Origin of the sequence: Serratia sp. BW106 (genome assembly GCF_002607755.1) — a bacterium.
Lineage (GTDB): Bacteria > Pseudomonadota > Gammaproteobacteria > Enterobacterales > Enterobacteriaceae > Serratia > Serratia proteamaculans.
In genome coordinates this window covers 1-203,169 of the sequence record NZ_MCGS01000007.1, presented here as the reverse complement: position 1 = coordinate 203,169, position 203,169 = coordinate 1, and the positions used below count along the sequence as shown (strand labels likewise).

At 52.6% G+C, this 203,169-nt stretch carries 213 protein-coding genes, 2 tRNA genes, 1 other RNA gene and 2 pseudogenes; 122 read left to right on the top strand and 96 right to left on the bottom strand.

Annotated elements, in window-relative coordinates:
- From BEI65_RS27105 to BEI65_RS05725, 8 genes are all read right to left on the bottom strand, one after another.
- Window positions 1–283, bottom strand: a 283-nt coding sequence (locus tag BEI65_RS27105) for a lysis system i-spanin subunit Rz (protein WP_232518993.1), incomplete at its 3' end; no start/stop codon positions are given.
- Window positions 280–765: a lysozyme gene (locus BEI65_RS05755; protein WP_099062515.1), complete on the bottom strand. Its 486-nt coding sequence runs from the start codon at window positions 763–765 to the stop codon at window positions 280–282. The genes BEI65_RS27105 and BEI65_RS05755, both read right to left, overlap by 4 nt.
- Window positions 765–1,031 (bottom strand): phage holin, encoded by a 267-nt coding sequence (locus BEI65_RS05750; protein ID WP_099062514.1) that lies wholly within the window; start codon window positions 1,029–1,031, stop codon window positions 765–767. The genes BEI65_RS05755 and BEI65_RS05750 overlap by 1 nt, the downstream gene beginning before the upstream one ends.
- Before the next feature lie 24 nt (window positions 1,032–1,055).
- Complete coding sequence (locus BEI65_RS05745; RefSeq protein ID WP_049211534.1) at window positions 1,056–1,259, bottom strand: tail protein X; 204 nt, start codon at window positions 1,257–1,259, stop codon at window positions 1,056–1,058.
- Window positions 1,259–1,780: a head completion/stabilization protein gene (locus BEI65_RS05740; protein ID WP_099062513.1), complete on the bottom strand. Its 522-nt coding sequence runs from the start codon at window positions 1,778–1,780 to the stop codon at window positions 1,259–1,261. Before BEI65_RS05740 ends, BEI65_RS05745 begins: the two co-directional genes overlap by 1 nt.
- A 92-nt stretch (window positions 1,781–1,872) precedes the next feature.
- A complete protein-coding gene (gene gpM / locus BEI65_RS05735) occupies window positions 1,873–2,529 on the bottom strand; it encodes a phage terminase small subunit (RefSeq protein ID WP_099062512.1) in 657 nt (218 codons plus the stop codon).
- Window positions 2,530–2,532: 3 nt separating this feature from the next.
- Window positions 2,533–3,591 carry a phage major capsid protein, P2 family gene (locus BEI65_RS05730; protein WP_099062511.1) on the bottom strand — a complete coding sequence of 353 codons (1,059 nt, stop codon included), beginning with the start codon at window positions 3,589–3,591 and terminating at the stop codon, window positions 2,533–2,535.
- Window positions 3,592–3,647: 56 nt separating this feature from the next.
- The gene (locus BEI65_RS05725) at window positions 3,648–4,445 is read right to left on the bottom strand and encodes a GPO family capsid scaffolding protein (protein WP_099062510.1); all 798 of its coding nucleotides are present in this window, start codon (window positions 4,443–4,445) and stop codon (window positions 3,648–3,650) included.
- A 190-nt stretch (window positions 4,446–4,635) separates the two neighbouring features.
- Here BEI65_RS05725 and BEI65_RS05720 point away from each other — a divergent pair, with 190 nt between their 5' ends.
- The 4 genes from BEI65_RS05720 to BEI65_RS05705 all read left to right on the top strand — a co-directional run bounded on the left by BEI65_RS05720 (window position 4,636) and on the right by BEI65_RS05705 (window position 9,079).
- A complete protein-coding gene (locus BEI65_RS05720) occupies window positions 4,636–6,405 on the top strand; it encodes a terminase large subunit domain-containing protein (RefSeq protein WP_099062509.1) in 1,770 nt (589 codons plus the stop codon).
- A complete protein-coding gene (locus BEI65_RS05715) occupies window positions 6,406–7,443 on the top strand; it encodes a phage portal protein (RefSeq protein ID WP_099062508.1) in 1,038 nt (345 codons plus the stop codon).
- A 283-nt stretch (window positions 7,444–7,726) separates the two neighbouring features.
- A complete protein-coding gene (locus BEI65_RS05710; protein ID WP_099062507.1) occupies window positions 7,727–8,668 on the top strand; it encodes an HNH endonuclease in 942 nt (313 codons plus the stop codon).
- Between the two features lie 75 nt (window positions 8,669–8,743).
- Complete coding sequence (locus tag BEI65_RS05705) at window positions 8,744–9,079, top strand: hypothetical protein (protein ID WP_099062506.1); 336 nt, start codon at window positions 8,744–8,746, stop codon at window positions 9,077–9,079.
- A gap of 379 nt (window positions 9,080–9,458) precedes the next feature.
- Here the strand turns inward: BEI65_RS05705 and BEI65_RS05700 are convergent, their stop codons facing one another.
- From BEI65_RS05700 to BEI65_RS05680, 5 genes are all read right to left on the bottom strand, one after another.
- A complete protein-coding gene (locus tag BEI65_RS05700; protein WP_099062505.1) occupies window positions 9,459–10,187 on the bottom strand; it encodes a hypothetical protein in 729 nt (242 codons plus the stop codon).
- Between the two features lie 927 nt (window positions 10,188–11,114).
- A complete protein-coding gene (locus BEI65_RS05695) occupies window positions 11,115–11,894 on the bottom strand; it encodes a nucleotidyltransferase (protein ID WP_198404406.1) in 780 nt (259 codons plus the stop codon).
- The gene (locus BEI65_RS05690; RefSeq protein WP_099062504.1) at window positions 11,891–12,400 is read right to left on the bottom strand and encodes an SLATT domain-containing protein; all 510 of its coding nucleotides are present in this window, start codon (window positions 12,398–12,400) and stop codon (window positions 11,891–11,893) included. Before BEI65_RS05690 ends, BEI65_RS05695 begins: the two co-directional genes overlap by 4 nt.
- A gap of 119 nt (window positions 12,401–12,519) precedes the next feature.
- Complete coding sequence (locus BEI65_RS05685; protein WP_099062503.1) at window positions 12,520–12,864, bottom strand: hypothetical protein; 345 nt, start codon at window positions 12,862–12,864, stop codon at window positions 12,520–12,522.
- 1 nt (window position 12,865) lies between these two features.
- Window positions 12,866–15,388, bottom strand: coding sequence for a replication endonuclease (locus tag BEI65_RS05680; RefSeq protein WP_099062502.1), 2,523 nt, complete (start codon window positions 15,386–15,388; stop codon window positions 12,866–12,868).
- Between the two features lie 83 nt (window positions 15,389–15,471).
- Here BEI65_RS05680 and BEI65_RS26740 point away from each other — a divergent pair, with 83 nt between their 5' ends.
- Window positions 15,472–15,768 carry a hypothetical protein gene (locus BEI65_RS26740; RefSeq protein WP_157765432.1) on the top strand — a complete coding sequence of 99 codons (297 nt, stop codon included), beginning with the start codon at window positions 15,472–15,474 and terminating at the stop codon, window positions 15,766–15,768.
- Here the strand turns inward: BEI65_RS26740 and BEI65_RS26955 are convergent.
- The 7 genes from BEI65_RS26955 to BEI65_RS05645 all read right to left on the bottom strand — a co-directional run bounded on the left by BEI65_RS26955 (window position 15,746) and on the right by BEI65_RS05645 (window position 18,968).
- Window positions 15,746–15,976: a hypothetical protein gene (locus BEI65_RS26955; protein ID WP_198404405.1), complete on the bottom strand. Its 231-nt coding sequence runs from the start codon at window positions 15,974–15,976 to the stop codon at window positions 15,746–15,748. The genes BEI65_RS26740 and BEI65_RS26955 overlap by 23 nt on opposite strands.
- A 7-nt stretch (window positions 15,977–15,983) precedes the next feature.
- Window positions 15,984–16,391 carry a phage protein NinX family protein gene (locus tag BEI65_RS05670; RefSeq protein WP_099062500.1) on the bottom strand — a complete coding sequence of 136 codons (408 nt, stop codon included), beginning with the start codon at window positions 16,389–16,391 and terminating at the stop codon, window positions 15,984–15,986.
- 46 nt (window positions 16,392–16,437) lie between these two features.
- Window positions 16,438–17,358: a DNA cytosine methyltransferase gene (locus tag BEI65_RS05665; protein WP_099062499.1), complete on the bottom strand. Its 921-nt coding sequence runs from the start codon at window positions 17,356–17,358 to the stop codon at window positions 16,438–16,440.
- Window positions 17,349–18,176, bottom strand: coding sequence for a Dam family site-specific DNA-(adenine-N6)-methyltransferase (locus BEI65_RS05660; protein ID WP_099062498.1), 828 nt, complete (start codon window positions 18,174–18,176; stop codon window positions 17,349–17,351). The genes BEI65_RS05665 and BEI65_RS05660 overlap by 10 nt, the downstream gene beginning before the upstream one ends.
- Window positions 18,173–18,400, bottom strand: a complete 228-nt coding sequence (locus BEI65_RS05655; protein ID WP_099062497.1) for a TraR/DksA family transcriptional regulator — start codon at window positions 18,398–18,400, stop codon at window positions 18,173–18,175. The genes BEI65_RS05660 and BEI65_RS05655 overlap by 4 nt, the downstream gene beginning before the upstream one ends.
- A 149-nt stretch (window positions 18,401–18,549) precedes the next feature.
- Window positions 18,550–18,777: a hypothetical protein gene (locus tag BEI65_RS05650; protein ID WP_099062496.1), complete on the bottom strand. Its 228-nt coding sequence runs from the start codon at window positions 18,775–18,777 to the stop codon at window positions 18,550–18,552.
- On the bottom strand, window positions 18,774–18,968 hold the full coding sequence (locus BEI65_RS05645; RefSeq protein WP_099062495.1) for a hypothetical protein: 195 nt from the start codon (window positions 18,966–18,968) through the stop codon (window positions 18,774–18,776). Before BEI65_RS05645 ends, BEI65_RS05650 begins: the two co-directional genes overlap by 4 nt.
- Before the next feature lie 317 nt (window positions 18,969–19,285).
- Between BEI65_RS05645 and BEI65_RS05640 the strand changes: the two genes are divergently transcribed.
- A complete protein-coding gene (locus BEI65_RS05640; protein WP_157765431.1) occupies window positions 19,286–19,759 on the top strand; it encodes a hypothetical protein in 474 nt (157 codons plus the stop codon).
- 335 nt (window positions 19,760–20,094) lie between these two features.
- On the opposite strand, the gene BEI65_RS05635 is transcribed toward BEI65_RS05640, so the two are convergent.
- The 3 genes from BEI65_RS05635 to BEI65_RS05625 are packed head-to-tail and all read right to left on the bottom strand — an operon-like array spanning window position 20,095 to window position 21,248.
- The gene (locus BEI65_RS05635; RefSeq protein ID WP_099062493.1) at window positions 20,095–20,367 is read right to left on the bottom strand and encodes a hypothetical protein; all 273 of its coding nucleotides are present in this window, start codon (window positions 20,365–20,367) and stop codon (window positions 20,095–20,097) included.
- The gene (locus BEI65_RS26735; RefSeq protein ID WP_157765430.1) at window positions 20,364–20,972 is read right to left on the bottom strand and encodes a GPO family capsid scaffolding protein; all 609 of its coding nucleotides are present in this window, start codon (window positions 20,970–20,972) and stop codon (window positions 20,364–20,366) included. Before BEI65_RS26735 ends, BEI65_RS05635 begins: the two co-directional genes overlap by 4 nt.
- A gap of 9 nt (window positions 20,973–20,981) precedes the next feature.
- Window positions 20,982–21,248 carry a DNA-binding protein gene (locus tag BEI65_RS05625; protein ID WP_099062492.1) on the bottom strand — a complete coding sequence of 89 codons (267 nt, stop codon included), beginning with the start codon at window positions 21,246–21,248 and terminating at the stop codon, window positions 20,982–20,984.
- Window positions 21,249–21,335: 87 nt separating this feature from the next.
- Here BEI65_RS05625 and BEI65_RS05620 point away from each other — a divergent pair, with 87 nt between their 5' ends.
- From BEI65_RS05620 to BEI65_RS05610, 3 genes are all read left to right on the top strand, one after another.
- Window positions 21,336–21,638: a helix-turn-helix domain-containing protein gene (locus tag BEI65_RS05620; protein WP_099062491.1), complete on the top strand. Its 303-nt coding sequence runs from the start codon at window positions 21,336–21,338 to the stop codon at window positions 21,636–21,638.
- Between the two features lie 63 nt (window positions 21,639–21,701).
- On the top strand, window positions 21,702–22,700 hold the full coding sequence (locus tag BEI65_RS05615; RefSeq protein WP_099062490.1) for a tyrosine-type recombinase/integrase: 999 nt from the start codon (window positions 21,702–21,704) through the stop codon (window positions 22,698–22,700).
- Entirely contained in the window at window positions 22,693–22,941 is a 249-nt protein-coding gene (locus BEI65_RS05610; protein ID WP_099062489.1) for a hypothetical protein, read from the top strand. Before BEI65_RS05615 ends, BEI65_RS05610 begins: the two co-directional genes overlap by 8 nt.
- Window positions 22,942–23,060: 119 nt before the next feature.
- Here the strand turns inward: BEI65_RS05610 and BEI65_RS05605 are convergent.
- The 3 genes and pseudogenes from BEI65_RS05605 to mntR form a co-directional block, all read right to left on the bottom strand.
- Window positions 23,061–23,215: pseudogene (locus BEI65_RS05605) on the bottom strand (IS630 family transposase); the annotation flags it as partial.
- A 348-nt stretch (window positions 23,216–23,563) separates the two neighbouring features.
- Complete coding sequence (locus BEI65_RS05600; RefSeq protein ID WP_099062488.1) at window positions 23,564–25,609, bottom strand: hypothetical protein; 2,046 nt, start codon at window positions 25,607–25,609, stop codon at window positions 23,564–23,566.
- 485 nt (window positions 25,610–26,094) lie between these two features.
- Window positions 26,095–26,565, bottom strand: a complete 471-nt coding sequence (gene mntR, locus BEI65_RS05595) for a manganese-binding transcriptional regulator MntR (RefSeq protein WP_099062487.1) — start codon at window positions 26,563–26,565, stop codon at window positions 26,095–26,097.
- 229 nt (window positions 26,566–26,794) lie between these two features.
- On the opposite strand from mntR, the gene BEI65_RS05590 reads away from it, so the two are divergent.
- On the top strand, window positions 26,795–28,099 hold the full coding sequence (locus tag BEI65_RS05590) for an Nramp family divalent metal transporter (RefSeq protein ID WP_099062486.1): 1,305 nt from the start codon (window positions 26,795–26,797) through the stop codon (window positions 28,097–28,099).
- A gap of 55 nt (window positions 28,100–28,154) precedes the next feature.
- Here BEI65_RS05590 and BEI65_RS05585 read toward each other — a convergent pair whose 3' ends face one another.
- Window positions 28,155–28,430 carry a hypothetical protein gene (locus BEI65_RS05585; RefSeq protein WP_099062485.1) on the bottom strand — a complete coding sequence of 92 codons (276 nt, stop codon included), beginning with the start codon at window positions 28,428–28,430 and terminating at the stop codon, window positions 28,155–28,157.
- 293 nt (window positions 28,431–28,723) lie between these two features.
- Window positions 28,724–29,470, bottom strand: coding sequence for an SDR family oxidoreductase (locus tag BEI65_RS05580; protein ID WP_099062484.1), 747 nt, complete (start codon window positions 29,468–29,470; stop codon window positions 28,724–28,726).
- Window positions 29,471–29,569: 99 nt separating this feature from the next.
- Here BEI65_RS05580 and BEI65_RS05575 point away from each other — a divergent pair, with 99 nt between their 5' ends.
- Window positions 29,570–29,947, top strand: a complete 378-nt coding sequence (locus tag BEI65_RS05575) for a helix-turn-helix domain-containing protein (RefSeq protein WP_099062483.1) — start codon at window positions 29,570–29,572, stop codon at window positions 29,945–29,947.
- Here BEI65_RS05575 and BEI65_RS05570 read toward each other — a convergent pair.
- Window positions 29,944–30,849, bottom strand: coding sequence for a transporter substrate-binding domain-containing protein (locus BEI65_RS05570; RefSeq protein ID WP_099062482.1), 906 nt, complete (start codon window positions 30,847–30,849; stop codon window positions 29,944–29,946). The two genes, BEI65_RS05575 and BEI65_RS05570, sit on opposite strands and share 4 nt — an antisense overlap.
- A gap of 254 nt (window positions 30,850–31,103) precedes the next feature.
- Here BEI65_RS05570 and hinT point away from each other — a divergent pair, with 254 nt between their 5' ends.
- The 9 genes from hinT (at window position 31,104) to BEI65_RS05525 (ending at window position 38,295) form a co-directional block, all read left to right on the top strand.
- On the top strand, window positions 31,104–31,454 hold the full coding sequence (gene hinT, locus BEI65_RS05565; RefSeq protein ID WP_020826355.1) for a purine nucleoside phosphoramidase: 351 nt from the start codon (window positions 31,104–31,106) through the stop codon (window positions 31,452–31,454).
- A gap of 12 nt (window positions 31,455–31,466) precedes the next feature.
- Window positions 31,467–31,856: a YcfL family protein gene (locus BEI65_RS05560; protein WP_099062481.1), complete on the top strand. Its 390-nt coding sequence runs from the start codon at window positions 31,467–31,469 to the stop codon at window positions 31,854–31,856.
- A 27-nt stretch (window positions 31,857–31,883) separates the two neighbouring features.
- Entirely contained in the window at window positions 31,884–32,468 is a 585-nt protein-coding gene (gene lpoB / locus BEI65_RS05555) for a penicillin-binding protein activator LpoB (RefSeq protein ID WP_099062480.1), read from the top strand.
- Window positions 32,449–33,318 carry a phosphotransferase gene (locus BEI65_RS05550; RefSeq protein WP_099062479.1) on the top strand — a complete coding sequence of 290 codons (870 nt, stop codon included), beginning with the start codon at window positions 32,449–32,451 and terminating at the stop codon, window positions 33,316–33,318. Before lpoB ends, BEI65_RS05550 begins: the two co-directional genes overlap by 20 nt.
- A gap of 31 nt (window positions 33,319–33,349) precedes the next feature.
- Window positions 33,350–34,369 carry a beta-N-acetylhexosaminidase gene (nagZ, locus tag BEI65_RS05545; protein WP_099062478.1) on the top strand — a complete coding sequence of 340 codons (1,020 nt, stop codon included), beginning with the start codon at window positions 33,350–33,352 and terminating at the stop codon, window positions 34,367–34,369.
- A gap of 72 nt (window positions 34,370–34,441) precedes the next feature.
- Entirely contained in the window at window positions 34,442–34,984 is a 543-nt protein-coding gene (gene ycfP, locus BEI65_RS05540) for an alpha/beta hydrolase YcfP (protein ID WP_099062477.1), read from the top strand.
- A 332-nt stretch (window positions 34,985–35,316) separates the two neighbouring features.
- Window positions 35,317–36,621: an NAD(P)/FAD-dependent oxidoreductase gene (locus tag BEI65_RS05535; RefSeq protein ID WP_099062476.1), complete on the top strand. Its 1,305-nt coding sequence runs from the start codon at window positions 35,317–35,319 to the stop codon at window positions 36,619–36,621.
- Window positions 36,622–36,981: 360 nt separating this feature from the next.
- On the top strand, window positions 36,982–37,518 hold the full coding sequence (locus BEI65_RS05530) for a glycine zipper 2TM domain-containing protein (protein WP_170287969.1): 537 nt from the start codon (window positions 36,982–36,984) through the stop codon (window positions 37,516–37,518).
- 291 nt (window positions 37,519–37,809) lie between these two features.
- Complete coding sequence (locus BEI65_RS05525; RefSeq protein ID WP_099062475.1) at window positions 37,810–38,295, top strand: Rrf2 family transcriptional regulator; 486 nt, start codon at window positions 37,810–37,812, stop codon at window positions 38,293–38,295.
- A gap of 73 nt (window positions 38,296–38,368) precedes the next feature.
- Here BEI65_RS05525 and sdeB read toward each other — a convergent pair whose 3' ends face one another.
- Window positions 38,369–41,515 (bottom strand): multidrug efflux RND transporter permease subunit SdeB, encoded by a 3,147-nt coding sequence (gene sdeB, locus BEI65_RS05520; protein WP_099062474.1) that lies wholly within the window; start codon window positions 41,513–41,515, stop codon window positions 38,369–38,371.
- Between the two features lie 23 nt (window positions 41,516–41,538).
- Window positions 41,539–42,720, bottom strand: coding sequence for an efflux RND transporter periplasmic adaptor subunit (locus BEI65_RS05515; protein WP_099062473.1), 1,182 nt, complete (start codon window positions 42,718–42,720; stop codon window positions 41,539–41,541).
- Between the two features lie 296 nt (window positions 42,721–43,016).
- Between BEI65_RS05515 and BEI65_RS05510 the strand changes: the two genes are divergently transcribed.
- Complete coding sequence (locus tag BEI65_RS05510) at window positions 43,017–43,373, top strand: helix-turn-helix domain-containing protein (RefSeq protein WP_085116260.1); 357 nt, start codon at window positions 43,017–43,019, stop codon at window positions 43,371–43,373.
- 79 nt (window positions 43,374–43,452) lie between these two features.
- On the opposite strand, the gene BEI65_RS05505 is transcribed toward BEI65_RS05510, so the two are convergent.
- The 3 genes from BEI65_RS05505 to BEI65_RS05495 all read right to left on the bottom strand — a co-directional run bounded on the left by BEI65_RS05505 (window position 43,453) and on the right by BEI65_RS05495 (window position 44,020).
- Window positions 43,453–43,572, bottom strand: a non-coding RNA gene (locus tag BEI65_RS05505) — RtT sRNA.
- Window positions 43,573–43,618: 46 nt separating this feature from the next.
- A tRNA-Ser gene (locus BEI65_RS05500) sits at window positions 43,619–43,708 on the bottom strand.
- 222 nt (window positions 43,709–43,930) lie between these two features.
- Window positions 43,931–44,020, bottom strand: a tRNA-Ser gene (locus tag BEI65_RS05495).
- Between the two features lie 411 nt (window positions 44,021–44,431).
- Between BEI65_RS05495 and BEI65_RS05490 the strand changes: the two genes are divergently transcribed.
- The 6 genes from BEI65_RS05490 (at window position 44,432) to BEI65_RS05465 (ending at window position 51,386) form a co-directional block, all read left to right on the top strand.
- The gene (locus tag BEI65_RS05490) at window positions 44,432–45,931 is read left to right on the top strand and encodes a peptide MFS transporter (RefSeq protein ID WP_099062472.1); all 1,500 of its coding nucleotides are present in this window, start codon (window positions 44,432–44,434) and stop codon (window positions 45,929–45,931) included.
- A gap of 127 nt (window positions 45,932–46,058) precedes the next feature.
- Complete coding sequence (gene ghrA, locus BEI65_RS05485; protein ID WP_099062471.1) at window positions 46,059–47,000, top strand: glyoxylate/hydroxypyruvate reductase GhrA; 942 nt, start codon at window positions 46,059–46,061, stop codon at window positions 46,998–47,000.
- An 86-nt stretch (window positions 47,001–47,086) separates the two neighbouring features.
- Window positions 47,087–47,824: a phosphatase gene (locus BEI65_RS05480; RefSeq protein WP_085116263.1), complete on the top strand. Its 738-nt coding sequence runs from the start codon at window positions 47,087–47,089 to the stop codon at window positions 47,822–47,824.
- A 43-nt stretch (window positions 47,825–47,867) separates the two neighbouring features.
- Window positions 47,868–48,449, top strand: a complete 582-nt coding sequence (locus BEI65_RS05475) for a molecular chaperone (protein ID WP_099062470.1) — start codon at window positions 47,868–47,870, stop codon at window positions 48,447–48,449.
- Between the two features lie 181 nt (window positions 48,450–48,630).
- Window positions 48,631–49,284, top strand: coding sequence for a tellurite resistance TerB family protein (locus BEI65_RS05470; RefSeq protein WP_099062469.1), 654 nt, complete (start codon window positions 48,631–48,633; stop codon window positions 49,282–49,284).
- A gap of 68 nt (window positions 49,285–49,352) precedes the next feature.
- Entirely contained in the window at window positions 49,353–51,386 is a 2,034-nt protein-coding gene (locus BEI65_RS05465; protein WP_099062468.1) for a S9 family peptidase, read from the top strand.
- A 34-nt stretch (window positions 51,387–51,420) separates the two neighbouring features.
- Here BEI65_RS05465 and exoX read toward each other — a convergent pair whose 3' ends face one another.
- Window positions 51,421–52,089, bottom strand: coding sequence for an exodeoxyribonuclease X (gene exoX / locus BEI65_RS05460; protein WP_099062467.1), 669 nt, complete (start codon window positions 52,087–52,089; stop codon window positions 51,421–51,423).
- A 437-nt stretch (window positions 52,090–52,526) separates the two neighbouring features.
- On the opposite strand from exoX, the gene BEI65_RS05455 reads away from it, so the two are divergent.
- Window positions 52,527–52,952: a TraR/DksA C4-type zinc finger protein gene (locus BEI65_RS05455; protein ID WP_099062466.1), complete on the top strand. Its 426-nt coding sequence runs from the start codon at window positions 52,527–52,529 to the stop codon at window positions 52,950–52,952.
- 172 nt (window positions 52,953–53,124) lie between these two features.
- Window positions 53,125–54,078 carry a prolyl aminopeptidase gene (gene pip / locus BEI65_RS05450; protein ID WP_099062465.1) on the top strand — a complete coding sequence of 318 codons (954 nt, stop codon included), beginning with the start codon at window positions 53,125–53,127 and terminating at the stop codon, window positions 54,076–54,078.
- Between the two features lie 30 nt (window positions 54,079–54,108).
- Here the strand turns inward: pip and BEI65_RS05445 are convergent, their stop codons facing one another.
- On the bottom strand, window positions 54,109–54,339 hold the full coding sequence (locus BEI65_RS05445) for a DNA polymerase III subunit theta (protein ID WP_085116270.1): 231 nt from the start codon (window positions 54,337–54,339) through the stop codon (window positions 54,109–54,111).
- A gap of 372 nt (window positions 54,340–54,711) precedes the next feature.
- On the opposite strand from BEI65_RS05445, the gene ftnA reads away from it, so the two are divergent.
- From ftnA to BEI65_RS05425, 4 genes are all read left to right on the top strand, one after another.
- Window positions 54,712–55,230: a non-heme ferritin gene (ftnA, locus tag BEI65_RS05440; RefSeq protein ID WP_099062464.1), complete on the top strand. Its 519-nt coding sequence runs from the start codon at window positions 54,712–54,714 to the stop codon at window positions 55,228–55,230.
- 321 nt (window positions 55,231–55,551) lie between these two features.
- Window positions 55,552–55,935, top strand: a complete 384-nt coding sequence (gene yobA, locus BEI65_RS05435) for a CopC domain-containing protein YobA (RefSeq protein WP_012006367.1) — start codon at window positions 55,552–55,554, stop codon at window positions 55,933–55,935.
- Window positions 55,936–55,938: 3 nt separating this feature from the next.
- Window positions 55,939–56,820 (top strand): copper homeostasis membrane protein CopD, encoded by an 882-nt coding sequence (gene copD / locus BEI65_RS05430; RefSeq protein WP_099062463.1) that lies wholly within the window; start codon window positions 55,939–55,941, stop codon window positions 56,818–56,820.
- A gap of 69 nt (window positions 56,821–56,889) precedes the next feature.
- Window positions 56,890–57,231, top strand: coding sequence for a YebY family protein (locus BEI65_RS05425; RefSeq protein WP_099062462.1), 342 nt, complete (start codon window positions 56,890–56,892; stop codon window positions 57,229–57,231).
- Between the two features lie 314 nt (window positions 57,232–57,545).
- Here the strand turns inward: BEI65_RS05425 and BEI65_RS05420 are convergent, their stop codons facing one another.
- The 24 genes from BEI65_RS05420 to BEI65_RS05310 all read right to left on the bottom strand — a co-directional run bounded on the left by BEI65_RS05420 (window position 57,546) and on the right by BEI65_RS05310 (window position 71,949).
- The gene (locus tag BEI65_RS05420) at window positions 57,546–58,631 is read right to left on the bottom strand and encodes a tyrosine-type recombinase/integrase (protein WP_099062461.1); all 1,086 of its coding nucleotides are present in this window, start codon (window positions 58,629–58,631) and stop codon (window positions 57,546–57,548) included.
- Window positions 58,606–58,875 carry an excisionase gene (locus BEI65_RS05415; RefSeq protein WP_099062460.1) on the bottom strand — a complete coding sequence of 90 codons (270 nt, stop codon included), beginning with the start codon at window positions 58,873–58,875 and terminating at the stop codon, window positions 58,606–58,608. Before BEI65_RS05415 ends, BEI65_RS05420 begins: the two co-directional genes overlap by 26 nt.
- 122 nt (window positions 58,876–58,997) lie before the next feature.
- Window positions 58,998–59,753 carry a DUF551 domain-containing protein gene (locus tag BEI65_RS26730; protein ID WP_157765429.1) on the bottom strand — a complete coding sequence of 252 codons (756 nt, stop codon included), beginning with the start codon at window positions 59,751–59,753 and terminating at the stop codon, window positions 58,998–59,000.
- Window positions 59,750–60,097, bottom strand: a complete 348-nt coding sequence (locus BEI65_RS05405; protein ID WP_099062459.1) for a hypothetical protein — start codon at window positions 60,095–60,097, stop codon at window positions 59,750–59,752. Before BEI65_RS05405 ends, BEI65_RS26730 begins: the two co-directional genes overlap by 4 nt.
- The gene (locus tag BEI65_RS05400) at window positions 60,098–60,523 is read right to left on the bottom strand and encodes a hypothetical protein (RefSeq protein WP_099062458.1); all 426 of its coding nucleotides are present in this window, start codon (window positions 60,521–60,523) and stop codon (window positions 60,098–60,100) included.
- The gene (locus BEI65_RS26725; RefSeq protein ID WP_157765428.1) at window positions 60,523–60,702 is read right to left on the bottom strand and encodes a hypothetical protein; all 180 of its coding nucleotides are present in this window, start codon (window positions 60,700–60,702) and stop codon (window positions 60,523–60,525) included. The genes BEI65_RS05400 and BEI65_RS26725 overlap by 1 nt, the downstream gene beginning before the upstream one ends.
- 2 nt (window positions 60,703–60,704) lie before the next feature.
- On the bottom strand, window positions 60,705–60,920 hold the full coding sequence (locus BEI65_RS26720; RefSeq protein WP_157765427.1) for a hypothetical protein: 216 nt from the start codon (window positions 60,918–60,920) through the stop codon (window positions 60,705–60,707).
- Window positions 60,913–61,338, bottom strand: coding sequence for an HNH endonuclease (locus BEI65_RS05395; RefSeq protein WP_099062457.1), 426 nt, complete (start codon window positions 61,336–61,338; stop codon window positions 60,913–60,915). Before BEI65_RS05395 ends, BEI65_RS26720 begins: the two co-directional genes overlap by 8 nt.
- The gene (locus tag BEI65_RS05390) at window positions 61,331–62,056 is read right to left on the bottom strand and encodes a DNA cytosine methyltransferase (protein ID WP_198404404.1); all 726 of its coding nucleotides are present in this window, start codon (window positions 62,054–62,056) and stop codon (window positions 61,331–61,333) included. Before BEI65_RS05390 ends, BEI65_RS05395 begins: the two co-directional genes overlap by 8 nt.
- Entirely contained in the window at window positions 62,043–62,705 is a 663-nt protein-coding gene (locus BEI65_RS05385) for a morphogenetic protein (protein ID WP_099062456.1), read from the bottom strand. Before BEI65_RS05385 ends, BEI65_RS05390 begins: the two co-directional genes overlap by 14 nt.
- Window positions 62,702–62,881 (bottom strand): hypothetical protein, encoded by a 180-nt coding sequence (locus tag BEI65_RS05380; protein WP_099062455.1) that lies wholly within the window; start codon window positions 62,879–62,881, stop codon window positions 62,702–62,704. Before BEI65_RS05380 ends, BEI65_RS05385 begins: the two co-directional genes overlap by 4 nt.
- A 39-nt stretch (window positions 62,882–62,920) precedes the next feature.
- Complete coding sequence (locus BEI65_RS05375) at window positions 62,921–63,217, bottom strand: DNA-binding protein (protein WP_099062546.1); 297 nt, start codon at window positions 63,215–63,217, stop codon at window positions 62,921–62,923.
- A gap of 67 nt (window positions 63,218–63,284) precedes the next feature.
- The gene (locus BEI65_RS05370) at window positions 63,285–63,620 is read right to left on the bottom strand and encodes a hypothetical protein (RefSeq protein WP_099062454.1); all 336 of its coding nucleotides are present in this window, start codon (window positions 63,618–63,620) and stop codon (window positions 63,285–63,287) included.
- A gap of 10 nt (window positions 63,621–63,630) precedes the next feature.
- Window positions 63,631–64,443 (bottom strand): hypothetical protein, encoded by an 813-nt coding sequence (locus BEI65_RS05365; protein ID WP_099062453.1) that lies wholly within the window; start codon window positions 64,441–64,443, stop codon window positions 63,631–63,633.
- Between the two features lie 20 nt (window positions 64,444–64,463).
- A complete protein-coding gene (locus tag BEI65_RS05360; RefSeq protein WP_099062452.1) occupies window positions 64,464–64,886 on the bottom strand; it encodes a hypothetical protein in 423 nt (140 codons plus the stop codon).
- A 1-nt stretch (window position 64,887) separates the two neighbouring features.
- Entirely contained in the window at window positions 64,888–66,039 is a 1,152-nt protein-coding gene (locus BEI65_RS05355) for a hypothetical protein (protein ID WP_099062451.1), read from the bottom strand.
- Window positions 66,040–66,080: 41 nt separating this feature from the next.
- Complete coding sequence (locus BEI65_RS05350; protein ID WP_099062450.1) at window positions 66,081–67,673, bottom strand: YqaJ viral recombinase family protein; 1,593 nt, start codon at window positions 67,671–67,673, stop codon at window positions 66,081–66,083.
- The gene (bet, locus tag BEI65_RS05345) at window positions 67,660–68,499 is read right to left on the bottom strand and encodes a phage recombination protein Bet (protein WP_099062449.1); all 840 of its coding nucleotides are present in this window, start codon (window positions 68,497–68,499) and stop codon (window positions 67,660–67,662) included. The genes BEI65_RS05350 and bet overlap by 14 nt, the downstream gene beginning before the upstream one ends.
- A 294-nt stretch (window positions 68,500–68,793) precedes the next feature.
- Window positions 68,794–69,126, bottom strand: coding sequence for a hypothetical protein (locus BEI65_RS05340; protein ID WP_099062448.1), 333 nt, complete (start codon window positions 69,124–69,126; stop codon window positions 68,794–68,796).
- A gap of 64 nt (window positions 69,127–69,190) precedes the next feature.
- Window positions 69,191–69,454 carry a KTSC domain-containing protein gene (locus BEI65_RS05335; RefSeq protein WP_099062447.1) on the bottom strand — a complete coding sequence of 88 codons (264 nt, stop codon included), beginning with the start codon at window positions 69,452–69,454 and terminating at the stop codon, window positions 69,191–69,193.
- A gap of 187 nt (window positions 69,455–69,641) precedes the next feature.
- Entirely contained in the window at window positions 69,642–70,124 is a 483-nt protein-coding gene (locus tag BEI65_RS05330) for a hypothetical protein (protein ID WP_099062446.1), read from the bottom strand.
- 45 nt (window positions 70,125–70,169) lie between these two features.
- Window positions 70,170–70,562 carry a hypothetical protein gene (locus BEI65_RS05325; RefSeq protein ID WP_198404403.1) on the bottom strand — a complete coding sequence of 131 codons (393 nt, stop codon included), beginning with the start codon at window positions 70,560–70,562 and terminating at the stop codon, window positions 70,170–70,172.
- A gap of 308 nt (window positions 70,563–70,870) precedes the next feature.
- The gene (locus BEI65_RS27380; RefSeq protein WP_369804749.1) at window positions 70,871–71,566 is read right to left on the bottom strand and encodes a helix-turn-helix transcriptional regulator; all 696 of its coding nucleotides are present in this window, start codon (window positions 71,564–71,566) and stop codon (window positions 70,871–70,873) included.
- A gap of 119 nt (window positions 71,567–71,685) precedes the next feature.
- Window positions 71,686–71,949, bottom strand: coding sequence for a hypothetical protein (locus BEI65_RS05310; RefSeq protein WP_099062442.1), 264 nt, complete (start codon window positions 71,947–71,949; stop codon window positions 71,686–71,688).
- Window positions 71,950–72,086: 137 nt separating this feature from the next.
- Between BEI65_RS05310 and BEI65_RS05305 the strand changes: the two genes are divergently transcribed.
- Window positions 72,087–72,266 (top strand): hypothetical protein, encoded by a 180-nt coding sequence (locus tag BEI65_RS05305; RefSeq protein WP_099062441.1) that lies wholly within the window; start codon window positions 72,087–72,089, stop codon window positions 72,264–72,266.
- Between the two features lie 191 nt (window positions 72,267–72,457).
- Here the strand turns inward: BEI65_RS05305 and BEI65_RS05300 are convergent, their stop codons facing one another.
- The 3 genes from BEI65_RS05300 to BEI65_RS05290 all read right to left on the bottom strand — a co-directional run bounded on the left by BEI65_RS05300 (window position 72,458) and on the right by BEI65_RS05290 (window position 74,359).
- Entirely contained in the window at window positions 72,458–72,661 is a 204-nt protein-coding gene (locus BEI65_RS05300) for a hypothetical protein (RefSeq protein ID WP_099062440.1), read from the bottom strand.
- A gap of 285 nt (window positions 72,662–72,946) precedes the next feature.
- Window positions 72,947–73,654, bottom strand: coding sequence for a hypothetical protein (locus BEI65_RS05295; protein WP_099062439.1), 708 nt, complete (start codon window positions 73,652–73,654; stop codon window positions 72,947–72,949).
- Between the two features lie 27 nt (window positions 73,655–73,681).
- Window positions 73,682–74,359, bottom strand: coding sequence for a S24 family peptidase (locus BEI65_RS05290; protein ID WP_099062438.1), 678 nt, complete (start codon window positions 74,357–74,359; stop codon window positions 73,682–73,684).
- A gap of 95 nt (window positions 74,360–74,454) precedes the next feature.
- On the opposite strand from BEI65_RS05290, the gene BEI65_RS05285 reads away from it, so the two are divergent.
- From BEI65_RS05285 to BEI65_RS05135, 31 genes and pseudogenes are all read left to right on the top strand, one after another.
- Complete coding sequence (locus BEI65_RS05285; RefSeq protein ID WP_099062437.1) at window positions 74,455–74,694, top strand: hypothetical protein; 240 nt, start codon at window positions 74,455–74,457, stop codon at window positions 74,692–74,694.
- A gap of 21 nt (window positions 74,695–74,715) precedes the next feature.
- A complete protein-coding gene (locus BEI65_RS05280) occupies window positions 74,716–75,078 on the top strand; it encodes a hypothetical protein (protein WP_048762156.1) in 363 nt (120 codons plus the stop codon).
- 178 nt (window positions 75,079–75,256) lie between these two features.
- Window positions 75,257–76,315 carry a DnaT-like ssDNA-binding domain-containing protein gene (locus tag BEI65_RS26715; protein WP_157765425.1) on the top strand — a complete coding sequence of 353 codons (1,059 nt, stop codon included), beginning with the start codon at window positions 75,257–75,259 and terminating at the stop codon, window positions 76,313–76,315.
- Window positions 76,239–76,799 carry a replication protein P gene (locus BEI65_RS05265; protein WP_157765424.1) on the top strand — a complete coding sequence of 187 codons (561 nt, stop codon included), beginning with the start codon at window positions 76,239–76,241 and terminating at the stop codon, window positions 76,797–76,799. Before BEI65_RS26715 ends, BEI65_RS05265 begins: the two co-directional genes overlap by 77 nt.
- Before the next feature lie 3 nt (window positions 76,800–76,802).
- Window positions 76,803–77,696: pseudogene (gene rdgC / locus BEI65_RS05260) on the top strand (recombination-associated protein RdgC); the annotation flags it as partial.
- On the top strand, window positions 77,670–77,945 hold the full coding sequence (locus tag BEI65_RS27095) for a DNA translocase FtsK (protein ID WP_304528410.1): 276 nt from the start codon (window positions 77,670–77,672) through the stop codon (window positions 77,943–77,945). The pseudogene rdgC and the gene BEI65_RS27095, both read left to right, overlap by 27 nt.
- Window positions 77,942–78,289, top strand: a complete 348-nt coding sequence (locus BEI65_RS05255; RefSeq protein ID WP_099062432.1) for a hypothetical protein — start codon at window positions 77,942–77,944, stop codon at window positions 78,287–78,289. The genes BEI65_RS27095 and BEI65_RS05255 overlap by 4 nt, the downstream gene beginning before the upstream one ends.
- Window positions 78,286–79,416, top strand: coding sequence for a site-specific DNA-methyltransferase (locus BEI65_RS05250; protein WP_099062431.1), 1,131 nt, complete (start codon window positions 78,286–78,288; stop codon window positions 79,414–79,416). The genes BEI65_RS05255 and BEI65_RS05250 overlap by 4 nt, the downstream gene beginning before the upstream one ends.
- Window positions 79,413–80,060: a DUF1367 family protein gene (locus tag BEI65_RS05245; protein ID WP_099062430.1), complete on the top strand. Its 648-nt coding sequence runs from the start codon at window positions 79,413–79,415 to the stop codon at window positions 80,058–80,060. Before BEI65_RS05250 ends, BEI65_RS05245 begins: the two co-directional genes overlap by 4 nt.
- A gap of 10 nt (window positions 80,061–80,070) precedes the next feature.
- Window positions 80,071–80,505 (top strand): hypothetical protein, encoded by a 435-nt coding sequence (locus BEI65_RS05240; protein WP_099062429.1) that lies wholly within the window; start codon window positions 80,071–80,073, stop codon window positions 80,503–80,505.
- Complete coding sequence (locus BEI65_RS05235; RefSeq protein ID WP_369804746.1) at window positions 80,447–80,830, top strand: DUF1364 domain-containing protein; 384 nt, start codon at window positions 80,447–80,449, stop codon at window positions 80,828–80,830. The genes BEI65_RS05240 and BEI65_RS05235 overlap by 59 nt, the downstream gene beginning before the upstream one ends.
- Complete coding sequence (locus BEI65_RS05230; protein WP_099062427.1) at window positions 80,823–81,266, top strand: VRR-NUC domain-containing protein; 444 nt, start codon at window positions 80,823–80,825, stop codon at window positions 81,264–81,266. Before BEI65_RS05235 ends, BEI65_RS05230 begins: the two co-directional genes overlap by 8 nt.
- A 115-nt stretch (window positions 81,267–81,381) precedes the next feature.
- On the top strand, window positions 81,382–82,011 hold the full coding sequence (locus tag BEI65_RS05225; RefSeq protein ID WP_232518990.1) for a hypothetical protein: 630 nt from the start codon (window positions 81,382–81,384) through the stop codon (window positions 82,009–82,011).
- A 71-nt stretch (window positions 82,012–82,082) separates the two neighbouring features.
- The gene (locus tag BEI65_RS05220) at window positions 82,083–82,904 is read left to right on the top strand and encodes a TIGR02642 family protein (protein ID WP_099062425.1); all 822 of its coding nucleotides are present in this window, start codon (window positions 82,083–82,085) and stop codon (window positions 82,902–82,904) included.
- Window positions 82,888–83,292 carry a hypothetical protein gene (locus BEI65_RS05215; RefSeq protein WP_157765423.1) on the top strand — a complete coding sequence of 135 codons (405 nt, stop codon included), beginning with the start codon at window positions 82,888–82,890 and terminating at the stop codon, window positions 83,290–83,292. The genes BEI65_RS05220 and BEI65_RS05215 overlap by 17 nt, the downstream gene beginning before the upstream one ends.
- A gap of 131 nt (window positions 83,293–83,423) precedes the next feature.
- The gene (locus BEI65_RS05210; protein ID WP_232518988.1) at window positions 83,424–83,663 is read left to right on the top strand and encodes a phage holin; all 240 of its coding nucleotides are present in this window, start codon (window positions 83,424–83,426) and stop codon (window positions 83,661–83,663) included.
- Window positions 83,660–84,208 carry a lysozyme gene (locus BEI65_RS05205; RefSeq protein WP_099062423.1) on the top strand — a complete coding sequence of 183 codons (549 nt, stop codon included), beginning with the start codon at window positions 83,660–83,662 and terminating at the stop codon, window positions 84,206–84,208. Before BEI65_RS05210 ends, BEI65_RS05205 begins: the two co-directional genes overlap by 4 nt.
- Window positions 84,209–84,340: 132 nt before the next feature.
- Window positions 84,341–84,883, top strand: a complete 543-nt coding sequence (locus BEI65_RS05200) for a DUF2570 domain-containing protein (protein WP_099062422.1) — start codon at window positions 84,341–84,343, stop codon at window positions 84,881–84,883.
- On the top strand, window positions 84,880–85,497 hold the full coding sequence (locus tag BEI65_RS27375; RefSeq protein WP_099062421.1) for a Gp49 family protein: 618 nt from the start codon (window positions 84,880–84,882) through the stop codon (window positions 85,495–85,497). Before BEI65_RS05200 ends, BEI65_RS27375 begins: the two co-directional genes overlap by 4 nt.
- A 71-nt stretch (window positions 85,498–85,568) precedes the next feature.
- Window positions 85,569–85,781 carry a hypothetical protein gene (locus BEI65_RS05190; RefSeq protein WP_099062420.1) on the top strand — a complete coding sequence of 71 codons (213 nt, stop codon included), beginning with the start codon at window positions 85,569–85,571 and terminating at the stop codon, window positions 85,779–85,781.
- Between the two features lie 70 nt (window positions 85,782–85,851).
- Window positions 85,852–86,715 (top strand): terminase, encoded by an 864-nt coding sequence (locus tag BEI65_RS05185; protein WP_099062419.1) that lies wholly within the window; start codon window positions 85,852–85,854, stop codon window positions 86,713–86,715.
- Between the two features lie 47 nt (window positions 86,716–86,762).
- Window positions 86,763–88,427, top strand: coding sequence for a terminase (locus BEI65_RS05180; RefSeq protein ID WP_099062544.1), 1,665 nt, complete (start codon window positions 86,763–86,765; stop codon window positions 88,425–88,427).
- An 11-nt stretch (window positions 88,428–88,438) separates the two neighbouring features.
- Window positions 88,439–90,553 (top strand): portal protein, encoded by a 2,115-nt coding sequence (locus BEI65_RS05175; RefSeq protein ID WP_099062543.1) that lies wholly within the window; start codon window positions 88,439–88,441, stop codon window positions 90,551–90,553.
- Between the two features lie 254 nt (window positions 90,554–90,807).
- Complete coding sequence (locus BEI65_RS05170; RefSeq protein ID WP_099062418.1) at window positions 90,808–91,845, top strand: hypothetical protein; 1,038 nt, start codon at window positions 90,808–90,810, stop codon at window positions 91,843–91,845.
- 64 nt (window positions 91,846–91,909) lie between these two features.
- Complete coding sequence (locus BEI65_RS05165; RefSeq protein ID WP_099062417.1) at window positions 91,910–93,133, top strand: N4-gp56 family major capsid protein; 1,224 nt, start codon at window positions 91,910–91,912, stop codon at window positions 93,131–93,133.
- 44 nt (window positions 93,134–93,177) lie between these two features.
- Window positions 93,178–93,561, top strand: a complete 384-nt coding sequence (locus tag BEI65_RS05160; protein WP_099062416.1) for a hypothetical protein — start codon at window positions 93,178–93,180, stop codon at window positions 93,559–93,561.
- Between the two features lie 63 nt (window positions 93,562–93,624).
- Window positions 93,625–94,074, top strand: a complete 450-nt coding sequence (locus BEI65_RS05155; RefSeq protein ID WP_099062415.1) for a hypothetical protein — start codon at window positions 93,625–93,627, stop codon at window positions 94,072–94,074.
- A complete protein-coding gene (locus BEI65_RS05150; RefSeq protein WP_099062414.1) occupies window positions 94,074–94,670 on the top strand; it encodes a hypothetical protein in 597 nt (198 codons plus the stop codon). Before BEI65_RS05155 ends, BEI65_RS05150 begins: the two co-directional genes overlap by 1 nt.
- Window positions 94,670–95,326, top strand: a complete 657-nt coding sequence (locus BEI65_RS05145) for a DUF6682 family protein (RefSeq protein WP_099062413.1) — start codon at window positions 94,670–94,672, stop codon at window positions 95,324–95,326. The genes BEI65_RS05150 and BEI65_RS05145 overlap by 1 nt, the downstream gene beginning before the upstream one ends.
- Window positions 95,323–97,440, top strand: coding sequence for a prophage tail fiber N-terminal domain-containing protein (locus BEI65_RS05140; RefSeq protein WP_099062412.1), 2,118 nt, complete (start codon window positions 95,323–95,325; stop codon window positions 97,438–97,440). The genes BEI65_RS05145 and BEI65_RS05140 overlap by 4 nt, the downstream gene beginning before the upstream one ends.
- Window positions 97,440–98,372, top strand: coding sequence for an arabinofuranosidase catalytic domain-containing protein (locus BEI65_RS05135; RefSeq protein WP_099062411.1), 933 nt, complete (start codon window positions 97,440–97,442; stop codon window positions 98,370–98,372). The genes BEI65_RS05140 and BEI65_RS05135 overlap by 1 nt, the downstream gene beginning before the upstream one ends.
- 368 nt (window positions 98,373–98,740) lie before the next feature.
- Here BEI65_RS05135 and BEI65_RS05130 read toward each other — a convergent pair whose 3' ends face one another.
- Together BEI65_RS05130 and BEI65_RS05125 are read right to left on the bottom strand one after the other, a co-directional pair.
- Window positions 98,741–99,085 carry a DUF1493 family protein gene (locus BEI65_RS05130; RefSeq protein ID WP_099062410.1) on the bottom strand — a complete coding sequence of 115 codons (345 nt, stop codon included), beginning with the start codon at window positions 99,083–99,085 and terminating at the stop codon, window positions 98,741–98,743.
- Window positions 99,082–99,531: an STM2901 family protein gene (locus BEI65_RS05125; protein WP_099062409.1), complete on the bottom strand. Its 450-nt coding sequence runs from the start codon at window positions 99,529–99,531 to the stop codon at window positions 99,082–99,084. The genes BEI65_RS05130 and BEI65_RS05125 overlap by 4 nt, the downstream gene beginning before the upstream one ends.
- Before the next feature lie 175 nt (window positions 99,532–99,706).
- Between BEI65_RS05125 and BEI65_RS05120 the strand changes: the two genes are divergently transcribed.
- The 11 genes from BEI65_RS05120 (at window position 99,707) to BEI65_RS05075 (ending at window position 115,948) form a co-directional block, all read left to right on the top strand.
- Complete coding sequence (locus BEI65_RS05120; protein ID WP_099062408.1) at window positions 99,707–101,332, top strand: hypothetical protein; 1,626 nt, start codon at window positions 99,707–99,709, stop codon at window positions 101,330–101,332.
- A complete protein-coding gene (locus BEI65_RS05115) occupies window positions 101,329–102,597 on the top strand; it encodes a hypothetical protein (RefSeq protein ID WP_099062407.1) in 1,269 nt (422 codons plus the stop codon). The genes BEI65_RS05120 and BEI65_RS05115 overlap by 4 nt, the downstream gene beginning before the upstream one ends.
- Window positions 102,594–102,962, top strand: a complete 369-nt coding sequence (locus BEI65_RS05110) for a hypothetical protein (RefSeq protein WP_099062406.1) — start codon at window positions 102,594–102,596, stop codon at window positions 102,960–102,962. The genes BEI65_RS05115 and BEI65_RS05110 overlap by 4 nt, the downstream gene beginning before the upstream one ends.
- A 7-nt stretch (window positions 102,963–102,969) precedes the next feature.
- Window positions 102,970–103,641, top strand: a complete 672-nt coding sequence (locus BEI65_RS05105) for a hypothetical protein (protein ID WP_099062405.1) — start codon at window positions 102,970–102,972, stop codon at window positions 103,639–103,641.
- Window positions 103,642–103,653: 12 nt separating this feature from the next.
- Window positions 103,654–104,040 carry a hypothetical protein gene (locus BEI65_RS05100; RefSeq protein ID WP_099062404.1) on the top strand — a complete coding sequence of 129 codons (387 nt, stop codon included), beginning with the start codon at window positions 103,654–103,656 and terminating at the stop codon, window positions 104,038–104,040.
- A gap of 195 nt (window positions 104,041–104,235) precedes the next feature.
- On the top strand, window positions 104,236–104,544 hold the full coding sequence (locus BEI65_RS26710; protein WP_157765422.1) for a hypothetical protein: 309 nt from the start codon (window positions 104,236–104,238) through the stop codon (window positions 104,542–104,544).
- Window positions 104,545–104,547: 3 nt separating this feature from the next.
- Entirely contained in the window at window positions 104,548–105,900 is a 1,353-nt protein-coding gene (locus BEI65_RS05090; RefSeq protein ID WP_099062402.1) for a hypothetical protein, read from the top strand.
- A gap of 271 nt (window positions 105,901–106,171) precedes the next feature.
- A complete protein-coding gene (locus BEI65_RS26950; protein WP_198404402.1) occupies window positions 106,172–106,342 on the top strand; it encodes a hypothetical protein in 171 nt (56 codons plus the stop codon).
- Between the two features lie 249 nt (window positions 106,343–106,591).
- On the top strand, window positions 106,592–107,158 hold the full coding sequence (locus tag BEI65_RS05085; protein WP_099062401.1) for a BRO family protein: 567 nt from the start codon (window positions 106,592–106,594) through the stop codon (window positions 107,156–107,158).
- The gene (locus BEI65_RS05080) at window positions 107,148–107,564 is read left to right on the top strand and encodes a hypothetical protein (RefSeq protein ID WP_099062400.1); all 417 of its coding nucleotides are present in this window, start codon (window positions 107,148–107,150) and stop codon (window positions 107,562–107,564) included. Before BEI65_RS05085 ends, BEI65_RS05080 begins: the two co-directional genes overlap by 11 nt.
- A gap of 101 nt (window positions 107,565–107,665) precedes the next feature.
- Window positions 107,666–115,948 carry an LPD38 domain-containing protein gene (locus BEI65_RS05075; protein WP_099062399.1) on the top strand — a complete coding sequence of 2,761 codons (8,283 nt, stop codon included), beginning with the start codon at window positions 107,666–107,668 and terminating at the stop codon, window positions 115,946–115,948.
- A 3-nt stretch (window positions 115,949–115,951) separates the two neighbouring features.
- Here BEI65_RS05075 and BEI65_RS05070 read toward each other — a convergent pair whose 3' ends face one another.
- Window positions 115,952–116,182 (bottom strand): hypothetical protein, encoded by a 231-nt coding sequence (locus BEI65_RS05070; protein ID WP_099062398.1) that lies wholly within the window; start codon window positions 116,180–116,182, stop codon window positions 115,952–115,954.
- 85 nt (window positions 116,183–116,267) lie between these two features.
- On the opposite strand from BEI65_RS05070, the gene BEI65_RS26705 reads away from it, so the two are divergent.
- A complete protein-coding gene (locus BEI65_RS26705) occupies window positions 116,268–116,510 on the top strand; it encodes a hypothetical protein (RefSeq protein WP_157765421.1) in 243 nt (80 codons plus the stop codon).
- A gap of 882 nt (window positions 116,511–117,392) precedes the next feature.
- Window positions 117,393–117,848 carry a hypothetical protein gene (locus BEI65_RS05060; RefSeq protein ID WP_099062396.1) on the top strand — a complete coding sequence of 152 codons (456 nt, stop codon included), beginning with the start codon at window positions 117,393–117,395 and terminating at the stop codon, window positions 117,846–117,848.
- Window positions 117,849–117,925: 77 nt separating this feature from the next.
- Here the strand turns inward: BEI65_RS05060 and BEI65_RS05055 are convergent, their stop codons facing one another.
- The gene (locus BEI65_RS05055) at window positions 117,926–118,462 is read right to left on the bottom strand and encodes a DUF4136 domain-containing protein (protein ID WP_232518987.1); all 537 of its coding nucleotides are present in this window, start codon (window positions 118,460–118,462) and stop codon (window positions 117,926–117,928) included.
- A 442-nt stretch (window positions 118,463–118,904) separates the two neighbouring features.
- On the opposite strand from BEI65_RS05055, the gene BEI65_RS05050 reads away from it, so the two are divergent.
- The 4 genes from BEI65_RS05050 to BEI65_RS05035 all read left to right on the top strand — a co-directional run bounded on the left by BEI65_RS05050 (window position 118,905) and on the right by BEI65_RS05035 (window position 121,800).
- Window positions 118,905–119,255, top strand: a complete 351-nt coding sequence (locus tag BEI65_RS05050) for a DUF4377 domain-containing protein (protein ID WP_099062394.1) — start codon at window positions 118,905–118,907, stop codon at window positions 119,253–119,255.
- A 218-nt stretch (window positions 119,256–119,473) separates the two neighbouring features.
- On the top strand, window positions 119,474–120,673 hold the full coding sequence (fabV, locus tag BEI65_RS05045) for an enoyl-ACP reductase FabV (RefSeq protein ID WP_085116277.1): 1,200 nt from the start codon (window positions 119,474–119,476) through the stop codon (window positions 120,671–120,673).
- A 426-nt stretch (window positions 120,674–121,099) separates the two neighbouring features.
- The gene (locus tag BEI65_RS05040; protein ID WP_198404401.1) at window positions 121,100–121,429 is read left to right on the top strand and encodes a hypothetical protein; all 330 of its coding nucleotides are present in this window, start codon (window positions 121,100–121,102) and stop codon (window positions 121,427–121,429) included.
- A 17-nt stretch (window positions 121,430–121,446) separates the two neighbouring features.
- On the top strand, window positions 121,447–121,800 hold the full coding sequence (locus tag BEI65_RS05035; protein WP_099062393.1) for a hypothetical protein: 354 nt from the start codon (window positions 121,447–121,449) through the stop codon (window positions 121,798–121,800).
- On the opposite strand, the gene BEI65_RS05030 is transcribed toward BEI65_RS05035, so the two are convergent.
- Window positions 121,797–122,705 carry a LysR family transcriptional regulator gene (locus tag BEI65_RS05030; protein WP_099062542.1) on the bottom strand — a complete coding sequence of 303 codons (909 nt, stop codon included), beginning with the start codon at window positions 122,703–122,705 and terminating at the stop codon, window positions 121,797–121,799. The two genes, BEI65_RS05035 and BEI65_RS05030, sit on opposite strands and share 4 nt — an antisense overlap.
- 131 nt (window positions 122,706–122,836) lie before the next feature.
- On the opposite strand from BEI65_RS05030, the gene pcaD reads away from it, so the two are divergent.
- Entirely contained in the window at window positions 122,837–123,634 is a 798-nt protein-coding gene (gene pcaD, locus BEI65_RS05025; RefSeq protein WP_099062392.1) for a 3-oxoadipate enol-lactonase, read from the top strand.
- Between the two features lie 38 nt (window positions 123,635–123,672).
- Here pcaD and BEI65_RS05020 read toward each other — a convergent pair whose 3' ends face one another.
- Window positions 123,673–124,605, bottom strand: coding sequence for a LysR family transcriptional regulator (locus BEI65_RS05020; RefSeq protein ID WP_099062391.1), 933 nt, complete (start codon window positions 124,603–124,605; stop codon window positions 123,673–123,675).
- Window positions 124,606–124,722: 117 nt separating this feature from the next.
- Between BEI65_RS05020 and BEI65_RS05015 the strand changes: the two genes are divergently transcribed.
- Window positions 124,723–125,820, top strand: coding sequence for an NAD(P)-dependent alcohol dehydrogenase (locus tag BEI65_RS05015; RefSeq protein ID WP_099062390.1), 1,098 nt, complete (start codon window positions 124,723–124,725; stop codon window positions 125,818–125,820).
- Between the two features lie 20 nt (window positions 125,821–125,840).
- The gene (locus BEI65_RS05010; protein WP_099062389.1) at window positions 125,841–126,389 is read left to right on the top strand and encodes a nuclear transport factor 2 family protein; all 549 of its coding nucleotides are present in this window, start codon (window positions 125,841–125,843) and stop codon (window positions 126,387–126,389) included.
- A gap of 38 nt (window positions 126,390–126,427) precedes the next feature.
- Here BEI65_RS05010 and dcuR read toward each other — a convergent pair whose 3' ends face one another.
- The 3 genes from dcuR to BEI65_RS04995 form a co-directional block, all read right to left on the bottom strand.
- The gene (gene dcuR, locus BEI65_RS05005) at window positions 126,428–127,141 is read right to left on the bottom strand and encodes a two-component system response regulator DcuR (RefSeq protein WP_099062388.1); all 714 of its coding nucleotides are present in this window, start codon (window positions 127,139–127,141) and stop codon (window positions 126,428–126,430) included.
- A gap of 3 nt (window positions 127,142–127,144) precedes the next feature.
- A complete protein-coding gene (locus tag BEI65_RS05000; RefSeq protein ID WP_099062387.1) occupies window positions 127,145–128,746 on the bottom strand; it encodes a sensor histidine kinase in 1,602 nt (533 codons plus the stop codon).
- Between the two features lie 123 nt (window positions 128,747–128,869).
- The gene (locus BEI65_RS04995; RefSeq protein ID WP_099062386.1) at window positions 128,870–129,712 is read right to left on the bottom strand and encodes a class I fructose-bisphosphate aldolase; all 843 of its coding nucleotides are present in this window, start codon (window positions 129,710–129,712) and stop codon (window positions 128,870–128,872) included.
- 535 nt (window positions 129,713–130,247) lie between these two features.
- On the opposite strand from BEI65_RS04995, the gene BEI65_RS04990 reads away from it, so the two are divergent.
- The 5 genes from BEI65_RS04990 to BEI65_RS04970 all read left to right on the top strand — a co-directional run bounded on the left by BEI65_RS04990 (window position 130,248) and on the right by BEI65_RS04970 (window position 137,004).
- Window positions 130,248–131,177 (top strand): sugar ABC transporter substrate-binding protein, encoded by a 930-nt coding sequence (locus BEI65_RS04990; protein ID WP_085116285.1) that lies wholly within the window; start codon window positions 130,248–130,250, stop codon window positions 131,175–131,177.
- A 77-nt stretch (window positions 131,178–131,254) separates the two neighbouring features.
- Window positions 131,255–132,739 carry a sugar ABC transporter ATP-binding protein gene (locus BEI65_RS04985; RefSeq protein ID WP_099062385.1) on the top strand — a complete coding sequence of 495 codons (1,485 nt, stop codon included), beginning with the start codon at window positions 131,255–131,257 and terminating at the stop codon, window positions 132,737–132,739.
- Window positions 132,740–132,756: 17 nt separating this feature from the next.
- Window positions 132,757–133,785: an ABC transporter permease gene (locus BEI65_RS04980; protein ID WP_099062384.1), complete on the top strand. Its 1,029-nt coding sequence runs from the start codon at window positions 132,757–132,759 to the stop codon at window positions 133,783–133,785.
- Window positions 133,786–133,846: 61 nt separating this feature from the next.
- Window positions 133,847–134,764: a sugar ABC transporter substrate-binding protein gene (locus BEI65_RS04975; protein WP_099062383.1), complete on the top strand. Its 918-nt coding sequence runs from the start codon at window positions 133,847–133,849 to the stop codon at window positions 134,762–134,764.
- A 146-nt stretch (window positions 134,765–134,910) separates the two neighbouring features.
- Window positions 134,911–137,004 (top strand): right-handed parallel beta-helix repeat-containing protein, encoded by a 2,094-nt coding sequence (locus BEI65_RS04970; protein WP_099062382.1) that lies wholly within the window; start codon window positions 134,911–134,913, stop codon window positions 137,002–137,004.
- A 60-nt stretch (window positions 137,005–137,064) separates the two neighbouring features.
- Here BEI65_RS04970 and lhgO read toward each other — a convergent pair whose 3' ends face one another.
- From lhgO to metQ, 5 genes are all read right to left on the bottom strand, one after another.
- Window positions 137,065–138,255 (bottom strand): L-2-hydroxyglutarate oxidase, encoded by a 1,191-nt coding sequence (gene lhgO / locus BEI65_RS04965; RefSeq protein ID WP_099062381.1) that lies wholly within the window; start codon window positions 138,253–138,255, stop codon window positions 137,065–137,067.
- A gap of 2 nt (window positions 138,256–138,257) precedes the next feature.
- A complete protein-coding gene (locus BEI65_RS04960; RefSeq protein WP_099062380.1) occupies window positions 138,258–138,974 on the bottom strand; it encodes a FadR/GntR family transcriptional regulator in 717 nt (238 codons plus the stop codon).
- Complete coding sequence (locus BEI65_RS04955; RefSeq protein ID WP_099062379.1) at window positions 138,964–140,922, bottom strand: TRAP transporter permease; 1,959 nt, start codon at window positions 140,920–140,922, stop codon at window positions 138,964–138,966. The genes BEI65_RS04960 and BEI65_RS04955 overlap by 11 nt, the downstream gene beginning before the upstream one ends.
- Window positions 140,923–140,931: 9 nt before the next feature.
- Window positions 140,932–141,966 (bottom strand): TAXI family TRAP transporter solute-binding subunit, encoded by a 1,035-nt coding sequence (locus tag BEI65_RS04950; protein ID WP_099062378.1) that lies wholly within the window; start codon window positions 141,964–141,966, stop codon window positions 140,932–140,934.
- A 192-nt stretch (window positions 141,967–142,158) separates the two neighbouring features.
- A complete protein-coding gene (gene metQ / locus BEI65_RS04945; RefSeq protein ID WP_099062377.1) occupies window positions 142,159–142,974 on the bottom strand; it encodes a methionine ABC transporter substrate-binding lipoprotein MetQ in 816 nt (271 codons plus the stop codon).
- Window positions 142,975–143,212: 238 nt separating this feature from the next.
- Between metQ and BEI65_RS04940 the strand changes: the two genes are divergently transcribed.
- The 3 genes from BEI65_RS04940 (at window position 143,213) to BEI65_RS04930 (ending at window position 146,061) form a co-directional block, all read left to right on the top strand.
- A complete protein-coding gene (locus BEI65_RS04940; protein ID WP_099062376.1) occupies window positions 143,213–143,731 on the top strand; it encodes a hypothetical protein in 519 nt (172 codons plus the stop codon).
- Between the two features lie 332 nt (window positions 143,732–144,063).
- Window positions 144,064–145,470, top strand: coding sequence for a cytochrome-c peroxidase (locus BEI65_RS04935; protein WP_099062375.1), 1,407 nt, complete (start codon window positions 144,064–144,066; stop codon window positions 145,468–145,470).
- 165 nt (window positions 145,471–145,635) lie between these two features.
- Window positions 145,636–146,061, top strand: coding sequence for a universal stress protein (locus BEI65_RS04930; protein ID WP_099062374.1), 426 nt, complete (start codon window positions 145,636–145,638; stop codon window positions 146,059–146,061).
- Between the two features lie 50 nt (window positions 146,062–146,111).
- Here BEI65_RS04930 and ygjK read toward each other — a convergent pair whose 3' ends face one another.
- Together ygjK and ygjJ are read right to left on the bottom strand one after the other, a co-directional pair.
- On the bottom strand, window positions 146,112–148,484 hold the full coding sequence (gene ygjK, locus BEI65_RS04925) for an alpha-glucosidase (protein WP_099062373.1): 2,373 nt from the start codon (window positions 148,482–148,484) through the stop codon (window positions 146,112–146,114).
- Between the two features lie 17 nt (window positions 148,485–148,501).
- The gene (gene ygjJ, locus BEI65_RS04920; RefSeq protein WP_099062372.1) at window positions 148,502–149,572 is read right to left on the bottom strand and encodes a protein YgjJ; all 1,071 of its coding nucleotides are present in this window, start codon (window positions 149,570–149,572) and stop codon (window positions 148,502–148,504) included.
- A gap of 361 nt (window positions 149,573–149,933) precedes the next feature.
- Here ygjJ and ebgR point away from each other — a divergent pair, with 361 nt between their 5' ends.
- The 10 genes from ebgR (at window position 149,934) to BEI65_RS04870 (ending at window position 161,498) form a co-directional block, all read left to right on the top strand.
- Window positions 149,934–150,914, top strand: coding sequence for a transcriptional regulator EbgR (gene ebgR, locus BEI65_RS04915; RefSeq protein WP_099062371.1), 981 nt, complete (start codon window positions 149,934–149,936; stop codon window positions 150,912–150,914).
- A gap of 187 nt (window positions 150,915–151,101) precedes the next feature.
- Window positions 151,102–154,197: a beta-galactosidase subunit alpha gene (gene ebgA / locus BEI65_RS04910; protein ID WP_099062370.1), complete on the top strand. Its 3,096-nt coding sequence runs from the start codon at window positions 151,102–151,104 to the stop codon at window positions 154,195–154,197.
- Window positions 154,194–154,646 (top strand): beta-galactosidase subunit beta, encoded by a 453-nt coding sequence (locus BEI65_RS04905; RefSeq protein WP_099062369.1) that lies wholly within the window; start codon window positions 154,194–154,196, stop codon window positions 154,644–154,646. Before ebgA ends, BEI65_RS04905 begins: the two co-directional genes overlap by 4 nt.
- Window positions 154,647–154,767: 121 nt before the next feature.
- Window positions 154,768–156,258: an amino acid permease gene (locus BEI65_RS04900; protein ID WP_099062368.1), complete on the top strand. Its 1,491-nt coding sequence runs from the start codon at window positions 154,768–154,770 to the stop codon at window positions 156,256–156,258.
- 413 nt (window positions 156,259–156,671) lie between these two features.
- The gene (locus BEI65_RS04895; protein WP_099062367.1) at window positions 156,672–157,790 is read left to right on the top strand and encodes a PfkB family carbohydrate kinase; all 1,119 of its coding nucleotides are present in this window, start codon (window positions 156,672–156,674) and stop codon (window positions 157,788–157,790) included.
- A complete protein-coding gene (locus tag BEI65_RS04890) occupies window positions 157,787–158,725 on the top strand; it encodes a pseudouridine-5'-phosphate glycosidase (RefSeq protein WP_099062366.1) in 939 nt (312 codons plus the stop codon). Before BEI65_RS04895 ends, BEI65_RS04890 begins: the two co-directional genes overlap by 4 nt.
- A gap of 125 nt (window positions 158,726–158,850) precedes the next feature.
- Complete coding sequence (locus BEI65_RS04885; protein WP_099062365.1) at window positions 158,851–160,122, top strand: NupC/NupG family nucleoside CNT transporter; 1,272 nt, start codon at window positions 158,851–158,853, stop codon at window positions 160,120–160,122.
- An 82-nt stretch (window positions 160,123–160,204) separates the two neighbouring features.
- On the top strand, window positions 160,205–160,519 hold the full coding sequence (locus tag BEI65_RS04880; protein ID WP_099062364.1) for a helix-turn-helix transcriptional regulator: 315 nt from the start codon (window positions 160,205–160,207) through the stop codon (window positions 160,517–160,519).
- The gene (locus BEI65_RS04875) at window positions 160,516–160,860 is read left to right on the top strand and encodes an SRPBCC domain-containing protein (protein ID WP_099062363.1); all 345 of its coding nucleotides are present in this window, start codon (window positions 160,516–160,518) and stop codon (window positions 160,858–160,860) included. The genes BEI65_RS04880 and BEI65_RS04875 overlap by 4 nt, the downstream gene beginning before the upstream one ends.
- Before the next feature lie 44 nt (window positions 160,861–160,904).
- The gene (locus tag BEI65_RS04870) at window positions 160,905–161,498 is read left to right on the top strand and encodes an ATP-dependent Clp protease proteolytic subunit (protein WP_099062362.1); all 594 of its coding nucleotides are present in this window, start codon (window positions 160,905–160,907) and stop codon (window positions 161,496–161,498) included.
- A 56-nt stretch (window positions 161,499–161,554) separates the two neighbouring features.
- On the opposite strand, the gene BEI65_RS04865 is transcribed toward BEI65_RS04870, so the two are convergent.
- From BEI65_RS04865 to ychF, 4 genes are all read right to left on the bottom strand, one after another.
- Window positions 161,555–162,946 carry a DUF6384 family protein gene (locus BEI65_RS04865; protein WP_099062361.1) on the bottom strand — a complete coding sequence of 464 codons (1,392 nt, stop codon included), beginning with the start codon at window positions 162,944–162,946 and terminating at the stop codon, window positions 161,555–161,557.
- A 45-nt stretch (window positions 162,947–162,991) separates the two neighbouring features.
- The gene (locus BEI65_RS04860) at window positions 162,992–164,398 is read right to left on the bottom strand and encodes a hypothetical protein (RefSeq protein WP_099062360.1); all 1,407 of its coding nucleotides are present in this window, start codon (window positions 164,396–164,398) and stop codon (window positions 162,992–162,994) included.
- A gap of 65 nt (window positions 164,399–164,463) precedes the next feature.
- Window positions 164,464–165,621, bottom strand: coding sequence for a merozoite surface protein 3b (locus BEI65_RS04855; protein WP_099062359.1), 1,158 nt, complete (start codon window positions 165,619–165,621; stop codon window positions 164,464–164,466).
- A 188-nt stretch (window positions 165,622–165,809) separates the two neighbouring features.
- Window positions 165,810–166,901: a redox-regulated ATPase YchF gene (gene ychF / locus BEI65_RS04850; protein WP_099062358.1), complete on the bottom strand. Its 1,092-nt coding sequence runs from the start codon at window positions 166,899–166,901 to the stop codon at window positions 165,810–165,812.
- Between the two features lie 331 nt (window positions 166,902–167,232).
- Here ychF and BEI65_RS04845 point away from each other — a divergent pair, with 331 nt between their 5' ends.
- Entirely contained in the window at window positions 167,233–168,762 is a 1,530-nt protein-coding gene (locus BEI65_RS04845) for a SulP family inorganic anion transporter (RefSeq protein ID WP_099062357.1), read from the top strand.
- Window positions 168,763–168,801: 39 nt separating this feature from the next.
- Here the strand turns inward: BEI65_RS04845 and pth are convergent, their stop codons facing one another.
- Complete coding sequence (gene pth / locus BEI65_RS04840) at window positions 168,802–169,392, bottom strand: aminoacyl-tRNA hydrolase (protein ID WP_099062356.1); 591 nt, start codon at window positions 169,390–169,392, stop codon at window positions 168,802–168,804.
- 313 nt (window positions 169,393–169,705) lie between these two features.
- Here pth and ychH point away from each other — a divergent pair, with 313 nt between their 5' ends.
- Entirely contained in the window at window positions 169,706–169,984 is a 279-nt protein-coding gene (gene ychH / locus BEI65_RS04835; RefSeq protein ID WP_085116308.1) for a stress-induced protein YchH, read from the top strand.
- 190 nt (window positions 169,985–170,174) lie between these two features.
- On the opposite strand, the gene prs is transcribed toward ychH, so the two are convergent.
- The 3 genes from prs to lolB all read right to left on the bottom strand — a co-directional run bounded on the left by prs (window position 170,175) and on the right by lolB (window position 172,780).
- Window positions 170,175–171,122 carry a ribose-phosphate diphosphokinase gene (gene prs / locus BEI65_RS04830; RefSeq protein ID WP_004943207.1) on the bottom strand — a complete coding sequence of 316 codons (948 nt, stop codon included), beginning with the start codon at window positions 171,120–171,122 and terminating at the stop codon, window positions 170,175–170,177.
- A 171-nt stretch (window positions 171,123–171,293) separates the two neighbouring features.
- Entirely contained in the window at window positions 171,294–172,160 is an 867-nt protein-coding gene (gene ispE, locus BEI65_RS04825; RefSeq protein WP_099062355.1) for a 4-(cytidine 5'-diphospho)-2-C-methyl-D-erythritol kinase, read from the bottom strand.
- Window positions 172,157–172,780: a lipoprotein insertase outer membrane protein LolB gene (lolB, locus tag BEI65_RS04820; protein WP_085116310.1), complete on the bottom strand. Its 624-nt coding sequence runs from the start codon at window positions 172,778–172,780 to the stop codon at window positions 172,157–172,159. The genes ispE and lolB overlap by 4 nt, the downstream gene beginning before the upstream one ends.
- Window positions 172,781–173,085: 305 nt before the next feature.
- Between lolB and BEI65_RS26700 the strand changes: the two genes are divergently transcribed.
- The 7 genes from BEI65_RS26700 (at window position 173,086) to kdsA (ending at window position 178,854) form a co-directional block, all read left to right on the top strand.
- Window positions 173,086–173,229, top strand: coding sequence for a hypothetical protein (locus tag BEI65_RS26700; RefSeq protein ID WP_157765420.1), 144 nt, complete (start codon window positions 173,086–173,088; stop codon window positions 173,227–173,229).
- Window positions 173,230–173,492: 263 nt separating this feature from the next.
- The gene (gene hemA / locus BEI65_RS04815) at window positions 173,493–174,755 is read left to right on the top strand and encodes a glutamyl-tRNA reductase (RefSeq protein WP_099062354.1); all 1,263 of its coding nucleotides are present in this window, start codon (window positions 173,493–173,495) and stop codon (window positions 174,753–174,755) included.
- Between the two features lie 33 nt (window positions 174,756–174,788).
- Entirely contained in the window at window positions 174,789–175,874 is a 1,086-nt protein-coding gene (gene prfA, locus BEI65_RS04810) for a peptide chain release factor 1 (RefSeq protein WP_012006414.1), read from the top strand.
- The gene (gene prmC / locus BEI65_RS04805; protein ID WP_099062353.1) at window positions 175,874–176,710 is read left to right on the top strand and encodes a peptide chain release factor N(5)-glutamine methyltransferase; all 837 of its coding nucleotides are present in this window, start codon (window positions 175,874–175,876) and stop codon (window positions 176,708–176,710) included. Before prfA ends, prmC begins: the two co-directional genes overlap by 1 nt.
- 51 nt (window positions 176,711–176,761) lie before the next feature.
- The gene (locus BEI65_RS04800) at window positions 176,762–177,160 is read left to right on the top strand and encodes a SirB2 family protein (RefSeq protein WP_099062352.1); all 399 of its coding nucleotides are present in this window, start codon (window positions 176,762–176,764) and stop codon (window positions 177,158–177,160) included.
- Entirely contained in the window at window positions 177,157–177,966 is an 810-nt protein-coding gene (gene sirB1 / locus BEI65_RS04795) for an invasion regulator SirB1 (RefSeq protein ID WP_085116314.1), read from the top strand. The genes BEI65_RS04800 and sirB1 overlap by 4 nt, the downstream gene beginning before the upstream one ends.
- A gap of 33 nt (window positions 177,967–177,999) precedes the next feature.
- Entirely contained in the window at window positions 178,000–178,854 is an 855-nt protein-coding gene (gene kdsA, locus BEI65_RS04790; protein ID WP_099062351.1) for a 3-deoxy-8-phosphooctulonate synthase, read from the top strand.
- Between the two features lie 177 nt (window positions 178,855–179,031).
- Here kdsA and dauA read toward each other — a convergent pair whose 3' ends face one another.
- Complete coding sequence (dauA, locus tag BEI65_RS04785) at window positions 179,032–180,720, bottom strand: C4-dicarboxylic acid transporter DauA (protein WP_099062350.1); 1,689 nt, start codon at window positions 180,718–180,720, stop codon at window positions 179,032–179,034.
- A 230-nt stretch (window positions 180,721–180,950) separates the two neighbouring features.
- A complete protein-coding gene (locus BEI65_RS04780; RefSeq protein WP_099062349.1) occupies window positions 180,951–181,436 on the bottom strand; it encodes a heme-degrading domain-containing protein in 486 nt (161 codons plus the stop codon).
- Window positions 181,437–181,634: 198 nt separating this feature from the next.
- Between BEI65_RS04780 and BEI65_RS04775 the strand changes: the two genes are divergently transcribed.
- Window positions 181,635–182,735 (top strand): GGDEF domain-containing protein, encoded by a 1,101-nt coding sequence (locus BEI65_RS04775; protein WP_099062348.1) that lies wholly within the window; start codon window positions 181,635–181,637, stop codon window positions 182,733–182,735.
- A gap of 33 nt (window positions 182,736–182,768) precedes the next feature.
- Here BEI65_RS04775 and mfd read toward each other — a convergent pair whose 3' ends face one another.
- Together mfd and BEI65_RS04765 are read right to left on the bottom strand one after the other, a co-directional pair.
- A complete protein-coding gene (gene mfd, locus BEI65_RS04770; RefSeq protein ID WP_099062347.1) occupies window positions 182,769–186,248 on the bottom strand; it encodes a transcription-repair coupling factor in 3,480 nt (1,159 codons plus the stop codon).
- Between the two features lie 151 nt (window positions 186,249–186,399).
- The gene (locus BEI65_RS04765) at window positions 186,400–187,383 is read right to left on the bottom strand and encodes a threo-3-hydroxy-L-aspartate ammonia-lyase (protein ID WP_099062346.1); all 984 of its coding nucleotides are present in this window, start codon (window positions 187,381–187,383) and stop codon (window positions 186,400–186,402) included.
- An 86-nt stretch (window positions 187,384–187,469) separates the two neighbouring features.
- On the opposite strand from BEI65_RS04765, the gene BEI65_RS04760 reads away from it, so the two are divergent.
- Window positions 187,470–188,111, top strand: a complete 642-nt coding sequence (locus BEI65_RS04760) for a transcriptional regulator (RefSeq protein WP_099062345.1) — start codon at window positions 187,470–187,472, stop codon at window positions 188,109–188,111.
- Window positions 188,112–188,316: 205 nt separating this feature from the next.
- On the opposite strand, the gene BEI65_RS26695 is transcribed toward BEI65_RS04760, so the two are convergent.
- Genes BEI65_RS26695 through BEI65_RS04745 form a run of 3 tightly spaced genes read right to left on the bottom strand, consistent with a single transcriptional unit; the run spans window position 188,317 to window position 191,065 of the window.
- On the bottom strand, window positions 188,317–189,783 hold the full coding sequence (locus BEI65_RS26695; protein WP_157765419.1) for a hypothetical protein: 1,467 nt from the start codon (window positions 189,781–189,783) through the stop codon (window positions 188,317–188,319).
- On the bottom strand, window positions 189,783–190,703 hold the full coding sequence (locus tag BEI65_RS04750; protein WP_099062343.1) for a glycosyltransferase family 2 protein: 921 nt from the start codon (window positions 190,701–190,703) through the stop codon (window positions 189,783–189,785). Before BEI65_RS04750 ends, BEI65_RS26695 begins: the two co-directional genes overlap by 1 nt.
- The gene (locus BEI65_RS04745) at window positions 190,700–191,065 is read right to left on the bottom strand and encodes a GtrA family protein (protein ID WP_099062342.1); all 366 of its coding nucleotides are present in this window, start codon (window positions 191,063–191,065) and stop codon (window positions 190,700–190,702) included. Before BEI65_RS04745 ends, BEI65_RS04750 begins: the two co-directional genes overlap by 4 nt.
- A 373-nt stretch (window positions 191,066–191,438) precedes the next feature.
- Between BEI65_RS04745 and lolC the strand changes: the two genes are divergently transcribed.
- From lolC to BEI65_RS04715, 6 genes are all read left to right on the top strand, one after another.
- Window positions 191,439–192,641, top strand: coding sequence for a lipoprotein-releasing ABC transporter permease subunit LolC (gene lolC, locus BEI65_RS04740; RefSeq protein WP_099062341.1), 1,203 nt, complete (start codon window positions 191,439–191,441; stop codon window positions 192,639–192,641).
- Entirely contained in the window at window positions 192,634–193,338 is a 705-nt protein-coding gene (gene lolD / locus BEI65_RS04735) for a lipoprotein-releasing ABC transporter ATP-binding protein LolD (RefSeq protein ID WP_085116323.1), read from the top strand. Before lolC ends, lolD begins: the two co-directional genes overlap by 8 nt.
- Window positions 193,338–194,585 (top strand): lipoprotein-releasing ABC transporter permease subunit LolE, encoded by a 1,248-nt coding sequence (gene lolE / locus BEI65_RS04730; protein WP_012006427.1) that lies wholly within the window; start codon window positions 193,338–193,340, stop codon window positions 194,583–194,585. Before lolD ends, lolE begins: the two co-directional genes overlap by 1 nt.
- 55 nt (window positions 194,586–194,640) lie before the next feature.
- Window positions 194,641–195,558: an N-acetylglucosamine kinase gene (nagK, locus tag BEI65_RS04725; RefSeq protein WP_099062340.1), complete on the top strand. Its 918-nt coding sequence runs from the start codon at window positions 194,641–194,643 to the stop codon at window positions 195,556–195,558.
- Window positions 195,559–195,694: 136 nt separating this feature from the next.
- Window positions 195,695–196,531, top strand: coding sequence for a Sir2 family NAD+-dependent deacetylase (cobB, locus tag BEI65_RS04720; protein WP_085116325.1), 837 nt, complete (start codon window positions 195,695–195,697; stop codon window positions 196,529–196,531).
- A 112-nt stretch (window positions 196,532–196,643) separates the two neighbouring features.
- Window positions 196,644–197,357 (top strand): MurR/RpiR family transcriptional regulator, encoded by a 714-nt coding sequence (locus BEI65_RS04715; RefSeq protein ID WP_085116326.1) that lies wholly within the window; start codon window positions 196,644–196,646, stop codon window positions 197,355–197,357.
- Between the two features lie 17 nt (window positions 197,358–197,374).
- Here BEI65_RS04715 and BEI65_RS04710 read toward each other — a convergent pair whose 3' ends face one another.
- Both BEI65_RS04710 and BEI65_RS04705 read right to left on the bottom strand, forming a co-directional pair.
- Window positions 197,375–198,760: a glycoside hydrolase gene (locus tag BEI65_RS04710; RefSeq protein ID WP_099062339.1), complete on the bottom strand. Its 1,386-nt coding sequence runs from the start codon at window positions 198,758–198,760 to the stop codon at window positions 197,375–197,377.
- A gap of 25 nt (window positions 198,761–198,785) precedes the next feature.
- Complete coding sequence (locus BEI65_RS04705; protein WP_099062338.1) at window positions 198,786–200,345, bottom strand: PTS transporter subunit EIIC; 1,560 nt, start codon at window positions 200,343–200,345, stop codon at window positions 198,786–198,788.
- Between the two features lie 368 nt (window positions 200,346–200,713).
- On the opposite strand from BEI65_RS04705, the gene pepT reads away from it, so the two are divergent.
- Entirely contained in the window at window positions 200,714–201,943 is a 1,230-nt protein-coding gene (pepT, locus tag BEI65_RS04700; protein WP_099062541.1) for a peptidase T, read from the top strand.
- A gap of 85 nt (window positions 201,944–202,028) precedes the next feature.
- Window positions 202,029–203,117, top strand: a complete 1,089-nt coding sequence (locus BEI65_RS04695; protein ID WP_099062337.1) for a malate/lactate/ureidoglycolate dehydrogenase — start codon at window positions 202,029–202,031, stop codon at window positions 203,115–203,117.
- Window positions 203,118–203,169 lie beyond the last annotated feature (52 nt).

The following is a 203,169-nucleotide window of genomic DNA, read 5'->3' as shown; positions in this document are numbered from 1 at the left end:
CGGTTGGGCATGTGGCACTGAGCCGCAGCCGGCGACGGCCATCGGCAACATCACGCTGCAAATCATCAATTTTACTTTTCGCATTGGTTAATTCCCGGCTTCGGTTTTCGTCTATAGCAGCAACAGCACGCTGCGTCTTGTTTTGCCAATCAATCTGGCGGGTCAGCTTACCGTTGGCATCCTGCAATGTGTCGCGAACCTGGCGCAGCCCCTGATTGCTGTAGAACAGAAAGGCCAACAGGCAGAGCAAGATCAGGGCTATGACGGCAATCATACGGGTCATTTTTGCCCCCAGGTGCAGACCTCATGCTCTATATCTCGGCGGTTCATCAGGCCTTTCCACGGTTTACCACCGGCATAAATCCACTGGCGTAGGCCGGCGCAAGCCCCGGCCACATCACCCGCGTTCAACTTGCGCAGCAGGGAGGAATGCTCGAAAGCGTAAACGCCCACGTTATAGCTGAAACTGATCAGCGCGGCTTTTTGGTATTCCGTCGCCGGAACCTTTACCGACCGCTCAACCGAACGGGAGAAGGGGATCAGGTCTTTATCCAGCATCGCTTTGCATTGCGCCAGGCTGTAGCGCTTGTCGGGGATAATATCGGGGCCGGTGTGGCCGTAGCAGACCGTCAACACGCCCGCGACGTCGCGATAGGGTTCAAGCCTGACGCCTTCCAGTTCAGGGATCATTAACGTGGCGATGGCCAGCGCGCCGGTACCGGCAGCGCCAAGCAAACTTTTGCGCAAGGTGGATGACATCGCCATTATTCGGCCTCCTTACGGAACAGGCGGCGTTTTACCGGCGGCTCGGTGATGATCCCGGCGCTAACCCCTTTTTCATAGGCTTTGGTGCGACGCCAGTCGAAATAGGTCTGCGTGAGATAAGTGATCAGACCCAGGATAAAACCGCCGATCACCGCAACCTGATTCCAGTCCACATGGCGGAACCAGTCGACAAGGCCGCCGGTGCAGAGTCCGCCGGCAATGCAGTAGTTAAGACCGGCGGCAAGTTTTTCCGTCATAATTTTCATTCTCCACCTCCCGCCCGCAGGGCGTTAATCCCATAATTGAAGGGTTTGCACCGATGCGGCCTGAATGATATCCGGCATGTCTACCGGGCAACCGTGGGGCAGAATTGGCCCCCGATCGGCCAGGCCCGGATTGCTCAGCAATACCTGCTCGGTAACACCCTGTGTTTTGCCGTAATAGCGCTGACACAGTGCATCAACGGTGTCGCCCTGGTGCGCATAGACTTTCATCAGATCAACTCAACCGTCATGCGCGGCAGCGACTGGCAATCATTGATGGCCCAATCCGCATCGCGGCGCAGGTCGTCAACGGTTGGCTCCAAAGATTCGACCCGTTTGTTGCCTGAATTGGTGGCGTCAAAACTGCGAAAACGCTCGGTAAGACTGGCCTGCGTCAGACAAAACACTGCACGGCGGTAAAGCTGTACGCGGGTGCTCTCATCATCCAGACGATCGGCAGGGACCTGATCCAGTGCGCTATAGCCCGCGCTTTGCTGCCGTTTCCGCCAGTTGGCCAGGCGATCGTTAACTTCATTGATGGCATTGCGGACGGCTTCCAGCAGGCGTGGCTGGGTGATCGTCCCGTCCTGGCGCATATCTTCCCGGTATTGCTTCAGGTCGATATCCGGCCAAAAATCCGTATTTTTGATCACCGTGCTGACCGGAGGCGCGGGGGTAGGCGTTACATCAATTTCCAAATTGTTGCCGGGTTTCTGGTCGCCCGGTACGGGTTCAATCGCTATGCTGACCATGGTTTTTCTCTGTGAGTCGGGCGGTGGACGGGAGCGTTGATGCGGTTAAAACCTGTCGCGGCTCCCGTGCCGCCCTCGCCGGGGGCGATTCGTTAACTTTCTGCCTGAATGAGTTTTTCCAACTGCTTGATATCCGTTTTCACGCCAGAGTTTTCATCTTTCTGCAGGGCTTTTTTTAATGTGTCCAGGGCAAGCACGTTGTCACCGTCTTGACGCAGGGCATATCCTGCGAATTTATACAGCCGGGCTTTGACCTTGTCCGGCATATCCTGTCCTGTGAGCAACTGCTGAGCGCGGAGTAATTGCGCGGTATCCAGCGGCTTATTGGCCGTCATGCTGCGTTGTGCGGCGGCGGCCAACTCTTCGGCAATCAGGCAGCCGGTAGAACGTTCGAAACCGTCCGGGGCGACCAAATCATGCTTGATAGCGTATTCACCGATATTCAGCGCGCTTTCCATGTCGCCCACGTCCAGCAACCAGACCAGCACGCGCATCAGAATGGCGTCCTGCCTGCCGGCATCGCTTTGCAGCACACCGGCCACCCACGGCATATAGGTGGGGATCATGCGGCGTTTCAGTTCTGCCTTGGTGTTGTGGGACTCAACACCGCTCAGCCTGGCCAAGTCCTGCTGCATCTTGAACAGCAGCAGGTCATAGTTGCCCAGGTGGCTCAGGCTGGCCGCCTCACTCAATGAGGGGGACTGCTGCGCAGCGATATATTGCTTATGCCTGCGTGCCGGGCTGGTCATGGATTAATCCTCCTTGGGTGCCGGTGCGGTTGGTTTGAGGATTTCGATGTTTTCGATCAGTGCGGCGCATTGGTAATCTTCCACTACGTACGCCTCGTTGACCGATTCGTAGTTTTCAATGCGATCGCGCTTAGGGTTGTCGATGATATGGCGGCGGCGGGTGCCGTCTTGCCAGTAGATCGACAGGTTATCCAGACGGGTGATCAAAATGGTGTTATCCGGGAAGGAAGGGACGCGTACCGCCTGCAACCCGCCAATGCGTTTTTGCGAGATGATGACGTCAGCCGCCAGCATTTCACTATTTTCCTGTTCTTTGTTGACGATCGGGAAGTATTTGTCCGCCAACAGGGAGCGTCCGACGATGGCGACGAGTTCGGTATCGTCCTGGAACCAGGCGGCGATCAGTTCGTTGACGGCATCCATAACGAGGGCGTCGAGGTTGTGATAGTCTCCGGCTTTACCGATGCGGATCTTGTCTGAAACGACAGTGCCGGCCTCATCCAAAATCCTGGACATCACCTGATCCGGAGCACCTTTACGGATTTTTTCCAGCCAGCCAATATTCACGTCCTGCAACAGCTTGTTGACGGTGAAATCTGACGTTTTCGCACGCTTCACTCCGTTCCAACCGATCATGATGCGATCCAGTGCCTGGCGTTTCACAATCTGGTTGCGGATTTTGACCTGGAAATCCTTGAATTTGGCCCATGAATCCAGTTTTGAATACTTCAATGCGGTATCGAAGTTGGTCTGGGTACACATGTAACCCTGTTCATCCAGACTGGTTGGATCGATGGGTTCACGGTCTTTTTCATCGGTGTTGGTGGTGCTGGCAACCGGGCGATCAATCCCCAGACCGATTTTGTCCCCGCTTTGTTCATCAACCGGGACGATATTGATTGTTTTCAGGAAACCGCTGCTTTCCTGAATTTTTTCTTCCAGTGTCTGGCTAACGGATGGCTCAACGGTGAACTTTCCCGCCACATCCAGGGCATCAATGCCGTTGATGGCCGCAATCTGGTTCACATATTTCTTGTACTGCTCGCGGGTTACCTTTCTCATTTCTCTTTTCCTATAAATCGGCTAGAACGGTGCTGTCACCGTCTGTAATTGGTTGCTTAACAGTCGGTTAGCTCGGCGCTTTCGCCTCCCGTTGACAGTTCGCGATGCTTGTCGCTGCGGTCAGTGGTGCTGAGTTTGGTTTCCAGACCAGAAAATGCCGTCTCGCTGGCGGTCAGTCGGTCTGTCAGCTTTTGAATGGTGTCTTTCACGCCATCCAGACCGGAAAGTTTTTCCTCGGCCTGCTGCTGCCTTTCGGCGACCAACTCCACGGCCTGGTGAACATCGATAAAGCGCGCATCATCAGAGGCCTGCCGTCTGCTGAACATGGCTTTAATGCTGGCGAGCAGGTTCGGCTTTTCGGTTTCCGGTGTTTCGAATTCGAGGGTGGTTTCTTCGGCGGCAGAGAAAAACAGGCCCTGTTGCGCCAGGTGATTTGAGCTGAATTTCATCGCCTCGCTGCCGAGCGACGCAGGGTTATCCGTGAACGCGAGGCCGGTCAGATAGGCTTTGTTGGTATCAGCGAATTTTTCGTAATACTCAATGCTGGTGAAAATCTTCTGGCGCTTGTTGTTCAACTGCACCAGGCCATCCGTCGCATCAACCTGGGCGTAGAGCGCCATTTTGCCTTTTAGCGGGCCATCGCTGACTTCATCGGCGCTCAGTGACAGCACATCTCCATAAGCACAGAAGGTGCTGTCAGGAAAAATGCTCAGGTAATGCTCAAGGTTGACGCGCGCCGCTTTGAACTGCTGGTTATAGGTTTCGGCCATCTCTTTGATGTGCTGGCGCTGGATCTGACGGCCATCGCTGGTTGCTCCCTCTACGGCGACACGGAAAGATTTTGAAATTGGCATTGGATAAGCCCCGATCATGTAAGCGAATTTGGCCGGTGGTGGCCATGTTTGGCTTATGTTGGCGGGGGGCTGGAATGGGGACAACGCGGCGGCCTTGTGTGGTGAATGGCACAAGGTGCATTAAGGGTGTTGGTGATGGCGGGTAGGTAGCCTTTCGGCATTGAAACGTTGAATTTCAGGCTGATTGCACATGAACGCTATTACTATCAGTGCCGATTTGGATCCCCGTCGTCAAGCGATGTATCTCTACTGGCAGGGGCTGCGAGTGGCCCGCATTGCCGAGATGATCGGGGAGAAGCCCGTCACGGTACACAGTTGGAAACGTCGCGACAAGTGGGACGATTACGGCCCGCTCGACCAGATGCAAATCACGACTGCCGCCCGCTACTGCCAGTTGATCCTAAAACCGGTGAAGGAAGGGCGCGACCTCAAAGAGATTGACCTACTGGCCCGCCAGGCTGAGCGACACGCCCGTATAGGTAAATACAACGGCGGCGGGAATGAGGCGGATCTTAACCCCAATATTGCCGCCCGTAACACCGGTCCGCGTAAGCGCACGCAGAAAAATGCCTTTACGGATGAGCAACACGCCCGGCTGAAAGAAATCTTTCTTGAACAGATGTTTGAGTATCAGCGCAGTTGGTACCGGGCCGGATTGTCGAAAGAATTTCGTATCCGCAACATTCTGAAAAGTCGCCAGATCGGCGCAACCTACTATTTTGCCCGTGAAGCCCTGATCGATGCCCTGGACACGGGACGTAATCAGATGTTTGTTTCTGCCTCTAAGGCGCAGGCGCACCAGTTCAAAAACTACATCATGGCTTTTGCGCAGGAAGTTGATGTAGAGCTGCGCGGGGAAACGATCATACTACCGAACGCGGCGGAAATGCACTTCTTAGGCACCAACTCCAACACCGCCCAGGGGCGACCGGGCAACCTGTATCTGGATGAGTATTTTTGGATACCTGGCTTTAAGAAACTGCGCCGGGCGGCATCGGGCATGGCGTCGCAAACGCGCTACCGTTCCACCTATTTCTCTACCCCGTCCAGCATGACCCATGAAGCCTATTCATTCTGGAATGGCACGCTGTTTAACAAGGGCAAGTCGAAGGACAGACGCCGGGAAATTGATGTGAGCTATAAACGCCTGGCTAGCGGCCTGCTCTGTGAGGATAAGCAGTTTCGCCAGATCGTCACCATTGAGGATGCGTTACGCGGGGGCTGTGACCTGTTTGATCTCGATGAGCTGCGCGAGGAAAACAGCGATGAAGACTTTGAAAACCTGTTCATGTGCAACTTCATTGATGATACCGCGTCGGTGTTCCCGATGGGGGAAATGCAGCGTTGCATGGTCGACAGTTGGGAGCATTGGACAGACGTTAAACCCTTCGCATTGCGCCCGGTGGCGGCGCGGGAAGTCTGGATCGGTTATGACCCGGCCAGTTCTGAAAACGGCGACAGCGCCGGCTGCGCGGTGATCCTGCCGCCGCTGATTGCTGGCGGGAAGTTCCGCGTGCTGGAGCGCCATCAATGGCGTGGTATGGACTTTTCCGCTCAGGCCAAAAATATCAAAGCGCTGACTGAGCGCTACAACGTGACCTATATCGGTATCGACAACACCGGCCTTGGCCGTGCTGTGTCGCAACTGGTGCGCCAATTCTTCCCGGCGGTTAACGCCATCAACTACAGCCTGGAAATGAAAACCGACCTGGTACTGAAAGCCCGCGACGTGATCCGCTCTGGCCGTCTGGAGTTCGACGCCGGCGCGCTGGATATCGCCCAGGCGTTTATGTCCATCCGCAAACAGATGACTGCAACGGGGCGGCGGGCAACCTATGTCACTAGTCGCGCCGAAGGCGTCAGCCACGGTGATGTGGCCTGGGCGGTAATGCACGCCTTATTCAATGAACCGCTCGAAGGGGCAACCGGTAGCAATACAGGTTTTATGGAGATTTTTTAGATGAGCAAACGCAACCGGGGCCGCAAAAACACCCAGCCGATCACGCAGAAACAAAGCGGGGCGCAGCATGTGGAGGCGTTCACCTTCGGCGACCCGATCCCGATGCTGGATCGGCGTGAAATTCTGGACTACCTGGAATGCAGCATTGTTGACCGTTGGTATGAGCCGCCGATCTCTTTCAGTGGCCTGGCGAAGACGTTCCGTGCGGCAGTGCATCACAGTTCACCGATCACTATGAAGCGCAATATTTTGGTGAGCATGTTCAAGCCCCATCGGTTGCTGTCCAAGCAGGATTTTAGCCGGTACGCGCAGGATTTTATGGTATTCGGCAACAGCTTTATTGAGGGCCGCCGTAACCGGTTGGGCGGTCTGATGAAGCTGGCCCCCAGCCTGGCGAAATATACCCGCCGTGGCGTAGAAACTGACTCTTACTGGTTCGTGCAATCGTGGATGGAACCACATCAATTCGAGGATGGCTCTATTTTCCACCTGTTGGACCCTGACATTAATCAGGAAATTTACGGTGTTCCCGAATACCTTTCCTCGCTTAACTCCATCTGGCTTAACGAGGCGGCGACGCTGTTTCGCCGGAAATACTACCTCAACGGCAGCCATGCCGGGTTTATCCTGTACATGAACGACGCGGCGCACAAGCAAGAGGATATCGACAACCTGCGCAAAGCGCTGAAAGAGTCGAAAGGGCCGGGTAACTTCCGTAACCTGTTTATGTATGCGCCTGGCGGCAAGCCAGACGGGTTACAACTGATCCCGCTGGCCGAGGTTGCAGCAAAGGACGAGTTTTTGAACATCAAGAACGTGACCCGTGATGATCAGCTGGCGGCCCAGCGCACGCCACCGCAACTGATGGGGATTTTACCGAACAATACCGGCGGTTTTGGGGATGTTGAGAAGGCTGCGCGGGTGTTTGCCATTAATGAGCTAGCTCCGCTGCAAGAGCGACTGTGTGAGCTAAACGAGTGGGCAGGGGAAGAGGTGATCAGCTTCAAGCCTTATGAGTTGTTGAAATCGGATGTATAAGTTTTTGCTCTAAAAATACACTGATTCATACTTGAGCCATCACTTCTAATGGTCTGAGCTAAAATTTGGTCTGGCAATCGTCTTTGGCCCGAAGCGGGCGTTCAAAACGTTGGAACGTAATGACGCAGTAGGTTATGCCAATAACGGTCAAAATGCTTCGGTTAAACAGGTAGCGACGCACAACACGTTGGTATCGTTACCATATTATGGATTTAACTTGTAAATCAAAACCCTTTGCGATTTGATAGAGTAAACCAATAATCTTTAGGTGCGGGATAAGTTTGTGACACAGAAAGCATGGTCCTTTAAAACTATTGAACAGGATGATTTAAGGTATTGGGGAAATGATGGTTACCATGATGACTCATCCTCCTTTTATCGTTATGACAGTTTTGTCGCTAACCACAAAAATGTAAAAGTAGGTGATATTGTTATCATTACAAACAGAAACAAGGTTCTAGGGGGGGCTGTTATTGATAGTATTGCAACGAAAAAAATAGATAAAAAACGCAATAAATGCATCCACATGGATTGTAGCGCAAAAAAAATCCTTCCGAGGAAGAATGTTAAGCCTAAATGGCGCTGTGATAATGGCCATGAGTTTGATGAGCCAAGAGTGATCTTTGAAGCAGCTGTTGGGTTTGTTGCCAATTATGGCATTCATTACAAAGAGATAACTGGTGTTACAATGGAGAGACTCATCGCTGAGACTCCACGCTATAATGGTCAAATGTCAATTCAGGAAGTTAATTTTCGTTGGGCTATCAAATTATTGGGCTCTCAATCCGCTTTAGCTCAGGGTCTTGACGCTGGAGATGCTGATAATGACACACCGATTTTGATGGTTGATGATCAAAGGAATATAGTTGAGCGACAAATAAAACAACGACGTGGGCAAAAAAAATTTCGAGACCAGCTTTTAGTATCTAACCCTATATGTGCTGTTACCGGTTGTGAGCTGATAGATATTCTCGAAGCAGCTCATGTTGATGCATATCGAAACGATAGCCATAATCATATCAGTAATGGGTTACTGCTTCGTAGTGATATCCATACCTTGTTTGATTTGAATTTATGTGCTATCGATCCTTCTGATAATAGCATTCATTTTTCTAAAGGGGCTTTCGAAAATGGTTATCAACAGTTCGAAGGTGTTTGTTTGAAAGTAAATCATAAAGTTTCTCAAGACGCTGTATTAAAGAGATGGGTGATATTTAATAGGTGATGTGAAATTGATTTTTATGTTATAAATTTGAATGATATGGTTATATTAAATTGTATGTATATAAGTGGGATGACTATGAATGAGTATTTTGATGTTAAAGTGATGTCTACAAAAAATGATGATATCAAAAGTATAGAAGAGAATGAGTTTCGCCAGCTCGTTACAGAAGTAGCGGCACAGGGATTCATTGCCAGCGGACAAGTGTCAAAATATATCGTTCGTAATCAACTTGGTTACAAATATGAGAACATATCTGGTATCCTCGAGATGAAAAAAGCAGGTGATGTATGGGATTTTAAAGGTGGTTTTCCGAAGCAAATCTATGCCAGGCTTTGCCAAGAACTAAACTTAAAAGATAATGGTTCTACAGCTAAACCAGGAAAGTTTACATCGTTTAAAGATAGTAAGTGATACAACTTCTCTCTCATGATTTATTTATGGACGCTATAATCGGTTGGGGAATCCAATGAAGTATCTCTCCAAACCTAGTGAAATATACCCGCTGTGGGCTTGAAACTGACTCTTATTTTGTTTGTACAATAACGGATAGAGTCGCATCAGTTTGAAGATGGCACTGTTTTTCATCCGTCGGGCCCTGACGTTTATACAGCATGTGCGGGATTCTAAAAATGAGTATCTTGCGGCTGGACCGCTAGAGCAAGTTTGGCTATTGCGTCCCGATAAGAATAAGTTCTGCGGTTTAAAAGTAAATAACCACCCGCTTAGGTGGTTTTTCTTGGATTGAATTTGCACCTCAAATCGTTGGGTCAATCACTAACCATGATTGACCTTACCATTGTGATAGATTATCCAATATAACTTTCTGTTCAGAGAGTAAGTCTTTGTACATATTCTCACTAAGAGAATCATTTAACTTAAACCTTCCTTTCTTTAAATTTAATCCTTTAACGCCTTCATGAAGCGATTTTGATATAGAATCCCTGTCCTGTTTGTCTTTAAGGTTGGCATCTAATTCTGATATGTATTTATTAAGATCCAATATGTCGCTATATATAGCAATTGATGAGTTGTCTTTTCTAATTAGTTTGTTTTCAATTGATGTCATTTTATTATGTATTTTCTCAAGAGATCCAACAATTCCCTTTCTGGCTTCAACTCTAATAATCTCATCCTTACTTCTTGATCGTGTTTGAAATAAAACCTCAGAGTTTACAACGTTACCAATTTTATGAACATCAGATATAATGGCTTTAACACCTTCTCTATACTGAGGGTAGTTAGCAACAACATGCCCTGCGGGGGTTAGAGCGCTTAATAGAACACAAACTTTACCATAAGCAGTTATCTTTGCTTTAATAGAACCGTCTTCAAATTCAACCTCTATATCAACATTATCATATAGGAAGAACTTTAACCTTTTTTGAGCATATTCAGTAATGTTATCCTTAATTCTCTGAAGTTCAGCTTCTTTTTGCTCATTAGTAACAGATGTTAGCCATGTTGGTTCAACATGCACGTATGATTGACTTAATATATTACTATCTATGTAATTGGCCATAAAATCCTTCAATTTTATAGAGGTAGATTATCTTGAGTAAGTTTTCATAATATACCAACCAGATTGCCTGTTAGCCAAACACTTTCTCAACACCACAGTAAAGGTCGCCCTAATTGGTGGTTTTCCGTTATTATTAACATGTTGATGCATTTCTGTGTGTTGCTGTGACATGTCACAAACGATTTTTTTATGAAAATGACATGTCTACGACTGTTGGAAATAAAAATGTGACGTCGTAGGTTAGTATCATGTCATCTGACTTACCCAGTACTGGCTTTCTTATCTAAAGCGTGTTTTTATCGGGATCAACTTGGATTTTAAATGAAAAAACACTGCATAACCTAAAGTGCAACAATCCGCATACTTCCTGGCCTATCAAATCAGTCCTTTAGGCTCCTGCCAGCAAGGCTTTGGTATGATTTTCTACTGCATAAAAAGTGAACTCTCAAGTATGCAGCGCGGGGGCGGGGGGGACGGCACGGAATAGAGGATCGACGGGGATCGTTTTTCTTGCCTATCCTCCGCACGTATTTACCTGCGCATTGCTGAGAGTCAATCAGATTTGATGCGCGATCGATGTTGCAAAGAAATAAATGCCTCGCTGTGTGGCGTATAGGCGCTTTTGTGAGGGGGAGGTAATGTGCGGTTTTCTATGCCCGTCGGCGGGGGTATTCATTTTTTGAGTATCAATTCACCCTGAAAATTTTTACTAGCACAGACTTTATTCGGGAAAATACTGTGTGAGAGCAAAGTTAAATCTTAGAAAATGCATAGAGGAAAATACGCAGTTGTCGGCGTTCAAGTGTTTTCATACTGCTTGATGTTAACGAGTATAATTATTTTATTTTTAACCAACTACAGATGCGGTATATAAATAAGCACAAATATTTGTCATCTGTGCTTATTATTTAATAATTCATATTGATATTAAATTTCAGGTAATATTTTTTTTATTTCTGCTTCGGCCAAATAGTTCCAACCATTAGCTTCGTTAATCTTCGTTTCTGCAACTACATTTTTTAACTTGTTTACTGCGTTTTGTTTCCATTGAGGTGCTAAATACGAGCAATAAATTGATTCGACAGCGCTGTAAAAGTAATCCTTTATGTTATAACAAAGGAAAAAATTCATGCTCACTATGTTTTTTTCTAATTCATAAGACTCAAAGACATATCCAGCATTAGCATTCCAATATTTTAATATTCTTACTAAAGGTTTTATTAGATGATAATTGTTCTTATTTTTTTCCGTTAAGCTAAGGTTAAAAGCATTGGGGTCTGTACTGATCCATGATTGAAAATTATTAGCAGGGGCAGGGATTTGATATCCATAAAATATGTCATATATTGCTGGAACTAATTCAAACGTAATATGATTAAGATTTAATCTTATAGTTGGATGACTTTGCTTTATTTCTGATGATGTATAATAGTATTCAACAAAACTTTTCAGTCTATTGAGATAAGTTTGTGGTTGGTAGCCGGTATTGTTGAATACAATCATGTAGTCAACATCAGACTTAGGATCATATCTTCTTGGTAACATCGTATATCTGGTGTTTGAACCAAATGTAAAATGATTGGTTACATCGGTAGTATTAAAATGAAATCCCAGCCTTGCTTTTAATGTGGCTATAGATGTTGTTATCGAGCTATCTTTCAAAATCGCATTTCTAGCTATAGAATCTAAATATGACTGGACGCTCATTTATTTTCCTTGTCAATGTCGTAAATAACAAAGCCATTATTAAAATCTGATTGAGTCTTTTCATAAGCCCAGCGAGGGATCGTTGGTGAGGTGATATTTAACTGATTCCTATAATCGGAAAATATTTGTATTTTCTCTTTCAATTCTTTTTCGGGTAGGTTTGTTTCATGTAATTCTATCTCGCGAAAGATTCGTACATTATTTTTAAGATTATTATATCCGCCTGCTGCGGATTTGAATTGACTCGCCTTCTTACTTGGGTTTAAAGCAGTGTTTATAGCAGTTAAAATTGTAAGTATTATGGATATGACGATTGTTACTATTGTCATATCTTTTACAGCGCTTAATCCAGTAACTGCAGCTAATATTGCTATGGCCACACCAACTATTAAGTTGCATTTATCCCATGGAACAGAAGCATTATAATGTGACTTCGATGAATAGAGCGCGTCCTCTTCAATACGAAGGCACTCATTTTTAATTTTTTCAATAAGCTGACTATTCATTTCACACCTAATTATAATATTTCACCATGCAGAGTTTAATTATAACGCATAATGTCAACTCAAATCTCAGTTTGTACACACATTCTTTCACTGTTGCAATATTATGTCTGCTGATAGTGCTACAGCGTTGTCAGCATCAGCTTTTTGTAACCAGCCGTCTGCCAACACTGCGAATCACCTTGCATACAACAACCAGCCGGATCCCCCGGCAGCGTATCGCCGCACTTCCTGCAACTGCTTTTGCGCAGCTCGGCAATCTGTTTATGCAACAGCTTGTTGTCCTGCCGGATGAGGCCGATCAGGTATTCCGTCACCTCGTAAGGTTCTCTCGCGATCCGGCGCTGCTGGCAGCCTTCCAAAATCATCGCCATTTCCTGGCTGTCTACGCGCAGGGTGATCGTGGTGATGCCGTTCGCCTTGTCACGCTGTCGCTGGGTGCGTTTACGTTCTGTCGATGTGGTCATGCTATTCCTCCGATTGCTGCTTTATGGCTTCTTTTCTCAGGTGGTCGCCAATAAGGCGCGTTTGCTCTGGTATCTGCCGATGCCATAGCGCAGTGAGTCGCGTCAGCGCTGTGGTAGCTGCTGGCGTTGATTGCTGATACAGGCAACCATCGGCCCGTGCGCGGTAGCGCTGACCGTCGATAATGACCGTCGCGCCCCTGGCCACCGATTTCAAAATGCAGGCATCCAGGCTGAAACCGATGGACTCGGCGAAGCTGCCGATCTGGCGTTCCAGCTTGCTGAGTGGTCGCTTGATTGTGTTAATGCCAGCACTGGCCGTAGATGGCCGGTGATTTTCAGCCTCCTGCCCATCATCTAAACTGAAATAAGCCAGGGCGCGTTGCTCCTGTTCGTGGCGCATTTGTTCCCGCCAGCGCTTATTGCTGGCCGGATCTGGCAGTATCGACCTTATTGGTGGCAGATTTAGCCCCTCATCTGGCAATGCAAAGCCCTCGGCGACGGCCGTAAATGGATTTTTCATGGGTTCTGGCGATGCGCTGCGTATTCGCCGGAGTAACAACCGCCGTTCCTTGTCGGTTATTCGTTCAAAATCGAGGTTTTCAGGCGGTGGAGGTGGCTCCTTAACCTGTTTGGTTTTTAGCCTTTCCGGCTGCACCGTACAGTTATTGACAGAACTCCGAGAGGGCGCAGGCGCGCCCTTAACGTCAACGGCCAAGTCAACGGCACGGGCCGGAACAAACTTCCATTCTTTCGTGCGGGTGATAATTGGGGTATCCATCCCGACCGGTGGTGAAAACACACCCCGGATCCGGATCACGTCTTCGCCATAGTCGTTAGTGGCTTCTGCCGGCTCGTAGTAGGTGCGCACGATCAGATCGTCACGTCGGACAAAGGGGCCACCCTGGGCGTTGACGTATTCAGCCCAGCGGCCGTAATCGGCAGCATCATGTACGGCGGCAAACTCGACACTGAGGCCTAGTGCGGTTTCATGGTCAGCCATGCGGCGCAATTCGCGGTAAACCGTCACCGGTGCGCCGCCAATAAACTGAAACTGGCGGATGCGCCAGCGGGCGGCCCAGGCGGATACCGCCGGGGCAACCTCTTTCAGCTCTTTGCCGCTGTCGTCGTCCAGTTCACCATCAAGTGCGTAACCGTCGATGTTCTTTGAGATGTATTTGGCTATGTACCCGGTGGCGCTGCCTTTTTCCGGATCTATGGCTTCGGCGTGGAAACGGGCTTTTCTTGAGCGTTCGCTGTAAAGCTCGTCAGTGTCTTCCGCACAGGCATAAGCGCGCAGGATATCGCGCACCTGGTCAACTACCTCGGGCCGCATGAATAGCAGCATATGCCAGTGAGGCGTGCCGTCACCGTGCGGCTCAGCCACACGGATCCCGAAGATGCGAAACCCTTTACGATGTAGCTTGGCGCGTGCGCGTTCCCACACATTACGCAGATAGTGCTGCGTTTCGTCCGGGCTGGCCCCACACCATTTCCGATTGCGGTGGCCATGTCTGTTGGTGGCATGGAAGCGGGAAGGGGCTGTCAGGGTGTAAAACTCCCCCACGAACCCCATCTCGTTGCAGATATCCTCAAAACCACGAATGCGGTTCATCATCTCGCACCGGCGAATGGCGGGATTTGCAACACTGTGATCGTATTTGCCGATTACCGATATGCGGTTGCCTTCGTCGTCTTCCAGCTCCATCGATTTTAAGAATTCACGGGTGCGGCGTTTCTGCTCCCGCCAATCGCTGACGGTTGGCCGGCTGGCATAGGGCGTCGCTTTTTTGCTGACGTGACCGATAGCTATATGCAGGTGTTCTTTCCAGCGGTCAGAATGGCGTCGCAAACGGCGCAGCCACCAATCTTCTGACATCATGCGCATGACTGCCGGTGAGGTGTTATCCATTGTCATTTTCCAGCGGGCCACCTGGTAGGTTTTCCACAGTGGCGGCTTTTGCTTAAACCTGCGGGTGAGTGCGGCAGCCCCTTTATATAGCGCCATGACGTTCAATAATTCAGAAGACCGGCCAGTTTCTTCATCGATTACGCTCAGTTCCTGCTTGATGACAGCGGCGATATCTTTCGCCAGCAGTTCTATATCAGCTCGCCCGGCGTCCGGCAGATGGTTAAAGCGGTGGCACAGGGCGGCATCGCTGTTGTTATCGGAAGCGCGGTATTTATCACTGACGAGATCAAGCCGTGGCAATACGCGCTCAACAAAGTTTTTCGTCAAGTACGCATTGCCCCGGCGGATACCCTGGGATTCTTCCAGCTTGTTGATGTGGTAGCGCACATAGCGTTGGATCAGCTGTGGTTGTTGTTCTAACAGATGATGTGCGCACAGGGTGGCGGCGATCTGCTCCTCGGTCTTTTTATCGATCTCGGCCGGTCGGTTCAGCGACGGATCGATAACCGGGAGCGGGGCATTCCATGAGAATGCCCATTTAAAAGCAGGTGCGCCGTTACCCGGAAACGGCGGTGGTGGTGTGGGAGCGTGCCGGCCACCGGAGTTTCTAGCCATGCATGGCGGCCTGATGCTTTATCAAAGTGGTAAAATTATTCATAATCATCCCGTTACGTATGCATCTAAATGGGATGAACAGAATGCTTAATGACGTTGAAAAGTTGAGTGGTGAAGAAGTCGATGCCAGATTGAAATCTTTGGAGTTAACTCTTGCAGCGCAAGGCGTAATGATTACGGCATTATTAAAAGAATTAACAACAAAATCACCATCATCAATGGAGGCAATAACAGACCTTGTACGAGCCGAAATCTCTCGCGTTACTAAACCTGAAAGTGATGAGCGGGCGGTGATCCAGCAATCGGTCAAGCAGGTTTTTGATAGTGCATTTGAAACGTCGCAAACTCTTAATTTAATCAAAGCTTCTTCCTCACGCTGATTGTTTCAGCCGGGCCGATCATCTTTATAATCTCCACGAGGTTTTCAGCCCGGTACTGCTTTCCGTTTTGCATCATCACGAAATACTGCCCCTTATTGGTTGTTGAAGGGTGGAAGTAAGCGACGTCTTTTTGTTGAACAACAAAATCGCGAGAATTACAGGTGAATGTAAAAACGCCAGTTGGCATGGCACAGGAGTGAGTTTTCATAAAGATGTTACTCGGCATTGCCTGGCTCGATTTTTTGCAACCAGCCAGCGTTAACATCTTCATTTCGTGCCGGAGCTTCCCGCAGCATTAGGAAAACGATCATAGCCGCACGCAGTGGTCGATCTGCATTGCTGGTAAACTCATGCCCCGTTGGTGCCTGCGCTCGGCACCACTCTTTGGTGCCGTTGCTGTCGAATGTGATATCAATTTTGTGCCTAACGACTATCTCCCAAGAAAACGTTGGTTCTTTGCAATATTCCGGCAGGACTGATCGGTAACCGTCTTTGGTTTTGGCTATAAAGTTATAAATTCCATCCATACCATCAACCCAGCCAACGTCCTGGAAGGCATAGCCAAGAATGCTTGCCACGCGTTTGTTTATTTCAAAGTCACTTAACTGGCTGTAATCGGTCATTGTTCAGCGCTCCTATATTTCGAGTTCGGTTTTCTTGGTTGCTTCTTCATGCCTGAGCCGCTAACGCGGTGATGATTTCGCACATGGCTTTGGGTGGCACGGCATTGCCAGCCATATGGACAGTTAACTTGTGGGATGGCGGCTTGATGTAATCTGCCGGGAATGACATGGCCAGCATGTTCTCTTCCTTTGTCAGAATGCGCATGCGAGCGCCATCGACGACAGCCCACCGATCGCGGGTGGTGATCGTCCCGATGGGACGGGCAAGGGATCGCCCTGTTTTGGTGTTGCCGTAGTAGCTAAAAAGAAACCGTTCACCAAACTGTGCGCGACCATTTTTAACCCTATCCAGCGTTGAATTAGCGCGGCCCGGCTTTTCAACCGGTTGCCAGTTTCCTGCGGAAAAATCGATAAAGGTTTCTGCCGACACATGCGGCATTTTTGGCAGTGTTAAATGCAGTGGTTTCTTGCTGCGTGTACAGATAATGAATAAGCGCTTCCGGTTCTGAGGGACGCCCAGATCGGCACAGTCCACAATATGCGGTGCGAGTGAATATCCCAGAGCTTGCATAGCGCCCTCCCATGCCGGATAGAGTGTCCATTTAAGGAACTCGACCACGTTCTCAACGATGATGTTCGGCATCCGATGATATTCAGCGGCGGAAATAACAGCCCAGGCAGTGGATCGGCTGGCGTCATGCTGGGGATTACCTGCTTTCTTCCCGCGTGCCTTGCTATGGCCCTGGCAACAAGGGGATGCCATCATCAGATCATGCCGCGGCACCCGCGACCAGTCAGCCTGGTGCAAGTCCTGGCAAACATGAATTGCGCCGGGGTGATTCTTTTCATGGGCATCAACGGCGGCAGGCCAATGATTGCCCGCCCAAACCACTTCGACACCGGCCATTTCCGCTCCCGTTGATGAACCGCCCAAGCCGGCAAACAAATCACTCGCTTTTAGCTGCATGTTGATGCCTCCATGGTGGCGATGATTTCACCTGTGCGCATGCGGCCAGCGGCATTGGCACTAACCGAACGGCGGGCGGTGGTAATGGTGATGTTGAAATCGGAGTACAGATCCAGCGCGGCAACTGTTTCGCTGTTTGATGCCACAACGTGGCGCCCACGGCGGGCAGCAATGCGCAGCATGCGTGCCAGTTTTCGCTGTTGGTCGCTGGTAAAACCGTCGGTGTGGTAGCTGGTGAAATTGGCGGTTGCTGATGCAGGGATGTAGGGCGGATCGCAATAAATCACGTCACCAGCTTGGGCCATCCTGATCGCCTCCTGGAAGCTGCAACACAGGAAAATGGCTTTCTTCGCCAGTGCCTTTTCTGAGAAGGCGTGGATCTCGTCTTCGGGGAAATAAGGGGCTTTACGATGACCGAATGGCACATTGAAATCACCGCTCAGGTTATAGCGGCACACACCGTTAAAGCCGTGGCGGTTCAGGTAGAGGAATTGCGCTGCGCGATACAGGAAATTGCTGTCACAACGCAGGTTAAAATCAGCCCGCACAGCGTAATAACCCACCTCGTCGGCCTGCTGTTTAAACAGATTCCTCGCTTCCCGGATAAGTTGAACCGGCAGGTTTTTAGCGACGTTGTGGAAGTTGATAAGGTCGCTGTTGATGTCGCACAGCAGATAGCTGTCGTAATCGGTATTGAGGAACACTGCGCCGGAGCCAACGAACGGCTCGACCAGGCGCTTGCCCTCGGGCAGATGCTGACGCAGGGTGTCGATAATGCTGGCTTTACTGCCAAGCCATTTAAGGACGGGACGGTTCATAATGAACCTCCTTTCATGTGTCGTGATTTGGCTTCGCGATGTTCCTGACAATGCACACAGGTAGTGACGCCATGGATCAAACGTCGACGCGGCTCAGGGATTGGCGAGCCGCATTCTTCGCAGTGAAATGCGGAAGGCCCGCAAGGTTGCTGGCGAGCGTTTTTAATTTGGGCGTCAAGAATTAGCTGATGCCGCTCCTGCGCCATGTCGATTTGATCAGACATTGGGCATCCTTAGTCGTAATTGCATTCTTCGGGTGGCAGACACTGGCTGTCAGATCCCTGGCGAGATTTGCAAAAATGATAAAAAAACGGGCCAATCAGACCAAAAGCGACAACGGCCCCGATAGCCGTAATGGCAAGGTAGATATCCGTCATTTCCGGTACTCCACGTTGTACGTTTCATGGGTCATTAACCGCCAATCCTTGCCGCCGTTTTTACTCAGCAAACGCCAGCGGTAGCCAATATCTATTTTCAAATAGCCATGCGGCTTGATACGACGAAACACACGGTTACCACGGCGAAACTGAGACAATAATATAATTGCCTTGCGGTATATTTCCGGGGTGGTAGCAGTACCAGCAAGAGTGATCAAGGTCATTTCCCCTTTATTTGTTCAGCACCAATATTCTGGCGTGCGCTGATCCAGCTTTTCAGCATGGAAATAATTTGCTCTCTGGGTGCCTTGTCCGCTTCCAGGCGTTCAATTCGTGTGCTCAATAATTCCAGCAGTTGCAGCCGCGAGGCTCGTCGGGCTTCGGTTAGTAATTCCATTAACGTAACGTCATTCATAAAACCCCCTGAATTCAGGATGTGGGAAACCCGCCACCAGAAAGGCAGCATTTTTATTACGAGTGATTTACATATTTCAGTAGGCACTTATTAGTACGTACTGGAATATGTGCCGGTTTTATCCATGCCGGCTCATGGTTAGGTCAATCTATCCGCTCTCTTGCAGCCCATTCATTTATTAGGGCGCGACCGGATTGGTGCGATTGTCCTTAATGCTCCGGGATTACGCGCCCGGCCGCGTTGTGGTATCTTCACCATGCCCGCCACGTTCTGACAGGAACACGGGCATAGCAATCAACCACCCACAAGAAGGAACTATGATGGAAATCTCTCTTTCTAAATACTACGGCTTGTTCACCAATACATACAACAACGTACTTAAAACACTAAAGCTGGAAGCTCATGAAATAAGCTGGCGTTCGGACAAGCAAAATTACCTGAGCGAACGCACTCTTAATATCTTCAAGCTTGATCTTCTCCTGTTTGGATATAAACAAGAAAACGATCCTCATCGGCTTATCCTCAAAGGTAAAAATGCACTTGTTTCTTACCTGGTGAACAACAAAAAAATACCATTCGGTGATGCAAAAAATATCACTCTTGCAGATGCTTTAATTCTGCTCTCTGGCGAATTGAGAGAGCTAAAGGTTTCTGATGAAATCATGAGTCAACTAAAACAAGGTGATTTCAACTTTAATGACTACCATTCATTGGAGTTTGTTTTCCAATATCCGGGATATCAGGATGATGAATGGGATCCGGATCTGTGGGATAAACGCTTGCTGAAATAAATTCGTTTCTTTCAGCTTCCCTTATCTTCACTCGTTCGATTTCTAAATTTAACTCCTCGACACAGTTTGTTGAGGAGTTTTTCAGCTCTAGAGCATATTCCACGCTCCGCAGCCATGCCCGCAATTCGACATCGTTTAGGTTCCCTCTGTAGATAAATGGGTGTTTGGTCTTTTCCTCCGCAATAAAAATAACTTTACCATTGGCTGAAATCATATTGTTGGCTCCCATGTTTTTCCCCTTCGTTGTACCTATCTGGGAGCACACCCCACGACGCCAATCGCCCACACGTTAATGGAAGGGATGCGCTCTCAGATAGGGCCGGGCAACCCGGCCATCAGACGAAACACTGCATATCACGCGGCACAGGGATATCACCGTTATTGCAACGCAGCATCAAAGCATCGATCACCTCTGCGGCAACTCCGTCGCCTGCGGCTTCTGCCGTGCTCAGCAAGCCAGTGAGGCCAACGCTTAAACGAAAAGCGTGGTCGTTTAGTGAAACAGCCCGCACTGCCGGAGCGATAGCGCTGGCTGCATTGATGTTTTGGGCCTTGGCGTGGTACTGCGTCAGCAGATCGTCAACCAAAATGGTGTATGCCTGTTTCACTTTGCCGCCTCCTGCTCATCAAAAACCAACGGATCGGTATCCAGGATTGTGGGGTTGGATGTGATCCCGATGCCATAGAGCTGACTGGCCTCATCCCGGATCGCCATTGCGATGGCTGGGTAAACTGGTTTTTGGTTTTTTTGCGCCGATTTATAAAAATCTCTCAAAGATGGCGTCTCAACGATACGAGCCATAAGCGCCACTTTGCCTCCTCTCTCTCCCAGAGCGACTTCAATAACTTCACTCAAGGTTTTTCTGTCGTCGAATTCTATGCATACACCGACGTTAAAAAGATCAGGATTGAAACTTGTCGCCATCTGCTTGAGTTGTTCGGCAGTTATTGCACGTCCGTCAGTGGTTACGCCTTCGATGGCTACCAAAAACCATCTGCTTTTAGTGTTCCGCCGCTTCTCGGTATAAAGCTGGTGAATATGTTTGATCGCCCCAGCCTTTGAGTCATAAAGACCGAACGAGTGATCGCCGAGACTGACTTCATATCTGGCGATTTTGCTCACAGCCGTTTGCGGGCGATAGGTGATCACAAAGCCCCGATAACGAGAGGTGTTGCGGCTGATTTTGGTAATGACATGGCGCATGGTCTGCATATTCCCGCCTCAACTCATCTGTTCAACAAATTTCTCAGCGTGGCGCTTGGCGTTCAGATAGATGGCGTAAAGGTTGACGCGACGCTTTGCACCAGGGCGCACTTGCAAAATCGGCAGGGCACCGGTATCGGCCTGTGTACGAATGGTTTGTTTGTTCTTCCCGATGCGCAGCGCGTAGTCAGAGATCGACTCTTCCAGCAGGTCACCAAATGGATAATCAGCCGGCAGTTGGTTTTCCCTTACCCCAATCACCTTTTTTTGTCGGTTTTTGTTCATAATGATACCCTTTGAGATCACGCAGTTTTCTATTATGTAGGGTACATATCCGTACCATTAACTGGATTATGGGTACAAATAATTACCATGTCAACCAACATAGGTTCAAAAATTCGTGAGATCCGTGAGGCTGAAGGATTAAGCCGCGAAGAATTTGCAGTATTAACAGGGGTTCCCGCAGGAAATTTGAAGCGATACGAAACAGATCGTATCAAGAGCGTTGGAAGTGAGTTTCTCTTGATGATCACTCAACATCAGCGGTTCAAAAAATATGCAATGTGGTTAATGACTGGCGACGTTGCACCGGAGGTTGGGCAAATATCTCCGGTTCTCTCCCCTAATGGGTATCCCAGTTCATCCAGCAACCAAAAAGGCAAAAAGGTTGGCTGACCGCATGGAAAATAATGCAGCGCTGGAAGCGGGGCGGCATTTGTTTCGAAAGGAATCTTTGGGATGAGTATTAAATCGCTGGGCACTGAAGGCTACATGGTGGATGTACGTCCCCAGGGTCGGACGGGTAAGCGAGTCCGCAAAAAATTCAAGACCAAGTCTGAGGCGCAGCAGTTTGAGCGTTGGGTTATCGCGACGCAGAACAACAAAGATTGGGTTGATAAACCCGCCGATCAGCGCCCCCTCACGGAGTTGATAGACCTCTGGTTTAAGCATCATGGCCAGAACCTGAAAGATGGCGTGAAGATAGAGCATAAATTACAGGTGATGGCGGCCAAAATGGGTAATCCCAAGGCTAGCCAGATCACTCGCGCCTCATTTTCTGACTATCGTGTGTTACGGCTGGCCGAGGGTAAAAAGGCAAAAACCGTCAATCTCGACCAGGAAAAATTGGGCGGGGTATTTTCCGTGCTCATCGATCTGGGTCATTACTATGGCGAGCACCCGCTCAAAGAGATGAAAAAAATTAAGCTGCCGGATCAGGAAATGGGTTTCTTAACTCATGACGAAATCTGGCAGTTGCTCGATCGGCTGGAAGGTGATCATCTGAAGGCGGTTAAGTTGTGCCTGGCAACAGGGGCACACTGGGGGGAGGTGGTCAAACTTCGGCGGGAAGAGGTGATCGGCAATAAGGTTACTTACCTCAATACCAAGAACAGCAAAAACAGGACTGTCCCGATCTCAATCGAACTCTGCAAAGAAATCACTTCTGGGGTCAAGGCTGGGCCAATATTTGCCGAACTCAATTATTCGTACGTGAGAACGTGCATCAAAGATGTTGCCCCCGGCTTGCCGGCAGGGCAGGCCGTTCACGTTCTGCGCCATACCTTTGCCAGCCACTTCATGATGAATGGGGGCAATATTTTGGCGTTACAGCGGATTTTGGGGCATTCAAGCATTTTGCAAACAATGAGTTATGCGCACTTTGCGCCTGATTATCTGGAAGACGCGGTGAGATTTAACCCACTTACAAACGAAAAGGAGAGCGTTACCCATGCCTGATAATATCGTGGTGCCTAAAGAAGGCTTGTATGTATCCACAATTCCTGGTGGAGAACGTTTGGTTGTTGTTGATGTAAACGTGGTAGAGGATGACGATGATGAAGAAGGGGATGAAATCTTTTTCTTGGTAACATTCGTTAATGAAGGTGATGAAAACGATATGTCAGCGCCAAGCTGGGAATTTGACTCCATTGAATGGCGGGAGCATGTTGCGAGAGAGAAACTAGAATTTGTAGGCTAAGTGTTAGCCCAGACTTGAACTGACACATACCCTGGTAGTACACAACTAAATCCGACAGTCTGCTCTGAGCGAGGAGCAGACGTAGCCCATGATCTAAATAACTGATCCGAATAGCGCTGCACTTTTGCCAGCCCATGCTTACCTCCGGGGGATGGCCTGGCGGTTTTCATAAAATGACGGACTTTTTCAGTAGCTACCACACACTTCTGTACGAGTGGTTACGTGGAATCGTTTCATGCAATGCCAGCCACAGCCGCTCAACTCGATTTACCCACGCGTGTATCAGCATGGCTGATTAATCTGCGGTAATGGTTCTTATCCTGTATTTTATGAATGGTTTTCTGCATTAGGCGCCGTTTGGTTCGGGGCATTGGTGCTATGATCGGCATTGCTCAGTCCAGTTGGTGATTTGTGATGTTTGACTATTGATCAGATCACACAATCCGGCCGGGTTCCCTTAGAATGATCTACTAATTGGAACAGTTATTTAGGAAATCATGAAAACAATTCAATTTTGTTGCAGTGAAAGATAAGTATATTAGAGTGCATTTTTAAAAAACACACTCTGTCTTTATGGACCTACTATGCGAATAAAAAGGTGAGCTGCAATATTTAATTATATTCACTTTTCTCTTGAGGTAGAATACAAATTTGGGTAATTTTTTTCTATTATTTCTTTTTGTTTCTTACTCATGGAGTCGTAACAGGTCTCGTATACAACATTGAAGAATACTTTGTCTTGACTGACTCTTAATGGGTATTCTTTTATGGTCTTATTTTCTAAAAAATCAAGAAGCTGCACTGGGTTTTCAAAATGATTGATAATGTCATTAGCAGTTAGAGTATCGTTTTCCCACATAGATAAAACATGTTTCTGATTGCCAATTTGATAAGTATCACCGTGACTAATTATACCAACATCTATATATCTTGATTTAATGAGTCTGTTAAATGCTGATGAGTCAGTAACATAAACACCATCGATTTTTCCAGGTATTGAAAATGGAAGATTATTCATAACCACAGGAACTAATTCATAGTCATTTATATTCTTCCCGAACTGCTCCTCAAATACTTCTGCATTTGATAATAAACCATCAACAAGCCTTTTCACTTGTGCTGCTGCTTCTGCAATGAATTCTCTCTTTTGAAAAGCTCTTGTTAATGAACCTCCAGATAGTGTGGTGTTCTTACACTCCAAAACAAATGCTTTGTCGTCAAGTAAAAATACAGCATCATATTCATATTGCTCTAGCCCCCGCTTAAATTTGAAATAACTATTAACCAACTTATGTTTATCTAGAGTTTCTATCATATCATTCTCAAACCCATAACCTTTTTTTGAAAGATCGGCTTGTTTAGAGGAGAATTTAGAAAGAATTATATTACTGATAAGAGGCGCTGTATATGCTGGCGTGAATAATAAATAAGAAAAATTTGATGTTTGAATTAGTGGCGAGTCATATATATCTCGACTATCATTTCCAAATGTGATGCTTTTTATAAAAACATCTGCTTTTAATTCGGAAAACCCACCTAATCTTAGTACACTAGTAATTTCTTTCTTGCTATAAATAATCTTATATTTCGCATTTTGTGATAAATATGAGATTACAGAATATCCTCTTACCCATTCGCGTAAACTCAAGCCTAAAACAATGTCATTGCTGTCATGGCTTGAGAGTGCTTCCATCAAAGAACTTAAATATGGATATTCCTCAAGTGTTATTGGGTGAGCATCTAAAGAACCAGACCACTTACTAATATCTGATGGAAGTCTCTTTTCAAGCCGGAATTTAGAAATTGCTTCAAAGAAATTCTGGCTTAAGCGTCTGGACAATCTTTCATTAGAGATTGTATCAAAATATTCAAAATCGTCTATAGTACGATTGAACATAACAGCAGTAGTGATACCATCTGTTTTCGAACTTTCTGGAATTTCATTAGGCTGTGCAATCTGTATGTTGTTGTCAAAATAAATACAACTTTTAGTACATGTGATCAACTCGTTCCATGCTAAAGAATAATAGAAAATTGATGAGGCGTTATTAACCAAAGACTCATCAATATCTATCATTTCAGGAATTATAATGTCTTCTGACTTTGTTAATTTATGTTCATATGCAAACATTTTCAGAGTCAATGTTAAAAAACTAACTATTTTATCTAAGGCGGAATCAGGGGAAATTGAGGTTCCATCATCAGTTAAAATATTTTTTTGATTTAGAGTGAATGGAGTTCCACTTTCCCCAATTTTAGATGAGTGAGTTTCCATCAGTTCTTGTAAGTGATAACCTTCCTCTAAAGCATTTTTGATGACAGCCCAGCATAATGTCTGAATGTTTTCTTCCATCAGTGGCAGCGCTTTTAAACCAGTTTTTATTTCATCGATAATAATCTCAGATGTTTTAAATACTGAGAGGAGCTTAGACAAGTGCTTAACCGTGGTATCACATTGAGTATTATTTATTAAATCCTCAAAAAAGCGATCTCTTTCCTGTCTTTTTTTGTGATTATGAGGTTGAAAATTTTTAAAGTTTTGCGTTTCGAATTTTACTAAATGACGAACAGATTCGTTTTCATTGAAAAATGGTATCGCTTTAAGTAGTCTTTTAGTTTTGTATTTAGAACAATCTTTAGATATTTCTTCAAAATTTATATGTTTCATATTTTCCGCTTGCAGATGTTAAATGACTATGAATGGTAAAAAGTATCACCATGACCTTCATTTATACCAGTGCTAAATTATCTTTACCTACATTTAAAAATACTATCTTAAATTAACATTTTTTATAAAACTGAACAATATGTAAATAAAAAGACGAAGATGGCTTGTGTTTTGGTATTCAAAATACCGTCTCCGGGAGATAGCTGCAATACATAGCTAATCATATTCATGTTTCGTCTATTTCCATTGCGTCATTGTCATTTTTGATGATTAGTTACGGGACACACCCTAGGCTGTTACCAACGTCAGCTCAAGTTTGAGCTAATACAGCTAAAGGAATGATCCACAAATTGACCCAAACACCCACGCTATACCCACTTTAGGCAGGCAGTTACAAGTATCCAACTCATTGATATTATTGTAACTGCTTGCTTTTGTTGGCATCAGGATGGCGGCGAAAGCCTCCCTTTTTTATTGGCGAGGATTTATTTTACTGAGTGCTTTTGCAGATACTGTTCAAACACCGCCAGGGTGTCGTTAGAAATGTGATGTTCAATTCCTTCACTGTCCAGCTCCGCCGTATCATTCGGCACTCCGAGACACACCAGCAGATCGACCACAATCCGGTGACGGCGGCGTACTTTCTGCGCCAGTTGTTCACCTTCTTCCGTCAGAAAAACCCCACGATAAGGACGTGATTCCACCAGGCCGGCACTTTTCAGCCGGGCGATATTTTTGATCGCGGTAGGATGCGAAACGCCAAAGCGTTTGGCGATATCGGTGGTTCTGGCTTCACGGGTGGTCATCAACAGGTCGGCAATCAGCTCGACATAATCCTCGATCAGCGCATTAGACTGCGCCTCACGAGCGCGGGTGAAGCGCAGGGCATGTTCAGCCTCGTCCGGCATTTCAGCCACCACGGGGCGTTCGGCGTCGTCTGGTGCGCTTGTTGCCATATTCTGAGACGTCCTTTAAACGTTAAACCAGTAAGTTGCAGGTTAATGCAGTTCCGCCATACGTTAGTCCAAAGGCGACGCATTATCAATTCGGCTGGTGCATTCGATGACAATAAGAAATATTTGTACACAAAGGCAGTGAATCTTCCATTTTGCATAAAGTGTAGCCGATGCTACATTGCTGTGAGTGTTGGGTGAAAAATAACCAGAAAAAGATTGAGGGTAAATCATGCGTGATGCGGCAACCACCACATCGTTAACCGAACGAACCAATACGGCAATTGGTAACGCACTTGCCGGGCGCAAGCGGGGTGCCTTTACGCCGCTGCTGTTCGCCGGCCCCGCGGTGATTGCCTCTATTGCTTATATGGACCCCGGTAATTTCGCCACCAATATTCAAGCCGGTTCGAAATACGGCTATAGCCTGTTATGGGTGGTGGTGATGGCAAACCTGATCGCCATGCTGTTTCAGGCGCTGTCGGCCAAGCTGGGCATTGTCACCAACCGCAATTTGGCGGAAATGTGCCGTGACCAATTTTCCCGCCCGGTAGTGATCGGCATGTGGATACTCAGCGAAGTGGCGGCAATGGCTACCGATCTGGCGGAGTTCCTCGGTGGTGCAATAGCGCTGGCGTTACTGTTCCATATGCCGCTGTTGCCAGGGATGGGGGTGACGGCAGTGATCACCTATGCCTTGCTGATGGTGGAGAAGAAAGGCTTTCGTCCGGTGGAACTGATGATCGGTGGGTTGGTCGCGGTGATTGCCCTGTGTTACCTGGTCGAGATGTTTATCGTGCCGGTCGATTGGGCGGCCGCGGGCATGGGCATGGTCACGCCGCAATTGCCGGATGCGCAGGCACTGACCATTGCCGTCGGCATCATTGGTGCTACCGTGATGCCGCACGCTATTTTCCTGCACTCTGGCCTGACCCAGCACCGTGCGCCGGCCAGTGACAAGGGCGAACGTCGCAAACTGCTGCGTTTTTCCAATATTGAGGTGGTCATTGCGCTGTCTATCGCCGGGCTGGTGAATATTGCCATGGTGATTATGGCCTCCAGCGCCTTCCATGCCGGGAATAGTGATGTGGCAGAAATTGGCACGGCATACCATACGCTGACCCCATTGTTTGGTGCGGCTGCCGCCGGTATCTTCCTGATGTCGCTGATTGCCTCCGGTATTTCCAGCTCGGTGGTGGGCACCATGGCGGGTCAGATGATCATGCAGGGGTTTGTCGGTTTCCGCATCCCGGTGTGGGTACGTCGTATGGTGACCATGATCCCGGCCTTTATCGTGGTCGCGTTAGGGGTTAATGCCACCGATGCTCTGGTTTACAGCCAGGTGGTACTGAGCCTGGCACTGCCGGCCCCGATGATTGCGCTGGTGATGTTTACCCGTCGCCGCGACATTATGGGGGAGTTTGTGAATGGCCGCCTGACCAGCCTGCTGTCAATCATAGGTACGGTGATCATTCTTTTGCTCAATATGGTGTTACTGCTGCAGACCTTCGGCGTTGCTATCCCCGGTCTGGGCTGATCGGTAAGCCGTGCAGTGGTTGCTGTCACGGCTTATCGCCTCGTGATAAATCCCGTTAAGGCGTCGTTTTCTGCTGTGTGTTCTGACCACCGGTCAGGGCCTTCTCGTCGGCGGAAATGCTGCCGGTATTTGCCGCCCACACGCCTTCCTGGGTTTTGGTCACTTTCTGATGTGTGGCATTCAGATTCTGACCAACAGCAGCAATGTGGTTGGATTCCACCCCGCCGGTATTTTCCCCCCAGGGGATGGTCTGATCGTTGGCCTGGGCCAGGCCGCCCAAAGCCAGCGGAATCAACAGCAGTGCGACATTAATCAGGTTTTGTAGTCTCATCGTCTTAATCTCCACTTATGTCCATGGCACCCGGTTAGGAAATGCATGGCGTTATCAGGAAAATATAACGAGGGGGAGGGATAGCTAGGGTCAGTCGGGTTCTGGCTGGCGATAAGGGATCCACAATGCACCCTGTTTGATCAGTGTAGGCAGTGGCACCAGCCAGAGTGGCCGCAGTAATGTAAGCGGAGCCCGCAATTGCTTACGGGGTATGTGAGTTTGTTGCAAATGAAATAATTAACACCATTAGTTTAATGTCTCGCGAGTAAGCCCCGGATATTTACCCTGTGCTATTACAAATTCCCCACACCGCCGTCGATCAACAATTCGCTGCCGACCATAAAGGCGGACTCGTCAGAGGCCAAAAACACCGCTGCCTTCGCCAATTCCAGCGCCGTGCCCATGCGGCCAATCGGCACCAGGGCGCGGATCTCGTCGCGTAGTGCCTGTTCATCGGCATCCTTCAGGCCGAGTTTACCCAGCGCCGGGGTTTCTGTCGGGCCGGGGCTGAGGCCGTTAACCCGGATACCGCGTGGATGCAACTCACCGGACAGTGTTCTGGCCAAAGACAACAAGCCGGCCTTACTGGCGGCGTAAACGTTGCTTAACGGCAGGCCAATATGTGCGCTGACCGAGCCACATAAAATAATCGACGCCGGATTAGCCAACTGTGGCAACAGTGACTGGATCAGAAAGAACGGCCCTTTGAGATTGATGTCCATCAGCCGCTGATAGCTTTGCTCATCCCACTCCTGCAACGGGTGGTGAGTGACGTCACCAGCGTTGATGTACAGTACATCGAGACGCGGCCAATGGCTGGCCAACTGCTGCGCCAAACTACGCTGCTGAGCAATATCCCCGGCATCGCTGCGCAACAGCAACACGTTGCCCAGCGCTTCACCCGCCGCATCGAGGCCGCTTTGGCTGCGACCGGTGATCGCCACGGTGGCGCCTTCGGCAATAAACTGGCGCGCCGTTTCCAGACCAATCCCACTGGTGCCGCCGGTGATCAACGCGTATTTACCTTTAAGTCGTGACATAACCCACCCCCGTTTGTTGTCGATGCAGCCATTATTTGCGCTATAGTATCTTTTGCATAGTAGGCACCCTTTGGATACTAAAGGACAAGGTGGGATGAAATGACCAACTCCGGGCTTTCGACAACGGAAAAAAATTTAGCGGCGTTGCCGGCAGCGGGCGAACCTTGTCCAATGGTGGGCTTTGTGAATCTGGTGGCGGGGAAATGGGCGATTCCGATCCTCTACCGACTGATACTGATCGACAGTCCGGTGCGATTCAGCGAGCTGCAACGCGCAGTGGCACCGATCGCCCAGAAAGAGCTAACGCGGCAACTGCGGCAGTTTGAGCAACGCGGTCTGGTCACGCGGCAGGTGTTCCCGGAGGTTCCCCCGCGTGTTGAATACCAGATTACACCGCTGGGCAAAACGTTGCGTCCGACGCTCGACTCGTTGGCGAATTGGATGCGTACACACGCACCGCAGTTGATTGCGGATTAGTCGCCAATGCCCGGCGGGTTGATGGTGGAACGTGGGACTTTTTCATCGTGTTCACCCCAACGGTCCAGCACCTGGGCATATTCGCCGCTGACGATCACCCCATTGATGGCGGCGTTGATGGCTGCAACCAGACCGTTATCTTTTTTGGTTGTCACCGCCACGTAGGCCACGTTTGGACCAATCCCAACCATTTTGGTTTTGCCGGTCAGCGCCGCCTTATAGGCACCGGTGGAGTGTGGGCCGAAGAATGCGTCGGTGCGTCCGGACTGAATGCTCAGGTTGGCGGCGGCGTCATCGGTGACATAAATCGGCTGCACCGGTGCCAGGCCGTTGGCGCGGTTCTGCTTATCCCAGCCAAGCAGGATGTTTTCCTGATTGGTCCCCGAGCCGACAATAATCCGCAGCCCGGCAATGTCCGCGGGCTGGTTGATTGAGGTGATTTTGCTGGTGGATTTCACATAAAAGCCCAGCGTATCCACGCGGTAGGTGGCGAAATCAAACTTGGTTTTGCGCAGCTTGGTCACGGCAATATTGAAAATGGCGGCATCGTACTTGCCCGAGCTGATCCCGAGTGGCCAGTCTTCCCAGGAGGTGGGTACCAGATTAAGCTCCAGCCCCAGGCTGTCCGCCACCAGTTGTGCAATATCCGGGTCGCTGCCAATCAGCGTTTTATTGTCTTCGGCAAACAGCGCCAGTGGCGGGGAATTTTCAGACGCCACCGCTACGGTTAGCTTGCCCGGTACGGCAAAAGGATAATTAGCCGGGATCAGTGCCACCGCGGCTGGATTCTTCGCCGCACGCAAATGTTGCTGATTGGCCTGCAGGTCAATAATACTTTTGGTTTCAGCTGCGACATGGCCGCACAGCAGCAGCGTGCACAACGCCAGGGTTTTGAATCGCATGTTGTTCTCTATCCGTTGTTAATCATAGGGTTACTATTGGCGGTGGCAACAGGCAAGTAAAGCAACAATAGTGAATAACCAAAGTGAAAAAAATCAGATGATTGCCGCCGGGCAACTCTGACAACGGCGCGATGACCCTGACCGGTTGTCTGATTCTGCATCACTCAACACGGAAAGTGCGCAATCAGGTTGAAAGCAGTAGAATTTGTCACTCATACTGCGTACAGCTTATTTTCCTCTACAAGGAACGCCAGATGGCCGAAGAAACGATTTTCAGTAAAATTATCCGCCGCGAAATCCCTGCTGATGTGGTCTACCAGGACGAACTGGTCACCGCTTTCCGTGATATCTCACCTCAGGCTCCGACCCATATTCTGATCGTCCCCAATGTGTTGATCCCCACCATCAATGATGTCACCGTCGAGCATGAAGCTGCACTCGGCCGCATGATCACCGCTGCGGCGAAAATTGCCGAGCAGGAAGGCATCGCCGAAGACGGTTACCGCCTGATTGTTAACTGCAATCGCCATGCTGGCCAGGAGGTCTATCATATTCATATGCATTTGGTCGGTGGCCGTTCGTTGGGGCCGCTGCTGTCCCGCTAACCGAGGAAAATCATGCGCTCTAGCAAAACCCTGCGTTGTCTGATGGCGCTGACGTTACCCGCCGTCATACTGATGGGCTGCAGTAGCCCGCGCGGCATTGCGGTCAACGATCGACAGACGGTAGTGATGGACTCGCCGGTGCTGACCGCGGGCATTCTGGCCGACAATCCGTCGATTTCGAATGCCTCCGGGCGCGTGATGGCGACTTCGGAACTCAGCAACAGTCAACCCACGCCGGTAACGGTGCACTATCGTTTTTACTGGTATGACGATCAGGGGCTGGATATTCGGCCTTTTGAAGCGCCACGTAGTATCACTATTGCGCCAAATTCAGACGCTACCATTTATTCGCTCAATGGTAACCTCGATGCCAAACGCGTGCGTCTGTATCTATTCTTGTAAACTCTTGGTTCAGTGAGAGAGGGATTAATGAAAAAGTATCTATTTGTAGCGCTGGCCGCGTTGGTGTTAACCGGCTGTCTGTCGCGTCCGCCGGAGCCGGAACAACCGCAACCGCCGGTGACCGTTGAGCCGGTGAAGCCACCGGTCGAAGAGCCACAACCGCCGGTCACCGAACCAGTACCGCAGCCGCCAAAAATTCAGCAACTCGACTGGTTGAGCAGTGTACAGCCGCTGGTGAACCAGATGCTGAAAGCCGATGGCGTCAATCCGGGCAGCGTACTGCTGCTGGACAGCGTGAAAAACAACACCAACGGCGCACTGCAAACTTCGAAAGCGACATCCGCACTGCACAAAGCGTTGGCATCGAATCAGACCTTCTCCATCGTACCGGAAGCGCAGTTGGCAAGCGCCAAACAGACGCTGGGCCTGTCGGTGGATGACAGCCTGGGGTCACGCAGCAAGGCGATTGGCCTGGCGCGGATCGTCAGCGCACAGTACGTGCTGTACAGCGACGTCAGCGGCGACGTGAAGTCACCTACGCTGGATATGCAACTGATGCTGGTACAAAGCGGTGAAATTGTCTGGTCAGGCAATGGCGCCGTTACACACTGAAGCCGCCCTGCGAAGACTGATTGAGAACCAACTGCCGGCGGTGAAAACCGCCGGTTGTCGTTTCAGCCCGGTGCAGGGCCTGACCGGTGAAAGCTGGCGCATTGAAGGCGAGGGTGTACAACTCTTGGCCCGCCAACAAAGCGCAGAGAAAAGCGCGTTGGGCGTCAGTCGTCGACGTGAAGCGCGGATGCTGTGCCGTGCGGGCAAGGGGATTGGTCCGCAGGTTTTAGCGCAGAATAATCAGTGGATTATCTTGCAGTGGCTCAATGGTGACGTTGTCACAGAGGCTAGCTTCGCTCAACTGAATGAGTGCGGAGATTTAGCGGAGTTAATGGCGGGCTTGCATCGGCAGCCGCTGAGTGGCTACTCCCTGAACCTGCAGCGGCAATTTGCACACTATTGGCCGCAGTTGGATCCACAGCGCCTGACGCCCGCCTGGTTGCGGCTGCATCAACACTTCCTGCATCGCCGCCCGCCAACGCCGCTGAAACGGGCACCGCTGCATATGGATATTCACCCTGGCAATCTGATCGCCGATGGCGATCGCCTGCGTTTGATTGATTGGGAGTACGCGGCCGACGGAGATATCGCGCTGGACATCGCCGCGCTGTTTCGCGGCAACGCCTGGACGCCCGCCGACCAACAGCGTTATTTGCAGCATTATGTCCGCACTGGCTACTCAGATTTACCCTTGCTGCGCGCACAGGTACAGCGCTGGCTGCCATGGGTAGATTATCTGATGTTGCTATGGTTTGAAGTACGCTGGCAACAAACCGGCGATCCTGAATTTTTGCGCTGGGGCGCAGTGTTGCACCGGCGTTTTTGTTTAATATCCCCATGTTCTGAATGAATAATGAAGTGAGGTGGCCGTGGGCCCAGTAATGTTAGATGTCGCCAGCTATGAGCTGGACGCAGAAGAACGTGAGATCCTGAAACACCCGCTGGTGGGCGGTCTGATCCTGTTCACCCGTAATTTCCACGATGCACAGCAGTTGCGTGAACTGGTGCGTCAGATCCGCGAAGCTTCGCACCATCGGTTGGTGGTGGCAGTGGATCAGGAAGGCGGCCGCGTGCAGCGTTTCCGCGAAGGTTTCACCCGTTTGCCGGCGGCGCAGTCATTTGCCGCATTAAACGAAGCGCATGATGGCGGGCGTCTGGCACAGGAAGCCGGCTGGTTGATGGCGGCGGAAATGATCGCTCAGGATATCGACATCAGCTTCGCGCCGGTGTTGGATATTGGCCACGTCAGCGCGGCGATTGGCGAACGCTCGTTCCACAGCGATCCGCAGCAGGCGTTGGCGATGGCCGAGCGTTTCATTCTGGGCATGCACAGCGCCGGGATGAAAACTACCGGCAAGCATTTCCCGGGACACGGTGCCGTCAGTGCGGATTCGCATAAAGAAACCCCACGCGATCCGCGTCCGCTGGCGGAGATCCGCGAACATGATATGACGATCTTCCGTGAGTTGATTAATCGTCAGCTGCTGGACGCCGTGATGCCGGCGCATGTCATCTATACTGAAGCAGACCCACGTCCCGCCAGTGGCTCGCCTTACTGGCTAAAACAGATCCTGCGCCAGGAGTTAGGGTTTGACGGCGTTATCTTCTCGGACGATCTGTCGATGGAAGGGGCGGCGATTATGGGCAGTTATGCCGAACGCGGCCAGGCTGCATTGGATGCCGGTTGTGACATGATCCTGGTGTGTAATAACCGTGCAGGGGCGGTCAGCGTGCTGGATAACCTGTCCCCGGTCAAAGCAGACCGGGTGAAGCAGTTATATCATCGCGGTCAGTTCACCCGTCAGGAGCTGCGTGATTCTGCGCGCTGGCAGCAGGCGCATAAAGAGCTGAATGCGCTCAGCGAGCGCTGGGAAGAGCACAAACAGCGTAATGCGGGGTGAACCCAGGGCGTCGTAATGCGGCGTAAACGATGAGGGCTGCGGCGCGGCCCTCAGCTTGTTGCGAGGATCCATATGATTATCTATTTACATGGCTTTGATTCCACCAGCCCCGGCAATCATGAAAAGGTATTACAGCTACAGTTTATCGATCCAGACGTGCGCTTTATCAGTTACAGCACCTTGCATCCACGCCATGACATGCAGCATTTGTTGAAAGAAGTGGACAAGGCGGTTCAGCAGGGAGGAGATCCACACCCGCTGATTTGCGGAGTGGGCTTGGGCGGCTTTTGGGCCGAACGTATCGGCTTTCTGTGCGGCATCCGGCAGGTGATCTTCAACCCCAATCTGTCCCCTGAACAACATATGCAAGGCAAAATCGATCGGCCGGAAGAGTACCGCGATATCGCCACCAAGTGTGTGGAAGATTTCCGTGAGAAAAACCGCGATCGCTGCCTGGCGGTGCTTTCCCGCCACGACGAGGTGCTGGACAGTCAACTCAGTGCCGACCTGCTGCACAAGTACTATGAAATTGTCTGGGATGAGCAGCAGACCCACAAGTTCAAAAACCTCTCACCGCACCTGCAACGCATCAAAGCCTTCAAGACCCTGGCTTAACAGTTTCATAACGCCCGAGAGTGCCGCAATGATTGCTTTGAACAGGCAAAATTTGCGGCATTTCTTTGCCAAAAAGCGGTTTTTTTCCCGTTGGGCGACAAAATCCAAAACTGTGACACAGCGCTAACTATTTGAATCACAATCCTCAAAATTCCCCTTCGTCCAGGCTTTAACCAAAAAAGTTTGATGTACATCAATTTTGGTATGACCAAATAACCCCACATGCTATTCTGGCTTTAGATAGCAGGTTTATTTTACGCGAACCCTATGTATTCTAAGGATATTATTTGTTTACCCTTAGGCAACAATTGGTTCACATTTAGGGGGTTATTTTGACAACGCCAAAGAAAAAAATCGTCATTGTGGGCGGTGGCGCCGGTGGTCTGGAACTGGCAACCAGCCTGGGCCATAAACTCGGTCGCAAGCACAAGGCAGACATCACGCTGGTGGATCGTAATCACAGCCATCTGTGGAAACCTTTACTGCATGAAGTAGCAACCGGTTCCCTGGATGACGGTGTCGACGCGCTGAGCTACCTGGCGCACGCGCGTAATCACTCTTTCAGCTTCCAACTGGGTTCGCTGACCAACATTAACCGTGAAGCACAAACTCTGCATTTGGCGCAAATCTGCGACGAGCAGGGCGGCGAACTGGTGCCGGAGCGTGAGCTGTCTTACGACATCCTGGTAATGGCGCTGGGCAGTACTTCGAACGATTTCGGTACCGCTGGCGTAAAAGATCACTGCATCTTCCTGGATAACCCACACCAGGCGCGTCGTTTCCACAACGAAATGCTGAACCTGTTCCTCAAGTTCTCGGCACAGCCGGGGCAAAAAGAGCGGGTGAACATTGCTATCGTCGGCGGTGGTGCCACTGGTGTGGAACTGTCCGCAGAGCTGCATAATGCGGTGAAGCAACTGCACAGCTATGGTTTTGAAGGCCTGGATAACAGCGCGCTGAACGTGACTCTGGTCGAGGCGGGTGAACGTATTCTGCCTGCGTTGCCGCCGCGTATTTCCGCCGCTGCACATCAGGAACTGAATAAACTGGGTGTGCGCGTGCTGACCAACACCATGGTGACCAGCGCGGATGCCAAGGGTCTGAACACCAAGGGCGGCGAATTTATCGATGCCGATCTGATGGTGTGGGCCGCCGGTATCAAGGCGCCGGACTTTATGAAAGACATCGCCGGGCTGGAAACCAACCGCATTAATCAGCTGGTGGTAGAACCCACGTTGCAGACCACGCGCGATCCGAACATTTTTGCCATTGGTGACTGTGCCTCTTGTCCGAAAGAAGGCGGTGGTTTTGTTCCACCGCGCGCCCAGTCGGCGCACCAGATGGCGTCACGCTGCTTTACCAACATTCTGGCGTTGATGAACGGTCAGACGCTGAAGCCGTACGTATATAAAGACCACGGCTCGCTGGTATCTCTGTCCCGTTTCAGCACCGTTGGCAGCCTGATGGGCAACCTGATGCGTGGCTCGATGATGGTAGAAGGGCGCATTGCGCGCTTTGTCTACATCTCGCTGTACCGTATGCATCAGGTGGCTTTACACGGCTATATCAAAACCGGCCTGATGATGCTGGTCGGCGGCATCAACCGGGTGATCCGCCCGCGTTTGAAAATGCACTAACAGCCTCCGATCTAGCCCCACCCACGCCGGTTCGCCCGCGTGGGTTTTTTTATGCCCGCACCCGTGCGATAGGGTAGCGATGGGCTGATTGTTCAGCACAATGTCCCGTGGCTATGGGTAAAAGTCTTAAGATTCTTCCTAAACACTGGGGGTAAGCGTGATTTCCGGCATCTTTGGTCACATTGTCTTATTGCGAGGATCTGGAACATTGTGCAGACTTTATCTTGTTTACAGACGGCGCGTCGCGCACGCCGTAAACCGGAATACCACGTGCCGCCAATGCGCAAAATAATAAGCGCGGTGCAATGTCGGTAAAGTCCCCGGTACAAATGCGTGGTAACACTTTCAGGAGGATTTCCTGTGAACAAGTCAATGTTAGCCGGTGTGGGTATTGGTATTGCAGCAGCTCTGGGTATTGCTGCGGTGGCCAGTCTTGATGTTTTTTCTTCCGGTCCGCAATACGCGCAGGTTCTTGCTGCAACGCCGATTAAAGAAACCATCAAAACCCCGCGTCAGGAATGCCGAAATGTGACCGTCACTCACCGTGCGCCAGTTCAGGATGAGAATCGCATTGCCGGTTCGGTTCTGGGGGCAGTCGCCGGTGGCGTTATTGGCCATCAGTTCGGTGGTGGTCGTGGCCGTGATGTAGCGACGGTGGTCGGTGCCCTTGGCGGTGGTTATGCCGGTAACCAGGTGCAGGGTGCGATGCAGAATAACGACAGCACCACCAGCACGCAGCAGCGTTGCAAAACGGTCTACGACAAGTCACAGAAAATGCTGGGTTACGATGTGACCTACAAGATTGGCACTCAGCAGGGCAAGATCCGTATGGATCACGATCCAGGCACTCAGATCCCGCTGGATAAAAGCGGCCAACTGGTGCTGAACAAAGCTTAATCAACAGATAAGAATTAAACCCGCGGGCAGTGTTAGTTCTGATCGTTTAACGCAGTTAAGCGAGCGGCATTAATATTGACGCGGGTTTCTGCATTCTATAAGCCAGTGATTTTCCCCGCAGGCCAGTATTGACGCGATTTTCGAACTAATGTATCCGTGCGATTTATCCGGGCATACCTTCAATAGTGCAACAGTGTTTGTTATATTATTGTGCAGTTGAGTGGGTGTGATGGCGTAATGCCGCACCGACCAAACCCGAGTATTTGGTCTCCTGGAGACAGAGATAATAATATGTTAGATTTTCGCTTTCCGACTGCGATGCAAATGGTACTTAGCGTGGCCGTGGCTGAGAAGCTGGGTGTGCGTTCGACCAGCGCGGTACTTGCCGCCGGTCTGGAAGCCAACCCCAGTTTTATTCGCAAGCTGATGGTGCCCTTGACCAAAAATGGCATCATTGTCTCGACCCTGGGCCGTAACGGCTCGATTCATCTGGGTCGCCCGGCGGAACAGATCACCCTGCGGGATATCTATTTGTCGGTGATTGACGATAAACGTATCTGGGCTGCCCGACCTGAAGGGCCGGCGCGTTGCTTGGTCAGCGCCAACGCCTGCTGGTATTTCAAGTCGGTGGTAAATGAGGCGGAAGAAGCATCGCTGGACGTTCTGGCACGCCACACGGTAGCCGATGCCCTGGCCGAGCTGGAGCGGGGCGATAAACGTGCCTGCGCAGAATATACCGCCCTTGCGGCCAAAGACGCAGAGACGGCAGAAAAATAAGTGGCGCTAAACGCCAAGACGAAAAAAAGCCCGGTTTTTTAAACCGGGCTTTTTTATGGCGGTGGCAGGCGAATTACTCTGCTGCGGGTTGTCGCGTTTTACGTGTCACCATACGGCGCAGGGTGACGTAGAACACCGGGGTGAGGAACAGCCCGAACAGCGTAACCCCGAGCATGCCGGAAAACACCGTGATGCCAGTGACACCACGGACTTCGGCACCTGCGCCGTGCCCCAGGATCAGTGGGATAGTCCCGGCGATAAAGGCGATGGAGGTCATCACGATTGGCCGCAGTCGCAGGCGACAGGCTTCCAGTGCCGCTTCCATGATGCTTTTGCCCTGTAGCTCCAGTTCACGAGCGAACTCGACGATCAAAATGGCATTTTTACAGGCCAGCCCCATCAATACCACCAGCCCCACCTGTACGAACACATTGTTGTCACCGCCGGTCAGCCAGACGCCGAACAGGGCTGACAGCATGGTCATCGGCACGATCAGGATCACCGCCAATGGCAGCGTCCAGCTTTCGTACAGCGCGGCCAGCGCCAGGAAGGCCAACAGCACCGCTACCGGGAACACAATAATCGCCGCATTACCCTGGGTCGACTGTTGGTAGCTCAGATCGGTCCACTGAATGTTCATGCCGTTCGGCAACAGCTTGTTGGCCATCACCGTCAGTTCGCTCATCGCCTGTGACGATGACAGCACTCGCGGATCGGCATCACCAATCAGATCCGCCGCCGGGAAACCGTTGTAGCGGATCACCGGGTCCGGGCCATAAGTGGTGCTGATACTGACCATGCTGCCAATCGGCACCATTTCCCCCTTATCGTTACGGGTGCGCAGGTTGGCGATATCCTCCACGCTGTCACGGAACTGGCCGTCAGCCTGCGCCATTACCTTCCAGGTGCGGCCATAGCGGTTGAAGTCATTGATATAAGACGAACCGAGATAGGTTTGTAACGTACTGAACAGGGCATTGAGCGGTACCCCTTGTGCCTTGGCCTTGTCGCGGTCAATTTTCGCGTCCAGCTGCGGCACGTTAGCCTGATAAGACGAGATCGGGAAACCCATGCCCGGCGTTTGCATGATCGCGCCCGACATGGTGTTGATTGCGGTTTGCAGCGCACCATACCCCAGACCGGCGCGGTCCTGAATATACAGCGAGTAACCCGAACCCTGACCAATACCGAGGATCGGCGGTGGCATAATCGAGAAGGCGAATCCTTCCTGGATCTGCGAAATCTTGGCGTTGATCTCGGCATTGATCTGCGCCGCGCTACGGGTACGGGTGCTTAATGATTCAAGCGCAAAGAACACGGTACCGGTGTTGGGCGTATTGGTAAACTGCAGCGCATTCAACCCGGGGAAGGATACAGCATCCGTCACCCCGTCGACGCTCAGGCCGATGGCACTCATCTTGCGGATCACCGCATCGGTGCGTTCCAGTGACGCGCCTTCCGGCATTTTCACCCCGCCAATCAGGTAAAGCTTGTCCTGAGTCGGGATAAATCCGCCGGGCACGGTTTTAAACATCACCCCGGCGGCGCACAGCAACAGCACATACACCACGAATACCGCGCCGCGTTTGCCCAGCGCCCGAGAAACCCCACGCTGATAACGCTGTGAGCTGCTGGCAAAGAAGCGGTTAAACGGACGGAACAGCCAGCCGAACAGCCGGTCGATCAGACGCGATGGCATATCTTTCGGCGCGCCATGTGGCTTCAACAGCAACGCCGCCAACGCCGGTGACAGGGTCAACGAGTTGATAGCGGAGATCACGGTTGAAATGGCGATAGTCACGGCAAACTGTTTATAGAACTGGCCGGTCACGCCGGACAGGAAGGCCATGGGCACGAACACCGCACACAGCACGACGGCGATGGCGATAATCGGGCCGGATACTTCGCGCATTGCCTGATGTGCTGCCGCCAGCGGTGACAGACCCTCTTCGATATTACGCTCGACGTTCTCCACCACCACGATGGCATCATCGACCACGATACCGATGGCCAGCACCAGCCCAAACAGGCTCAGCGTATTGAGCGAAAAGCCCAACAAATAGAGCGCCGCAAAGGTACCGACGATCGAGATTGGCACCGCCAGCAGTGGAATGATCGACGCACGCCAGGTTTGCAGAAACAGAATCACCACCAGAACGACCAGCAGCACCGCTTCGAGCAGGGTATCGACTACCGAACTGATCGAGTCGCGCACAAACACCGTCGGGTCGTACGGCGATTGCCAGCTCATGCCGTCCGGGAAACGGGTCGACAACTCGGCCATTTTGGCCCGCACCGCATTGGACAGCTCAATGGCATTGGCGCCTGGGGCCTGGAAGATACCGATCCCTACCGCATCCTTATTATTGAGCTGGGCACGCAGCGCGTAGCTGCCGGAGCCCATTTCAATGCGTGCCACGTCGCGCAGACGCACGACCTCGCCGTTGTCACCGCTTTTGAGAATGATATTACCGAACTCTTCCTCGGTCTGCAGACGGCCTTGCGCATTGATCGACAGCAAATAATCGCTGCGGGTCGGCATCGGTTCTGCACCCAGTTGCCCGGCGGAAACCTGCACGTTTTGCTCTTGCATGGCGGAGACCACATCAGAGGCCGTCAGCCCGCGTGAGGCGACCTTGTTCGGATCCAGCCAGATGCGCATCGCGTACTCACCGGCACCGAAAATCTGTACCTGGCCGATGCCCGGCAGGCGGGCCAGCTCATCCTTGACCTTCAGGGTGGCGTAGTTACGCAGGTAGAGTGAATCGTATTTGCCGGAAGGGGAGACCAGATGCACCACCAGCGTCAGGGCCGGGGACTGCTTCTGGGTGGTCACCCCTTGTCGCCGCACATCTTCCGGCAGGCGCGCTTCGGCCTGCGCCACGCGGTTTTGCACCTGTACCTGCGCCTGATCCGGATCGGTCCCTGGGCGGAAGGTCACGGTGGTCACCAGTACGCCGTCAGAACCGGCTACCGACTTCATGTACATCATGTTTTCGACGCCGTTGATCGCTTCCTCCAGCGGCGTTGCCACGGTTTCGGCGATCTCTTTCGGGTTAGCGCCCGGGTATTGGGCACGTACCTGCACACTGGGCGGCACCACGTCCGGGTATTCGCTGATCGGCAGCAGCGGGATGGCGATAACACCGCCGACAAAAATCAGGATCGACAACACCGCGGCAAATATCGGTCGGTCGATGAAAAAACGGGAAAAGTCCATGGATCAGGATCCTCTGCTGGGGCTTAGTTAAGCGCGGAGGCGGTGTTCGCCACGGTTTTGGCATTGACCGGCATGCCCGGCATAAACACTTTTTGCATACCGTCGACGATCACCCGGTCGCCTGCAGCCAGACCTTTTTGCACAATACGTAACCCGTCGGCCACCCGGCCCACTTCGATATCGCGTCGCTGCGCCTTGCCGTCTTTATCGACGATATAAACAAATTTGCGGTCCTGATCGGTCAAGACCGATTTATCGTTGATCAGCATGGCGTTAAACACGGCGCTGCCGGGCATTTGCACCCGTGCAAACAGTCCAGGGGTAAAGCGACGCTCAGCGTTTTCCAGCAGGGCGCGCATGCGGATGGTGCCGGTACCGGCATTCAGCTGGTTGTCGGTGAAATCAACGGTGCCCTGATGCGGATAGCCGTCTTCGCCGACCAGCCCGACCTTCACCGGCAGTTTTGCCGTGCGTCGGCCATCATTCTGATAACGCAAGAAAGTGGCTTCATCGACGTCGAAATAGACATAGACCTTGTCGAGCGACACCAGAGTGGTGAGCACACTGGCGCTGTCGCCGGTGGTGACCAGGTTCCCGGCGGTGATCATTGCCCGGCTGGCGCGTCCGTCAATCGGCGCAATCACCCGGGTAAAGTCGAGGTTCAGCTGCGCCAGATCGAACTGGGCCTGAGCCGCCAATACGTTGCTTTGTGCCTGCGCGGCGGAAGAGCGGCGCTGTTCCCATACCTCGGTTGAAATCGCCTGGCTGCCGATCAGTTTTTCGGTGCGACCGGATTCGCTGCGGGCCAGTGCTGCCTGATTGCGTGCCCGTACCAGTTCGGCCTGTGCCTGTTCACGAGCGGCGCGATAGGTACGATCGTCGATAGTGAACAGCACCTGGCCTTTCTTCACTTCATCGCCCTCGGTGTAATTCACTTTATCGATATAACCGGAGACCCGTGGCCGTAGCTGGACGCTTTGCACCGCCTCGATGCGACCGTTGAAAGCATCCCATTGGCTGATGGGTTTTATCACCACGTCGGCGGTGCTGACGGCCGGTGGAGGCGGCGCGGCATTTTGCGCGACGCTGTTGTCACACCCGGCCAGCAGCACCGTCAGCAGCGCGGCGGCTGAGAGGCGCAGGTTGAAACCGATACCGCTTGGGCGGCGGTGTGAATGGAACAATGAGTCAGGCTGGCTTGGCATTATTTTTATTTCCAGTAGTGAGCACGATCAGGCGATATACCCGGCCCTGTTATCCGGGTAACTTCTCCGGCCTGTGACCGGCGGCAGAGCGGTTGCACCCGTCATTGGCACAACGGTTAGGTTTTGAAACATATTGTTGTCACATTAATGTATCAATATCGGTTACATTAATTGGCTGGATTATAGAAGTGCCTATCCGTTAAATGCAATAATAAAAATTGCATTTAATGCGAAACTGCTGCAACGTAATGACATCGGGCAGCAGATCTCTCTGCCAATGTCATGGGAGCGTCAGCATGAACAGCACGGGTTTTATTACTGATTTGATTGAGTGGATTGACAATAATCTGGAAGAGAAGCTGGATATCAACACCGTGGCGGGGCGAGCGGGATATTCCAAATGGCACCTGCAACGGATGTTCAAACGCCAGACCGGCTTCGCGCTGGGGGAATATATCCGCATGCAGAAGCTGAGAGTTTCGGCAGAACGGCTGGCCAACAGCGGTGAACCGATCGTCAGCGTGGCAATCTCACTCGGCTTTGACTCGCAGCAGTCCTTCAATCGCAGTTTTAAACGCCATTACGGTCAGACTCCGGGTGACTGGCGCCGCGCCGTGATGCAACCCTCTATGGCGGCTAACCGCACGCATTGAGGCGGATTGTTGCGACTAGTCTTGGTATGACATGCAAAAAAAAAGTCTGGAGGTTAATCCAGACTTTCTCTTTAAAATATGGCGGTGAGGGAGGGCTTGATTCGCTGCGCTCACCCTGCGGGCCGCCTTTGGCGGTCCAAAACGCATGCGTTTTGTCAAACCCTGTCGAGGGTTCTCACCCTCCCAGTCGGTATGACATGCAAAAAAAAAGTCTGGAGGTTAATCCAGACTTTCTCTTTAAAATATGGCGGTGAGGGAGGGGTTCGAACCCTCGATACACTTACGCGTATACACACTTTCCAGGCGTGCTCCTTCAGCCACTCAGACACCTCACCGTATTTTGTTGTTGCGTACTCACTGGTGCAACGGGGCGCTACTATAGGGAGAGAGGGCGATCCGGTCAAGCAGAATTTCTGCGTTTCGGCGCGTCCGCTTAAGCCGTGTTCGCTTTGCTGAAAACTGCGGCGAACAGCATGGATGGGGACTTTGTATCGCAATTCCCTGGGCTGCAGACAACAAAAAAGCCTGAACTTGCGTTCAGGCTTTCTCGTGGAATATGGCGGTGAGAGAGGGGTTCGAACCCTCGATACACTTACGCGTATACACACTTTCCAGGCGTGCTCCTTCAGCCACTCAGACACCTCACCGTTTTACTTCATCGCTAACGCATTGCGCTGTCGACGGGCGCTAATGTAGGAGAATCTGATCCCAGCGTCAACCCTCTTGTGACATAACCATGACTGTTTAGCTAAACTTCCAGCAATTTGCTGATTTCCCGAGCGATCGGCCGCCGTCTCGGATGAATCGATGGGGAGACATGGCGTAAAATTATATAGCTGACTAATATTTGAACGCTCCAGTAGGTGTTAGCTCAATATATCAGCAATGATGATGTTAGTAGTGCTTTTATATGCATTAATACTGGATTATTAGTCATATGTGTCGCTAAATGGAAGGGTGCTGGCGCGGGGTTTTGGCAAGGATTATCACACCGCCGCGCAGGTTGCCGGGCATTGCTCCGGTGATAAAGCAGACAGGGATTGATCTATCAAATAATAATGCAGCAGAGGTTCACTTTGACTTTATCGGATCCTACGGCAGGGCCGCAGCGGCATGCCATTCCCCCGGGGGCCGGGGCACTGTTCTTTATCCAAATCTTCGCCACGTTGGGTTTTGCCGTGCTGTACTCCACATTGGTGCTTTACGCCACCAAGCGTCTGGGGTTCAGCGAGAGTAATGCCAATGCCATGATGGGCGTCTTCGGCGCGTTCAATTACGGTCTGCATATGTTCGGGGGTTATCTGGGAGGGCGTTTCCTCAGTAACCGCAATCTGTTCGTGTTGGGCATGGTGTTGCAGGTGATCGGCTGCGCGTTGATCGCCGTCGCGGGCGTCTGGGGGCTCTACTGGGGCCTGGCGATGTTCCTGACCGGCAGTGGACTGAATGTCACCTGCATTAATATGATGCTCACCCAGCGTTTCAAGCCGGATGACGATCGGCGCGAGTCGGCCTTTTTGTGGAACTATGCCGGGATGAACCTGGGGTTCTTTGTCGGCTTTACCGTGGCCGGCTATTATCAACTGACCGAAAACTACCGCGCACTGTTCCTGTTCGCTACCCTGGGTAACGCGGCGGCGATCATCGTCGCCGTAAGCCGTTGGCGCATCCTGGCCGATCTCAACACGCCGCTGCACGACGCCAACCGTTCACAGTACCGCTGGCGCATGCTGGTCGGGTTGGCGGTACTGGTCGCGCTGGTGCCCATCATCCGCGTGATGCTGACCCATGCGGAGTTCAGCGGACACTTCGTGATTGGCCTCGGCGTGCTGATTTTCCTGATGCTGTGCGTGGTCACATTACGCCATCATCCGCGTGATGAACGTCGCCGGATGACCGCTTATCTGATCCTGGCATTGGGGTCGCTGGTGTTTTGGGCGCTGTACCAGTTGGCTCCAATGGGGCTGATGCTGTTCTCCGAGCACAATATCGATCTGAACGTTTATGGCATTCAGGTGGCACCGCAGTGGATCCAGAACATCAATACGCTGGTGATCGTGGTCGGTGGACCGCTGATGGCCTGGTGGTTTAACCGCCTGCGAGCGCGCGGCTGCAAGATCGACATTCCGATGCAGTTCTCCGGTTCGCTGTTTTGCATTGGGCTGGGCATGCTGGTGTTGCCGTTGGGCATCAGCCTGGCGGGCGGTGACGGGCTGGTGGCATTTAAATGGATTGTCATTAGTTACGTATTGCAGAGCATCGGTGAACTGATGATTTCCCCGATCGGCTACGCGATGATAGGCAAACTGGTACCACCGCGCTATCAGGGAATAATGATGGGCTGCTGGATGATGGTCACTGGCGTCGCTTCGGTATTGGCGGGCTATGTCTCCGGCCTGATGCCGGAAAACAGCGGCAGCACCCCGGTGCTAACCAACCCCGGTTACAGCGAAGTGTTCAGTGCGCTGGGCTGGGGAGCCGCAGGCGTCGGCGTGGTGATGTTGATACTGATCCCACTGCTGCGCCGGCTAATCCGGCACGACACGCCTGTCGCCGCCTGAGATCCCGCAGTATAAAAACAGCCCCACTGGTCGGGGCTGTTTTCATTTTGGGCTTTAACACTTGCATCTGTCGGCGAATCGCGGAAGTCTGGATGGAAATGCATAAAAACAGACGGGAGTCGCGCAGATGGACATCATTTTTTACCACCCTTTCTTTAATGCCGGGGAGTGGCTGTCAGGTTTATCGCAGCGCCTGCCGCAGGCGAAGGTTCGTGCCTGGCAACCGGGCGATGACCGTCCGGCGGATTATGCACTGGTGTGGCGACCGCCACACGAGATGCTGGCTAACCGCGGACAGCTAAAAGGGGTGTTTGCCCTGGGGGCCGGCGTCGACGCTATTCTCGATCAAGAGCGTCAGTACCCCGGTACCCTGCCGACAGGCGTTCCGCTGCTGCGCCTTGAGGATACCGGCATGGCGCAACAGATGCAGGAATATGCCCTGAGCTACGTGCTGCGCTATTTCCGTCGTTTTGACGAGTATCAACTGCTGCAACAGCAGCAGGAATGGCGACCGCTCGATCCCCATCAGCAGGATAATTTCACCATTGGCATCCTTGGGGCCGGGGTGTTGGGCAAAAGCGTGGCGCTGAAGCTGACGGCATTGGGTTTTAACGTACGTTGCTGGAGCCGCAGCCCGAAACAAATTGACGGCGTGCAGAGCTTTGCCGGAGACGGGCAGCGTGCCGCGTTTCTCGATGGCGTGCAACTGCTGATCAACCTGTTGCCCAACACGCCGGAAACCGCCGGGATCCTCAATCAACAACTATTCGCGCATCTGGCGCCGGGCGCTTACCTGATCAATCTGGCCCGAGGTGCACACCTGGTTGAAGACGATTTACTGCAGGCGCTGGAGCAGGGGCAGCTTGCCGCCGCCACGCTGGACGTGTTCGTCACCGAACCGCTGCCGCAGGCGCATCCATTCTGGCGTCATCCGCGTGTCACCATTACCCCGCATATTGCTGCCATCACCTTGCCGGAAGCGGCGATGGATCAGATAGCGGCGAACATCCTCGCGCTTGAAGCAGGACAAACGCCGGCCGGGGTGGTGGATGTGCAGCTCGGTTACTGATCTTCCGGTGATGCACCTGCTAAGCTAAATAAATAAGAAACCGCGCCTGCCGCCATACTTTGGCAGGCCGCCCAGAAGGAGAAGCAATGTACCCCGTTGATTTACATATGCACACCGTCGCCAGCACCCACGCCTACAGCACGCTGCATGATTACATCGTCGAAGCCCGGCAAAAGGGCATCAAACTGTTCGCCATCACCGACCACGGCCCGGACATGGCCGATGCACCGCATTATTGGCACTTTATGAACATGCACGTGTGGCCGCGTCTGGTGGACGGCGTGGGCATTCTGCGTGGCATCGAGGCCAACATCAAAAATCGGCAGGGCGATATCGACTGCACCGGTCCGATGCTGGATAAAATCGACGTGATTATCGCCGGTTTCCACGAGCCGGTGTTTGCGCCACAGGACAAAGCCGCCAATACCGAAGCGATGATTGCTGCAATGGCACAGGGGGATGTACACATTATCAGCCACCCCGGTAACCCAAGATACCCGATTGATATTGCCGCGGTTGCCGCGGCGGCGGCCAGGTATGAAGTGGCGCTGGAGTTGAACAATTCGTCGTTCACCCATTCGCGCAAGGGCAGTGAAGACAACTGCCGGGCGATTGCGGCTGCGGTGCGTGATGCCGGCGGCTGGCTGGCACTGGGCTCGGATTCACATATTGCCTTCTCACTCGGCGGCTTTGAACACTGCGAGCGCATTATTGCCGAAGTGGCATTCCCGCAGGAACGCATCCTTAACGTTAGCCCACGGCGCCTGCTGGACTTTCTCGAACGGCGTGGCAAGCCGGCGATTGCGGAACTGGCCGATTTGTGACATCGTCCCGGCAAATTTTTTCCGTATTGTATAAGGCATTATCATGAATGAGTTTTCCATTGTTTGCCGCGTGCTGGGTACGCTGTTTTACCGTCAGCCGCAAGATCCATTACTGGTGCCGTTGTTCACGCTGATCAAAGAAGGCAAGCTGCAACAACACTGGCCGCTGGAGCAGGACGAACTGTTGGTGCGGCTGCAGCAGGGTTGTGATGTCAACCAGCTTTCCAGCGATTTCAACGCGATGTTTGTCGGCAGTGAGTGCAGCGTGTCACCGTTCCGTTCTGCCTATGTTGAAGGCGCGACGGAAGCGGAAGTGCGTACTTTCCTGCAGCAGCGTGGCATGCCACTCAGCGATGCGCCGGCCGATCACTTCGGTTCTTTGCTGTTGGCCGCTTCCTGGCTGGAAGATCAGGCGCAGGAAGACGAAGCGCAGGCGCAAATCACCCTGTTTGACGAGTATCTGCTGCCCTGGTGCGGCCGTTTCCTCGGCAAAGTGGAAGCTCACGCCACCACCGGCTTTTACCGTACGTTGTCGCTGCTGGCTCGCGAGTCTATCCAGGCGATGCGTGACGAACTGGCGGAGTACGAACAAGACCAATCGGGTGAAGAGGGTGAACAGCCTTAATGCCCTGCTGGCCGGCTTGCGCTTAACCGCGGAGCCGGCCAATTCCTTACCGATTTCCCCGCTACACAGGTTTTCATCCCCCATACGTAAATTGACAAATAATCCCCTAATCTGACGGTTCCCCGGCGGTTTGGCTTTTAGTGTGCCTACACGCCTCGTTTCCTTAGGCAAAGGGTAAAGTATGAAAAATAACTGGATGCAGCAGATCCAATCAATGATTGGGCAAAAGGCCGGTGCAATCGGCGGGTCGGAAGGCATCGGCAAACTGCTGGCCCCGACCGCACTGGGTGGCCTGGTAGGCGTCTTGCTGGCGAATAAGTCTTCGCGCAAGCTGGTGGGCAAATTTGGCAAGAATGCGTTGATTATCGGCGGCAGCGCGGCGGTGGGCGCGGTGTTGTGGAATAAGTACAAGCAACGGGTGAAAGAAACCCATCAGAATGAACCGCAGTTCGGTCTGCAAACCACGCCGGTGGATTTGCGCGCCAAACGGCTGGTGCAGGCGCTGGTGTTCGCCGCCAAGAGCGATGGCCACATTGATGCGGAAGAAAAACTCGCTATCGACCACAGCCTGGAGCAACTGCAGGTGGGAGAGGAAGCGCAAAAATGGGTACAGGAAGCCATTGAGCAGCCGCTGAACCCGGATCTGCTGGCCCAGAGCGTGAAGAATGAAGACGAAGCGCTTGAAGTTTATTACCTGAGCTGCATGGTGATCGACGTCGATCACTTTATGGAGCGCGGCTATCTCGACGCACTGGCGCAGTCGTTGAAGATCCCGGCGGACGTTAAGCAGGGCATAGAAAACGACGTGAACGAGAAAAAACGCGAGCTGGCCTAGCGCCGCTTGGCAAGCCGGGGGGAATCGTGTCACTCTTGCCTTAATCAAGGTAAGCGGATGATTTAGCAATGATGACACCCCCTAAGGCAGAAAAACGTCCTTATCCCATCACGATCCATGGCGACACGCGTGTAGATGACTATTATTGGCTGCGCGACGACGAGCGCGCAGACCCCCAGGTGCTGGACTATCTGCAGGCGGAAAACGCCTTTACCGATGCAGCATTGAAGCCGCAGCAGGCATTGCGCGAAGCCCTGTACGAAGAGATGGTAGCGCGCATTCCTCAGCAGGAGCATTCGGTGCCTTATGTCCGGCACGGCTACCGCTATCAGACGCGCTTCGAACCGGGTAATGAATACGCGATTTACGTCCGTCAGCCCCAGGCCGAGAGCGAGCATTGGGATACTCTGATCGACGGCAATCAGCGTGCCGAGCAGCGTGAGTTTTATACTCTGGGCGGGCTGGAAGTCAGCCCAGACAACCAAAAGCTGGCGGTTGCGGAAGATTTCCTTTCCCGCCGCCAATACGACATTCGCTTCAAAAACCTCAGCGACGATAGTTGGGCCGATGAAGTGCTGGAAAACACCTCCGGCAGCTTTGAATGGGCCAACGACTCGGCTACCGTGTATTACGTACGCAAACACGCCAAAACGCTGTTGCCTTATCAGGTCTACCGCCACGTGGTGGGTACCGATCCGCAGCTCGATGAGCTGATCTACGAAGAGCAGGACGACACTTTCTACGTCGGGCTGGAAAAGACCACTTCCGATCGTTTTATTCTGATCCACCTGAGCAGCACCACTACCTCGGAAATCCTGCTGCTGGACGCCGATCGCGCCGATAGCACACCGCAGATGTTTGTGCCGCGCCGTAAGGATCATGAGTACGGTATCGATCACTATCACCAACATTTCTATATCCGCTCCAACAAGGACGGCAAGAACTTCGGCCTGTATCAAAGCGAGCAGGCGGATGAAGCGCAGTGGCAGACGCTGATTGCCCCGCGCATCGAAGTGATGCTGGAGGGCTTTAGCCTGTTCCGCGATTGGCTGGTGGTGGAAGAGCGCAGCGAAGGCCTGACCCAACTGCGACAGATCCACTGGCAGAGTGGCGAAGTGAAGCGCATTGCCTTCGACGATCCGACCTACACCACCTGGCTGGCGTACAATCCGGAGCCGGAAACCGAGCTGCTGCGCTATGGCTACTCATCGATGACTACGCCGACCACGCTGTATGAGCTAAATCTCGACAGCGACGAACGCGTGATGCTCAAGCAGCAGGAAGTGAAAAACTTCACCCCGGAAAATTACCGCAGCGAGCGGGTATGGGTGAAGGCGCGTGATGGTGTTGAGGTCCCGGTTTCGCTGGTCTACCGCCACGATAGCTTCGCGCGCGGCACTAACCCGCTGATGGTGTACGGCTACGGCTCTTACGGCAGCAGCATGGATCCGGCCTTCAGCGCCAGCCGCTTAAGCCTGTTGGATCGCGGTTTTGTGTTTGTGCTGGCACATATTCGCGGCGGCGGTGAGCTGGGGCAACTGTGGTACGAAGACGGCAAACTGTTTAAAAAGCAAAATACCTTCAACGATTTCATCGATGTGACCGAAGCGTTAATCGCCCAGGGCTACGGTGATGCCGAACGAGTGTTCGCCATGGGCGGCAGCGCCGGTGGCTTGCTGATGGGGGCTGTGATTAATCAGGCGCCTGAGTTGTTCAACGGCATTGTGGCGCAGGTGCCGTTTGTCGACGTGGTCACCACCATGCTCGACGAGTCTATTCCGCTGACCACCGGGGAATACGACGAATGGGGCAACCCGAACCAGCAGGCCTATTACGACTACATTTTGCAATACAGCCCGTACGATCAGGTCAAGGCGCAGGATTATCCGCATATGCTGGTCACCACCGGCCTGCATGACTCTCAGGTGCAGTATTGGGAACCCGCCAAGTGGGTGGCCAAGCTGCGTGAGCTGAAGACCGACGATCGTCAACTGCTGCTGTATACCGATATGGATTCCGGCCACGGCGGCAAGTCCGGGCGTTTCAAAGCCTATGAGGACATTGCGCTGGAGTATGCCTTTATTCTGGCGCTGGCGGAGTAACCTTCAGGCGGGCGGCTGGCGCTGCCCGCTTTTTTCAACCGATCAAATAGTATTTCAGCGTGTGCTTCATGTCCGGGCTGAGGTCCTCGATGGATTTCAGCATCCAGCGTAAATAGCCTGGGTCTTCCTGCGCGACGCGATCAATTTCCTGCCCACGATACTTGCCGAACTTAAACTTCTTCAGCAGCACCGGCTGGTCGGTGATTTGCGCCATCTGTTCCGGCGTCCAGCCTGAATCCTTGATGATGCGTTGCAACAGCGCAGCGGTCACGTAGCAGTCATATAACGCCCGGTGTGGATACAGCGTGGTGTCCTGTGGCAGTTGCACATCGAGATTCAGCGCATAGCGCAGGTATTGGTTGCCGTATTTGATGTCCGGGTACAGGTTACGCGCCAGTTTCATGGTGCATATCCAGGCACCGCGCATTTCCGGCAGCACACCGCGATCGAAAGCCGCATTGTGCGCAACATAATAGGGACTGCCCTGATAGCGGCCGATCGCCACCGCGATGCGCGGTTTCCCTTCAACCATCTGCTCGGTGATGTGGTGAATGGCCATGGCCTCAATGCCAATGGGGCGGTCGGGGCTGACCAGGTCGCTCATCGGGTTGGTGATTTTTCCGTCGATCAGATCAACAGAAGCCACTTCTACCACGCCGCCTTCCAGTCCGCAGGTTTCAGTGTCTATTACGCGTAAATTCATGGTTTCCTCAGAGTGGCTGCACAGGTTTAGCTTAACCGGCAGCCGTGCTCCTGCCAACCGCTGAAAGGGACCAAGGTATTGCAGGCAACAAAAAACCCGCCTTGGCGGGTTTAATTACGGTTAGAAGTTCGCTTACTCGCCGGTCGACTGGCCTTTCTTCGCGCGTTTGCCTGCACGTTTTTCTGCAGGGGTTTTCAACGGCTTCTTCTTCGCATTTTTTTTGCTATCCATTCCCTTACTCATGATGGCCTCTCAGTTACCTATGGTTGGGTGGGTTGCTCAGCCATTAACCCCCTTACGCCTGTCGGATGCAAGCATGAAAGCCGGTGGTTTTGTTAATCGCTTGTTTATAGACAGAATTTTGTTTTCGTATGAATGGCTGCTTAAATATTATGATATGTTATAATATAACAATTAAATGATAACCGGAGAGCACAATGAAGGTTGTGACCTTATTAAACCAACAGCAGCTCCTGGCCATGCCGGAGTCTGAATACATGAACCCGGCTCAGCAGGCGTTTTTCCGCCAGCGCTTGCTTGATGAGCAACAGAAACTGTTGCAGCACATTGAGGCGCTGAAGCGGGATATCGACGGCGGCGAAGTGTCCGGTGATGAAGCGGACAAAGCGGCCCGCGAAGAGGACCTGCGATTGCTGTTCCGTCAGTTGGATCGTGAAAGCCGGTTGCTGCCGAAAATCAGCGCGGCCTTGACCCGATTATATAACGGCGAATACGGCTATTGCCGGGAAAGCGGGGAACCTATCGGCCTGGCGCGTCTGTTGCTGCGGCCGACGGCGGAGCTAAGCATTGAAGCGAAAACTGCCCAGGAAATGCGCGAACCGCATCTGCGTAAACGGGGCTAAGATCACGGCTGGCCACCCATAACCAGCCGGCATTTTGCTGGCTGGTCGTATTCATTTTAAGCAAACGCACCCTAACTTGTTGGGGAGTGTAGGAGTTTTCAGGATTTACCGTTGACCAAATGGGCCGCTTCGGCTTTGATGAGGGTATGACCCACAGAGAGACGGAAGCGCCATGGAACAATTACGAGGTTTGTACCCGCCGTTAGCAGCATATGACAGCGGTTGGCTGGACACTGGAGATGGCCACCGGATCTACTGGGAGCTGAGCGGCAACCCGAACGGTAAGCCGGCGGTCTTCATTCACGGCGGGCCAGGCGGCGGTATTTCCCCTTATCACCGCCAACTGTTCGATCCGCAGCGCTATAAGGTGTTGCTGTTTGATCAGCGCGGCTGTGGTCGCTCCAAACCGCACGCCAGCCTGGACAACAATACCACCTGGCATCTGGTACAGGATATTGAACGGCTACGCGAAATGGCCGGTGTCGACCAATGGCTGGTGTTTGGTGGTTCCTGGGGCTCGACGTTAGCGTTGGCCTATGCGCAAACCCATCCGCAGCACGTCAGCGAAATGGTGCTGCGTGGCATCTTCACACTGCGTAAGCAGGAGTTGCATTGGTACTATCAGGACGGCGCTTCACGCTTCTTCCCGGAGAAATGGGAGCGCGTATTGTCGATTCTGTCAGATGAAGAGCGAAAGGACGTGATTGCGTCTTATCGCCAGCGCCTGACTTCAACGGATCTGCAGGTGCAGCTTGAAGCGGCGAAGCTGTGGAGCGTGTGGGAAGGGGAGACGGTTACCTTGCTGCCAAGCAGCGAGTCGGCTTCTTTTGGTGAGGATGACTTTGCGCTAGCTTTCGCCCGCATCGAAAACCACTACTTCACCCATCTGGGCTTCCTGGACAGCGATGACCAGTTACTGCGCAATGTCCCATTGATCCGCCATATTCCTGCTGTGATTATCCATGGCCGTTACGATATGGCTTGCCAGGTGCAAAACGCCTGGGATCTGGCGAAGGCCTGGCCGGAGGCAGAGCTGCATATTGTCGAGGGAGCAGGGCACTCCTTTGACGAACCGGGGATCCTGCATCAGTTGATGCTGGCCACCGACAGGTTTGCTGCCAAATGACACTGAGCCCGCCATGACGGCGGGCTTTTTTTATTTGGACTTCGGCTCGTACGGCAGACGCGAATACTTGTGCGATTCGGCACGGTAATGCGCCACGCGTTCGCGGAAATAATCACGCAGGTGCGCCGGTTGTTCGCGCTCAACCATTTCTGGGATCACCGGCATGTTGTAGCGTTCTTTAAACGCCACGCCGGAAGCCGCGAGATCAACGTTCACTTTGTCCATCTCTTCTTTGGAAAGCTCTGCCAGATTGTAACCCACTGTATTCTCCTTACTGTTACCGCATTGGATCAGCGCAGAAGGTAATGCACCCGGCGGCACTTGGCAAGCCTGAAGCGCAAAGGGGGCTGCGCATCAGTAATAACCCACTGTGGGTGAGGTTATTTATTACTCCAATAGCAATGCAATTTATTTATTATTTTAAATAAGAATGATTCGCCTTTTGATTAAATATACAGATGTAAATGGTTATCATAATAATTTAAATGAATAATTAATGTTTTTATAACTCATTGATTTTTAATTTATTTAAAATTAAATCGATAGTGATGTGAATCAAGTGTGTTTATTTTGTTTTCACCAAGGCATAATGCGGAAAATTAAATTGATACCTGCAAAATAAAAGGAATAATTATGCTGACGCCAGAAATGACCAAAAAGCTGAATGAGCAACTGAACCTGGAGTTTTACTCCGCCAACCTGTATCTGCAAATGAGCGCGTGGTGCAGCGATAAAGGCTTTGAAGGTGCAGCTTCATTTCTTAAAGAGCATTCTCAGGAAGAGATGCAACACATGCAACGCCTGTTCGAATACCTGAGCGATACCGGTTCTCTGCCACTGTTGGGCAGCATCGCTGCACCACCGGTTGAGTTTGCCTCCCTGGCAGACGTGTTCCAGCAGACTTACGAACATGAACAACTGATTACCCGTCAGATCAACGAATTGGCACACGCGGCAATGACTGCCCACGATTACTCTACCTTCAACTTCCTGCAGTGGTATGTTGCCGAGCAGCACGAAGAAGAGAAGCTGTTCAAATCCGTGCTGGATAAACTGGCACTGGTGGGGACCAGCGGCAATGCACTGTTCTTCATTGATAAAGATCTGAAGAAAATGGGTGCGGCCGGCGAAAGCGCTAACGGTCAGGTTTAATCGCTTTTGTTAAAACCGCGTGTCGGCTTTGCCCGGTGCGCGGTTTTTTTATGCCCTGAGTTTATCGCGGTTATGCAGCGATATGTGCTACTGGATCGCAAAATGCCAGCGTTCTGCTCGACTTGCATAATGACACTCGTTATCATTTGACCCGATACGCTACAGGGATGGTAGAGAGTTAAAACAGTGGGTTACTCGCTAATCACTTCTTCTGTTTACCCGTGGCGCAATCATCTGCGGTGGGGTGGGCTGCTGATACATCGCCAAGGCGGTTAGCCTTACCCCTTATCACCCTCGATTATTGCTTTAAGGGATATCACTGTGATCGGTAAAATTCGTTCTTCTTATCGCCTGCTTTCCACTATTTTCGTGCTGTTTGTCGGCTTGTCTTCACAGCAGGCGCTTGCGCATGCTCATTTGAAAGTTGAAACGCCGGCGGCAGATGCCAGCGTGAGTCCGGCACCGAAAGTGCTGACGCTCAACTTCTCAGAAGGTATTGAGCCAAACTTTAGCGGCATTAAAATCACTGGCCCGGACAACGCCGAAGTGAAAACCGGCAAGTTGCAGCTTGATGCGAACAACAACACCCAGGTCAATCTGCCTATCGAAGGCGATCTGGCGGCCGGTAAATATAACGTCAGCTGGCATGTGGTTTCGGTCGACGGTCATAAAACCAAAGGCCAGTACAGCTTCACCGTAAACTAACCCATGAGTCTGGCGACCCTGTTTGTCCTGTGTCGCTTTGTGCACTTTGCGGCGGTGATGCTGATGTTTGGCTCCAGCCTGTTCACCGCCTTATTGTCGCCGCAGCGCCTTTCCCCGTATCTCACCCGTGATGTGCGTCCTTTGCTGGTCTCCTGCACCTGGCTTGCCGGGCTTTCTGCCGTGGCGTTGCTGGCTATTCAGGCCGGACAGATGGGTGACGGCTGGGCCGACACCTGGCGGTTGGAGGTGTGGTGGGCGGTGCTGGGCACTACCTTTGGTGAAGTCTGGCGTTGGCACCTGGGCATTTCATTACTGGCGCTGCTGAGCCTGTGGCTGGCAGAACCTCGCCGCACGCAGCTTTTGGCGCTGCTTTCCACACTGTTGCTGGTCAGCATGGCATTTATCGGCCATGCGGCAATGCATGAAGGGGCGCTGGGCGCACTGCACCGTGTTAACCATGCGTTGCACCTATTGGCAGCCGGTTACTGGTTTGGCAGTCTGCTGCCGTTGCTGGTTTGCCTGCGCTACCTGGCTCAACCACAGAGCCGCAGCGACGCAGTGACTACATTGATACGCTTCTCGCGTTGGGGCCACCTGGCGGTAGCGCTGGTGGTGTTGACCGGCGTGATTAACAGTTTGATTATTCTGGGCAGTTGGCCGCTGGATGTGGATTCTCCTTACCAGCGCCTGCTGTTGTTCAAAACCGCGCTGGTGGCGCTGATGGTGATGGTCGCATTGGCTAATCGTTACGCCATCGTCCCGGCGATGAGCAGTATGCCGCAACTGGCACAGCGAGGATTGGTGCTGGCCTGCTGGATTGAAGTGGGGCTGGGCGCGGGCGTGCTGCTGTTGGTCAGTTTATTTGCAACCTATGCGCCGGTGTAACATTGCGGCTTGCCGGATGCCCCTAAACTGCGGGAAAATTGGATCAAATAGCAACCTTAAGGCCATAACATGAAATCGGTATTACTTGGCATGACGCTGCTGGCAACCGCGACCGGTGCGCTGGCGACAGATCAACTGGTGAACATCACCAAGCTGGAATACGGCAAACAATGGGCGTTCACCAAAGAAGAGGTGACGTTGCAGTGCCGCAGTGGCGGCGCGCTGTTCGTACTCAACAACAGCACACTGATGCAATACCCACTCAATGCTGCCGCAGACGCGCAGGTGAAAGCAGGGCAGCAACGCGCTCAGCCGCTGGACGTGATCCTGCTGGATGACGCCGCCAATCCTGGCCATAAAATGAGTGTTGAGCCGTACCGTGAACGTGCCGAGAAGCTGTGCGCCAACTAATCACTTATCCGACAATGGCTTAGTTTGGGGTTAACCGGTGAAGAAAAATCATGCGGAATTAATTTCATCATGAAACTATCACTGACCGTGTGGCTGGCTGGCAAAAATAGCGCGGTAAGCTACTCTTAAAGTGCACGGCTGAACAAGCCTTGCACAAAATGCCAACTTTTAGCGCACGGCTCTCTCCCAAGAGCCATTTCCCTAGACCGAATATAGGAATCGTATTCGGTCTTTTTTTGTGTGCTTGATTTATAAGGTAAAATTAACCTATCGTCCGAAAATGTCCGAAATTTGTCCGAAATCTCATATCCGGCCTAAACCATAATCCATTCCTTTTGACGACGATCTAAGTAGTGATCTGTCATCTTAATTGACTTATGCCCGAGTAGTTTTTGCGCGAACTCTTTTCCGTATTCATCCTCATATAAACGGCCAGAAAGGCTCCGGATTTCGTGGAAAGTGGGCGGAGTTGATGTAAACGTTAGCCCGCTTAGTTTTCTGGCAGATACGAAGGCTTTTGTCAGACTATCTGGGTGCAACGCGCCGGGTTGGCGTCCGGTTTTTTTACTGCTGGAACTTATCAAAAACTCGCTATTACTTTCCTCCAGGCACCGCTTCACAACTTCACCTACAGTTTTTCCTATTGCTGACATGCGCAGCGAGAATGGAATAGAAACCAAGTTGCCTGTTTTTCCTTGAATAACCCAAAGGCGTTCATCTCTGGCATCTGTTTTCTTCAAAATGCAAATATCTTCACGACGTTGCCCGGAAATTAGGGCTAGCTCAAAACTTAACTGCATCCATGAGGGCAAGTTTTGCGCTGTGCTGTGTATTTTTTGGAACTCAGATAGAATTAACCTTTCACGCTTGACTTTATTATCTGGGACTTTAGTTGGAGTTACAGGGTTACTTGATATTATGCCATTGGAAATGGCGTTATCTATAAAATCCGATAACAGTGATCTAAGTCCAATAGCCATGGCGTTCTTACCTTGGTCAATATACGTTTTTAAAAACTCAGCGACTAACTTTGTGTTTACTTCTGTTATATCGTAACTCCCAAAGTAATTGGTTAAATATTTTATTTGTAGTTTTCGTGCTTTTAACGTGTTTTTTGATGTTGTTCTTTTTGCAATTTCAATTTCAAACTCAGCCAGCAATCCGGACATAGACTGTTTTTTTACAGAGACTAATCGTTCTAAAAGAGCCACTGGGGCAATATTCGATTCAATGAAATTATTGGCTTGTATGGCTTGAGAAATCGCGTCCTTGCGACTAATGCGGCCTAACCCTAACTCCTCACCAGTGTGCGGATTGCGCCAATAGAACGATCTCCGAGCATTCCGATACGTGAGATTATGAGGCAAATTAGCGTCATACTTTTTTGGCCTGTTTGCCATTGAGGAGCCTCTCCATCAGCGGTGATAATTTCATATTATTATCAGCAGCTATTTTCTTGGATAATCTGTAATCTTTGGGGTTTATGTAGATGGCATCCTCTCTAACTCGATAAACACGCCCATGCTTTTCGGGGGCTGGATATATATTCCCGCCTCTTGCCCAGCGCTGGAGTGTTTGTTTTGTTGGAAAGTCGCTGGTGTATATTTTATGGCTCCATTGTTCTAGTGTGAGCAACTTTGTCATTTTAGTCTCCTCAAAAAGAGAAGGGTGCAACGAAGTTACGCCCTTATTATGGTCGTTAAAGTTTTGATGTGAAGGGGCTGTGATAGGGTGTTAAAAAACTAAGCTGCGAACAGTTTTAGTATTCACTTTTTGACTTTTGGCGCTGCTGGTAATGACATCCAGTGGGTCACTATAATTTCATGGCGCAGGGCTGGAGATTCATCAAGGCTTGTCAGTGTCGCGTCCTGCATCCATAGATCCCCGTCGTAAAATCCGTTATAATTACTCGCGCAGCAATCTACTCCGCCATGCGCTCCGGCTGCGAAATATAAAACAGGTTCATAAGGTTCTGGCATCCGATCTTTGCAGGCTATCCAACCTCCGGAATTTCCGGAGAGTTCAGCTTGCCCCACCCCCTGGCTAACAGGTTGAGCCAGCATTGCGGCGCGGCAGGCGTTATAAACAAACGTCTCTGCATCCGCTATGGAGTCATCATCAGCAGCGCTACAGTCAATAAGGCGGTCAACTATCAGATCTGTCAGTGCGCTAATATCCGGCACTGCTGTCGCACCTGTAAACTCTGGGTTTACAACTGGCGCTGGCAGGGCGGTGAATACTGGCTCTCCCATGCGATGCTCACCTTGAGCCTCCTTAACCAGGTGGTCGTTTACTCTTTCCAAATGACGGACCTTACCCTCAGCCTCCAGCGCCCGGCGTTTCCAGATGGATAAATCTTCGCGCGCTCCCTGATATGCGTCGCCATACTCAGCCACTGGCTGCGCCCCCCGGTTAGCCAGGAGTTCGGCAGCCATCGCTACAGATTCATCATCTTGGGTGCAAGTAAATGCGTTTCCCGATGCGATTTCGCGCAGCCTCTCAGTCGTTAGTGTCTGTGTCATGCTTCCTCCTGCGGCTCGCCTGGTATCGCTAACCAGTGAGTAATGTTCACGTCCTCATGGTTCAGTCCGTCAATTTGGAATGACCACTGCCACGCGCCGGCATCTCCCCCTCCCATGAGGTGCCACGGTGACCGCCAGCCGAGTAGCCAGCCCTCGCCATTGGCATCAAACAGCAGCGTGGTTTTGTTTGCCTGGGGTAGACCATTAGCGACTAAATTAAGCCGCTCATTGACCGCATCCCGCCACGCTACGGAAACCAGCCTGCCGCCATGTACCTGGGTAGCTGCGCCGACCACTGGTTCTTTGCCATCTTCATATTCAACAACGAAAGTTACCTTGCTCATCTACTCATCCCCCACTGTGAAGCCAGCAGCGCGAAGAGACCGCTCAACATCCCGGTAATACTTCATGTGTTGAAACCAGCCAGTTTCGTGGTAATCGTCGCTGCGGATGTCGGGCAACCGCACCGGCGTAGCCAGCCGCTTTTCTGCCTCCTTGAGTGCGGCGGAGACTTCCCGCCAACTCTCCCGGCACGCTTCCAGCATGTCCCAATCTGGATTAAAGTTTGCTAATTGCGATAACTGCTCTTTGAGGAATGCATTGCTTTTCTTTGACGCTTCCAGCTCTGCCAGCAGGGCGAGTACGCACTCTTGCGAGTAGAGGGGCTCAGGCTCGCCGACATAAACCTGCGCTTCTTCTTCTGAATGGCACAGGATGCCTTTAACTTCCCACGCCACCGGCTTGCTCAGTTCGCTCAGCTTATTGTCCATCACTCGTCATCCTCATCATCGCGTTTAACGATATAGAACTCTTTGCAGCCACAGCGCGGGCAGGTCGAATCCTTCACCGCAACACCACTGATCGGCTTACCTTCAACCATGACGCGCTCAGAGTGCAGATGAACCAGCTTGCATTTCCTTCTGCAACATTCGTATGTGTCGTTTGCCATGCTCATAATGCTTTCTCCTGGGCTTCAGCCCACAATGCCTGAATGACTTTTGCAGCACGGCGCTGGCTGCGGGATGTCTTGGCGTGTTGCCATGAGTGTGGGTAGTTGGCGCTGTAAACCTGCCAGCGCCGGTTGCTGATGCGGTAACAGTCTTCGGGGCCTGGAGCCGATACGCAAAGCAATCTCCGCGACGCTCTGTTGCTCTTGCGCTTAGCCATGCTGTTTCTCCTGATAACTTTCAAACCAAAAAACGACCGGGGCGTCTTTCACTTCAACCAATCCGAAGCGCTCAGCGGTACGGAAATTGACGCTGTACTGCCGTGCTCTCTCCGCTTGTGCGGCTATTTGCTCGCGGAACGTCTCGAGGCTGAATGTCGTTTTGAACAGGTTGCACGGCGCACACGCCGGGTTTAGGTTCTCGATGCAATCGCGGTTTTCGTGCCAGACCTTGCCGGTGGCTTTCAGTTTGAATAAGCCTTTGGCTTTCGCCGCCATGTCCTGCTCTGATTCACGCATCACCGGTTCCACATGGTCGGCATGCCAGCCTTTTTCTGGCAGTGGGCAGCCACAGTAAGCGCACCGGCCGCCAAACTTCTCCCGCAATTCTGCGCGCTGCGACTTGGTCAGCTTAGCCATGCTGGGCCTCCTTCGAATTAGCCTCAAACACCGCCTGAGCAAACCCCCTCGGAGTCGCGCTGCGAATGTTCTTTGTTCTGGTTGACTTGCCACCACATAGACGCCAGCCTGGGTTATCTTTCTGTTCTGGCGCGATGTGCCGCGTTTTTGGTTGGCGAAAGCCGTTTCCGCACCAGATATTTGTCGTCTTGTTGTAGCGGTCTCGCCCAGGGTAAATCTCCGGGTAAAGCGGGTGCTCATCACACTCAGGCAAATAACCAGCGTAATGACACGGGTGGAATGCGAAATCAGGCTTTCGATAGATGCTGGACAGGACTCCAACCGGGTTTTCGAAAGCCCAAGGCGCTCCGGTGATGACACCAACGATGCGAACCAGGTCAGCAAGCTCTGCGGCTTCAATCTGGAACATCGGGTTAGCCTGGCGTTTTGCTTCGAAGTGGCGAGCACCTGCAACGGTCAGATCGGTACACTCCGGGAATCCGAACACCATCACCACGCCATCGCCCACCAACTCAGAGATTTGTTTCGCTTGCGCAATCTTCTCCTCTGCCTTAAACCACATACCAACCTTCACCAAATTACCCTCGCGATTGATGCCTGGTTCATGCTGTCCATCGAAACACCAGCACTCATAGCCTGCATCAAGCCAAGGTTTTGCCATCAGACCGGTGAAGTCGTAGAGGAAGATTGCCTTTGGCTTCAGTTCATTTGCTGGCATCACGCACCTCCACAGGCTTGAACTCGATCACCCATACCCAGGGATTAGCGCTCCAGCTTTCTTCGCCGTAGATTGATCGCCACAACTTAGAGAACCCAACACGATAAAGTGCCTCTGGCGGCGTGATGATGTGCTGTGATGGCGTTGCCCCCTCAGCGCGTGCATCCTCTTCGCTGATATCGTTCAGTCGCTCAACGCGCACCGCGGTGATTTCCAGCAGGATTCGGGATGCCCAGCGCGGCATGTGGATTGACGGCTTCCAGCCGTAGCGCAGGTTGTCGTCTGCGTCGTAATATTCCGGCGTCTTACCGCCATCAGCGCGATACTCGCAGAATTCCGGCCGTTCAAATTTGGAGGTGTCTTCGAGATACGCCTCCATTTGGTCGAAGTTGAAGAGTGGCCCTTGATATGCCTCCCTCACCCACAGCCGATCGCCTCGCAAGCCATATGGGCAGGCAACACGCATTTCTTCGTTACGAACCATAGTCCGTGCTGCATCGAATGGTATTTCATAGCCAGGCTTGCCAAATTCGCGCTCGGAAGGGATAACTGTCGGCTGAACCTTCATAACCCGCCTCGTCTGGGTTTTGCGTCCGTCGAGTAGGGCGCGGACCATTTCGCCGTTAAAGATGGTAGGGCGCTCTTTCATTCGGCCTCCGACATCAGGGCGACAGCATCAATCGGCTGGCAGGTATAATCAGCCGCCGGTAGCTTTCGATCTTCAATATCAAGATGACAATTCACTTCGTTCGGGTAGATATACCCATCAAATCGGTAACACTCAGGCTGCCCGCTCAGACAGAGCAGGAAGAAAAGTCCGTACATAGGGATCCTTAGCCGCGCTGGTATGCGGCGAGAGGGGAATTAGTAAATGTAATTTCCGATGGATATGGGGTTGATACCGAGTTTTTCAGCGATGTGACATGGACGAACGCCCGCAGAGTAAAGCTGTCTGGCAAGCTCAATATCTTCTTGGGAGTACTTTGCACTGTGATGGTAATCACCACGTTTTTGCAGGCTGATATGAAGCTTGCTAGCTCTGCTGATAACAGCTTCTTTTGTTCGTCCGATCAGCAAGCCAATATCTTCAGCCGTAAGGCTGGTGGCGTATTTCCGAAGTATTTTTATCTCGTACTCTTGCCACTTAGGGAATTTTTGCATGAATCCTCCATGCCTGGTGCGGGCTATTTGCGCCGCCCCCATACCGCCGCGCGTCCCTGTTCGATTTTCATGGCGTTGGCTCGATATCCCCGCCATGCTCTTCCATCGCTGCTTTCAAAATTGGAATGGCTTCTGCCCACGGTACGGAGATTGCTTTCTCTATCGCTCTAAACAGGCCGACGGCATCGCATTCCCAACTTTCAGCGGTGCTGTGCCAGCCGTTTTCATCCTCCAATTCACTTTCCAGTTCGCCTATTCGGCACTCGTATTCCTCACGAAGATCAGCATCAACGTCGCCACGTACACGATGCTTGATGACTTCAATCACCTCTTCCATGGTGAGAATGCCCAGTAGTTGATCTGGCGGAGTGTTGCTGAACTTTAAGGCGAGTACCTGAGACATAGGGCCCCCGTTAGTATTCGTGGTGCGGGTAAGTCATCTCGTCGGCGTCTGGAATTTGATCCATCACCAAGAAACTGCCACCGTAGTACAGCGCCTGGATCAGCTTATCGAAATGGCTGTAGGCACTGATTACTTTTTTGCCCAGCACGTCGCTGCCCACGTGTCCAGCATACAACTCGTAAGCCTGGTAGCCTTCGTGCATGAGTGGCGTGCTCTTTCCGTTTTTGCGATGTTTTTGCGGTGAGAATGCAAGGTAGAAATCGCAACGGTACGCGCAGTCGAGCCTTTTCCCGTAAACGCTGTTGCCTTGTGATTCAGGATGCAGGCCGACGCGAAAATATCCGTCCATATCATCGCTTTCTTCATAGAAGACCTGAGGGCGTTCCCATTGCTCTTCGGCGGCTGGCTCTTCGTTGCCTTCGATAAACGCCTTCCACAGATCAGAAGCCTTGATGAACTTGGGGATGGCTTGGTCGGTGGTGAATTCTTTCACCAGATCCAGCACGCGCTGCTGCATATCATTCTGGATGCCGGAAGCAGCCCATTGCTCACGTACTGAGTTGATAACCATCGAGTTGTAGCTTGGCAGGTCAACCACTTCGGAAATATTGGTGGGTAGCGCCGCCTTGAATGCATCGCTCAGCAGCTTACCGAAATCACCGTATGACCTGAATGTTTCACCAACCAGGTCTTTGAACATCTTTTCGATGCCCTGGTCGATCATTTCCACGGCCTTGTCGCTGGCGGCAAAATTCACACAGCGCTGGGTGAGCAAAGCTGAAAGGGTTAATTCAGGTTGTTGGTTATTTTTTACATCGGTCATTGGTCAGTCCTTAATGGTGGTTAAACTTCGCGGGAAAGGCGGCTCAGGATCTCTTGCTTCGACGGGATCCGGATCTGGTGGGCGAGCATCCACGCTTTGCGCTGTGTCTGCGTTTTGTGCTCCAACATTTTTCGGATATCTGGCACTGGGATGCCGGTATCGCCGGATATCGTGTGCTCGTTGTGTCCCGAGCGGTGGAACTGGTAAACAGCCAGCATGACTGTTGATGAATAGCGCTGGCGCACGCCGATGTTCACCGAGTCAAATTTGCGCTTGGCCGGCGGCAGGCCGTTACCCTGATATATGGGCTTGGGCTCATGTTGGTATGGCATGCCGCTGCGGATCGCGGCGCGGGCGCGCATTCGCCAGATGATCACTGCGATATAGCAGCACTTATCGTCCTCGGGCTTGTAGATTTTGCCGTAGTTCAGCTCTTCATCCATCTCAGGCCGCCTTCTGCTTATCTTCGGTTTCCCACTCTTTCACCGTTTTGATGCACGCGGCGTGCACCTGGCGCGCGGTGGTGATGCCAAAGCCTTTAACAGTTTCGGAGAGCTCTTCCGGGGTAAGGCTGGCGACGGCATAAAGCGAGTGCATGCCGGAGGCATTAAGCAAATCCAGCCACTGGGGTTTTAACTGAGGCAACGAGCTAAGCGGGATACCCTCAGCCCATTCAGCGCGGTGGACAAGGTGAGGGTGGCTACGTGCCAGTAGTTCGCTAATCCGGGTACAAATCGCTGAACCAAGTTCTTCCGGCCAAGCCTGCTTGAAAACGTCCAGCGTTGGGTAACGTGGGCGGCACCATTCGGTCACTGAGACGATGACGCCGATCCCGGTGTTGGTGCGTACTTCAATGTGCCAGTCGATATCCTGCAGGATCTGCAACTGCACATCTCGGTCATCGGAGCCGAACGATAAGCGCCAACCGAAGGTGTAAAAATAAAAGTGGATGCCGCTGCCGTCGCTGGCGCGGTACCAGACTGGCGCCACGTCGCCATCGATGTTTTGCAGGCGTGACTGCAATTCCCCAACGGTATCTTCCAGCACTGAATTGCGGTGCGCGGCTTGAGCAAGCGACGTTTTTAGATCTGCCGCTTCGCCGCGGGCTTTCCGCATTTCCGCTTTTTGTTGGTCGAGCAATTGCACCTTGAATTTCAGATCTTCTTTCAGCCTGGCGATCTGTTTTTGCAGTGCCTGCGGGTTGAGAGATTTGAGGGCGTTATTGTCTTTGGCGAGCAGGCTGTTATCACTGGTGAGCTGCTTCACTCTGGCGCGCGCTATCTCTGAGTTGGCATTGGCCTCTTTGGCGATAACGTTCTGTTCATCCAGTTGATCCTGCAGGCTGGTGATCTGCAGTTGCTTCGTGGTGATGTCGGCTTGTAGCGCATCAAGCTTGTCGAGTAGTTCGTTAAATTCATCGACATCGGTATTGTGCTGCTCGATACACAGGGACTGTGCTTGGTTTAGCAAAACGCCAGCGCTCTCAACGGAGCGCTGCGCCGTCCCTGTGGTCTGTTCGGTAGCAAAGTCGAGCTGCGCCCGAACGGGGCGCAGGGCTGATTCCAACACGCTGGCAACGGTTGTTGTGGTAATCATGGGTGTTCCTTATGCGGGCCTGCTGGCGCAGGTTGCTTCGATTAAACGTTGGCGGAGATGTGGCGAATGCGACCGGCGATGATTGCAGGGATGAGTTGGTTTAACGCTGCAGCGCTGATTTTGATGCCTTCGGCGGTCAGATCGGCTTTAACATCATTGATGACTTCCGTGATGCTCATACCTGCTGACTTTAACTCTTCAGTGGCCACTGCCGGAGCGCCGCCCAATGTGTCGGGATAATTGAACGCTGCAGCGGAGTGAAGCGGGGCATTAGCAACTGGTTCCGGTTCCGCAACGGGAGCCGCCTTTGCCGCCTGCGCTGCTGCGGCCGCCTGCCGTTCCCGCTCAATACGCTCGTCATCAAGTTTCTTCTGGTTGCTGATACGCTGTTCAATCAGTAGTTTCAGGTGTTCGCTGTCGTTTCCGACGAGCTGGTTGATATCGGCAAACAGGGATTTAAAGGCTGGCTCAATCGCATCGAACAGCTTTAGATTCGCCTGGTATTTATCACTGATCTGATTGGCCTCGATCTTAGCGCGTGCTAACTCATCGTTGGCGGCCCCTTGCAATGATGTCAGGGTTTTCTTTCCCTTAATGGCGGTAACAAAGTCCGCTACTATGGCCGGCAGACGTACAACGCCGAGCTGGACGTTTAACGCGCTGATGTGCTCATTCAGTGCCGTTTTTGCCTTGCTAACGATTTCAGCGCGGAGCTCATCTTTACGCGACTTCACCAGCCTTGTGAGTTCCAAGCGCTTGGCGCGCATCGCTTCACGCAGGGTGTCGATCGTGCGGAATAGTTCGTCAATTGGCGCGGTTTGTGACAGTGCTTGCTTCTTAATAAGATCGAGCTCGCTTTCTGCTTTGTCGCAAAACTTCACAGTTTCTTCCGCGTCGGCGAAGTCCTGATCCGTGACGAGGTTCGTATTGATTGACTCGATGAATGCCAGTGCCTTCCCTTGGTAAACAGTCAGATTTGACTGCTTAACCGCGCCTTCAATCTCTACCATCAGTGCCGGTAGGCGCATGATGGCTTTGCCTTGTGGTACTTCCTTCGCGGTATTGGGTTCGAAGTTTTCCAGATCCTGCCTGAACTGCTGCCAACCTGCGACCAACGCTTCAACACGCCCCGGTACTGGGGTGTATTCCATCGAGACAAAGTTTTCTTCGGTGCCATCGGAACAAACGAAAATTACGCGGTCTGCGCCACTCACTAACAGTTGCTGTTCCAACTGCCAGTAATATTCCGGCGGCAACTCCTGCTGCCGAACGGCTTCTGCTAGGCTGGCATTCCACATTTTGTGTTCGAACAGCGTGTCTTCCATCATGGTCATGCCATCGAACGAGGCTAATAAATAGTCATCAACAGCGGTCGCCGGATAAAGTTCGTCGCCGATCATGCTCTCGACGATGACACGCGCGGCTGCCTCTTGCTGGTGGCCCTTGTCGAAAAGGTTGGTCTGCACCCAATCGCTGATCTCGCGTTCCGTGCCGGTGGCTTTCATGCTCAGCAATTCGTCGCGGCGCATTTTGCTGGACGCGGCCATCATCACTGGCGCTTCGCTGGCGGTGAAGTGTTTGGCACGCAGCGCGTGCCATTCAGCAGAACCCTGCTGTACGTTAATGATTTGCATCGATAGGCTCCAATTTACGGATAGCTTCAATTTGAACTTCTGAAAGGGTGAATTTGGTGCTGACGGTGGCGATCACTGCCTCAGCTTTTTTGTTGCCGGTCTCGATCATCTTTTGCCAGCCGGGAAGGTTTGCACTGAACTTGTCCGCCGGGTAATGTGGCAGCGTCAGCGGCGCCTGGGTTTCTTTGTGGGGCGTCACATCCTTGGCGTCGTTGATATCCAGTGATTTACCTTCCATTTCTTCCGCCGTTGGTTGCTGGCCGTTTTCAGGCCACCCCTTACGAAGTGCCTGAGCTTCTGCACATTTCACTAACTGAGCGTAAGGGCGTTTTTTCCACATTACATTTGGTGCAAGACTGTCCCGACCCGCCGTTGCATAGTTTTCGAGCCAGTATTCTTTTGCGTGATATTCCACGATTTTTCCGTTGGGTCGCTCTTTTAAAACTGTGTATTGGCACCACGCCGGGAAAGTGATTTCTACACCACCAAGCGTTTGAGTTACGTCAGGCCCGAACTCGGGTTCTTTGTCGCCAGCATGATTACCTGAGCGCTCAGCCTGAATACGGTAGAGGCCAATGCCGGGCATCACTACGTCGCGCCATTCGTTTTTGCCTGATTGCGCATCCTTGACGCTCATCGGCACCAAGTGAACCGGCTTCATCAGCGGATCTAACTGTCGGGCAACGCAATAACTGACAGCCATCACAACAGAGTCATCCCGCGCGCCGGGGTAGATGGAGTTTTTCAGCGCGTTCCAGGTGGGCTCATCGATCCCCATGGCGGCGACTGATTGCGGCAAAGTGCCGGTTGTTATCATGTTGCTCATTGGTCGGGCCTCATGGAGTGACGAATAGATAAGCGGAAAACGCTGAGCACGGCGACGCAGGCTTTAAGCGGGTGGCGGCGGTGCTTGAATTGGTGAATATTGTGGCTGCCGATCCGGTGTTGGTACTGGAGCTGTTGGATAGGGTTATGGGTCATGGTATTCTCCGTGTTGATCGGGGGTGGTTCCCCGGTCAGCTAGCTGGTGGCCTTGGTCATTGGCCAGTCCTTATGATTTGCGGTTTGGTCGCCGCATTTCGGGATAGCCCCGCTTGCGGGGCTTTTCTCGTTTATGGGGCTAGTGAATTTCGTGCAGTTCCGGACCGCGTGCAGCTTCCAGCTCCATTGCTCGTTCGGCTTTCGCGATCCGGGTGAGGATTTCGGTTTGCACCGAGTAAAGGTATTCCTCCATATCAGGCGACTCGGTCAGTGCAACAAGAGGGCGCTTGTCTAACCCCGCGATGTGACAGCGTTCCGCAATCAGTTTTTGAAACACTGATACCCGCAGGGTTTTCCGCATCCCATCAATACGCCCATCAAGCAGCGCTTTCTCGTTGGGATCCGCCGCTAACGTGCGGTCATACTGTTCCAGCGTTTCTTCAACCATCCGCTGATAGTTGTATTCGCACATGCACACCTCCAATCAGTGAACTTACTCATGCGCCAGCAACCTGGCGCATGGTGAAAGCACGCTGTTATTCGTCATCCTTCTTTTCATTGATGCGCTGGAACGGGAAACGCTCGGTATCTGCTTTGATGTGCTTGTAGAAATGGGATCCGACGGACTCCGCACCGCTGAAAGCGGCGAAGTCATCAGCCGACACGTTGCTGTAGTGGTACAGCGCCGCCGGTTCGCCGCGGGACTTGAAGCGGATTGCCAGGGTGTTGGTTGCCGCGTCGTGGCCGATGCTGTGGATCTGGGAAGAGTTAACAGGTACCAGGTTGATATTGATGGTCATGGTGGTTTCCTTCGGTTGGTGAAAAATTTGGTGGCTGATGTAGGGGCGAAAAAAAGCCCCGACGAGCGGGGCAAGAGGACTACACACAGCAATTAATTCATTCGGCTGTAGCCTGTTGTCGCGTGGACGCCCCGAAGGCACGCCAGGCCACATGCGAATGAATGCGCCCGGCAGGGCGCGGTGGGTGTTACTCAGGTAGTGTATCGGGTACAGAAGGGCGCATGAAATCTGCCCAGGCCAGAAAAACAGTGCTCGGTTCGTCTCGCCCGCAATAGCGCTTAATCACTAATCTTCCGCTATCGTCTGGTTTCAGATAGTCGTAGAACATGCCGCCTTCATCATGGTACTGACGGTAAAATCCATTTATTCCGAAGAACTCGCCATCTTCGTTAACCCAATTATCAAGCCAGCCGGGAGCACCTTCAGGGAATTCCCCGCTATCTTGGAATTCAGCCAGCTCATCATCGGTTGCAGCGGCAAGCGCATACCGCATTTCGATAACGCGGCGTTCAACTTTTTCAAGCGTCATGCTGCATTCGGCCTTACCGTCAGCGCCGAGACCTCCCCACTTTTGCGAATACTGGTAAAAATCAACCAGCCCCCACACCTTAATGTCACCGCCACGCTTAATGTCTGGCGTCTCTGTTGGTTTCTTCCAGATTGTTTCCATCGTCGTGTAACCTCTGCTGTGTAGCCCCGGCGTACCGGGGGCTTGTTACGCTACTGAATCCATCAAGAGCTCAATTCGTGTAATAGCGGCATACATTTTTCGCAGTTGTCCGTCTTTTACTCCTGCTGCTTTCATACCCCGAACCTCACCCCTCAAGGCCGCTATTGACTGGTTGAAGGCTTCTGCCTTGGCTTTAGCTATCTCTTTATTAAAATTCCTTCGCGGTGCTTTAACTTCAGATTTGTGCCATCCAGTTCCGACAGATTTAAGTTCGGCATGTCGTACAGATTGGCGTTTAATTACTTCACTTAAATCCATCGCGAAATCCTCTGTTGTTATGTAATGGGGCATTGGTGCTTTTTGCCAAACACTCGCTTTGCCTGAATTGCTTTCGCACCACTGTGTGTTTTGTAGAAAACTGCGCGGCAGTTGTTGCAAAACAGAACTCTCAAGCCGTGACCATCAACACCCCAGCCGACGTGCTCATTTATCGCTTTCATCGTGAAATTCCATATATGAAGAGCACCCAGAAAAGGGCGCAAATAATGACGACTGCTGACAACCATTTGCCTCGAGTGCTCATGGGTAGCTCCTGGCTGAACAGCCTTATTTATGTGTCAAAGAGGAAAAAACTTATGCAGATAATTCCTTGAGCTTTGCTGCTACTTTTTCAAGGGTGCTCATGCAATCCATCATTTCATCGAATTTTCGCTGAATCGCACCTACCGCTTGTAATACCTCCAATTTCACAGGAGCAAGTTTTTTGTTGAATAAGTCGTTTTCATTGGCGTGCTTTTCAGCTTTTTCTGCAGCTTTAGTAACTCTTCGGCTTGTTTGCGGAGTAACTCTGGTGTTGCTTTCATTTCCTGAGCCATAACTTGCTCCTTTGGCTTGGTATCATTGAACGGCGGTTGGTTGTTAGATGCAATTTTTGGTGATGGATACAGCGGGTATTCGTGCCCAGAAATGGTCTTCGGATATCCGAAGCGCTTGTGCCGAAGCATTATCGTTGGGTATTTTGCTGAAAGTGGACGACATTCAAACATTAGGATGCTTTCTCTCGTCCGAAGGAAGTCCAGGAGGGTATTTTGTTCTTTTCGATTGAGGGCTTTGTAAGCCTCAACTTTGCTTTGCACATCAGTTAAAATCACCCCATCAGGGAACTTCTCTACGAAACTTTTAACTTCTGATGCTGCCCGCCATAACTTATTAGGCAGTGTTGATGGCGTCATCTCTACCTCATTATCTATCGGTTGCTGCTCTAGGTAAAAGCCTCGTTCAGAGAGGTTTTTATTGTTTTCTGATACCCAGCGGTCAATATCCTCAGCGATCCAGGCTACGTAACGGGGCCCAATTTTCACCGGCTCAGGAAATTTACCTAAACCCATCATTCGATAAATCCAAGCTTTTTTATAACCAGTAATTTCGAGTACCGTTGAAATTCTGATTAATTTTTGTTTTTTTCTCTTTCATCCTCGATCTCGATTAGCGCCATGCGCTAAAAATTAGGCGAAAAAAAAGCCGCAGCGTTAGCTACGGCTCTTAGTGTTAGGGAAGGGGCTTAGATGACGCCGCGGGGGATCCGGCTATAACCACGCATTTTCTGGCGACCGGCGGCGCTGACTTGCCCTGGTGCCAGAAGCTCACTCTCAACCGTACGGCGCTTGCGCGGCTTCGGTGGGGCTGGCATGTCCGGCATCGTTTTACAGCGAGTGAGTACCAGTGTTGTTTTTTCGATGCGGTCACTGCTGCGCTGGATACGTTCTTGCAGCTCACGATCCCGGCGGAGTTTTGCTGATTTTGCTTTTGCTTTAATCATGGTCATTGGTCAGTCCTCGGGTGGTGCTTAGTGGCGTGCGCATTTTGGTTATTAATGCTTTTTGAATGATTAGGTTGCCTGCTTTTTTCCACATCAGGCGAGGTGGTATCTTGGTGTTTCCACACAACCAAGAAGAGGTATAAATGTCTGATATTATCAACCCCCTGCGCGCACCTAGTGCGGCTGCATATCAAGCAGCCCTGGAATTAGTCAAAGCCGGAAAGATCTCTAACGCAATGATGTTTAATCAAGAATTCACTAAGGTTCTTGATCATTTTCGCGCGGAATACACACGTGTGAATTCTGACAACAAAGAGTCATAAACGCAGTTTTAACCCTTAGAGCCAGTCTTTCAGCTGGCTCTTCTGACTCACACAAAGAACGACATAGCGCCTGTGCAGCTATGATTTGTACATCTGCAGGTAACTCAGGAAATTCCATAGCTTTCTCCAAATCGTTGCTGTGGTGTCCGGTGATGCTCACCGACAAGGAAGCCGTTCGTTGGTATTGGAACTTAGACCGAGCCTGATGTTCCGTTGGTTTCGTTTACCGCGTTATCTCTGGGCAATGCAACTATACAAAGCATCAAGCCATCTTGATTCATCCGCTTATGTAGCTGTTGGAAAACGAAGTTAGGGTTCTTTTCCAACAGTTTACTTAGCTGCCGTTCCTCTTCTCCAGTAGGTTTTGGTCGAGCAGTATTCTCAGTCTTACTCATAGCATTACCTCATTCAGTGGTCTTAGTCCTACCGCCCCGAAATGGCAGCGGCAGGGTAAAAACACTTCAGGCTTAGCGATCAGTGGGCATCATCCGACTGAGTTGCGCCGCGACGGGTGCTGGATACCCTGTGTTGCTGTCGCTACCTGTTTGTTAAAGAGCAATCCCGGTTGGGATGGCTTCAATGTAAGTTTTTCTACCTTGTCGCGTCAAGTTGTTTTTGTAAGTTTTTCTACGTCGGATTTTGGAGTGAGAGGTATCCATATGATATGGAACCTCTTTGATTTATTGGAGTGGAATGCTGTTGATTGTGATCTGCGTGATTAGAAGAGTTGTGTCATTGTTCGGAGATGTGAAATTAGAAGCTAAGTCCGCATTTGCTTTTTGAATTGTACTAAGTGGGTAGTGGCGGATTTGAGCTAGCACCTCACTCATATCAGTTTTCTTGTTGTTCTTGCTTATATACGTATATATATACCAGTCAGATTCACGGATTTGTTCATTTGGCAATTTTGCAAATGCTGCATTTAAAGCTCGTTTCGCTCTCTCAGTGTGTTCTATGCCCTTCCATTCTGGCATCTTGCCCATTTCAATATAATATTTTTCAGCGAGTTGAGTTGTTTTTTCGCTGAGGGCTGGGTTAATGTTTATTTTATTTTTAAGTATATCACTGCTATTTATTACTTGTGCAATAGTTGATGGTTCTGAATATGTATTAAATTTATTGAACGAGAATACACCCATAAAAATAACGGAAAGAATCCAGAATGTTGAAATGTTGGTTCCTGCGTTTCGCCGCACTCGGTAGAGGGTTACTATCACGCAGATAGCGCTAATACCAAGGTAAGGTAGCCAGCGCAGAAGGAAGGCATTGACGTTTAACGTTCCGCGTATATGCTCAGAAACTAAAAAGAAAACGAGTGAAGCGAGTAGCGCATTAATGAGGAGTGCGGATGGGGTAATGTTCTTTGTGGGAGTGTTTTCCGTAGCCATTTTAAGCACCTGAAATTAAAGTTATAACTAAACACTTTTTACATGGGAAATTATAGTCCCGATTACTTTGTGATCTTTTTCTATTTTAACGAATTTTATTTCTGGCGGATAATCAGGGTTTAGCGATTTAAGGTATATAGCATTGTCAATGACACTAATCTGCTTGAATAAAACATCACCATTGCTTTCATTTAGCAAAATGAAAAACTTATTATTTTCTATCGTTTTAATAGAAGGATCAATAAATATTAAATCACCAACCTCAAAACGAGGAAGCATAGATTCACTGTTTACCTTCAGACAAAAGGTACCCAAATTGCATTCTTGGGGGCATGGGTAGTATTTACTAAAATCAGACTCTTTTATAACAATCTCATGATCAGGAGTTTGATCCCAATGAAGTAGTGGCGCAAGCCTGATGGCCTGCGGGAGAGAGTTACTTAAATGATCTGCTATAGAGTCTTTGTTATCAACCGGGCCTCTATTGTTTATCAACCATTCCGCGTTACATTTCAATACTTGTATCACGGCCAGCAACACCTTGTCTTTCATGCTGTCCTGCATGCCGTTCTCAATATTGCTGATCGTCACGCGTGTTAACTTCCGCTCGCCTTGCAGCGTGCGGTTGATTTCTCTCACAGCATCCTCTTGAGTCAGACCAAGCTGCTCGCGGCGCCATCTAAAACGTTCACCGAGTGTTTTCATGCGTATACGATACGGAAAACTAACGTAGGTTTCATGACGTCAATTTTCTTGCTATAAAATGTAGAATAACTTACATTCCGAGTCTGGAGGTGCCTATGACAACAACAGGCAAAACGCTGTATCAGATCCTCAAGGATAAGTACGGAAATGATAGTGGCATAGCGAAGGCATTCAGTGTTGAACGACCAACTGTTTTTACCTGGCGTAAAACTACGCCAGAAAAAATTGCTTTGCTTTGTCATATTTCCCCCGAAATTCCATATACCTACAACCCTGCGGACTACGGCCGCAACCCTGAAAATTTAAGCCTGGTTCTGACCAAACCAGCCTGTTAGCACTGAAGTAAGGACTGACCAATGACCACAATTTACCAGCCAGGCAACGGAACGGCAGGGGCTGCGATAGCCTCCGGCGTTCGCCGGGAACTGCTGTCACGCAAGAAGGTAGGCAAAAACGGCCTGCCATTCGCTGCTGTACGTGAAGACCAGATCAAAACCCGTTGGACTGAGAGCGAAGCGGTAACGATCAAAAGCGCCGCTGATGCCATGGCGTCCAACCCTGCAGTCGAAACCAACGTCGCCGCGATCCGGGGCTTCTTGGCTATGTTTGCCGAAGCTCCCGAAATGCTGGTGCACGTCCATAACGAACTGAAGGCTGCCGGCCTGCCGGTTCCCGAATGGCTTCCACCACTTCCATCAACAAAGGAGCTGCCACTATGAGCCAGCAATCAACCACGCAATCCGTAGAACTGATATCCAGCCTCATTGGTAAGAAGCTGGGCATCGCTGGGCATGAAGCCCGGCGTTTGGCTATCACAGGGACTCTGTCAGGGGTAACGCAGGCGTTTTATTCGCGGGAAAGTGACAAACATGGGGCCTCTGCTTCGAGGTCTGAGTAATGGCTATCGTAAGAACCAACCGCCAGCGTGGATTCACGATGATCGACAATGCGGCTATCGGCAATAAAACGCTGAGCTGGGCGGCTGAAGGAATGCTGCACTATCTGCTGTCCAAGCCTGATGGCTGGTCAGTCAATCCGTCTCATCTGTGGCAAGAGAAGAAGGGCGTTCGCGGCTGTGGACGTGATGCCGTTTACAAGCTGCTGAACGAACTGATCCAGGTCGGTTTTATTCACCGTTTCCAACTGCGTGACGCGAAGGGAGTGACTGACGGTTTCGACTATTTCGTCTTCGACACGCCGCAACCGCATCCTGAAATTCAGGAAGTGGATGAGCCCCAAGCGCCGCAAGGCTTGGCTCCGAATCCTGAAAATCAGGAAACGGACGAGCCACCGTATCCTGAAAATCCGTATCCTGAAATTCAGGGCATTAGTAAAGACGGATCTGTAGTAAATACTGATCTCTCTCTCTTAGGCGACGCTCAAAATTCAACCGGTGATGTGCCACCAACAAACCCACACCTGAATGCCATTCTGAACAACCGCCCACCGGCGCCGCAACCTGCACCGCAATTCGGTATGTTCCCGATGTCGCTCGACTGGGTGCCTGGTGACGACTTTAAGCAGATCGCATTTCTGTCTGGCTTAACCGTGGCTGACTTTTCCCCTGAGCTTCTGAACGAGTTCCGGATCTTCTGGACGCCGACAGGCCGGGTTTATTACCACTCCCAATGGCAGCAAAAATTCATCAGTTCACTAAAACATGAGCAATTGCGAGGACGGCGCTATGAGCGACCGCAACGGGCCGAAGCCGGTAACGGCGGCAGCAATGCTGCAGATCGCTTCAAGCAGGGACTCGCCGCAATTCAGGCCGTACAAGAAAAATACGGCTACGGCGGCGGAGCGGGAAGCGATACAGGGGATTGTCTTGACGGTGATTTTGCCCATGTATCCGATCCACTGGCCGGCATGGGTCAGCCGAATGAACACGACGGCACTCATGGAGGCGTTTGGTTCGGAGCTGACGCGGGTATTGCTACAGGAGACGATCAACCCTGAACAACTGAACTACGCCATCAGGGCAGCGCCGGGAAGAAAGTTTTATCCGTTCCCTGCACCACCGGACTGGCTGGCCATGGCGAAAGAGCTGATCGACGCGAGACTACCGACAGTGGATATCGTGATGGAGGAGTTTGACCGGTACAGCGCAAGGCGGGGCTATTTCGACAGCCCTGAAGCGTTCCGCTGGAAAGCGCCGATCCTGTACTGGATTGTCACCGATATGCGCAAGGCGATGCAGCAGTACAACCATGGCGTTGCTGAGCTGCGAAAAGTGGCAGAGAGGCTGCTCAGGCAGTGGGAAAAAAGACTACAGGACGGGGAGCGAATACCGGATCCAGTCGTCAGGCTGGGACATACCGAAATACCGATAGGTGTTGGAAAAGAGCGGGGATTGACCACCCCAGATACCGAGCAAAAAGGCGCTGCAATGCTTCAGTCAATCCGGCTGAAGGTGGCGCAAGCAAAAATTAATAAGGACTGACCAATGACTATTAGCATCAAAAATGCACTGGTTTACCGCCTTTCACGAGGCGTGGATCTGACCGGGATGGAAGAAAAGCTGGCCGCTTTTGCGTTCACGCCATGCGGTAGCCAGGACATGGCTAAAACTGGATGGGTAGCGCCGATAGGCGAAGCGCTTGTGCACACCGCCAACGGCCAGCATCTGCTGGTGGTTCTGCGCGAAGAGAAACTGCTCCCGCGTGAAGTCATTCAAACCGAGCTGAACGGGAAAGTCGCCAAACTTGAAGCCGAACAGCATCGGAAACTGAAAAAGTCAGAGAAAGACGCGCTCAAAGACGAGGTGCTGCACAGCCTGTTGCCGCGTGCTTTCAGTAAACACCATAAAACACAGATCTGGATTAACGAAGGGGCCGGGTTAATCGTCGTTGACGCCGCCAGCGCCAAACGTGCCGAAGATGCGCTGGCGCTGCTGCGCAAAAGTCTGGGCTCGCTGCCGGTGGTGCCGTTGACCATGGAAAGCCCGATCGAGCTGACCGTGACCGAATGGGTACGCTCCGGCCAGCCGCCGGCAGGGTTTGTTCTGCAGGATGAGGCCGAGCTGAAAGCCGTGCTGGAAGAGGGCGGGATCATCCGTTGCAAAAAGCAGGATCTGGTCGGTGACGAAATCGCGACAAACCTGCAGGCAGGCAAGCTGGTCACGAAGCTGGCGCTGGGCTGGCGCGACCAGATCGGCTTTGTACTGAGCGATGACGGCACGCTGAAGAAACTGAAATTTGGCGATGTGCTGCTGGAGCAGAACGACGATATCGACCGGGAAGATTATGCTCAGCGCTTTGACGCAGATTTCATTCTGCTGACCGGCGAGCTGTCGGCGTTGATTGCCAACCTTATCGCAGCGCTCGGCGGCGAATCGAAAGCGGCCCCTGGGAACAATGCTTCAACGGCTGCCGATGATGACGAAAGTCTAAGTGATGAGCGCTATCCCGAAGCTGTGCAGTTTGTGCAGGCCAAAGGCCACGCTTCGATTTCAGGCCTGCAGCGTCAATTCCGTATCGGCTATAACCGCGCTGCACGGCTGATAGAGCAGATGGAGGCTGGTGGTGTGCTGTCGGCACCTGGTATCGATGGTACGCGGACAGTGCTGACCATAGGGGCCGAGCAATGATGCAGAAACCTCAAGCCTCCGAAAAGGAGCGTAGTTGCATCAACGAGGGGATCCGCAAGTTGCGTAAGGCGGGCCGATTCGATGAAGCAAATACTCAAATGAACCGGGTTATCACGGCAGCCAGCGGTGCAGACTGGCATTCACTGCGCGATCTGGAAAACCTGCTGGCGCAGATGTCCCCTGATGAGGGTGATACCCAGACGTCGATCAGCGCGCGTTTACGTGAAATCTCACCGATCCTGCATGGACTGGTGAAACAGGTTCACAAAGTCCGCAACGACGAATCGGGAAAAACCACCTGGTTCTATCGCCTCGTGCCTTCACATTCGGAGGTGCGGTTATGACGTACCAACTGCTACAAGGGCGGTGCGAAGTGGCTTTGCATCTCTTGGCTGAAAACTCTGTTGATGCAATTGTGACGGATCCGCCTTATGGATTGAGTTTCATGGGCCACAAATGGGATTACCAGGTGCCTACCGTTGAGCAGTGGGCTGAATGTTTGCGGGTTTTGAAGCCCGGTGGACATTTACTGGCATTCGGAGGCGCGCGAACTTATCACCGATTGGTGGTTAATATCGAAGATGCCGGCTTTGAGATTCGTGATCAGCTGATGTGGATTTATGGCAGTGGGTTCCCAAAGTCGAAAAACCTTACCGGAGAGCATCAAGGGAAGGGGACAGCATTGAAACCCGCGCATGAGCCGATCGTAATGGCCCGTAAGCCACTTGTTGGCACGGTAGAGGGCAATGTTGTCCAGTTCGGCACAGGTGCTCTAAATATCGATCTTTGCCGGGTACCGACAGAGGAAGCTTTAACCGGTGGTGCTGGTGGCCTGTTGTCGCATGTACGTGACGAGAAAACCCCCGAAAGTGGGGAGTGGAAAGCGGATCAGCTCGGCCGGTGGCCTGCAAACGTCCTGCACGATGGAAGTGAAGAGGTGATAACCGAGTTTCCGCAAAATGCCGGCGCCCGAGCGCCAGTAAAGGGAACCGAGCCAACCAAGAATGGTTTTAGCGGGCCAGTAAAGTTCGGGGGCATGATTAACCGCGTTCAAGGTTATCACCATGGTGACCAAGGCAGCGCGGCCCGTTTTTTCTACTGCGCAAAAGTTAGCAAATCAGAGCGGGATGAGGGTATGGATCGTTTTATTCCATATTCAGCAAGCGATATGACTGGTGGCAGAAAAGAGGGAAGCGTTGGTATAAACGATCCTCGAGCCGGTGCCGGCCGTACTGGCGGTGCCAGGAATAATCATCCAACGGTGAAGCCAGCTGAACTGATGCGTTATCTCTGCCGTTTGGTTACTCCAAATGGCGGTGTTGTTCTTGATCCATTTATGGGGTCAGGTTCTACGGGTAAGGCTGCCTTACTTGAGGGGTACGATTTTATCGGCATTGAACTGGATCCAGACCATCTCACTACAGCGGCAGCACGCATTGCGCATTCAGCAAAACAAGCGGTGATTATATGACGGTCGCGCATCGCACTAAGTCTTCGAGAAAGCACAAGACGGAAGCGTTGGGCGTGCTTCTACCAGGTGGCGGCATCAAGTACGCGACAGATCACGACAGGGATACGATGAAAGGGGTGCCTACGGGCACTCCTATCTCCATGCGGCCTATCGGCGACCGCCGGAACCTAAAACACCACCGTAAGTTCTGGAAGCTGTTAGAGCTCGGCTTCTCGTACTGGGAGCCTGATTGGACGTTCGTTAGCGATCCGGAGAAGTGGATTGCGCATGAGGTGGCGAAGACACTGGCGGCGCAGGCTGGCGACCCGCTGCTTTATGACAACATCACAAAGCTGATCGCCGACAGTGTGCTGCAGCGCGTTGCAGCACAGCGCCAGCGCCGCTTTGACGCCGAAGCCGTGAAAACAACGGAGGCATATCTCAACCACGTCATGGTGAAGGCCGGTTTCTATGACCTGGCAGCCAATCCGGACGGCGGAACGTTGAAACAGCGTTGGAGCATCGCTTTCGTCAACATGAGCCAGGAGAAGTTCGACAAGGTTTATAGCGGTGTCGCTGGCGTAATCTGGAACGAGACGCTACAGCAGCATTTTGCCGATGAGCACGAGATGGAACAGGCCGTTAATCGGCTGATGGAATATTGAGGACTGACCAATGACCGACCATACCGATAATGACGAAAACCAGATCGATAACGTTCTGACATTCACCAAACGCTTTGACGAAAACGCTGACATCAAAGAAATGCGAAACCTCGTTGAAGAGGAAAAGCCTAAAAATCTGCCTTATCGCTGCACGCATATGAATCTGTTGGTGGACGATCATCACCGGGTGCTTACATGCCGCCGGTGCGGCGCTGTTGTGGATGCGTTTGACTGGATTAATGCGGTAACAAAGGGTGAGACGAAAGTTGACTGGGAGCTGCGCGGTCTGCGCCGTGAAATCATAGATCACCGCCAGGGTCTGGAGAAGCTGAAAAAGGAAGAAGTGAATACCAGGGCGCGCCTCCGCAACGCACAGTTTAAGTTGAATGATATCCAGATGGCGCTCTCAGCGGCAGAGAGTGCACAGGAAGGGAAGAATGGCTAAGGCACCAGCCTACCGAAGTAAAGCCCTGCGCGATTCAGCGCGGGGCCGCTGCTGCACGCTTCAAATCCCGGGCATTTGCAACGGAAACCCGGAAACAACGGTTCTATGTCACCTCCCTTGCCGCACTCACGGCATGGGGTACAAGAGCGATGATTACTTTGCTGTGTTTGGCTGTTCCAGTTGTCATGATGTAATCGACGGGCGCGTGCCTTTCGATTGGCGGCCAGGCGAACTGGAGGAAACTTACCTGCAAGCGCTGCATGCCACTTACCGGCAATGGCTGGAAGAAGGCGAAATGGTGGTGGAAGGGGGCGGCTTTGCTTAATAGCATCGATGCCCTTTCAGCGGTGGGTACCAAAGCAAAGTTGGAAGTCCGCGGCGGAAAGGTTAAGAAAGTGCGGCGCCAGCCAGAGCTGGAAGAGCAGGCGGCGCTGATTGAGTGGGCGGATAAAACCGTTATCGATGGCGTACGGATAGGGGATTACCTGATCCACATTCCCAATGAGGGGAGGCGCGGGCCGAAGGCGGCAAGGGATGCGAAACGACTTGGGTTGAGGGCTGGGGTACCTGATTTGTTTTTGGCGCTGCCATGCGGTCTGTGGGCAGGGTTGTGGGTGGAGATGAAAAGTAAAAAAGGGGCAAGTAGCACTAGGCAGACTCAGTGGCTTGATCGACTTAAGACGGTAGGCTACAGGGTCTCGATATGTAGGTGCTTTGATGATGCAAAGGAGATTATTGAGCGGTATATTATAAACACGTAATAGTTAACAACATGACATGGAAAAAATGACTGTAGATAATCCCGTTGCGAGACTCCAATACCTCCTCGAAGAAGGACGACGTATAGACACAACTGCAAATTGCAGAGAAGTTTGGATGCAACTTCTCAATGCGGAAGAACAGGATGAGTTGATGTTCAAACTGGCTAATGTGATGTTGCTCCCTAAACAAATAATTAAGGTACTTTCTGATAATTTGACCCCTGACCTTTGGCAAACTAACCACTGGGAGGCTCAGGTTAATGGCGCATTTTTCAAACAAAGCCTAAATGGTCAATGGTCAACATTCATTGGTAATATCACAGAAAACGCCATGGGAGAGTTACGCCTTTTACAGACGATTATTCATGTAAAGGGGGAGCATAAGTCGATAAATGAAGAACAGATGTCTACGTATAAAATGGAGTTAATGCTCCTTCTGGAAGAAATAATAAGCAGTGATATTAATAAGGTCGTAAAGGAAAAAATATGCAAGTATTTACGCAAGGTGATTTCTGCGATCGAAGATTACCAGATATCTGGATGTGAACCGATTGAGGATGCAGTCAATACTTTAGTTGGAAATGCAGTTTTTGATAAAGAATATAAAGGATTCTTGTCTGACGACAAACTTGGTGGGCAGGTTATAAAGGTAATAGGTGCTTTAGCCGATTCAGTTTCAATTTCGCAAGGTTTACCGGCGGTAGTTGGCCCGTTAATTGGTTTGATTACTGGAGCAAGCTCATAAATTCGTATGTCGTTGCTTTTATGGTGGCGATTATTACAATCAGCTCTGTGACTTACTCACAGGACTGACCAATGACCAACGCAATAGAACAACTCATAAAAATGCACGATCCGCGCTGTGTTAGCGCGGAGTCAATGAATGTAGGGCGTGGACGTGCTTCTCTGACCAGGGAGCAGATCCTCGGGGCATTCGCCGCCGCGCAGCACCAGCATTCAGTCGGTCTTGATCTGCTGATGACGAAGTACCGTAACGACGTTAAAGCAGAGCAGCGGCTACGTGCGGCGATCAATGAATGGGTACATCAGCGCCCACATCCTGAGCGTGCGGCGGCAGCATGTCAGTTAGCACTCAGTATGGTACTCGAACGTAACCTTCCAGCGCAGGTGGCGCACATTGCCACATTGCTCCGCCGATATGGGCCGCGCACAGCACACACCCGCAAGAATATTGAGGCGCTGCAGGCCGAGATAAAGGTTTTGGACAAGCAACGTAGCCAAGCGCAGATCAGCGATGCTGTTTACGTTGAGGCTGGGTTAGAAATTGCCGATTTAAATACGCGGATTGAGCGGGAACGTGCAGCATTACGCGCCTGGTCTGAGCGCCACGCAACCACAACCAATATTTGCCCACGTTGTTCCGGTACCGGCCGCACTGTTAGGCCGCACCCGGTAGAGTGCGAAGAATGTGGTGGTAAAGGCAAGATTCCAGCCAATATGGAGCATCTACGTAAATCGATGCGTATCATAGGGGCTGCTGTTGAGCCGGGTGACTGGGTAAGCCAGTATTCGGATCTGGTTAAGCAATGCATGAGCTGGTTGTATATCGAAGAATCGAATGCCACGTCATTGCTTGCCGATCGTATAGCAAATGAGAAATATGATGAAGAATGCTGAAAGCACGATCTATGGTTCAATTGCGCTGGTGGCGGTTAGGGCGATTATCGATAGTGGTGTTTCACCTGATATTGCATGGGATACCGCCGTACAAGGCAAAGAGAAAGGTTGTCCAAGAGGTGCATTTCTCGGCCTTTGCCAAAATGGTTGGGTAAATGGTGTTCCACGGGGGAATTATCTTCGCAAAGGGTATTTGAACCAGCAATATGCGATCAGTGCTGCTCAATATTTACTGTCCAACCCGGATGTAAAAATTGGGGTAAGTAAGTTGTGGCAAGAAGTCATAAAAACTGCGCAAGATCGTGAGAAAGTGCACAATCAGCAGATGAATGTGGTTCTTGCTTTAAATGACGCGGGACTATTACAGCAAGGCGTTGACCTTACATAGAATACGCGCTAAATTTCCGAAAGATGCCGGAGTATGCTTAAAGCTACTTCGGCTTTTTTATTGGTCAGTCCTAAGCCTGCATGGTTCGCCCAGCAGGCTTTTTTTATTCCCCCAAGCAGGGGAGGTGGAGTATGAAAATGCAGGAGAAAGCAAGCCTCGCGGCCTACCTCTCTTCGGGGTTTCTTGTGCTGGTGGGGAAAGTGGGCAAATGGTTTAACGATCTCACCCTAAACGATTGGGCGATCGTCATCGGTATCATCATTGCGATAGCGACATTCGCAGCAAATATTTACTTCCAGCGTCGCCAAACGCGCGCCATCGAGCAAGCCTCGTTGTCCGGCGCAGCAATCATACCGGGGCGTGTTAAATGACGATTAAAAAGAAGGTTACCGCCGTCGTTTGCTCTGTGTCCGTGATTATCGGGCTGGTACTGAACCAAGCGGGCGAATTCAAATCGGCGAATGGTAATCCCCTCCGATTCTCCAAAGCGGCGATGGAAGTCATGGGGAATGCGGAGAGCTGCCGTCGGGATCCGTATCTGTGCCCTGCCAAAATCATCACGCAGGGAATCGGCCATACCGGGAAAGGCGTCGCCGCTGTCAGTAAGGCCAGTGACCAGCAGATCGCCCAGTGGTTTGCAGAAGACCAACTGGATGCGCAGAACTGCATCGAGGTGAATGTAGAACGCAAACTGGGGAAGCAACTCCCTCAGGGTGTATTCGATGGAGTCGGGAGTTTTATTTTTAATGTCGGCTGCGGCCAATTCACCCGATCGACGATGTACCAATATCTGCTGGCTGAAAAAAACGTAGATGCTTGTGAGCAGTTGCCCCGATGGATTTATGCCGCGGGAAAGGTACTTAAGGGACTGGTAATTCGTCGCGACAAAGAGAAGGCACTCTGCCTGGCTCACTGAAAATAGGCCAATTCAGGCCAATATCTGCATGAATACCCCCGCATCGGTAACGGTACGCGAAATCTACAATCGCGTTGGTTGTCGTTGCCTTCACATTTTCCATAGCAAACGGCGTTAAGCCCGGATCCCGAGATGACCAACAAAATACTGCTCACCATTGCCGGTGTATTGCTGGCGGTGATCTTTGCGCTCGGCTGGACTGCTTTCCACTTCTACGGTGTATCCGTGGGAAAGGATGGGGAACTAAGCCAGGCGCGGAGTGATCTGGATACGGCCACTGTCACTAATGCCCAGCAAGCATTCCAGTTCCAGCGCGCCAATGAGATATCAGCCGCCGCCAGTAAGTACAACGCCACCATCTCTGCCAAGAGCGAGGAACGGCAAATTGAAAACCGCAACGACCTTAAAACTGAGGAATGCGCTGATCGCTATATCCCTAACGCTACTGCTCAGCGCCTGTACGCGTACACGAACGGTCTACGTGCCGACGCAATGCGTGATACCGGCAAACCTGACGGATCCGCTTCTGGTTCCACTGCCGCCGGCAGACTGACATACCGCCAGGCGGTTCTTTGGATTGACCCGTTACTCACCTTGCTGGACAGGGCGAACAGCGACCGCGCGAGTATTCGAAGCCTCCCACACCAACAACCAACCTCACAGGAACAACTATGACTGAAATCGAAATCGAACAGGAAATTCTACGCAAGGGGCTGACTGCGCCACGCATTACCCCTGAACACATCGAACGCCTGCAGAAGGTGGGCCAGTATCATCGGTTCCCTGGCACCACGGTGATCATCTGCTGCATCACGCTGGAGAACGGATATACCGTCACTGGTGAAAGCGCATGCGCCAGCCCTGAGAACTTTGACGAAGAAATTGGCCGTAAAATCGCGTTACAGAATGCGGTGAACAAAATCTGGGGACTTGAGGGGTACTTACTCCGGCAGAAATTGCATGAGAACACACCGTTGACCGCTGGAAGCAACGAATCCTGCGGCTCCGCTAATGTGAGCAATAAAACCAGTGGCGATGTGGTTGGCGCTGGACTGGTGTTTGGCGAAGCCATCAAGGCGCTGCAATCAGGGAAGAAGGTTGCTCGGGCAGGGTGGAATGGAAAAGGCCTGTGGTTGGAACTGCAGGTTCCGGATACCAACAGCAAAATGACACTGCCCTATATCTTTATGTCTTACCCAGGTGATGCAAAGACGACGCCTGGCGCACGAGTTCCATGGTTAGCCAGCCAGACTGACATGCTGGCCGATGACTGGCTGGCAATTCAGTAACAGTGACGGAAACGAACTATTAGCCTCGGTAATCGCCGGGGCTTTTTACTATCAGAAACAGGAGAAACAACATGTTCACCATCAAGTTGAAGTACGCCACCAAGCAAGAGCGCCTAATCGGCGGCAATGAAGTTATTTGGAATGGGGAGAGCAAAGCCCTTTCAGTGATCGATACCGGCGGTGACGAGAAGTATCACCTGTTTCCTGGGGATACTGCCTATGTAACGAATGCGGCTGGCAAGACGGTTGCGACTTACACCAACTCAACACAGCCCGTTGCATAAGCCATCACACAGCTCATCCACCAGGGTGGGCTGTCTAATGGTCAATGGAAGAGAGCAGTAAACACATCACATGGCAAAGCATGACTGGAAAGCGCTGCAGGCTGAGTTCCTCAGGGACAATGCAGCTACAGGGATAACAGCTCAGCAGTGGTGTGAGAACCGTGGGTTGAACTACCAGTCGGCCCGGCGCTACATCAAACCTCGTGCTGCGCAATCTGCGCAAAACAAACAGCGCAATACTGCGCACAGTGCGCAGCGCAATGAGAATGCGCAAAACTGCGCAGGTAGTGATGATTCAGTAGATGACGATGAACATGTATCAGCAGACGCAAGTGAAGAGACTGAAACAGCTCCGGATCCTGATGCGAAACCAAACTCCGGGCGCGATGGCGGCGGCAGATTTACTGCTGGCAACAGAAACGCTGCTGGCAACCGTGGCAATTCTGCGCCGGTCACAATGTACAAGCACCGTAATCAGGCAGCGCGCAAACACTCCGCGTATTCGAAGTATCTGGATGCTGACGAGCTGTTCGATGCTGTTGCTGATTCCGATCTGCGCGACGAGCTGATATTCACCCGCGCTCGTGCGTTGTCTGTCACCAAGACAATGAAGCAGATCATGGAGGATTTGCAGAAGGCCGAGAGCGTTGAAACGCGTATTGAGCTTTATGACAAGTATCTCAAGGCTGAGCAGGGACTCGACAGGAATATCGGACGCATTGAGTCCATTGAGCGCACGCTCAGCGGCCTGCAACTGAACGCTGTCAATATCCCGCGGCTAAGTGAAGACACGCTGCGCATTATTGCGGCCACAGCCAAACTGAAAGCTGAGACGCAAAAGCTGACGGCTGAAAGCAAAGACGTCACCACGCCGCTGTCTGGCATCGTCTCTGATATTCAGGGCATGACCGATAACGGGTTGATGTCCAAATGACGGCGCCACACTACGATTCGGCAAACGTTGACGATGAGATGAGCGGAATGACAGCCGCGCAGCAGCGCCTGTTCATCGTAACCAAGCTCTCAAATCCATGGTGGCGGTTAAACAACCTCTACAAGATCGAGAATGAAAAGGGCGAGTTGGTCACGTTCCGTTTACGGCCGGCGCAGCGCGCGTTGTTCGAATCGATGCATTACCGCAACATTATCCTGAAGGCACGACAGCTCGGCTTCTCAACAGCAATCGACATTTATCTGCTGGATCAGGCGTTGTTCAACAAAAACCTGAAGTGCGGGATCATTGCGCAGGACAAGTCAGCGGCCGGCGAAATTTTCCGTACCAAGATAGCGATACCTTTCGACAACCTGCCTGGGTGGTTGAGGGCAGACTTCAAAATCACAGAGCGGCGCAGCGGGGCGAACGGCGGTTACATTTTGTTTTCCAATGGCAGCAGTATTCAGGTGGCGACTTCATTCCGATCCGGTACCGTCCAGCGCCTGCACATTTCCGAGCATGGGAAGATCTGCGCCAAGTATCCAGCCAAGGCTAAAGAGGTGCGAACAGGTACGCTTAACGCCATTCACGATGGCTGTATCGCTTTCATCGAAAGCACAGCAGAGGGCGTTGGCGGTGATTTTCATGAAATGAGCACACGCTCAATGGAGTTGGGGCAGTCGGGCATCGAGCTGACCACTCAGGATTGGAAGTTCCATTTCTTCGCCTGGTGGCAGGATCCGAAGTATGTGGCGCAGGTTCCGGCTGCTGGCCTACGTCTCAGCAAATACCACAGGGAATATTTTGCTGGGGTTGAACTGGCGATGCAGATCACGCTCAGTGCTGAGCAGCGTCAGTGGTATATCAACAAAGAAATTGAGCAGCGCGACGAGATGAAACAGGAGTTCCCCAGCACACCGCTGGAGGCGTTCCTGACATCGGGCCGCCGGGTATTCGATGCTATCAGCACGATGAACGCTCAAGGTCACTGCAAGCCGCCATTGCTGGTGTACGACATGGATCCGGTAACCGGCACCAAGACTAAAGCACAGGGGTTGCGAGGCGGTGAAACTAAAGAGCTTGTCCGTACCCTGCTGAATCATCTGCTGGTCTGGGAGCTTCCAGATCCGGACGAAGACTATGCTATTGGCGCTGATATCGCAGAAGGGTTAGAAAACGGCGACCGATCATCGTTTGACGTCATCAAGAAGAGCAACGGTGAGCAGGTGGCGCATTGGTTCGGCTACCTCGATGCAGAGCTATTCGCGCAACTGCTGGCGCACGTCGGCAAATGGTACAACACCGCCTATATCGGGCCGGAACGAAACAACCATGGTCACGCAGTGTTGCAGAAGCTGCGTGATATCTACCCGCTGCGCGCTATCTACGCTGAGCAGTACCTCGACCGTGAGGATGACGACGAAACGCCAAAGCTTGGCTGGTTGACCACCAAGCAAAGCAAACCAGTTATTACTGAAGGTTTGAAGACCCTATTACGCAACGGTGTCAGCGGCATCCGCTGGATCGGCACCGTCAATGAAGCAAACACCTACGTGTATGACCCCAAGGGTGCCATGGGGGCGCAATCCGGGTGTTACGATGACCAGGTGATGAGTTATGCCATCGCCCAAGAGATGTGCGCCCGCATGCCAGCCCGTCCGAAGGTCACACCTATCGACAGATCTAAACCCACACACTGGATGTCTCACTGATGAATACAGCCATGATTGACGCTGAGAACACACAGTCTCAGCCGGACAACCGCGACCGCTTTACACTGCAACAACTGTTAAATATCTCCGCTGACATTGATTCTCAGCCCGAGTGGAGAACCACAGCCAATACGGCCTGCGCTTATTACGATGGTGATCAGTTAGCGCCGGAGGTTGTTTCCAAACTGAAGGAGCGTGGACAGCCATTAACCATGCACAACCTTATTGCGCCGACGATCGACGGCGTACTTGGAATGGAGGCGAAGACACGCACCGATCTGATGGTCATTGCTGACGACCCGAGCGAAGAGATGGAGCAGATGGCGGAAGCGGTCAATGCTGAATACTCTGACGCCTGCCGGCTAAGCAATCTGAACAAAGCACGTTCCGACGCCTACGCTGAGCAAATCAAGGCGGGACTAAGCTGGGTTGAAGTGCGTCGCAATAGCGATCCGTTTGGCAATAAGTACAAAGCGGGTACCGTGCACCGCAATGAAGTGTTCTGGGACTGGTTCAGCCGAGAGGCTGATCTGAGTGACTGCCGCTGGCTGATGCGTAAGCGTTGGCTGGATGTCGATGAGGTAAAAGGCTCGTTCCCCGGGCATGCCGACGTTATCGATTATTCAGTACGTGAATGGAAAGGTTTTGTCGAAACCGATCTGGCGGAAGGTGATGAGTCCAATCTGATAAACGGTTATGAGGAATATAACTCGTATAGCCGTGACCAGGCCGAGTGGATCACGTCGAACCGTAAGCGCGTCATGCTGCAGGTCATCTATTACCGCACCTATCAACAGATGCCGGTGATGGAGCTATCCAACGGGCGTGTTATCGAATACGACAAGAACAACGTTATGCACGCTGTGGCGCTGGCCACCGGCCGCGTATCGGTCACTATGGCCCGCGTCAGCCGGATCCGTGAAGCGTGGTTTGTTGGCCCGCACTTCATCACTGACCGTCCATGCTCCGCTCCGCAGGGCATGTTCCCGCTGATCCCATTCTGGGGTTACCGCAAAGACAAAACCGGCGCACCCTATGGGCTGGCCTGTCGTGCTATTCCGGCACAGGATGAAGTGAATTTCCGTCGTATTAAGCTCACATGGCTGTTGCAGGCCAAGCGCGTGATCAAAGACGCTGACGCTACCAACATGACGGATAAACAACTGGCGGAAGAGCTCGAACGGCCCGACGGCGTGGTTAACCTTAACCCGGATCGCAAGAACAAAAAGACCATAGCGGAAGCGCTGACGGTGCAGCAGGATTTCCAGGTGGCTCAGCAGCAGTTTACTGTCATGCAGGAATCGATGAAGCTGATCCAAGATGGCATGGGCGTGTACTCAGCATTCCTCGGTCAGGACTCAAGCGCATCAAGCGGTATAGCTATTAGCAATCTGGTAGAGCAAGGTGCCACTACGCTGGCAGAAATCAACGACAACTACCAATTTGCCTGTCAGCAGGTCGGGCAACTGTTGTTATCGTACCTTTTGGAGGACTTGAGCCGCCGGCGCAATTACAAAGTGGTCATCAACCGCGATGATAAGCGTCGTCGCAAAGAGGTCATGCTGAATGCCGAAGAAGAACAAGGCCCGATGAATAACGATGTCTCTCGCCTGCGGGCGCATATTGCCCTGGCACCTATTCAGCAGACGCCAGCTTATAAATCGCAACTGGCGGAGCGTATGTCTCAAGTGATCACCGGCCTGCCGCCGGAGGTGCAGGCGACGGTGCTGGATATGTGGGTGGAACTGCTGGATGTGCCGAACAAGCAGGAGTTTATTGAGCGGATCCGCAGTGCGCTGGGTACGCCGAAGGCACCGGACGAAATGACGCCAGAGGAACAACAGGCAGCCCAGCAAGAGCAGAAAATGCAGCAGGCCCAGCAAGAGTTGGCTATGAGGGAGATCGCCGGGAAGGTTGCCAAGCTCGAGGCGGAAAGCAAGCGGATTGCTGCTCAAGCAGAGCGTGACCAGGCATTAGCCAACGGCCAGCGCTTCAACGATGCCCGCACTCAGGCGCAGACAGGGCAAATATTGCAACAGATGGAGAACGTATCCGCTGAGATAAATGCTTTGAATGACCAGATGCTGCAAACTATTCAGGGCGAAATTGATTCCATCCCTGTGTAAGGTATTGCGCTGGAAATAAATACGCGCTAGATTTCGGAATGATACAAAGCCTCGCCCTAAAAAGCGGGGCTTTTTTATTTCCCTCGGTCAAGGTCAGTGTTGTTGTGATTTTCTTTTGAGTATTTGCCCACCTCGTGCGGGCATTTTTGTTTGTGCCGCTAAGCACTTTGGCAACAGAGCGCTTATTCGCACGGGCAGCGATACGCCTTTCCATTTCGGATCTATCCGACAAATAGACATGCAGGAGTAGGGACGTGGATATTGATAATTTAACGGGTAATGAGACGGCAGAGGAAATTGAAGCCCTGCTGGACAGTATGGGTGAAGTTGAGATTTCAGACGCGGCTGTGGTTCCGGCCGGTACTGAAAATCCTGCGGTACAAGCCGCCGCGACTGTTGATCAGATTAAGACGGGCGATACTGGAGTCACACCGCCGCCGGGTGTAACTGTTGAACAGACCGGAACCAGCGCTACAGGTGATGCTGCAACCGAAGAGCAGCCGAAAGGTATCGCTGCTCAGGACGGCAAGCACGTCATCCCCTATGCCGTATTGGAAGCTGCGCGGGCCGAAAGCCGTCGGAATGCTGAAAGCCAGCAACGCGCGAGTATTGAACTGGAGCAAACCAAGCGCCAGCTTCAGATGCTTACGCAGCAGGTTAACCAGGCAGGATTGACCCCAGCGAAATTACCTGAAGAATCACAAATCACTCCCGAGCAACTGGCGAAAATTCGTGATGAATTCCCGGATCTATCCGGTGTGTTCGAAACTTTGGTGCAGAAAATCGATTATCTGCAAAAGGCGAATCCAAGCACGCAGCCTTCTCCGGTTGAGTCAACAGGCAATCCGGTCACCGATGCGTTGAAAGCCACTCCAGAGCTTGAAGGGTGGCAATCTGCGGATCCGGATCGTTTTAGTCTGGCGGTTCATCTCGATGAGAAGCTGCAAGCCGACCCTGCATGGAAAGACAAACCGTTAACAGAGCGATTTAACGAAGTGGTTAAGCGCACCAAGGCGGCTTATGGCGAGAGTGTTGAGGCGCCTCAATCTCCTGCCGCTGTCCAAGTTGCACAACCTACCGCTGAAGAGCTCCAAAAAATGGCGAGTGACAAGTTAGCCGCGGCTCAAGTTGTTGCAGCTATCCCAGCTTCACCGTCAGAACTTGGTTCGCCGAGCACACATCAACCAACGCTTCTTGAGCAAGCCGCCGGTGCTGATCATCAGCAATTGACGGCGATGTTCTCTGGCATGAGTGAAGCGCAAATCGATGCGCTGTTAGAGCAATCGCTCTGATCTGACGGCCAATATCATTTATCTATAGCCCGCCTTGTGCGGGTTTTTCTTTTGGGAGTTATCCATGACCACCATTACCTCCGCCCAAGCGAATAAGCTTCAACAGGTCGCGCTGTTTACTGCCGCGAACCGCAACCGCTCATTCGTGAACGTGCTGACTGAACAACAGGAAGCGCCGAAGGCCGTTAACCCGGACAAGAAAGGCACCAAGCAGACCAGCTTTACTGCACCTGTTGTCCGTATTACAGATCTGCAAAAGCAAAAGGGCGATGAAGTTGATATGCAGATCGTCCACAAGCTCAGCAAACGTCCGACCATGGGTGACGAAAAGCTGGCTGGCCGTGGTGAAAACCTCGCGTTTGCTGACTTCTCGCTGAAGATTAACCAAGGACGTCACCTGGTAGATGCCGGGGGCAAAATGTCACAGCAGCGTTTCAAGCACAACCTGAACAAAACTGCGCGTGTCTTGCTGGGTACCTACTTCAATGACCTGCAAGATCAGTGTGCGACCGTCCACCTGGCTGGTGCTCGCGGCGACTTCATTGCTGACGACACTATTCTGCCGCTCGCAGGACATGGCGAGTTCGGCAAGATCATGATCAATGACGTGATGCCACCGACGTATGACCGTCATTTCTATGCCGGGGATGCGACGTCATTTGAGCAACTGGATGCCGCCGATCTGTTCAGCCTGGGCACCATCGATAACATCGCGTTGTTCCTGGACGAAATGGCGCACCCGCTGCAACCGGTCAAAATGTCCAAAGACGAATTGAAGGACGAAGATCCGTACTTTGTTCTCTACTGCACCCCGCGCCAGTGGAACGACTGGTATACCTCAACCTCTGGCAAAGACTGGCAGGCGATGATGGTGCGTGCAGTTAACCGTTCGAAGGGCTTCGATCATCCGCTGTTTAAAGGTGAGTGTGCGATGTGGCGCAACATCCTGATCCGGAAGTACTCCGGCATGCCGATCCGCTTTAACACGGGTTCGACCGTCGCTGTATCAAATAACGACAACGCGGCCAGCGTTTCCAACAAAACTGCTGGTACCACCATTGACCGTGCATTGTTGCTGGGCGGTCAGGCGTTGGGTAATGCCTACGGTACCGGTGAGGGCGGCGGCCACTTCGGTTATCACGAAGAGAAAGTTGACCATGACAATGGCGCTGAAATCTCTGTGAGCTGGATTAACGGCCTGAAGAAAATCCGTTTCCAGCAGAAAGACGGGCGCGTGAACGATCACGGCATCATGGTAGTGGACTCGGCAATCACGCTGGGCCGTTAATTCAACCAGCAGGCTCCGGCCTGCTTTTTTGTGGAGAATAAAATATGGCAACGATTATCGCACCATCTATGCGAGACGCGGTGTATCAGGGCCCGCAAGGCAACCTGTCGATTGCAGAAGGCCAGATCATTTTGTCGGCGGCCAAAGCAGGTGATGTTGTAGAACTGCTGGAAATGCCAATCGGCATGCGCATCTATTCGCTCGATATCGTCAGTGAAGCTTTGGGGGCCGGTGTAACTGTGGCGATTAAGTCCGGCACCACCACGCTGGTAGCTGCAGGCAGTCACGCTGCTGCAGTAGCGAAAGTGGTACCGATTGTGCCGTACAGCACGGTTGCTAGTGGTGAGAAGATTACCGCAACGGTTGGTGGCGGTGATGCCGCTGGCCGCCTGGTGGTCAATGTTAAATATGTAGCGACTGGCTACTGATCCGCTAATCCCCGTAACCCCAAGAGGCTCGCCAAGTGCGGGCTTTTTTATTGGAGCACTCCAATGACCCAAACTATCGCAGTTGCCTATATTGGCCCAAAAGACAAAAAGCGCGACACGATCACCGGCAGCCGTCTGGTGTTCCCGCGTTTTGCCCCTGTTGATGTCGAGTCAGCTATTGCACATCGGTTGCTTGATTACCCGACGGTATTCATAAAAGCGGATCGGCTTGAAAGCGTGTTGAAAGCAAATGCGGATTCAGCATCAGAACAGGCTGAAGCTGAACGTCTGGAACATGAGTGCTTGGCCGCATTGGCAGCAGAAAATAGCTTTGTCGTGAAAATCGGTAACGATGAGGTTGATCTCGCCAAGCTTACCGCCGTGCAGTTAGCAACACTGGTTGAAGCCGAAGAGTTGGAACTGAAACAGGATCCGCAGGAAAAGGTTGGTGATTTCCGCGTCCGTGTTCGTGATGCAATCAACGGTAAGCAGGCTGGCGGAGACGGCGAGTAATGGCAGCGCTTGACGTATTTCTACCTGCGATCCGCCGCCACATCAGCGGGCCGCTGGAAATCATGATGCGGCAGGCGGTGCTTGAGTCTGCTATCGCGTTTTGTCGTGAGTCATTGTTCTGTCGTGAAGAGCTGACATTGGCCGACGCAACGCCGGGAACGACGTATGCGTTGACCGAAAGCTCACTGGTGAAATGCGTTAAGCGCTTGCGTGTTATCGATCTCTCCGAGCAGCTGAGACGGCCTGATGAGCCAGGCGATGTCCTTGTGGCGGGGATCGACTTTAACGTCATGTCTGCGAACCATATCGCCTTTGTTCGTTCGTTCGAAAAGGTCGCAGTTCTGTTCGCTATTGAGCCGCGTCGAAGTGTCACGGATGTTCCTGATGCACTCGCCGACGACTATCTGGACGTTATTGCCGCCGGCGCATTGAACGACCTGTTCATGATGCCTGGTAAGCCATGGTCGGATCCACAGCGAGCAGGGTATTTCAATGCTCAGTTTGTCGAGGGGTACCGCCGTGCATTCCGCGATGCCCTGGATAATTCGCCGATCACCTCCTTTTATAACCCCGTTCGTAAGCACGAGTTCTACTGATGCAAAAAGTTGCCGAGATTATCGGGCGCGTTAATACGCAGCTCGTGGATGTCGCATGGATGCGCTGGCCCAAGGCGGAGCTCCTTGATTATTACAACGACGCGATCCGCGCCGTGATTATTGTTCGCCCGGACGCCGGGGAAAGCTCAGAGCTTCTGACTTGTGTGGGGGGCACCAAGCAGCAGTTGCCAGAAGGGGCTAATCGGTTGTTGGACATCACCCGAGTAGCTGGTGGCCGTGTAATCCGTCCAGTACCTCGCGAGGCTCTGGATACGCAATTCCCTGACTGGCATTTCAGTGCCGGCGCCATTGAGGGTTATTGCTACGACGAGCAAACACCAAGAACCTTCTATGTGTTTCCCGGAGCCGAGGCGGGTGTGCAACTGGACTCGGTGGTATCGCGGATCCCTGAGGCTGTCACTATTCAGCAGCTTGATGGCGAAGCGCCTGTTTCACTGGATGAGCTCTATACCAACCCGATCATTGAATGGATGCTTTATCGCTGCTTTTCCAAAGACTCCCAGAACGGTGCCAACGCTCAGTTAGCCCAACAACATTACCAGGCCTTTAACGATCAGTTGGGTGTTAAAACTCAGGCAGAGATGGCTGTAGGTAATAGAAAACGCGAACAATATAATGGGAGCACCCAACTATGAGTATCCTCGTTGAAGGTACTTTGCTATCGCCCGCAGGGAACGTGATTGGTGCGGCAGACATTGTTCTTACCTCTATTTCTACAAACCTTGTTGTTCTTGGCGGAACACCGCTATCAGTTCAAACAGATCCCATAGGGCGGTATTCATTTACCTTGAACAACGGTAACTATGCGGTCTCTGTTTCCAAGGAGGGAAATAATTGGTTTTCGGGAACAATTACAGTTACTGATTTAACTGTTCCTAAATCCATTAATTCCTTGATATTGCAAGATGCCATGATGGCAGAAATTCCCGTAGATTATTGGTCATATTTTCAAGCGCAAACAGGAATATTGTTCACCAATTTTGGAAAAATTGATGATGCGGTCACCTCTACGTCTGAAGATAAAGAAACAGTCTTGAACGCTAAGCTTGAGACGATCGCGGCAAAAGATGTAGCGGTGACTGCCGCAGGAAACGCACAGAACATCGCTGACGCCAATACGTATTACATCACCTTAGAAGACCCAGACGGGACGATTGCTGGACTGGCAGGTACAGACAACGGACAGATGTTTCGAGTGGCCATTCCTGACGGCGACGGCGTGACCGTTGCATTCAACTGGTACAGGAATAATGCGAACGCTGCTGAGTTTGTTAATTCAGAACCGAGCCGTCGTTATATTGAATCGATAAATAAATTAATTAATAAAAATCCGTCAGACTCTGCAATAAACATGAATGATAGCGTCGGGCGGAAAGCGCTTATCACTAATGAAGATGGCTCTATTGATGTCCATACACTATCGACAGAATACAGCTTAATAAAAGGCGGGGATGATGGCTGGCTGCATAAAACTATTGATAAGGCCGGGAATGTATTATACGGCATGGATGCGCAGGGTCGCACTCACGGCTTCTTTGTTAACCACGCGGATAAAAAAGACGAAGTTTCTGATGACCCGTACAGGATTAGACTAGAAGATGTAGCGCGTGGTGTCGTCGTCAATCCGAATCAATTCGAGGGAGTGACTCAACACGACCGTATAAATGCTGCATTGGCGTTTTTAAAGCAACGGGGAGAGGGAACGCTGGTGCTCGGACTTGATACTGTTTCAGAGCCGCAAACCCGAAAGTGGATAATCAACGAAGCATTATTGCTTCATTCAAATTTAACATTGTATCTCGACAAATCCACGCTAAAATTAACCAATCGCAAGTTTGACAATATCATAAGGAATGATGGTATTGTTCCAGACCCGCCAAACATATACAGCTATGCGCGGGAATTAAACGAGAATGTCAATATTCGCATTCTCGGCAGCAGTAAAACAGAGTCGTTCATTGAAGGGCCGGATGTGCCTTATTCTGCCCCGCACCCAATAAATGGCGGCGCGGTTATTCCGTGGACAGGCGACTGGTACGGCTGGCGCACAATCGGCATTCTGCTGGCGAATTGTAAAAACTACGAACTGGCCGGTTTCACGATGCGAAAAACAACATGCTGGGCTATTTCGCAGGAGCGAGGCTGCGACGGTATGTATTTGCATGATATTAATTTCGACACGACTGTAAAAAACGGCGATGGAATAGATTTTCGGATGGGATGCAGCAATGGTGTTGTTGAGCGTATTTCCGGTAATACGGCTGATGATACTATTGCGTTGAGCGCGTTGTTGAATTTCCAGCAAAAATACCCCGCTGGAAGTTACATCTGGCCGCTGCAAGTGAGTGGTGACGCCCCACATCCGCTGGGTGATAATATTAAAAATATCACTATCCGCGATGTAAAGTCGAAATCCCTGCACAATCAAGTTCGTATCTTGCTCACTAACGGGGCCAAAATAGATGGGATAACCGTATCTGACGTCGAGGACACCGGCCCAGCGGGGGCAACGCAGGTCATTGTGCAAACCGGCGCTTACGGTTCACCTTCTGCGCTGGGCGATTTAACAAACATTATCGTGAACGGAATAACGTCAAATTATTCGCAAGTGCCACTCAATATTGACGTACCGATTAAAGATTCGATGTTTAATTTTGTACGACAGCGGAAAGAGGGTGGCGATATTTATAAAATAAACACATCACTGCCCATTGTTAACACAACGGTTACGAATGCAAAGGCTGAATAATGACGACATCAATTATTGCTACTGATACTACATTCAGTAATTACATTGGCAAAGGCAACTTCCTCGGCTCTTACCCTGACGCTATTGTTGCCTACAGTCTGAGAGCGATAGGCACGCGCTATGTTGGGCCAATTATCCGCATCCGTCGAAGCTCTGACTCTCAAGAGCAGGATTTTTATGCTCATTTCGGCACTGTTAATATTGATGAAGTAAAAGCATTTGTCGGTTCGAACACTGGCTTTGTATCAATATGGTACGACCAGAGCGGGAATGGATTACATGCGTTTCAGCCTGTCCTTGAATCACAACCTATGGTAGTAAAAAACGGGACGGTTATTTTATTAAATAGCAAAAATTGCCTGATGTTTGATGGTGTTAATGACTGTTTGCAAGTTCCCGAACCCGTGGCACGGCAATTTAGCGACGGCGTGACCGATTTATCTGTTTTTGCGGCGTGCATTCCCAAAGATCCCGCACAGGAATTTACAGTTTTCTCAATAGCTGCGAGAGCCAGTACGAACCCGGGAATTAATGATTTTATGCTGTTTCAGTCTAATGCGCAGTACAACGGTACGGCACGACAAAGCGCGGGTGCTTTGTTCCGCAAAGTGACAGGGACAAGCAATAACGACCGCGCCGCTGTCAGCGCCGGCGGCCCGGCAACTAATGTCCCTGTAGTTTTCGGGATGGTTCGAGAAAATGGCGACATGACTATCATCGATGCAACAACATCGAAATCGACGGCGGGTATAACTGTGGGTGCGATGAATCTGGCTATTGCGACAATCGGGGCAACGCGGAGGGGCGTCAACGGTACAGTTGAGGCATCTAACGTCGATTCTAAAGTGGCGGAGCTGATTATCTATCGTAAAAGCTACGCGCCATTGGCTGCGGAAGTGATCGGCAACATTGCTCAATACTACAGCGTGTGACGAGCGTGATTTAACACAGCATGGCCGGGAGGGAACCCGGCTAGTACTGAAGCTTGAAATTTTAAACTTTGGCCTTATATAAATCTTGCTGCCCCGTTACCGGCCTCGTAATGTTCGGCTAGGCTGAGCATCGGTTAGGGGCGGCAACTTCACCGTATAGACACAAAAAAACCGGCACGACGGCCGGTAAGTGATGAGGCACTGCTTGTAATATTGTTATTGTTATTCAGTTACCCAGTTCAGTGGTCGGGGGTTCAACTTGTCATTTTACTTTGCTTTTGACGTAATCTTTTATAACGTCAGCTCCCAGCGATACTTTAAAAACATGCTAAACATTCAGATCTAATGCGGCATAACAGGGAACCCGGCTAGTAGAGCCACCGGCCAGCCTTGGCGGATTCGATGAGCATGGCAATAGTTAGCGGCTTTGGATTGTTGTGATCAGTTTGAAGGTATTTAGGCAAAAGACAGTTAGGAATGAAGGGAATGCCAACTCTTGGAAAATAATCATTCCATTCCATAGACTTAAAATCAACATGGAATTTTTCTGCGAAAGCCACTAACAATTCGTCAGCATCTTCACTGTCGATGGGATATTCCCCCACATTAATTGGAAAGCTTTTATCGATGGTAAAAGGGGGCTTCTGAGAGCCAAACAACTCTTGTTGAACGAACGTAATCACATCTTCTGAAAGGTTATCCTCTGGGTTCATAGTCGATCACCTTTTCTCGCAATTAAGTTATACCGACGCAATGAACGTGAGGAAATCGTCCATAAGTCAGACATTGTAATAACTACGCCGATCCAAGGCACCCACCTACCAACAAACGCGCCGAGACTTCTTGTCGGTGACCATTTCCCACGCAGCATATTTTCCCATGTGAGAGTTTTTAGCGGTTTTTTCATTTTATAGCGAATCACATGCCTTGACGCATAGGATAAAGGTGACGTACCAGCGGTCGCTCTACGAACATCTAACTTTCCTGTGACGGAGATAGAAGGATATCCACCGACGAGTAATGCTAAGGCGACTAGATCTTGAGTACCTAGCTGTTTCTGAGCCTCTTCTACAAAAATCCAAAAGAATAATTCGCCAGCACTCAGATTGTGCATACCGTTGTAAAAGTATGTCCCACCCAACTCTTCAACCGTATCCATAAGCGTTCCTTGTGAAATGTATGTATGCAAAGTAACCCAAGACTCTTTCAAAGTGCAATCATACCAGTCCTAATATGGTTGCTTTGTAACAGGATGCGCGCTAAATTCCCCAAAGATGCCGATCTATGCTTAACAGCAAGGTCGGTTTTTTTATTCCCTCAATTTGTGACCCCATATGCCTGATATCGACATCACAACTATGGGCGGTGAGATGCCGCGCATGGTCGCGCACCTGTTGCCGCAATCCTCTGCGACGATCGCCAATAACTGCCATTTTCGCCACGGCGTGATCACCCCGAATAACGTTGATGCCAAGCAAGGCAAAGTGTTCAGCATTGCGCCTGGTACCATCTTCAACTATCACGATGATGTTTGGTTTGCATGGAGCGGTATCGTAGAAGCGATCCGTAGCCCGGTAGCCAACGACGATTATGACCGGGTGTACTTTACGGACGGCACCTATCCCAAGGTGACCAGCAACCGCATTGCAACGCAAGGACAGGGGAACTACCCTGCAGCTTACTTTCGGTTGGGCATTCCTGCGCCAGAACATGCCATTACAATTGGTGGCGTAACGCCGCCGGCAGATCCGGGGGAAGATGACCCCACTGACGATGAATCGCGTTTCTACGTTGAAACCTATGTGACTGAATATGGAGAGGAGGGGCCGCCTGGGCCCGCATCAGCAGAGGTCACTATTGTGTACCCGGGGAGTACGGTTGCATTGCAACTACAGCCGCCGGGCACCCAGAACAGCAATATCACGCGGCGCCGTATTTATCGCTCAGCAACCAGCGATAGCACGGCTGACTTTCTGTTGGTGGTAGAGTTGGGGATTGCCATCGGTTCCTATGACGATTCATTGTCTGGTGCAGAGTTAAGCGCGACACTGGAAACCTACGACTACATGATGCCGCCGGAAGGAATGATCGGTTTGTGCGCCATGAAGAACGGTATCTGCGCCGGGTTTAAAGGCAACGAGGTAATGTTCTCTGAAGCCTATCTCCCGTATGCCTGGAAACCATCCAACCGACAGACCACCATGAACAAGATTGTCGCCATCGCACCAGTCGGCACTTCTCTTGTGGTCGGTACCGAGGGTGATCCGTATTTATTCAGCGGTATTACCCCATCAAACATCAGCAGCACCGAACCTAATATCACACTTGCTTGTGTCTCGCGCTGCTCAATGGTGGCGATGGACGGGTTTGCTATTTATGCTTCGCCGAACGGTATTGTCACTGTGGACGCATCGGGTAATGCGCTGGTGGCCACTGAGAAAATCATCGAACAAAAGCAGTGGCGGAAGATGTTTAACCCTTCATCGATCCGCGCCTGGCGGGTTGAGAACGAATATCTTGCGTTATACGACACGGTTGATGGCACCGCAGGTTTTATCTTCAATCCCCAAATGATGGATATCAGACACATAACAACTTCGTTCGATGCCGGTTTTAACGATGAGAAGAGCGACACGCTTTACATCGTGAAAGGGAAGGAACTCTATTCACTTCAGGGGGGTGAGATGCCAGTGAGCATGCGCTGGCGGTCGAAGCCGTTTCTGGCACCCTATGACACCTCTTTTTCCTGCTTGCGCGTCATGAGCGATCAGTTGTTCTTCGTCGGTATCAACATCATTGTCGATGGCGCGCAGGTGATCACTTTGCCGCCGGGCACCATGCGAGAAAGCATGCTTAAGTTACCGCCAATCTCAGGCCGGAAGTGGATGATCGAAACGTGGGGTAGAGGTCAGGTTGACCGGATCACTCTGTCCACATCAATGATGGAGATGCCCGCGTGAGCAACAAAGGAAAATTCCGCTCAGGTACTGATTTGCCGACGGTGGCAGAGAATATTCAAACGCTGACTGGGCAGCGGGGCGATGGACTTGATCGTGCGGTCACGGTGCGTGATTTGGCTCGACTCGGCTTCTCGACCAAGAAAGCGGGTAACGGTGGCGTGTCTTTGATACCCGGCTGGACGCCGCCACCGGATTGGGGCGGGCCGGGAGCAAACAAACCGACGCAGTTCCCCACTAAACCAACAGGCTTCACGGCCTATGGTGCATTCTCGTTTATCGCGCTGGTGTGGGATATGCCGAAATACGGCGGCCACTCACTAACAGAAGTCTACCGTAACAGCGAGGATAATCTGGCGGACGCGGTTATCGTGGGCACAGAAGCCGCTGGAGTCTTCAGCGATCCGCAAAACACCGGTACGCCTGGTGCCTATTACTGGATCCGCCACGTTAATGCCAACGGTGTGCCGGGGCCTTTCAATGACACCGCCGGCACGTTTGCGAAAACGGATCCGGATGCTGCACAGAACCTGATTGCTGACCGGGTTATCGCTGGTATTGAGATGATCACTCCGCTGTTGCGTTCTGCACGAATTGAAAATGGTCGGTTCAAGGTCGATGAAAACGGCAACATGACGGCAATCAATGCCAGCATGAACTTCATGACGGCCAATGGCGGATGGTTCTATGACGTGTACGCAGAGCGGGCCACATTCAGGAACTGCCAGATACTGGAAGACTGCGATGTTCGCGGCACTATCTACGCCAATAAGCTCGTTGGCGACGTGTATAACGCGCAGTCTGGTGGGATCTATCTGCCACCCATTACTCAAGGTGTACGTTATGGCTTCACATGGTCTAGTGAGGCTGGGGATCATGTGATCTGGAATATTGTGGGCGAAGATTTCGATCGCGTCATGGATACAAATGTCACGATTCTGGCAGCAAGCGCTGATAGACAGTACTTCACCGTAATTTTGCGTAGCCCGGGCCATGAAGATATCCAAATTGCTTACAAGGACACGGGAAATAGCGGGGAAAGCGGATCGTTAAATTATTTGCTCGAGGGCATACAGCTCCCTGCGGTCGGGCGTGATAAACAGCAGCAGTTAATCATCCGGATAGGAGAGAACCGGGGAAGCACAGTGGCAATTACAACCCCTGTGATCAGTGGCGGCGGTAGTACCGGAAGTCCTGAAGTGAGGGCGAAGCCGGTAATCGGCGTTTATAAGTCAGGGCGTCAGATCGCCACGAGCGGCCCGCAATGAAAGCGCTTGAAGAAAAGGTGAATACCCTTGCCAGGCGAAGCGCCGACAAAAACTTGATAACAGATATCCAAGACGCCTGCCGTGAAAAGCAGGCGTTTTGCTTTGGTGCTGATGATGCGCGGATCGTCCTGCGGCCCCGTATGCAAAACGGTGTTCCGTATGTGGTGGTCTGGCTCGGGGTGAGCACCGCGAACGATGGCTTGGTTCGATATACCCCACGGGTTAAAGAGCTGACGCGAATGATAGGCGGCAGATGGGCCGAGTTTTACACAGACAGAAAAGGGTTCATCAGGGTAGCCAGGCGGCTCGGTTTTGTGCGCCTGCCTGATGAAGATGGATTAATGAAATTCCGGATCCCGGTGTGAGGGTGGTATGGGCAAAGGCGGTAGTAACGAAATCAAAGAAACAGAGAACGAGAAAGCAGCAGCGCAAGTAGCTTCGCAGCAATGGGATCTCTATCAGAACGAGCTCCGTCCCTATGAAAACTTGTTCATGGATAAGGTCGATGCGCTGAACAGCGAGCAGAAGTATGCGGACATTGCCAATGATACCAATCTTGGGTACCAGGCTGAGTTCGGTAAGGCGCGGCAGGATACCGCCACGCAGTTGGCGGCCAGCGGCGTGGATCCAAGTAGCGGCAAATTTCAGGGAACGCTCGACAATATCACGTCAGATCAGGTTGCCGGCCAGATTGACACGACCAACCGCGCACAGAGTACGCAGGCCGATAAGTATGCTGGTGGCCTGCAGGATGTCGTTGCTATGGGGGCGGGTCAGAAAGCTGATGCCCTGTCAGGGTTCAATAGCATCGCCAATACCAGCATGCAGAAAGCACAGTCCGATGCGCAGCGCTCGATGAGCAACCGACAGGCGACGGCGGGGGTGGCTGGTGCATTGGGAGGTGCTGCTGTGCGCACCTATGGGTTACAGGATGCGGCGGCTCCGGCCTCAAACGCCGGTTCAACTGGTGTATTCGGCGGGAGTAATAGCGGCGGTCAATACGGCGTGTCCAATACGCCATTCGGTAAATCGACCTTTAACTAACAGGGGCCAATTATGGGACAGGCGGCAGATACATATGCCCGATTGATCCGGGAGCAGTACGCGGACTGGCAGAACCGGTTTTACCCGAAGCAGAAAGAGCTGATGGGTTTAGCGACCAGCGGCCAGCTGATGAACGACCAGCTCGCGCGTGCTGATGCCAATACTCAGCAGACGCTGAACACGGCACAGGTAGGGCAGCAGAACCAGATGGCGCGCTATGGGGTGGCGCAAGCGCCTACAGTCGGAGACAACAGTCTTGGGCTCCGCTCCGCGTTGGCAACTGCCGGGGCCAAAAACGGGATCCGCGAAGGTGAAGCGGATCGGCAAATGAATATTCTGACGGGGGGAAGCGCCAGCCTTCGCCAGCAAATGAACATCGGCGGCGGGAGTAGCAGCTAATGGGATACGGGTTAGTGGATATCGCGAACCAGACGCGCCAGCAAGCGCTTCAGGGCTTTGGTGAAGCATCATCGCGTGAAACTCAGCGAGAGGTGGCAAATCAGCAACTGAAGGATGCTGAGAAGCAAATGAAGATGCAGATGACGGGTACTGGCGCTGGCATGGGGCTGGCGATGGGTTCCGGTAGCTCTTTGCTTGGCGGTGGTGCAGGTACGGCTGCAGGTTCAGCGGCTGGTGCCGGTGCTGCGGGAGCCGCAGGGGCTGGAGCTGCAGGCGCGGCAGCCGGAACAGCCGCCGCAGGCACTGCCGCCGCCGGTACCGCAGCAGCAGGAACGGCAGCCGCTGCAGGTGGCGCAGCGGCCGCAGGAACAGCAACGGGTGTTGCCGCCGGTGCAGGTACTGCGGCAGCGACTGGTGCGACAGCCGGTGCATGGGGTGGCCCAATCGGTATGGGGATCGGCGCGGCGGTCGGTCTGCTGGCAAGCCAACTTTTCTAAGGAGTAAATCATGGGTGTTCAAGGTTTAGCGGATGGCTTTCTGGCAGGCTTCAATACTGCCGATGCTGCTATTACGCGTAACAAAGAAATGCAGCAGCGCGATGCGGCCCTGCAGCAGCAAGTGAAGGACTCCGATCGCAATTACAGCCTGCGTGAGGCCGATTTTAATTACGGCAAAGATCGCGATCAGCGCAATTTTGGTTATCAAAAAGAACGCGACCAGGTGGGTGATAAGCAATGGGGCCTACGCCACGCACTTGATGAGCAGCAGGTAGGTATCAGTCGCGCTGGCCTTGGTATGCGTGCGCAGGAGCTGGGTATGCGGCAGAAGGAATACAACTACCGCATGGCTCAGGAAGAGCGCAGCCAGCGCCTGCAGAACGAAATGCCGGTTGTTCAGACCCTGTATAAGCAGATGGAAGAGACTGGCAAATTTGATCCTCAATTGTATTCGCAGATCTCGAAAGATAACCCGCTTAACCCTGGCCGCTTTTTTGGCAAGGAAGCCATCAACAACGTTATGGAAGTGAACCGCGTCATGCCGAAGGTGCTTTCCGGCGAGATGGACTACAACGATCCGAAGGTCATCAAGCTGATGAATACGGTGTTGTCGCCACATATTCAGCGCGGCGTGGGTGAAGTCGATCCGCAAACGGGCAAGAAAATCGTCAGTAAAGAGCTGGGTCACATTGGAGTCAGTGAGGATGGGAAGTACATCATTCCTGGCTTAACGGTGAAGTATGACGATGGTTCTACGGCTCAGAAACCGATGACTGAATTAGGCTCTGCAGATGAGCGTGATAACCAACTTGCTCACATGCCGGTATCCCGCATGATGGATGAAATCCGCGGCTACGGTCAGATGGTCGGCCAGCTTAACCAGCCGGATCGCGCCGCCTTCCTCAACAACATGGTCAACCCGCCGGATAAGACTGCTAGCCGTGAAGAGGCCAAAGGATTGCGCCGTGACCTGCTCGATGTAGGTAAGGCCCGCGCCAAGGCACTGGCAGGGGCAACTGATGAGCGGGCGATGGCTGAAATCAATGCTCAGTATGATCAGTTGCAGGGTGAGGTAATGAATTCTTACGGGCAGTCTGTGCCGCAGACACCGGCACAGGATCCGGAGTTTTCTTCCTACGCCGAGCAGTACAAGCAGCAATTCGGTGAAGTACCAGATCCGCGCAAGCCAGAGGACATGCAGGGCTTCCAGCTATGGAAATCCAAGAAGCAGGGCGGCACTCCGCCACCGGCACCTGTCAGCACAAATCAACAAGGCCAGGCACCGTCACAACTGCCCGATAATTCGTATGCTGCAGGGTATCTGAGAGAGATGCGTCAGCAGTCGCAGCGACAACAGCAGTAAACCCCCAGTGATGCAAAAGCGCATTTGACCGTTGCGCTTTTGCATTTGACAGCTTTAGTTGGGGTTATCTATTTGTTTTTTTGAAATAAATTAAGTTGGTAACTATTGGTTGTTCAATAATTCAGATTGTCGGCTATTGTCAGCACAACAAACTTATCGGTGTCTGCGTTGACAGGGATGTAATAAAATATTACTGTACATGCATACAGTTAATTAATAAAAACCATTTGAATTCAGATTGATATGTTCGGCTTCTGCTGGGGAGATTTCCGTGACACTGAGCAATGAAGATGTATTAGCCAACTTAGCTACGCTTTTAGAATTACTTACACACTGTGATGAAGATACCAAGATTGAAACCGTGCAAGCGACCGCATTGCTTGGATGGAGGCTACTGAAGGAAGTGAAGATTAAAAATCATCTCTTAACTCAGAGCAGATAATGCGCTAAATTTGGGAATGATGCCGGAGTATGCCTAAAAGCTGCTCCGGTTTTTTATTGCTCCAAACTCAGCCCTGACAGGTTCGCCTGCCGGGGCTTTTTTGTATCCATCGCGCCATGCCCGGCGCATATCAATGCATAGAGTCTTACAGAAACAAGCCTTGGAGAAATGCTGGTTTAGGCCGGTAGCCGTCTCTATGCGCTGGCGTTTCTGGGCAACAAGGCTCGTTTCTATAAGGTAACTACCGATATGAAAGAACTAACATTTGAGAATCATGCTGTTGTTCCATATGAGAATGGCGATGGGAAAATTTGGTTTACTGGGGAGGTTCTTTCCGATCTGCTTGGATACGCTGACGTTAAGCAGGTAAATAAGATTTATCAACGCCATAAAGACGAATTTACCAGCAGCATGACCATTTTGTCTAAAGTGACGGTCAGCAATAAAAACAATGAGTTAGAGAGAATTCAGTTACGTCTTTTTTCACCGCGTGGTGCACACCTTATCGGCATGGTATCTCGTACAAAGGTCGCAAAATCGCTTCGTCGGTGGCTGCTTGACCTGATAGAGCGCGAATCTCAGACAAGCTTGGCATTGTTGGATATGGAAGAGCTAAGGGCTGTAACCATTGGCGAGATGCAGAACCGAGTAGTAAAAGCCAATGAGTGGTCACTTGAAACATTTGGTCGTCCAGGTAGCGTTAGTATGAATACACGTAAACGTCATCTGAAGCAGATCCGGGCCGCGGAGAAATTAATAGCTGAGCTTTCTCAGGTTAAGATCCCAGATCTCGGTGGCTTGCAGTATGAGCGATAAAATTCCAACTCATGAATTCTTCTGCTGGCGTGTGTCCGAGGCATATTGCTACTACCTGTTAAAGCACAATCAAGCGCTTGTTTATCGACACATGATTGGTGACATACAGGTAAACCAGCATTTCATTGCAGGGCTTCTGGACGGGCGTCTTAATGAGAAATTCAGCCGCGAAGGGCAGGCGATGTTCTATTTCAAGCTGCTAAAACCGTTCGACCGCCAGCCAACTGAGAACGTTATATTTGTTGGTGGCTCCGCACTTGAGCTTAATAGGCGTGGCATTCGCTACATGAACGCCTTCCTTCGCGAGTTCGGAATGATGCTGATGGATATAGGCGTGCCAGAGGGAAATGGACACTATCGCTTGCCGAATGAAGAGGAAATGAAGGCTTATCCATGGCTCGCATAAAGCCGTTAGGGATATTCGATGTATCAAACCAACTGCAAACAATTATCCTCATCGAACCCGCCGCTTGGCGGTTTTTTTTCGCCTAAATTCTGGAGCCACAAATGGCCTATGATCCGCAACAACAGCGACCTGAAGAGCAAGCATTAAACAACAACCGTGAATCGTTGAACATCCGGCAGCCTGGTGAAACTGGTAGTACTGGATTCGACTGGGAGCAGGTGCGTAAAGCGCGCGAGGCCGCCGGCCGAAAATCGGTAGTTCCTGATCCGAGTATTGGTGTGGGGGATATGGCCCGAAGTCTAGCTTCCACTTCACTTGATATGGTTAAAGATGGAGCTCAGTTATTCCATGCTGGCAATGAAATTCTTGACCGCAAAGCTGCTGGCTTTCGCTCTGGGGAAAACAAGCCCCTGATTGAGCTGGGTGTTGATCCCGAAATGCTTAAAGTTATGCGGGAGAGTCCAGGCAATCCATTATCGCGCGGGGGTTCTGTCGCAATTGGTGCTGCTGGAAAGCTTGCCGGTTCGGCCTCAAGCTCGATCCAAGATGGCTATAGTGATGATGCCAAACAGGCTGCCGCGATGCCGTTCGTTGAAGAGGATGATAAGGGTAATTACAAGCTTGGGGCCGGTTTTTTTGATAAAGACGCATGGATGATGAATGCAATACCAACGGTGGCCCAATTACTGACCGGTGGCGCTGCTTCTAAGCTCGGAGCCGCATCTACGAGAAACGCTGTTGAGAATTCTTTATTTAACCGTCTGAGCAAAAAGTTGCCCGAGGAAACTGCCAGGCAGATAGCAAAAGAGACAGCTGATAGAGCTGCAACCGTTGCAGGTAAAACCGCGTTTGTCGGCGCAATGACGGCACCCGCTCAGGGACAAGGTGGTTCTGACATTCGTGACCAAGTTAACGCCTTGTCTTTTAATGATTTGATGAAAAGCCCATCGTTTCAAAAAGCATTCGATAATGTTGATTTAAATCCGGCGAATGCTTCTCTTACCGACACCGAAAAACTTACCTTGGCAAGGAATCAGGTTGCAGATAAGGCTGCTAGCACAGTAACTGCTGATCCCAAAATGCTACTTATCAATATCGCAGCATCAGCCATGGGTGACCATACACTTCTCAATTTGCTAACAAAGAAAGGTGCCGCGTCCGGTGTGCTTTCCGGTGCCTTGACTGGGGCTGCTGCCGAAGGAACCACCGAGTTTGCTCAGGGAGCTGGGCAGCGATATGTCCAGAACCAACAGCTTATTGATACTGCCGGGCAAAAAATCGACCCTATGAAGGATGTGGTGACCACCGGTGCAAGTAATGCGGTTCTTGGTGCTGGTCTTGGTGGTTCTATTGGTGCGGTCGGTGGTTTTCGTGGTGGTCGGTCAACACCTGAACAGCAGGGTAGTGAACAACAAAATCAATCAGTTAATGAGGAAATTCCTGCTGGAGAGCAGCAGCCGGTCAACGGCAATAATCCAGATGCAATGCCAGCACAACCGGCACCAGAAGCTCCTGGACAGTTTGCTGCTGAAGAGGTTGCTGGTGCCGCGACAACGCGGGCCGATGAGTTCAGAGACACCCCAGCGTATTTGCGCCAAGACCCACGCATTCAGGGCTTTGCCGAAGATAACGACGTACAGCGTGCGCTGGCCGAACAGCAGCCATCACCGACGCCGGACGAATTAATCCAGCAGCAAATGGAATCGGGTGATCAGGGTTATACCCCAGAAGAACTGGCGGCACAGGAGCGGGCGGATCAAATCCGTGAAGCGCTTATGCCGCGGTTGCCGCCTCCGGGGAAAACGTCAGTTATCGCCATGCCGGGTGAAGTGGCTAATGTGAATGCCGACGATCCGCAGGTTGGCGCTGGGCCACAGTTCCGCGCCGGGGAGCAGGTTCGGGGCCAGGAATTCATACCGCGCGATGCGGAAACGCGTGCGAATGAAGTTGGCCGGGCATCTCAGACCTATGACGGCGAGACGGTTCCAGGCAATGCGATCACGGACAAGAACATCATTTTCGCCGATGGGCCAGTAACCAATACTGACGATGTGCAGGCCGGATCCGCACCAGCATTTACCCAGGGAGAGACACGCGATCAGCGTAACCTGCGTGAATACTCCGAGGGTGTCGGCGCCAATAACCAGCTTCAAGGATTACCGGACAATCGGCAGCGCGCTGCTGGTGTCCCCATTGATGCGCAGACCGAGGCTTATGCTAAAGGTGAGCCAGTCGGTGAACTGCGGTTCTTTGGAAATAAACCTTTCGCCACATTACGAATGGCTAAGGCGTCCCGATCGGGTAAAACACCTGGCGCAACGATCGAGGCCGTCGAAGGTGGTTATGCGATACGTATGCCAGTCGATAAGCCAAAACCAACGCCCAGCCAACATGACGGCGAGGGTGAACTACGGCTGTTTGGCGACAAGCCATTTTCTACATTACGTATGGCTAAAGCATCTCGATCAGGAAAAACACCCGGTGCCAAGATCGAGGCTGTTGAGGGTGGGTATGCGATACGCATGCCGGTAGAAAAAGTGCGGGTTGCAGAACCACAGGCAGTGGCCACAGAAAATGGACTGACAAAGGACGAGTCTGCAGAGCTGATACAGCGGATGCTTGCTGATGATAGTGCCGGTGGTCATGTGATGAGCATCTTCAGGGCTGCTCATGGCACGCCAGAGGAACGGAGAATGTATGGTGCTCAATATCGTCCAATTCTCAACGAACATCGCGCCAAAAGGCCTCACTGGCGCGGAAGCGCAGAAGTTGATGATTCAGGGAATGACCATGGATCCACTCGTCATGAAGATCAGATTGACGACTTCGGACAAAAGCTGGAAGGGGCTGCGAAGCATAAGTGGGGCAAGTTCTCGGAGGCAATGGAGCGCAATGCTACGGATGAGCATTATCGAACTGAACCCTTGTCCAAACTGTTCCCTCAACCTGATTACAGCAAAATGTCTGATGGCGGCGTGGGCCACGATAAGCTGGCGTTAATCTCAATGCTACGGGCTCAAATCCCATCGACTAAGCCGAAACGTTTACTGTCACGCTGGGTTGAATCTGCCCAGACGATGAAGGGGCTTTCTGCTGATCTGCTTAATGGAAAAGTCAGTGTCGCTGATGTTCGTGAAAAGATTCTCAATAGCAAGAATTTGCGTGGCATGTTGGATACGCACGATCTGATTTCCTCATTGCCGCCAGAGCAAATGGCTGCAGCATCAAAGTATCGCGTGCGTCATTCGCATTACTCTATGTATGAGGGCAAGCAATACCCGGATCCGGGAAAATCGGTCTACGAGCTGGAAAGAGCCAATGGGATGGCGATTAGCGGAGTTGCTGATACAGATAAAGCTAACTTTATGGATAAAGCTCGCGCGTATATTGACCAACAAAGTGGTGGCGCTCCAGCGTCGAAACAAACCAATTTCACTATCCATGTTGATCGCCAAACCCGTGATATTTTCATCGGCTACAAAGGGGCTAGCGGGGTAGCCAGGATAAAGGAAGGGTTCAAGGATCCTCGCGCTGCACGCGATTACCTTAATGAGAACCGTGCTGAACTGGAAAGCAAAATCTCCCGGCAGCGTGATCAGGCGCGCGCCGAACAACGCCGGGATACCAACGCCCAGCGTGCAGGTGCTGCACGGAGATCCGCCGACGTTACCACTGCGCAGTTCGATAAAGAGTTTGGTTTCCGAGGGGTGCAGTTCGGAAACTATGTGGAGTCGGGCCGCCGCCAGGCTGAATTGAACGATGCCTTTGACAGCCTGCATGACATGGCTGACATCATCGGTGTTCCGGCAAAAGCCATTTCTCTTAATGGAGAGCTCGGTCTTGCGTTCGGCGCGCGCGGTCGCGGCGGCGCGAATGCAGTTAAAGCGCATTACGAACCGGGTGAGGTTGTGATCAACCTGACGAAAAATAAAGGTGCCGGTTCGCTGGCGCATGAGTGGTTCCATGCGTTGGACAACTATTTCGGCCAGGCTGATGTAGGCGGTGGGCGTGGCGACAATTATGCGACGGTTCGCCGCCGGCAGACCATGAAGTTCCAGGACGGGAAGATGGTGCCGGCTGATTTCCCTGTGCGGCAAGAGGTCTGGAATGCATGGAAAGGGGTGATGAAAGCCGTTGGCGATAGTGGCATGGTGGCCCGCGCACAGAGGCTGGACGAGCTGCGCAGCAAACCCTATTGGGCAACCAATGTTGAAATGGCTGCTCGTTCGTTTGAGCGCTATATCCTCGATCGGGCCGAGGCCAAAGGCATCCGCAATGATTACTTGGTCAACCTCAAAAAATCGGACGAGCATGGCAACCCGGGCACCTACGCCTATCCGACAGAAGCCGAGCTGAATAATGGCGTTCGCGATGCTTTCGATACTTTGTTCAAAACGCTGAAAACCAAACCTACAGATCGCGGCGTGGCTTTCTATTCAAAAGATGGCCTTGATATTGGCGGCGGCAATATCCTTTCTGAGGGTAATTTTGATACGTCTGGGGCGAGGCCGGAGAAGGGAATGGGGGACAAACAGGCTCAGCATATCGCTGACCAGTGGGTTCGTCGCTTCAATGGCGCAGCAAAAATCAAAGTTCAGGTTGTTCAGTCCCAGGCCGACGCCGCGGCTATGATGCCGAATGGCATTCCTAAAGAGTTCGGTATCGTGCACGCCATTTATCAACCAGAGCTCAGCCGCGTGATTGTGGTTGCCGATAATATTGCGGACGGAAAGCAGCTTCGTGCCAAGCTGCGGCACGAAGTTTTGGCGCACCATGGCTTGGCCTCAGTGATCGGTGATGTGGAATATGACCGTATTATCCGCGTGCTGCACCAGACGCGTGATAGCAAGAACCCGGAGATTCAGGCCGTATGGCGTCAGGTGCAGAAGTCATACGGCAATGAGTCGCCAGAGGTGCAGGCCAACGAGTTTCTGGCCCACATGGCCGAACGGTCTGAACTTACTGGATTGGGTGCCGTTTGGGATCGGTTCGTCTCCATCATCACCAACGCGCTACGCAAAGCCAACTTCTTTAACCCGAGTGATATCACGCCGGCGGAAATTCGCAATATCTTGCGCTCCATTGCTGGCAGGTTTAAACGCACCGCGATGTATGAAGGGGAGCAGCCTGGCAGCAGGGAGTTTGACGACACGTTTAGCCGCACTGATGCGCTTTACTCAGCATCTGGTCGGAAGGATCCGTTTAAGCCAGACAGCTATGACGCCAAGAGCTTTGTGGATGAGGTCGATAACATTGCCGGAATGGATAAGGCACCGCGCGGCATGGTTCGCCTTGGCGATACTCCCGCGGTGTACCGCGCGCTCGGTGCACGCAATCTGGAAATGGTTATGCCTGCATCTGTCGTACATAAAGCGACCGACCCGACAGTGCGTGCGCATCAGGTGCGGTTGGAAGACATGCAGCGGTTACCGGAACTGATTGCAGATCCTGTTGCGGTAATGCGCTCATCCACGGAAGGGGACGCACTTGTTGCTTTGGTGGAGGCTAAGGATGTTTATGGCAACCCAGTCATTGCGGCAATTCACCTGAACGGGAAAGGGGCTGGTTTTGCCGAGATCAACAAGATTGCGAGTGTATACGGGAAGGATAACAGTGCAGCCCTTCAGAGCCAGCTTGATAATAATTTGCTGTATCTGAACAAAGGAAAAGCCGCTAAGTGGCTTCATGCAGTCGGGCTCCAATTGCCCGAGGCGAACACCCTTAGCGGCTCAAGTAAAAATATACTCTCTCCCGATGATATCCGCAAGAACACCGCGCTTTACTCCCGTACTGGTGAAGCCACCATGGACGAGATCACCAATAGGAAAATGGGGTTCAACGTCGAGAAAGGGAAGGTCGAAAAGGCGAAAGACTTTTACGGCATGGTGAAATCGAAGGACAGAACGGAGCTGAAAAGCTGGCTGCAGGAGATGGGCCGTAAACTGAATACCAAAACCTTCGACGGTATGGCACCCCTCAAGTATGCGGAAGATGCGGCTGGCAAATCAGATGCCCGATCATCGGCATACATTGGCGCGCGTATGGCGGCAGGTGCTGGCTCAGTCACTGCGGCCACTCTGGAACATGGCTTACCGAAATACAATAAGGCAGAAGGAGTTGTGGAGCGTCAGGTTGGAACCGGTAAAGAAGACGCGCTGATGGGTATTCTCGATAGCCTGGGTAATCATCGCGAAAACTTCCTCAAGTGGATCGCCGGCCACCGTTCAGAACGCCTGATGGCTCAAGGCAAAGAGAACAACTTCACGGCTGATGAGATCGCCTATATGAAAGGCTTGAACAAGGGTAATGAATCACTGTTCGACGCCCAGAAGAAGAAATACGACGCCTTCATTAAGTCGATTCTGGATCTACAGCAGGATATGGGCCTGATTGATCCGGAGAGTCGCGCCAACTGGGAAAGTGCCTGGTATCTGCCGTATTACCGAGAGGCGGAAGATGGGGAGGTGAAAGGGCCATGGAGTACGCGGGGTATCGCAAACCAAAGCAGCACCGTCCGCAAGCTGAAGGGTAGTGAGCTGACTATTAAGGATCCGATTGAGAACCTGTTCAACTATGTGGCCAAGTCAGTAGATGCGTCCATGAAGAATGAGGCAATGCGGCGCGCGGTGGTTAACCTGGCCGATACTGGCGTACTGGACGTGATCGAGTCGCCCAACAAAATGGACTTCGAGCGGATCGGTAAGGATGTGGTGAAAGTATTCACTGATGGCAAAGAACAACTGGTACAGGTTAATGACCCTGAGCTCTATCGTGCGTTTACCATGATTGACCTTGAGCGCAGCAACTCGGCATTTATGAAAGCGGCGCGTCAGGCGAAGAAGGTGCTGACGATCGGCACAACCAGCATGCCGGACTTCATCGTTCGAAATTTCTTGCGGGATTCTCTCCATTCCTGGGCGATTAACAAGGATGGTTTCAAAGCGGTTACTGATTCCTTCAAGGGTTTCAACAAGGCTCTTAAAACGGATGATAGCCTTATCGATATGATGTTCGCCGGCGCCACATTTGGAGGCGGATATTCCAACGTTTATGACCCGGCATCGACCGCGCGCTCAATCAGAAGTGTGCTGCGCCGAAAGGGGTATACCGACAGCCAGATCAATGAGTTCGAGTCATCCATTGTACGAAGCAGCAAAGATGTCATGGATAAGCTGGGAGCAGGGCTTGAGAAGTATCGCCACCTTAGCGAAGCGGCGGAGAATGCCAACCGCTTGGCAACTTACGACGCAGCGATTCGGTCGGGAAAAGGAAAGGCGCTGGCTGCATTCGAATCTCGTGATCTGATGGATTTCAGCATGATGGGGGCTAGCAAAATCATGATCAACCTCAGTGACATGCTACCGTTCTTCAACGCGCGCATGCAGGGGCTGAGTAAGCTGGGACGCGCGATTAAGTCGGATCCGCAAGGGGTATTGAAGCGCGGTGGCATGATTACTGCTGCTTCTTTGGCCCTGTTGGCATTGAACTGGGACGATCCGCGGTATGAGGAATTACCGGATTGGGATAAGGACACTTATTGGCATTTCTTCCTTCCAGGTGGTTTACATATCCGCATGCCGAAGCCGTTCGAGTTCGGCACGTTTTTTGCCACTATGCCTGAGCGGCTTGTTCGCGCGCTGGACGGAAAAGACTCTGCCGGTAAATTTGGAAAACTGGTGGCCCATAATTTCATGGAAATGATGGCCTTTAACCCAATTCCACAGGTAGCGATGCCGATCGCGGAAGCGTATGTGAACTACGATTTCTTCAAAGGTGGGCCGATTGAGAACATGGCGGACAGCAACCTCATCGCTGGCGCCAGATATAACGACCAAACCAGCTTACTGATGCGTGAAATCGGTGAAGCCACCAACCTATCGCCGAAGATGCTGGATCACATCATACAGGGGTATACCGGGAGCCTGGGCGCGTATGTCATGGGCGCAACCAACATTCTGATGCGCGGCATGCAGGATAATGGCGAAACAGCCGCAATGCGGCTGGACGAAATGCCGGTAATTAAATCACTTGTGCGCGGCTATGGTGACGATCCAGCGAAGTCCACTCAGTTCAGTGAGGACTTCTACCGAATTATGCAGCAAGTGAACCAGATCCAAAGCACCATCAATTCGTACCGGAAGCAGGGGCGAATTGAAGATGCTCAAGAGCTGCAGGCGGAAAACAGGGATAAGTTGTCACAGCGGAAGGGGTTAACGAAGACGCAGACAGAGCTTCGCCAGTTGAACAATCGAATTGAGCTGGTGCGCATTGATCGTATTCTGACGGCAGAGCAGAAGAGGGAAAGGATTGACCGCTTTATGGCTCAGCGAAATAAACTGGTGCAACAGGCGGTCGAGCGGGTGAACCCGTATTTCAATAAGTGATATTTACTTATTACCGTGATTGGATTCAATCTGTTTAATAGCGAGCGACAAGAGGAAGGATTTCTTCTTGTCGCCTTTAACCTGATATAAAGTGATTTGGTCAGCGAGGCATTCGAGCAGGGTTTCTGTATTCACTTCCACTCTTTTTCTAAAAATACGCTGTACGGCGTCGCCAATAATGGCGTCCACATTTTGCTGGATGATCTCGTTGATAATTTGTTCTGATGAGTCCATGGCCTAATCTCGCTGTATTTTGATCCGTTCACGTTAGCCTTATAGTGTTCAATAGGCAAGCAAGGGAGCCTCATTTTAGTGACTGATGGATAGCAGCGAAAATGAACAGAACAGCGAAAAAACCAACGATTCCAAGGATGATACTGGTGTTGCTGTCCAGATCCATTCGACCTTTCCCCGCGAGCAGGTAGGTGGCGATGAGGAAGGGGATACAGAACGCCGGGTGAACAAGCACCATGACGGCGGCAAGGATAAGGCATATAGTGAACACGGTCGAAGTCATTTTTATGTCCGAAGTTTGTCCGAAATTTTCCTAAAAACATCATAACTATCTGATCTCGAATGTTAATTTAAAGACGGCATTGATAGGTTAGAATTCGACGAAAATCAGATATCTATTTGATTTATAAGGGTTAAATTACACGTGGCCGGCTAAAGGAATCGTATTCGGTCTTTTTTTGTTTGTTATTTTAAAACAGTTACTTACAAGCAAAAAAATCACTTATCACGCCTCCTGTTCTACCGTATTACCCTCTTTTTCTTCCTCAGTCGCCACTTTGCCGCCAATCACTGGTTGGGATAATGAATTCTCTTATACTACGCTGAGTATTCTGCACCACCATGCCGTGAGCTCTCGATTTATCGACTGTCACACGCTGATGCTATCGATAGTAGCTAAGTACTTTTTGGTTATGATCGAGGGGATGCATATAGCTCCAGGCGTTGCATGGCATTCCGGATCAGTCCGGACAGACCCGAGAAGAGCTTATTTGTAGTCAATATCCATAAATTTTCTACGTTTTTTGAGGGCTGTATATTTGCAATCTCATGAGATATAAAGCAAAATATCTAACTAGTGATTTGTTTTCCAGGGGCTACAAGCATGTTAAATACTAACATGTCGCTTTATGACCAGCACCCTATGAGTCAACCTTAATCATGCCGAAATGCTGGACTATTGTAACCGGCAAACTGATGCTCGTTGGTGGGTAGGTCTGTGCTCTATTTTTATTTATGAATCCACGCCATCGCCGGGGGTTTATATACTCTATATCGCAGAAAGTAGTGACATTGATACCGTTGTTACTCTCCCAGATAAAATAATTAGTATCTCATCTAAACTATTTTTTTTGAATGAGATGGTAATAAAGTGAACCCTATTGGGGCTGTTTTAATGGAAACTAAAAACTGTATTAGGTAAGGGAAAGCAATGAAAAAAATTTTAAAATGGATACTTTACATCGTCGTGGCTTTGGCTGTTATTGGCTACTTTGCAGGCGATAAAAAAGATAGCCCAGCTACTGAATCAACCTCTTCAGAAAGTGCGCCAGTTTCTTCTACGCCAGCTAAAGAAGTGTACAAAACTACAGCTAGTGAGTTGTTCAAAGATTACGATGACAATGAAGTTGCTGCAGATGAAAAAATGAAAGGTAAGATCATCGAGGTGTCTGGAACCGTACAATCTATCGACAAAGACTTCACTGACTCAATTATTGTTCGTTTAAAAACAAGCAATGAGTTTTTACCTGCAATGATGGGTATTAAGGATTCAGAAAAGTCGACAGCGCTGGCATTGAAAAAAGGTCAAAAAGTTGTTGTTACCTGTAAAGGTATGTCGCGCGTGGTGGGTGCACCATCTGGCCGTAATTGCGTTTTTGCTAACTAAATCCTACATATGGCGGTACGGTTAGTACCGCTATTTTTAATAGGGCTGGCCATTCTGACTGATGTTTTCTAAAACAATCAGCGGCTTACCGGGCCGGCCTGGAAAGAGTAGGTGGCAAACAGCGCGGTTACTGCCTGTTGGATCTGGGCCTGGCTGGCCGCTTTACCATCCGAACTCAGCGTGTTGCTGGCGGTTCCACGCCAGACCAGCTGTTTCTTCTTGCTGTCCACCAGGTCTACCGTCAGGGTGCCTTCGGTATAGCTCCAAACGGTTTGATTATAGCCCCCCCAGCCAGCATAACCTCTGCGGCCGACCGGCACCGGAGCGTCGTTCACCTGCACCTTGTTTTGCTTCATCGCGCTGCTGTATACCAGCAGGTCAGGGGTTGCGCTGACTTTATACCCGCGTTGTTCCATCTGTTGTTTAATCGCCGATTGAATGTACTTGCCCGTCAGCGTCTGATATTGCCCGGCAGTTTCTGTGGCAAAACCGTAGGTATGGTATTGGGTGAAGTTGGCGCTGTGGTCATAATCGCTGGTCACCTGCGGCTGGCTGGCACAGCCCGACAATAAAGCCATCGAACCCGCGATAAAAAGGCAAGGAAGTAAACGCATAGAAAACCCCTTTAGGATTATTGGTTTCATAAACTTAGACCCAGAAGTTGTGGTTAGCAAATGGTGAATTAACACCGAGTTTGCTTTGGCTTAAGGGAAAAATTAGCAATCAAATTATTGCTTGAGGTTTCAGTTAATATGCTGGTCTCCCGGCCTCCAGGTGATAATGCTGGCGGGTCACGGTGAGAGTAAAATTCCGCTACATGGAGTGTTCACCATGACCCACCAGCATTAGTCGGCGTTGAGTGTAAGGTAATGCCTGCCGTTATTTTTGTCTTAATGAGCCGCCGGAACAAAGAAAAGCGGGTCTGATTTTGTGCTTTACTGTCACGATACCTTCCGCAGACCGGTCCATTTTCCCCAAATTCGGAACACGCCGCTGGCCCCGATGGCCGTAGCTTTGTTACTATCAGCGCACCCAAAGACTCAATGGTGCATTACATTGAAAATCAAAGCGTTGTTATTTGTTGCCTTAGCCGGTTTGGCCGGCTGCAGCCAGGAGGGAGCGATCGTGAGCCAACCCGTGAGTAAAGACGGCGACCATACGGAAGTGTTGCTGGTGAACAGTGCGCTGGTGGATTGTATGGGCGTCGCCCCAATGAAATGCATGCAGGTACGTCACTCCGTGCAGGGGCAGTGGGAATTGTTTTACAGCCAAATTGAAGGCTTTAACTTCGAACCGGGCTACCGTTACCGCCTGAAGGTCAAGGTAACCGAGTTGGAAAACGTACCGGCCGACGCCTCTTCACTGCGCTATACGCTGGTTGAGCAGTTGGAAAAGAAAAAAGTCTGATTGGTTTTTGTCGGGCCGGGCGCACAGTAGCCTGGCCTTGAAACCCACTCAAAGATCCTCGCGTTTCTCCCCATACCCCTGCCGCGGCAGCAAGATTTCACCGGTGTAACTGGTCTGTTCACTGCACTTGTTGCGATTCTGCAATGCACCCAGCTTAAGTATATTGAGAAAATCAGGTATATTGTCCTTCGGTTTTTAGCTACCAAGAAAAAATTACTATGATTATCAAACCTAAAATTCGTGGTTTTATCTGCACTACCGCTCACCCGGCAGGCTGTGAAGCCAATGTCCGTGAGCAAATTGCCTACGTTAAATCACGTGGCGAACTGAAAAACGGCCCGAAAAAAGTGCTGGTGATCGGTGCTTCCACCGGTTATGGCCTGGCATCACGCGTCAATGCTGCATTCGGCAGCGGTGCGGCCACCATCGGCGTATTTTTTGAAAAGCCGGGCAGCGAAGCCAAAACCGGTTCTGCCGGCTGGTACAACTCTGCTGGTTTTGACAAGGCAGCTAAAGAAGAAGGCCTGTACGCGAAAAGCGTTAACGGCGATGCATTCTCTAATGAATGCCGCCAAACGGTTATCGACCTGATCAAACAGGACCTGGGCCAGATCGACATGGTGGTTTACTCACTGGCTTCGCCGGTACGTAAAATGCCGGAAACCGGTGAAGTGGTGCGCTCTGCGCTGAAACCTATCGGCGAACCGTACAAATCCGTGGCACTCGATACCAATAAAGACGTGCTGGTTGAAGCCGTGGTTGAGCCGGCCAACGAGCAAGAAATTGCCGACACTGTCAAAGTGATGGGCGGCCAGGACTGGCAGCTGTGGATGGATGCACTGGAAGAAGCCGGCGTGCTGGCAGATAACGTGCAGGCAGTAGCTTACTCCTATATCGGTACCGACCTGACCTGGCCAATTTACTGGCACGGTACGTTGGGCAAAGCAAAAGAAGATCTGGATCGTGCGGCGCTGGCCATCGATCAGAAACTGAAAGCCAAAGGCGGCGCGGCTTACGTTGCCGTGCTGAAGTCGGTGGTGACTCAGGCTTCTTCTGCTATCCCGGTAATGCCGTTGTATATCTCTATCGTCTTCAAAATCATGAAGGCGCAGGGGATCCACGAAGGCTGCATCGAGCAAATCCAGCGTCTGTTCGCCACCAAGCTGTACAGTGGTACCGCACCGGATACCGATGAGAAGCACCGCCTGCGTCTGGACGACTGGGAACTGCGCGACGACGTGCAGAACACCTGCCGTGAAATCTGGGCACAGATCGACGACAGCAACATCAATGAGTTGACCGATTACCAGGGCTATAAGGCCGAGTTCCTGCGCCTGTTCGGTTTTGGTCTGCAAGGTGTTGATTACGAAGCCGACCTCAGCGGCGAAGTCAAGTTTGATGTGGTTGAGTTAGTCTAAACCCATCGAGCATTGAGAGAAGGTCGGGAGCTATCCCGGCCTTTTTTAGTTCTGCATCCTGTTTATCTTAAGTTAAATTATTTCCCCCCTTATTGAAATATAATGCAGCCTGTCTCGACGTTATCCGCGACTGAATACGAGTTAATAAACTAAAAAAAGTATTTTTTTATTTACTGGCAGTCATGATTAAGTCTATTTTAAAAGCGAATATACAACGGCGAAACAATAGGCTAATCAAGGGTGTTAGATCGTTAACTGACTAAATATATTATCCCCACCCATTATTAGCCTCAGTATTTTCTATTTAATTTGCGTTTAGTTTTCATCAATTAATCTGTCCGCTATTTGAGCGCCATTGATTAATCATCAAGGAAACTCTCGTTAATATAATGAGAGTGAGCCGCCGTATGGGCTTTAATGGAGTTTATGCTTTTGAAATTGTCTTCTGTAATGACGACAGCGCTAACTTTGCTGGCGTCTTCCTGTTGCTGTGCGTTTGTCGACAAGCATCCAACTCCTGCCCCCGTGGGGGAGGAGAACCCCGCCGTTGATTATCGGCAGCGGTTAAATGGCGTGTTGCAACATCTCTGGTATGTAGAGCAAATACGCTCGGAACAGGCGCAGCTCGCCGCTTTACGCGCTCAGCGCAAAGCACTGGAGTCCGCTATTCGCCAGCGGCAATGCGAGGTGGCCACAGCGTCATCGTCTGTCGATCAACGGGTAGCGGGTACGCCATTGGATCCTCGGGTTAACTGAATTTTGGGAGTATATCGATGAAAAGGATCTTTCTCGCCTGCGTGGCGCAGTGCTATTGCTTCAGCGCTCTGGCATCGGTGGATTTTCAGTACCACGCAGAACCTCCACTGGATAATAAAGTCGCTGACAGCTATCAGCAAAAACGCAGTGGGCTAAAACATAAGATATGGAGCGCAGAAGCTTTGGCGCAGGCCAATGATGAGGCAATAGCGCAGGAACAACAGCGTGCCGCCACCGACCTGGCAAACCGAAAACGCCATAACACCCAGTATAGTGAATACCGCTGCGGGAAAAACAAGCAACAGCATGGCAAGCCTTGTTACCCTTCGGGTGGGGCGATGGATTTCCCCACTTTTAAGCACCGTCACTAAATACCTTGCAGTAAAACCGGCATCTGCGCCAACAGCGCGTCGATTGCCGCCCGGGTCTTGGCCGGCAGATAGCGGGTGTGCGGCCAAACCGCATGGATCTCACTGGGTATCAGTTTAATGTGACCGAGTATCGGTACCAGTGCACCGTTGCGCAGATAGTGCGTTAACAGCCAATTAGGCAGCCAAACCAGGCCTGCACCGGCAACGGCGGCATCTGCCAGCGAATGCAGATCATCGACCCGCAGGCGGATATCGATGTTCAGATCACCGAAGTCGGGATCCGCCAGCAACTGACGCCAACCGATATCTTCGCCGGAACGGTGGTAAGCCACGCCACTGTGGCCATCAAGCGCTGCGATGTCTTCCGGGGTGCCGCGTGCGGCCAGGTAAGCCGGTGCGGCGCAAAGTGCAAGATATTGCTCTCCTAACCGGCGAGCGATAAGGCTCGCACTGTCTGCCAGCGGGCCAATACGTACCGCCAAATCGAAACCATCCTCAACCAAATCCGCGACCCGATCGTTAAGCCTGATGTCGATCCTCAGTTCAGGGTAGCTGTCGAGCAATCTCATCAGGATCGGCGTGATGCAGTGGCGGCCCAGCAGTTTTGGTGCGCTGACGCGTAAACACCCCTGCGGCTCCCGTCGTCCACTGTCGAGTTCGGCATCGGCGGCATCCAGTTCGCTTAATGCACGCAGACAGCGGTCGTAGTAAGCCTGGCCCTCAAGCGTCAGGTTCAGACCACGGGGATTACGATGAAATAACAATACCCCGAGACGTTGCTCCAGCCGGGCAATGCTTTTACCCACAGCCGAGCGGGTGAGGTGCAGGCGTTCAGCGGCCAGGGCAAAATTGCCTGCCTCAACCACCCGCACAAAGGTGGTAATGCCGGTGAGGCGATCGTTGATAGTCAAAATGGGTTCCTGTCAGGCTACACAGCCGGTCATTTAAGGCGCTCGTCAGCTTTTTTTAATCCTATTAGCATAGTGGATATCGGGCGCAGGGAATTATCCCGCGTTCAAGAGCCGTGGGAGAGAGTATGAGCAGCGTATCTTTTATTACCACCGGGGATGGTTGCAAGATCGCCTACCGGTTTGATGGCAACACCGATAAGCCGGTATTGGTTTTATCCAATTCGATCGGCACCGCGTTGGCGATGTGGGATGACCAAATCACGGCGTTATCATCGCACTTTACCGTCTTGCGTTATGACAGTCGGGGGCACGGGGCCTCGGATGCTCCTTCGGGAGCCTATTCGATCGCGCGGTTAGGGCGCGACGTACTTGAGTTGCTGGATGTGTTGCAACTCGGCAGGGTGTACTTTTGCGGCTTGTCATTAGGGGGCATGGTCGGGCAGTGGCTTGGCGTACACGCCCCTGAGAGGATAGAAAAGTTGATCCTGGCCAATACCTCTTCTTATTTGGGGCCGACGGAGCAATGGGACAAGAGAATTGCCGAACTGCAACCACCGGTTGATATTCAGGCCGTTGCCGAGGGGTTTCTTGCTAACTGGTTTTCAGCGGATTACCGGCAACAGCACCCGGCGACGGTGGCCAGGTTCCGCGCAATGCTCCTGGCCACGCCGGCGCAAGGGCTGGCCGGATGTTTTGCCGCCGTGCGTGATTTGGATATGCGTCGAACCGTGGCATTGATTACCTCGCCCACGCTAGTCATCGCCGGGCGTGACGATACGGTGACGGCGTTGTCACATGGTGAGCTGCTGGCCCGCACCCTGCCAGGAGCAGAGCTACAGGTGTTGCCGGTGGTGCATCTGTCTAATGTGGAACGCCCGGATGATTTCGTGACCGCGTTACGTACTTTTCTGTTGGGAAATTGAGTCTAAAAAACCCATTGCCGGGGGCGATAGGTTTGTTGCTATTTAACCGCCCCTTTCTGCAACAGCGGCGGTACGTTCAGCGCCAGGAAATCCACCAGTGCGCGTACCGAAGGCAGCATGCCGCGACGGGTCGGGAAGACCGCGTGCATAATCAGCGGAGCGCAAGCCCATTGTGGCAATACGCGCACCAACTCACCCTGCATCAGCGCCTGATGACAGGTGATATCCGGCAACAGCGCGATACCCAGGTGCTGAGAAAGCGCATTGCGGACGATCCCCCATTCGCTGCACATCAGCCGCGGGCGCACGCGCACCGCCCGTTTTTCCCCCTCGGGGCCTTCCAGATCCCAGGTTTGTTGTTCGCCAACGTCGACCAGGGTCAACAAATCATGGCTGCTCAATTGCTGCGGATCGGTTAAAGGGGGACGTTGCGCGAGATACTGCGGCGAAGCGACCAGGATACGCACGCTTTGGCCCAATTCACGGGCTATCATGCCTTCACTCATGTCTTTACGCTGGCGCAGACGCAGTGCCACATCAATCTTGTCGGTCACCGGGTCAAACCGGTTATCGTTCGCCAGCAGTTGCACCTGAATACCGGGATTTGCCGCCATAAAGGCCGGCAGGCAGGGTGAAAGCAGCACATCGGCGGCCACCTTGGGGCAGCTGACGCGCACCAGCCCGGAGGGTTCAGCCCGGCTTTGGTCGATCAGTTCCTGGGCAATCTCGGCCTCGTTGATCGCTATCTGTGCATGACGCAACAGCAGTGAGCCGGTCTCCGTCAGCTTGACCCGACGGGTGGTGCGCTGAAACAGCAACACCCCAAGACGATTCTCCAACGCCAGCACGCGGGCGCTCAGTTTGGATTTTGGGATATCCAGCGCCCGGCTGGCGGCGGAAAACCCACCGTACTGGGCGACCTGGGCAAAATAGTAGAGGTCGTTCAGGTCTTTCAATATGCCTTTCTGCATCCTTATTGTCCTTAATTTGAGAACAGTGAATCAGAGTATGGCATCTTTTTGCGCCCAATAACGCATCTTATACTGCCCCACATCGAAGCAATAGCATCAGTCTCAGTGGGAGAGTATATGGAAATTACAGCAGCAGTCAGTGAGGGTGCAGTAGGGGGATTTTCCCTTAAGCAGTTACAGCTTGGCGAGCCCCGCGCCGATGAGGTCCTGGTAAAACTGGTGGCTACCGGTCTGTGCCATACCGATATCGCAGCCCACAAAGGTATTATCCCTATGCCGGCACCGGTGGTACTTGGCCACGAAGGTGCCGGGGTGGTGGTGCGGGTGGGGGCCGGGGTCAGTAAGGTAGCGCCTGGCGATCATGTGGTGTTGTCGTTGGCCTCTTGTGGCTCCTGTGACAAGTGCAGCATTGGCATGCCGACCTATTGCCGCCAGCATGTGCCACTGAACTGGCTGGCCCAGCGTGCTGACGGCTCGGTCAGCCTGAGTGATGAGCATGGCGATGTGCACAGCCATTTCTTCGGTCAGTCCTCTTTTGCGCAATACGCGGTGGTCAATGCCAGCAGTATCGTGCCGATCGATAAAACCATCCCACTGGAGTACCTGGGGCCGTTGGCCTGCGGGCTGATGACCGGTGCGGGTGCCGTGATTAACACTTTGCAAGCACTGGCGGGCTCCACGCTGGTGGTGTTTGGTCTGGGCGCTGTGGGCCTGGCGGCGGTGATGGCGGCCCGGGTGGTGGGTTGCGGTCAGATTGTGGCGGTGGATATCAAGGATAACCGTCTGGCGCTGGCCAAAGAGCTGGGTGCCACCACGGTGATCAACTCGAAAACGACGGACGTTGCTGAAGTGATTAACCAACTGACCGGTGGGCACGGTGCGGATTATAGCGTCGAAGCCGCCGGGCATGCGGGTGTGATGGCTGATGCGGTACGGGTGCTGGCGGAAAATGGCAAATGTGTGCTGACCGGCGTGGTGCCGCAGGGCGAGTCCTTGCCGCTCGACATCATGCATCTGATCCGCGGGCGGGCAGTGCAGGGTTCCATTATGGGCGATGCGGCGCCGGCGGTGTTTATTCCCATGATGGCACAGTTGTTCCAACAGGGGCGCTTCCCGATCGATCGCCTGATCCGTTTTTATGCCATGAATGACATTAACCAGGCGATGGCGGATTCACAATCCGGTGAAACCATTAAAGCCGTAATACGTATGTAATCCCTCACAAGGTAAATAACATGAAAAAACTCTTTTCAGCGGCCCTGCTGGGGCTGATGGGTGCGGCTGCGTCCGTGCAGGCCAACGACCATATTATCGAAAAACAGGGGCTGTATTATCTGCAGCCGGGCTACGACGTTAACGACGTTGCCGAGTTTTACTGGCGCAGCCTGAACGGCTGGTCGGAGAAACCGGCCAACGTCGCCAAATATTTTACCCCGCAGGGGGTGTTTGAACTGCCTTATGCGCCAGTGGAGGACTTTAGCTTTTTCGCCACGGCTTCCAAGGGGCGTGAAAACATGACCCGTTACTTTACCGGTATGAGCGAATACCTTGGCGATCTGAAATATGCCGACTGGAAAGGCTGGAGAAAAGTGGTGACGGCGGAGCCCGGCGTGTTTGTGTTTGAATACACCAGCAGCGGTAAAATCAAACAAAGCGGTGGCGATTATAATCAGCAGTTTATTGCCATCGTGACTATCAACGATGGGCAGATTGCCAGCGCCCGCGAATATTGGAACCCGTATGTGGCGCTGCGTGATTTTGGTCTGATCCGTAAAACACAATAACGGCCCGTTGATCCCCCGGCATGTTCCGGGGGCATCGGTTAGCGGCAATACTCTTTCAACAGGGCAATGGCATCGGGTTTTAACTGATAAAGATAGACCGGCCTGCCGGTGGTACCGTACAGAATGCGGGTGCCGAGAATGCCGCTCTCCGCCAAGTAAATCAGGTATTTGCGGCAGGAAACGCGTGAAATTCCGATGGCATTGGCCAGATTATCGGTCGAAAATTCCCCGTCGTGCTGTTGCTCAATCCATTCACACACCGTACTTAGCGTGATGCTGGTGAGCCCCTTCGGCAGTTTTTTCCCTTCGCTGCTGCTGGGTTGACGACGTAACAGGCTATCGACATCGCTCTGCGAGAATTCGCGCTGCGCCAGGATCTGCGATTGCTGCTGGTAGTTGCTCAACGCCTCTTTGAAACGTCCGAACTGGAAAGGTTTGATCAGGTAATCCACCACGCCGTAGTGCAAAGCCCGTTGCACTGTATCCACGTCGCTGGCGGAAGAAATGATGATGACGTCGGTTTTTTCACCCAGCTCTCGCAGGCCGGGCAGCAAGTCCAGCCCGTTTTCCTGCTGCATATAAATATCCAACAACACCAGATCAATACTGACTTCGGCGTCGGCCAGCAGCGCGCGCGCCTGCGCCAGGGTGGCAACCGTCGCCTGACAGTGAAAACCGCTCACCTGACTCAGGTAGTATTTGTTTAACTCCGCCACCATCGGGTCGTCGTCGATAATCAATACGTTAATCATGGTTCAGCCCTTGGCCTGATAGGGAATATGGACAAAGAACTGGGTCAGCTCACCCGGTTCGGATTCAAAATCAATGCTGCCGCCCAGCTTCTCCAGGCTGCTGCGGATCAGCGCCAGGCCGATACCGCGCCCCGGTCCCTTGGTGGAAACGCCCTGTTCAAAAATACGAGCGCCGAGAGCCGGATCAATACCGGGGCCGTCGTCGCTGACTATACAGTGTAAGTGATTCTCATTGTGATGAAAGCTCAGGTTGATCTCGTGTCCCTCAACGCCATCGATAGCGTCAATGGCATTGTCAATCAAATTGCCCAGCACGCTGATCAGCACGTGAGTGGTTTCCGCATCGTCGGTCTCCGGCAGCAGGCTGGCTTCATCAATGGTCAGCTCAATACCGGCTTCATGGGCGCGGCTGATTTTGCCGATAAAGAAGCCCGCGACCTCCGGTGACTGGATTTTTCGCAGCAGTGCGCCGATCTCTTCCTGATAGGTGCTGGCGGTGTTGATGATGTAGTTTTCCAGCTGCTGATAAGCCTTCATGTGCAGCATGCCGAGGATCACATGCAGCTTGTTCATAAACTCATGCGACTGGACGCGCAACGCATCAGCATAGTGCGCCATGCCGCTCAGGCGCTGCACCAACTGGCTGATCTCGGTTTTATCGCGGAAGGTGGCGATAGCACCAATCACCTGGCCTTTGACGATCACCGGCACGGTATTGGTCAGCAGTTCACTGCCGTTAAAGCTGATCTGCTGGTCACGCAGCGGTTTACCGCTGGCCAGCACCTCCGCCAGATGCAGTTGGGCCGGCCAATATTTGCTGGCAGACTCCAGCAGCAGATTTTCGAACGGCCCGCTCTGGCGCAGCAGACGTTTGGCTTCGTCGTTAACAATGGTAATACGTGACTGGTTATCGACCGCGATGACGCCTTCTTTAATCGATTGCAGCATGGCGTTGCGCTGTTCAAACAGGTTGGAGATTTCGTAGGGTTCAAAGCCGAGCATGATGCGCTTCAGCGCCTTCACCAGGAAGAAGATACCGAGTGTGCCGACCAGTGCGGCAAAGGCGAGGGTCCAGTAGATGATCCAGCGGCTTTCGTCCACCACCCGGTGGACGGTATCGAGCGCAATACCGAGTGCTACCACGCCAATCTGCCGCCGTTCGCTGTCGTAGACCGGGGCAAATACCCGTAGTGACGGCGCCAGCGCACCGCGATTGATGGCGCTGTTGGTTTCACCGTGCAGTGCCGGTTCCAAATCTTCACCGATAAAATGCTGGCCGATCAGCCAGGGTTTGGGATGTGAGTAGCGGATGCCTTTCATGTCCACCACTACCACAAACAGTAATTCGTTTTGGTGGCGCACCTGCTCGGCGAAACGCTGGACCGCACCGCTGTGATCCTCCCGCAGCAGGCCGTCAACCACGTTGCTGGAGAGTGCCAGCGTTTCGGCAATCGCCATCGCCTTCTGGCGTTGCTGGTCCTGCCCTTGGTGACTCATCTGCACAAAAAACAGCGCATATACCACCAGCAACACCGAAGCGACGATGGCAGACACCATCAACGTGAGGGTAGTGCTGAGCTTCAGCGGTATCCGTTGTTTTGGCATGGCGGTTCTCCGAATGGGCCTGTCAGGATAATAGCGGGGAATGGAACGCAGGGCAGCGACCGGCAGCAGGTTATAACATGCTGCCGCCGGGGGAAGGATTATTTTAGTTACAAAAGCGAGCGTTCAGGGCTGATGGTAGATTTCCAGCGCCTGCTGGCCGCTGGCACCTTGATGGATGATCGCCATCAGCGCGCTAACCACTTTCGAGGGGTTGCTGTGTTGATACACGTTGCGGCCATACACCATGCCGGATGCTCCCTGAGCCATCAGGGCGGCGGATTTTTCCAACACCGCGCCCAGTTCGCCTTTACCGCCGCCGCGTACCAGCGTTGGGCAACGCGCCGCTTCAACGATGCGGTGGAAGTCTTCCACCCGTTCAGTCGGATCGGCCTTGATGATGTCGGCGCCAAGTTCACGTGCCAGGCGTACCAATGGCACCATTTTTTCTACGTCGCCCAGCGAACCGTAGGCCGCGCCCTGACCGGCCGGCGCCATCACCAGCGGTTCAATCATTAGCGGCATGGCATAGCGATCGCAGGCATGGCGCAGGCGGCCGATATTCTCGACACACTGGCGGAAAATACCCGGTTCATCGGGGATCAGATACAGATTAACCACCACTGCGGCCGCATCCATCTGCAGCGCCGCGAGGATCGGTGCCTCCGGGTTATGCAACACCGCCCACATTTCACGGTGGCGCGCGGCGTTATAGGCATTACCGACGTCGGTACGCATCACCAGTGCCGGCTTATCGCGTTGCGTTGCGCGTTGCAGCAAATCCGCCTGACCGTAGTTGACCTGAATGGCGTCGGGCCGGGCGACGATCAGGCTGTCTATCACGCGTTCGATGTCCTCCAGGCCGATTAAAAAGTCCGGTTCATTGGCAATGCCATGATCAATCGCCACGTCGAGGCATTTGCCGTTATTAAACAGCCGGTTCATCCGTACCTTACTGCTGAGCTGCATGTCAGATCCTCCTGAAAATACATGTTCATTCAGTATTGTCGAGTAACGCAGGGGATGAAACCGCGGATCCGCAAACTGCGTGCTCGCTCGCACATTTACTGAGAATTCGCAGTGCCATTTTTCATCACCGCAGGGCGTTGCCGGCAGTTGAACGCACTTAAGTCACGAACGCGCTGGTGACTTTTGCGCCATTTGTTAGATCCGTGTCATGTTTTTGTTACTTGCCCATTCCAAAACGCATGTTTCGCTTGTTTGAGTTAAAAAGTTTCAATAATCTCAATTATGAAATAAACATTTGATAATGACTGGGTGGCTTAAATTTCCTGAGAGAGTGTTTATTTTAAAGTGTTGTTTTTAATCTATTTTGAGACATTGATCAAAGTTTTACCCACCATCTGAATACGGTAAAAAAGCGATAAATCTGCCGTATCAAAGGGATAACACCGACCGGATTGTTGTTTGAATGTAAAAAATATTTTTCATTAGCTGTCAAATCAACAGGCCTCTTCACTCTAACAATTAAAGGGTACAGAACATGAAGCTGAAGAAACTGATCGTCACCTCGGTATTGATGTGCATGTTGCCGGCCAGCGTGTTGGCAAAAGACATCAAAATCGGCGTTTCAATGGCTGCTTTCGATGACAATTTCCTCACCATCCTGCGCCAGTCAATGCAGAGCAAAATGAAACAGGACGGCAACGTCAGTGGTCAATTTGAAGATGCAAAAGGGGATATCGCCCAGCAGATCCAACAGGTTGAGAACTTTGTCAGCCAGGGCGTAGACGCCATCATCCTCAACCCGGTCGATACCCAGGGCGTGAAGCCGATGATCAAACTGGCGGAAAACGCCAAGATCCCGCTGGTGTTCGTCAACCGCCGCCCGGAAATCAAGCTGCCTGCGGGCATGGCCTATGTCGGTTCGGACTCCAAACTGGCCGGCAAGCTGCAGATGGAAGAGTTGGCCAAGCTGATGAACGGCAAAGGCAACGTGATGATCCTGATGGGTGAATTGTCCAATGAAGCGACCCGCGACCGCACACGCGGCGTGGAAGAGGTGGCGGCCAAGTATCCGGGCATCAAAATCCTCGACAAACAAACCGCCAAGTGGGGCCGTAAAGAAGCCGTCGACATTACCACCGACTGGGCGCTGACCGGTCAGCAGATTGATGCCATCGCCTCCAACAACGACGAGATGGCGATTGGTGCCATTCTGGCGCTGAAGCAGGCGAAGAAAAGTGGCGTACTGGTGGCCGGCGTTGATGGCACCCCGGATGCACTGGAATACATCAAGAAGGGCGATCTGGCATTGAGCGTGTTCCAGGATGCCAAAGGGCAGGGCGAAGGTGCGGTGCAAACCGCCATTCAACTGGTAAAAGGCGAGAAGGTGGAAAGCAACGTCCTGATCCCGTATCAGCTGATCACCAAGGCCAACTATCAAGAATTTGCCGACAAGAACAGAAAATAAGCGTTCAGGCAGCGCAGTTATATCCCTGCCGCCTTGACCCGGCAGGGATGCATTGACGAACGGCGGAGGTTATCAGTATGTATCCCTATGTTCTTGAGGCTGAAGGCATCAGTAAGCAGTTTCCCGGCGTGAAAGCGCTGGATAAAGTCTCAATTAAAATCAAACCAGGTAGCGTACACGCGTTAATGGGAGAAAACGGCGCGGGCAAATCCACGCTGATGAAATGTTTAATCGGTATTTATCACCCCGATGAAGGCACCATTAAAATAAAAGGCCAACCGGTGACCTTCAGTGACACGCTGCAGGCGCTGCATTCGGGTATTTCCATGATTCACCAGGAACTCAACCTGGTGCCTTATATGACGGTGGCGGAAAACATCTGGCTGGGTCGTGAACCGGCAAAGCTGGGCTTTGTTAATCATGACCAACTGAACAAGCAAACCCGCGAACTGCTGGTGCGACTGAACATTAAACTCAAACCTGAGACGTTGGTCGGTGAACTGAGCATTGCCAACCAGCAAATGGTGGAGATTGCCAAGGCGGTTTCCTACAACGCGGACGTGCTGATCATGGACGAACCGACCTCGGCACTGACCGAGGGCGAAGTGGTGCATTTGTTCGCCATCATTCGCGAACTGCGTGATCAGGGAAAAGGCATTATTTATATCAGCCACAAGATGGACGAAATTTTCGCCATCACCGATGAGGTGAGCATCTTCCGCGACGGCACCTTTATCGCCTGTGATAAAACCGAGAACCTGACCAAACAGTCGCTGATCACCATGATGGTGGGGCGCGAACTGACCCAGATGTTCCCCAAATTCAACAACAATATTGGCGAGGAAGTGTTGCGCGTCGAAGGGCTACGGCGTGCCGATTGGTTTCACGATATCTCGTTCAGTGTCAAGCGCGGCGAGATCCTCGGCGTCGCCGGGCTGGTGGGAGCCGGTCGCAGCGAAGTGATGGAAAGTTTGTTCGGCATGCACCCGGCGGACGGCGGCCATATCTTTATCGAGGGCAAGGCGGCCAAGGTGGATTCCCCCTCCAGGGCGATTGAACTCGGGCTGGCATTCCTTACCGAAGACCGCAAAAAATCCGGACTGTTCCTGGTGTTGTCGGTGGTCGAGAACATGAGCATCGTCAACCTGTCGGAGTACATCGGCAAGAATGGCTTTGTCAGCCACGTGCAAATGGCCAAGGACTGCATGGAGCAGATCAAAAAGCTCAACATCAAAACCCCGACCATGGATCAAATCATCAATAACCTGAGCGGCGGTAATCAGCAGAAGGTCCTTATTGCCCGCTGGCTGCTGGCCCAGCCGAAAATACTGATCCTCGATGAACCAACACGCGGTATTGACGTGGGAGCGAAGGCGGAAATCTATCGCCTGATCAGCGAACTGGCGAACCGTGGTGTCGCCATTATTTTGGTGTCATCGGAATTACCGGAAATCCTCGGCATGAGTGACCGGGTGATGGTGATGCACGGCGGCCGTATTACCGGCATTTTGGATAAAGAAGAAGCGGATCAGGAAACCATCCTGGCGCTGGCCTCTGAATAACGCAAAGGTGAATTCCCATGAGTAATGTAAAAGTTGAGAAGCCGCTTGCGGGTAAAGCGCCGCTGTTCGCCGGTCTGAGTGGTAAAATGCCGAAAGATACCGGCATCTTTATCGTGATGCTCGGCATCGCGCTGGTATTTGAAACTCTTGGCTGGTACATCCGCGACCAGTCCTTCCTGATGAACCCTAACCGTCTGCTGCTGATTGTGCTGCAGGTGGCGATTATCGGCATTATCGCGGTGGGGGTTACCCAGGTCATTATCACCACCGGTATCGACCTTTCCTCCGGTTCGCTGATTGCCTTGACCGCGGTGGTGGCGGCCAGCCTGGCACAAACGTCGGACAGCATTTCACCGATGTACCCGGCGTTGCTCGACCTGCCGGCGGCGATCCCGATCGGCGCGGGGATCGGGGTGGGTATTATCTGCGGCTTTATCAATGGTTTCCTGATTACCCGCACCGGTATCCCACCTTTTATCGCGACTTTGGGCATGATGGTATCGGCACGCGGCCTGGCCCAGTATTACACCCAGGGTAACCCGATCAGCTTCCTGTCCGACGGCTTTACCTCAATCGGCCAGGGCGCGATGCCGGTGATCATCTTCCTGGTAGTTGCGGTGATCTTCCACATCGCACTGAAGCACACCCGCTACGGCAAATACATCTACGCCATCGGCGGCAACATGACGTCGGCCAGGGTGTCCGGCATTAACGTCAATAAATACCTGGTGACGGTTTATACCATTGCCGGCGGCCTGGCAGGCTTGGCGGGTGTGGTATTGGCTGCGCGCGTCAGCAGCGGCCAGTCGAGCATGGGGATGTCCTACGAACTGGACGCCATCGCGGCGGCGGTGATCGGCGGCAGCAGCCTGATGGGCGGCGTCGGGCGCATTACCGGCACCTTGATTGGCGCGGTGATCCTCGGGCTGATTAAAAGCGGTTTCACCTTTATCGGCGTGGACTCCTACATTCAGGACATTATCAAAGGCGTGATTATCGTCGCCGCGGTGTCTATCGATATGCACCGTAACCGTAAAAAACACTGATTGCCGTAAAACTCCGCCGGTGCATGTTGCCCGGCGGTTTTTTTTATCTCAGGGGATCATCATGAAATACATAAAAAGAATCGTGTTGGTGGCAGCGCTGAGTTGTTCCACCTCAGTGCTGGCGGAAACCATCGGCGTGTCGATGGCCTATTTCGACCAGAATTTCCTGACCATCATTCGTCATTCGATCGACAAAGAGGCCAAGGTGCGCGGCATCAGCGTGCAGTTCGAAGATGCCCGCGGCGATGTTGGCCGCCAGACCGATCAGGTGCAGAACTTTATCAGCGCCGGGGTGGACGCGATTATTGTCGACCCGGTCAACTCGGCGGGTACGCCCGCTATCACTAAAATGGTGACTCAAGCGGGCATTCCGCTGGTGTACGTGAACCGCACGCCGGGCGACAGCAAGCTGCCCTCCGGCGTGGTGTTTGTTGGTTCCGACGAGAGGCAGTCCGGTACCTTGCAGATGGAAGAGCTGGCGCGGCTGGCCAACTACCAGGGCAACGTGGCGGTGATGATCGGTAACCTGACCGATGCCGGTGCACTGCAACGTACCAAGGATGTAGAGCAGGTGGTGGCCAAGTACCCGAAAATGAAGGTAGTGCAAAAGCAGAGCGCCAACTATTCGCGCAGCGAGGGGATGGATCTGATGCTGAATTGGGTCACCAACGGTGAGTCTATCGATATCGTCGCTGCCAATAATGACGAGATGGCGATTGGCGCGATCATGGCGTTGCAGCAGGCCGGCAAGCAGGACAGCAAGGTGTTGATTGGCGGCATCGACGCCACGCCGGACGGCCTGAAGGCGTTAGCTTCCGGCAAGATGCAGGTGACGGTATTTCAGGATGCCGTTGGTCAGGGCAAAGCCTCGGTTGACGTGGCGCAGCGCATGATCAAAGGCGAAAAGCTGGATCCTTACTACTGGATCCCGTTTGAACTGGTGACCCCGGCCAATATGCAAAAGTACGTGGCGAAATAGCCAGAGTTTTACAGCTTGGTAATGGCGCTGCTTAGGCAGCGCTTTTTTTTGGTTTTTTGTTGTGCCATCGGCTGGCAGATTTTATGGGTTACTGTTTTTATATACAGTCATCTGGCGGCAATCATGCCGTTACGAGGAGATGTACCATGACCGATACCTGCATAGATATTGTTGCTCTGGCTCAGCAAACGGCACCTACCGGTACCTTGATGACGGTGACTGCCTTTGATGCCTCGCGGTTAAGTAAACAAATTCGCAGTACGCTGGGAGGCGGCACCTTTGTTTCGATCCCAGCCAGTGGGGTTACCCTTGATGGATGCATCTATATTACCCAGCCCGCCAGTTCACCCTATTGTTGGATGCGGGTGCTTGATGCCGATTCTGTATTAAACCCGGAGATGTTTGGTGCCGTGGGCGATGGTATTGCCAATGATTATCCGGCGCTTAAAAGCCTGTTCCGTTACGCGAGTGCAATCGCCACCGCACAGACGCCGCAAAAAATGGTATTCGAAGGCCGTTATCGTCTGGCGGATATTGATGCCAACACCCCCTTTGCTCCGCTTGATGCGCCTGGCTTTTGTGCCATTAGTGGAGGCGGGCAACTCTATCTGGACAGTGATAAGACGACGCTGACGATGCTAACCTTTGTTAATAAAACGGATTTTTCGTTCAGCGGCCTGACGTTGAGCCGCAAAGGCAGCGACCCCACGCATCTGTGGTCTAAGCAGGCTACTGCGTTATTTATTGATGGCGGCCAGCGTTTCCGCTTGTACGATCTCGACCTGTTTATGCATACCGATGCCATCAGTATCCGACAGTCGGAGAGTTTTGAGGTTTACCGCAATAAGTGTCATGAATTGGGTGAAGAGGGGATTGCGGTGCGCGGCAGCCGCCGTTGGGTGCTGCGTGAAAACGAAATTTATCATCATAACGGCGATGGGATATTGTTGAAGACCTCTTCAACCCCCAGTTTTGACGGTAAGATCCTCAATAATCGGTTGTACGACGCTATTGGTTCGCCCAATACCGCCCAAGGTCATCGTGGTGGAGGGATAACCCTCAACGATGAAAATGGCGGTTCAACGACTTTTTTCCAGAATTTGCTGGTGCAGGGCAACTCACTCACTAACCTCTCTTACGGCATTGCATTCACCAATATCGAAGACTGGGAGGTGGCAGATAACTTTGTCGATGGCGTCGATCGTTTTGGCATTATTGTCGACAATGAGCTGAGTAATAACCCGCAAAAGAATCCGATTAGACGCAGCAAATGTGTAGGCAACACTGTGCGTAATTCGGTTCAGAATGGCATCAGTTTCACGACCCTGACTGACATTAAGGTTGAGTATGCGCTTATCGCCAATAACCAGGTGGATACCTGTGGCACCAGCCCGATGGCGGAGTATCCCGGTATTTCTGCGACCGGAGCGACAGTTACCGGCAACCGTGTACTGAACTGCAAGATTGCGCTTTCCGCGAGTGGTTGTGCGACCAACGGTAACTTTTTTGAGGGATCGACGTTCACTAATGCTGGATCCGGTAGCAATTACATTAAATTAGGTTCGGGTGGCAGCTTTGTCGGGAACCGGGTAACGGACACCAATCAGGGGCATATCCGTCTGTCAAACCCAGGCAACTTTGTGTTTGCCGATAACATTGTGCAGCTTAACTCCTCCTTCGCCGGATTGTATTTTATTGGTGCGGATTACGGCCCAAACACCGTTATTGGGAAGAACGTATTCGACACTGCCTTTGTGCCGGTAACCAAGTTTGAGATTGGTGTTGGCAGCATTCGTCGGATTCAGATGGATGCTTGCGCCTATGGCCGTCGGGAATTCCGTTATGACAGCCAAATGCCGACAGACATCGATGCTCGGGTAGGGGACGAGGTGTATAACTTTAGGGCTGTGCCGGGTTTTGCGCGTAAATATAGTTGCGTAACAGGGGGGGCTGACCCCGAATGGGTGGGGGGTGACTTTGTTGATTTGATCGTCACGTCAACGGCCCAGGACGTAACCCTGGCGGCGGGAGCTAGCCTGGATATTGATGCGCAATTGGCGGCAGTGCAGTCCACTTTTGTCGCTAACGGAGTGAAGTTCAACCAGAATCCAAAGCGAGTGAAAAGTACGGTATGCGTCACTGAGGCAGGCACGGTGACCTTTACACTAACCAATCCGACGGCAAGCACGATAACCCTGCCAGCGCTACAGCTGACCACACGTTGTAATAGCGGAGCTTAACCTATCAGGCGCTGCATGCAGCGCCATTTTTCCTCAGCATGGTAAAAGAGTTATTAACCCTCACAGTGAAGAAAGATGCTGCCGCACGATCTCACGGCCGATCTCCAGCGAGGCGGTTGCCGCCGGGGAGGGCGCATTGCAAACATGCAGCGAGCGGCGGCCTTTCACAAAATGGAAGTCGTCCACCAGTTTGCCGTCGGCGGTCAGGGCCTGAGCACGAACGCCGGCCGGACCGGGCTGAATGTCTTCCGGTTGCAGTTCGGGGATCAACCGACGTGCATTTTCGGTAAAGCGCTGCCGTGACAGGGAACGCCGGACTTCTGCCAATCCTTCCCCCAGATAGTTGCCGGCAATTTTCCAGAACCCCCGATAGCCGAGCACTTCGCTCAGATCCCGCAGGCTGAAATCACATTTGCGATAACCTTCGCGTTTGAATGCCAGCACCGCATTGGGGCCAACGTCACGCTTGCCGTTATACATACGGGTGAAATGTACGCCGAGGAACGGAAAGTCCGGGTTGGGCACCGGATAGATCAGGTGATTCACCAGATAGTTTTTCTCGTCGTTCAGCACGTAATACTCTCCACGGAACGGCACGATCTTCATGCCCGTCTGGTAACCGGCCAGGGCGGCGATGCGGTCGCTGAACAGACCGGCGCAGTTAACCAACCATTTGGCCTGATACTCTGTATGTTGCGTGCGAACGCTGACATCATTACTGCTTTCGCTGATGCCCTCGACCTGCTGGCCGTAGTGGATCTCGCCACCGCGTTGCTGAATAATTTCCGCCAGCTTTGCCGCTATCTGGCTGTAATTGACGATACCGGCGTCCGGTACCAGCAGCGCCTCAAGCCCGTTGACGTGCGGTTCGCGCTCCCTTAACTGCGCCTGCGACAGCCGGCTGACCGCCAACCCGTTTTGCAACCCGCGCTGATAGATGTTTTCCAGTAAATCCAGCTCCTTCAACTGGGTCGCTACAATCACCTTGCCGCATTGGTCGTGATAGAGGTCGTGCTCGCGGCAGAAGGCGAACATGCTTTGGTTACCCAGCTTGGCCAGCCGTGCCTTGAGGCTGCCGGGGGCATAGTAGATGCCGGAATGCACCACGTTGCTGTTATGGCCGCTTTGGTGCGCCGCCGGGCCGCTCTCTTTTTCCAGTATCAGGATGCGCAGTGATGGGGAGGCTTCCTGCAGCGCATTGGCGACGCCCAACCCGACCAGACCGGCACCGATAATGATCACATCATGCATGGTTACCCTAACTCCTCATTATCCAGGCGGCGCAATTTGCCGCGTACGTTGCTGAGATGATTCTGCATGGCGGCAGTGGCTGCCGCCGGGTCACGAGCCTTGATCGCCAGAAGCACCCGCTGGTGTTCGTCGATCACCCGCTGGCGTTCGGCTTGCCGCCCCAGATTTTTGCTCAGTGAATACACCAGCACGCCCAGATACAGCTCGTGCATGTTATCCAGGATCTGGACGAAAAACAGGTTGTGTGAGGCCTGCATGATGGCGCGGTGGAACAGGTAATCCTGCTGGTGACCAATCAAGCCGTCGTCGAGAGTGCAGCGTTTGAAATCATTAAACGCCAGCTCAATCGCTTGTAAATCTGCGGCAGTATGGCGTTCGGCGGCCATGCGGGCCGCCTGTTGCTCAATGACTTCACGCATTTCCAGCAGCGCTTCCACCTCGTTGGGGTCGGCAATTTCCATCACCAGCGGCGGGTACTTGCTCAGCAATGAGTGTTGCTCAACCCGATGGCCGCCCCCCTGGCGCGAGGAGATAATTCCGCTGACTTCCAGTATGCCGAGCGCTTCTCGCACCGGTACCCGGCTGACGCCAAATGCCTCCGCCAGCGTGTTTTCCGACGGCAGCTTTTCCCCGATCGGGAAGCTGCCGTCGCTGATGCCTGCTTTCAACTGCGCCAGTACCTGATGTGAGGCCTTCTGTCGCGTAACTTTATTGACCATTCAGCGCCCCCTGCGCAGTGCTCCGCCTGAAACGCAGCAGATGTACCGACGCCGCGGTGATAATCAGCGCCGCGCCGCCCAGATCGGTCAGCAGACCCGGTTTAATCAGCAGGATAGCCGCGACGGTGAACAGCACCCGCTCGAGCCAGTGGGTTTTCATCATCCAGAAATTGGCACTGGCGATCGACAGCGCATAAATCCCTACCAGTGCACTGATCACCATATGGATCACCGACAACGCGTTGAGATCGTCACCCTGCATCAGCAGCATCGGGTTGTAGACCAGAATAAACGGGATGATAAAGCCCGGCAGCGCCAGCCGCACCGCGTCCCAGGAGGTTTGCATCGGATCGGCGCGGGCGATGCTGGCGGCGGTGTAACTGGCCAGTGCCACCGGCGGGGTAATGTTGGACAGGGCACCAAACCAGAACACAAAGAAGTGCGCCGCCAGTGGCATCACACCGGCCTTGATCAGGATCGGGGAAACGGTGACGGCCACCACGATGTACAAGGCGGTCGAGGGCAGACCCATGCTCAGCACGATACACACCAACATCACCACCAGCAGGATCATCCACAGGGTATTGTTGGTCATGGCGACAATGTTGAACGCCAGCGTCGAGCCGATACCGGTCATGGTCACCACGCAGATAATCACCCCGATGGCGGCGCAGGCCACCGTCACCTGAATGGAGCCGCGCGCCGCTTCGTTCAGCGCGGTGGCGATTTTTTTCGGTGTCATGCGCACCGAAGTATCAGGGGTGATCCAACTGGCGACGATGATCGAAATAATGCCGAGGAACCCGGCGTAGATCGGCGTTTTGCCCAGCAGAAGGGTGCCGATAACAATGATCAGCGGCAGTAACAGCAGCCCGCGTGCTTTCAGCACCGCCTTCACTTTAGGAATATTTTCTTTGCTGATGCCTTTCAGACCCTGCTTTTTGGCCTCCAGATCGATGGCGATAATCAACGCCGCGTAATACAGCAGCGCGGGGATGATGGCGGCCATCACAATGGTGGTGTAAGAAATGCCGAGGAAACCGGCCATGATAAAGGCTGCCGCACCCATAATCGGCGGCATGATCATCCCGCCAGTGGACGCGGTGGCTTCGACCGCACCGGCAAAGCGCGCCGACAGGCCGATACTTTTCATCAGCGGAATGGTGAAGGTGCCGGTGGTGGCGACGTTGGCCACCGCGCTGCCGCTCAGGGAGCCGGTCAACGCCGAAGAGATCACCGCAACCTGCGCCGGGCCACCGCGACGGCGGCCGGCGATCGCCAGCGCCAAATCGTTAAACAACGCGGTAGCACCGCTGACGCTGAGAAAAGCGCCAAACAGAATAAACACCACGATGGCGGTGGAGGCGGTGGACAGGGTGATGCCGAAGATCCCTTCGCTGGTCATAAACAGCCGGTACAGCAAGCGCTCGAACGAGAAGCCGCCGTGGCCAAAGATGCCCATAAAGTACTGGCCGAACAGCGCGTAAATGATAGCGAAGGTCGCCAGTCCGGGGATGAAATAGCCGGTGGTGCGGCGTGCAGCCTCAAACAAGACGCCGATGCCGATCACGGCCATCACGTAGTCGGTGGTATTGGGAATGCTTTTGCGCACCACGTGCAAGTCCAGATAGCTGGCGTAGAAATAGCCGTAGCTGACCAGCGTCAGGATGATAAACAGGTAGTCCCAACGGTTGAATTTGCTGGTGGCGTAGCGGGGTGAAACCGGGAATAAAATAAAGCCCAGGATCAGGATGCCGCTAAGGAAGGTGGTATTGCGGTAAAACTCCTGGGTATTCGACAACGCGTTGGCGTAAATGGCATAGACGGATATCGCGATCGCCAACAGGGTGGCCAATTGCAAATAGATGCCGCTCAGCGGCCGGCTACCGGCTCCGGCTTCCTTATCCAGATCGACGGCTTCTTGCGGTGACAGGTTGTTAGTGCTCATACGGCCTCCTTATCGATTGGCGGTCAGCGTCGCCGCTTCCGGTGGGATCAGATAGTCGGGCACGCTGACCCCGGCCTCCAGATAATACTTGTAGGCGCCGAGGTGCAGCGGTACCGAGACCCCTTTCAGCGCGTTTTCCAGCGAAATGTATTTGGCGGCGCTGTGCACCTGATGCACCTCCGGCAGGTTTTCAAACAGGGTTTTGGTCAGGTCATACACCAGCTTTTCATCCAGGCCATTCAGGGCTACCAGAATATTGGGCTGGGCGATGGTGGACACCGCTTTACTCTGACGCGGGTAGGTATCGGCTTTGATATCAAAGCGGAACCAGGAGTTGGCGATGGCGTTGATACTGGCCAGTTGTTCGTCGGTGACGTTGAGAATGCGCGAAGGCACGCCGCTGGCATACATGTCGGTTACCGCCGCCGCCGGGACTCCGGCTGGCAATGCGCCACCGTCGAGCCTGCCGTCGCGCATGGCTGAAACGGTGTCGCCGTAGCCCAGGTACTCTGCGGTCAGCGATTTCTTGCTCAGGTTCACCCCCTGCAAAATGATCAGCGTCGACTGTTCGGTGCCGCTGGCCTGCGGGCCTACCGAGAAACGGGTCCCGGCGATATCGTTCAGCGTGCCGTCCTTCACCTTGTTTTCCAGCATCACAAAGTGTTCCACGTTCGGCCACAGCATGGAGATTGAACGCAGGTGGCTGTAGGCACGGCCTTCAAAATTACGCACCCCTTCATAAGCCTCGACGGCGATCAGGCTTTGCAGAATTGCCAGCTGTGCCTCGTTCTTTTGCAGCAGGTCGATATTTTCGATCGATCCGGCGGAGGACTGCCCACTGACCTGGATACCGTTTTGCTTCAGACGGTTGCTCCAGACATTGGCCAGCCCGACGCCCATCGGATAGTAGGTTCCGCCGGTGGAGGCGGTGGCAACAGAAAGAAAGGTCTTGTCGGCATTTTCCACCTTACCGGCTACCGCCAGTGCAGCGGCGCCGACCATTGCACCTGCAATCAGTAACAGTTTGATTTTTCTATTTTTCATTATTTTCACCAAAGGTTTTTGAAACAAATAGAAAACATTTACGCAAACTTGTATACAACATTGCAGCTTTTTTCACCTAGCGGGCAGTGTTCGATTTGTGATCTGGGTGGGTGAAATATGAGCGAAAAACTCGAGAGATAAAGCCGGGAGATGGAAGAACCCCGTAACGGTCGCCACGGGGTGAAGGGCAAATTACCAGCCTTTAACCGCGTCGCCCTTGTAGATTTCGGCGGCGCTGGCGGCCACTTCGTCGGTCTGGTAAGCCTTGACCAGATTTTTAACGTTTTCGTTGTTCTGGTTATCTACCCGGCTGGCGAAGATATTGACGTAGGGTGAGTTTTTGTCTTCGACAAACAGCCCGTCCCTGGCCGGCGTCAGACCGATCTGGCTGGAGTAATTGGTGTTGATAATCGCCAGTGCAACCTGTTTGTCGTCCAGCGCGCGTGGCAACTGTGGCGCTTCGATCTCAACGATTTTCAATTTCTTCGGGTTACTGACGATATCCAGCGCCGTCGGCAGCAGCCCGACGCCGTCCTTCAGCCCGATCAGCCCCTGTTTTTGCAACAGCAGCAGTGAGCGGCCGAGATTGGTGGGATCATTCGGTACTGCGACCTGCGCGCCGTCCGGCAGTTGACTGAGGGCAGAGATTTTTTTCGAGTAACCGGCAATCGGATAAACGAAGGTGTTGCCTACTGCCACCAGTTTGTAGCCACGCTCCTGGATCTGTTTTTCCAGATAAGGTTTATGCTGGAAGGCGTTGATATCCAAATCGCCGTTATTCAACGCCTCATTGGGCAGCACGTAATCATTGAAGGTGACCACTTCCACATCCAAATCGTATTTTTGCTTGGCAACCTTCTGTACCACGGCCCACAGCGACTGATCGATGCCGGAACTGATACCGACCTTGATGTGGTGGTTGTCTTGTGCAGCCGGCCCACAGGCGGTCAGGAGCAGGGTGCTGGTTACTGCTAGCGTGGCGGCGAGTTTTTTTAGCGTCAATGTCATTTCCCAGAGTCCTTGTCAAAATAGCCTGCTGGTTATTGCAGGCTGAAGAGTGGCAGTGACTCTAGATAATCGTCTGGCTAAAATAAAATACTGATTCACTATGATTAATAGCGATTTGCTATGAGCAGCATCCGCCCTGTTTGTGCCCTGATACTCAGTTTGTTTTGACGCAGGTTCCACCGGCTCATTATGATGGCGGAAAGCCCGACAGGGGCGCGAATAGCCAAAGGAAAATAAAATGCGATTTAACATGTGGCGCAAGGCGCTGCTGCCATTGGTGGTTTTGACTTGTGTATCAGCGACTCAGGTGCAGGCGGCGGATGCGGTGGTGCAACCTATCCCTAAAACGCTGCTGGGCAACTGGCATGTCAGCAAGATTTTGCCGACGCAAACCGTCGGTTGCTGGGACGAACAACAGGCGAAAGGCCTGATTGGCGGTAAACTCAGTTACCAGGCCGATGGCTTTAACTGGAACGGTACCGCGCTGAAAAACGAAGGGGCCACCGTTAGCACGGTAGAGGCGCAGGAGTTTGTCGAAGACAATTCCGGTAGCAGCTCCTATATCGATTTTCCGATGCTGGGCATCAGTACGCCGGCGGTAGAGCGGGTGATGATCCAGCATGCCGATACCCAGATCAAAGGCATCACCGATCAGGGCACCGATGGCGTACCGGGAGACAATGTGCTGCTGAAAGATGCCAACACGCTGATCCTGTCGGTGTGCAACGTTTGGTTTGAAGCACAACGCGTGCGTTGATCTCAGGCAGCGCTTGCCAGATATTCTGTGCGAGCGCTGCCTGCGGTTATCTTTCCCCCCGTCAAGAAATTATTTTATTCTTATCGCTTTAGCATTGCTTAATTATTCCAATGGGCATTCATTTAATGAATGAGTACTGATTTTATCTTTGCTAAATTAATGTTTTGAGTATTTATGTGGAATTTAAAATTCATTGTTGATAGGTCAGTGCTATTTCAGCTATAGGTTACACCTGTGAGAATTATTGATGTTTATCAATAATACCATTGCCCCGCTGTTTATTATGGTTTACGGCGGTTATTGGGTCGGCAATGTCTCATAAGGATAGAGAAATGAAAAAGGTCATCCGTATTTCGGCAATTTCCATTGCAGGGATTGCGCTAATTTATTTCGGCTTGTGCGGTTATGTCTGGTACCTCGATACCCAGCGTAATCAGAATAGTTCGGTACTCCGTTCCTCTGTGGAGCAGAATAACCAGGTGCTTGGGTTGCTGAGGGAAAAGGGCTGTGACTATTGCCATACCCCGTCAGCCGAACTTCCGTTTTACGCTTCTTTCCCGGTAGCCAAGCAGTTGATGGAGTACGATATTCGTCTGGGTTACTCGTCTTTCAGTCTGGAGCCGGTACGCAGCGCCCTGATTAAAGATAAACCGCCGATGCAAAGCGATCTGAATAAAATTGAGTGGGTCATGCAGCACAAAACCATGCCGCCGACTCGCTATGTAGCTTTGCATTGGGCGGGACAGATAAATTCTGAGGAGCGGGAGATCATCCTCGGCTGGATAGCGCAACAGCGGGCGCGTTATTACTCAAGTAACGAGGCCGCGGAACAGCACCGTAATGAACCGATTCAACCGATCCCCAAGGGGTTGCCTGTTGATGGACAAAAAGTGGCATTGGGTTTTCGACTGTATCACGATCCTCGTCTTTCGGGAGATAGCACGCTTTCTTGTGCTCATTGCCATTCACTCAATACCGGGGGCGTAGACGGAAGAAAAACCTCAATTGGCGTGGGTGGCGCGGTGGGGCCGATTAACGCGCCAACGGTGTTTAACTCGGTTTTCAATAGCGAACAATTTTGGGATGGCCGGGCGCCGACGTTACAGGCACAGGCCGGTGGACCCCCATTAAACCCGATAGAAATGGCCTCCAAATCCTGGGATGAGATTATCAATAAGCTCGACAAGGATCCGGTGCTGACCCGCGATTTTGTCGCCGTTTATCCGCAGGGATTCAGCGGCGAGAATATTACGGATGCCATTGCCGAATTTGAAAAAACCTTGATCACCCCAGATTCACCTTTCGATAGTTGGCTGCGTGGCGATGGGAATGCCATAACGATGCAGCAAAAGCGCGGTTACCAATTATTTAAAGACAACAAATGCGCCACTTGCCATGGAGGAACCATCTTGGGGGGGCGATCCTTTGAACCCTTGGGGCTGAAGCGTGATTTCAATTTTGGTGAGATTACCGCGGCAGATATTGGGCGAATGAATGTCACTAGCGAAGCGCGTGACAGGTTGCGTCAGAAGGTCCCGGGTCTGCGCAATGTCGCGTTGACCGCGCCTTATTTTCATCGTGGCGATGTCGCTACGCTGGATCAGGCCGTCAAACTGATGCTGCGTTATCAGGTGGGTAGCGAACTGCCGCAGCAGGACGTGGATGATATTGTCGCTTTCCTTAATAGTCTGTCCGGGGTCTATACCCCTTATCAGCAAAATCAGGAACAACGCCGTTAACTTCGCTTTTCACTCAATGTCTTCTCATCTGGCCCCGGCAACGGGGCTATTCCAGTGTAATATCTTCGCCGGCCACTCGTTCTGAACTAAAATTAACCGTAACGATATAACGCTAATGTTATAGCGGAAGCAGGGGTCTCTACTGAATCAATGACAGGAGGCGCTATGTGCTACCAACATATTGTGATCGCTACCGACCTGAGTGAAGACGGCAAACGGCTGGTGGAAAAAGGCGCGCGGTTGGCCGCTGCGCTGCAGGCTAAACTTTCGCTGATCTACGTGGATATTTATTACGATACCTACCATGCAGCAATTGGTTTCTCGGAGAAAAGCTACGATGGTGGGTCTTTTGACGACAAGATCAAGAAAGAGCTGGAGCCGTTGACCCAAAACGTGAATTACCCGATCAACGAGGTGATTATTGGGCGTGGTGATTTCACTGAACAATTGCAGAATGCGGTGGTGGATAAAAGCATTGATCTGGTGATCTTCGGCCATCACCACGATCTGTGGAACAAACTGTTTTCCTCAACCCGCCATGCGATTAACCAGTTGAATGTCGACGTGCTGGTGATCCCGATTAAATCCTAGTCCGACCGAAACCCCTGCCAGTTGAACGGCCTGGCAGGGTAACGGCGAGATTACTGGGTAAAAAAGTCGTTATACAACATATACAGATGCGCGGCGCTCCAGGAGAAGTTGGGGGCCCCTTGCTGCATACCGGTCAGCGGATTGTAGTTTTCGCGGATCGGCCCGTCAGTCACCAGCCCGTCAGCATGGTTGAAGAAAGCCTGTGCCATGGCTATTGCATCGGCACGGTAGCCATAGCTTTCCATTCCTTTCAGTCCGAAATACAACTGATCTACCCATACCCGCCCACGCCAGTAAATATCCGCGCCGAAAGCCGGATTGGTTAGCGCCGCCGTACCAAGTGGCACGTAGGTGTTGAATTCACGGGGATCCTTCATCACTTTAACCACCGCATCGGCATGTTGCTGACTGGCAGCGCCATTAAACAGCGGTGACCAGCCCTCCGGCCCTTTGCCGCGCTCGACAATAGGTTTACCGGCACAGCCATTGGACAGCGGTTTATCTTCGATGCGAATGTCGTAGAAGAAGCCACTGGATTGGTCGAACATGCAGGTATTGATGTAATCCGCCAGCTTATCGGCCTTGCTGCGGAAGGCGGTGGCATCGGTGCTGTGACCCAGAATATCGGCCATCTCGGCCAGATACTTGTTGTCGCTGTACATGTAGCTGGCCTGATCCACCGACTCCTGCAGCAATGAATAGCCCAGCAGGGTGCCGTCCGGCGCGCGGTTTTCGGCAAATTTCACCTGCCAGTCCTGCCTTTTTCCCCCTTTTGCCAGATAGCGGGCCAATTGATCCGGGTCGATAAAACCAAAGGCGGCAGCGTCGTCGCGGCCCGACTCCCAGGAGGCGGCAACCTGGGCTGGAATTTCGATGCGGTCGTAGTGGCCGGAACGCACCACCCGATCGTAGTTGTTCAACCCGGCGAGCGTTTTCTCATGCTGCCCGAGTTTCACGGTGAACAGCATCTGGCCATCCGGCGTATTGTGCGCCTTATCCCGCGTTGCGCCATATTCCGGTACGCCGTTGCCGTTATGGTCGCGGTTATGCAGCCACCAGTTGTGGTAGGCGACCAGTTTCGGATACATCTCGGCCAGCCACTGTTTATCGCCGGTGGTGTTATACACCTCCATCACCGCCCAGGCCGCCAGGCTGGGTTTGGTATTACGTTCGTTCCAGTTGCTGCCGTCACCGCCGCGTTCCGGGCTGGGGTTGTAGGCGATCAGATCGGGGATAAAACCGGCATCCCATGGGCGAAGTGGGTCATCTGGCTGAGTCTGGAAGGCAAACACCGCGCGGATATTATCTTTGGCGACATCAGGATTAAAATGCGCCATGGCGTAAGCCTGCTTCCAGGTATCCCAGGGCCAGGTCTGGTTGCCGGAGAACCAGCGCCCGGTCACCGAAGGGGTCACCGAATCAAACTTCATCACTCCGGCCGCTCCGCGCCAGTTACCATTTAATGTCTCTATCGCTTTCACCGCCACACGTTCCTGTGCCTGGGTGGCGTGTGGGTTGGTGAGCCCTTTGCTGAGATAGCTTTCCCAACGCCGTGCCGAAGCGGTCATATACTGTTGCGGATTGGCGAGGATAGCGGCAATTTTTCCCTGTTCCTGCTGCACTTCAGCAGCGGTGAGCAGGTGAGAGTAGGTGGTGTAAAGGGTGGTAGAGCCAGAAATTTGGGCTGTGGCGGTGAATTGATGGCCGTTCACCCTGGTGTGCTGCGGCAGTGATTTATGAATTTGGTATTCGGACTGGCCGGAAGTCATCAGCTGTGAGGCCGCACGCACCTTGCCAAAGGTGACCCGCAGGCCATCCGTGGTCGGCAGGATATGTCGCGTGTAGCCTGGGAAGGCCTGCTCGATAGTCTGAGGTGACTGCGGTTTCTGCTGTTTGGCATAGTATTTTTCCAGCAGTGCGCCATCCCACACCAGCTCCAGCGGCGTATCGGTGATGATTTGGGTTTCCAACAGCGAGGTGCGTGCGCTAGCGAAACGTAACGTCAGATTGACGGTGATCCCTGGTGCGGTGAGTTGCTGGATCAACGCACCGGGAATGCTGTAGGCCGTCATGCTGAAATTTACTTTCTTACCGTTTTTATACAGGCTCAGCCGATCGAAATTATTGGCCATAAAGTTGATGTACTCTTCGGTGAGCAGTGCCGGGCCGGGGAAGCCGCCGGCACCCTCTGGGCCGTCAGGCAATAAATGACCGTGCCAGGCGCCCTGATCGAAGAACGGGTTAAAACGCTGATGTTCATCAAAATCATAATCGAGCATGTAGTGCGGCGCGCCGCTGCGATTAATCACATTTTTGTAGGCGTCTGCCCGCAAGGTGTTCTCGTTACCCGGGTGCGAGGAGCAGCCCGATATTGCCAGAGTGATAGCCACGGCCAAAGGCGGCAGTTTATTCATCATATTCATTATATTTGCCTTGTCGGTTACCAATAAAAATACTGCATCAGAAACACCGAGTTACTGGCGTCGGTGCTGTCGTTAGTCATATAGAATTTACTGTCCAGCGCGGTGGCGAATTTGCCGCCGCCATACTCGTACCAGATACCGGCCTGCGCGTAAGAGGTGACGGTGTCCGGCGCATTGTCTAGCCGGTGGCGGGCGTAGCTGTAGGCGGTCGAGAAATACAGCCCTTGGGTGGCTTCAACCATAGCGCTCAGCATCAGGCCTGATTCCGAGCCCGGGTGGCTGCTGCTGTCCCCCTTACCGGTGTGGTGCCAGACGCGTCCGGCCAGGTTTTTGCCTTTCAGCCCCAGCAAGTACAGTTGCCCCATGCCGTCGGTGATTTCCAGGCCGTTCAATAACGTCAGTTCTTCCTGCAGATCGTATTGGGTGTAGCCGTTGACCATGGCGCGGTAGGTGTACTTGTCCGAGTAGCGGTCATATTTGCCAAAGTGCAATAACGCCTTGCTCTCATCAATGCGGCTTTCCGGTGCGGCGGTGATGCTGTAGCGGAACTTCCCGGTCAGATTTTGCAGCTTGGCGGCATAGGAGAGATCCCGGGTGTTGGGGATCACATAACCGTATTCCGGGGTAAAGTCGGCCCACCATTGCAAATCATCCAGTGAGGAGTCATTGCGCACGCTGAGCATCATTTCGGTGCCGTCGCCGGTGCGATAGCCGCCGTAAAAACGGTTGATGCCGCCTTCAAATCCACCCCAACTGTGGTCCGGTACCCAGGCATTACCCTGGTGGTCCGCCTGTACCGTCCAGCCCTCGCCGTAGATCAGGCCGAACCAGTGGCCGTGTTTGATTTCCAGCCCGCCTTCGATGTAGGTGCCGTCGCTGTATTTATGCTGATGCTCACCGTTGAGATAGACGCTGCCGCCGATGCCCAGCTCACCGTAAAAGCGCAGGGCGGTAGCCTCGGTGGTTGTTAACTCTGGCGGCGGGAGGACATTATGTTCTGCGGGGACCACGGACTCCTGCGCCGGTAATTCCAGTGGTAAAATCAGCAGTAAAGCGGGTAAAAATTTATTATTAGCTCTTATTTTCATTTGGACACGCATCAGTTTGGGGGTATTGGACGGTCAACATGGCGAGATGCCTGCCAACGTGATCCATTAACGCCCTGTGGGTCGGCCCCTTTTCCCTGGGAGGAGATAAAAAACCGTCTTAAGCAAGACGGTAAAACGGCAGTTATATTAGTAAAGTATTTAGTAAAAAATATCGCTAAATCAGTAAATCGTTAACTTGATCACAAAGGATGAAATCGGTATCTTCGCTAGTGGTATTGCGAACAGGCTGAACCGTCGTACAGGTGCGATGGGGAAGTTTCTGGGGGGAGGGGTCAGCAGGGCGTATACCTTGCGGCGCTGTCCCGGTAAGCTAGCGTTTTTGTCTATCCATTGAGACTTTATGGCCACACTGAAGGAAATCGCAGAAGCTGCGAACGTGTCTGTTGCTACCGTTTCGCGAGTGCTGAATGACGACCCCACTCTGAGCGTGAAAGCGCAAACCCGGCAAAAAATTCTGGAAGCCGCGGAGCGTCTCGAATACAAAGTCCAGCCTTCAAAACGTCACAGCGGGCACCGGCTAACATTCGCCGCGCTGTTCACCTATAAGCAGGGCATCGAGATTAACGATCCTTACTATCTGGCGATGCGTTATGGCATTGAAACACAATGCGAAAAGCTGGGTATTTCGTTGGTGGCCTGCTACGACTTCAACGGTGAAAAACCGCTGCCTGCGGCGGACGGTCTGCTGGTTATCGGTCGGCCGCAACCTGTGCTGCACGAGCAACTGAGCCAACAAAAAGTGCCGGTGGTGTTCCTGGATGGCGTGGTTGAAGATCCGCAGTTCGACTGCGTTAATGTTGATTTGTACCAAATCAGTCAGAAGGTGATCGACTATTTCATCGGGCGCGGCTATTCACGCATTGGATTTATCGGCGGACGCGACGATCCGGCCTTTGCCGACCAACGCGAGCAGGCGTTTGTCGAGTATGGCCGGCTGAAAAACGTAGTACAGCCCCAGGATATTTACACCGGTGATTTCAGCAGCCAGGCGGGTTACCAGTGTGCGCGGCAAATGCTGGAGCGAGCTACCGATTATCCTCCGGCCCTGTTGGTGGCGACCGACTCTATCGCTATCGGCGTATTGCGCGCCCTGCATGAAAATGGGATCCAGGTTCCCGGACAGATTGCGCTGATCAGTGTGAACGATATTCCCACTGCACGCTTTATTTTCCCTGCCTTATCAACGGTTCGTATTCCTTCAGAAACCATGGGCGCCCAGGCCGTCAACCTGTTGACGGAGCGCATTCGCGATGAGCGAACCGTCCCTTTATCGATTTTCGTCCCCAGCTCACTTCAGTTGCGCGACACTACCATTGCCTGAAAAACACCCTGTGCCGCATGCCGTTGGCTGCTGCACAGGGACGCCCGCCAGAGTAAAAATTAACGTCATGATTAAAAAAGACATTTAATATTTATTGTGATCCCGTCGTCATTAGGTAAATATGATCTGTAATTTTTACTAAATATTTACTATCGTTATCCCATTGAAAGCTGTCGGGAGACGTGACGTGAATAATTGGGAAAACATAGAAAAGCAGTCGGAGAATCGCTTACCGCCGCGGGCGAGTTTCTTCAGCTATCGGGATGCCAGGCAGGCATTGAGTTTTGATCGCAACGCCAGTTTGGGCTTCCAGTTGCTGAGCGGGCGTTGGCAGTTCTGCTATTTCGATCATCCTGGGCGGGTACCGGAGGCGTTCTACCGCCAGCCGATGGCGGAATGGGGCGAAATCACCGTACCGGGCATGTGGCAGATGGAAGGGCACGGTCAACTGCAATATACCGACGAAGGCTATCCGTTCCCGATCGACGTGCCTTATGTTCCGACCAACAACCCGACCGGTGCCTACCAACGTCATTTCACCCTCGGTGACGAATGGGCCGATCAGCAGGTCATCATCAAATTTGACGGTGTAGAAACCTATTTTGAGGTTTACCTCAACGGGCACTACGTCGGCTTCAGCAAAGGCAGTCGGTTGACCGCCGAGTTCGATCTCAGCGACTACCTGCAAACGGGGGACAACCTGCTGTCCGTGCGCGTGATGCAGTGGGCCGATTCGACCTATATCGAAGATCAGGACATGTGGTGGATGGCAGGCATCTTCCGTGATGTTTATCTGATCGGGCAGCAACGCACGCACATTCATGACCTCACTCTGGTCACCACCTTCGATGAGCAGTATTGCGATGCGCTTCTGGCGGCAGAGGTTGAACTGCGGAACTTGGGCCAGGGTGTGGCCAGTGGTTATCGGCTGCAGGCGCAGTTATTTGACGGTGAGGCCTGCGTCGCCGAACAGTGGGCGAATGAGCTCAGTATTGGCCCGGATGCCACCTGCCGGTTTGAGATCCCGGTTAGCCAGCCGCAGCAGTGGAATGCGGAACATCCTTACCTGTATCAGTTGCTGCTCAGCCTGTACGACAATGCAGGCAATCTGTTGTCTGTGGTGCCGCAACGGGTCGGGTTCCGTGAAATCAGCGTGCGTGACGGCTTATTCCACATCAATGGGCGCTACCTGAAACTGCATGGTGTTAACCGCCACGACCACGATCATCGCAAAGGCCGGGCCGTTGATATGGCGCGGGTTGAGCGAGACATCGTGCTGATGAAACAGCACAACATTAACTCGGTGCGTACCGCCCATTACCCGAACGATCCGCGTTTTTACGAGCTGTGCGATATCTATGGCCTGTTTGTGATGGCGGAAACCGATCTGGAAAGCCACGGATTTGCCAACGTCGACGATATTAGCCGTATCACCGACGATCCTCGTTGGGAAAAGGCCTACGTCGAGCGCATTGAACGCCATGTGATGGCGCAGAAAAACCATCCCTCCATCATTATCTGGTCTCTGGGCAATGAGTCCGGTTATGGCTGTAACATTCGTGCCATGGCCAAACGCTGCAAGGCGCTCGATGCCACCCGGCTGGTGCACTACGAAGAAGACCGGGATGCGGAAGTGGTCGATGTGATCAGCACCATGTATTCCCGTGTGGCCATGATGAATGCGTTTGGTGAATACCCTCACCCGAAGCCACGGATCCTGTGTGAATACGCTCACGCCATGGGCAACGGGCCAGGGGGATTGTTCGAATACCAGTCGGTGTTTAACCGCCATGCCAGTCTGCAAGGGCATTACATCTGGGAGTGGTGCGATCACGGCTTGCTGAGTCATGACGAGCAGGGGCGTGAGCGCTATCAGTATGGCGGTGATTACGGTGATTACCCGAATAACTATAACTTCTGCATGGATGGGCTGATCTATCCGGATCAGCGTCCTGGCCCCGGCCTGCGTGAATACAAGCAGGTGCTGTGTCCGGTAGAGGTGAGCGGCGTCGGCGAGAAGCAGCCGGTGCTGCGGGTCAAAAACCGTTATTGGTTCAGTTCGCTGGCCGACATTACGCTCAAGGTCAGCATCAAGGCCGGTGGTCGGCAACTGGCCAGCTATGACGTCAAGCTGCCGCACCTACAACCGGGCGAGTTTGAAGAGATCCATCTGCCGGAATGGGTGCTGGGCGCGCAAGAAACCTTCATTGACGTCGAGGTGTATAAAGACAGCGCCACCCGTTACAGCGCCAGCGGAGAGCTGCTGGGGCAGTATCAGCATCTGCTGCAATCCGCCACGCCGTTACTCAGCCCGCCACCGATTGGCGAGCAGACTGTTGCGCTGCAATGCCACGACGAAAACCATCAAATGATCGTCAGCGGCGACAATTTTAGCCTGACCTTCTCGCGCCTGAGCGGCGAACTGCTGTCGTGGCAGGTATCGGGGGATGAAGTAGTGGGGCGTGCGCCGCATCTTTCCTTCTTCAAGCCGGTAATCGACAACCATAAGCAGGAGTATGAGGGGATCTGGCAGCCGAACCATCTGCAGATCATGCAGCACCATTTCCGCAGCCTGCAGTGGGAGCGACAGGGGGACGATGTGGTGATTGAAGTCCGCACACTGATTGCGCCACCGGTGTTTGATTTTGGTATGCGTTGCCGTTACCGCTGGCAGATATCTCCGCAGGGCCACGTCAGTCTGGATCTGTCTGGCGAGCCTTACGGCAATTTCCAGCAGGTGATCCCGAAAATTGGCCTGGATTTCGGCCTCAGCCGCCGTTTTGAACAGGTGGAATACTACGGTCGCGGGCCGGGGGAAAACTACCAGGACAGCTGTCAGGCCAACCTGATCGGCCATTATCAGCAGCGGGTGGGTGAGTTGTTTGAGCATTATCCGTTCCCGCAGGATAACGGCAATCGGCAAGAGGTGCGCTGGTTGAGTCTGCAGGACGGTAACGGCAAAGGGATCTTTATCCAGCCGCGGCGGCCGATCAATTTCAGCCTGTGGCCTTATAGCGCCGAGATGCTGCATCAGGCTCAACATATTAATGAACTGCGAGAAAGCGACTATCTGACACTAAACCTCGACGATCAAATTCTGGGTCTGGGCTCCAATTCCTGGGGCTCGGAAGTGTTGGACTCCTATCGGGTTTATCTGTCGCCGTTCAGCTACGGCCTTACGCTGGTGCCTTTTAACCGGCAGGAAACCGAGGCTTCCACGCTGGCCGGATATCATTTCGCACCGGCCAATAATAACGCTCAGTCAGAAGAGGCGAAATTATGATTATTATCGAATCATTAGCGGAGTTTCAGCTTATTTACCGCGCCGGGAAAAAATGGCAACGCTGTATGGAGGCCATCAATAATATTAATCACATCGAGCCGAATGTCTTTTATTCGGTAGGCGATTCGCTGGTTTACCGGTTGGCTTCCGGCACGAGCCAACAGCATGACTGGCTGGAGGGGAATCGTCGCTATTTTGATATTCACTATTATCTCGCCGGCCAGGAAACGATTGAGGTGGCCGACAAGTGCGAGCTGACCTCGGTGGTGGCCTATCAGGACGAAACCGATCGCGAGTTTTTCAACGGGCAGGGCGAGTTACATCCTGTGGGTCAGGGCAAGGTGGTTATTTTTGAGAACCACCAGGCTTATCGATTTAAACAGAGTCACCAGGTAAAAAAAGTCATTTTAAAAGTGACGGTAGAAGACAGCTATTTCCTCAATAAATAGCGGAAATCTCTTATTAAAAAATAAGTCCTTTCGCTTTCAGGTTGCAGTTGGCAAGGCTGCAGCTTGAAAGACCCAGGGAAATAAACCGATTAAGTACCCTACAAAATTTCGGAGAGTGTCTATGGCTGTGTCGAATAGAAATACTATCGGCAAGTTCGGTTTGCTGGCGATGACGTTCGCGGCAGTGTTCAGCTTCAATAATGTGATCAATAATAATATTCAGCTTGGCATTGCCTCCGCCCCGGTTTTCCTGGTGGCGACCATTATCTATTTTATTCCTTTCTGTCTGATCATTGCCGAGTTCGTGTCACTGAACAAGAACTCTGAGGCTGGGGTATACGCCTGGGTAAAAAGCGCCCTGGGCGGGCGTTGGGCGTTTATGACCGCCTATACCTATTGGTTTGTGAATCTGTTCTTCTTTACCGCGCTGCTGCCGAGGGTCATCGCTTACGCTTCTTACGCGTTCTTGGGCTATGACTATGTCTTTACGCCATTGACCACCGCGATCATCAGTATTTTCCTGTTTGCGTTCTCAACCTATATTTCCAACAGCGGTGCCAAGCTGTTGGGCCCGATGACCTCGGTCACCTCCTCGTTGATGCTGTTGCTGACGTTTTCCTACATCATCCTGGCCGGTGCGGCGGTGATTGGCGGGATCGAGCCGGCCAACCCGATCACGGTGGAAGCCATTACGCCGAGCTTTAACTGGGCCTTCCTCGGCATCACCGCGTGGATTTTCCAGGCGGCAGGCGGGGCGGAATCGGTAGCGGTGTATGTCAATGACGTGAAGGGCGGCAGTCGCTCGTTTGTGAAAGTGATCATTCTTTCCGGGCTGGTGATCGGCGTGCTGTATTCGGTTTCATCCTTACTGCTTAACGTGTTCGTTAGCCGTACCGATCTGCACTTTACCGGCGGAACGGTGCAGGTATTTGAAGGGCTGTCGGCGCACTTTGGCCTGCCGGCGGTGCTGATGAACCGTTTCGTCGGTCTGATTTCCTTTACCGCGATGTTTGGCTCATTGCTGATGTGGACCGCAGCGCCGGTAAAAATCTTCTTTACCGAGATCCCGAAAGGTATCTTTGGCGAGAAAACCATCCGCTTGAATAAGCATGGTGTGCCGACCCGCGCCGCCTGGTTGCAGTTCTTTATCGTGATCCCACTGATGCTGATCCCGACGTTGGGCTCTGACAGTGTACAGGACCTGATGAACACGCTGATCAATATGACCGCCGCCGCATCCATGCTGCCGCCGCTGTTCATTATGCTGGCCTACCTGAATCTGCGTTTAAAGTACGACCGGGTGCAGCGTGATTTCAAGATGGGCTCCCGGTTGCAGGGGATCGCGATTGTCAGCACGCTGATCGTCATCTTTGCCGTGGGCTTTGTCGCTTCAACCTTCCCCACCGGGGCGAGCATTGTGACCATTGTGTTTTATAACGTCGGTGGCCTGGTGATCTTCCTCGGCTACGCCTGGTGGAAATACAACCGCTACTCCAAGAGCCTGGATGCTCAGGCCCGCTATGACGAGGACACGCCGTTGGCGAAAATTGTGCTTGAGTCGCAGGATGGCAAAAAGGCGCCGGCGGGTGATCTGAGCTGTAGCGCCTTGTAATTTATCATCGCTTCTCTCAGCGTTGGCGGGGGGCATTAAAGGGCGGCCGGATTCACAGGCCGCCCTTTTGTTTTCAAGACATATGTGAAAGCCGTCGCTTTAGGCTGCAACTTCGGTTCCCCCTTTTGTCGTCTAAATCGATAGAATTCTAACAACCCAACAAAAGTTAGGTTCTACATCAGAAAGTGCTATCCGTTTGTTTTATGAAGATTATTAAAAGAATAAAATGCTGCATTAGATCTAATGACTATTTTTGGCTGAGTTAACGCGTCATAACCACTTTTATAAGTTGATTGCTATCACATAATTACTCCTGAAACTCCGTTCATCCGTCTTACGATCGCCTTCCCAATTCCCCGCTAAAACTATAAATCGCACTTTACTGTTTTTCATGCTCGTTATAAAACGAACTCATGTTTAAAAACAAACAAGTGTCCAATATGACCAGCAGAGAAAAACAGATATTGCAGCTTCTGAGACGTGATCCTTTGATCCCACAGCAGGAAATTGCCGATGTTTTAGGTATTAGCCGCTCTGGTGTCGCCGGACACATAATGAATTTAATGAATAAGGGATATATAAAAGGCAAGGGTTATATATTGTCGGAGCACAGCTATGTGGTGACCGTGGGTTCGACCAATATGGACGTCTGCGGTTATGCCTCATCTAAATTAGTGTATGAGGACTCTAATCCGGGAAAAATAAAATGTACGCCCGGTGGCGTAGGCAGAAATATTGCGCAGAATGTCGCTTTATTAGGGCGGGAATGTCACCTTATTTCCGTTGTCGGCGACGACTTCTACGGTGAAACACTGTTGGAGCAGGCGAAGCTGGCGGGAGTGCATATCGGCAACTTCCATAAACTGCACGGCGAAAATACCTCAACCTATGTCTCTTTGCTTGATAACAGCGGTGAAATGCTGGTGGCTATTAACGACATGCGGATCCTCGAGAAACTCACGCCAGCCTTATTAGCCACCTCCAAAGATCTGATCCAGCATGCCGGCGTGTTGGTGGTTGATTGCAATCTCACCGAGGACGCGCTGGCCTGGCTATTTGGCCATTCCGGCAACGTGCCGGTGTTTGTTGACACCGTATCGGCGTTTAAAGCGCCCAAAATCCGTCGTTGGCTCTCACACATTCATACGCTTAAGCCGAATCGGCTGGAGGCCGAAGTCCTCAGCGGCATGGCGATCCACGGGCCTCAGGACGCGCAGCCCGTTGCCCAATGGTTCCATCAGCAGGGGGTGCAACGATTAGCCCTCAGCATGGGGCCCGCCGGCGTTTATTACAGCGAGATTGACGGGCAAAACGGCTGGTCGCGGCCACTGAGCGTCGACATCGTTAATGTCACCGGTGCCGGTGACGCCATGATGGCAGGCCTGGCCCACTGCTGGCTGGAGGACATGACGCTGGCAGACAGTATTCGTTTTGCTCAGGGCTGCTCGGCATTAACCCTCTCATCCGAATTGACTAATAACCCTAACCTGTCGAACGGCAGCGTTCAAAAACTGTTGGAGCTACAATCATGAAAAACAATGTTATTTCCCATGACTATCTGGATATTTCACCGGAAGTTGCCGAAGCTTTGGCCAACAAACGCCCGGTTGTGGCTCTGGAATCCACCATTATTTCCCACGGCATGCCGTACCCGCAAAACGCGCAGACCGCGCTGGAGGTTGAACAAAAAATTCGTGATAACGGCGCAGTACCGGCCACTATCGCCATTATCAATGGCCGCATGAAAGCGGGGCTGAGCCGTGAGGAAATCGAACTGTTGGGCAAAGAAGGCCACAAAGTGGCGAAAGTGAGCCGCCGGGATTTGCCCTTTATCGTCGCCGCCGGTCAACACGGCGCCACCACCGTAGCCTCAACCATGATCATTGCCGAGATGGCGGGTATCCACGTGTTTGCCACCGGTGGCATTGGCGGAGTGCATCGTGGTGCCGAGCACACCTTTGATATCTCTGCGGACCTGCAAGAATTGGCCAGAACCAACGTGGCGGTGATCTGCGCCGGGGCCAAGTCTATTTTAGATTTGGGGCTGACCACCGAATATCTTGAAACCCACGGGGTGCCGGTGATTGGCTACCAGACTCCAACGCTGCCGGCGTTCTTTTGCCGCACCAGCCCATTCACCGTCAGCATTCAGTTGGATGCCCCGGCGGAAATCGCCCGGGCAATGGCCACCAAATGGCAGGCGGGGCTGGAGGGCGGCATGGTGATCGCTAACCCGATCCCGGCGCAGTATGCGGTGCCGGAGGGCAAAATTAATGCGGCCATTGAACGGGCGGTGCGCGAGTCGGTAGAACAGGGGGTTCAGGGTAAAGACAGCACGCCGTTCTTACTGGCCCGGGTGGCTGAACTGACCGGTGGCGATAGCCTGACGGCCAATATTCAGTTGGTGTTCAACAATGCCAAACTGGCGGCGCAGATAGCCTGTTGCTATCAGCAAGAGGCCGCCTGAGACGACAGTAGTTTCCTTAATTTTTACCCTGATAACCAACATTAAATAAAAATTCCAGCCTGGAAGGTGGAGGGGGCAGCCTTGTCTCTTTCTCCTTTCAACGCTGGGTATAAAGGGATGGATTTATGGACTTACTCCGCAGCTTAATAGGTATCTGTATTCTTCTCCTTATTGCTTTTATTTTTTCAAATAACAGAAAGTGCATTAGCCTGAGAACCGTAGGTTGCGCTTTAATTCTACAGATTTTGCTCGGCGCGATTATGCTTTATGTACCGGCGGGGAAGTGGGTGATTAATGCCATTGCCGGCGGGGTCAATAAAGTGATTTCTTACAGCGATGCCGGTAGTTCATTTATTTTCGGTGGGCTGGTGGGGCCGAAAATGAATGTGCTGTTTGACGGTGCCGGGTTTGTTTTCGCTTTCCATGTTCTGCCTGCAATTATTTTTATTACCGCACTGATCTCAATTCTCTATTACCTCGGCGTGATGGGATGGGTGATCAATGTACTGGGTTATGTTTTCCAAAAGATGTTGCGGATCAGCAAGGTCGAGGCTTTTGCCGCAGTAACCACTATCTTCCTGGGGCAAAACGAACTGCCTGCGGTGCTTAAGCCTTTTATTAACAAGATGAGCCGCAATGAGCTGTTTACCGTGATTTGCAGCGGGATGGCATCAATCGCCGGATCGATGCTGGTCGGCTATGCCGGGCTGGGCGTGCCGATTGAGTATTTACTGGCGGCTTCGCTAATGGCGATCCCCGGCGGGATTTTGTTCGCACGCATGCTCAGCCCGGCCACCGAGGTTTCGCAGGTTGAATTCAGCCAGATGTCGTTTAGTGACAAACGTCCGGCAAGCATTATCGAAGCGGCGGCCAGCGGTGCCATGCTGGGCCTGAAAATTGCGGTGGGTGTCGCCACCGTGGTGATGGCATTTGTGGCGTTGATTGCGCTGATCAATGGCCTGATCGGCGGAGTGGGTAGCCTGCTGGGGTGGGAACAGCTGAGCCTGGAAAGGCTGTTCGGCTATTTGTTCGCGCCGTTGGCTTACATCATGGGGGTTAACTGGGACAACGCGGGCCTGGTAGGCGGGCTGATAGGCCAGAAGTTGGCGATCAACGAATTTGTCGCTTACGTGAATTTTTCAACTTACCTCAAAGATACCGTAGCAGTGCTGGATACAAAAACTATCGCGGTTATCTCCTTTGCACTGTGTGGGTTCGCCAATTTTGGATCGATCGCTGTAGTGGTGGGAGCATTCAGCGCTGTTGCGCCAGAGCGCGCTTCGGATATCGCCAGCCTGGGTCTGCGTGCCTTGTTGGCAGCGACGTTATCCAACCTGATGAGCGCCACTATCGCCGGGTTGTTTATTGGTCTTGGGGCGTTGACCGCATCATTATGATAATGGCCTGTTTGTTGGCTATTGGGGGATTATCTCACGCTATAAACTTGCGCATTAGATAAGTGGATACTAATGTGTATTTATGAATGAAAATGACATCTTTAAGGCGCTGGCGGATCCTACCCGCCGCACCATCTTCGAAAAACTGGCCGCGGGTAGCATGAATGCCAGTGCCCTGCGTGAAGGCATGCCCATCAGCCAATCGGCGATGTCCCAGCACCTGACAGTGTTGCGTCAGGCTGGTCTGGTAAGCGAGGCGCGGCAGGGCCGTTTCGTCAATTATCAGATTGACCCGCAGGGGCTGGCATTGATTGCCCGGTGGCTGGATAAGTACCGTACCTTCTGGCCGGAGCGTATCGAGAAGCTGAATATTTTGCTAAAGGACATGGATCAATGAACCAGACCGATGCCAACCTGCCGCCGCTGGTGCTGGAATATTCACTTGATGCGCCACCCGAGAAAGTCTGGCGGGCGGTGGGTATCCCGGCATTGCGCGAACAATGGTTACCGAATGCCGTGCTGGCCGACGCCGAACCGGTTGTGGTGACCCCGGGAACGGAAATCAGCTACCGGATGCGTGATGACCAACCGCCGTTCCTCGAAAGCACCGTAACCCTGCAAATTCTGCCCAGCGCCGCTGGCGGTAGCCTGTTACGCATAATCCATCGGCTGGACGATGTGCGACTGACGGCGGCGAACGACAGTGACAGTGGACGGCACCTGATGCACGCCGCCTGACGCCCAACATTTCCCATTCCACACCTGAAAACAGGAGTTCACCCATGCGTGAATCGATGCTGCTCGTCCCTATGGTGGTTGAACAGACCAGTCAGGGAGAACGTTCTTTCGATATCTATTCGAGATTGCTGCGTGACCGTATCGTTTTCCTGAACGGGGAGGTTAACGATCAGGTGGCCGAAATACTCTGTGCGCAGTTGCTGTTTCTGGAGGCCGAAAACCCGGAGAAACCGATCCACCTCTACATCAACTCGCCGGGTGGGGTGATCACCAGCGGCTTTGCCATCTATGACACCATGAATTACATACATGCGCCGGTGCACACCCTGTGTATGGGGACTGCGCGTTCGATGGGCTCCTTTCTGCTGATGGCCGGGGAAGCTGTCCACCGCATGGCGCTGCCCAATGCCAGCCTGCATGTGCATCAGCCATTGGGCGGTTTTCAGGGCCAGGCATCGGATATCCTGATCCACGCCGAAGAAATGAAACGCACCAAGCACAGCGTAATCACGCTTTATGCCAAACATTGTGGCCGCAGCTATGAAGAGGTCGAGCGTGCTCTCGACCGTGACCGTTTTATGAGTGCCGACGAAGCGGTGGAATGGGGGCTGGTGGACTCGGTGTTGCGGGGACGGTGAGGGTTAAATTAAAGCCGCGCGGTTGCGCGACTTTGGGGGATGGCGTCGAGTAATGATCACCACTCGGTAATTACGCCGTCCTGAACTGGGCGAGTGTAGGTAAAGTTCAATTGGCCGGCAGGTTTCTTACCGACGAGAGCATGATCTATGTGACCGTCATCCAGCTTGTCTTTTTTTAACTTCTCATACTCTTTTTGCGAAACTCGGATACCGAATTGACTAGTTCGCGTTTTCCTACCGGTTTCACTGTCTTTTACTGATATTAGGAAAGGTGTATGGCTTGGTGTTTGTGTTTCCACGATCAAATACCAGCTTTTACCACCTGAATTATCGTATGTGCGTTCTACTCCCGACTTCTCGCCCACCCGATCGATAATGGTCAGCGTCAGCGGTTGCATGATCAGATCATAGGTGTAGTCCAGTCCTGCCAAGGCCTCTAGCCAAAGAGGGGGAATAACCCGGTCATTGAGGTCTGCACGAGCGATGAGATTGCGAGCATAGCTAATATCGTTATCGACCTTTACTCGGTCCTGGCGGGAAAGCTTGAGATTACGCAGTTTCTGCGTTCTTTGGTCCATCGTGAAATATAAGCCATCACGCATACGTTCACGGTCATAAGCCTTGAAGGCTGTCTCGATTTTGATCTGCGTATCTGCGGCGTTTTTCGACAGCGCTAAGGTGGCTTCGGCTAATTTCCCTGTCAGGTCGGGCGCCCATTTGAGATAGGTTTGCAGCTGTGGATCTTTATCCATATTGCTGAGGATACTGTCCCATTTTTGCAGTAGTGGCCAACGGAGCATTAGCGTCCTCACTTGCGTGAGTAATGCCTGGTTTTGCTGATTCGCCACAGTAAGAATGTCCAACCTTTGTGGTGTATTTTCTGCGGAGACAAGCGGCGCGGCTTGGCGGGACTGGAAATTGGACAGAAGGTTTTCCGCCTGCGTGATTATCTGGTCGGCGGGTACTTTTGCATAGATGAACGGCTCATGTTTCATTTTGCTGAGTTGGTCAGATAACGTCTGCGCTTGCGCCGCCATTTGGTTGCTTTGGCTGGTTTGGGTCGCTATGTTCTTTTCCAGCGCGGCAAGTTGGTGTTGGCCTATGTAAAGACTCAGCTTCCAGGCAAGGGCCAGTGCAACAAGGATGATAGCAAGTCCCGTCAGCCACTGCTTACTGGTCATGCACAGGAATGCAGCAGCGCGTTGGCCCAGGCTCATTTTGTTTGTCTGATAGCGCAGGCGCTGTGAAAACCAATTTTTAACTCCCTGCTCAATCAGTTTATCGTCGATGTCGGTTCCACTGGACTGATAGTAATCACGGATGCGTTGTGTAATTTTCTGGCGTAATTTGGGCAGATCCAAATGTTCGTCCAGTGCAATTCGCTGTGCATAGAGTGAGTCAATAATGGCCATGGCACCCAGTTGGTCGCTTAATTTAATCTCACTCATGGGCCACACTCCCGATGGTTGTGTTTAGGGCATAGATATCTTTCATCAGAAACTATCCGTAGTGCGGAACCCGCCACCGCCGGTTGAAGAGGAAGAACTGAAGCCACCACCGCTGCCGGAAGAGGAGGACGACGATGAAGATGAAGAACTATATCCGACGCCAGACGAATAGCTCCGCGCGGATGAATTTCCCCACGAACCGGACGAGGCTCTGGCAGTTGCCGATGGTGGCGGGAGTCGGTGGGTAATCATATCCAACTTATGCAATACCGCTTTCAGACTGATGGCACCGGACAGGTAGTTTTCAAACAGTTCCTCCGGTTTATCTGACCATCCCCACTGGTACTCATAAATCGGATTGTCATATCCCTGCGTCGAAAATTGATTGTTCAATTCGATGGCGGCAGTGGCACGGCGCTGGGCTAATTGAGCCTCGATCTCTTGCTGTAGCAGGTTTTCTTCGACCGATTTCTCTTCAAGCTGCAGTTCTCTCAGCTCTTCCAACAGGCGATCGTCAGTCGGCGTCTCGGTTTTCGCCACCAGAATATCCAGCTTATCCAAAGGCAATAAGGCCATTTGCGCCGAGAGCTGTGTGGTTATCTGGCTGTAAGTCTCACCTTCGCCCTGAGCGTATTCCTGCAGCTTATTTTGCTGGTTGCGGATTTCTTGTTGTGTGGAACTCAGTATTTTTTCTAGCGCGTTGAGATTCAGATACAGCGTGGGCAGCTGTAGATTCTTTTCGACGTCTTGTACATATTGTTGATATTCATTGGTCTGTTGCTTGGTTTGATTTTGCAGCTCCAGCAGACGCCGGGTAGATTCCTTTTGCAGTGACAGGAGCATCCGGTAATTGGCTGCGTTGTTGGGATAGTGGCTAATTCGTGCCAGCCAGCTATCGAGATTGCGCGACAGCGGCCAGGCTGAATATCCCGGTTGCCCATAGCTTTTTCTCTCCAGGAACATGAAAATGCGTTGCTGATGGTACTCCCCCAGCTTGGTGGTCGTTTCAGCCATTAATTCCTTATGGCTGTTTTCATGTTGGCTGACATCCTGACTGCTTTTAACCATCAACTGCCTGGCTGCTACAGCATCAATATTTTGTTCTAGTTGCCGATCCCGTACATCTTCTTGCCGATTTATTTCTTCATGCAGCTGTTGCAACTGAGCATGTCGGTTCTCGATTTCTTTCTCGCTGAGCTGTAAGGCGTGTTGAGACTGGGCAATCTCTTGCTGAAGTTTATTCAATAATTTCTGCACGTTTGCCATTTCGCCAACGCGAGGAGATTCTTTCAGCAATACTGTGGCCATCTGGTGATAGAGGCTGGCGATTTGCTGTTTCAGCACCAGTTGCAGGTGGCGAGCATCTGCCTGATTGATTTCAATTCCAGATAGGGCCGCTCTGGCCCGGTCCGATAGGGCTGCCAGTTTTCGGCCAAGTTCGTAGGCGTGCATCAATAACTCCGTGTCAGACCCCCTAATCATCCTGGTTGGAACCAATAAGGGGATCCCTTGTAAATTTAGCGGGATGTTTCTGCCTTGGTAATGACTTCGGTAAAACGACGTTTCCCATCTTCAACGACGGAGGCTAGCTCATTGGCATTGCTTGTCGCTTCGGTACGCAATTCCTCAATCATCCGGTAGCTGGACTCTTGGAATGAGACGATGGCATTAACCAAAGAGCGTACAGAATCGGCCTTGATGGTAGTGCCATAGCCGGCCCTCAGACCAACTTCAAGCTGCTTGCTACCCTGTGTCGCGATATTGCTTAGGCCATCATTGATACCCGCTTTCATCGCCTCCAGCGTTTCGGTGCTTTCGGCCAACCCCTGTAGCGACGTCATGGAGGCTGACAGGGCGGTAAAGACAATTTCGTTAGTGCTGAAGAAGGTGACACTTTGGCGGTAGACCCGCTCTTTAATGGCGTTAGTCTGTTGCAAACGAGCAAAAACGGCTTCGGCAGCGTTGTAGGCGATCATTAGATTATCCGCCAGGTCTTTGACAATCTGATAACGTTCGTCTTCTTTCTGCATGGCCCTCAATGCTTCATCACGTGTCAGCTCCAACTGGGCTCGGGTGATGTTGTCATCACTCTGCGATTGCTCAGTGGCAGCTTGAGCCGTCTGCAATAACTGGCGGCTTTGTTGTAAATTATCCTGCGCTGCGGTCAGTAAAGTTTGAGCATCGACATAGGCCTGTTTCAGACCAAATCGAAAATCCTGATAGGCTTCCAAAATGGCTTTTTCACGGCTGATTTGTTCTTCTGACGCTCTGGCCACTTCTAAATAGGTCTGTTTGATATCGTTGAAACGGTCGGGGATAGATCCGCGGCGCAGAGTCATCCAACCCGATTTCATACGTTCAATAACGTCAAGCTTGCCGTCCTCCAGCCAACCGACCATCTGAGTGGCATCTTTACGGATTGAATCAAATGCAGAGACGACTTTTGCCTGCCGATTGGCTACGTCCATGTTGCTGATGTTATCGCGCACCACGGCGTTAAAAGCGCTTTGCTGCTGTAGAGTACGGCCAATGGCGATCACGCGGTTATTGTCCAGATCGGCGACTGCATCCAGTAAGGACAGGATCGGGGAATCAGTTTCAGGCGAAAGGATAATCCCCAGTTTTTGCAACTTCTGAATGGCTTTGGTGGTGTACGAAGCCAGCGCGTTATTCATGATTAATTCCTTATTGGGACATATCCTGCCATTGAAAGTAAACGCATTATAGCGCCAGCCGGGGCATCTGTAATTACCGGTCCCGTCGTCAGATGCTTTGCCGATACTCGCTGTAGATTTCAAACAATAAGAAAACAAAAAATCCACGCCTTGGCGTGGATTTTAGAGTTTGGAGCAGAAGGCGAGGTTTAGACGTTAAACAAGAAGTTCATCACGTCGCCGTCTTTGACGATGTAGTCTTTACCTTCTGAACGCATTTTGCCGGCTTCTTTGGCGCCTTGCTCACCCTTGTAGGTGATAAAGTCTTCAAAGGCGATGGTCTGTGCGCGGATAAAGCCTTTCTCGAAGTCGGTGTGGATCTTACCGGCAGCCTGCGGTGCGGTAGCGCCAACCGGAATGGTCCAGGCGCGCACTTCTTTTACGCCAGCAGTGAAGTAGGTTTGCAGGTTCAGCAACTCGTAACCGGCGCGGATCACGCGGTTCAGACCTGGTTCTTCCAGACCCAGCTCAGCCATAAACTCGGCGCGGTCTTCGTCTTCCAGTTCGGCAATGTCGGATTCAACCGCAGCACACACGGCAACCACTACCGAGCCTTCGGTCGCAGCGATTTCGCGCACTTTGTCCAGGTACGGGTTGTTCTCATAGCCGTCTTCGTTGACATTGGCGATGTACATGGTTGGCTTCAGCGTCAGGAAGCTCAGGTAGCGGATCGCTGCACGGTCTTCATCAGTCAGATCCAGCGCACGCAGCATGCCGGCGTTTTCCAACTGTGGCAGGCATTTTTCCAGTGCGGCCAGTTCGGCTTTTGCGTCTTTGTCGCCGCCTTTGGCTTTCTTCTGTACGCGGTGGATAGCGCGTTCGCAGGTGTCCAGATCCGACAGTGCCAGCTCGGTATTGATGACGTCGATGTCGTCTGCCGGGTCAACCTTGTTGTTCACGTGGATGATGTTGTCGTTCTCGAAGCAGCGCACCACGTGGCCGATAGCTTCGGTTTCACGGATGTTGGTCAGGAACTGGTTGCCCAGGCCTTCGCCTTTGGACGCGCCTTTCACCAGGCCGGCGATGTCGACGAATTCCATGGTGGTTGGCAGGATGCGTTGAGGTTTGACGATCTCGGCCAACTGGTCCAGACGCGAATCGGGCATCGGCACCACACCGGTATTAGGTTCAATGGTGCAGAACGGGAAGTTGGCTGCTTCGATACCCGCTTTGGTCAACGCGTTGAACAGGGTGGATTTGCCTACGTTAGGCAAGCCGACGATACCGCATTTGAATCCCATGTTGTTATCACCTTAAATATCTTAACTATCAGCTGGTTAGGTTTAACCCACTGCATAAAGGACGAAATAATGGCGCCATTATACACGTAATGGCCGTTTTTCTCGATCTGGCTGTGTGCTGGGGGGCAAATGTGCTGGGAATGCCGGTTTTTGATTGAGATTTGGATCACATTTACACATACTGACACTTCTGATTAACCTACAGGAAACGCGCCGGATGCACTTCTTGCCCAGTCCACCCTGAGTTGCCCCCTCCTGAGGTTCGCCGCGCCATGCGGTTCCGGTTCCCGTGCTGCGGGAATGTGTTTTATCTGTCAGAAGTGAATAATCCATGTTTAACCTGAACAATTTCAGGCTGTCGGCCGTCAAGAACGAGGTGCTGGCGGGCTTTGTGGTGGCCGTTTCCATGATCCCCGAAGCGGTCGGCTTTTCGCTGGTCGCCGGACTTTCCCCGATCGTTGGGTTGCATACCGCCTTTATTATCGGCCTGGTAACTGCACTGTTTGGCGGCAAGCCGGGTATGGTGTCGGGCGCGGCCGGTTCGATCGTGGTGGTGCTGATGAGCCTGGCGGCGCAGCACGGTATGGGATACGTACTGTGGGCGACGATTTTCGCCGGGGTGATCCAAATCCTGATTGGCGTTTTCCGGCTGGGCAAGTTTATTCGTCTGGTACCGTTGCCAGCCATTCACGGTTTCGTCAACGGCCTGGCTATTGTCATTATGCTGGCGCAATTGCATATGATTGCCGGGCAGGGGCTGCTGATGTACGCACTGGTGGCGTTGGCGATCCTGGTGGTAGTGCTGTTCCCACGGCTGACCCGGGTGATCCCGGCTTCGTTAGCGGCATTGATTGTGGTTTCCGCTCTGGCGATTGGTTTTAACCTGCATACCTTGCGGGTTGGTGATTTGGCGGATATCTCCGGCGCTTTGCCGCATTTCAGCCTGCCGATGGCGCCGTTCAATCTGGAAATGCTGAAAGTGGTGTTGCCGTATGCCCTGGTGATCGCTCTGGTGGGGCTGATTGAATCGTTGCTGACCATGACGGTGCTTGATGAAATGGGCGGCAAGAAGGGTAACGGCAACCGCGAGAGTATCGCTCAGGGCGCGGGCAACACCATTTGCGGTCTGTTTGGCTGCTTTGCCGGTTGCGCGATGATTGGTCAGTCGATCATCAATTTCACTTCGGGCGGGCGCGGGCGCATTTCTGGCGTTGTCGGCGCGATACTGCTGATCCTGTTTGTGGTCAGCCTGTCGGGCTATATCGGCCTGCTGCCGGTAGCGGCACTGGCTGGGGTGATGCTGGTGGTGTGTTACAACACCTTTGAATGGAGTTCGCTGCGCCGGGTACGTCGGATGCCGAAGGCGGATGCGCTGGTGATGCTGCTGGTCACCCTGATCACTATCTTTACCGATCTGGCGATGGCGGTGATCAGCGGGGTGATTATCTCGGCGCTGGTATTTGCCTGGCAGCAGGCGCGTATTCGTGTGCGTCAGCATCGGGTGGAGGGCGAAGTTGCGGTGTACCAACTGGACGGTCCGCTGTTCTTTGGTTCCACCGCGGCCTTTGCCGAACTGTTCGAGCCGAAAAACGATCCGCAAAACGTGGTGCTGGATTTTGCCGGTACCCGGGTGATGGATTCCAGTGGGGTAGAAGCGATTGATAAGCTGACGGCGCGCTATCTGGCGGCAGGGAAAACCATTCGCTTGCGTCATCTGAGCGGCGACTGCGTGCGTTTGTTAAAGCAGGCCGGCCCGTTTTGCAGCCATGAACTGGACGATCCGCAATATTACGTGGCGGAAGAAGGCTATCAGACCGATGACACTAACGTCGGTGAGGAAACCTTCAAACTGCGAACCTAAGCCTGTCAGCAGCGGGCGCGATGCCCGCTGCAAGCGCTGTCAGGCCTGCGCCTTAAAGCTGTGCAGGCGGCGAACGGTTTTTTCCAAACCGTCAGTCAGCAAGACTTCTGTGCAACGCGCGGCTTCATCGATCGCTTCATCAATCATTTTTTGCTCGCTGGCCGGTGGCTTGCCGAGCACGAAACCCACCACCTTGTTTTTATCGCCCGGATGGCCAATGCCAATGCGCAAGCGATAGAAGTTCGGGTTATTGCCGAACTTGCTCTGAATATCTTTCAGCCCGTTGTGCCCGCCGTTGCCGCCACCCAGTTTGATTTTTGCAACACCGGGTGGAATATCCAGCTCGTCATGCGCCACCAGAATTTCGTCCGGCTCAATACGGTAGAAGTTGGCCATGGCCAGCACGGCTTTGCCACTGAGGTTCATAAAGGTGGTGGGCACCAGCAGCCGCACGTCATGACCGGCCAAATTCAGCCGGGCGGTGTAGCCGTAGAATTTGCTCTCTTCCTTCAACTGCTGGTTATGGCGCTGGGCCAATAAATCGACGTACCAGGCGCCGGCGTTGTGTCGCGTCTGGGCATATTCAGCACCCGGATTCGCCAGGCCGACTATCAATTTAATACTGCTCACGGGGAGATTCGCTATGATCGAGATAATGGAAAGGGCATTAGTCTACCTGCCTGCGCCGCGAATGACAAAATCCTGATGTGGTGCGTGGTGTTAGTGGGGGGATATCTTCAGCCTGGCGAGTAATTCATTAGCGGAATCATTCAATTTGTTAACTAATTACTTGCCAAAAGTAAAGTTTTGTCATGCTTTCTTTACCATTTGTGATCGCCTACGCAATCACCTTGTCGAGCCAGGGGCTATACTTAACTTATCAAAGTGGGTTAACCATTTACTGAGTTATCCCGGTTGGCCAATGGCACTATGGAGGTGGCATATGAAACGTAGAAACGTGAACAAAATGGGTAACTTTTTTATGGGGCTGGGGCTGGTGGTGATGATCGTCGGCGTGGGATACAACATTCTTGCTGAAGTATCACAGTTTAATTTGCCACAGTTTTTCGCCCATGGCGCAATCATGAGTATCTTCGTGGGCGCGTTGTTATGGCTGGTCGGTGCGCGTATCGGCGGGCGTGAGCAGGTGGCGGATCGTTACTGGTGGATAAAACATTTTGATAAACGCTGCCGTAACGATAACCATCGTTCGTCACATTGATTAAAAAAACAAAAGGGAATCGGCGTTACGGCAAGGGAGAACTGCCGCGTATTTAGGTCTAAGGTTATGTTCGACTACCCGTAGAAAACCCGTTGCTGCTGATGCACCAACGGGTTTTTCTTTTTTCTGCTGGCGGAAAATCAATCGATCGATCCGGTACGGCAGGGCACCGCACCGAAAAGAAGTCTGATTAATGCTCGAACATCGCAGAAATTGACTCTTCATTGCTGATACGACGGATGGCTTCAGCCAACATGCCGGACAGCGTCAGAGTACGTACGTTTTTCAGTGCCTTGATTTCTGCAGACAACGGAATGGTGTCGCAGACAATCACTTCATCAATCACCGAGTTCCTGATGTTTTCCACAGCGTTACCGGAGAAGATCGGGTGTGTCGCGTAGGCAAATACGCGCTTGGCACCACGTTCTTTCAACGCTTCAGCGGCTTTACACAAGGTACCACCGGTGTCGATCATGTCGTCAACCAGCACGCAGTCACGGCCTGCCACATCACCAATGATGTGCATCACCTGAGAAACGTTCGCACGTGGGCGGCGTTTGTCGATGATAGCCATATCGGTATCGTTCAGCAGTTTGGCGATAGCGCGGGCGCGCACTACGCCGCCGATGTCCGGGGAAACCACGATTGGGTTCACCAGATTCTGTTGCAGCATGTCTTCGAGCAGGATCGGGCTACCGAACACGTTATCTACCGGAACATCGAAGAAGCCTTGGATCTGTTCAGCGTGCAGATCTACCGTTAAAACGCGGTCAACCCCTACACTGGAGAGGAAGTCGGCGACAACTTTGGCGGTGATTGGCACACGAGCAGAACGCACGCGGCGATCCTGGCGGGCATAGCCGAAGTAAGGGATAACAGCAGTAATACGACCTGCGGAGGCGCGACGCAGGGCATCTACCATAACAACCAGTTCCATCAGGTTGTCGTTGGTAGGGGCACAGGTGGACTGGATGATGAAAATATCACCGCCGCGTACATTTTCGTTGATTTGCACGCTCACTTCGCCGTCGCTAAAACGACCTACTGCGGCGTCACCAAGGCTGGTGTACAAACGGTTGGCAATACGTTGTGCTAGTTCCGGGGTGGCGTTACCAGCAAAAAGCTTCATATCAGGCACGAGAAGAACCTCAGGCATGCGTCCAGAGAAGATATTGTCATTCGGCCTCCGCCAAGGGGCAGTTAGCGATGCCGACGCAATATCATACGGGTGTGTAAAAAAAATTTGAAACCGCAGCGGCGCAGGGATTACAGGGCCAGGTGTGAACGACTCTGCGCAGCGAAACGAGAACTACGGTTCAATCTGCCCGGAACGAATGCGATGTAGGGGAGAGACGTTAACGCCACGCGCTACAAAACCACGTATCCACTCCGGGGCTTGATTTAACACCTGACGGGCGGCGGTTTCTGTGTCGAATTCAGCAAACACACAAGCACCTGTGCCAGTCAGGCGTGACGGCGCGTATTCTAACAGCCAAGAAACAAGCTGTTCAACCTCGCGAAAACGTTTTCTTGCTATTGGTTCGCAATCATTTGCGTAAGTTGCCTGTAACAGCACATTTAACGGGCGAACCGGGGTGTCTCTTTTTAATTCTGCATCGCCAAAAATGACCGGGGTAGGGATGCTGACCCCCGGATGGGCCACCAAATACCACTTTTCCTGTGGATTGGCCGGTTGCAAACGCTCACCGATCCCTTCAGCAAAGGCCGCATGCCCAAGGACGAACACCGGCACGTCAGCACCGAGGACCAGCCCCAGTTCCGCCAGTTGTTGGTCGCTCAAGCCACAGCGCCACAGTTCATTCAGCGCCACTAACACCGTGGCGGCGTTGGAAGACCCGCCACCCAGTCCGCCCCCCATCGGCAGACGTTTATCGATGCTGATGTCGGCACCGCGTGGGGCGGTGTTTAGCCCGTGACGATCGCAATGCTGTTGCAGCAGACGGGCGGCACGGACGATCAGGTTTTGCTCATCCGGCACCCCGGCCACCGGGGTTAGCAGATGGATACTGTCATCCTGCCGCGCGTCGATGGTCAGGGTGTCGCCGTAATCCAGAAACTGGAACAGCGTTTGCAGCAGGTGGTAGCCATCTTCGCGTTGGCCGGTTATGTACAAAAACAGATTGAGTTTAGCTGGCGATGGCCACTGACGGATCATTTAAGCGTCCAATTGTCCATTTTCAGTTTGATGCGCTGGTCACCCTGTTTCAGCTCCAGGCGGCTTGGCAGCTGTGGCTTGAGGCTGTTGTTGTAGTCCTGGTAGTCGACGGTCCAGGTCTGGCTACCTTGTTGGTAGGTCAGCGAGTTCAGGCGATATTGGTCATCGAGCTTGAAGTCGTTGGCCTCACCCGGCAGACCGAGCATCCACTGGCGCAGGTTATCCAGCGGGATTGCCATGCCGGTCAGCTTGCGGATCATTTCTTCGGCGTTATCACTGACATAGCGTTTGCCCTGATTGTCCGTCAACTGCACCACGTTTTTCTGTACGTTGAGGTCAAGCTCGGTGCTGCCAAGCGGGTTGGTCAGCAGCAGGCGGTAACGATCCGGCGAATATTGTTGCCAGAAGAAGCGTGCGTAGACTTTTTTCTGGTCTGACAGGTAGGCGAAAGAGCCCCGGGTTTGATATTGGTCAAGCTGTTGCACCGCTTGCTCGTGGGCACGCCACTGTGGCGACGTCGGGCTGGTGGCCGGGCCGCTGGGTTTGGTGGTGGTACAGGCGGCCAGTACCAGACTGGCCAATGGGATCAGGCGTAGCAAACTAACTTTGCGGATTGGCATAACTTTCTCTTGTCCTTTTGTCCTTGCGGGCACGCACAGCGAGACGTGGGTATCTGCATTTACGCTAGCGGGGCAGCGCCGGTACGTCAATTTTTTGCTGCATCGCGTTGAATATTCCGGGCTTTGTTACCGCTATTGGGCGCGGGATTATGCGGTGTCTTTGCTGATAAGATTAACACAATCGCTCCGCCGTGCTGCTCTGGGCGCAAGAATATCTCTGGGGCGGGGCGTTACTGCCGTTAGTGTTTGGTTGATGTAGGGGACGGTATACTGCAAGGGTCTATCCCGGGGGAGAACAGAAGGTTATGAAACTTGCCGTCCGAATCATTATTTCGCTGTTGTGCCTTGCGGGCTCGGCATTTTTCTATCTGCAGGCCAAGCATGTTTTTTGCCAACAGGTCTCTTTCCTGCTGGATCCTACCTATCGCTGCGGCACTTTGGGCTGGTAAGCGCCGAATATTTGATCGTTACCGCTCTTCAGGTCGCCCCGTTTTACTGAATACTGTGCGGAATATCGCATACTGCACTAAAATTCAGTATGTTATGTCGTCAAATTATTACTCATCTTGTTGTATTTATAACTAATCACTCATTGATGCTGTCTATTTCAGCGATTGGACGGAAGATGCGGTTGTGCCTTTTATTGATCCCGCGCATCAAGTAGAATGCCGTTCAACGAGAACCCGTACCAAAAGAAGTATTACTCGAAGCAATGACCCTGCTGGCGTTAGGTATTAATCACAAAACCGCTCCGGTTTCTCTGCGTGAAAGGGTGACCTTCTCCCCAGAGTCTATCGAACAGGCGCTTACCAGCTTGCTCCAACAACCGTTGGTGCAGGGCGGTGTCGTGTTGTCTACCTGCAACCGCACCGAACTGTATCTTAGCGTGGAGCAACAGGAACATATTCACGAACAGCTGGTCACCTGGCTGTGTGAGTACCACCGCCTGCGTCCGGAAGAAGTGAGTAAAAGCCTGTACTGGCATCACGGTGATGAAGCCGTCAGCCACCTGATGCGCGTGGCCAGCGGGTTGGATTCGCTGGTGTTGGGCGAGCCGCAAATCCTCGGGCAGGTGAAGAAAGCTTTTGCCGAATCCCAACGCGGGCAGTCACTGTCGGGTGAGCTCGAACGTCTGTTCCAAAAATCCTTCTCCGTCGCCAAACGCGTACGTACCGAAACCGAAATCGGTGCCAGTGCGGTATCCGTGGCCTTTGCCGCCTGTACCCTGGCGCGCCAAATCTTCGAATCCCTTGCCGAACTGAACGTATTGTTGGTGGGCGCCGGTGAAACCATTGAGCTGGTGGCGCGTCATCTGCGCGAACACAAAGTGCGGCATATGATTATTGCCAACCGCACCCGCGAACGCGCTCAACTGCTGGCGGACGAAGTTGGCGCAGAAGTGATTACCTTGCCGGAAATCGACGAACGCCTGGCGGACGCCGACATTATCATCAGTTCTACCGCCAGCCCGCTGCCGATCATCGGTAAAGGGATGGTGGAGCGAGCGCTGAAAGCGCGCCGCAATCAGCCAATGCTGTTGGTGGATATTGCCGTACCGCGCGATATCGAACCGGAAGTGGGCAAGCTGGCCAACGCCTATTTGTACAGCGTGGACGATCTGCACGCCATCATTCAAAGCAACCTGGCGCAGCGCAAGGCCGCGGCGGTGCAGGCTGAGTCGATTGTTCAGCAGGAAAGCATCAACTTTATGGCCTGGCTGCGCTCACAGGGCGCAGTAGAAACCATCCGCGACTACCGCTCGCAGGCCGATCAGATCCGTGCGGAAATGGAAGCCAAAGCCTTGGCCGCCATTGCGCAGGGCGCGGACGTGGAGCAGGTTATCCACGAGCTGGCCCACCGGCTGACCAACCGTCTTATTCATGCCCCTACCAAATCCCTCCAACAGGCCGCCGGCGATGGCGACGTGGAGCGGTTGCAAATATTACGCGACAGCCTTGGGCTGGATCAGCATTAGTTTTCTCTTTATTAACAGGGTTTAATACCACGCATGAAGCCTTCTATTGTTGCCAAACTGGAAGCGTTACAAGAGCGCCATGAAGAAGTGCAGGCGTTGCTCGGCGATGCCGGCGTTATTGCCGAGCAGGATCGGTTCCGCGCATTGTCGCGCGAATATGCACAGTTGACCGATGTCAGCCGCTGTTTCCTTGAATGGCGTAAGGTGCAAGACGATCTGGCCACGGCAGAAATGATGCTGGATGACCCGGAAATGCGCGAAATGGCGCAGGAAGAGCTGAAAGACGCCAAGGCGGCGACGGAAGAACTGGAGCAGCAATTACAAGTGCTGCTGTTGCCGAAAGATCCGGATGATGAGCGCGATTGCTTCCTGGAAGTGCGTGCCGGTACCGGCGGCGACGAAGCGGCGATCTTCGCCGGCGATTTGTTCCGTATGTACAGTCGTTATGCAGAAACGCGTCGCTGGCGCGTCGAGATCATGAGCGCCAACGAAGGCGAGCACGGCGGCTATAAAGAAGTGATTGCCAAGGTTTCTGGCGATGGCGTTTTCGGCCAATTGAAATTTGAATCTGGCGGTCACCGTGTACAACGCGTGCCGGAAACCGAGTCGCAGGGGCGTATTCATACCTCCGCCTGTACCGTGGCAGTGATGCCGGCGGTGCCGGAAGCCGAACTGCCGGAGATCAATGCCGGCGATCTGAAAATCGACACCTTCCGTTCCTCCGGTGCCGGTGGCCAGCACGTTAACACCACCGACTCGGCAATCCGTATTACCCACTTGCCGACCGGCATCGTGGTGGAGTGTCAGGACGAACGTTCACAGCACAAAAACAAAGCCAAGGCGATGTCGGTGTTGGGCGCGCGTATCCGTGCCGCCGAAATGGCCAAGCGCCAGCAGGCAGAGGCCTCAACCCGTCGCAACCTGTTGGGCACTGGCGACCGTTCCGATCGCAACCGCACCTATAACTTCCCGCAGGGGCGAGTGACTGATCACCGCATCAACCTGACGCTGTACCGTCTGGACGAGGTGATGGAAGGCAAGCTGGACATGCTGATCCAACCGATTGTGCAGGAATACCAGGCCGACCAGCTCGCCGCGCTGTCCGCTGAGCCAGAGTAATGGACTATCAATGCTGGCTGAAGGCGGCGGTTGCCCGGTTGAGGCAGAGCGAAAGCGCCCGACGTGATGCAGAAATCCTGCTGGGTTTTGTGACCGGCCGGGCCAGAACCTTCCTGATGGCGTTCGGCGAAACGTTGCTGACGCCGCAACAACAGGAACAGTTGGAAAGATTGCTGGCTCGCCGCGAACGTGGCGAACCGGTGGCTTACCTGATCGGCGAACGTGAGTTTTGGTCGCTACCGCTGTCGGTATCACCGGCGACCCTGATCCCGCGTCCGGACACCGAATGCCTGGTGGAACTGGCGCTGGAACGCTTGCCGTCATCCTCTTGCCACATCCTCGATCTCGGCACCGGCACCGGTGCCATTGCGCTGGCGCTGGCCAGCGAACGCCCGGACTGCAAGGTCATAGGTGTTGATTTACAGCCTGAAGCGGTGGCGCTGGCGCAGCATAATGCGCAGAAGCTGAAGATCGGCAACGCACAATTCCTTCAGGGCAGTTGGTTTGCGCCGCTGGCTGGCCAGACTTTCGCCCTGATCGCCAGTAATCCTCCTTACATTGACGCCGCCGATCCGCATCTGGCGCAGGGCGACGTACGTTTTGAGCCCAGCAGCGCACTGGTCGCGCAGCAGCATGGCTTGGCGGATTTGTCCGCTATCGTGCAGCAGGCACCGCACTATCTGGAGTCTCAGGGCTGGCTGCTACTGGAACATGGCTGGCAGCAGGGTGAGAGCGTGCGCGCACTGCTGCAGGCCGCCGGTTTTATTTCGATCGCTACCCGCCGTGATTACGGAGATAACGATCGCGTGACGTTTGGCCAATGGCCGCAGCAGTAACTGAAAACCAACAATAACAAAGCACACAGCGAATAAATAAAAGGAAGCAATATGGCAGTCTACTCGGCGTTAAAACATCTGCATTTGTTGACGGTCACTATCAGTATTGTCTTGTTTGTGCTGCGCTTTTTCTGGAAATGGCGTAATTCCGCCATGATGAACAAGCGCTGGGTGAAGATAACGCCGCACATAAATGATACGGTGTTGTTCGCCAGTGGTATTGCGTTGGTGGTGATGTTCAAGTTTTATCCGCTGCTGGGTATGGACTCGTGGCTGACCGAGAAGCTGTTTGGCGTTATTATCTATATCCTGCTTGGCTACGTCGCATTGGGCAAGAAGACCAAAAACCAGAACCTGCGCACCCTGGCGTTTGTGCTGGCGTTGGGCTGTCTGTACCTGATAATTAAACTTGCCACGACGAAAATACCGTTTCTGATGGGATACTTATGAGTAGCATTGCTGATTTTGAATTTAACACCGCGCTGCTGAGCGCGGGCGTGATCCTGGTTTCGCAGTCCGTGCGGCGAGATTTCCCCACCGCCGAGGTCGAACGTAAGCTGCAACAGCTGGTCGACGACGCGCGTGCGGCGATGCCGAAGGATCTCAGCCAGGAACAGCAACTGGACGCACTCATTGAATTGTTCTTCAAAACCTGGGGTTTTGGCGGCGCCGGTGGCGTGTATCGCCTGTCCGACGCGATTTGGCTCGACAAGGTGCTGGAAGGGCGCCAGGGCACGCCGGTCTCGCTCGGCACCATTTTCCTGCACATCGCCGCGCATCTGGATTTACCGCTGCTGCCGGTGATTTTCCCCACCCAACTGATCCTGCGGGCAGACTGGCTGGATGAAGAGATGTGGCTGATCAACCCGTTGAACGGTGAAACGCTGAACGAGCATCAGCTGGAAGTGTGGATCAAGGGCAACCTGGGTCTGGGCGCCGAGTTGGAAGACGACGATCTCGATGAGTCAGAAAACGTCATGGTGGTGCGTAAGATGCTGGATACGCTGAAAGCTGCCCTGATGGAAGAAAAACAGATGGAAATGGCATTGCGCGCCAGCGAAACGGTGCTGTGTTTCGATCCGGATGACCCGTACGAAATCCGCGACCGTGGGCTGATTTACGCCCAGTTGGAATGCAACCATATTGCCATTTCCGATCTCAATTATTTTGTCGAACAGTGTCCTGAAGATCCGGTCAGCGAAGTGATCAAAGTACAGATCCACTCGATTGAACCGAAACAGGTCACGCTGCATTAATTCATTTGATTTAACATCAACAAAGGCGAAAGCATGAAACAGAAAGTGGTTAGCATTGGTGACATCAACGTAGCGAACGATCTGCCGTTTGTGCTGTTTGGCGGTATGAACGTGCTGGAATCGCGCGATCTGGCGATGCGCATTTGCGAACACTACGTCATCGTGACGCAAAAACTGGGCATCCCTTACGTTTTCAAAGCCTCTTTTGATAAAGCCAACCGTTCTTCTATCCACTCGTACCGCGGACCGGGCCTGGAAGAGGGGATGAGGATCTTCGAAGAAATTAAAAAAACCTTCGGCGTGAAAACCATCACCGACGTGCATGAAGCCTCACAGGCGCAGCCGGTGTCCGAAGTGGTTGACGTGATCCAGCTGCCAGCGTTCCTGGCTCGCCAGACCGATCTGGTGGAAGCAATGGCGAAAACCGGTGCGGTAATCAACGTCAAGAAACCTCAGTTCGTTAGCCCAGGCCAAATGGGCAATATCGTCGACAAGTTCAAGGAAGGCGGCAACGACAAGGTGATCCTGTGCGATCGCGGCAGCAACTTTGGTTACGATAACCTGGTCGTCGACATGCTCGGTATCAACGTGATGAAGAATGCCACTGGCGGCCATCCGGTGATCTTCGACGTGACCCATGCTCTGCAAACCCGTGACCCATTTGGTGCTGCATCTGGCGGTCGTCGTGCGCAGGTTGCCGAACTGGCGCGTGCCGGTATGGCGGTAGGTTTGGCGGGGCTGTTTATCGAAGCACACCCAGAGCCGAACAGCGCCAAGTGTGATGGCCCGTCCGCATTGCCGCTGGACAAGCTGGAGCCGTTCCTGGTGCAGATGAAGGCCATCGACGATCTGGTGAAGAGCTTCCCAGAGCTGGATACCAGCAACTAAGTGCGATAAGTAAACTCTCAGACGGTTGATAAGGCCTGTTATTAGGGAGAGCGTGCCGATGGGGTCGTAGCAACTTTAGTTGCCGGAGCGCCCCACGGTGCGCTAGGCCCGAGTATCTCGGGCTTAAAGACGATTTGATGAATATATTAAAGCCCGACTTGTCGGGCTTTTAGTTTTTCAGGTGTTTAGCGCTGTCAGCGCCTCGGGGAGCGTTGCGTAGAAATGCAGTTTCCCCTCAATCGGTTGTACCCGTGCCCGCGCCAGCGTTTTCAACGGCTGGAACGGCATATCGGTGATCACCAGTTGCTTGCCTGGGGGCAGGGCTTCGATAAAGCGCTGCAGGGCATCCAGCCCCCCGGCGTCCAGCACCGGTACTGCATCCCACTGCAAAACAATCACGTCATAGCTTTCACTGCGCACCAGTAGCTCATTAAAAATGCGCTCGGCGGCGGCGAAGAATAACGGACCATTCACCCGCAGTACCAGACGGCCGTTTTCGGCGCTCAGCTCACTCAGGCGCGTCATGCGTGCAATGCGGCGCATAAACAGCAGCGAAGCCAGCACGATGCCCACGGTAATGGCGATCACCATGTCGAACAGCACCGTCAGCGACAGGCACAGCAGCATCACCAGAATGTCGTCTTTCGGCGCCCGCCGCAGCAGGTAAACCACCTTGTGGGCTTCACTCATATTCCAAGCGACCATCAGCAGCAGCGACGCCATTGCCGCTAGCGGCAGCCAGGACAGCCACGGCGCCAGCACCAGCAGCGCCAACAGCACCAGCAACGCATGGATAATGGCGGACACCGGTGAAGTCGCCCCGGCGCGCACGTTAGCCGCAGAACGCGCAATGGCGGCGGTGGCGGTAATGCCACCAAAGAACGGAGCGATGATATTGCCCGCGCCCTGGCCGATAAGCTCGGTATTGGAGTTGTGCTTCTTGCCGGTCATGCCATCCAGCACCACGGCACACAGCAGGGATTCAATCGCACCCAGCATGGCCATGGAGAACGCCGCCGGCAGCAGGGCGGAAATCGTCTGCCAACTCAGAACCATCGGCTTGCCGTCACCGGCCGGCAGGTCCCACGGCAGCATCAACTGCGGCAGAATGGGCGGGATGCCATGGCCCTGAGTGCCGTCGGCCAGCAGGTAACTGAAGCGAGAGCCGATGGTGGCCACCGGGTGGTCAAACATCGCCAGAATGCCCATCACCGCGGTGCCTGCCAGCAATGCGGGTAAATGACCTGGCACCCGCAGGCCAAGCTTCGGCCAGAATATCAGGATCAACAGGGTCACCGCGCCGATCAGCGTATCGCCGATGTCCAACGTAGGCAGCGCCTGCAGTAGGGCGTAGACCTTACCTACATAGTGTTCCGGCACTTGCGCCATTTGCAGACCGAAGAAATCCTTCACCTGCATGGTGGCGATGGTAATGGCAATACCGGAGGTGAAGCCCAGCGTCACCGACAGGGGAATATATTCAATCAACCGGCCGAAGCGAGCCAACCCCATGAGCACCAAAAACAGCCCGGAAAGCAGAGTCGCAATCAGCAGGCCAGACAGGCCAAACTGCTGCGAAACCGGATAAAGGATCACCACAAAGGCGGCGGTGGGGCCGGAAACGCTGTAGCGTGAGCCGCCGCTAATGGCGATGACAATCCCGGCGACTGCCGACGTGTACAAGCCATATTGAGGCGGGACGCCGCTGGCAATCGCCAGTGCCATTGCCAGGGGGATAGCGATAATACCGACGGTGACGCCGGCGATGGCGTCTTTTAGCAGGCGTTGCAGGGAATAAGGATCTCGCCAACAGGCGTCAATCAATGCGCTGAACGGCCGAATGCCGTTAATTTCATGCGTTTTCATCTAAGGTGTAAACCAAGTCTATAAAAGAGAACGGAATGGCGGGCCGGAGGCGGTCCGTCTCGAATAGCTGATAGACACCATACGCCTGTTGCGACGGTGATTCCTAGATATACATCAATGCGCTGCGGAAAATCAGAATCAGGCTCTTTCAAAAAGGCAGTAAATTCCAGGGGGTAGGCTGGCCGCGGCTCTGGCGGCCAGCCCGGATAGAATAGAGGGGCTTTTGCTGCTTAATGTACCGCTGGCAGGGATAAGCCGAGAAAACGGGCCAGGGTGCCAACCAGCAGATTATGGTCTTCCAGCTGTGGCGAGCCGGAAATACTGATGGTGCCGATGCAGCCAAGCCCGGTCAAATTAACCGGGAAGGCACCGCCGTGCGCTGAGTAGTCGCGTATGCTCAGGCCATAGCGTTCTTCCAGCGTCGATTGCCGCTGTTGCAGACGCAGGCCGATAGCATAAGAACTCTTGTGGAAGTGATTCACCACGTTGCGTTTACGTCGCACCCAGTCGGCAATATCGGGCGTGGTACCGGGCATGGCGTAATAAAACAGCGTTTGCCCCGCAAGCTGGATCTCAATGGCGATTGACAGGTGGCGCTGCTCTGCGGCGGATTTCAAGGCCACGCCCAGTTCCCAGGCGGTGTTATGGTCAAAATGACTGAAGGTCAACGCCGTTTCCTGTTTGGACAGCGCGTGCAAATCATCATCGATATTCATGCTTGTTCCTCCTCTCTAGGTGGCTAACAGACTATCCTGAACCGCTGAAGTGGGATAGATACCTTGGAAATAACATAGAACTGCTAATCTATTATTAAACTGGGTAATATATGCCATGCCGAAATGGATGAGACAGGGAGCCGTTCTCAAATTCGTGACTAACTAGCCTGTCGACTCCCTGGAGCCTGCCAAATATTTATGACTTACGTTGCTTCCATTCCTGCCCTGTATAGCGACGCGTGCATTACCTACGCCACCCTGTCGGTCAGTTATTTTGCCCTCAGCAAAAACTCGCCCTTTTCCTATCAGTCGGAACGCTGGAAACGCCTGCTTTTTGGCCTGATGGCCGGGCTGGCGGTGTTGCTTTTGAACCAGAACCAACTGGAGTTGATCGGCAACGTGCATTACAGCTTTGCCATGATCCCGATGATATTGGTCACCTTCTATGGCGGCGCGATCAGCGGACTGGCGTGTTATCTGATGTTGTTGGCGTTGAGCGGTGGGTTTACCGTCGATAACCTGTTTATCGGTTCGATCATCATTCCCCTGCTGCTGTCGCGGGTCTGGCTGAGAAAGTCGAACCGGGTGTTTTATCTGGCTATCGGCTTGATTGCGCTATACCGCATCACGGTGGTCTGGTACCTGGTTGATATGCGGACGCTGTGGCTGGATGTGTTGCTGTATCAGGCTATCTCGGCCCTGTGCCTGGCCATTTGCTATCATGCGCTCAATTTCAAAGAGCGGCATATCCGCGCCTATTTCTCGATGCGCGATAAAGCCACCATTGACAGCCTGACCCACATCAGTAACCGCGCCAGCGTTGACAACCGGTTGATGGCGCAATACGCAGAACGGCGTCCCTGCGGGCTAATGATCCTCGATCTGGATAATTTTAAGCGTATCAATGATACCTACGGTCATTTGGCCGGGGATCTGCTGTTGACTCAGGTCGGCCAACTGTTGAAAAACAGCGTGCGTAGCGAAGATTTTGTCGGTCGCTATGGGGGAGAGGAATTTATGGTAATTACCGCCAGCTACGATCCGGCGGTGATTGGTGGGGTGGCGGAACGGATCCGTCACAACATAGAGGCAAGGGTATTTTCGCTGGATGCGGGCCGCGAGACGCGGATCACCATTTCTATCGGTGCGTCACTGTATCTACCCGGTATGGCGATAGATAAAGCGATAGAGGTGACGGATGAAGCGCTGTATGACGCCAAACGTCGGGGGAAAAATCAGGTGGTCTGTAGCCGGTTGATGCAGTACTCACCGCTCGGCGACGGCTTTCGGCATCGATAGCCCCCTCCTGACGAATTCAGGAGGGGTCATGGATCAGGCGGCCAGCGTATGCTCGCGGAATGCGCTCAGCAGTTCCTCGGTAAACTTCAGGCGTTTCTGGCGATCGGTCAGATCCAGCATAAATTTCAGCTTGCTCGGCCCATCCAGGCGATAGACCTGCGGATTGCTTTGCAATAGCCCAATCAAATAGCCAGGGTCGACCTTGTTTTTCTCGCCAAACTCAATAAATCCGCCGCGTTCATTGCCCTCGATGCGCTTGATCCCAAGCAGTTGGGCATGCTGACGCAGCGCAGCGCTTTGCAGCAGGTTACGCGCCGGATCCGGCAGCAGGCCGAAGCGGTCAATCAGTTCCACCTTCAGTTCTTCCAACTCACTGTCATTTTTCGCGCTGGCGATGCGCTTATAGAACGACAGCCGGGTGTTAACGTCCGGAATATAATCATCCGGCAGCAGGGCCGGCATACGCAGCTCCACTTCGGTCTGGTTACTGGTGAGATCTTCCAGCGACGGCTCGCGCCCGTGTTTCAATGCATCCACCGCGCTTTCCAGCAGTTCCATATACAGTGAGAAGCCGACGGTCGTCATCTGGCCGCTCTGGTCTTCACCGAGCAGCTCGCCCGCGCCGCGGATCTCCAGATCGTGAGTGGCCAGGGCAAAGCCGGCACCCAGGTCTTCCAGTGATGCGATGGCCTCCAGCCGTTTATGGGCGTCGGTGCTCATGGCTTTCGGGTTCGGTGTCAGCAGATAGGCATAGGCCTGATGGTGCGAACGTCCGACGCGGCCACGTAGCTGGTGAAGCTGGGCCAGCCCGAAGCGATCGGCACGCTCAATGATAATGGTATTGGCGCTGGGAATGTCGATGCCGGTTTCGATAATGGTGGTGCAGACCAGCACGTTAAAACGCTGGTGGTGGAAATCGTTCATCACCCGTTCCAGGTCGCGTTCACGCATCTGGCCGTGGCCGATGGCAATACGGGCTTCCGGCACCAGCTCTGCCAGTTTCTCTGCGGCTTTTTCGATATTTTCCACGTCATTGTACAGGTAGTAAACCTGCCCGCCGCGCAGCACTTCACGCAGGATAGCTTCACGTACCACCAGGCTGTCGTACTCGCGTACGAAGGTTTTTACCGCCAGACGACGAGCCGGCGGCGTGGCGATAATCGACAGGTCACGCATGCCACTCATGGCCATATTCAACGTACGTGGGATAGGCGTAGCGGTCAGCGTCAGGATATCCACATCGGCGCGCATTGCCTTGATGCGTTCTTTGTGGCGTACGCCGAATCGGTGTTCTTCATCGACGATCAGCAGCCCCAGATCTTTCCAGCGCAGATCGCTCTGCAGCAGTTTGTGGGTGCCGATGATGATGTCCACTTTGCCTTCAACGGCATCGTCCATCACCTGTTGCTGCTCCTTGGCACTGCGGAAGCGCGACATCATCTCAATGCGGATCGGCCAGGTGGCGAAGCGATCGCGGAAGTTGTCGAAATGCTGCTGTGCCAGCAGGGTGGTGGGCACCAATACCGCAACCTGTTTGCCGTTTTCCACCGCCAGGAAGGCGGCGCGCATCGCCACTTCGGTTTTGCCGAAGCCGACGTCACCGCATACCAGACGGTCCATGGCCAGTGGCTGGCACATGTCGCTCAGCACGGCGTTGATCGCCTGCTCCTGGTCCGGGGTGGTTTCAAACGGGAAGGCCTGGCAGAACAGTTGATACTGTTCGCGGTTATGTTTAAAGGCGAAACCGGTTTTGGCAGCGCGCTGGGCATAGATATCCAGCAATTCTGCCGCCACGTCCCGTACCCGCTCGGCGGCTTTTTGCCGTGCGCGCGACCAGGCATCACCGCCCAATTTGTGCAACGGCGCGTTATCGTCAGCGCCCCCGGCATAGCGGCTGATCAGATGCAGTGAAGAGACCGGGACGTAAAGTTTGTCTTCACCGGCATAGGACAGGATCAGATATTCGGCCTTGATACCACCGGCTTCCAGCGTGGTCAGGCCGACGTAACGCCCAACGCCGTGTTCCAGATGGACCACCGGCTGGCCTGGGTGCAGCTCAGCCAGGTTGCGGATCAGAACATCGGTATTAATGGTGCGGCGGTTGTCCTGCCGACGACGGCTGACGCGTTCACCGAGCAGATCGCTTTCGCAGATCAAGGCCCGGTTGCGCATGCCGTCGAGGAAACCACGTTCGGAGGCACCGACCATCATGTAGCGGCCCGCCGCCTCGGCCTGATCGAGATGCTGGATCAGCGAAGGGCGGAGCTTGATACGGCCGAGCAGGTCCTGCAGCGTTTCGCGGCGACCTTCACTTTCGACCGAGAAAATAACGCTGCCGTCAAAACTTTCAATAAAGTGGCGCAGGTTGTCCAGTGGCGCTTTCTGCTGGGCTTGCACCGCCAGATCCGGCAGTACGCGATAATCCAGATTGGTGTTACCGGCCTTGGCCGGCAGCTCTTCGGTTTTCAGCGCCATGCGCGGCCAGGCTTTCAACTCGCCAAACAGCGCATCAACCCGCAACCACAGGCTGTCCGGTGCCAGCAGCGGACGCATGGGATCGACTCGGCGGCTCTCGTAGCGCTGGTTAACGTCCTGCCAGAAGCGTTCGGCGGCGCTTTCCAGATTGCCGGTATTGACGATCAGCGTATTGTCCGGCAGGTAGCTGAACAGCGACGGCAGCGGTTGGCTGAAGAACAGCGGTTGCCAGTATTCGATACCGGCCGGCCAGGTGCTTTTGCTGACCTGCTGATAAATATGTTCGGCGTCGCGGCGCACCTCAAACTGCTCGCGCCATTGGCTACGAAACAGTTCGATGGCATTTTTATCCGTCGGGAATTCATGGGCCGGCAACAGGTTGATGGCGTCGACTTCGCTCAGCGTGCGCTGATTGTCGACATCAAAGGTGCGCAGGCTGTCGATCTCGTCGTCGAAGAAATCGATGCGGTAAGGTTCTTCGCTGCCCATCGGGAACAGATCGAGCAGTGCGCCACGGGTAGCGAATTCACCGTGCTCCATTACCTGATCGACGCTGCGGTAGCCGGCCTGCTCCAGTTGGGCGCGCAGTTTGTCACGTGACAGGCGCTGGCCTTTTTTCATCACCAGCGCGTGGCCGTGCAGGAACTCGTGCGGGCAAACGCGCTGCATCAGGGTATTGACCGGCAGAATAATGACGCCGCGCACCATGGTCGGCAGGTGGTACAGGCTCGACAGGCGGGCGGAGATGATTTCCTGATGCGGCGAGAAACTGTCGTAGGGCAAAGTTTCCCAGTCGGACAGCGTGGTCACCATTTGATCGGTAAACTGCTGAATTTCGTCGCGCAGCCGCAGGGCATTCTGCATGTCCGGGGCGATCAGCATCACCGGCCCGTTATGACGTTCGACGATCTCGGCGCATTCCACGGCACAGGCCGAACCGGTCAGTTGCCCCAGTTGGCGCAAATCGCCCGCGCGCTCAGGCAGGGAATAACGGGAGGGTGACGATGCGGAACGGTTACGGTTATCGGAGATGCTCATTAAGGTATCTTTAATCAATGTGTTAAATTTCGCCCCGGCACAAATAACACCGCGCCTTTACCCGGTAATTCTAGCCCACTGGGCAGTAAACTGACACAGGTAAAAACGCGAAGCTACAGTCTGTCGGTGGATATTTAACCGTCTGGCGGCACTATTCTTGTGCCGCCATGGCGAGATAGTCGGTGATTTTATCGACGTCGAGGTTGCCGCCGCTGACGATCACCCCGACCTTTTTGCCACGCAGATCGAGCAGCGAGTTCATCGCCGCCGCCGCGGCCAGACAGCCGGTTGGCTCGACCACCATTTTCATTCTTTCCATAAAGAAGCGCATCTGCCGACACAGCTGTGGGTCGCTGACCGTCAAAATATCCTCGACGTACTGTTGAATGATCGGGAAAGTCAACGCACCCACCTGTTGAGTCTGTGCGCCGTCGGCGATGGTCTTGGGGACCGGGATCTGTACCGGCTGGCCGCTGCGGAATGCCTGCTGCACATCATTACCCGCCTGTGGCTCCACGCCGAATACCCGGCAGCCCGGTGACCAGTGGTGTGCCGCCACCGCACTGCCGGCCAGCAAGCCACCGCCGCCGGTGCAGACCAGCAACACATCCAACGGCCCAACTTCCTCAATCAACTCTTTGGTGGCGGTCCCCTGGCCGGCAATCACCTGCGGATAATCATAGGGGGGCACCATCGTCAGGCCATGCTCGGCCGCCAGGCGCTGGGTAATGGCCTCCCGGTCTTCGCTGTGTCGCTGATAAATCACCACGTTGGCACCGTAACCCCGCGTTGCCGCCAATTTGGTGGCTGGCGCGTCGTGCGGCATCACTATGGTTACGCTGACCCCTAACTCCCGCGCCGCCAGCGCCATGGCCTGTGCGTGGTTGCCGGAGGAGAAGGCAATCACCCCAGCCTTGCGTTGCGCCTCACTCAATTGAGCAATTGAATTGTACGCGCCGCGAAACTTGAAGGCGCCAACGCGCTGGAAATTCTCGCATTTAAAGAACAACTGTGCGCCGGTATGGCGATCGGCCTGCTGCGAGGTCATGACTGGCGTGCGAATGGCATGCCCGTTCAGGATTTCTGCGGCGATAGAGATATCGGCGGCGGTAATACAGTGGGGCGTTGAACTCATGGCGACCTCGCGTAGGTGAAAGGTTGATTGATAACACGAAGATTTTAATTTACTCTTTGTAAAGTTATTGTCAAATGGTTAACTCAATGAACGATCTCAGGCAGGAAAATGCGCTGTTGCTGCGTGAAGCAGAAAAAATTGTTCAGGCACTGGGCACCATGTTTGCCCCCAGTTGCGAAGTGGTGCTGCACGATCTGACGCAGCCAGACCATGCTATCGTCGCCATCGCCAATAATCTGTCTAACCGTAGTATCGGCGACGCCGCCAGCGAAATGGGGCTGGAGCGTATTGCTTCGCCAGACTTCCCGGATGTGGTGCAAAACTATGCCAATGCCTTCCCGGACGGCCGCCCGGCCAAGAGCACGTCAATTGGCCTGCGCAACAGCCAGGGAGTCTATGTTGCCGCGATCTGCCTGAATCTGGACGTCTCGATCTTCAACAGCGCCACGGCCATCCTGCAACAATTGACCGCCGTAGTGCAGAGCACGCCACAGCCGGTTGCCGAAGGCGCACGTTCGTTGTCGGATATTGCCTCGGTGATCAATAACTTTGCCGCTTCGCATGCCAGCGCGCCACGCGCACTCTCTTCCGACCAGCGTTTTCAGGTGATCCAACTGTTAAAGCAACAGGGGTATCTGCAACTGCGCGGGGCAGCCACCATGGTAGCGGAAGCATTGGGTATTTCGCGGGTGTCGGTTTACAACCTGTTAAAGCGTGACGCCGGGTGACGTGCTGCCGTTCGGGGGATCGGCGGAATAAAAGGCGTCAGGGTGGTTCCCTAAACGGGGGGATATTGGATTGTTTCTTACTGAAATTATAATATTACACTTTAAGTTGAAGCGTATAGTAGTCATTTGAGGTTTAATAGCCGACGATAAGTATATAATTAGGCTGGGCGAGCCTAATTATAGAATTTATCGTTTTAATGGTTTTTTATTTTAGCCCTTTATTATAAACCAAGAAGGTAATGTCATTATAGTGGAGCGTTTTGTCTGGAGCTCCGAATTGTTTTTTCATCCCATCAATGCATGGTTCTATTTTTGGACAGGTTTCTGCATCTGGAGCGATAGCAATAAATGTTCGCTCAGGAAGTGGTTGATACCACCCGTCGAAAGTTTGGGAACGCTTTCTTTTCCAGTCTATCCGTCCTGTACTACTATCAACTATCATTGGCCGAATGATTACTTTCCCATCAGACATCCATGATATGGTATTTGCTTTAGTTCCCCAATACGAACCATACCCATATGTCAAATCATTTTTTTCCATGAATTCTATTTGCTCTTTAACTCCTCGATCATGGTTGCTTTCTGTATGTAATGTGTGTGAGTAAATCGCGGAAGAAAATGTTAAAGCGAAAAATAGACCTGATATAGGCGCCAGTTTTTTGTGTGTGGTTATGAAAATAACAAGAGGAACAAGATAAATGATATTAACCAAAAACCTTGCGGAATACTCCATTTTTTCTGGAAGTCCAATTACAAAAGAGGATGCTATCCCAAGGATGGATAGCAACAATAAAAAATTAATACTGTCTTTTCGCCCCCAGATCGTGAAGGAGAAAAAACAGAAAATGGCTATTGAGGAAGTAAAATAGTTAGATGGGTTCTCTACGAAGAAAAGGTTCATCATTCGACCTAAGTCTAAAACAAACCATTTTGCATTTGTAACAATCACATCTACATTGGCTAAGTGGAAACCGTCGACAGGTAAGTTTAGTAATTTCTGAATCGCTCCACTAAAGAATAATACCAGTACTAAAAGGTACATTAAGGGGGTGAGCCACGACTCTTCTTTATTTATTTTACTATATAAGGAATGTAAAAATAAAGGTAGGAGATATGCCGCTACAAACCAAGGATCTGATATTGAAGCTAATAGTGATAAGAAGCTAATGCTGAAACATAAGACTTTTTTGTTTTTGAAACTTATATGTATATAAATACATATGAGACCATATAAATTAATTGCATTGTGAGAGAACGGATGTGATATGAATCCTACTGTGTAAGTAAAGTAAGATAATGATGAATAAAAAATAATGAGAAGAAAAGATGTTTTTCTTTTTGTGATTTTATATGCTATTAATGAAGTGACTAATGAACATAGTGTAACCTGAGTGGCTGCTATAATGTTTAAGATTAGAATTGATGAGCCGCCAAAAATCCAGAAAACTAAATAGTGAATTGGGTAAATTGCAAAATACCAGTTATCAGTCGTTGGGTACCATGTTTTCATTACACTTAACCCGTACTTTTGAATCTCTACCCATGTGATTGATGAGTTAATTACATCAGCATCGGCAGAAAAATACCTGCATGACAAATAGTAGCTAATAATAAAACCAATGATTACACATGCAGCTATATAATAAGCTGTCTTGGATTTTTTAAATTCCATTACTTATTTCCATTTTTTAAAATATAACGAGGGCGTTTTTTTGACTCCATATAAACCCTGCCAATATACTCACCGAGCGTGCCAATTCCAATTAATTGAATTCCGCCAAGAAAAAGAATTGTAGCCATAATTGAAGGGTAACCTGGTACCGGATTGCCAAAAAACAGTTTATCTATTATCATCCAAATAGAATATGATAAAGAAAATAGAGAAACGCCAAACCCTACATAAGTCCAAACCCTAAGTGGTAGTGTGGAAAAACTGGTTATACCCTCAAGCGCCAGGTTCCAAAGCTTCCACCCGTTAAATTTTGTGCACCCGGCAGACCGCTCCGAACGTGTATACTCTACAATTTCTGTTTTTCCGCCAACCCATGAAAGAATCCCTTTCATAAATAAATTACGCTCTTGGAGTAATTTTATATTATCCACGGTCTCTCTAGAGAGTAATCTAAAGTCACCTACATTCTCTTCAATTTTTGAAGAGCTTATTTTATTATGTAATTTATAAAAACATTCGGCACTTTTTCTTTTTAGATGTCCATCAGTGGATCTATCCACGCGTTTGGCCAATACAACATCAGCACCGTCTTTCCATTTTTCAATGAGTTTTGGTATTACTTCGATAGGATCCTGTAAGTCTACATCTATAGGGATTACAGCATGACCTGTTGCATGTTCTAAACCTGCAAATAATGCAGGTTCCTTACCAAAGTTACGGGTAAAAGAAAGAATAGTGACATTCTTATCGGACTTTTCCAAGTCGTGAATAATCCACTCTGTATTATCTGTACTACCATCGTTGATAAAAATAATTTCAATTTCGTACTTTTGTAGTTCGGAGTGTTCACGTACCGATTTATAAAAAATAGGTATTGTATCTTCTTCGTTAAATACAGGGACAATTAAAGAAATTTTCATTTATCTTCCTTGAATACAATATATTTAGAATAGATGAAACCGCAAATGAGACTAATTAAAGAAAAGGCTACCAGCGTAATTATTGGCTTTACTTCAAACTGATCTGCTAACCAACCAATTAAGGAGGCCATGGCGCCCATGAAAAATACATACATCATGTATCTAATGGTCGTGGCGTCAGCGTTGAAAGTCCATTTCGCATTGGCGAAAAAAGACATAGTCACGGCGATGCAAAAAGCGACGAAGTTAGAGAATGATTGCGGCGCACCATTCATAAACATGACTGCAAAAATGCTCCAATGAACAAGTGTGTTGATCAGACCAACCGATGCATACCTAAAGAAAATTTTCAATCCAGCCAGTTCTTAAAAATGGGTTTGGCTTATTTTGCCATTACCGTGTGCCGATGACAAAATTTTCTGAGGTTTTTCAGTGGAAACCTCCGTGTATGGGATTGCCCTTGATAGGGCAAGTGTCCCCATGCCGATAGACAAATTGCCGCCATATGACGCTAATGACTCGTAATTGCCTTGGGATACTATCCATGCACGCCACGCTCGTTTCTACATTGCCAGTTAATAATTAATTTAAGAAACAATTAGTTAAATGATGAAGGTGTGACTCTGGTAGTCGTAGGCGAAAACGTAAAAATCTTTATTTTTCATTTAATTATTCCGGCTTCGACTATATAATTCCCGCTCACTTTGCTTAAACTACGGCAACAAAACGGATTTCATGTATCAACCTGTCGCGTTATTCATTGGCCTGCGCTACATGCGCGGGCGGGCCTCAGACCGCTTCGGGCGGTTTGTTTCCTGGCTTTCCACCATCGGCATTACGCTGGGGGTGATGGCGTTGGTCACCGTATTGTCGGTGATGAACGGTTTCGAAAAGGATCTGGAAAACAACATTCTCGGCCTGATGCCGCAGGCGTTGATCACCAGTCCGCAAGGGTCGATCAACCCTCAGCAGGTCCCGGCATCGGTGGTGCAGGGCTTGCAGGGCGTCAGCCGCGTTGCGCCTTTGACCACCGGTGATGTGGTGCTGCAAAGCGCCCGCAGCGTGGCGGTGGGTGTGATGCTGGGGGTGAACCCCGACGAAGCCGATCCGCTGACGCCGTTCCTGGTGAACGTCAAGCAGCAACAGCTGCAGCCGGGCCAGTACAACATTATCATCGGCGAGCAGTTGGCCGGGCAGCTTGGCGTCAAGCGTGGCGATCCGCTGCGGGTGATGGTGCCGAGCGCCAGCCAGTTTACGCCGATGGGCCGTATTCCCATTCAACGTCTGTTTACCGTGGTTGGTACTTTCCACGCGAACAGTGAGGTTGACGGTACCCAGATGCTGGTTAATCAGCAGGACGCCTCGCGCCTGCTGCGCTATCCGGCCGGCAATATCACCGGGTGGCGTCTGTTCCTGCAGCAGCCGCTGACGGTCGATACCCTCAGCCAACAGAAATTGCCGCAGGGCACCGAATGGAAAGACTGGCGCGAACGTAAGGGCGAGCTGTTCCAGGCGGTGCGCATGGAGAAGAACATGATGGGGCTGCTGCTCAGCCTGATCGTGGCAGTGGCGGCATTTAACATTATTACCTCGCTCGGCCTGCTGGTGATGGAGAAGCAGGGCGAAGTGGCCATTCTGCAGACCCAGGGACTGACGCGTCGGCAAATTATGTCGGTATTTATGGTGCAGGGCGCCAGCGCCGGCATTATCGGTTCGTTGCTTGGCACGCTGCTTGGCGTGCTGCTGGCCATCAACCTGAATAACCTGATGCCTATCCTTGGCGCATTGATTGACGGCGCTTCGCTGCCAGTGGCGGTTGATCCGCTGCAGGTGACGATCATCGCCGTGGCGGCGATGGCGGTTTCCCTGTTGTCCACGCTTTACCCTTCATGGCGCGCTGCCGCCGTACAACCCGCTGAGGCTTTACGTTATGAGTAACCATCTTTTGTTGCAGTGTGAAAACCTGTGCAAGACCTATCAGGAAGGCAACCTGCATACCGACGTACTGCGCAATGTCAGCTTTGCCATGCAGCCGGGCGAGATGATGGCGATCCTCGGCAGTTCGGGTTCAGGGAAAAGTACGCTGTTGCACCTGTTGGGCGGGCTGGATTCACCGACGTCCGGCGAGGTAATTTACAAGGGCCAGTCGCTGAACACCCTGTCTTCGGCCGCCAAGGCCGAGCTGCGCAACCGCCAGTTGGGCTTTATCTACCAGTTCCACCACCTGTTACCGGACTTTACCGCGTTGGAAAACGCTGCTATGCCGCTGTTGATCGGCGGGATGAAACCGGCGCAGGCGCAGGAAAAAGCGATGGAAATGTTGACCGCGGTCGGCCTGGCCAAACGCAGCAAGCACCGGCCTTCAGAGTTGTCCGGCGGTGAACGTCAGCGCGTGGCGATTGCCCGTGCGCTGGTGAATAATCCGTCGCTGGTACTGGCGGATGAGCCAACCGGCAACCTGGATAAACGCACCGCCGACAGCATTTTTGATCTGCTCGGTGAGCTGAATGTACGCCAGGGCACCGCGTTCCTGGTGGTGACCCATGACCTGCAACTGGCCAAGCGACTCAGTCGCCAGTTGGAAATGGCCGATGGCCATCTGCAGGCCCAGTTGACCCTGTTGGGGGCTGAGTAATGGCGGGTGCGTCACTTTCCTTTCTGACGGCCCTGCGTTTCAGCCGCGGGCGTAAACGTGGCGGCATGGTGTCGTTGATCTCGGTGATTTCCACCATCGGTATTGCGCTGGGCGTGGCGGTGCTGATTGTCGGCCTGAGCGCCATGAACGGTTTTGAGCGCGAACTGAAGAACCGTATTTTGGCGGTGGTGCCGCACGGTGAAATCGAACCGGTGAAACAGCCGTTCAAAGACTGGTCGTCAATCTTGCAACGGGTGGAGAAAGTGCCGGGTATCCTGGCCGCCGCCCCTTATATCAACTTTACCGGTCTGATGGAAAACGGTGCGCAGTTGCGTGCGGTCGGCGTCAAAGGGGTTGACCCGCAGCAGGAGAACCAGCTCAGTGCGCTGCCGAAATACGTGCAGGGCGATGCCTGGGCCAATTTCAAAAGCGGTGAACAGCAGGTGATCCTCGGTAAGGGCGTTGCGGATGCATTGGGCGTCAAGCAGGGCAGCTATGTGACGGTGATGATCCCCAATAGCGATCCGCAAATGAAGCTGTTGCAGCCGAAGCGCATTCGTCTGCACGTGACCGGTATTCTGCAGCTTAGCGGCCAGCTCGATCACAGCCTGGCGATGGTGCCTTTGGCCGATGCTCAGCAATATCTGGATATGGGCGACAGCGTGACCGGTATCGCTATCAAGGTTAACGACGTGTTTGCCGCCAATAAACTGGTGCGTGACGCCGGTGAAGTCACCAACTCCTACGTCTATATCAAGAGCTGGATTGGCACCTACGGCTATATGTACCGCGATATCCAGATGATCCGCGCCATTATGTATCTGGCGATGGTGCTGGTGATTGGCGTTGCCTGTTTTAATATCGTCTCCACGCTGGTGATGGCAGTGAAGGACAAGAGCGGCGATATCGCCGTGCTGCGGACTTTGGGTGCCAAAGACGGGTTTATCCGCGCCATATTTATCTGGTACGGCCTGCTGGCCGGGCTGGTGGGCAGCGTCAGCGGTGTGGTGGTCGGGGTGATCGCCTCGCTGCAACTGACCAACATCATCAAAGGGTTGGAAAAACTGATGGGACACTCATTCCTGTCGGGAGATATCTACTTCATCGACTTCCTGCCTTCCGAGCTGCACTGGCTGGACGTGGTGATAGTATTGGTGACCGCATTGGTGCTCAGCCTGTTGGCTAGCTGGTATCCGGCCAGGCGTGCCAGCCGTATCGATCCGGCGCGAGTGTTGAGCGGACAATAATCAAAATCAGGGGAGGCAGAGATGCCGCCCCATTTTTTTAGCCTGAGGGTGGGTTATGTACTACGGTTTCGATATGGGCGGCACCAAGATTGAGCTGGGCGTATTCGACGCAGACCTGCAGCGCATTTGGCAAAAAAGAGTGCCGACGCCGCGTGATGATTACCAGCAACTGCTGACGACACTGCGCGATCTGACCTTTGAAGCGGATGCGTTCTGCGGTCAGCAGGGCATGGTGGGCATCGGCATTCCGGGGCTGCCTAACGATGATGACGGCACGGTGTTCACCGCCAACGTGCCTGCGGCCATGGGGCAGCGGTTGCCGCATGACCTGGCTGAACTGATTGGCCGCGAAGTGCGCATTGATAATGACGCCAACTGCTTTGCGCTGTCGGAAGCCTGGGACGAGGAGTTTCGTCACTACCCGACGGTGTTGGGCATCATTCTCGGCACCGGGGTTGGCGGCGGATTGATCGTCGATGGCAAGGTGGTCTCCGGGCGTAACTATATCGCCGGTGAATTTGGTCATTTTCGCCTGCCGGTGGATGCGCTTGAGGTGTTGGGGCGTGACATACCTCGCGTTCCCTGTGGCTGCGGTCATCAGGGTTGCATCGAAAATTACATTTCCGGCCGCGGTTTTGAGTGGATGTACGCCCACTTTTACCAGCAGCACTTGCCTGCGCAGCAGATTATTGCGCATTATCAGTCGGGTGAGCCGCAGGCCGTGGCTCACGTCGAACGTTTTATGGACGTGCTGGCGATTTGCCTGGGTAACCTGCTGACCATCATCGATCCTCATCTGGTGGTGATTGGCGGTGGGTTGTCGAACTTTGAGGCGATCTACCAGGCGTTGCCACAGCGTTTACCGGCGCATCTGTTGCGCGTGGCCAAGTTGCCGCGGATTGAAAAAGCGCGCTACGGAGACGCTGGTGGGGTACGCGGGGCCGCGTTCCTCAATTTGGTACACCCAAAGTAATTGGCGTTGCGGCTAGGCGGCAAGTGCATGAGTCCTCAGGAGTTTACTCAGGTAAGTGACTGGGGTGAATGTACGCGGCCAACAACGTGGCAGCGTCAAGTAAGAAGGGTCAACAGGGAAAAGTAAGGAGAGAGTAATGCACACTCGCCATCGGCTGTGTCAGTTTCGCAAGAGTAAGCATGTGCTGCATCAGCGCTTTCGTTCGCGAATTTTTCATCGCGACACCATGGCGGCCGCCGAGCTGAAAAAGCCGTTTGTCGTGGTGTTGACCGGGGCCGGCATCTCGGCTGAGTCGGGCATCCGTACCTTCCGCGCCGCAGACGGGTTGTGGGAAGAGCACCGGGTGGAAGACGTCGCTACGCCGGAAGGCTACCAGCGTGATCCGCAACTGGTGCAGGCGTTTTACAATGAGCGCCGCCGCCAGTTGCAGTCGCCGGACATTGCGCCTAACGCTGCACACCGTGCCTTGGCGGATCTTGAAGCCTGGCTGGGCGATAATTTCCTGCTGGTGACGCAGAATATCGATAATCTGCACGAACGTGCCGGGAGTTCGCGGGTGCTGCATATGCATGGCGAACTGCTGAAAGTGCGTTGCACCAGCTCGGGGCAGGTATTTGACTGGCCGGAGGATCTCAGCGTCGACGATCGCTGTCATTGCTGCCAATTCCCGGCACCGCTACGGCCACATATCGTGTGGTTCGGCGAAATGCCGCTGGGCATGGACGAAATTTATCAGGCGCTGGCCAAGGCCGACTTTTTTGTCGCCATTGGCACCTCGGGTCATGTTTATCCGGCCGCCGGTTTTGTACATGAGGCGCGACTGGGCGGGGCGCATACCATGGAGCTGAATCTGGAGCCCAGCCAGGTCGAGAGCCAGTTCGATGAAAAACACTATGGCCAGGCCAGTGCCGTGGTACCGCGATTTGTGCACAAATTCCTGGTAGGGAAAGTCGCAAGAGCCGATCAGCCATGAGTGCGGCCCCGGGGGACAAGCCTTTGCTCCCTGGGGTTATGCCTGGCGCTCCGCGGGCTGTTTATCCAGAATTACCCGCCTTCTTTCGTCATAATAGCGCCACGGGGTGACGGTGAATTTCAAACAGGTATTCAGCCAGGCGGATCTGAGCAAAACGGATCTGGCTATTCTCAACTGCATTCTGGATAACCCTGACGCCTGCATCGACGAGGGCATCCGGGCGGTGTCTGCCCGTTGCTACAGCTCGCCGTCAACGCTGGTGCGGCTGGCCAAGAAGCTGGGCTTTCGCGGCTATCTGGAGCTGGTGTATTTTATCAAATTCAACCTGGCAATGGCGCCTGCCTATCTGGCCGAAAGACCGGCACCCGCAGCGTTCAGCCTGCAGCAACAGGCGCAGTTTCTTGACTTGCTCGACGGCGGCAAAATTCTGATCCACGGCAGCGGTTTCTCGCAGCTGGTGGCGCAGTACATGTACAACAAGTTTATGACCCTGGGCATCGACAGTTATCTGTCGCTGTGGCCGGATTTCGATATTCTCGATCGGGAGACGCGTTTTCGTTTCAATATGGTGATCGTGATTTCAAAGTCGGGCAACAGCAGCTCGGCGCTGAGTTGGAGCGAGGCGGTGAAACGCAACAATATCCAGTTGGCGGCATTTTGCGGTGACGGTGACAGCCCGCTGGCCCAGCAGGCTGACATGAGCTTTATTTATGAAGATCGGCAGAAGTATGACCATGATATCTATTATCCCAATCCGTTCTTCGGCCACTGCTTGCTGGGCTTTGAAAACCTGATCAAGGCCTGGTTCGAACGGCGCAGCCGCTGAAGGCCGCGCCGCGGGGATTAATGCCAATGTTCAGCGTATTGCTGATGGGCCTGCAAGTACTCCTCCACCAGCGTTTTTGCCAGCGAGTAAGAATTCACCAGCGGGTGCACCATCAACGCCTTGATGGCCTTTTTGCGGTTACCTTCCAGAATAGCTTCTACTGCCAGCCGTTCGTACTCTTTCACCCGGGCGATCAGGTTTTTTTGCGTGTCGGGAATATCGCGCATTTTCACCGGGTGAATACCTGCACTACTTAGCTCGCAGCTGATTTCAATCACGTCTTCAGGATGCAGGAAGTCCAGCGTATCGTTGTTCTGCATTGATACTACCACGCGTTTTTGCTGGCCACTGTTCACCGCCTCCAGAATATCGATCGCCACGCCGGCGTAGCCACCACTGTCAGGTTGTTCGATAAACTGCTGTAGCGTCAGCATTTCTCGCTCTTTCACCTTGCCCTGGCTGGACTCGCGCTGCATATACGAGTTTTCACGCGTCAGATAATGACGGAAGTAGAGGCTGAAGGCCTGATCCAGCTGGTTCGGGATGTCCAGCTCGGCCAAGTCTGCCAGCATCTGCCGGTTGATCTGCGCAATTTGCTCGCCGCGGGTTTCACCGGCGCTGACGATAGCGGCGATCGCTTGTTCACGGTAGTAGTAGTAATACAGATACTCGTTGAGCATCAGGTTGTCGGAGAGTTCGACCAGCTCTGGTGAGAAGTACTTCATACAGGTGTCGCGATACAGGCGTGGATCCGCCAGCAGCCGTTCAGTCACCGGTACGCCGTTGACCCGCGCATTGCGGAACCAGGACAGGTGATTCAACCCGAAGCAGTCAATGCTCAATTCGCTCTCGCGGCAGCCCAACAGCTCGGCCAGTTCGCGGATAAATTCGCTGGGCGCATCACAGATGCCGTACACCTGGCGTTTAAAGCCGGATTTGATGATCGCTTCGGTCACCATGCCGGAAGGATTGGTGAAGTTGAACAACACTGCGTTGGGAGACGACAGCTGTTCGATCAGTCGACAATAGTCGATAATTGCCGGTATTGAGCGCATTGCCATGGCGAAGCCGCCTGCGCCGGTGGTTTCCTGCCCCAGAACCTGATGGTCGAGCGCGATACGTTCATCATAAATGCGACCCTCCTCACCGCCGATGCGCAGGGTGGTGATGATATAGTCCGCGCCGCTCAGCGCCTGCTGTGGATCGCTGGTCAGGCTGAAGGTGATATCACCGCGGATGCGCTGGAATACCCCTTGAGCGATGGCGCCGTAAATAGCCAGTTTATGTTGATCGGTATCCATAAACACCACTTCGGTGACGCCGATGCGGTGGGCGTTATAGGCGATGGATTTGGCCAGGAACGGCGAGCGTACACCGCCGCCACCCAGAACGGTTAATTTCATTCGATATCTCCCAAATTAATAAGTGTCAGAGTGCTGCTAAATATTTTTCGACCTGATTTTTGACCTTGCCAACGGTGACGCCATAAATAACCTGCACCTCGCGTCTGTTTTTCACTACGCCTTTGGCTCCGGTGCTCTTTAATGCCGGTTCATCCACCAGCTGCATATCTTTTAATTCGACCCTGAGTCGGGTGAAGCAATTATCGACGGAAACAATATTGTCTTTGCCACCCAGTGCGCGAATAATAATTCCGCTCAATTCACTCGGTTGATTCTTGCTGTTCTGATACTCCTGCTTGGAATAAAGTTTGACCTCATCGTCATCCTCGCGGCCTGGCGTTTTTAAATTGAGTTTCAGTACCAGCGTTTTGAAGACCAGGTAATAGACTGCAAACTGGACCAGACCAATAACTACGTACAGCGGCCAGCGGGTGAGGGACACCGGTAGCGGCAGGTTATATACCAGGAACTCAATCAGGCCGCTGGCGCCCCAGGGCCGTACCTCGAACAGATTGCAGGCGACCTGTGACAGTGCGGTCAGTACCGCGTGGATCACCCACAGCAGTGGCGAGATAAACAGGAAGGTAAACTCGATGGGTTCGGTGATGCCAACCAGAATCGAGGTGGTGATGGCCGGGATCAGGATCGCCTTGGCCAGCATTTTCTTTTCCGGTTTGGCGGTGTGATAAAAAGCCAGAGCCGCCCCGGACAGGCCGAAGATGGTCACCATGCCCTGTTGCGAGAAGCGCAGGGCTTCATTCATCAGCGGCGAGATAGTGGGGTCACGCATATAGGCCAGGAAAATGGCCTGCGAGCCGGAGACGGTGTGGCCATCCTGCACGATCGAGCCGCCAATGCTGGTGAGCTGGAACGGGGACCAGATAAAGTGATGCAGCCCGGTGGGGATGAGGAATTTCTCGAAGAAGCCGTAGACGAACACCCCGAACGAACCGGAGCTTTTCATAAAGCCGGTCAGCGAAATCAGGCCGTGCGAGATGGCCGGCCACAGGTAGCTGAAGGCGATGGCGTACAGCACAATCACCGGTGTCATGGCAATCAGCACCAGTTTGGAGCCGCCATAAACCGATAACACGCCATTCAGTTCGACGTTGCACAGGCGGTTATGCACCCAGGCAATGGTGATGCCGAGGATCAGGCCGAGAAATATGCCCATATCCACCACGGTGAACCCCAGCAGTTCAGTCTGTCCGGTGCCGTAGAATTCGCCGTTAATTTTTTGCGCCACCTGGCCGCTCAGCTGCAAATAAGAGGAGTTGGCACCGAGAAACATAATAAAACACATCACCGCCACCAATGCGGCTTCGCTCTTTTTATCCCTGGCCAGTCCATAGGTAATACCGATGCAGAATATCAGCCCCAGATTGCCAAATAGCGGCCAGAAGGTGTCGCCGATCATTTTCCCAACATGAAAAACATTGGAGTTTTCATTAACCAATGTGGCGTTAGTGAGAATAGAACTTAATGCCAGGATCAGGCCAATCACCGGCAGGAAAAATATCGGCCCCATCATGGCTTTGGAAAATAGCTGCAGCTTGCTTAAGATATTATCAATAATACCTTTCATGGCAGTTCCTTTTTTATATTTTAATGGATAACGACGTTTTTGATAAAGCTCCCTGGATAACAAAAGAGAAAAGGCAAACTTTGCCTTGGTTCAGTTATAGGAGGAAAGATCCGGCGATGCAATTAACCGACGGAATTAGGTACCGGTGGTCAGCGGCTGACAACCGGTACCCGTCGTGAAGCGGGTCACACAAAAGCGCAACCTGCTGCAGTTTGTGGGGCTGACTTCGGGGATGACGGCTTAATCAACTCGAGCAATCATCACGGGGTTTAATGATTTTCGTTAAATCTGGCTAAAAATGACCTGTCGCAATATTTGATCCGGATCGGTTCCGCATAATGAAACGCGATATTCTGAGGGCGGATACCATGGATAAACTACTAGATCGTTTTTTTAACTACGTCTCATTCGACACGCAATCCAAAGCGAACGTCAAACATGTGCCGAGCACCGACGGGCAAATGAAGCTGGCGCGCGCATTGCAGCAAGAAATGATTGAATTGGGGTTTGATCGGGTGTCGCTCAGCGAGCATGGCTGCGTGATGGGGACTTTGCCGGGGAACGTTGCCTGGTCTGTCCCGGCCATTGGGTTTATTGCCCACCTGGATACTTCACCGGATTTTACCGGTAAACACGTTAACCCGCAGATCGTCGAAAACTACCGCGGCGGAGATATCGCTCTGGGTATTGGTGATGAAGTGTTGTCACCCGTGATGTTCCCGATCCTGCACCAGATGCTGGGGCAGACGCTGATCACCACCGACGGCAAAACGTTGCTCGGTGCCGACGACAAAGCGGGTATTGCCGAAATTCTGACCGCGATGGTGCGGCTGCAGCAGAGCAAGATCCCTCACGGTGATATCCGCGTGGCCTTTACGCCGGATGAGGAAGTGGGCAAGGGCGCACGATTTTTTGATGTTGCAGAGTTCAACGCCGAGTGGGCCTATACCGTGGACGGTGGCGGTGTCGGCGAACTGGAATGTGAAAACTTCAATGCGGCATCGGTAACGGTGAAAATTGTCGGCAATAACGTGCACCCCGGCAGCGCCAAAGGCGTGATGGTGAACGCTCTGTCACTGGCGACACGCATTCAACAGGCGTTACCTGCGGATGAAACCCCGGAAACCACGACCGGTTATCAGGGTTTCTATCATCTAAGCAGCCTCAAGGGCAGCGTTGAGCGGGCCGAAATGCACTATATTGTGCGTGATTTCGAACGTGAGGGCTTTGAAGCGCGTAAACGTCGGATGATCGAAGTTGCTCAACAGGTAGGTAAAGGCCTGCCGCGGGATTGCTATATAGAAGTGACGATCGAGGACAGTTATTACAACATGCGCGAACAGGTGGCGGAGCATCCGCATGTGATTGCGCTGGCGCAGCAGGCGATGCGTGAATGTGATATTGAACCGATCATGAAGCCGATTCGCGGCGGTACCGACGGGGCTCAGTTGTCGTTCCGTGGCCTGCCGTGTCCGAATCTGTTCACCGGCGGTTATAACTATCATTGCAAGCATGAGTTTGTGTCGCTGGAAGGGATGGAGCAGGCGGTGGCCGTGATTATGCGCATCGCCGCGCTAACGGCAGAACGTACCCAATAGCCTCGATGGCGATGATCATAATGGCTTGCCGTAACAATGATTTGCTCCTAGTGTGGAAGTTATTTTCAGCACAAGGAGCCGTATCATGAGCACTGAACACCGTATCGATCGCCAATGCCTTGAGCAGTTTGTGCAGGCCATTTGGCGCCATGCCGGCAGTACGGATCGGGAGGCCGAATTAGTGGCCGAACATTTGGTTCAGGCCAATTTGGCCGGACACGATTCGCACGGCGTCGGCATGATCCCCAGCTATATGGCATCGCTGGCGCAGGGGCATTTGCAACTGAATGTTCATGCCGAGGTGGTGCGCGACGCCGGTGCGGTACTGACGATTGACGGTGGTCAGGGTTTTGGCCAGGTGGTCGCCAGCGAGGCGATGGACAAAGGTATCGAGCGTGCCCGCCAACTGGGCCTGGCGGCGGTGGCGTTGAATAACTCGCACCATATTGGCCGCATTGGTCACTGGGCTGAACAGTGCGCGCGTGCCGGTTTTATCTCCATCCATTTCGTCAACGTGGTGGGGGATCCGATGGTGGCGCCTTTCGGCGGCAGCGATCGTCGTTTTGGCACTAACCCCTTCTGCGTCATTTTCCCCCGTGCAGATAAAAAACCGCTGCTGCTGGATTTCGCCACCAGCGGCATCGCTTTTGGCAAAACCCGCGTGGCCTACAACAAAGGCTTGAAAGTCGCGCCGGGCTATCTGATTGACGAACATGGCCAACCGACCAATGAACCCAAAGTGATGCACCAGTCGCCGTTTGGTTCGTTGCTGCCGTTCGGTGCGCACAAAGGCTACGCGCTGGCCACCCTGTGCGAAATTCTCGGCGGCGCGTTGTCCGGTGGGCGCACTACCCATAGTGCTACCCTGAAGTCCGACAGCGACGCCATTTTCAACTGCATGACCACCATTATCCTCAATCCAGAGGCCTTCGCCGCGCCTGAGATGCAGAACGAGGCAGAGGCGTTTATCGACTGGGTGAAGGCTTCCCCTTCGAGCGATGGCCGGCCGATTGAGGTGCCGGGGGAGTGGGAGGAGGCGAACCGCGAGGCGCGGTTGCAGCAGGGGATCCCGATAGATGCCAATACCTGGCAGCAGATTTGCGCGGCGGCGAAACAGGCAGGCATGCCGGACGATGAGCTGGACGGTTACCAGAGCAGGGCGCTGCGGGCATAAAAAAAGCCACTCGCCTAAGCGGGTGGCCTGATTGTGCCCAGAAAACCCCCAG

What these genes read in the sequence shown, in the direction of transcription:
- BEI65_RS05455 (WP_099062466.1), top strand. Translation starts at nt 52,527, where the DNA reads ATGAAGGTTGTGACCTTATTAAACCAACAGCAGCTCCTGGCCATGCCG.
- BEI65_RS05560 (WP_099062481.1), top strand. Translation starts at nt 31,467, where the DNA reads ATGCGCTCTAGCAAAACCCTGCGTTGTCTGATGGCGCTGACGTTACCC.
- BEI65_RS05220 (WP_099062425.1), top strand. Translation starts at nt 82,083, where the DNA reads ATGACCAACGCAATAGAACAACTCATAAAAATGCACGATCCGCGCTGT.
- BEI65_RS05300 (WP_099062440.1), bottom strand. Translation starts at nt 72,661, where the DNA reads ATGAGTAAGACTGAGAATACTGCTCGACCAAAACCTACTGGAGAAGAG.
- BEI65_RS05205 (WP_099062423.1), top strand. Translation starts at nt 83,660, where the DNA reads ATGACGATTAAAAAGAAGGTTACCGCCGTCGTTTGCTCTGTGTCCGTG.
- BEI65_RS05640 (WP_157765431.1), top strand. Translation starts at nt 19,286, where the DNA reads ATGATGGAAATCTCTCTTTCTAAATACTACGGCTTGTTCACCAATACA.
- BEI65_RS05700 (WP_099062505.1), bottom strand. Translation starts at nt 10,187, where the DNA reads ATGGCCAATTACATAGATAGTAATATATTAAGTCAATCATACGTGCAT.
- BEI65_RS05040 (WP_198404401.1), top strand. Translation starts at nt 121,100, where the DNA reads ATGCTTTTGAAATTGTCTTCTGTAATGACGACAGCGCTAACTTTGCTG.
- bet (WP_099062449.1), bottom strand. Translation starts at nt 68,499, where the DNA reads ATGAGCAACATGATAACAACCGGCACTTTGCCGCAATCAGTCGCCGCC.
- BEI65_RS05405 (WP_099062459.1), bottom strand. Translation starts at nt 60,097, where the DNA reads ATGAGCAAGGTAACTTTCGTTGTTGAATATGAAGATGGCAAAGAACCA.
- BEI65_RS05165 (WP_099062417.1), top strand. Translation starts at nt 91,910, where the DNA reads ATGACCACCATTACCTCCGCCCAAGCGAATAAGCTTCAACAGGTCGCG.
- BEI65_RS05020 (WP_099062391.1), bottom strand. Translation starts at nt 124,605, where the DNA reads ATGCAGAAAGGCATATTGAAAGACCTGAACGACCTCTACTATTTTGCC.
- BEI65_RS05105 (WP_099062405.1), top strand. Translation starts at nt 102,970, where the DNA reads ATGGGCAAAGGCGGTAGTAACGAAATCAAAGAAACAGAGAACGAGAAA.
- BEI65_RS05310 (WP_099062442.1), bottom strand. Translation starts at nt 71,949, where the DNA reads ATGACCATGATTAAAGCAAAAGCAAAATCAGCAAAACTCCGCCGGGAT.
- BEI65_RS04935 (WP_099062375.1), top strand. Translation starts at nt 144,064, where the DNA reads ATGAAAAAGGTCATCCGTATTTCGGCAATTTCCATTGCAGGGATTGCG.
- BEI65_RS05305 (WP_099062441.1), top strand. Translation starts at nt 72,087, where the DNA reads ATGTCTGATATTATCAACCCCCTGCGCGCACCTAGTGCGGCTGCATAT.
- BEI65_RS05180 (WP_099062544.1), top strand. Translation starts at nt 86,763, where the DNA reads ATGACAGCCGCGCAGCAGCGCCTGTTCATCGTAACCAAGCTCTCAAAT.
- BEI65_RS05375 (WP_099062546.1), bottom strand. Translation starts at nt 63,217, where the DNA reads ATGCAAAAATTCCCTAAGTGGCAAGAGTACGAGATAAAAATACTTCGG.
- BEI65_RS05705 (WP_099062506.1), top strand. Translation starts at nt 8,744, where the DNA reads ATGAATGAGTATTTTGATGTTAAAGTGATGTCTACAAAAAATGATGAT.
- ychH (WP_085116308.1), top strand. Translation starts at nt 169,706, where the DNA reads ATGAAACGTAGAAACGTGAACAAAATGGGTAACTTTTTTATGGGGCTG.
- dauA (WP_099062350.1), bottom strand. Translation starts at nt 180,720, where the DNA reads ATGAAAACGCATGAAATTAACGGCATTCGGCCGTTCAGCGCATTGATT.
- BEI65_RS05415 (WP_099062460.1), bottom strand. Translation starts at nt 58,875, where the DNA reads ATGACAAAGTTGCTCACACTAGAACAATGGAGCCATAAAATATACACC.
- BEI65_RS05210 (WP_232518988.1), top strand. Translation starts at nt 83,424, where the DNA reads ATGAAAATGCAGGAGAAAGCAAGCCTCGCGGCCTACCTCTCTTCGGGG.
- BEI65_RS05390 (WP_198404404.1), bottom strand. Translation starts at nt 62,056, where the DNA reads ATGCCAGCAAATGAACTGAAGCCAAAGGCAATCTTCCTCTACGACTTC.
- BEI65_RS05075 (WP_099062399.1), top strand. Translation starts at nt 107,666, where the DNA reads ATGGCCTATGATCCGCAACAACAGCGACCTGAAGAGCAAGCATTAAAC.
- BEI65_RS05120 (WP_099062408.1), top strand. Translation starts at nt 99,707, where the DNA reads ATGCCTGATATCGACATCACAACTATGGGCGGTGAGATGCCGCGCATG.
- BEI65_RS05475 (WP_099062470.1), top strand. Translation starts at nt 47,868, where the DNA reads ATGAATGAGTTTTCCATTGTTTGCCGCGTGCTGGGTACGCTGTTTTAC.
- hinT (WP_020826355.1), top strand. Translation starts at nt 31,104, where the DNA reads ATGGCCGAAGAAACGATTTTCAGTAAAATTATCCGCCGCGAAATCCCT.
- BEI65_RS05235 (WP_369804746.1), top strand. Translation starts at nt 80,447, where the DNA reads ATGATATCCAGATGGCGCTCTCAGCGGCAGAGAGTGCACAGGAAGGGA.
- BEI65_RS05135 (WP_099062411.1), top strand. Translation starts at nt 97,440, where the DNA reads ATGACGACATCAATTATTGCTACTGATACTACATTCAGTAATTACATT.
- BEI65_RS04880 (WP_099062364.1), top strand. Translation starts at nt 160,205, where the DNA reads ATGAATGAAAATGACATCTTTAAGGCGCTGGCGGATCCTACCCGCCGC.
- BEI65_RS05150 (WP_099062414.1), top strand. Translation starts at nt 94,074, where the DNA reads ATGGCAGCGCTTGACGTATTTCTACCTGCGATCCGCCGCCACATCAGC.
- BEI65_RS05130 (WP_099062410.1), bottom strand. Translation starts at nt 99,085, where the DNA reads ATGAACCCAGAGGATAACCTTTCAGAAGATGTGATTACGTTCGTTCAA.
- BEI65_RS05240 (WP_099062429.1), top strand. Translation starts at nt 80,071, where the DNA reads ATGACCGACCATACCGATAATGACGAAAACCAGATCGATAACGTTCTG.
- BEI65_RS04800 (WP_099062352.1), top strand. Translation starts at nt 176,762, where the DNA reads ATGGCAGTCTACTCGGCGTTAAAACATCTGCATTTGTTGACGGTCACT.
- BEI65_RS04895 (WP_099062367.1), top strand. Translation starts at nt 156,672, where the DNA reads ATGTTTAAAAACAAACAAGTGTCCAATATGACCAGCAGAGAAAAACAG.
- mfd (WP_099062347.1), bottom strand. Translation starts at nt 186,248, where the DNA reads ATGAGCATCTCCGATAACCGTAACCGTTCCGCATCGTCACCCTCCCGT.
- BEI65_RS05755 (WP_099062515.1), bottom strand. Translation starts at nt 765, where the DNA reads ATGGCGATGTCATCCACCTTGCGCAAAAGTTTGCTTGGCGCTGCCGGT.
- exoX (WP_099062467.1), bottom strand. Translation starts at nt 52,089, where the DNA reads ATGAATTTACGCGTAATAGACACTGAAACCTGCGGACTGGAAGGCGGC.
- BEI65_RS04855 (WP_099062359.1), bottom strand. Translation starts at nt 165,621, where the DNA reads ATGAATAACGCGCTGGCTTCGTACACCACCAAAGCCATTCAGAAGTTG.
- ychF (WP_099062358.1), bottom strand. Translation starts at nt 166,901, where the DNA reads ATGGGATTCAAATGCGGTATCGTCGGCTTGCCTAACGTAGGCAAATCC.
- gpM (WP_099062512.1), bottom strand. Translation starts at nt 2,529, where the DNA reads ATGACCAGCCCGGCACGCAGGCATAAGCAATATATCGCTGCGCAGCAG.
- prfA (WP_012006414.1), top strand. Translation starts at nt 174,789, where the DNA reads ATGAAGCCTTCTATTGTTGCCAAACTGGAAGCGTTACAAGAGCGCCAT.
- BEI65_RS05125 (WP_099062409.1), bottom strand. Translation starts at nt 99,531, where the DNA reads ATGGATACGGTTGAAGAGTTGGGTGGGACATACTTTTACAACGGTATG.
- BEI65_RS05100 (WP_099062404.1), top strand. Translation starts at nt 103,654, where the DNA reads ATGGGACAGGCGGCAGATACATATGCCCGATTGATCCGGGAGCAGTAC.
- BEI65_RS05160 (WP_099062416.1), top strand. Translation starts at nt 93,178, where the DNA reads ATGGCAACGATTATCGCACCATCTATGCGAGACGCGGTGTATCAGGGC.
- nagZ (WP_099062478.1), top strand. Translation starts at nt 33,350, where the DNA reads ATGTTAGATGTCGCCAGCTATGAGCTGGACGCAGAAGAACGTGAGATC.
- BEI65_RS26730 (WP_157765429.1), bottom strand. Translation starts at nt 59,753, where the DNA reads ATGACACAGACACTAACGACTGAGAGGCTGCGCGAAATCGCATCGGGA.
- BEI65_RS05600 (WP_099062488.1), bottom strand. Translation starts at nt 25,609, where the DNA reads ATGAAACATATAAATTTTGAAGAAATATCTAAAGATTGTTCTAAATAC.
- BEI65_RS05285 (WP_099062437.1), top strand. Translation starts at nt 74,455, where the DNA reads ATGACAACAACAGGCAAAACGCTGTATCAGATCCTCAAGGATAAGTAC.
- BEI65_RS05650 (WP_099062496.1), bottom strand. Translation starts at nt 18,777, where the DNA reads ATGACCTTGATCACTCTTGCTGGTACTGCTACCACCCCGGAAATATAC.
- BEI65_RS05680 (WP_099062502.1), bottom strand. Translation starts at nt 15,388, where the DNA reads ATGGCTAGAAACTCCGGTGGCCGGCACGCTCCCACACCACCACCGCCG.
- BEI65_RS04890 (WP_099062366.1), top strand. Translation starts at nt 157,787, where the DNA reads ATGAAAAACAATGTTATTTCCCATGACTATCTGGATATTTCACCGGAA.
- BEI65_RS04875 (WP_099062363.1), top strand. Translation starts at nt 160,516, where the DNA reads ATGAACCAGACCGATGCCAACCTGCCGCCGCTGGTGCTGGAATATTCA.
- BEI65_RS05670 (WP_099062500.1), bottom strand. Translation starts at nt 16,391, where the DNA reads ATGACCGATTACAGCCAGTTAAGTGACTTTGAAATAAACAAACGCGTG.
- BEI65_RS05010 (WP_099062389.1), top strand. Translation starts at nt 125,841, where the DNA reads ATGAAAAAACTCTTTTCAGCGGCCCTGCTGGGGCTGATGGGTGCGGCT.
- BEI65_RS05665 (WP_099062499.1), bottom strand. Translation starts at nt 17,358, where the DNA reads ATGCAGCTAAAAGCGAGTGATTTGTTTGCCGGCTTGGGCGGTTCATCA.
- BEI65_RS04865 (WP_099062361.1), bottom strand. Translation starts at nt 162,946, where the DNA reads ATGAGTGAGATTAAATTAAGCGACCAACTGGGTGCCATGGCCATTATT.
- BEI65_RS04885 (WP_099062365.1), top strand. Translation starts at nt 158,851, where the DNA reads ATGGACTTACTCCGCAGCTTAATAGGTATCTGTATTCTTCTCCTTATT.
- BEI65_RS05580 (WP_099062484.1), bottom strand. Translation starts at nt 29,470, where the DNA reads ATGTCACGACTTAAAGGTAAATACGCGTTGATCACCGGCGGCACCAGT.
- BEI65_RS04705 (WP_099062338.1), bottom strand. Translation starts at nt 200,345, where the DNA reads ATGAAAGGTATTATTGATAATATCTTAAGCAAGCTGCAGCTATTTTCC.
- BEI65_RS05370 (WP_099062454.1), bottom strand. Translation starts at nt 63,620, where the DNA reads ATGTCTCAGGTACTCGCCTTAAAGTTCAGCAACACTCCGCCAGATCAA.
- BEI65_RS05190 (WP_099062420.1), top strand. Translation starts at nt 85,569, where the DNA reads ATGTTCACCATCAAGTTGAAGTACGCCACCAAGCAAGAGCGCCTAATC.
- BEI65_RS05335 (WP_099062447.1), bottom strand. Translation starts at nt 69,454, where the DNA reads ATGACCATCAATATCAACCTGGTACCTGTTAACTCTTCCCAGATCCAC.
- BEI65_RS05510 (WP_085116260.1), top strand. Translation starts at nt 43,017, where the DNA reads ATGAACAGCACGGGTTTTATTACTGATTTGATTGAGTGGATTGACAAT.
- lolD (WP_085116323.1), top strand. Translation starts at nt 192,634, where the DNA reads ATGAGTAACCATCTTTTGTTGCAGTGTGAAAACCTGTGCAAGACCTAT.
- sdeB (WP_099062474.1), bottom strand. Translation starts at nt 41,515, where the DNA reads ATGGACTTTTCCCGTTTTTTCATCGACCGACCGATATTTGCCGCGGTG.
- BEI65_RS04900 (WP_099062368.1), top strand. Translation starts at nt 154,768, where the DNA reads ATGGCTGTGTCGAATAGAAATACTATCGGCAAGTTCGGTTTGCTGGCG.
- sirB1 (WP_085116314.1), top strand. Translation starts at nt 177,157, where the DNA reads ATGAGTAGCATTGCTGATTTTGAATTTAACACCGCGCTGCTGAGCGCG.
- BEI65_RS05685 (WP_099062503.1), bottom strand. Translation starts at nt 12,864, where the DNA reads ATGACCACATCGACAGAACGTAAACGCACCCAGCGACAGCGTGACAAG.
- BEI65_RS05070 (WP_099062398.1), bottom strand. Translation starts at nt 116,182, where the DNA reads ATGGACTCATCAGAACAAATTATCAACGAGATCATCCAGCAAAATGTG.
- BEI65_RS05085 (WP_099062401.1), top strand. Translation starts at nt 106,592, where the DNA reads ATGAAAGAACTAACATTTGAGAATCATGCTGTTGTTCCATATGAGAAT.
- dcuR (WP_099062388.1), bottom strand. Translation starts at nt 127,141, where the DNA reads ATGATTAACGTATTGATTATCGACGACGACCCGATGGTGGCGGAGTTA.
- BEI65_RS05725 (WP_099062510.1), bottom strand. Translation starts at nt 4,445, where the DNA reads ATGCCAATTTCAAAATCTTTCCGTGTCGCCGTAGAGGGAGCAACCAGC.
- BEI65_RS05480 (WP_085116263.1), top strand. Translation starts at nt 47,087, where the DNA reads ATGTACCCCGTTGATTTACATATGCACACCGTCGCCAGCACCCACGCC.
- BEI65_RS05490 (WP_099062472.1), top strand. Translation starts at nt 44,432, where the DNA reads ATGCAGCAGAGGTTCACTTTGACTTTATCGGATCCTACGGCAGGGCCG.
- BEI65_RS05660 (WP_099062498.1), bottom strand. Translation starts at nt 18,176, where the DNA reads ATGAACCGTCCCGTCCTTAAATGGCTTGGCAGTAAAGCCAGCATTATC.
- BEI65_RS04960 (WP_099062380.1), bottom strand. Translation starts at nt 138,974, where the DNA reads ATGGTCAATAAAGTTACGCGACAGAAGGCCTCACATCAGGTACTGGCG.
- BEI65_RS05400 (WP_099062458.1), bottom strand. Translation starts at nt 60,523, where the DNA reads ATGGACAATAAGCTGAGCGAACTGAGCAAGCCGGTGGCGTGGGAAGTT.
- BEI65_RS05355 (WP_099062451.1), bottom strand. Translation starts at nt 66,039, where the DNA reads ATGATTACCACAACAACCGTTGCCAGCGTGTTGGAATCAGCCCTGCGC.
- BEI65_RS05155 (WP_099062415.1), top strand. Translation starts at nt 93,625, where the DNA reads ATGACCCAAACTATCGCAGTTGCCTATATTGGCCCAAAAGACAAAAAG.
- BEI65_RS05080 (WP_099062400.1), top strand. Translation starts at nt 107,148, where the DNA reads ATGAGCGATAAAATTCCAACTCATGAATTCTTCTGCTGGCGTGTGTCC.
- BEI65_RS04710 (WP_099062339.1), bottom strand. Translation starts at nt 198,760, where the DNA reads ATGAAATTAACCGTTCTGGGTGGCGGCGGTGTACGCTCGCCGTTCCTG.
- BEI65_RS26735 (WP_157765430.1), bottom strand. Translation starts at nt 20,972, where the DNA reads ATGCAGACCATGCGCCATGTCATTACCAAAATCAGCCGCAACACCTCT.
- BEI65_RS05000 (WP_099062387.1), bottom strand. Translation starts at nt 128,746, where the DNA reads ATGCCAAAACAACGGATACCGCTGAAGCTCAGCACTACCCTCACGTTG.
- BEI65_RS04990 (WP_085116285.1), top strand. Translation starts at nt 130,248, where the DNA reads ATGAAGCTGAAGAAACTGATCGTCACCTCGGTATTGATGTGCATGTTG.
- BEI65_RS04780 (WP_099062349.1), bottom strand. Translation starts at nt 181,436, where the DNA reads ATGAATATCGATGATGATTTGCACGCGCTGTCCAAACAGGAAACGGCG.
- kdsA (WP_099062351.1), top strand. Translation starts at nt 178,000, where the DNA reads ATGAAACAGAAAGTGGTTAGCATTGGTGACATCAACGTAGCGAACGAT.
- BEI65_RS04930 (WP_099062374.1), top strand. Translation starts at nt 145,636, where the DNA reads ATGTGCTACCAACATATTGTGATCGCTACCGACCTGAGTGAAGACGGC.
- BEI65_RS05295 (WP_099062439.1), bottom strand. Translation starts at nt 73,654, where the DNA reads ATGGCTACGGAAAACACTCCCACAAAGAACATTACCCCATCCGCACTC.
- BEI65_RS05185 (WP_099062419.1), top strand. Translation starts at nt 85,852, where the DNA reads ATGGCAAAGCATGACTGGAAAGCGCTGCAGGCTGAGTTCCTCAGGGAC.
- BEI65_RS05360 (WP_099062452.1), bottom strand. Translation starts at nt 64,886, where the DNA reads ATGGATGAAGAGCTGAACTACGGCAAAATCTACAAGCCCGAGGACGAT.
- BEI65_RS05550 (WP_099062479.1), top strand. Translation starts at nt 32,449, where the DNA reads ATGGCGCCGTTACACACTGAAGCCGCCCTGCGAAGACTGATTGAGAAC.
- BEI65_RS05525 (WP_099062475.1), top strand. Translation starts at nt 37,810, where the DNA reads ATGTTAGATTTTCGCTTTCCGACTGCGATGCAAATGGTACTTAGCGTG.
- BEI65_RS05690 (WP_099062504.1), bottom strand. Translation starts at nt 12,400, where the DNA reads ATGAATAGTCAGCTTATTGAAAAAATTAAAAATGAGTGCCTTCGTATT.
- BEI65_RS05740 (WP_099062513.1), bottom strand. Translation starts at nt 1,780, where the DNA reads ATGGTCAGCATAGCGATTGAACCCGTACCGGGCGACCAGAAACCCGGC.
- BEI65_RS05145 (WP_099062413.1), top strand. Translation starts at nt 94,670, where the DNA reads ATGCAAAAAGTTGCCGAGATTATCGGGCGCGTTAATACGCAGCTCGTG.
- BEI65_RS26700 (WP_157765420.1), top strand. Translation starts at nt 173,086, where the DNA reads ATGAAACTTGCCGTCCGAATCATTATTTCGCTGTTGTGCCTTGCGGGC.
- BEI65_RS05290 (WP_099062438.1), bottom strand. Translation starts at nt 74,359, where the DNA reads ATGAAAACACTCGGTGAACGTTTTAGATGGCGCCGCGAGCAGCTTGGT.
- BEI65_RS26725 (WP_157765428.1), bottom strand. Translation starts at nt 60,702, where the DNA reads ATGGCAAACGACACATACGAATGTTGCAGAAGGAAATGCAAGCTGGTT.
- BEI65_RS04905 (WP_099062369.1), top strand. Translation starts at nt 154,194, where the DNA reads ATGATTATTATCGAATCATTAGCGGAGTTTCAGCTTATTTACCGCGCC.
- ycfP (WP_099062477.1), top strand. Translation starts at nt 34,442, where the DNA reads ATGATTATCTATTTACATGGCTTTGATTCCACCAGCCCCGGCAATCAT.
- BEI65_RS05140 (WP_099062412.1), top strand. Translation starts at nt 95,323, where the DNA reads ATGAGTATCCTCGTTGAAGGTACTTTGCTATCGCCCGCAGGGAACGTG.
- BEI65_RS26705 (WP_157765421.1), top strand. Translation starts at nt 116,268, where the DNA reads ATGGATAGCAGCGAAAATGAACAGAACAGCGAAAAAACCAACGATTCC.
- BEI65_RS05730 (WP_099062511.1), bottom strand. Translation starts at nt 3,591, where the DNA reads ATGAGAAAGGTAACCCGCGAGCAGTACAAGAAATATGTGAACCAGATT.
- pip (WP_099062465.1), top strand. Translation starts at nt 53,125, where the DNA reads ATGGAACAATTACGAGGTTTGTACCCGCCGTTAGCAGCATATGACAGC.
- BEI65_RS04775 (WP_099062348.1), top strand. Translation starts at nt 181,635, where the DNA reads ATGACTTACGTTGCTTCCATTCCTGCCCTGTATAGCGACGCGTGCATT.
- BEI65_RS05625 (WP_099062492.1), bottom strand. Translation starts at nt 21,248, where the DNA reads ATGAACAAAAACCGACAAAAAAAGGTGATTGGGGTAAGGGAAAACCAA.
- BEI65_RS04950 (WP_099062378.1), bottom strand. Translation starts at nt 141,966, where the DNA reads ATGAAAAATAGAAAAATCAAACTGTTACTGATTGCAGGTGCAATGGTC.
- ygjJ (WP_099062372.1), bottom strand. Translation starts at nt 149,572, where the DNA reads ATGAAAATAAGAGCTAATAATAAATTTTTACCCGCTTTACTGCTGATT.
- BEI65_RS04985 (WP_099062385.1), top strand. Translation starts at nt 131,255, where the DNA reads ATGTATCCCTATGTTCTTGAGGCTGAAGGCATCAGTAAGCAGTTTCCC.
- BEI65_RS05035 (WP_099062393.1), top strand. Translation starts at nt 121,447, where the DNA reads ATGAAAAGGATCTTTCTCGCCTGCGTGGCGCAGTGCTATTGCTTCAGC.
- BEI65_RS05385 (WP_099062456.1), bottom strand. Translation starts at nt 62,705, where the DNA reads ATGAAAGAGCGCCCTACCATCTTTAACGGCGAAATGGTCCGCGCCCTA.
- lolB (WP_085116310.1), bottom strand. Translation starts at nt 172,780, where the DNA reads ATGCCAATCCGCAAAGTTAGTTTGCTACGCCTGATCCCATTGGCCAGT.
- BEI65_RS05340 (WP_099062448.1), bottom strand. Translation starts at nt 69,126, where the DNA reads ATGTGCGAATACAACTATCAGCGGATGGTTGAAGAAACGCTGGAACAG.
- BEI65_RS05620 (WP_099062491.1), top strand. Translation starts at nt 21,336, where the DNA reads ATGTCAACCAACATAGGTTCAAAAATTCGTGAGATCCGTGAGGCTGAA.
- BEI65_RS26955 (WP_198404405.1), bottom strand. Translation starts at nt 15,976, where the DNA reads ATGAAAACTCACTCCTGTGCCATGCCAACTGGCGTTTTTACATTCACC.
- BEI65_RS05055 (WP_232518987.1), bottom strand. Translation starts at nt 118,462, where the DNA reads ATGCGTTTACTTCCTTGCCTTTTTATCGCGGGTTCGATGGCTTTATTG.
- pepT (WP_099062541.1), top strand. Translation starts at nt 200,714, where the DNA reads ATGGATAAACTACTAGATCGTTTTTTTAACTACGTCTCATTCGACACG.
- BEI65_RS05425 (WP_099062462.1), top strand. Translation starts at nt 56,890, where the DNA reads ATGAAATCGGTATTACTTGGCATGACGCTGCTGGCAACCGCGACCGGT.
- BEI65_RS05200 (WP_099062422.1), top strand. Translation starts at nt 84,341, where the DNA reads ATGACCAACAAAATACTGCTCACCATTGCCGGTGTATTGCTGGCGGTG.
- BEI65_RS05015 (WP_099062390.1), top strand. Translation starts at nt 124,723, where the DNA reads ATGGAAATTACAGCAGCAGTCAGTGAGGGTGCAGTAGGGGGATTTTCC.
- BEI65_RS05255 (WP_099062432.1), top strand. Translation starts at nt 77,942, where the DNA reads ATGATGCAGAAACCTCAAGCCTCCGAAAAGGAGCGTAGTTGCATCAAC.
- BEI65_RS05380 (WP_099062455.1), bottom strand. Translation starts at nt 62,881, where the DNA reads ATGTACGGACTTTTCTTCCTGCTCTGTCTGAGCGGGCAGCCTGAGTGT.
- BEI65_RS05110 (WP_099062406.1), top strand. Translation starts at nt 102,594, where the DNA reads ATGAAAGCGCTTGAAGAAAAGGTGAATACCCTTGCCAGGCGAAGCGCC.
- nagK (WP_099062340.1), top strand. Translation starts at nt 194,641, where the DNA reads ATGTACTACGGTTTCGATATGGGCGGCACCAAGATTGAGCTGGGCGTA.
- BEI65_RS05720 (WP_099062509.1), top strand. Translation starts at nt 4,636, where the DNA reads ATGAACGCTATTACTATCAGTGCCGATTTGGATCCCCGTCGTCAAGCG.
- BEI65_RS05350 (WP_099062450.1), bottom strand. Translation starts at nt 67,673, where the DNA reads ATGCAAATCATTAACGTACAGCAGGGTTCTGCTGAATGGCACGCGCTG.
- BEI65_RS05615 (WP_099062490.1), top strand. Translation starts at nt 21,702, where the DNA reads ATGAGTATTAAATCGCTGGGCACTGAAGGCTACATGGTGGATGTACGT.
- BEI65_RS05175 (WP_099062543.1), top strand. Translation starts at nt 88,439, where the DNA reads ATGATTGACGCTGAGAACACACAGTCTCAGCCGGACAACCGCGACCGC.
- BEI65_RS05250 (WP_099062431.1), top strand. Translation starts at nt 78,286, where the DNA reads ATGACGTACCAACTGCTACAAGGGCGGTGCGAAGTGGCTTTGCATCTC.
- BEI65_RS05590 (WP_099062486.1), top strand. Translation starts at nt 26,795, where the DNA reads ATGCGTGATGCGGCAACCACCACATCGTTAACCGAACGAACCAATACG.
- BEI65_RS05365 (WP_099062453.1), bottom strand. Translation starts at nt 64,443, where the DNA reads ATGACCGATGTAAAAAATAACCAACAACCTGAATTAACCCTTTCAGCT.
- BEI65_RS05645 (WP_099062495.1), bottom strand. Translation starts at nt 18,968, where the DNA reads ATGAATGACGTTACGTTAATGGAATTACTAACCGAAGCCCGACGAGCC.
- BEI65_RS04860 (WP_099062360.1), bottom strand. Translation starts at nt 164,398, where the DNA reads ATGCACGCCTACGAACTTGGCCGAAAACTGGCAGCCCTATCGGACCGG.
- BEI65_RS05215 (WP_157765423.1), top strand. Translation starts at nt 82,888, where the DNA reads ATGATGAAGAATGCTGAAAGCACGATCTATGGTTCAATTGCGCTGGTG.
- BEI65_RS05575 (WP_099062483.1), top strand. Translation starts at nt 29,570, where the DNA reads ATGACCAACTCCGGGCTTTCGACAACGGAAAAAAATTTAGCGGCGTTG.
- BEI65_RS05465 (WP_099062468.1), top strand. Translation starts at nt 49,353, where the DNA reads ATGATGACACCCCCTAAGGCAGAAAAACGTCCTTATCCCATCACGATC.
- fabV (WP_085116277.1), top strand. Translation starts at nt 119,474, where the DNA reads ATGATTATCAAACCTAAAATTCGTGGTTTTATCTGCACTACCGCTCAC.
- BEI65_RS26720 (WP_157765427.1), bottom strand. Translation starts at nt 60,920, where the DNA reads ATGGCTAAGCGCAAGAGCAACAGAGCGTCGCGGAGATTGCTTTGCGTA.
- mntR (WP_099062487.1), bottom strand. Translation starts at nt 26,565, where the DNA reads ATGGCAACAAGCGCACCAGACGACGCCGAACGCCCCGTGGTGGCTGAA.
- BEI65_RS05655 (WP_099062497.1), bottom strand. Translation starts at nt 18,400, where the DNA reads ATGTCTGATCAAATCGACATGGCGCAGGAGCGGCATCAGCTAATTCTT.
- BEI65_RS05280 (WP_048762156.1), top strand. Translation starts at nt 74,716, where the DNA reads ATGACCACAATTTACCAGCCAGGCAACGGAACGGCAGGGGCTGCGATA.
- BEI65_RS04845 (WP_099062357.1), top strand. Translation starts at nt 167,233, where the DNA reads ATGTTTAACCTGAACAATTTCAGGCTGTCGGCCGTCAAGAACGAGGTG.
- BEI65_RS27375 (WP_099062421.1), top strand. Translation starts at nt 84,880, where the DNA reads ATGACTGAAATCGAAATCGAACAGGAAATTCTACGCAAGGGGCTGACT.
- BEI65_RS04695 (WP_099062337.1), top strand. Translation starts at nt 202,029, where the DNA reads ATGAGCACTGAACACCGTATCGATCGCCAATGCCTTGAGCAGTTTGTG.
- ebgR (WP_099062371.1), top strand. Translation starts at nt 149,934, where the DNA reads ATGGCCACACTGAAGGAAATCGCAGAAGCTGCGAACGTGTCTGTTGCT.
- ftnA (WP_099062464.1), top strand. Translation starts at nt 54,712, where the DNA reads ATGCTGACGCCAGAAATGACCAAAAAGCTGAATGAGCAACTGAACCTG.
- ispE (WP_099062355.1), bottom strand. Translation starts at nt 172,160, where the DNA reads ATGATCCGTCAGTGGCCATCGCCAGCTAAACTCAATCTGTTTTTGTAC.
- lhgO (WP_099062381.1), bottom strand. Translation starts at nt 138,255, where the DNA reads ATGCATGATGTGATCATTATCGGTGCCGGTCTGGTCGGGTTGGGCGTC.
- prmC (WP_099062353.1), top strand. Translation starts at nt 175,874, where the DNA reads ATGGACTATCAATGCTGGCTGAAGGCGGCGGTTGCCCGGTTGAGGCAG.
- BEI65_RS04760 (WP_099062345.1), top strand. Translation starts at nt 187,470, where the DNA reads ATGAACGATCTCAGGCAGGAAAATGCGCTGTTGCTGCGTGAAGCAGAA.
- BEI65_RS05750 (WP_099062514.1), bottom strand. Translation starts at nt 1,031, where the DNA reads ATGAAAATTATGACGGAAAAACTTGCCGCCGGTCTTAACTACTGCATT.
- BEI65_RS04765 (WP_099062346.1), bottom strand. Translation starts at nt 187,383, where the DNA reads ATGAGTTCAACGCCCCACTGTATTACCGCCGCCGATATCTCTATCGCC.
- ygjK (WP_099062373.1), bottom strand. Translation starts at nt 148,484, where the DNA reads ATGAATATGATGAATAAACTGCCGCCTTTGGCCGTGGCTATCACTCTG.
- BEI65_RS05265 (WP_157765424.1), top strand. Translation starts at nt 76,239, where the DNA reads ATGAACACGACGGCACTCATGGAGGCGTTTGGTTCGGAGCTGACGCGG.
- BEI65_RS05245 (WP_099062430.1), top strand. Translation starts at nt 79,413, where the DNA reads ATGACGGTCGCGCATCGCACTAAGTCTTCGAGAAAGCACAAGACGGAA.
- BEI65_RS05585 (WP_099062485.1), bottom strand. Translation starts at nt 28,430, where the DNA reads ATGAGACTACAAAACCTGATTAATGTCGCACTGCTGTTGATTCCGCTG.
- BEI65_RS04940 (WP_099062376.1), top strand. Translation starts at nt 143,213, where the DNA reads ATGCGATTTAACATGTGGCGCAAGGCGCTGCTGCCATTGGTGGTTTTG.
- BEI65_RS26695 (WP_157765419.1), bottom strand. Translation starts at nt 189,783, where the DNA reads ATGGAATTTAAAAAATCCAAGACAGCTTATTATATAGCTGCATGTGTA.
- BEI65_RS04870 (WP_099062362.1), top strand. Translation starts at nt 160,905, where the DNA reads ATGCGTGAATCGATGCTGCTCGTCCCTATGGTGGTTGAACAGACCAGT.
- BEI65_RS04970 (WP_099062382.1), top strand. Translation starts at nt 134,911, where the DNA reads ATGACCGATACCTGCATAGATATTGTTGCTCTGGCTCAGCAAACGGCA.
- BEI65_RS05395 (WP_099062457.1), bottom strand. Translation starts at nt 61,338, where the DNA reads ATGGCTAAGCTGACCAAGTCGCAGCGCGCAGAATTGCGGGAGAAGTTT.
- BEI65_RS05225 (WP_232518990.1), top strand. Translation starts at nt 81,382, where the DNA reads ATGCAACTTCTCAATGCGGAAGAACAGGATGAGTTGATGTTCAAACTG.
- metQ (WP_099062377.1), bottom strand. Translation starts at nt 142,974, where the DNA reads ATGACATTGACGCTAAAAAAACTCGCCGCCACGCTAGCAGTAACCAGC.
- BEI65_RS04750 (WP_099062343.1), bottom strand. Translation starts at nt 190,703, where the DNA reads ATGAAAATTTCTTTAATTGTCCCTGTATTTAACGAAGAAGATACAATA.
- BEI65_RS05715 (WP_099062508.1), top strand. Translation starts at nt 6,406, where the DNA reads ATGAGCAAACGCAACCGGGGCCGCAAAAACACCCAGCCGATCACGCAG.
- BEI65_RS05330 (WP_099062446.1), bottom strand. Translation starts at nt 70,124, where the DNA reads ATGGAAACAATCTGGAAGAAACCAACAGAGACGCCAGACATTAAGCGT.
- BEI65_RS04955 (WP_099062379.1), bottom strand. Translation starts at nt 140,922, where the DNA reads ATGAGCACTAACAACCTGTCACCGCAAGAAGCCGTCGATCTGGATAAG.
- BEI65_RS26715 (WP_157765425.1), top strand. Translation starts at nt 75,257, where the DNA reads ATGGCTATCGTAAGAACCAACCGCCAGCGTGGATTCACGATGATCGAC.
- BEI65_RS04980 (WP_099062384.1), top strand. Translation starts at nt 132,757, where the DNA reads ATGAGTAATGTAAAAGTTGAGAAGCCGCTTGCGGGTAAAGCGCCGCTG.
- lolC (WP_099062341.1), top strand. Translation starts at nt 191,439, where the DNA reads ATGTATCAACCTGTCGCGTTATTCATTGGCCTGCGCTACATGCGCGGG.
- hemA (WP_099062354.1), top strand. Translation starts at nt 173,493, where the DNA reads ATGACCCTGCTGGCGTTAGGTATTAATCACAAAACCGCTCCGGTTTCT.
- BEI65_RS05745 (WP_049211534.1), bottom strand. Translation starts at nt 1,259, where the DNA reads ATGAAAGTCTATGCGCACCAGGGCGACACCGTTGATGCACTGTGTCAG.
- BEI65_RS05570 (WP_099062482.1), bottom strand. Translation starts at nt 30,849, where the DNA reads ATGCGATTCAAAACCCTGGCGTTGTGCACGCTGCTGCTGTGCGGCCAT.
- cobB (WP_085116325.1), top strand. Translation starts at nt 195,695, where the DNA reads ATGCACACTCGCCATCGGCTGTGTCAGTTTCGCAAGAGTAAGCATGTG.
- BEI65_RS05695 (WP_198404406.1), bottom strand. Translation starts at nt 11,894, where the DNA reads ATGAGCGTCCAGTCATATTTAGATTCTATAGCTAGAAATGCGATTTTG.
- BEI65_RS05420 (WP_099062461.1), bottom strand. Translation starts at nt 58,631, where the DNA reads ATGGCAAACAGGCCAAAAAAGTATGACGCTAATTTGCCTCATAATCTC.
- BEI65_RS05470 (WP_099062469.1), top strand. Translation starts at nt 48,631, where the DNA reads ATGAAAAATAACTGGATGCAGCAGATCCAATCAATGATTGGGCAAAAG.
- BEI65_RS05090 (WP_099062402.1), top strand. Translation starts at nt 104,548, where the DNA reads ATGGGTGTTCAAGGTTTAGCGGATGGCTTTCTGGCAGGCTTCAATACT.
- lpoB (WP_099062480.1), top strand. Translation starts at nt 31,884, where the DNA reads ATGAAAAAGTATCTATTTGTAGCGCTGGCCGCGTTGGTGTTAACCGGC.
- BEI65_RS05515 (WP_099062473.1), bottom strand. Translation starts at nt 42,720, where the DNA reads ATGCCAAGCCAGCCTGACTCATTGTTCCATTCACACCGCCGCCCAAGC.
- lolE (WP_012006427.1), top strand. Translation starts at nt 193,338, where the DNA reads ATGGCGGGTGCGTCACTTTCCTTTCTGACGGCCCTGCGTTTCAGCCGC.
- ghrA (WP_099062471.1), top strand. Translation starts at nt 46,059, where the DNA reads ATGGACATCATTTTTTACCACCCTTTCTTTAATGCCGGGGAGTGGCTG.
- BEI65_RS26740 (WP_157765432.1), top strand. Translation starts at nt 15,472, where the DNA reads ATGCTTAATGACGTTGAAAAGTTGAGTGGTGAAGAAGTCGATGCCAGA.
- BEI65_RS04995 (WP_099062386.1), bottom strand. Translation starts at nt 129,712, where the DNA reads ATGCAGCTCAGCAGTAAGGTACGGATGAACCGGCTGTTTAATAACGGC.
- BEI65_RS05060 (WP_099062396.1), top strand. Translation starts at nt 117,393, where the DNA reads ATGAAAAAAATTTTAAAATGGATACTTTACATCGTCGTGGCTTTGGCT.
- BEI65_RS05610 (WP_099062489.1), top strand. Translation starts at nt 22,693, where the DNA reads ATGCCTGATAATATCGTGGTGCCTAAAGAAGGCTTGTATGTATCCACA.
- pcaD (WP_099062392.1), top strand. Translation starts at nt 122,837, where the DNA reads ATGAGCAGCGTATCTTTTATTACCACCGGGGATGGTTGCAAGATCGCC.
- BEI65_RS04975 (WP_099062383.1), top strand. Translation starts at nt 133,847, where the DNA reads ATGAAATACATAAAAAGAATCGTGTTGGTGGCAGCGCTGAGTTGTTCC.
- copD (WP_099062463.1), top strand. Translation starts at nt 55,939, where the DNA reads ATGAGTCTGGCGACCCTGTTTGTCCTGTGTCGCTTTGTGCACTTTGCG.